The 230,686-nt window shown below is 35.3% G+C and carries 200 protein-coding genes and 1 pseudogene (1 of these 201 cut by a window edge); 112 read left to right on the forward strand and 89 right to left on the reverse strand.

Annotated features, from left to right (window positions below; all coding sequences use genetic code 11):
* Positions 1-217: 217 nt before the first annotated feature.
* The 3 genes from VB796_RS03520 to VB796_RS03530 all read right to left on the reverse strand — a co-directional run bounded on the left by VB796_RS03520 (position 218) and on the right by VB796_RS03530 (position 1,588).
* A complete protein-coding gene (locus tag VB796_RS03520) occupies positions 218-526 on the reverse strand; it encodes a hypothetical protein (RefSeq protein ID WP_323345126.1) in 309 nt (102 codons plus the stop codon).
* A 109-nt stretch (positions 527-635) separates the two neighbouring features.
* Complete coding sequence (locus VB796_RS03525; protein ID WP_323345127.1) at positions 636-887, reverse strand: hypothetical protein; 252 nt, start codon at positions 885-887, stop codon at positions 636-638.
* 197 nt (positions 888-1,084) lie between these two features.
* Positions 1,085-1,588 carry a hypothetical protein gene (locus VB796_RS03530; RefSeq protein WP_323345128.1) on the reverse strand — a complete coding sequence of 168 codons (504 nt, stop codon included), beginning with the start codon at positions 1,586-1,588 and terminating at the stop codon, positions 1,085-1,087.
* 249 nt (positions 1,589-1,837) lie between these two features.
* Here VB796_RS03530 and VB796_RS03535 point away from each other — a divergent pair, with 249 nt between their 5' ends.
* Positions 1,838-2,716, forward strand: coding sequence for a hypothetical protein (locus VB796_RS03535; RefSeq protein ID WP_323345129.1), 879 nt, complete (start codon positions 1,838-1,840; stop codon positions 2,714-2,716).
* 455 nt (positions 2,717-3,171) lie between these two features.
* Here the strand turns inward: VB796_RS03535 and VB796_RS03540 are convergent, their stop codons facing one another.
* The gene (locus VB796_RS03540; RefSeq protein WP_323345130.1) at positions 3,172-4,422 is read right to left on the reverse strand and encodes a GWxTD domain-containing protein; all 1,251 of its coding nucleotides are present in this window, start codon (positions 4,420-4,422) and stop codon (positions 3,172-3,174) included.
* 164 nt (positions 4,423-4,586) lie between these two features.
* Between VB796_RS03540 and VB796_RS03545 the strand changes: the two genes are divergently transcribed.
* Complete coding sequence (locus VB796_RS03545) at positions 4,587-5,357, forward strand: class I SAM-dependent methyltransferase (RefSeq protein WP_323345131.1); 771 nt, start codon at positions 4,587-4,589, stop codon at positions 5,355-5,357.
* A gap of 198 nt (positions 5,358-5,555) precedes the next feature.
* Here the strand turns inward: VB796_RS03545 and VB796_RS03550 are convergent, their stop codons facing one another.
* Complete coding sequence (locus VB796_RS03550) at positions 5,556-6,146, reverse strand: hypothetical protein (protein ID WP_323345132.1); 591 nt, start codon at positions 6,144-6,146, stop codon at positions 5,556-5,558.
* Positions 6,147-6,619: 473 nt separating this feature from the next.
* Positions 6,620-7,900 carry an ectonucleotide pyrophosphatase/phosphodiesterase gene (locus tag VB796_RS03555; RefSeq protein WP_323345133.1) on the reverse strand — a complete coding sequence of 427 codons (1,281 nt, stop codon included), beginning with the start codon at positions 7,898-7,900 and terminating at the stop codon, positions 6,620-6,622.
* 244 nt (positions 7,901-8,144) lie between these two features.
* Between VB796_RS03555 and rlmB the strand changes: the two genes are divergently transcribed.
* Together rlmB and VB796_RS03565 are read left to right on the forward strand one after the other, a co-directional pair.
* Positions 8,145-8,954 carry a 23S rRNA (guanosine(2251)-2'-O)-methyltransferase RlmB gene (gene rlmB, locus VB796_RS03560; RefSeq protein WP_323345134.1) on the forward strand — a complete coding sequence of 270 codons (810 nt, stop codon included), beginning with the start codon at positions 8,145-8,147 and terminating at the stop codon, positions 8,952-8,954.
* 188 nt (positions 8,955-9,142) lie between these two features.
* Positions 9,143-9,820 carry a hypothetical protein gene (locus VB796_RS03565; protein WP_323345135.1) on the forward strand — a complete coding sequence of 226 codons (678 nt, stop codon included), beginning with the start codon at positions 9,143-9,145 and terminating at the stop codon, positions 9,818-9,820.
* A 1,234-nt stretch (positions 9,821-11,054) separates the two neighbouring features.
* Here VB796_RS03565 and pth read toward each other — a convergent pair.
* Positions 11,055-11,615 carry an aminoacyl-tRNA hydrolase gene (gene pth, locus VB796_RS03570; RefSeq protein ID WP_323345136.1) on the reverse strand — a complete coding sequence of 187 codons (561 nt, stop codon included), beginning with the start codon at positions 11,613-11,615 and terminating at the stop codon, positions 11,055-11,057.
* A gap of 281 nt (positions 11,616-11,896) precedes the next feature.
* On the opposite strand from pth, the gene VB796_RS03575 reads away from it, so the two are divergent.
* The 3 genes from VB796_RS03575 (at position 11,897) to VB796_RS03585 (ending at position 17,792) form a co-directional block, all read left to right on the forward strand.
* Positions 11,897-16,123: an OmpA family protein gene (locus VB796_RS03575; protein WP_323345137.1), complete on the forward strand. Its 4,227-nt coding sequence runs from the start codon at positions 11,897-11,899 to the stop codon at positions 16,121-16,123.
* A 37-nt stretch (positions 16,124-16,160) separates the two neighbouring features.
* On the forward strand, positions 16,161-16,919 hold the full coding sequence (locus VB796_RS03580) for an NIPSNAP family protein (protein WP_323345138.1): 759 nt from the start codon (positions 16,161-16,163) through the stop codon (positions 16,917-16,919).
* Between the two features lie 117 nt (positions 16,920-17,036).
* Entirely contained in the window at positions 17,037-17,792 is a 756-nt protein-coding gene (locus VB796_RS03585) for an SDR family NAD(P)-dependent oxidoreductase (RefSeq protein ID WP_323345139.1), read from the forward strand.
* Positions 17,793-18,122: 330 nt separating this feature from the next.
* Here VB796_RS03585 and VB796_RS03590 read toward each other — a convergent pair whose 3' ends face one another.
* The 3 genes from VB796_RS03590 to VB796_RS03600 form a co-directional block, all read right to left on the reverse strand.
* Positions 18,123-20,555, reverse strand: a complete 2,433-nt coding sequence (locus tag VB796_RS03590) for a TonB-dependent receptor (protein ID WP_323345140.1) — start codon at positions 20,553-20,555, stop codon at positions 18,123-18,125.
* A 221-nt stretch (positions 20,556-20,776) separates the two neighbouring features.
* A complete protein-coding gene (metG, locus tag VB796_RS03595; protein ID WP_323345141.1) occupies positions 20,777-22,804 on the reverse strand; it encodes a methionine--tRNA ligase in 2,028 nt (675 codons plus the stop codon).
* Positions 22,805-22,826: 22 nt separating this feature from the next.
* Positions 22,827-23,399, reverse strand: coding sequence for a DUF3109 family protein (locus VB796_RS03600; RefSeq protein ID WP_323345142.1), 573 nt, complete (start codon positions 23,397-23,399; stop codon positions 22,827-22,829).
* A 334-nt stretch (positions 23,400-23,733) separates the two neighbouring features.
* On the opposite strand from VB796_RS03600, the gene VB796_RS03605 reads away from it, so the two are divergent.
* The gene (locus tag VB796_RS03605; RefSeq protein ID WP_323345143.1) at positions 23,734-26,160 is read left to right on the forward strand and encodes a LysM peptidoglycan-binding domain-containing protein; all 2,427 of its coding nucleotides are present in this window, start codon (positions 23,734-23,736) and stop codon (positions 26,158-26,160) included.
* 399 nt (positions 26,161-26,559) lie between these two features.
* Here the strand turns inward: VB796_RS03605 and VB796_RS03610 are convergent, their stop codons facing one another.
* The 4 genes from VB796_RS03610 to VB796_RS03625 all read right to left on the reverse strand — a co-directional run bounded on the left by VB796_RS03610 (position 26,560) and on the right by VB796_RS03625 (position 30,932).
* Positions 26,560-28,296, reverse strand: a complete 1,737-nt coding sequence (locus VB796_RS03610) for a LysM peptidoglycan-binding domain-containing protein (protein WP_323345144.1) — start codon at positions 28,294-28,296, stop codon at positions 26,560-26,562.
* 161 nt (positions 28,297-28,457) lie between these two features.
* Positions 28,458-29,108: an O-methyltransferase gene (locus VB796_RS03615; protein ID WP_323345145.1), complete on the reverse strand. Its 651-nt coding sequence runs from the start codon at positions 29,106-29,108 to the stop codon at positions 28,458-28,460.
* 61 nt (positions 29,109-29,169) lie between these two features.
* On the reverse strand, positions 29,170-30,258 hold the full coding sequence (locus tag VB796_RS03620; protein ID WP_323345146.1) for a glycosyltransferase family 1 protein: 1,089 nt from the start codon (positions 30,256-30,258) through the stop codon (positions 29,170-29,172).
* Positions 30,259-30,287: 29 nt separating this feature from the next.
* Positions 30,288-30,932 (reverse strand): alpha/beta hydrolase, encoded by a 645-nt coding sequence (locus VB796_RS03625; RefSeq protein ID WP_323345147.1) that lies wholly within the window; start codon positions 30,930-30,932, stop codon positions 30,288-30,290.
* A gap of 122 nt (positions 30,933-31,054) precedes the next feature.
* On the opposite strand from VB796_RS03625, the gene VB796_RS03630 reads away from it, so the two are divergent.
* From VB796_RS03630 to VB796_RS03650, 5 genes are all read left to right on the forward strand, one after another.
* Positions 31,055-32,287, forward strand: a complete 1,233-nt coding sequence (locus VB796_RS03630) for a pitrilysin family protein (RefSeq protein ID WP_323345148.1) — start codon at positions 31,055-31,057, stop codon at positions 32,285-32,287.
* A gap of 123 nt (positions 32,288-32,410) precedes the next feature.
* Positions 32,411-33,532: a radical SAM family heme chaperone HemW gene (gene hemW / locus VB796_RS03635; protein WP_323345149.1), complete on the forward strand. Its 1,122-nt coding sequence runs from the start codon at positions 32,411-32,413 to the stop codon at positions 33,530-33,532.
* A gap of 125 nt (positions 33,533-33,657) precedes the next feature.
* A complete protein-coding gene (gene mtgA / locus VB796_RS03640; RefSeq protein WP_323345150.1) occupies positions 33,658-34,455 on the forward strand; it encodes a monofunctional biosynthetic peptidoglycan transglycosylase in 798 nt (265 codons plus the stop codon).
* Positions 34,456-34,516: 61 nt separating this feature from the next.
* Complete coding sequence (locus VB796_RS03645) at positions 34,517-35,479, forward strand: LamG domain-containing protein (protein ID WP_323345151.1); 963 nt, start codon at positions 34,517-34,519, stop codon at positions 35,477-35,479.
* Between the two features lie 59 nt (positions 35,480-35,538).
* Entirely contained in the window at positions 35,539-38,010 is a 2,472-nt protein-coding gene (locus VB796_RS03650; RefSeq protein ID WP_323345152.1) for a YfhO family protein, read from the forward strand.
* 97 nt (positions 38,011-38,107) lie between these two features.
* On the opposite strand, the gene VB796_RS03655 is transcribed toward VB796_RS03650, so the two are convergent.
* The 3 genes from VB796_RS03655 to VB796_RS03665 form a co-directional block, all read right to left on the reverse strand.
* Positions 38,108-39,220: a glucosaminidase domain-containing protein gene (locus VB796_RS03655; protein ID WP_323345153.1), complete on the reverse strand. Its 1,113-nt coding sequence runs from the start codon at positions 39,218-39,220 to the stop codon at positions 38,108-38,110.
* Positions 39,221-39,405: 185 nt separating this feature from the next.
* The gene (locus VB796_RS03660) at positions 39,406-39,726 is read right to left on the reverse strand and encodes an MGMT family protein (protein WP_323345154.1); all 321 of its coding nucleotides are present in this window, start codon (positions 39,724-39,726) and stop codon (positions 39,406-39,408) included.
* Between the two features lie 114 nt (positions 39,727-39,840).
* Positions 39,841-41,454, reverse strand: a complete 1,614-nt coding sequence (locus VB796_RS03665; protein ID WP_323345155.1) for a beta-N-acetylhexosaminidase — start codon at positions 41,452-41,454, stop codon at positions 39,841-39,843.
* Between the two features lie 204 nt (positions 41,455-41,658).
* On the opposite strand from VB796_RS03665, the gene VB796_RS03670 reads away from it, so the two are divergent.
* Positions 41,659-42,027, forward strand: coding sequence for a VanZ family protein (locus VB796_RS03670; protein WP_323345156.1), 369 nt, complete (start codon positions 41,659-41,661; stop codon positions 42,025-42,027).
* On the opposite strand, the gene VB796_RS03675 is transcribed toward VB796_RS03670, so the two are convergent.
* The 8 genes from VB796_RS03675 to VB796_RS03710 all read right to left on the reverse strand — a co-directional run bounded on the left by VB796_RS03675 (position 42,016) and on the right by VB796_RS03710 (position 50,828).
* Positions 42,016-43,143 carry a helix-turn-helix domain-containing protein gene (locus VB796_RS03675; protein ID WP_323345157.1) on the reverse strand — a complete coding sequence of 376 codons (1,128 nt, stop codon included), beginning with the start codon at positions 43,141-43,143 and terminating at the stop codon, positions 42,016-42,018. The genes VB796_RS03670 and VB796_RS03675 overlap by 12 nt on opposite strands.
* 6 nt (positions 43,144-43,149) lie before the next feature.
* Positions 43,150-43,656, reverse strand: a complete 507-nt coding sequence (locus VB796_RS03680; RefSeq protein WP_323345158.1) for a DoxX family protein — start codon at positions 43,654-43,656, stop codon at positions 43,150-43,152.
* A 49-nt stretch (positions 43,657-43,705) separates the two neighbouring features.
* Positions 43,706-44,401: a hypothetical protein gene (locus tag VB796_RS03685; protein ID WP_323345159.1), complete on the reverse strand. Its 696-nt coding sequence runs from the start codon at positions 44,399-44,401 to the stop codon at positions 43,706-43,708.
* A gap of 258 nt (positions 44,402-44,659) precedes the next feature.
* A complete protein-coding gene (locus VB796_RS03690) occupies positions 44,660-45,598 on the reverse strand; it encodes a homoserine kinase (RefSeq protein ID WP_323345160.1) in 939 nt (312 codons plus the stop codon).
* A gap of 40 nt (positions 45,599-45,638) precedes the next feature.
* The gene (locus VB796_RS03695) at positions 45,639-46,325 is read right to left on the reverse strand and encodes a DUF4276 family protein (protein WP_323345161.1); all 687 of its coding nucleotides are present in this window, start codon (positions 46,323-46,325) and stop codon (positions 45,639-45,641) included.
* Positions 46,322-47,398: an AAA family ATPase gene (locus VB796_RS03700; RefSeq protein WP_323345162.1), complete on the reverse strand. Its 1,077-nt coding sequence runs from the start codon at positions 47,396-47,398 to the stop codon at positions 46,322-46,324. Before VB796_RS03700 ends, VB796_RS03695 begins: the two co-directional genes overlap by 4 nt.
* Before the next feature lie 11 nt (positions 47,399-47,409).
* Positions 47,410-49,866 (reverse strand): bifunctional aspartate kinase/homoserine dehydrogenase I, encoded by a 2,457-nt coding sequence (gene thrA / locus VB796_RS03705; RefSeq protein ID WP_323345163.1) that lies wholly within the window; start codon positions 49,864-49,866, stop codon positions 47,410-47,412.
* A 92-nt stretch (positions 49,867-49,958) separates the two neighbouring features.
* Positions 49,959-50,828 carry an Rpn family recombination-promoting nuclease/putative transposase gene (locus VB796_RS03710; protein WP_323345164.1) on the reverse strand — a complete coding sequence of 290 codons (870 nt, stop codon included), beginning with the start codon at positions 50,826-50,828 and terminating at the stop codon, positions 49,959-49,961.
* A 325-nt stretch (positions 50,829-51,153) separates the two neighbouring features.
* Here VB796_RS03710 and VB796_RS03715 point away from each other — a divergent pair, with 325 nt between their 5' ends.
* From VB796_RS03715 to VB796_RS03725, 3 genes are all read left to right on the forward strand, one after another.
* On the forward strand, positions 51,154-52,656 hold the full coding sequence (locus VB796_RS03715; protein WP_323345165.1) for a choice-of-anchor I family protein: 1,503 nt from the start codon (positions 51,154-51,156) through the stop codon (positions 52,654-52,656).
* Positions 52,657-52,830: 174 nt separating this feature from the next.
* Entirely contained in the window at positions 52,831-53,949 is a 1,119-nt protein-coding gene (locus VB796_RS03720) for a vWA domain-containing protein (protein WP_323345166.1), read from the forward strand.
* A gap of 195 nt (positions 53,950-54,144) precedes the next feature.
* Positions 54,145-55,680: a magnesium chelatase gene (locus VB796_RS03725; RefSeq protein WP_323345167.1), complete on the forward strand. Its 1,536-nt coding sequence runs from the start codon at positions 54,145-54,147 to the stop codon at positions 55,678-55,680.
* A gap of 264 nt (positions 55,681-55,944) precedes the next feature.
* On the opposite strand, the gene VB796_RS03730 is transcribed toward VB796_RS03725, so the two are convergent.
* A complete protein-coding gene (locus VB796_RS03730; RefSeq protein ID WP_323345168.1) occupies positions 55,945-56,829 on the reverse strand; it encodes a tyrosine-type recombinase/integrase in 885 nt (294 codons plus the stop codon).
* Between the two features lie 280 nt (positions 56,830-57,109).
* Positions 57,110-57,304 (reverse strand): 30S ribosomal protein S21, encoded by a 195-nt coding sequence (gene rpsU, locus VB796_RS03735; RefSeq protein WP_323345169.1) that lies wholly within the window; start codon positions 57,302-57,304, stop codon positions 57,110-57,112.
* 271 nt (positions 57,305-57,575) lie between these two features.
* On the opposite strand from rpsU, the gene VB796_RS03740 reads away from it, so the two are divergent.
* From VB796_RS03740 to VB796_RS03770, 7 genes are all read left to right on the forward strand, one after another.
* On the forward strand, positions 57,576-58,889 hold the full coding sequence (locus VB796_RS03740) for a gluconate:H+ symporter (protein WP_323345170.1): 1,314 nt from the start codon (positions 57,576-57,578) through the stop codon (positions 58,887-58,889).
* Positions 58,890-59,046: 157 nt separating this feature from the next.
* Positions 59,047-60,135 (forward strand): sensor histidine kinase, encoded by a 1,089-nt coding sequence (locus VB796_RS03745; protein ID WP_323345171.1) that lies wholly within the window; start codon positions 59,047-59,049, stop codon positions 60,133-60,135.
* Positions 60,136-60,227: 92 nt separating this feature from the next.
* The gene (locus VB796_RS03750) at positions 60,228-60,926 is read left to right on the forward strand and encodes a response regulator transcription factor (protein ID WP_323345172.1); all 699 of its coding nucleotides are present in this window, start codon (positions 60,228-60,230) and stop codon (positions 60,924-60,926) included.
* 4 nt (positions 60,927-60,930) lie between these two features.
* The gene (locus VB796_RS03755; protein ID WP_323345173.1) at positions 60,931-62,088 is read left to right on the forward strand and encodes a hypothetical protein; all 1,158 of its coding nucleotides are present in this window, start codon (positions 60,931-60,933) and stop codon (positions 62,086-62,088) included.
* Between the two features lie 7 nt (positions 62,089-62,095).
* Complete coding sequence (locus VB796_RS03760) at positions 62,096-62,563, forward strand: hypothetical protein (protein ID WP_323345174.1); 468 nt, start codon at positions 62,096-62,098, stop codon at positions 62,561-62,563.
* Positions 62,564-62,566: 3 nt separating this feature from the next.
* A complete protein-coding gene (locus VB796_RS03765; protein ID WP_323345175.1) occupies positions 62,567-63,295 on the forward strand; it encodes a hypothetical protein in 729 nt (242 codons plus the stop codon).
* Between the two features lie 91 nt (positions 63,296-63,386).
* Positions 63,387-63,737, forward strand: coding sequence for a LytTR family DNA-binding domain-containing protein (locus tag VB796_RS03770; RefSeq protein WP_323345176.1), 351 nt, complete (start codon positions 63,387-63,389; stop codon positions 63,735-63,737).
* Between the two features lie 19 nt (positions 63,738-63,756).
* On the opposite strand, the gene VB796_RS03775 is transcribed toward VB796_RS03770, so the two are convergent.
* The 8 genes from VB796_RS03775 to VB796_RS03810 form a co-directional block, all read right to left on the reverse strand.
* A complete protein-coding gene (locus tag VB796_RS03775) occupies positions 63,757-64,419 on the reverse strand; it encodes an MgtC/SapB family protein (RefSeq protein WP_323345177.1) in 663 nt (220 codons plus the stop codon).
* Between the two features lie 151 nt (positions 64,420-64,570).
* Positions 64,571-65,068: a DUF421 domain-containing protein gene (locus VB796_RS03780; RefSeq protein WP_323345178.1), complete on the reverse strand. Its 498-nt coding sequence runs from the start codon at positions 65,066-65,068 to the stop codon at positions 64,571-64,573.
* A gap of 2 nt (positions 65,069-65,070) precedes the next feature.
* Positions 65,071-65,469, reverse strand: a complete 399-nt coding sequence (locus VB796_RS03785; protein WP_109744070.1) for an ExbD/TolR family protein — start codon at positions 65,467-65,469, stop codon at positions 65,071-65,073.
* 106 nt (positions 65,470-65,575) lie between these two features.
* On the reverse strand, positions 65,576-66,292 hold the full coding sequence (locus VB796_RS03790) for a MotA/TolQ/ExbB proton channel family protein (RefSeq protein ID WP_109744071.1): 717 nt from the start codon (positions 66,290-66,292) through the stop codon (positions 65,576-65,578).
* 208 nt (positions 66,293-66,500) lie between these two features.
* Positions 66,501-68,003 carry a malate dehydrogenase (quinone) gene (gene mqo / locus VB796_RS03795; protein WP_323345179.1) on the reverse strand — a complete coding sequence of 501 codons (1,503 nt, stop codon included), beginning with the start codon at positions 68,001-68,003 and terminating at the stop codon, positions 66,501-66,503.
* 93 nt (positions 68,004-68,096) lie between these two features.
* Entirely contained in the window at positions 68,097-68,582 is a 486-nt protein-coding gene (locus VB796_RS03800; protein WP_323345180.1) for an N-acetyltransferase, read from the reverse strand.
* Between the two features lie 90 nt (positions 68,583-68,672).
* Complete coding sequence (gene pafA, locus VB796_RS03805; protein ID WP_323345181.1) at positions 68,673-70,331, reverse strand: alkaline phosphatase PafA; 1,659 nt, start codon at positions 70,329-70,331, stop codon at positions 68,673-68,675.
* A gap of 344 nt (positions 70,332-70,675) precedes the next feature.
* On the reverse strand, positions 70,676-71,131 hold the full coding sequence (locus tag VB796_RS03810; protein WP_323345182.1) for a type I restriction enzyme HsdR N-terminal domain-containing protein: 456 nt from the start codon (positions 71,129-71,131) through the stop codon (positions 70,676-70,678).
* A 72-nt stretch (positions 71,132-71,203) separates the two neighbouring features.
* Here VB796_RS03810 and VB796_RS03815 point away from each other — a divergent pair, with 72 nt between their 5' ends.
* Entirely contained in the window at positions 71,204-71,977 is a 774-nt protein-coding gene (locus VB796_RS03815) for an AMP nucleosidase (RefSeq protein WP_323345183.1), read from the forward strand.
* Positions 71,978-72,096: 119 nt separating this feature from the next.
* Here the strand turns inward: VB796_RS03815 and VB796_RS03820 are convergent, their stop codons facing one another.
* The 3 genes from VB796_RS03820 to VB796_RS03830 all read right to left on the reverse strand — a co-directional run bounded on the left by VB796_RS03820 (position 72,097) and on the right by VB796_RS03830 (position 76,348).
* Positions 72,097-73,422 carry a tetratricopeptide repeat protein gene (locus VB796_RS03820; RefSeq protein WP_323345184.1) on the reverse strand — a complete coding sequence of 442 codons (1,326 nt, stop codon included), beginning with the start codon at positions 73,420-73,422 and terminating at the stop codon, positions 72,097-72,099.
* A 464-nt stretch (positions 73,423-73,886) separates the two neighbouring features.
* A complete protein-coding gene (gene ctlX, locus VB796_RS03825) occupies positions 73,887-74,816 on the reverse strand; it encodes a citrulline utilization hydrolase CtlX (RefSeq protein ID WP_323345185.1) in 930 nt (309 codons plus the stop codon).
* A gap of 92 nt (positions 74,817-74,908) precedes the next feature.
* The gene (locus VB796_RS03830; protein ID WP_323345186.1) at positions 74,909-76,348 is read right to left on the reverse strand and encodes an arginine deiminase family protein; all 1,440 of its coding nucleotides are present in this window, start codon (positions 76,346-76,348) and stop codon (positions 74,909-74,911) included.
* A 368-nt stretch (positions 76,349-76,716) separates the two neighbouring features.
* On the opposite strand from VB796_RS03830, the gene sufC reads away from it, so the two are divergent.
* The 11 genes from sufC (at position 76,717) to VB796_RS03885 (ending at position 82,854) form a co-directional block, all read left to right on the forward strand.
* On the forward strand, positions 76,717-77,475 hold the full coding sequence (gene sufC / locus VB796_RS03835) for a Fe-S cluster assembly ATPase SufC (RefSeq protein WP_323345187.1): 759 nt from the start codon (positions 76,717-76,719) through the stop codon (positions 77,473-77,475).
* Between the two features lie 30 nt (positions 77,476-77,505).
* Positions 77,506-78,819 carry a Fe-S cluster assembly protein SufD gene (gene sufD / locus VB796_RS03840; protein WP_323345188.1) on the forward strand — a complete coding sequence of 438 codons (1,314 nt, stop codon included), beginning with the start codon at positions 77,506-77,508 and terminating at the stop codon, positions 78,817-78,819.
* A gap of 12 nt (positions 78,820-78,831) precedes the next feature.
* The gene (locus tag VB796_RS03845) at positions 78,832-79,116 is read left to right on the forward strand and encodes a DUF2442 domain-containing protein (RefSeq protein ID WP_323345189.1); all 285 of its coding nucleotides are present in this window, start codon (positions 78,832-78,834) and stop codon (positions 79,114-79,116) included.
* Positions 79,103-79,363 (forward strand): DUF4160 domain-containing protein, encoded by a 261-nt coding sequence (locus VB796_RS03850; protein ID WP_323345190.1) that lies wholly within the window; start codon positions 79,103-79,105, stop codon positions 79,361-79,363. Before VB796_RS03845 ends, VB796_RS03850 begins: the two co-directional genes overlap by 14 nt.
* 12 nt (positions 79,364-79,375) lie before the next feature.
* Positions 79,376-79,801 (forward strand): GNAT family N-acetyltransferase, encoded by a 426-nt coding sequence (locus tag VB796_RS03855; RefSeq protein WP_323345191.1) that lies wholly within the window; start codon positions 79,376-79,378, stop codon positions 79,799-79,801.
* A gap of 4 nt (positions 79,802-79,805) precedes the next feature.
* Positions 79,806-81,041: a cysteine desulfurase gene (locus VB796_RS03860; protein WP_323345192.1), complete on the forward strand. Its 1,236-nt coding sequence runs from the start codon at positions 79,806-79,808 to the stop codon at positions 81,039-81,041.
* A gap of 11 nt (positions 81,042-81,052) precedes the next feature.
* Positions 81,053-81,250: a hypothetical protein gene (locus tag VB796_RS03865; protein WP_323345193.1), complete on the forward strand. Its 198-nt coding sequence runs from the start codon at positions 81,053-81,055 to the stop codon at positions 81,248-81,250.
* Positions 81,235-81,519, forward strand: coding sequence for a type II toxin-antitoxin system RelE/ParE family toxin (locus VB796_RS03870; RefSeq protein ID WP_323345194.1), 285 nt, complete (start codon positions 81,235-81,237; stop codon positions 81,517-81,519). Before VB796_RS03865 ends, VB796_RS03870 begins: the two co-directional genes overlap by 16 nt.
* 10 nt (positions 81,520-81,529) lie before the next feature.
* Positions 81,530-81,952, forward strand: coding sequence for a SufE family protein (locus tag VB796_RS03875; RefSeq protein WP_323345195.1), 423 nt, complete (start codon positions 81,530-81,532; stop codon positions 81,950-81,952).
* Positions 81,953-81,999: 47 nt separating this feature from the next.
* Complete coding sequence (locus VB796_RS03880) at positions 82,000-82,311, forward strand: iron-sulfur cluster assembly protein (protein ID WP_323345196.1); 312 nt, start codon at positions 82,000-82,002, stop codon at positions 82,309-82,311.
* 129 nt (positions 82,312-82,440) lie between these two features.
* Entirely contained in the window at positions 82,441-82,854 is a 414-nt protein-coding gene (locus VB796_RS03885; RefSeq protein WP_109744089.1) for a BrxA/BrxB family bacilliredoxin, read from the forward strand.
* A gap of 169 nt (positions 82,855-83,023) precedes the next feature.
* On the opposite strand, the gene VB796_RS03890 is transcribed toward VB796_RS03885, so the two are convergent.
* Both VB796_RS03890 and VB796_RS03895 read right to left on the reverse strand, forming a co-directional pair.
* Positions 83,024-84,427 carry a tetratricopeptide repeat protein gene (locus tag VB796_RS03890; protein ID WP_323345197.1) on the reverse strand — a complete coding sequence of 468 codons (1,404 nt, stop codon included), beginning with the start codon at positions 84,425-84,427 and terminating at the stop codon, positions 83,024-83,026.
* A gap of 299 nt (positions 84,428-84,726) precedes the next feature.
* Positions 84,727-85,725, reverse strand: a complete 999-nt coding sequence (locus VB796_RS03895; RefSeq protein ID WP_323345198.1) for an SDR family NAD(P)-dependent oxidoreductase — start codon at positions 85,723-85,725, stop codon at positions 84,727-84,729.
* A gap of 214 nt (positions 85,726-85,939) precedes the next feature.
* Here VB796_RS03895 and VB796_RS03900 point away from each other — a divergent pair, with 214 nt between their 5' ends.
* The 4 genes from VB796_RS03900 (at position 85,940) to VB796_RS03915 (ending at position 91,065) form a co-directional block, all read left to right on the forward strand.
* A complete protein-coding gene (locus tag VB796_RS03900) occupies positions 85,940-86,875 on the forward strand; it encodes a phosphatase (RefSeq protein ID WP_323345199.1) in 936 nt (311 codons plus the stop codon).
* Between the two features lie 92 nt (positions 86,876-86,967).
* Positions 86,968-88,512: a deoxyribodipyrimidine photo-lyase gene (locus VB796_RS03905; protein ID WP_323345200.1), complete on the forward strand. Its 1,545-nt coding sequence runs from the start codon at positions 86,968-86,970 to the stop codon at positions 88,510-88,512.
* A 183-nt stretch (positions 88,513-88,695) separates the two neighbouring features.
* Positions 88,696-90,012 carry a UDP-glucose/GDP-mannose dehydrogenase family protein gene (locus tag VB796_RS03910; RefSeq protein ID WP_323345201.1) on the forward strand — a complete coding sequence of 439 codons (1,317 nt, stop codon included), beginning with the start codon at positions 88,696-88,698 and terminating at the stop codon, positions 90,010-90,012.
* A gap of 72 nt (positions 90,013-90,084) precedes the next feature.
* Positions 90,085-91,065: a UDP-glucuronic acid decarboxylase family protein gene (locus VB796_RS03915; protein WP_323345202.1), complete on the forward strand. Its 981-nt coding sequence runs from the start codon at positions 90,085-90,087 to the stop codon at positions 91,063-91,065.
* Between the two features lie 128 nt (positions 91,066-91,193).
* On the opposite strand, the gene VB796_RS03920 is transcribed toward VB796_RS03915, so the two are convergent.
* Positions 91,194-92,195, reverse strand: a complete 1,002-nt coding sequence (locus VB796_RS03920) for a beta-ketoacyl-ACP synthase III (RefSeq protein ID WP_323345203.1) — start codon at positions 92,193-92,195, stop codon at positions 91,194-91,196.
* A gap of 159 nt (positions 92,196-92,354) precedes the next feature.
* Here VB796_RS03920 and VB796_RS03925 point away from each other — a divergent pair, with 159 nt between their 5' ends.
* Both VB796_RS03925 and VB796_RS03930 read left to right on the forward strand, forming a co-directional pair.
* Complete coding sequence (locus VB796_RS03925) at positions 92,355-92,660, forward strand: type II toxin-antitoxin system HigB family toxin (protein ID WP_323345204.1); 306 nt, start codon at positions 92,355-92,357, stop codon at positions 92,658-92,660.
* Positions 92,661-92,666: 6 nt separating this feature from the next.
* Positions 92,667-93,026 carry a helix-turn-helix domain-containing protein gene (locus tag VB796_RS03930; RefSeq protein WP_323345205.1) on the forward strand — a complete coding sequence of 120 codons (360 nt, stop codon included), beginning with the start codon at positions 92,667-92,669 and terminating at the stop codon, positions 93,024-93,026.
* Positions 93,027-93,103: 77 nt separating this feature from the next.
* Here VB796_RS03930 and VB796_RS03935 read toward each other — a convergent pair whose 3' ends face one another.
* The 7 genes from VB796_RS03935 to VB796_RS03965 all read right to left on the reverse strand — a co-directional run bounded on the left by VB796_RS03935 (position 93,104) and on the right by VB796_RS03965 (position 97,986).
* On the reverse strand, positions 93,104-93,430 hold the full coding sequence (locus VB796_RS03935) for an iron-sulfur cluster assembly accessory protein (protein WP_323345206.1): 327 nt from the start codon (positions 93,428-93,430) through the stop codon (positions 93,104-93,106).
* 160 nt (positions 93,431-93,590) lie between these two features.
* The gene (locus VB796_RS03940; RefSeq protein ID WP_323345207.1) at positions 93,591-94,484 is read right to left on the reverse strand and encodes a 1,4-dihydroxy-2-naphthoate polyprenyltransferase; all 894 of its coding nucleotides are present in this window, start codon (positions 94,482-94,484) and stop codon (positions 93,591-93,593) included.
* 101 nt (positions 94,485-94,585) lie between these two features.
* A complete protein-coding gene (locus VB796_RS03945; RefSeq protein WP_323345208.1) occupies positions 94,586-95,149 on the reverse strand; it encodes a glutathione peroxidase in 564 nt (187 codons plus the stop codon).
* Between the two features lie 124 nt (positions 95,150-95,273).
* The gene (gene argS / locus VB796_RS03950; RefSeq protein ID WP_323345209.1) at positions 95,274-97,049 is read right to left on the reverse strand and encodes an arginine--tRNA ligase; all 1,776 of its coding nucleotides are present in this window, start codon (positions 97,047-97,049) and stop codon (positions 95,274-95,276) included.
* A 21-nt stretch (positions 97,050-97,070) separates the two neighbouring features.
* Positions 97,071-97,334: a type II toxin-antitoxin system RelE/ParE family toxin gene (locus tag VB796_RS03955; protein ID WP_323345210.1), complete on the reverse strand. Its 264-nt coding sequence runs from the start codon at positions 97,332-97,334 to the stop codon at positions 97,071-97,073.
* Positions 97,321-97,518 carry a hypothetical protein gene (locus VB796_RS03960; protein ID WP_323345211.1) on the reverse strand — a complete coding sequence of 66 codons (198 nt, stop codon included), beginning with the start codon at positions 97,516-97,518 and terminating at the stop codon, positions 97,321-97,323. Before VB796_RS03960 ends, VB796_RS03955 begins: the two co-directional genes overlap by 14 nt.
* A gap of 21 nt (positions 97,519-97,539) precedes the next feature.
* A complete protein-coding gene (locus VB796_RS03965; protein ID WP_323345212.1) occupies positions 97,540-97,986 on the reverse strand; it encodes a hypothetical protein in 447 nt (148 codons plus the stop codon).
* 138 nt (positions 97,987-98,124) lie between these two features.
* Between VB796_RS03965 and VB796_RS03970 the strand changes: the two genes are divergently transcribed.
* The 4 genes from VB796_RS03970 (at position 98,125) to VB796_RS03985 (ending at position 102,718) form a co-directional block, all read left to right on the forward strand.
* Positions 98,125-99,621, forward strand: coding sequence for a hypothetical protein (locus VB796_RS03970; RefSeq protein WP_323345213.1), 1,497 nt, complete (start codon positions 98,125-98,127; stop codon positions 99,619-99,621).
* A 45-nt stretch (positions 99,622-99,666) separates the two neighbouring features.
* Positions 99,667-100,221 carry an L-threonylcarbamoyladenylate synthase gene (locus VB796_RS03975; RefSeq protein ID WP_323345214.1) on the forward strand — a complete coding sequence of 185 codons (555 nt, stop codon included), beginning with the start codon at positions 99,667-99,669 and terminating at the stop codon, positions 100,219-100,221.
* An 89-nt stretch (positions 100,222-100,310) separates the two neighbouring features.
* Positions 100,311-101,735 carry a CCA tRNA nucleotidyltransferase gene (locus tag VB796_RS03980; protein WP_323345215.1) on the forward strand — a complete coding sequence of 475 codons (1,425 nt, stop codon included), beginning with the start codon at positions 100,311-100,313 and terminating at the stop codon, positions 101,733-101,735.
* 74 nt (positions 101,736-101,809) lie between these two features.
* A complete protein-coding gene (locus VB796_RS03985; protein WP_323345216.1) occupies positions 101,810-102,718 on the forward strand; it encodes a TIM barrel protein in 909 nt (302 codons plus the stop codon).
* Positions 102,719-102,897: 179 nt separating this feature from the next.
* Here VB796_RS03985 and VB796_RS03990 read toward each other — a convergent pair whose 3' ends face one another.
* Both VB796_RS03990 and VB796_RS03995 read right to left on the reverse strand, forming a co-directional pair.
* On the reverse strand, positions 102,898-103,788 hold the full coding sequence (locus VB796_RS03990; protein WP_323345217.1) for an SDR family oxidoreductase: 891 nt from the start codon (positions 103,786-103,788) through the stop codon (positions 102,898-102,900).
* Positions 103,789-103,947: 159 nt separating this feature from the next.
* Positions 103,948-107,298 carry a TonB-dependent receptor gene (locus VB796_RS03995; protein WP_323345218.1) on the reverse strand — a complete coding sequence of 1,117 codons (3,351 nt, stop codon included), beginning with the start codon at positions 107,296-107,298 and terminating at the stop codon, positions 103,948-103,950.
* Positions 107,299-107,661: 363 nt separating this feature from the next.
* Between VB796_RS03995 and VB796_RS04000 the strand changes: the two genes are divergently transcribed.
* The 10 genes from VB796_RS04000 to VB796_RS04045 all read left to right on the forward strand — a co-directional run bounded on the left by VB796_RS04000 (position 107,662) and on the right by VB796_RS04045 (position 116,543).
* Positions 107,662-108,429: an alpha/beta fold hydrolase gene (locus VB796_RS04000; protein WP_323345219.1), complete on the forward strand. Its 768-nt coding sequence runs from the start codon at positions 107,662-107,664 to the stop codon at positions 108,427-108,429.
* Between the two features lie 217 nt (positions 108,430-108,646).
* The gene (locus VB796_RS04005) at positions 108,647-109,297 is read left to right on the forward strand and encodes an REP-associated tyrosine transposase (protein ID WP_323345220.1); all 651 of its coding nucleotides are present in this window, start codon (positions 108,647-108,649) and stop codon (positions 109,295-109,297) included.
* Positions 109,298-109,347: 50 nt separating this feature from the next.
* The gene (locus tag VB796_RS04010) at positions 109,348-110,037 is read left to right on the forward strand and encodes an SAM-dependent methyltransferase (protein WP_323345221.1); all 690 of its coding nucleotides are present in this window, start codon (positions 109,348-109,350) and stop codon (positions 110,035-110,037) included.
* Between the two features lie 44 nt (positions 110,038-110,081).
* Complete coding sequence (locus VB796_RS04015; RefSeq protein WP_323345222.1) at positions 110,082-110,723, forward strand: MBL fold metallo-hydrolase; 642 nt, start codon at positions 110,082-110,084, stop codon at positions 110,721-110,723.
* A 1-nt stretch (position 110,724) separates the two neighbouring features.
* A complete protein-coding gene (gene pssA, locus VB796_RS04020) occupies positions 110,725-111,447 on the forward strand; it encodes a CDP-diacylglycerol--serine O-phosphatidyltransferase (RefSeq protein ID WP_323345223.1) in 723 nt (240 codons plus the stop codon).
* A 151-nt stretch (positions 111,448-111,598) separates the two neighbouring features.
* Complete coding sequence (gene fsa, locus VB796_RS04025) at positions 111,599-112,255, forward strand: fructose-6-phosphate aldolase (RefSeq protein WP_323345224.1); 657 nt, start codon at positions 111,599-111,601, stop codon at positions 112,253-112,255.
* A gap of 241 nt (positions 112,256-112,496) precedes the next feature.
* Positions 112,497-113,177: a cell division ATP-binding protein FtsE gene (locus tag VB796_RS04030; RefSeq protein WP_323345225.1), complete on the forward strand. Its 681-nt coding sequence runs from the start codon at positions 112,497-112,499 to the stop codon at positions 113,175-113,177.
* A 125-nt stretch (positions 113,178-113,302) separates the two neighbouring features.
* A complete protein-coding gene (locus VB796_RS04035) occupies positions 113,303-114,031 on the forward strand; it encodes a hypothetical protein (RefSeq protein ID WP_323345226.1) in 729 nt (242 codons plus the stop codon).
* A gap of 168 nt (positions 114,032-114,199) precedes the next feature.
* Positions 114,200-115,771, forward strand: coding sequence for a bifunctional response regulator/alkaline phosphatase family protein (locus VB796_RS04040; RefSeq protein WP_323345227.1), 1,572 nt, complete (start codon positions 114,200-114,202; stop codon positions 115,769-115,771).
* Between the two features lie 64 nt (positions 115,772-115,835).
* Positions 115,836-116,543 carry an SIMPL domain-containing protein gene (locus tag VB796_RS04045; RefSeq protein WP_323345229.1) on the forward strand — a complete coding sequence of 236 codons (708 nt, stop codon included), beginning with the start codon at positions 115,836-115,838 and terminating at the stop codon, positions 116,541-116,543.
* On the opposite strand, the gene kdsB is transcribed toward VB796_RS04045, so the two are convergent.
* A complete protein-coding gene (gene kdsB / locus VB796_RS04050) occupies positions 116,524-117,309 on the reverse strand; it encodes a 3-deoxy-manno-octulosonate cytidylyltransferase (protein WP_323345230.1) in 786 nt (261 codons plus the stop codon). The genes VB796_RS04045 and kdsB overlap by 20 nt on opposite strands.
* Positions 117,310-117,725: 416 nt before the next feature.
* Here kdsB and VB796_RS04055 point away from each other — a divergent pair, with 416 nt between their 5' ends.
* A complete protein-coding gene (locus tag VB796_RS04055) occupies positions 117,726-119,231 on the forward strand; it encodes an NAD(P)/FAD-dependent oxidoreductase (protein WP_323345231.1) in 1,506 nt (501 codons plus the stop codon).
* 69 nt (positions 119,232-119,300) lie between these two features.
* On the opposite strand, the gene VB796_RS04060 is transcribed toward VB796_RS04055, so the two are convergent.
* Positions 119,301-121,541, reverse strand: a complete 2,241-nt coding sequence (locus tag VB796_RS04060; protein WP_323345232.1) for a DUF5916 domain-containing protein — start codon at positions 121,539-121,541, stop codon at positions 119,301-119,303.
* A 382-nt stretch (positions 121,542-121,923) separates the two neighbouring features.
* Here VB796_RS04060 and VB796_RS04065 point away from each other — a divergent pair, with 382 nt between their 5' ends.
* Positions 121,924-123,267 (forward strand): C1 family peptidase, encoded by a 1,344-nt coding sequence (locus tag VB796_RS04065; RefSeq protein WP_323345233.1) that lies wholly within the window; start codon positions 121,924-121,926, stop codon positions 123,265-123,267.
* Positions 123,268-123,341: 74 nt separating this feature from the next.
* Here the strand turns inward: VB796_RS04065 and VB796_RS04070 are convergent, their stop codons facing one another.
* Both VB796_RS04070 and VB796_RS04075 read right to left on the reverse strand, forming a co-directional pair.
* On the reverse strand, positions 123,342-124,232 hold the full coding sequence (locus VB796_RS04070) for a phosphatase (protein ID WP_323345234.1): 891 nt from the start codon (positions 124,230-124,232) through the stop codon (positions 123,342-123,344).
* Positions 124,233-124,372: 140 nt separating this feature from the next.
* On the reverse strand, positions 124,373-124,672 hold the full coding sequence (locus tag VB796_RS04075; RefSeq protein WP_323345235.1) for a HesB/IscA family protein: 300 nt from the start codon (positions 124,670-124,672) through the stop codon (positions 124,373-124,375).
* A 117-nt stretch (positions 124,673-124,789) separates the two neighbouring features.
* Here VB796_RS04075 and VB796_RS04080 point away from each other — a divergent pair, with 117 nt between their 5' ends.
* The 4 genes from VB796_RS04080 to VB796_RS04095 all read left to right on the forward strand — a co-directional run bounded on the left by VB796_RS04080 (position 124,790) and on the right by VB796_RS04095 (position 130,469).
* Positions 124,790-125,317 carry a hypothetical protein gene (locus tag VB796_RS04080; protein ID WP_323345236.1) on the forward strand — a complete coding sequence of 176 codons (528 nt, stop codon included), beginning with the start codon at positions 124,790-124,792 and terminating at the stop codon, positions 125,315-125,317.
* Positions 125,318-125,558: 241 nt separating this feature from the next.
* On the forward strand, positions 125,559-126,791 hold the full coding sequence (locus VB796_RS04085) for an MFS transporter (protein ID WP_323345237.1): 1,233 nt from the start codon (positions 125,559-125,561) through the stop codon (positions 126,789-126,791).
* A 105-nt stretch (positions 126,792-126,896) separates the two neighbouring features.
* Complete coding sequence (locus VB796_RS04090) at positions 126,897-127,565, forward strand: hypothetical protein (protein WP_323345238.1); 669 nt, start codon at positions 126,897-126,899, stop codon at positions 127,563-127,565.
* Positions 127,566-127,649: 84 nt separating this feature from the next.
* Entirely contained in the window at positions 127,650-130,469 is a 2,820-nt protein-coding gene (locus tag VB796_RS04095; protein ID WP_323345239.1) for a S8 family serine peptidase, read from the forward strand.
* Between the two features lie 56 nt (positions 130,470-130,525).
* On the opposite strand, the gene VB796_RS04100 is transcribed toward VB796_RS04095, so the two are convergent.
* A complete protein-coding gene (locus VB796_RS04100; RefSeq protein ID WP_323345240.1) occupies positions 130,526-130,993 on the reverse strand; it encodes an Lrp/AsnC family transcriptional regulator in 468 nt (155 codons plus the stop codon).
* A gap of 357 nt (positions 130,994-131,350) precedes the next feature.
* On the opposite strand from VB796_RS04100, the gene metH reads away from it, so the two are divergent.
* From metH to VB796_RS04115, 3 genes are all read left to right on the forward strand, one after another.
* Positions 131,351-135,223: a methionine synthase gene (gene metH / locus VB796_RS04105; RefSeq protein WP_323345241.1), complete on the forward strand. Its 3,873-nt coding sequence runs from the start codon at positions 131,351-131,353 to the stop codon at positions 135,221-135,223.
* Between the two features lie 161 nt (positions 135,224-135,384).
* The gene (locus VB796_RS04110; RefSeq protein WP_323345242.1) at positions 135,385-135,681 is read left to right on the forward strand and encodes a type II toxin-antitoxin system HigB family toxin; all 297 of its coding nucleotides are present in this window, start codon (positions 135,385-135,387) and stop codon (positions 135,679-135,681) included.
* 11 nt (positions 135,682-135,692) lie between these two features.
* The gene (locus VB796_RS04115) at positions 135,693-136,070 is read left to right on the forward strand and encodes a helix-turn-helix domain-containing protein (RefSeq protein WP_323345243.1); all 378 of its coding nucleotides are present in this window, start codon (positions 135,693-135,695) and stop codon (positions 136,068-136,070) included.
* 55 nt (positions 136,071-136,125) lie between these two features.
* On the opposite strand, the gene VB796_RS04120 is transcribed toward VB796_RS04115, so the two are convergent.
* The 5 genes from VB796_RS04120 to VB796_RS04140 all read right to left on the reverse strand — a co-directional run bounded on the left by VB796_RS04120 (position 136,126) and on the right by VB796_RS04140 (position 142,056).
* Complete coding sequence (locus tag VB796_RS04120; protein WP_323345244.1) at positions 136,126-136,857, reverse strand: ThuA domain-containing protein; 732 nt, start codon at positions 136,855-136,857, stop codon at positions 136,126-136,128.
* A gap of 239 nt (positions 136,858-137,096) precedes the next feature.
* Positions 137,097-137,459, reverse strand: a complete 363-nt coding sequence (locus VB796_RS04125) for a transmembrane 220 family protein (protein WP_323345245.1) — start codon at positions 137,457-137,459, stop codon at positions 137,097-137,099.
* A 37-nt stretch (positions 137,460-137,496) separates the two neighbouring features.
* Positions 137,497-138,306, reverse strand: coding sequence for a tetratricopeptide repeat protein (locus tag VB796_RS04130; protein ID WP_323345246.1), 810 nt, complete (start codon positions 138,304-138,306; stop codon positions 137,497-137,499).
* Between the two features lie 270 nt (positions 138,307-138,576).
* Positions 138,577-141,357, reverse strand: coding sequence for an alpha-amylase family glycosyl hydrolase (locus VB796_RS04135; protein WP_323345247.1), 2,781 nt, complete (start codon positions 141,355-141,357; stop codon positions 138,577-138,579).
* A 123-nt stretch (positions 141,358-141,480) separates the two neighbouring features.
* Positions 141,481-142,056, reverse strand: a complete 576-nt coding sequence (locus VB796_RS04140) for a Maf family protein (protein ID WP_323345248.1) — start codon at positions 142,054-142,056, stop codon at positions 141,481-141,483.
* Between the two features lie 204 nt (positions 142,057-142,260).
* Here VB796_RS04140 and VB796_RS04145 point away from each other — a divergent pair, with 204 nt between their 5' ends.
* Positions 142,261-143,307, forward strand: a complete 1,047-nt coding sequence (locus VB796_RS04145) for an SMEK domain-containing protein (RefSeq protein ID WP_323345249.1) — start codon at positions 142,261-142,263, stop codon at positions 143,305-143,307.
* Between the two features lie 235 nt (positions 143,308-143,542).
* On the opposite strand, the gene VB796_RS04150 is transcribed toward VB796_RS04145, so the two are convergent.
* Entirely contained in the window at positions 143,543-144,913 is a 1,371-nt protein-coding gene (locus tag VB796_RS04150; RefSeq protein ID WP_323345250.1) for a glycoside hydrolase family 28 protein, read from the reverse strand.
* A 348-nt stretch (positions 144,914-145,261) separates the two neighbouring features.
* Positions 145,262-145,636, reverse strand: coding sequence for a hypothetical protein (locus VB796_RS04155; protein WP_323345251.1), 375 nt, complete (start codon positions 145,634-145,636; stop codon positions 145,262-145,264).
* 315 nt (positions 145,637-145,951) lie between these two features.
* On the opposite strand from VB796_RS04155, the gene glpK reads away from it, so the two are divergent.
* The 3 genes from glpK to VB796_RS04170 all read left to right on the forward strand — a co-directional run bounded on the left by glpK (position 145,952) and on the right by VB796_RS04170 (position 148,655).
* Positions 145,952-147,442, forward strand: coding sequence for a glycerol kinase GlpK (gene glpK / locus VB796_RS04160; RefSeq protein ID WP_323345252.1), 1,491 nt, complete (start codon positions 145,952-145,954; stop codon positions 147,440-147,442).
* Between the two features lie 160 nt (positions 147,443-147,602).
* The gene (locus tag VB796_RS04165; protein WP_323345253.1) at positions 147,603-148,097 is read left to right on the forward strand and encodes a hypothetical protein; all 495 of its coding nucleotides are present in this window, start codon (positions 147,603-147,605) and stop codon (positions 148,095-148,097) included.
* Positions 148,098-148,169: 72 nt separating this feature from the next.
* On the forward strand, positions 148,170-148,655 hold the full coding sequence (locus tag VB796_RS04170; protein ID WP_323345254.1) for a GAF domain-containing protein: 486 nt from the start codon (positions 148,170-148,172) through the stop codon (positions 148,653-148,655).
* Between the two features lie 321 nt (positions 148,656-148,976).
* Here the strand turns inward: VB796_RS04170 and VB796_RS04175 are convergent, their stop codons facing one another.
* Positions 148,977-149,678, reverse strand: a complete 702-nt coding sequence (locus VB796_RS04175) for an MIP/aquaporin family protein (protein WP_323345255.1) — start codon at positions 149,676-149,678, stop codon at positions 148,977-148,979.
* Positions 149,679-149,900: 222 nt separating this feature from the next.
* Here VB796_RS04175 and ruvB point away from each other — a divergent pair, with 222 nt between their 5' ends.
* The gene (gene ruvB, locus VB796_RS04180) at positions 149,901-150,926 is read left to right on the forward strand and encodes a Holliday junction branch migration DNA helicase RuvB (protein WP_323345256.1); all 1,026 of its coding nucleotides are present in this window, start codon (positions 149,901-149,903) and stop codon (positions 150,924-150,926) included.
* A gap of 156 nt (positions 150,927-151,082) precedes the next feature.
* Here ruvB and VB796_RS04185 read toward each other — a convergent pair whose 3' ends face one another.
* The 3 genes from VB796_RS04185 to VB796_RS04195 form a co-directional block, all read right to left on the reverse strand.
* Positions 151,083-155,042, reverse strand: a complete 3,960-nt coding sequence (locus VB796_RS04185) for a S8 family serine peptidase (RefSeq protein WP_323345257.1) — start codon at positions 155,040-155,042, stop codon at positions 151,083-151,085.
* A 280-nt stretch (positions 155,043-155,322) separates the two neighbouring features.
* Positions 155,323-156,816 (reverse strand): M20/M25/M40 family metallo-hydrolase, encoded by a 1,494-nt coding sequence (locus VB796_RS04190; protein WP_323345258.1) that lies wholly within the window; start codon positions 156,814-156,816, stop codon positions 155,323-155,325.
* A gap of 387 nt (positions 156,817-157,203) precedes the next feature.
* Complete coding sequence (locus tag VB796_RS04195) at positions 157,204-158,652, reverse strand: Gfo/Idh/MocA family oxidoreductase (protein ID WP_323345259.1); 1,449 nt, start codon at positions 158,650-158,652, stop codon at positions 157,204-157,206.
* 228 nt (positions 158,653-158,880) lie between these two features.
* Here VB796_RS04195 and VB796_RS04200 point away from each other — a divergent pair, with 228 nt between their 5' ends.
* Together VB796_RS04200 and VB796_RS04205 are read left to right on the forward strand one after the other, a co-directional pair.
* Entirely contained in the window at positions 158,881-160,002 is a 1,122-nt protein-coding gene (locus VB796_RS04200; protein ID WP_323345260.1) for a trans-sulfuration enzyme family protein, read from the forward strand.
* A gap of 263 nt (positions 160,003-160,265) precedes the next feature.
* A complete protein-coding gene (locus tag VB796_RS04205; protein WP_323345261.1) occupies positions 160,266-160,823 on the forward strand; it encodes a hypothetical protein in 558 nt (185 codons plus the stop codon).
* Positions 160,824-160,876: 53 nt separating this feature from the next.
* On the opposite strand, the gene VB796_RS04210 is transcribed toward VB796_RS04205, so the two are convergent.
* The 8 genes from VB796_RS04210 to VB796_RS04245 form a co-directional block, all read right to left on the reverse strand.
* On the reverse strand, positions 160,877-161,638 hold the full coding sequence (locus VB796_RS04210) for a sulfite exporter TauE/SafE family protein (protein WP_323345262.1): 762 nt from the start codon (positions 161,636-161,638) through the stop codon (positions 160,877-160,879).
* 334 nt (positions 161,639-161,972) lie between these two features.
* Positions 161,973-162,965 carry a hypothetical protein gene (locus tag VB796_RS04215; protein WP_323345263.1) on the reverse strand — a complete coding sequence of 331 codons (993 nt, stop codon included), beginning with the start codon at positions 162,963-162,965 and terminating at the stop codon, positions 161,973-161,975.
* Between the two features lie 396 nt (positions 162,966-163,361).
* Positions 163,362-164,597 (reverse strand): DUF2264 domain-containing protein, encoded by a 1,236-nt coding sequence (locus VB796_RS04220; RefSeq protein WP_323345264.1) that lies wholly within the window; start codon positions 164,595-164,597, stop codon positions 163,362-163,364.
* Between the two features lie 105 nt (positions 164,598-164,702).
* On the reverse strand, positions 164,703-165,869 hold the full coding sequence (locus tag VB796_RS04225; protein ID WP_323345265.1) for a glucuronyl hydrolase: 1,167 nt from the start codon (positions 165,867-165,869) through the stop codon (positions 164,703-164,705).
* 248 nt (positions 165,870-166,117) lie between these two features.
* Positions 166,118-166,948, reverse strand: coding sequence for a 5-dehydro-4-deoxy-D-glucuronate isomerase (kduI, locus tag VB796_RS04230; protein WP_323345266.1), 831 nt, complete (start codon positions 166,946-166,948; stop codon positions 166,118-166,120).
* 205 nt (positions 166,949-167,153) lie between these two features.
* Positions 167,154-167,702, reverse strand: a complete 549-nt coding sequence (locus tag VB796_RS04235) for a hypothetical protein (RefSeq protein WP_323345267.1) — start codon at positions 167,700-167,702, stop codon at positions 167,154-167,156.
* 111 nt (positions 167,703-167,813) lie between these two features.
* Positions 167,814-168,422 carry a porin family protein gene (locus VB796_RS04240; protein WP_323345268.1) on the reverse strand — a complete coding sequence of 203 codons (609 nt, stop codon included), beginning with the start codon at positions 168,420-168,422 and terminating at the stop codon, positions 167,814-167,816.
* A 205-nt stretch (positions 168,423-168,627) separates the two neighbouring features.
* Positions 168,628-169,011 (reverse strand): DUF6249 domain-containing protein, encoded by a 384-nt coding sequence (locus VB796_RS04245; protein WP_323345269.1) that lies wholly within the window; start codon positions 169,009-169,011, stop codon positions 168,628-168,630.
* Between the two features lie 193 nt (positions 169,012-169,204).
* Here VB796_RS04245 and VB796_RS04250 point away from each other — a divergent pair.
* The 10 genes and pseudogenes from VB796_RS04250 to VB796_RS04295 all read left to right on the forward strand — a co-directional run.
* Positions 169,205-169,405: pseudogene (locus VB796_RS04250) on the forward strand (amino acid--tRNA ligase-related protein); the annotation flags it as partial.
* Positions 169,406-169,736: 331 nt separating this feature from the next.
* Positions 169,737-170,171 (forward strand): Imm44 family immunity protein, encoded by a 435-nt coding sequence (locus tag VB796_RS04255; RefSeq protein WP_323345270.1) that lies wholly within the window; start codon positions 169,737-169,739, stop codon positions 170,169-170,171.
* A 243-nt stretch (positions 170,172-170,414) separates the two neighbouring features.
* Complete coding sequence (locus VB796_RS04260; RefSeq protein WP_323345271.1) at positions 170,415-171,221, forward strand: crotonase/enoyl-CoA hydratase family protein; 807 nt, start codon at positions 170,415-170,417, stop codon at positions 171,219-171,221.
* Between the two features lie 161 nt (positions 171,222-171,382).
* Positions 171,383-171,610, forward strand: a complete 228-nt coding sequence (locus VB796_RS04265; RefSeq protein ID WP_323345272.1) for a hypothetical protein — start codon at positions 171,383-171,385, stop codon at positions 171,608-171,610.
* Entirely contained in the window at positions 171,607-171,903 is a 297-nt protein-coding gene (locus VB796_RS04270) for a type II toxin-antitoxin system RelE/ParE family toxin (RefSeq protein ID WP_323345273.1), read from the forward strand. The genes VB796_RS04265 and VB796_RS04270 overlap by 4 nt, the downstream gene beginning before the upstream one ends.
* A gap of 1 nt (position 171,904) precedes the next feature.
* Positions 171,905-173,593, forward strand: coding sequence for a DNA repair protein RecN (gene recN, locus VB796_RS04275; protein WP_323345274.1), 1,689 nt, complete (start codon positions 171,905-171,907; stop codon positions 173,591-173,593).
* 54 nt (positions 173,594-173,647) lie between these two features.
* Positions 173,648-174,085: a lipoprotein gene (locus VB796_RS04280; RefSeq protein WP_323345275.1), complete on the forward strand. Its 438-nt coding sequence runs from the start codon at positions 173,648-173,650 to the stop codon at positions 174,083-174,085.
* Positions 174,086-174,121: 36 nt separating this feature from the next.
* Positions 174,122-174,565, forward strand: coding sequence for a DUF6934 family protein (locus tag VB796_RS04285; RefSeq protein WP_323345276.1), 444 nt, complete (start codon positions 174,122-174,124; stop codon positions 174,563-174,565).
* A gap of 201 nt (positions 174,566-174,766) precedes the next feature.
* Positions 174,767-175,396: an SCO family protein gene (locus tag VB796_RS04290; protein ID WP_323345277.1), complete on the forward strand. Its 630-nt coding sequence runs from the start codon at positions 174,767-174,769 to the stop codon at positions 175,394-175,396.
* Between the two features lie 22 nt (positions 175,397-175,418).
* Positions 175,419-175,838 (forward strand): cytochrome c, encoded by a 420-nt coding sequence (locus VB796_RS04295; protein WP_323345278.1) that lies wholly within the window; start codon positions 175,419-175,421, stop codon positions 175,836-175,838.
* 74 nt (positions 175,839-175,912) lie between these two features.
* On the opposite strand, the gene lptC is transcribed toward VB796_RS04295, so the two are convergent.
* From lptC to VB796_RS04315, 4 genes are all read right to left on the reverse strand, one after another.
* Positions 175,913-176,542: an LPS export ABC transporter periplasmic protein LptC gene (gene lptC, locus VB796_RS04300; protein WP_323345279.1), complete on the reverse strand. Its 630-nt coding sequence runs from the start codon at positions 176,540-176,542 to the stop codon at positions 175,913-175,915.
* A gap of 99 nt (positions 176,543-176,641) precedes the next feature.
* Positions 176,642-178,003, reverse strand: coding sequence for a hypothetical protein (locus VB796_RS04305; protein WP_323345280.1), 1,362 nt, complete (start codon positions 178,001-178,003; stop codon positions 176,642-176,644).
* Positions 177,993-178,724 (reverse strand): type III pantothenate kinase, encoded by a 732-nt coding sequence (locus tag VB796_RS04310; protein ID WP_323345281.1) that lies wholly within the window; start codon positions 178,722-178,724, stop codon positions 177,993-177,995. Before VB796_RS04310 ends, VB796_RS04305 begins: the two co-directional genes overlap by 11 nt.
* Before the next feature lie 97 nt (positions 178,725-178,821).
* A complete protein-coding gene (locus VB796_RS04315; protein WP_323345282.1) occupies positions 178,822-180,072 on the reverse strand; it encodes an MFS transporter in 1,251 nt (416 codons plus the stop codon).
* Between the two features lie 124 nt (positions 180,073-180,196).
* On the opposite strand from VB796_RS04315, the gene VB796_RS04320 reads away from it, so the two are divergent.
* The 7 genes from VB796_RS04320 to VB796_RS04350 all read left to right on the forward strand — a co-directional run bounded on the left by VB796_RS04320 (position 180,197) and on the right by VB796_RS04350 (position 189,291).
* On the forward strand, positions 180,197-181,291 hold the full coding sequence (locus VB796_RS04320) for a mechanosensitive ion channel family protein (protein ID WP_323345283.1): 1,095 nt from the start codon (positions 180,197-180,199) through the stop codon (positions 181,289-181,291).
* 4 nt (positions 181,292-181,295) lie between these two features.
* Positions 181,296-182,309, forward strand: a complete 1,014-nt coding sequence (locus tag VB796_RS04325; RefSeq protein WP_323345284.1) for an SMP-30/gluconolactonase/LRE family protein — start codon at positions 181,296-181,298, stop codon at positions 182,307-182,309.
* Between the two features lie 196 nt (positions 182,310-182,505).
* Positions 182,506-183,525 (forward strand): biotin synthase BioB, encoded by a 1,020-nt coding sequence (gene bioB, locus VB796_RS04330; RefSeq protein ID WP_416233512.1) that lies wholly within the window; start codon positions 182,506-182,508, stop codon positions 183,523-183,525.
* A gap of 116 nt (positions 183,526-183,641) precedes the next feature.
* Positions 183,642-184,112, forward strand: coding sequence for a redoxin domain-containing protein (locus VB796_RS04335; protein WP_323345285.1), 471 nt, complete (start codon positions 183,642-183,644; stop codon positions 184,110-184,112).
* 434 nt (positions 184,113-184,546) lie between these two features.
* A complete protein-coding gene (locus VB796_RS04340; protein WP_323345286.1) occupies positions 184,547-186,379 on the forward strand; it encodes a DUF1080 domain-containing protein in 1,833 nt (610 codons plus the stop codon).
* A gap of 145 nt (positions 186,380-186,524) precedes the next feature.
* Entirely contained in the window at positions 186,525-188,426 is a 1,902-nt protein-coding gene (locus VB796_RS04345; RefSeq protein WP_323345287.1) for a hypothetical protein, read from the forward strand.
* Positions 188,427-188,625: 199 nt separating this feature from the next.
* A complete protein-coding gene (locus VB796_RS04350; RefSeq protein WP_323345288.1) occupies positions 188,626-189,291 on the forward strand; it encodes a hypothetical protein in 666 nt (221 codons plus the stop codon).
* A 48-nt stretch (positions 189,292-189,339) separates the two neighbouring features.
* Here VB796_RS04350 and VB796_RS04355 read toward each other — a convergent pair whose 3' ends face one another.
* The gene (locus VB796_RS04355) at positions 189,340-189,840 is read right to left on the reverse strand and encodes a hypothetical protein (protein WP_323345289.1); all 501 of its coding nucleotides are present in this window, start codon (positions 189,838-189,840) and stop codon (positions 189,340-189,342) included.
* 247 nt (positions 189,841-190,087) lie between these two features.
* Here VB796_RS04355 and rpsF point away from each other — a divergent pair, with 247 nt between their 5' ends.
* The 6 genes from rpsF (at position 190,088) to VB796_RS04385 (ending at position 197,772) form a co-directional block, all read left to right on the forward strand.
* Complete coding sequence (rpsF, locus tag VB796_RS04360; protein ID WP_323345290.1) at positions 190,088-190,453, forward strand: 30S ribosomal protein S6; 366 nt, start codon at positions 190,088-190,090, stop codon at positions 190,451-190,453.
* 27 nt (positions 190,454-190,480) lie between these two features.
* Positions 190,481-190,732: a 30S ribosomal protein S18 gene (rpsR, locus tag VB796_RS04365; protein WP_323345291.1), complete on the forward strand. Its 252-nt coding sequence runs from the start codon at positions 190,481-190,483 to the stop codon at positions 190,730-190,732.
* A 163-nt stretch (positions 190,733-190,895) separates the two neighbouring features.
* On the forward strand, positions 190,896-191,339 hold the full coding sequence (gene rplI / locus VB796_RS04370) for a 50S ribosomal protein L9 (RefSeq protein ID WP_323345292.1): 444 nt from the start codon (positions 190,896-190,898) through the stop codon (positions 191,337-191,339).
* A 303-nt stretch (positions 191,340-191,642) separates the two neighbouring features.
* A complete protein-coding gene (locus tag VB796_RS04375; RefSeq protein WP_323345293.1) occupies positions 191,643-194,384 on the forward strand; it encodes a T9SS type A sorting domain-containing protein in 2,742 nt (913 codons plus the stop codon).
* A 78-nt stretch (positions 194,385-194,462) separates the two neighbouring features.
* Positions 194,463-197,330 (forward strand): T9SS type A sorting domain-containing protein, encoded by a 2,868-nt coding sequence (locus VB796_RS04380; RefSeq protein ID WP_323345294.1) that lies wholly within the window; start codon positions 194,463-194,465, stop codon positions 197,328-197,330.
* 37 nt (positions 197,331-197,367) lie between these two features.
* On the forward strand, positions 197,368-197,772 hold the full coding sequence (locus VB796_RS04385) for a DUF983 domain-containing protein (protein ID WP_323345295.1): 405 nt from the start codon (positions 197,368-197,370) through the stop codon (positions 197,770-197,772).
* On the opposite strand, the gene VB796_RS04390 is transcribed toward VB796_RS04385, so the two are convergent.
* Both VB796_RS04390 and ileS read right to left on the reverse strand, forming a co-directional pair.
* A complete protein-coding gene (locus VB796_RS04390; RefSeq protein ID WP_323345296.1) occupies positions 197,773-197,988 on the reverse strand; it encodes a hypothetical protein in 216 nt (71 codons plus the stop codon).
* A 180-nt stretch (positions 197,989-198,168) separates the two neighbouring features.
* Positions 198,169-201,558, reverse strand: a complete 3,390-nt coding sequence (ileS, locus tag VB796_RS04395; RefSeq protein ID WP_323345297.1) for an isoleucine--tRNA ligase — start codon at positions 201,556-201,558, stop codon at positions 198,169-198,171.
* Between the two features lie 266 nt (positions 201,559-201,824).
* Between ileS and VB796_RS04400 the strand changes: the two genes are divergently transcribed.
* The 5 genes from VB796_RS04400 to VB796_RS04420 all read left to right on the forward strand — a co-directional run bounded on the left by VB796_RS04400 (position 201,825) and on the right by VB796_RS04420 (position 211,436).
* Positions 201,825-207,095: a T9SS type A sorting domain-containing protein gene (locus tag VB796_RS04400; protein ID WP_323345298.1), complete on the forward strand. Its 5,271-nt coding sequence runs from the start codon at positions 201,825-201,827 to the stop codon at positions 207,093-207,095.
* Between the two features lie 546 nt (positions 207,096-207,641).
* Positions 207,642-208,187, forward strand: a complete 546-nt coding sequence (locus VB796_RS04405; protein ID WP_323345299.1) for a hypothetical protein — start codon at positions 207,642-207,644, stop codon at positions 208,185-208,187.
* Positions 208,187-209,254 (forward strand): hypothetical protein, encoded by a 1,068-nt coding sequence (locus VB796_RS04410; RefSeq protein ID WP_323345300.1) that lies wholly within the window; start codon positions 208,187-208,189, stop codon positions 209,252-209,254. Before VB796_RS04405 ends, VB796_RS04410 begins: the two co-directional genes overlap by 1 nt.
* A gap of 69 nt (positions 209,255-209,323) precedes the next feature.
* Positions 209,324-209,755 (forward strand): hypothetical protein, encoded by a 432-nt coding sequence (locus VB796_RS04415; protein WP_323345301.1) that lies wholly within the window; start codon positions 209,324-209,326, stop codon positions 209,753-209,755.
* Positions 209,756-209,858: 103 nt separating this feature from the next.
* Positions 209,859-211,436 (forward strand): glycerol-3-phosphate dehydrogenase/oxidase, encoded by a 1,578-nt coding sequence (locus tag VB796_RS04420; protein WP_323345302.1) that lies wholly within the window; start codon positions 209,859-209,861, stop codon positions 211,434-211,436.
* A gap of 109 nt (positions 211,437-211,545) precedes the next feature.
* Here VB796_RS04420 and VB796_RS04425 read toward each other — a convergent pair whose 3' ends face one another.
* Complete coding sequence (locus VB796_RS04425) at positions 211,546-211,686, reverse strand: DUF2256 domain-containing protein (RefSeq protein WP_323345303.1); 141 nt, start codon at positions 211,684-211,686, stop codon at positions 211,546-211,548.
* Between the two features lie 65 nt (positions 211,687-211,751).
* On the opposite strand from VB796_RS04425, the gene VB796_RS04430 reads away from it, so the two are divergent.
* The 4 genes from VB796_RS04430 to VB796_RS04445 all read left to right on the forward strand — a co-directional run bounded on the left by VB796_RS04430 (position 211,752) and on the right by VB796_RS04445 (position 216,103).
* Positions 211,752-212,174 carry a thioesterase family protein gene (locus VB796_RS04430; protein WP_323345304.1) on the forward strand — a complete coding sequence of 141 codons (423 nt, stop codon included), beginning with the start codon at positions 211,752-211,754 and terminating at the stop codon, positions 212,172-212,174.
* Between the two features lie 43 nt (positions 212,175-212,217).
* Positions 212,218-214,536 (forward strand): gliding motility-associated C-terminal domain-containing protein, encoded by a 2,319-nt coding sequence (locus VB796_RS04435; protein WP_323345305.1) that lies wholly within the window; start codon positions 212,218-212,220, stop codon positions 214,534-214,536.
* A gap of 111 nt (positions 214,537-214,647) precedes the next feature.
* The gene (locus VB796_RS04440) at positions 214,648-215,007 is read left to right on the forward strand and encodes a LytTR family DNA-binding domain-containing protein (RefSeq protein WP_323345306.1); all 360 of its coding nucleotides are present in this window, start codon (positions 214,648-214,650) and stop codon (positions 215,005-215,007) included.
* Positions 215,008-215,143: 136 nt separating this feature from the next.
* Positions 215,144-216,103: a MoxR family ATPase gene (locus VB796_RS04445; RefSeq protein ID WP_323345307.1), complete on the forward strand. Its 960-nt coding sequence runs from the start codon at positions 215,144-215,146 to the stop codon at positions 216,101-216,103.
* Between the two features lie 104 nt (positions 216,104-216,207).
* Here the strand turns inward: VB796_RS04445 and ribH are convergent, their stop codons facing one another.
* From ribH to VB796_RS04470, 5 genes are all read right to left on the reverse strand, one after another.
* Positions 216,208-216,684, reverse strand: coding sequence for a 6,7-dimethyl-8-ribityllumazine synthase (gene ribH, locus VB796_RS04450; RefSeq protein ID WP_323345308.1), 477 nt, complete (start codon positions 216,682-216,684; stop codon positions 216,208-216,210).
* Positions 216,685-216,813: 129 nt separating this feature from the next.
* The gene (locus VB796_RS04455) at positions 216,814-217,497 is read right to left on the reverse strand and encodes a tetratricopeptide repeat protein (RefSeq protein WP_323345309.1); all 684 of its coding nucleotides are present in this window, start codon (positions 217,495-217,497) and stop codon (positions 216,814-216,816) included.
* Positions 217,498-217,821: 324 nt separating this feature from the next.
* On the reverse strand, positions 217,822-219,156 hold the full coding sequence (locus VB796_RS04460) for a murein hydrolase activator EnvC family protein (RefSeq protein ID WP_323345310.1): 1,335 nt from the start codon (positions 219,154-219,156) through the stop codon (positions 217,822-217,824).
* 5 nt (positions 219,157-219,161) lie between these two features.
* On the reverse strand, positions 219,162-220,016 hold the full coding sequence (locus VB796_RS04465) for a DUF4292 domain-containing protein (protein ID WP_323345311.1): 855 nt from the start codon (positions 220,014-220,016) through the stop codon (positions 219,162-219,164).
* A gap of 80 nt (positions 220,017-220,096) precedes the next feature.
* The gene (locus VB796_RS04470; RefSeq protein ID WP_323345312.1) at positions 220,097-221,767 is read right to left on the reverse strand and encodes a tetratricopeptide repeat protein; all 1,671 of its coding nucleotides are present in this window, start codon (positions 221,765-221,767) and stop codon (positions 220,097-220,099) included.
* A 421-nt stretch (positions 221,768-222,188) separates the two neighbouring features.
* On the opposite strand from VB796_RS04470, the gene VB796_RS04475 reads away from it, so the two are divergent.
* The 8 genes from VB796_RS04475 (at position 222,189) to VB796_RS04510 (ending at position 228,680) form a co-directional block, all read left to right on the forward strand.
* On the forward strand, positions 222,189-223,652 hold the full coding sequence (locus VB796_RS04475) for an aldehyde dehydrogenase (NADP(+)) (protein WP_323345313.1): 1,464 nt from the start codon (positions 222,189-222,191) through the stop codon (positions 223,650-223,652).
* Positions 223,653-223,702: 50 nt separating this feature from the next.
* Positions 223,703-224,158 carry a hypothetical protein gene (locus VB796_RS04480; RefSeq protein ID WP_323345314.1) on the forward strand — a complete coding sequence of 152 codons (456 nt, stop codon included), beginning with the start codon at positions 223,703-223,705 and terminating at the stop codon, positions 224,156-224,158.
* Between the two features lie 167 nt (positions 224,159-224,325).
* Positions 224,326-224,874, forward strand: a complete 549-nt coding sequence (locus tag VB796_RS04485; protein WP_323345315.1) for a hypothetical protein — start codon at positions 224,326-224,328, stop codon at positions 224,872-224,874.
* Positions 224,871-225,122 (forward strand): hypothetical protein, encoded by a 252-nt coding sequence (locus tag VB796_RS04490; protein WP_323345316.1) that lies wholly within the window; start codon positions 224,871-224,873, stop codon positions 225,120-225,122. The genes VB796_RS04485 and VB796_RS04490 overlap by 4 nt, the downstream gene beginning before the upstream one ends.
* Positions 225,119-225,448, forward strand: coding sequence for a type II toxin-antitoxin system RelE/ParE family toxin (locus tag VB796_RS04495; protein WP_323345317.1), 330 nt, complete (start codon positions 225,119-225,121; stop codon positions 225,446-225,448). The genes VB796_RS04490 and VB796_RS04495 overlap by 4 nt, the downstream gene beginning before the upstream one ends.
* 11 nt (positions 225,449-225,459) lie before the next feature.
* Positions 225,460-226,611 carry a 1-deoxy-D-xylulose-5-phosphate reductoisomerase gene (locus tag VB796_RS04500; RefSeq protein ID WP_323345318.1) on the forward strand — a complete coding sequence of 384 codons (1,152 nt, stop codon included), beginning with the start codon at positions 225,460-225,462 and terminating at the stop codon, positions 226,609-226,611.
* A gap of 91 nt (positions 226,612-226,702) precedes the next feature.
* Complete coding sequence (gene rseP / locus VB796_RS04505; RefSeq protein ID WP_323345319.1) at positions 226,703-228,049, forward strand: RIP metalloprotease RseP; 1,347 nt, start codon at positions 226,703-226,705, stop codon at positions 228,047-228,049.
* Between the two features lie 31 nt (positions 228,050-228,080).
* Positions 228,081-228,680, forward strand: coding sequence for a DUF6702 family protein (locus VB796_RS04510; protein WP_323345320.1), 600 nt, complete (start codon positions 228,081-228,083; stop codon positions 228,678-228,680).
* Here VB796_RS04510 and VB796_RS04515 read toward each other — a convergent pair.
* The gene (locus VB796_RS04515; RefSeq protein ID WP_323345321.1) at positions 228,677-229,684 is read right to left on the reverse strand and encodes a 5-methylcytosine restriction system specificity protein McrC; all 1,008 of its coding nucleotides are present in this window, start codon (positions 229,682-229,684) and stop codon (positions 228,677-228,679) included. The genes VB796_RS04510 and VB796_RS04515 overlap by 4 nt on opposite strands.
* A gap of 72 nt (positions 229,685-229,756) precedes the next feature.
* Positions 229,757-230,686, reverse strand: the 3' portion of a protein-coding gene (locus VB796_RS04520; protein WP_323345322.1) for an AAA family ATPase. Its footprint extends 402 nt past the window's final position; only the last 930 of its 1,332 coding nucleotides appear in the window; its start codon lies beyond the right edge, outside the window; its stop codon occupies positions 229,757-229,759.

Here is a 230,686-nt window from a genome sequence, read left to right on the forward strand (position 1 = left end):
AATGGTAAAAGAGACATTTCGTAACAGACTAAAAAATATTGCACAAGTTTGGATTATCGTATGTGGTCTTGTAAACCTAAATCTTTGAATAATTATATATTATTTAGGAAAGTTATCTAATAGGCTTGTTTTTAAAATAGAATTCATTTAGGTTTTTATTTTTTGTTTAGTGTATTTTATATAAATCAAACAATTAGTGTAAAAGATGCTATCATTTTTATTCATGTACCAATGTTAATCTTCCTTCAGTCGATGGCATAGCTGAGAAAAGTTCTCTTTTTTGGATTTCAACCCAAATTTCCTGCTCCATTTTTTGTTTCTGAATTAAGCTTTCTTTTAACTCAAGAGCTGGGTTAAAAGCGTTCTCTTGTGTCTCAATAGATGATTTTAACGCTGCAATATCTCTACGTACCTGCTCCAAGCTATTCTGTAACATTTGGTTTTGTTGCTGGCTAATTGCTGACTGTTGGTTTGTGTCTAAAACAGAAAGTGCTGCCTGATTAAGTAATTCATTAAAAGTTGTCATAATTGTGTAATTGGTTTAAATTTTAGAATAATATATAATGTAGTAGGCGTAAAAGTCAATAAAGTTACTCTTGACAAATAGGTAACGGAAATATTTAGCAAAATCTTATTTAATTGCTAACGACATTTTTTGTACTATGCTCAGCTAATACTTGCATTGTCGATGAATCCTTTGATAATGTGCAAGTCGCTTTGTGAAACTCATTGAACATATTTAATCTGTATTCTGACACTTTGTGGTCTGGATTGGTCATCAATATCATTTGAACATCAGCAATCGTTATCATTAACTCTTGCCAATCTTCTAATGGATTAACGTTTTCTATTGTGATTACAATAGTATTATCTTTAAACTGAACCATAATATATTGAGGTTATACTGATTTACTTTTTATTCATTTATACTCACCTGAAACTCACCTTTCTGATTTCTTACCTCACCTATAAGTAACCAAATGTGAGCTTCTCAACTTCATAACTCACCTTTAGCTGACATACACTTGAGTTATTTTTTGCTAATTAAAATTCACAAAACACTGATTTTAAGAACATTATAAAATCAAGTACCTGTTTTCAAAGGCTCAAAAAATAATGTTTTCTTTCGTGATGCTTTACGACGTTGTTCTGCATTTTCTGCTTCTAAAAATCTGACCTGCTGGCTTAACGCTTGATTTTCTTGTTCATATTCACTCACCTTAACCTCAGCTTTTTCTAATTTTTGGTCAAGTAAATTCAACTTGTCTTTTAAATAACTCACTTCATTGAAAGATTGACTGAGTTGTAACTCAACTTGTCTAAGCATTTCAACGGACTCGGCTTCTAATATTTGTGCTTTGTTTTTTTCTACCAAAATTTCACAAAAACTATATAAACTATAACCCGAAACAAGCGATAAGTAAGTGACATTAATGTAAAACTCTATGTGAGGAAATGATTTCAAAATACCTAAAAACAACATAGTCATGATGATTGATGATACTGCATAAACCACATGATTATATTTAGCCGTGAATCTTGAATTTACTGTGACCATCAAAATACCCCATTCAATGCCAATAGCCATTGCCCATGAAGCAATTAATCGACTCTCTCCAGTTAACGCTTCGGGATATACTTTATTAAAGAGTTATTGGGTTTCAAATTCATAAAACCAAATTAAGATTTGTAACTCTAAATTGTTGCCAATATTTTTATGAGTAAATTGAAATATTGACTAAATCATTAGCCTTTTTGATATTTATTGAATTATTTCGTCTGTTCTAACGATATATTGCAGTTATATATTCGTTAGCTGGCATTTTCAACACTGACCGTGAAAAAACAACTTCGTAAACCAGAAAATTGGCAAGACTTTGAAGGACTCTGCAAAAAATTGTGGGGGGAAATTTGGTGTGTTCCAAATAAAATAAAAAAGAATGGAAGACTTGGACAGCTACAAAGTGGAGTTGATGTTTATGCAATACCTAAAGGGAAAGAAACCTATTGGGGAATACAATGCAAAGGCAAAGACGAATACACAAATGCAAAACTTACTTCTGACGAAATTGATAGAGAGGTTGCAAAAGCAAAAACATTTAATCCTAAATTAGGCGTTTTCATAATTGCAACGACTGCAAATAAAAATGTTTCAATTGAAGAGTATGTAAGGATAAAAGATATTGAAAGTAGGAAAAATGGCGGATTTGAAATCCTACTTTATTCTTGGGAAGACATTGTAGATTTAATTGAAGAGAATAGAGAAACATTTAATTTTTACGTTAATCAACAACAATATGCTGACAACTTTTCTTTTAACGTGTTTCTGACAGATTTTAAAACAGAAATTACAATTGAACCAACTTGTATTAGAAAAATCAGACAATATAAATTAAAAAAAGCTAAGACAGATATTTATCCTTTTGACAATGATCAATTCTTAAAGAAACTTTCTGCTTTGAATGATTGGAACAACTTCGGTAATTTTAATAATATCAATTATGCACTTTGTGACTTTGAAATTATTATGGTAAACGAAGGAAATAAAGTGATAGAAGATTGGAGACTAAAAATTGAATTTGAGAAAGAAAATTTTACAAAAATAACCGACACCGTTAGTAGTGGATCTTCAGGAATGGTTAAACGGACATACTGCGAAGACAATGAAATTAAGTACAGACCTTCAGACAACAAACCTTTAGTTCAAATTTTTTAAAGCTTGGATTGAGCCATTAGCAAAAGAATATGAACTAAAAATAGTTTGGACACTTATTGCCAGAGATTATAACAATCAAGGAGAACTAAAAATGATTGTAAAACCAAAATACGAAGATGAGTACATTGATATTGAAGTTGACAACGAAAGTGAATTGAAACCCAATGAGGTAATTGAAATAAAAGCAAAAAAGCATTATCCAAAAGAAAGTGATAATAATTCAAGAAAGTTTAACTATAGGAATAGACTGTAGACAAAGCTGCCACAATAAGACTACTTGCATCATGGCTTGCAGTCATGATGCAAGTAGTCTTGAACTTAACATTGTGCAGTCCGTTTAGCTAATTTCTCTTATGATTTGCCGTTCGACTTGAAGATTTTGGAAGAGAAGGTTTTATAATTTTCAATAAAAACTACAAAAAAACAGGAGGTAATCTTTCGACTACCTCCTGTTTTTATTTAATCACAACATCTCCATTTCGCCATTGTTCAACCGTTGGAAACCAAATGGATTGATATTCTGCATAACGTTGAAGTTCGTAATGGTCATCTACGAATTGATTGGAACGCTTCGTAAAAGTAAAATTCAATTCTGAATATTGTGTTGCCCGATTGTATGTCCAAATTTCCCGGTCTTTAGTTCTGCTGATTCTTACGGGGTCGCCCATGATGATAAAAACCATTCCTTTGTCAGTTTTCCAACCTTCTTTGTATGTTGTAAACAATCGATTGGCTTGCTCTACTCGCTGATAAAAGGCTTTTATGGTACGTTTAGCCGTTGATTGATTTCCTTGCATGATGTTCAACCAATAGTTATCGAGTGTTCGCTTTGGCTCTTTTGAATTATATAAATCTGCCGTTTCAGCGTTGGTACTCATATAAATTAATGGACGAACTAATTTTTCAGGACGGGTTAACTTAGGAAATCGCTTATCAGTAACAACCATGCCTATTCCATAGGCTTCTGTGGTATCTCTCGAAAAATAATAAAGAGCATCATGTGCTAAAACAATGGGCGTATTGGCACTCACAGTAAAGGCAGAATCTACATAAAGACTTTTAGTCGGAATTTTAGGCGTTGTTGACATTGGCGACAAAGCTGCTTCAAATTCATATTTGTAACGATACGCTTTAAAAGTCTGAGGGCGATTATCCAAACTTCTCAAAACAACGGTATCTTCTACTGACAGAAAGTTCTTAGGAAGTGGCTTCTTTCCTGCTTTATCAAAAAACATAAAATAGTCTCCTACTTTTCCCGACTGAAATCTCAACAAACAATCATTCGTTGTTTTGTTATTAGTTTTCAAATCTTTTATCTCGGTCAATAACAATCCTGTAAAATTGCCTTTAGGTTTTGGCACATCAAACCATACTGTAAAAAGCTCGTCATTCTCCGATACATTCTCTGTACTTATTACAACTGTACTCGAACTTAAAGATTGTTGCTTTGCCGTATAATCTGGATATAGATTATAACTTATCACATACTCCTTCAAAAAATCACTTATCGTCAGGTTTCTGTCAGCATTAATACTGATATAAACTCTTGATGATGAGCCATTATCTAAAAACCTACTTTTACTAATTAATCTTTGTAGCGTTACTCGGTTCTCAGCCAGATTATTAGTTTTTTTATTATTGGAATTGGTAGCGGTACAACCTACCAATAAGGCAATAGAGATACAGGTAAATAGTATTTTTTTCATAAATTAAGAATCAATTTTTACTTATAACGAATTCAATTTAGGAAGTATTTTTCTGATGTCAAGCAAAAGCGGTAAATTTGGCATAAAATTGTAAGATAAATTCATAATATATCTTTATGGGCAGAATCCTGTGAAGTAATTGAGCAAAATATACCCCAAGAATCATGTACAAAACCACCGAAATTGCCTCCTCTGAAATCATTTCTGACAATCCTGTTCATCAGCGTTTGTTATTTCCATATATTGAAGCTGCCAAAATGGTTTCGGGAAATTTACTCGAAATTGGCTGTGGAACGGGACGTGGAGTTGCAGTTTTAGCTCCTTCAGTTTCTAATTTTACGGGCGTTGATAAAAATGAGCCGTTAATGACTAAACTGACAGCAGAGTATCCGAATTTCAAATTTATTGATATGTTTTTGCCTCCACTGAAAGGTTTGGCAGATAATACCTTCGACTATATCGTTACTTTTCAAGTAATTGAACATATTGAAGACGACAACGAATTCATCAAAGAAGCTCACCGTGTGCTAAAACCTGGAGGAAAGTTGATTTTGACGACCGTAAACCGTAAATATTCATTATCAAGAAATCCTTGGCACGTGCGTGAATATTTGGCGAGTGAGTTGAAAAACTTAATTTTAAAGCATTTCGGAAGTATTGAAACGAAAGGTGTTCACGGAAACCCCAAAGTGATGGCATATTATGAAGAAAATAAGCGTTCTGTCGAGAAAATTACTCGTTTCGACATTTTCAATCTTCAATACCGCTTGCCAAGATGGATGTTACAAATTCCTTATGACATCGCTAACCGAATGAGCCGAAATATTATCCAAAAATCAGATAATCAATTGGTTACAGGTATTACACATGAAGATTATTTCTTGAATAACGACGCAGAAGAATGCTTTGACTTTTTCTATATCGCTACGAAGTAGAGATTAGAGATTAGAGATTAGAGATTAGAGATTAGAGATTAGAGATTAGAGATTAGAGATTAGAGATTAGAGATTAGAGGAAATGGCTTTCTTAGAATTTAAGTTCACTTTCCAGTATAAATTATTGACATTAAGCAAAAAAGGCTCAAAATTGAAATTCAATTTTGAGCCTTTTTATTTTTACAAACATCAAATGCTTTAACTTCTTGGCATCATTTTATAAGTAATATTTACTTTTTCAGTTCTTTCATCAACAATGCCTGCATAAAAACCCGCAAAAACGGCTGCTGTCTGAATGTCTATATCATTTAGATTACTGATGTCCCATTTTACTTTCTGAGCATCAATACTTAAATGTAAGACCAAACGGTTTTTCCCTTTTTCAAGAATATCCCAAGCTACTTCTTGACCATCTTCAAATTCCATTAACAACTTTGTGTTGTTTTCTTTCAAATCCCAAGTACCAATATGCTTCTTTCCGCTTTCATCTGTATAAACTACTTTTTCATCAGCAGAAATTTTAAAAGACTCTTTTGAGAAGTCGTGTAAATTAGCATCAATACCACGTTCATACAATACGTTTCTACGAGCGTCAGCTTGATAATTCACGACATTTACAATCCAATTTCTTGATAACATTTTCACTAATGTTTCGTCATCTACTTCTTGAACTGTTACTAATTGGCTTTTCTGGGGAGAAAGATTACTTTGTTGTTGCTTGACTTTACAAGCATAAACTACTGAGCCAAATACTAAAATGGCAACAGTTAATTTAACGATTTTTTTCATCTCCTTACTTTTTGTTTATGTAAATCTCTTTTGATTTACGTTAATAGATAATTATCCCGAGACTTCGACTGGAAGCCTTTTTAGAAGTAAATAATTATTTTCGAGTGGTTAGTAATATTAGGATTTTTTCGTGGAAATGTTTTCCTGTGATACGTCAGGAATGAGAAAAGAAACTTGACAAGCTACTGTATTTCAGTAGTTTAAGATTAGCAATATTTGTGCGACTTCAAAGAACGAATTGTACATTTCCACAAACAGTGTACAAAGATAGCACAAAAAAAATCAAAAAAACAAACCGCTTGATAAAAAAGCAAAATTGTACTTTAACTTGATTCATATAATTATGCTAATTAATCGGATTGTCCAATTTATTAAAATGAACACTTGAAATACTAAAAGGATTCATCCTAACGAAAAAAACCGCTTCTTCACAGAAACGGTTTTTTGTATCAAATTACTACAAATGAGTAAAATTATTTTTTCAAAATGGGAGCTAAAACTTTCAATTTTCCGTCAATTTCATGTTCATATTTTAATCCCAAAATTTCAGTTATCATTGGATAAACATTCACATTTTCAAAACCGCTAATTTTTTGTCCTTGATTAAAAGCTGGCCCCCAAGCGAAGAAAGTTGCGTGCATATCCTCTATGGCTGGGTCAAATCCGTGTTTCCCAAGTGTGGTTGATTTACCTGTTATTCCAAAAACTTTTGGCAAATGTGGTACTAAAAGTATATCTCCAATTCTATTAAATTTATCGTCTTTGGTTCTATAATGCCAACGCTTCGGAATACGTTTTGCCAAATAAACATCAAAATCTTTGGCTTCTTTTTTCAATGCCTTATAAGTTGGTTTAATATCATTTTTATCTTTTGCATAAAGGTGCAAAAGTGCATCTCCACGAGGAATTGTAAATTTTGCAGGGTCAATTGACTTTGGTAAAGGCATGGTATGCTCATTATCAACTTTAGTCATTCCATGGTCAGAAACAAAGACAAAATTGACTGGCAAATGCAATGAATCTACCGTTGTCACTAATTTCGCAATGCTATTATCAACAAAATGTACTGCTTCTTCAACTTGTGTTGCATCTGGACCAAAAGTATGGGCTTCGTGGTCAACTTCTGGAAAGTAAAACGTAATAAGGTGTGGACGTTTTTCTTCTGGCAATTGTAACCAATTTTTTACAGTTTTGATACGAGTATCAATATCTATTTTTTCGTTATAATTGTAATAATAGGTTGGCAAAGTCCCCTGAATATTACTTTCGGAAGCCACCCAATAAAAACTGGCACTTAACATTTTTTGCTGTTCAGCCAAAACCCATAATGGCGTACCTCCATACCAAGAACCATCAGCAACGGCTTTTTTATTGCCCATACCATAACCTTCATTTCTTTGTGGGTCATAAAAAGAGTTATCCACCAAACCATGATGAGCAGGATACATTCCTGTTACAATAGAATAATGATTAGGAAAAGTTAAGGAAGGATACGAAGATTGCATAAATGTCGCTGATATACCTTCATCACTCAATTTAAGAAGATTTTGGGCTTGATATTTCTTGGCAAAATCAGCTCGAAAACCGTCCGCAGAAATCAAAATAACATAAGGTTTGTGTGTTTGTTCTGGACTATTTGTTCGGTTAGGAATTACTTGTTGGGTTAAATCTTGAGAAAAAGATGTGAAAGAACTCAAGCAAAGTAAGACAGAAATAAATCGTTTAATCATGATTTCATTTAAAATAGCTGACATTTCAGCTAAAGAATTTTAGTTTGGATGAATATATTAAACCCACAATTTAGCCCATAACAATACAAAAACAAAAGACATTTATAAGTATCGACCTCATTTAATGTCTTCAAAAGGCAAAAACACCCTATTTTTTGGAAGAATTTAAAAACGAAAAACATAAACATAGAAAAGACAGCGAAAACTTTACGAACTTTGTAACAATTATTCACGTGTGAGGCAGACTCATAGATTTACGATTCCTGATATGACAACAGAAAATAAACCAGAAGGATACAAAAAACCAGAAGGGTATAAAAAGCCATTTAATAATTATTTTAGCCAACCCAAACCAGACAATAAGGATATTGTATTTGGTGTTCAGTCGGTTTTGGAAACCCTTCGTGCTGGAAAAGAAATAGATAAAATACTCGTACAGAGAGAATTAGGTAGTCTTGAAGTATTAGAATTTGCTCGAATGAGAGGAATTCCTGTACAGAAAGTTCCTTCTGAGAAATTAGACAGAATTACCCGCAAAAATCACCAAGGCGTAATCGCTTTCGTTTCAGCAATTAATTATGCCAAACTTGAAAACGTTATTGCTGATGTTTATGAGAAAGGTGAAGTCCCTCTCCTACTCGTTCTCGACCGCATTACAGACGTGCGTAATTTTGGGGCAATCGCTCGTACTGCTGAATGTACTGGTGTTCATGCCATTGTTATTCCAAGCAAAGGAGGAGCTCAAATTAATGCAGATGCCATGAAAACATCATCGGGAGCATTAAACTTTTTACCAGTTTGTCGTGAAGACAATTTATTTTTGACGGTAAAATATCTTCAAAACTCAGGTATTCAAGTAGTTGCTTGTTCGGAGAAATTATCTAAAAATATTTATGACATTGATTTCACCGTTCCAACTGCCATCATTATGGGATCAGAGGAAGACGGTATTTCGGAAGAATTATTACGTTCAGTTGATGAATTAGCCACTATTCCAATGGCAGGGCGTGTTGGTTCACTTAACGTTTCGGTAGCGACAGGCGTAATTCTTTACGAAGTAGTAAGAAAAAGACTTTAGTTCTCAGGGTTTAGTACTCCGATTCAAAATTTTAAAACTCCAATCAGCATTTCTCTGATTGGAGTTTTTTTTGCGTTTTATCCGTGTAATCAATATTGACAACCGTTCACTAATTCATCACTTGTCATGGATTTTATTTCCATAAACTTCCTATATATTTGATACATCAAATCATTCTTAAAATAACTATGAAAAAACTACTTACTGTATTCACCATTATTTCTGTATTTGCCAGTACAGTTTATTCTCAGACTTGTGGTTATTTATTGTTAACCAATAATGCTGAAGTAGAAATGTCGATGTTTGACAAAAAGGGAAATCCCTCAGGAAAGGCTGTCTATAAAGTAATTTCAAGTAATGGAACAGAAGCTAAAGTGCTATCAAAGGTCTTTAACGAAAAAGGAAAAGAATTGAGTGGCGGAGAAGGTACTTATAAATGTGACGGCAAGAACTTTTCTGTAGATATGAAAGCACTTCTTCCAGGAGAACAAGCCAAATCCATGAACATGAAGGATATGGAAGTAAAAAGCAATAATGCTTCTATTTATTATCCTACCAATGTAAGTGTGGGTGCAAGCCTGCCCGACAATGAATTTACTGCCGAAACTTATGCAGGTGGCATGAAAATAATGAGCATGACTTTGAGAGTTACTGACCGTAAAGTAGAAGGAAAAGAAAGTATCACCACAACAGCGGGGACTTTTGAATGTTATAAAATCACGAGTAACCAAAATATAAAAGCCATTTTCAACATGAGTATTCAAGTGACAGAATGGTTTTCTCCTAATATTGGAGTAATTAAAACAGAATCATATCGTAAAGGCGATTTATTTTCTTCAACCTTAATTACTAAAATCTCGAAATGATGATAAAAATTGTTACCATAAATTAATATTCCCGAAAGCCTGATACTCATAGACTCAGGCTTTTTTTTGACCTCTAAACATAAAAAAAAAGCATCGCTATAAGCAATGCCTTTTCCTGTCTTACCTCTAAACCTATTTAACTATGAAAAATTTCTAAATCAAAAACTAATCCAATACTCCATCATCCAATACCTCTTACCTTGATTGATTAGCTTGAAAAAAGTGGCGTTTCCAAGGGAAACGCCCTTTCCCGTCTTACCTCTAAACCTATTTAACTATGAAAAATAACTGCACTAATCTTCTTAATAACTAATCAAATACTCCATCTATCAAAACCTCGACCTTGAAATGATTAGTTTGAAAAAAAGTGGCGTTTCCAAGGGAAACGCCCTTTCCCGTCTTACCTCTAAACCTATTTAACTATGAAAATCTTTATGTCTTTTCCCGTATTACCTCTAAAGCTATCGGGCGACGCTTCGCTTAACTATGAAAATCTTTATGTCTTTTCCCGTATTACCTCTAAAACTATCGGGCGACGCTTCGCTTAACTATGAAAATCTTTATGTCTTTTCCCGTATTACCTCTAAAACTATCGGGCGACGCTTCGCTTAACTATGAAAATCTTTATGTCTTTTCCCGTATTACCTCTAAAACTATCGGGCGACGCTTCGCTTAAAATCATTTTTTTTATACTTATTTCAATGCTTTTAAACCTTGAAATGTATCATCTTTATTGTATTATTTTGAATAAAAGTGGTTAGGTATTTAGTCAAAATAATCACAAAATTAAACTTTCAAATCTTAATTTTTCTTGACAAAAATCAAGAAAAAACTTTCAAATTCACTTATTTAATTTATAATGTGATAACACTAATTAAATAAAAAAAAGTTCAATTATTTAAGTGTTAATCTTTTATATACTTGTAACGTAATGTTAATTTAAAAGTCACACAATTTAGAAATTATTTTTAAAACTATTCTTAGTTTTGTCTAAGTGTTCTTACGACTTATTTAACGATGCAAAGTTCTGCAATATTTTTCATTCTTGCAAATTTTTCTTGCAAATGTCTGATTTTACTAAGTTATAAATACCTAAAAACCAAGACAAAACATATAGTTTAGCCCATTTATAGGTATTTATAACCAAATAATATTTTGAAAAAAATGGCAAACAATTACAAAAATTTTGTTTTACTTTTTTTTAAAATATTTTCAAAATATTAAAATAGTACAATTACTGATTAAAAGCGTTCATGGTCTTATCTAAGCCTTGTAAACAGAAGCTTAAAATCATTTCTGAGGCACGGTCGAGATACTCAGGAAGTTGTTCAATTTGTTGCCCTTCAAAGTTCCCTAAGACATATTCCACTTGTCTTCCTTTACCAAAATCATCTCCTACTCCAAAACGCAATCTGGGATATTCTGGAGTGCCTAAAATTTCCTGAATATTTCTCAAACCATTATGTCCTCCATGCGAGCCTTTGGGCTTCATTCTAAGTTTTCCATAAGGCAAAGCAATATCATCGGTAATAATAAGGACGTTATCTTTCTCAATTTTCAGTTCTTTCATCCAATAATTAACAGCCTTTCCACTCAAATTCATAAAGGTGGTAGGTTTTATTAGATGTATTTGTTTGCCTTTATGTTTTATTTCGGTATGATATGCGAGACGCTCCATCGAAAATTTCGTCTCAAAACTGCCACTTAGTCTATCAAGTACCATAAAACCAACATTGTGACGAGTGAGAAGATATTCTGGTCCGATATTTCCCAGACCTACGATTAGATACTTCATGTGGATTCGATTTTAATTTATTGAAAATTTATTAATTCTAAATGTATGAGCAAAGTAAAGTAAGAATAAACCGATAAGGTTTGACAAATAAAAATCTCATTATCAATTTATTACTCGTACTTATATGATTTAATTATTAAAATTATGAAAGCATTTTATCAATTATGAGAGTAACTAAATGATTTTCAGCACAATCCTTTAATTTACTATCAAAACAATTGCTTGATATTTTACGTGAATGAATCACTAAAAATGAGTAATTTTGTTTTTTTAATTAACCCATGAGAAACCGTACCACTAACATAAATATTCTTGCTTCATCAATACTGATTCTGTGCTTGGGAATTCAAAATGTTTTTTCTCAAAATGAGAAAGCAATGCCCGCCCCCATTAATACCGCCAAATTTACAGAATACGCTCCATCGGTTAGTGCTGATGGAAGAACCATTATTTTTGAATCTGACCGTCAAGGAGACTGGAAACTTTTTGAATCAAGACGAAATGGCAAAGTTTGGTCTGTTCCAACTGCAATCCCCAAAATTACAACTACTTTTTTTGAAAAAGCACCTTTGGGAGGTCCCTGCCTTAGTTATGATGGCAATTTATTATTTTTTTCTGCCAATGGGAAAGATTCAGATGGTCACGAAGATATTTATTATTCTGTTAGAGAAAAGAATGGTTGGTCATCACCCATGAATTTGGGAACGCCCGTCAATACTGTCGATTATGAAGGCTATCCATCATTATCTGCCGATGGAAAATATTTATACTTTGCCCGAGCCAAATATATTTTTGGGGAGAAAAAAGATGCCCAACAAAGATGTTATAGAATAATGCGGGCTGAGCGTGGAGCAGATGGCAAATGGCAAACGGCGGTAGAATTACCAAGTCCTGTCAATTTAATATGTGAAAAAGCTCCTCGAATTATGCCTGATGGCAAAACTTTAATGTTTTCGTCTATCAGAAAAGATGGACAAGGCAATTTTGATATTTATAAGTGTGAACTTCAAGAAAATGGCACTTGGACAGAAGCCGTAGCCTTAGAATTTTTAAATACTTCTGGTGCAGACCAATTTATTGCCGTTCCAGCCTGCGGAGATGTTATGTATTATGTGCATGATGGCGATATTTATAATGCAGAAATTCCGATGAAAGCCGTTGCCACTATTCAAGGATATGTGACAGATTCGAGTTCTAATAAAGCTTTGGTGGCTAAAATAATGGTTTCAGAATTTAGCAATCCTAATAAAATAATGGCAGAATTTACCTCAAATGGCTTAGATGGGCGTTATTCGGCAGTTTTAAGTCAAAATGGAAAATATGTCTTCGAAATCAGTGAATCAGGCTTTTACAGAAAGAAAATTGTCGTTGATTTGTCGGAACAAAATGACTGTGAAACCTTCGAGCAAGATGTTAGATTAATCCCTTTGGGTGGCAAGTCTCAAACGAATGATATATATAAATTGAGTTTTTTAGCCATTGACGCTCAAACTAATCTTTCTATTCCTGCCAGTTTTGAAGCCAAAGAAATCAATACTGGGCAGTCGATTGCTCTTCAATATAACCCACAAACTTTACAAAATCAAGGAACGTTTAGACTCAAAGAAGACTATTCAATTGAAGCTTCAATGAAAGGCTATAAAAGCTCAAGTCTTTCGTTGAGAGTAGATGACAGAGCAGAATTACTGCCTGTGAGTATCATCAAATTAGACCCAATTTCTACCAACTTTGTTGTACAAGCTTTTGATGGCAGTACCAATGATTTATTGAAAGACACTAAAGTTACCATTACCGAAATTGCGACCAATCAAACAGCCATAGTAAAAGCAAATCCTGAAACAGGTGAATGTGGCACAAATTTATTGACAGGAAAGCAATATAAAATTGTGGTATCGTCGGAGTTTTGTGAAGAAAATGAGCAAACAATAACCAAAACGGACCAAACAAATCGGATTTCTGTTAAGTTAATTCCAAAGAAAATTTCAACGGTCAATTTTACGGCTTTAAATGGAGAAACTGGAGAGCCAATCAGTGGTGACTTTACGGTAACTTCCGAAAAAACTGGAAAGATATTTAAAGCAAGTAATGTAAAACCTAAAGAAACTTTTAGCGTAAAATTAGCCCAAAATGACAACTTAAAATTGGAGGTTGTTTCAGATGGTTTTGCAACGGCACGTAAACTTATAGAAATCAGCGACTTAGTTTTGGGAGACCGCCGTGACTATGAAGTAAAATTAGTTGTTGACCGTTATCCACTAACCATCAAAGTAATTGATGCTGAAACTCAAAAAGCCATTAAAGAAGCAACTGTAAAAATTGCTGACTTGAAAACTTCTGAAATAAAACAAGCTACCAAAAATAAGACGAATGATTTTTCAGCAAATCTAAAGCGTTCGGGTTTCTATGAAATCATTATTAAAGCTGAAGATTATGTGGAAGTAAAAGAAAAAATTGATAAAATGCCAGATGGCGGAGCAATCAATTTTATGCTTTTGAAAAAAAGACGTTTGCCTGTCAATTTTGTGGTAGTAGATGGCACAACGAACAAACCAGTAAAGGCAACACTTAATGTAAAGTTAGAAAAGGAACAAAAATCTTTCTCTTTCAAAGATGAATCTGAAAGTATTGTGAAAGTGGCTGAACGTGAAATATTTACTGTTGAGACTTCTGCTGAAGGTTATAAACCAAAGCAAAGCACCTTCAACATGGCTGATTTTAGTTTAGATAAAAAATATTCATTTGATATTCGTTTGGAAAAAGCAATGTTTGTTTTAGACATTAAACCAATCAATAAAGCCAATAGTGAAATGGTAAAAGTGGGAAATTTTACCATCACGGATTTAACCACGAAAAACAATAAAGTTGACATCGTAAAATTACCAAGTGGCAATGCAACGGTAAGTTTAATTCCTGAAAACAAATATCGTTTAGAGATTATCGCTGAAGGATTTGAAAAATATGAACAGGAATTATCAAAAATCACTCAAAATGAATTGATTTGTCAATTGAGTCCAAAACCACAAGAATCAGCCTTAGTATTTTCAGCAATTGATTCTACCAGTGGGCGTATTTTAGAAGCAACATTTAAAGCGACTCCTTCAAAAAGTTCTATTTTAGTACAAGGCAAAACAACCGAAAACAACCCAGAATACAAGTTGCCATTAGTAGAAGAGGATGAATTTCGTTTAGAAACTTTTGTGAAAGGTTATTATTTAAAAACAGAAAAAGTTAAATATAATACTTTAGGGAAACCACAAAAACACGTGGTAACAATGTCTCGAAACTTTTCAGTTTTAAGTTTAAAAGCTTACGATGCCAATACAAATCAGCCTATTAGAGAAGTATTTTATAGCTTAATTGATGCTATGAATAATAAACCAGTAGCTGCGATGATTACCTTACCAAACGGTGAGTGTAGTGCAGACCTTAAACCTGGAAGAGAATATTTAATTAAGGCAAAATTGGCAGGTTATGACGATTATGAAAGTCGTTTTACTGCAAGTATTGATGATGTAAATAAGGCAATTAAAATGCGTACTCTAAGAAAATACAACCTCTTTTTGTTTGCTATTGATGCTTTGAAAAAGACCAAAGTTTCTGCCAATTTTACGCTCCATGACCCAAGTGGGGAAGTTATCGCTACTGGAAAAACGGATGCCCTACGTGAACAAATAGCAGTAATTTTAACGGAAAAAACAAATTATACCATCGAAATCATGGCTACTGGTTATAAGCCCTATGAGGGCAAAATCATGCCAGATAGTACCATGAAAGGTGAAAAAGCTCAAATTGCTACTTGGTTAACCAAAGATGAAAGTAAATTTACTTTTCGTGTTTTAGATTCTCAAACACTTAAAGTTATTGAAAAATGTGCTGTTAAATTGACTGATGTTAAATCAAATCAGGAGTTAATTTTAACCAAGAAAGGAGATGAATATTCGGCTGAATTAAGCCCTGTGGCAAGTTATATTTTAGAGATTGAGGCTTCGGGATTCACAAAAGCTATTAACCGAATTGACCCCAATTCTGACCGCAAAAAGGACATCCAGCTTATTCGTACTAAAGAGCCTGTCGTGGCAAAACAACCTTCATTATCTGCCTCAACAGTGAATCCTAAAGAGAAATTACCTACTTCAAACACAAAAAGTTTTGATAAAATTGAAACAGGAAAAGCAATTACACTAAACAATGTGTACTTTGAACAAAGTAGTTTTATCATGAAAAAAGAGTCATATCCTGAATTAGATAAAGTTGTTGCCATTCTTAGAAGTAATCCTAAAACAAGAATTGAAATTGGTGGTCATACCGATAATGTTGGCGACCAGCGGTTAAATTTAGCCTTGTCTGAGAATAGAGCAAAAGTGATTCTGAACTACATCGTCAGTAAAGGAATTGACGAAGAACGCCTGCTTTACAAAGGTTATGGAGGGACAAAACCTGTTGCACCAAACGATACCGAAGATAATAAAAAGAAAAATCGTAGAGTGGAAATTGTTGGAATTCAGTAAATATCGTTGCATAACAAACAATCAAAATATATTTAATATGAAAAAGCAATTATTCCTTTTCCTCTTTTTAGTTATTACCTGTTTTAGTATTCAGGCTCAATCAGATGCGAATAATCGTTTGTATGAACTACGAACGTATTATGCTTCAGAAGGAAAAATGCAAGACCTGATGAATCGTTTTCAACAACATACGTTGAAGTTTTTTTATACTTACAATATGCGTTTAGAAGGCTTTTGGTTGCCTTTGGGAGAAAATAAAGAGAACAAATTAGTATATCTTCTATCCTACCCTTCACGTGAGGCAAGAGATAAATCATGGAAAGAGTTTATGAAAGATAAAGATTGGGTTGCTGTAATGAAAAACTCTGCAATCAACGGTGAAATTGTTGCCAAAGTAGAGAGCATTTTTCTAAAAACAACTGATTTCTCACCCAATGATATGAAATCTGTCGGTGATAGAGTTTTTGAATTAAGAACTTATAAAACAAAACCAAATCTTTTACCCAACCTTTTAGAGCGTTTTAGAAACCATACCCTAAAAATCTTTGAAAAATTTGGTATGACTAATATCATTTATTGGACTCCTACCGATAAAGAGCAAGGTTCAGAGGATTTATTGGTTTATTTCCTAACTCATAAGAGCAAAGAATCTGGTTTGGCATCGTTTAAAGCTTTTGGTGAGAGTCCAGAATGGCAAGCTGTTAAAAAGGCTTCAGAAGAGAAAGCTGGTACTGGATTAACGATTTCGGTAAAGTCTGAATATTTTGCTCCTGCCGATTTCTCTCCGTTGAAATAGGTTTTAGGAAAGTGCTTTTCTAAAACCTAAGTTCATTAAGCTTGTCTTTAAACATTATTTTATATAGAACGTTTACAAGTAACTGTTCATTCAGATTACAAAAATATCAATAAAATTATGTCAAAACTTGCCCTTATTACGGGAGCTTCTTCTGGAATTGGAAAAGCTACTGCTGAAGCTTTTGCTAATTTAGGAATTAACCTTATCCTTTGCGGAAGACGTTTAGACCGTCTTTACGAAATTCAAGAAGCCCTCTCTGAAAAAGTAAAAGTAAATATTTTAACATTCGATGTTCGGAAACGAGAAGAAGTCGAAAAAGCATTACATACATTACCTGAAGAATTGCAAGCTATTGATATTTTGGTAAACAATGCAGGAAATGCTCATGGCCTAAATCCAATTCAAGATGGTAATCCTGATGATTGGGATGCCATGATAGATGGAAATGTGAAAGGACTTCTTTACGTTTCAAAAACCATAATGCCGTGGATGATTGCTCGACAAAAAGGACATATTGTCAATATTAGTTCAATTGCAGGAAAAGTAACTTATCCAAATGGTAATGTTTATTGTGCATCAAAAGCGGCGGTAGAGGCAATTTCAGAAGGAATGCGTTTAGACTTAAACCCTCATGGAATTAAGGTAACCAATGTAGCTCCTGGAGCTGTTGAAACCGAATTCTCATTAGTTCGTTTTAAAGGTGACGACAAAAGAGCAGAAGCCGTTTATAAGGGGTTCATTCCATTAACACCTCAGGATGTAGCTGAAAGTATTACATTTGCCGTAACTCGTCCAGCACACGTTGTTGTTGCAGATATGACGTTATTTCCTGTTGCACAAGCATCAGCGACAGTCCTTCGTAGAGATTCTTAGACTGTTTTTACAAAATTGATGTGGTGTCTGAATTATCAATTTATCTGTATGTACATCAATTTTCATTTTTCATCACTCAAAAAGGCTTATTCGTCAAATAATAGAGTAAAAATCCTTACTCTTAACAGTAAGTTAATGCTGAAAAAGTATATATTTGTATCAATTTTCATAGTTAAATAGGTTTAGAGGTTAAACAGATAAGGGCGGGGGTTTCTCCTGTCCTTATTTTATTTTTAGTTATTTATGCAAAAAAACAAAAAAAGTTGCAGCAATAACGTCTCCATTATTACTGCAATTTTTTAAAATCTGTATTATCTATTTATTAATATTTTACCATTTAAACGCTACTGTCAAAGAAGCCATTCTTGGGGCAATTGGATTCACTGAATTATCATCGTGAACATTATAGCTCATCTCATTTAATAAGTTAGAAACTTTACCACGAACTGAGAATTTAGAGAAATTATATCCTGCACTTAAATCAATCTGTGTATAAGCATTCACTGGTATTAATTTATATACATCGTTTGCAACTGTCAATCGAGTAGAACGTCCTGCCACTCTTTCTCCAAAATACATGGCTGTTAAACCAAGATTCAAGCCTTTCAATTTTGTACCTGAGAAAGTATAATAAACACTTGCATTAGCTGTATGATTTGGATTATATCTCAATAAACTATTGATGATATAGATATTACTTTTTGTATAGCGAGTTTCATTGTAGCTATATCCTGCCATTAATGAAAAACCTAAAAATGGCTTACTTTTCAAATCAACCTCAATTCCTTTACTTGTTACTTCGCCTGCTAATTCTCTAATATTAGTGTTTGTATTTCCATTAGCTAAACTGGTTTGAGCTAAGTTACTATTCACAATTTGGTAAGCAGTAATGTTTGCAGAAAGTAAACCATTCAATAATTCGTTTTTCATACCAACTTCATACTGATTGATAAATGATGGTGGCAAAGCATTTCCAGATACGTCAACGCCTGTATTCAATGTGAATGAGTTTGAATAACTACTGAATACTGACATTTTTTTGGTAGGCTGATAAACTAAGCCAAAACGTGGTGTAAATGCTCCATCAAAATACTTTGTAGATACTGTTTTGTTAGTTGATAATGTCAATACATTACTACCTGTTTCTTGATAACTGTATCTTACACCTGCCAAAAACTTAAATTTATCACTTAAACTAACTAAGTCTTGAACATAAGCTCCGAATCTATAAACTGGAGCAGTAGTAACGGTGCTGGCTGCCAAAGTAGGAATATCCGTACGAGCTACATACAAATTAGGTTGATAAATATTGATAGAGTCATATTTTACTAAGTTGGTATAAGCTGACGTTTTGGTATCATAGCTATCAAAATCTGTTCCTACTAATACGTTATGATTGATATTTCCAGTTTTAAATTGTCCTGTTAAATCAACTTGACCCATCAAATATTTTTCTTCAACTTGTGAACGTTGAATATTTCTTACCCATTTCCCAGAAGTGGCAATCGTTGTTGGACGAACATTGGCTAATAATTCACTGGCGTAATCTCTATAAGCACCCGTTGCAGTTACTTTCCAAGCATTATTTAATTGATGAGAGATAGTTATGTTAGCAGATTTCTGTTTAATGTCATAATATGACCATTTCGTTCCAATAAAACGTTCACGAGGAAGGTCAGTAATGGTATAATTGATAGCTCCAATTCCAAAATCTGCCGTTCTACGGTCTTTCATATAATCACCTTCTAAGGTAATTTCTGTTTTATCGCTCAATTTGAATAATAATGAAGGGTTTACATAAACTCTTTCAGAATTGACATCTTCTCTGAAACTATTTCCTTTTTCGTAAGTTCCATTGATACGATAAGCCACTTTTTTACTTCCTAATACTGAACCATACACATCAACTGATGGTTTATAAAAATCATAAGAACCTACTCTCATAGAAACAGAACCACCTGATTCAAATTTTGGCTTTTTAGTAACCAAGTTTAAAATACCTCCTGCTGCTACGTTTCCGAATAAAATAGCAGAACTTCCTTTCATAATTTCTACTTTCTCTATTGATGACATCTCAGGCATTGTACCATTAAAATATCTTGCACCATTTTTAAAAGTATTAGAACTACTAAACGAGAATCCACGACCAGCGATTTCTTCTTGATAACCACCTGTATTACCCATAATATAAATACCGTTGGCATTCATTAAGGCATCGCTCAAACGTAAAACTTGTTGACGTTCCAAAACAGTACGGTCAATTGTTGCTACGGCTTGAGGCAAATCCATTGGTTTAATAGCCACTTTACCAATATTAACAGTTTTTTCATTGGCTGACTGTACACCAGAAACGGTCACTTCTGAAAGTTCATTGGTAGATTCAAGCAATTGGAAATCCGCAGTGATTACATTATCTCCTACAATTTCAATAGATTTCTCTTGAGTCTTCATTCCTACAAACTTAATAACCAAGATATAATTACCCGATTTTAAGTTCTTTATTTGGTATTCGCCATCTTCATTTGAAGTAGCACCAAATTTTGTATCTTTAAGGCTCACGTTTACAAATTGTAAACCTTCTCCATCTTTTGATGTAATTTTCCCTTTAACTGTTCCACCTTGCTTGTTATCATCATTGATGGCAATAACAGCTTTCGATGGTTCTTCTTGAACAGTTGTTAAATTCTGAGCATTTGATATATTATTAAAACCAACTACCATCATCAACGACAGCAAACAGACATTTTTGTCAAACTTCTTCATTCTATATTTATTTGGATTATTTCTAAATAATACACAAAACTATACCCTATTTAGAATCTATACAAATAAATACGATGATTTATTTAGAATGGATTTAAACAAATATCAAATAATGATACTTTTTATCGAAAAAAGTCAAATTTAAACCTATACATCAAAAAAAATCCCCAACAAACGATGTGTCTATTGGGGATTTCATTCAAAATATTGTATAAATATTTTTAAGCAACAATGGCACCATTCCAAACTTGTTTATCAGGTTGAATAAAGCTTAACGAACCATCTTTGTCTTCTGCCATTAAAACCATTCCTTCCGATACCATTCCCATCATTGGACGTGGAGCAAGGTTTGCTAAAAAGGTAACTTGCTTACCAACAATATTTTCTGCTTGAAAATGCTCGCCAATACCGCTCAAAATGGTTCTTTCTTTCAAGCCATCATTAATCGTCAATTTCAGTAATTTCTTACTTTTCGCTACTTTTTCGGCAGCCACAATTGTTCCAATACGAATATCCATTTTAGAGAAATCGTCATACTGAATTTCTTCTTTAATGGCTGTAACTTCTTTTCCTGCTAAAAGATTTTGGCGTTTGGCATCTTCTAATTTTTGAACTTGTGCAGCTACTACGCTATTGTCAATTTGGGTAAATAAATGTCCCAAATTCTTGATTGGCTGACCTTCGGCTAATAATTTACCATTACCAGCATTTGACCAATTCACGTTTGAAAGCCCAAACATTTCTTTCAATTTCTGAGCAGTAAATGGCATAAATGGCTCACAAAGAATAGCTAAATTTGCCGAAATTTGTAAAGCTATATTCAAAATTGTACCTTTTCTGAGTGGGTCGGCAACTTTCCAAGGTTCAGTTTCTGCCAAATATTTATTCCCCAAACGTGCCACTTCCATCATCAAAGTAAGAGCTTCACGGAATTTATAATGCTCAATTGCCTCCGCAATTTGTTGAGGATATGCGGCTAATTCATTGAGTACATTAGTGTCAATTTCTTCCAAAGCACCCAAAACAGGCACTTTACTTTCAAAACCTTTTTCGGTAAGAACAACCGCACGATTAACGAAATTTCCGAAAATATTTACTAATTCTGAATTGTTACGAGTCTGGAAATCAGCCCAAGTAAAATCCGAATCTTTCGTTTCTGGAGCAGAAGCTGCCAGAACGTAACGCAAAATATCTTGTTTCCCTTCAAACTCACGGAGATATTCATGCAACCAAACCGCCCAATTTCGTGAAGTTGAAATTTTATCGCCTTCCAAATTCATAAATTCATTGGCAGGAACGTTGTCCGCAACGATAAATCTACCATCTGCCATACACATCGCAGGGAAAATCAAACAGTGAAAAACGATGTTATCTTTTCCGATGAAATTAACCAAACGAGATTCTGGATCTTTCCAATACAATTCCCATTGGTCGGTCAATTCTTTGGTCATTGAGATATACCCAATCGGTGCGTCAAACCAAACATACATTACTTTTCCTTCGGTATCGGGCAGTGGCACTTTAATGCCCCAATCCAAATCACGAGTCATAGCACGAGGTTTCAAGCCATCATTTAACCAAGATTTTACTTGTCCTAATACATTTGGCTTCCATTCTGGATGACTTTCAATGTATTTTTCGAGCATTGGTTGCATAGCGTCCAAAGGCAAATACCAGTTTTTGGTAGCCTTCATAATCGGTGGTTCGCCACTCAAAGCAGAACGTGGATTGATTAGTTCAGTTGGTGAAAGGGTTGAACCACAACGTTCACACTGGTCACCGTAAGCACTTTCGTTTCCGCATTTCGGACAAGTACCAATGATATAACGGTCAGCCAAGAAAGTCTTTGCTTTTTCGTCATAATATTGTTCAGTAGTTTCTTCAGAAAATTGACCTTTCTCGTAAATTCTCTTGAAAATATCTTGCGACATTTCGTGGTGAACTTGATTAGAAGTTCTTGAGTAAATATCAAATGAAATCCCAAATTCTTCAAATGAATCTTTGATAATTCCGTAATATTTATCGACTACTTCTTGAGGAGTTACACCTTCTTTTTTAGCTTTAATGGTAATTGGCACACCATGTTCGTCAGTTCCAGAAATGAATTTAACGTCTTGACCAGTGGCACGCAAATAACGCACGTATATGTCGGCAGGAAGATAACAACCCGCAATGTGTCCGATATGAATAGGCCCGTTGGCATAAATTAAAGCTGCCGTTACGGTGGTTCTTTTGAATGATTTTGTCATAATTTAATATTTGTTTGAGGTTTTACTCCTCCTCTCTATCTTTAATTTCTTGTAATAATTCTTGATACCAAGCTTCTCCATATTTTCTAATAAGTGGCTCTTTTAGAAATTTATAAACTTCTACGCCCAAATTTTCTCCATGTGTACAAGCGTCTGAACAGATATGCCAGCGGTCATAATTTAGGGCTTCGTAATGTTCATATTTTGTAATTCTGATAGGATAAAGATGGCACGAAATTGGTTTTTTCCATGATATTTTCCCGTCAAGATAAGCTTGTTCGATACCACATTTCAAGATATTTCTTTCGTCATAAATGGCATAGGCACATTCACGTCCTTCAATCACGGGTGTTGAATAGTCTCCTTCCCAATCTTTTACGTAAACTCCTTCTTTTTCAATGGCTTGTATGCCAATTTCTGAGAGATACGGCTTTACAGTTTCATAAATTTGCTCCATGATGGGCAATTCATCATCATTGAGAGGAGCTCCTAAATCACCTTCAACACAACAAGCACCTTTACATTTGAGGAGGTCACAAACGAAAAATTTTTCAGCTATATCATCACTAATGACGGTATTTTCTATCAGTATCATTTTAAAATGTTTATGTAGTAAGCAATAAATTAAAGTCTTTTTGAGTCTATATATTACTTCACTAATTTCATTATCTCAAGCTTATCACCTGACTATTGCAATAAATAATCTCACAAAATTACGCTAAATCTGGTACTTTTAAACGACTTGGCATTTTTATTGACTAAGTTTTAAAAGTTACGGTTCGGGCAAAGTTTTTACGAATGAATATTTTGCTTTTTTTTATTTATTTTTGTATTAACCTATCTAATAAACCGCCAATGATTTAGATAAAGATGCTATTTTATTTTTATTGAAAATAGAATAACTATCACCCATAAAATATTCCTTATTTATGAAAAAGCGTCTTTCGCTGTTAATATTGGCTTTTCTTCCTTGTGTCTGGACAATGGCACAAGACCTTCCACGCAGCCTTTTTGTGGGTTCTGTCAATGTGAAGATTGAGTCAGATGCAAAAGCTATCATTGAACGAGAAATCGATAATCTAAATACTAATCAAAAATATTTAAGTTCATTAGTCGCAAAAATGAACTTATACTTTCCCATTATTGAAAAAATATTGGCAGAAGAAGGCGTTCCCGACGAATTCAAATATTTATGTGTTCAAGAAAGTGCTTTTAATCCAGAAGCCATTTCTACCTCAAATGCTATTGGTTATTGGCAATTTAAGCGTGAAACCGCTCAAGAAGTGGGTATGCGAGTTGATGGTGTTATAGACGAACGTAAACACATTGCAGCAGCTACCAAAGGTGCGGCGGTGTATCTTTCAAGAAATAATTTAATTCTGAAAAACTGGGTTTCTACGTTACTTTCTTATCGTTTAGGACTTGGAGCTGTACGTAGAATGAGTGCTATTGACTGGGCTTATAAAAATGAAGTCTCCGTCAATGCTTCTACTGATTGGTATGTACTTCGTTTTTTGGCACATCGTCATTTCTTGGAAAAACAGTATAAACAATCTAAAAATCAGGTTTCAAGCAATTATATTTTTGAATATACCAATAGTAGAGGGAAAAATTTGACGGATATTGCTCAAGAATTGGATGTACCCTTGTCGGATGTTATCGTCAATAATACTTGGTTAAAATCAACAACCGTTCCAGACGATAAAGATTATATTGTTTATCTTCCAGTAAATAGTCAGCAATTTTTAGATTTAAAGATAAAAAATGACCAGCAAAAATTCTCTGAAGACCAAGTTGCCGTTAATAAAGATTTAGGCTTTCCTGTATTGGTTAAATTAACGAATTCACCTGTAAAAGATGAACCTATTTTTTACGAAATAAATGGCAAAAAAGGTATTTTAGCTCGTCAGGGAGATACGCCAGAAAGTCTTGCCGAACGTGCAGGAATTAACTTAAAACGTTTCTTGAAATTCAATGACCTTGATGATAATGATAGAATTATTCCGAATGAAGTATATTATTTGAAAAGAAAAGACCGTCGTGCAGTGGTGGCGTATCATACCGTAGAAGGTTATGAAACGCTGTGGAAAATATCTCAAATGTATGGTGTGCAATTGGAGGATTTAATGGCAAAAAACCGTATTACCCAAATTCAAAGACTACAAAAAGGGCGTTTATTATGGTTAATAGAGACTCGTCCAGAAGGGCAAAGTGTTGAGTACGTACAAACACCAGAGGAAAAATCAGTTACCATTATTAATGAAAAACCAGTCGTTAGTGAACCCAAAAAACAACCAACTACACAACCTGTAACTAAAAAGCCTACTGTTTCGCAAAATAATCAGTCAGACGTTACTATTATAGAAACAAAAAATGAACCCAACATTTCTGTTGTGGCTACTCCTTCAAAACCTGTTAACCCAACAACAGTTACCCCCAAACCAATTGATAATACAAATACACAGGTAAACAATACTACTGTGACCACCAAACCGTCGTCTCCAAGTATTTCTACGCCTCCTCCTGTAGTTTATAATCCAACATCAACGGTTGGAAAATCTAATAAAATTATCAAAAGCCATATCGTTGAGCCAAAACAAACCTTCTTTAGTATTTCCAGGCTTTACAATATGTCGGTAGATGAATTGTATAGTTTAAATGATATGTATTCTGGTAGTGCCTTGAGAATTGGGCAAGCTATAAAAGTATTTCAGCCAAGTTCTACTCCCATTACAGGAGCAACCAGAACTGAAACTAAAACAACTACTACTTATACCTATCCTACTGACAATAAACCGATTGCTACAACAGAAAATACAACAACGACTATTGTGCGTGAAGTGGTAACTTCTCCTGCTGAAAACATTGAAGTAGCGTCAAACCATCCAAGTCCAACAGTGGCAACTCCGCCAGTAAATAATATCCCAACAACCGTTAATTCGCCAGTTCCTACTGCGGTTAATAAACCATTTGCTCCTGCAACCAACACAAAACCAAATTATAAAATTATCCATACCATTCAGGCAGGAGAAACGATTTATCGTGTTTCAAAAATTTATGGCGTGAGTGTAGAAAGTATCAAAAATTGGAATACATTATCTGATAATACCGTAGAAATTGGACAAGAATTAAAGATTTTGGGTGGCAATGTAAAACCCAATTATACTGGAGAATTAACTTCCACAACGGCTGATACGAATCAGAATAATAATTATAAATACCATATTTTAAAGGCAGGAGAAACCGTTTTTAGAGTTTCTCAGATATATGGTGTTACGGTTGATGAAGTTGTGAAATGGAACAATATCAAGAATTTTTCAGTAAGTGTAGGTCAGAAAATTGTGATTAAGAAATAAGTGCTGTTCAGCTATAATTTGTACGGCATCTAATTTTCAAATTCTAAGTAATAAGACAAAATAAAACACGATTGTAAACGGAATCTACTATTTGTCGCAAGACAAAATTAGACCACAGATAAAACAGATTAATCCCCATAACTCCGTTATGAGGATTTTAATTTTTCTGTATAAATCTGTTCAATCAGTACAATCAGTACAATTAGTAGTCTAATTTTATTCTTCGTCAAAGGGTAGATAGCCCGAGCATAAACGCCACAAGTAATTGTCAATCAAGCTCATAACTCTTAAATCGTTTCTGTAATTACCTGAATTGAAATTTAAACAGGTTCAATATAAAAAAGCCTCTCGAAAATATCTTCGAGAGGCTTTCTATTTAACTCCGTAATGTAAATCTTACTATTTATTTCCATGAGCCAAAGTTCCAGAGGATGGCTCGTAATAATGTCCAAATTTTATGATTAATTTCTTTCCAATTCCTAACTTAACATCTTTATTCATTTTATTCCAAGCCCAAACATCACTTACTGAAATATTATATTTACGAGCAATACTGTAAAAATTTTCACCACTTGTTACAGTATGTGTATAATTGGTTACTTGGTGAATTTGTACGGGAATATTTGGCTTAAATTCTTCATTTTCAGTTGTTTGAACGACTACTTCTTCTTTCGCTGGAGTAGTTTTTAGGTCATTTACCTCCGTTAAAGTCAAATCAACCACTTTTACTCCTTCGCCTTCTTTTTGTGATGAAACATTTTTGGATGCTACTACTTCTGTGTTTTTGGCAATTTCTCTAATATTTGGTTTACTCGGCAAAGTAATAACTTCCACAGGACTATTTGACGGGCGAGTTTTTGACAACCATAACACTCTGCCATCTACTAATCGCTGCGGAGCATCCAAACGATTGTATTTCAATAACTTAGCCAAACATATTCCATACATTTGCGATACTTTCCAAAGATTTTGTTCAGTAGCATTCGTCACAGTATGAAATGGAACTGGAGCTTTCTTCCCTTTTTTCTCTAAATAATAAATTTCGTTTGGAACAATTTTCGTGTCTAATCCATCTGCCAAATCATTAAACTTGATAAAATCTTCAACATCAAAATCAGCTCTTACACAGATTGATTCTACGTCGTCACCTACTTGTGCTTGAATGCCAGCTTTATTATTGATATTGTAAAAGATAGGCACATTTTTATTTTTTGTTTTAGCTGTAATTCTGGTCAAAACAGGAAAACCTAAATCTTCCGTAAAAATATCCGCTTTTCCATTCATCGTTAAAACCTTTTCTTTCATCGGAGCAATTTCATCTTCTGATAACGCAATCAACATTGTATAAGGTTTATCTTCGGGTACAGTGGTACCACTCATCCAACGGTTATACTTCCAAATATCATCTTCAGAAACCACTAACTCTTTAGCAATGAATGGGATAGCCTTCCCTGCATTAAAAGTATATTCAAAGAAAGTAATGTCTGACGGTTTGTATTTTGCAATTTCTTTTTCAAGCACTAATTTGTGAGCGATGGCACGTAATACATAAAAATCAGCTTTAGCAGTTACCGAAATTTCTTTTGAGCCGTACCATTCTTTCGCAATGAATTTATAGACATTACTCAAACCTGTACGGTAAGAATTGAGAGATGAAATCCAGTTGTTCAAAACCAAATTATTCCGTTTTAGGTACAAACAAGCGGCTCTTGTAGAAGCATGAATATTTTTACGCTCGTCGATTTGGTCGTCAACTCTTAGCCCAAACTCCATAGCCGTTTCTTTTTTGAATTGCCAAAAACCTACTGCATTTGATTTTGAGACAGCATCTGGTAAAAGTCCAGACTCTTGAACTGCCAAATATTTGAAATCTTCTGGAATACCTTCATCTGCCAACATGGTTTCGATGATTGGAAAATATAGAGCAACACGGTCTAATTTAGCATTTAGATACGTTTTATTGCCAAGAAGAGTTTTGATATCGTTTTGAATAATTCCCTGAGCATCTTTAGAAATATTGATACTGACACCAGCAAACTCTACGGTTTCTGGCACGGGATAAGACTGGGCTACTGAGCAAAAAGAAGCAAAGAAAAACAGTAGCACAGTAAGATGAATCATTGGCGGATTTTTCATTTTACTGATATGGATTATGTGATTGCAGAATGACAAGGATGGATTCAGAAATAATTGAGCCTTTACATACCTACAATGATGCCTTCACAAATGCCGTGCCAATTTTCTGAATTGTATATTAACAATAAAGGAATGGCTCTCAACCATTCCTTTCTATAACCCTAAAATAGTCTTCTCGAAATCATTAAACCGTCTCGTATTGGCATTAATAAATTTTCAGTTCTTGGGTCATCGTGACACATTTTATTGAAGTTCAATAAGTTTTGCGTATCCTTATCAATCTTCTTACCTTCTTGAATATCAGCCACTTTACCACTCCAAAGCACATTATCCGAAATGATATAACCACCAATTCTTACTTTATCAAAAACCAAATCATAGTATTTTTGATAATTCATTTTATCGGCATCAATAAAAACCATATCGAATGTTTCCGTAAGGGTCGGAATTATCACACCTGCATCACCAATACGATAATCAATTTTATCCGCTAAAGGTGATTCATTGAAGAATTTTCGGGTAAATTCTTCTAATTCTTCATTGACATCAATGGTGATAATTTTACCATTTTCGGTCAAACCTTCCGCCAAACAATGAGCCGAATATCCCGTATAAGTTCCAATTTCCAAGATATTTTCTGGACGCATCATGTTTGAAAACATAGATAAAACACGCCCTTGAATATGCCCCGATAACATTCTGGCTTGCAATATTTTTACGTGAGTCTCACGGTTTAATTTGGCTAATAATTCACTTTCTGGTGAAGTGTGTTTGTCTGAATATTCTTCAATATTTTTTGGTAAAAAATCCATGATAGTATTTAGTAACACAGACTTCAGTCTGTATATTTATTTTTACAGACTGAAGTCTGTGTTACAATGATTGATATAATTCGTTTAACTGTTGGGCAATGTTTTTTGCGGAAAACTGCTGAACGTGTTTTTGTCCTGCTTCAATAAGTTGTTTCTGCAAATCTTTATTGGCTAATACTTGTAAAATTTTATTGGCTAAATCGGTAGAATTTGCGGGGTCGGCATATAACGCACCGTCGCCACCTGCTTCTTCCAGACACGAACCTGTTGCACCAATAACAGGTACACCCGAATGTAAAGCCTCCACGATAGGAATGCCAAAACCTTCAAAAAACGAAGGATAAACAAAGAGCGAAGAACCTTGATAAAGAACGGGCAAATCTTGAAAAGGGACTTTGTTTAAAATCTTAACATTCTGAATATCATACTTTTCAATGTAATCTTCAATTTGGGTTTGGTATTTCGATTTACTTCCTACCAAAATCAATTGATAATTACTCAAATTCAATTTTTGGAACGCTTCTACCAAACAAAATTGATTTTTTCGTTCAATAATTGACCCTACTGACAAAATATATTTCTTCCTAATTCCGTATTTTTCAGTAACATTTTTAATCGTTTCGGGACTTTGCTTTATTTGAAAAGCCTCGTCGCAATCTTGATAAATGACCTTAATTTTATCGGGATTTGTACCGTAAAATTCAACAATATCTTCTTTGGTTTGCTCGCTAACCGCCACGATAACATCCGCTTTTTTGCAGGCTTGTCGGAACTTGATTTTGTAGATTAACGTATCAAAAAATGGATATAATCTGGGGTATCTTTCAAAAATTAAATCGTGAATAGTCACTACTGTTTTGATACCAGAAGGCATTTTCCCAAAGGGTAATTCGTTACTCAAACCGTGATAAATATTTACTTTATCTCGTACTAAATCATTCTTAATCAACCAAGTACGCCAAAATATCTTATTTTTAGGCACAACGGATTTAATCCCTAATCCTAAATCTCTAACTCCTAATTTGGGCGTATAAGCCAAATATTCATGCTGAGGAGCATATTTTAACAATGCCTCAATGATAAATCGACTATAATTTCCTAAGCCTGTATTATTATGGAATGCCCGCTTGGCATCAAAACCTATTTTCATTCTGTGTTTTACGGACAAGAATATCCGCACTAATTTGATAATAATTCTCTAATTTTCAACGTCAATTCTTCGGCACGATTGGTTGTCATAAAGTGACCTCCACTAAAGATAGTGACATCTGCTGAAACAAATTTATACGGTAAAATTCTGTCTGATGTACCGTGAATATGTTTGATATTTGGAGGAATTGAGACATTTTGCCAATTTACGATTTTATCAATTGCCCATTTTAAGAAATCTGCATTTGTATCATGCAATATACAAGCTAATAAATCTTTATCTTTCTTAGATTTTACTCCAAAAAACCAATCACTGATAAAATTAGGCTGTTTCAAAAGATTAATTGGCAACAATTTATTCAACTTCAAAATCCCTGCTAAGCGATAATAAAATGGGATTTCATGTTTCGTTTTGACTGATGCTATTAAAATTATTTGTTCTGTTTGAATCAATTTACCAACTTCTAAAGCCATTATTCCGCCAAATGAAAGTCCAATAAGAATTGGTTTTTCTACTTTGATTTGAGCAATTAAACGTAGTGCGTAATCTTCAATTGACTCATTTTCAAAAGGTTTTATCCATTCAATAAAAGTCACTTCATATCCAGAAAAATCTAAATCTTGCAACACCCTATAATCTGCACCAAGTCCGCTAAATAGATAGATTTTTTTCATAAAATGTTCATTTATTAATGAAGATTTAAGTGTGAAACCTCATTAATGAATCTTTCAAGTATAAAATTAGTTATTTTTGTACTTATGTCTTCTACGAATTGTGGAGTCGTGCTAAAATTTTAATGGAATCAATCAATCATCATACCCTGCCTAATGGAATTAGAATCGTACACCGTCAGGTTACGCATACTACTATTTCTCATATTGGAATTATGCTCGACATGGGGAGTCGAGACGAAAAAGCTCACCAACAAGGACTTGCTCACTTTTGGGAACACATGGCTTTTAAAGGCACTCAAAAACGTTCTTCTTTACAGATTATCAACCGTTTAGAGATTGTCGGAGGAGAATTAAACGCCTATACAACCAAGGAAAAAGTCTGTTTCCATGCTTCTGTGCTTACGCCGCATTACGAGCGTGCATTAGAACTTTTATCAGATATTACGTTTAATTCAATCTTTCCCGAAAAACAGGTTGAGCGTGAGCGTGGCGTAATTTTGGAAGAAATGGCAATGTATTACGACTCGCCCGAAGATGCCATCCAAGATGATTTTGACGAAATTTTATTTGCCAATCACCAGTTAGGTAAAAACACGCTTGGTAATCAAGAGAGTGTTTCAAACTTTACTCGACAAGATTTATTAGCTTTTATTGCTGAAAATCTTGATACAGAAAGAGTTATTTTTTCTTCCATTGGAAATCTGCCTTTTAAGAAGGTTTTACAATTAGCCGAAAAATTCTTTAAAGATATTCCTGCTAAAAGCTCTGATTTAATTAGAATTGCCCCGATGGGTTATATCCCTCAAAATCAAAATGTTACCCGTAGTATTTCGCAAGCTCATGTAACCATCGGACGACCATCTTATTGTCTTTCTGATAAAAACCGTTTGCCATTTTTTATGTTGGTAAACTTATTAGGAGGTTTTGGCATGAATTCACGCTTGAATTTAGCCGTCCGAGAACGTAACGGCTTGGTTTATGCCATTGATGCAGGTTATACGCCATTCATTGACACGGGTTATTGGAGCGTTTCTTATGCCACAGAACCGAAGCGACTAAACAAAGTTAATTCATTGATTTTAAAAGAATTACAAAAGCTAAGAGACATTCAATTAACCAAAACTCAATTGCACAATACAAAGGAACAATTGATGGGACAAATGGCAATGTCGGAAGAAGGTAACATGAGTTTTATGTTGATGATGGCAAAAAGTTTGTTGGATATGAATAGAATTGATGGCTTAGAAGAACTTTTTGTACAAATCAAAGCCGTAACTGCCCCACAATTACAAGATTTAGCCAATGAAATGTTTCAGGAAAATGACTTGAGTTATTTGACGTTTTTGCCAGAGTAACGTAACACAGACTTTAGTCTGTACAAAAAAGAAAATTACAGACTTTAGACTGTACAAAAAAGAAAATTACAGACTTTAGACTGTACAAAATAAAGATTACAGACTAAAGTCTGTGTTACCCCAATGCACTTATACCTCCATATCCCTTTTTGCCGACAGGCTTGTCATTATTGTGATTTTCATTTTAGCACTTCTTTGAAAGCTAAGAACGATATTGTAAAAGCACTTTGTCAGGAAATTGCTTTGCAAAAGGATTATTTGAAAGACAAAAATTTAGAAACTATTTACTTTGGCGGTGGCACACCTTCGTTATTGGAAGATGAAGATTTTGCGTTGATTTTTGAGACTATTTCAACCTATTTTACACTGCGTCCAGACGTTGAAATTACGCTTGAAGCCAATCCTGATGATTTAACGAAAGAGAAACTTCAATTATTCAAAAAATACAATATCAATCGACTTAGTATTGGTATTCAGTCTTTTCATGAACCACACTTAAAAAGTCTCAATAGAATTCACAGTTCGGAAGAGGCCGAAACTTGCGTAAAATTATCTCAAGACACTGGTATTCACAACATTAGCATTGATTTAATTTATGCCATTCCTGCTGAAAGAGATGACATTTTATATACCGATTTAGAAAAAGCTACTGCTCTAAATACCAATCATATATCTGCCTATTGCCTTACAATTGAACCACAAACGGTTTTTGGCAAATGGTTAAAACAAGGAAAAATACAAACGATTGACGATGATTATGCCGCTACACAATTTGATATTTTAGTAACTTATTTAGCACAAAGCGGTTTTGAGCAGTACGAAATTTCCAATTTTGCTCGAAATAACCAATACTCACGCCATAATACAAGTTATTGGAAACAAGAAGAATATCTGGGAATTGGTCCTTCGGCACATAGTTTTAACCATGTAAGCCGCCAATATAATGTGCCAAATAACACACAATATATCAAAGCCTTACAACAAAATTCTGTTCCTTCAGAAATTGAAATTTTAAGTTTGGAAGATAAAGTAAACGAATATTTATTAACAGGCTTACGTACCAAATGGGGTTGTAATATTCAGAAAATCAATCAGTTGTCAGACTCAAACTTCATAGAATTGAACAAAAAAATCATTCAAAATCAATTATCTGATAATTTCATCTTGATTGAAAACGACACTTTATTGCTTACATCCAAAGGAAAATTATTTGCCGACAGAATAGCTTCTGATTTATTCATGTAAAACACGAACTTTCCTGTTTTTAGATTGCCTACCTACAAAAAGAATCGTATTTTTGTAGTTTGAAATAATACCTTCCAAAATCGGTCAAACTCTATTCGCCGCATCACAAAATCACTAATAAAATTATGGCAAAAAATACGTTCAAAACTCCATTTCCTGAAGAACAACCACAAAACCAACCAACAAAACTCAATGCTTGGCAACGTTTTAGTGCTTTTCGTGAACGTCAGCCTATTGTCAGATTCATCATCAACAAGTTATTTAAGTATATTCTTTACGGAATTGGCGTTTCATTGGTTACGGTGGTACTTTTAAAATTTGTACCCATTTGGATTACTCCAACGATGATTGACCGCAAAATTACGGCTATTGCTGAAGGAAAAGATTCTGAAATTCATTCAGATTGGGAATCTTACGACAATATTTCCAAAGAAGCAGCATTGGCAGTTGTAGCATCAGAAGACCAACTTTTTCCACAACATTACGGCTTTGACTTTGGGGCAATGTGGGGTGCATTTCGTCATAATTTAAAAGGGAAAAAAATTAAAGGAGCAAGTACCATTTCACAACAAGTAGCCAAAAACGTATTCTTGTGGCAAGGAAGAAGTTATATCAGAAAGGTATTAGAAGTATATTTCACCTTTTTAATTGAAGTAATTTGGGGTAAAGAACGCATTTTGGAAGTATATCTCAACGTGGCAGAAATGGGCAAAATGACATTTGGGGTTGAAGCAACTTCTTTACGTTTTTATGGACACGGAGCAAAAAGTTTAACCCGAACCGAAGCCGCCCGAATTGCCGCTGTGTTGCCAAGTCCAAACCGTTTTTCAGTTGCCAATCCATCAGGGTATGTTCAAAGACGGACTAATTTTATCGTTCGCCAAATGAGAGGATTGGGAGGCAAGGCTTATTTGAAGTTTTAAAAAATAATTCTATATTACATTAAAAAATTAGTAACTACATGACTCTCAAAATTAAACTATGATGAAAAAATATCTATACTTTATCCTTTTTTCTATACTAACACCATCCATATATGCTCAAAGTAACCTTTCGGATAAGCTTGTTGCTTATTATACTTTCGATGGTAATTCTAACGACCAAAGTGGCAATAATAATAATAACGCTATCGCCAATAGTGCGATTTTGACTAATAATCGTTTCTGTGAAGCCAACAAAGCATTACGCTTTCGTGGATATTTTAATAGAGATAGAACAGATATTCCCAATAGTTCTTCATTAATATTTAACGATACGCTCTCATTTAGCGGTTTTTTCAAAATCAATAATTGGGAGGGCATGGATAACAATGGGAATTATAGTTCAAACAATGGTTTTCACCCCATATTTGCCAAAAGTCATGATAGAAGTGGGCTGTGGTGTTCTGTCATCAAAAAAGCAGATAGTTTAGCCATTTATGTGGGAAATAATAGATTCGACTCCAGCTTACCTAACTTCCAAGTAGTAGCAACACAATATGGGGATTTTCTTCAACAATGGACACACGTTGGGATTGTCTTATCAAAGACTCGTCTGAAAATATACCTAAATGGCTTACTCATCAAAACAGCAACTATCAGTTTAGATATGGGAATTGCTAATACGAAGCCTTTACATTTTGGAATGTACGGAGACACTTGGTCTGGCTGGTATCCGTTAAATGGTGATTTAGACGAATTCCGTTTTTACAAACGACTTTTAACTGATATTGACATGACGAATTTATACAAAGAAGGGGAGCGAAATAGTATAGTGAAGAGTATCCAGTCAGGAAGATGGGAAGATAGTACAACTTGGGAATGTGGCAGAATTCCTAAAGTTACCAATCAAACACTTATACAAAGTGGACACCTTGTAAATATATCGTCACCCAGCTTTACTAAAAATTTAATCCTAAATGGAGTTTTAGAAATAAAGAATGGTGGGAATTTAAAAACTAATGAATAATATTTTGGCATAAATTTGGCTAAATTTACAGCAATTCTTTCCCATAAATTTTCAATAAAATGGCCAAAAATAAACCCAGTAGTCAGCCAAAAGCTACTCAAAACCCAATAACTACGAATCCAAATTCACCTACCTCTGAGCAAGTTATTAAAAGTACAGTCTTTTCTAAATATCCTTTTGCTCTATTGATTGCAGTATTAATCGTAACAGGTTTCTTTATTTTTAAAGATTACCTCCTCGGGAAAGCTGCTTATCAATTTAAAGATATTGGAAGTGATTCTATCAATTTAACCCAAACCATTTTGGTGTGGTTACATGATTATTGGCGAACCGAAGGAATGCCAAGTTGGTCATTTCAACAAGGAATGGGCTTAAATTTATACCCTTTTTTCTTCGACCAATTTTTCTGGATAATTCCATTTTTTAGCAAAGAAAATATTCCCTTTACCATTGTATGGGTCACTTGGTTTGAAGTAATGGTTGCGGGTGCGGTTTTCTACTTTTACCTAAAAACGCTCAAATTAAGCCCTTTTTCTTCTTTAATTGGCGGTCTTTGTTATGCTTATTGTGCCTACGGAATATTATCATCTACGTGGGTAAACCGTTTTGAAATTGAACTTTTCAATAACGCTCTTCTTTTGTTAGCCTTAGAAAGATTCATTCAAAAAAAATCGTGGTGGTTAGTGCCAATAGCTATTGCATTGATGACCATTGATATGCCTTTCAATTTGTATCCTTTCAGTTTTTTAATCTTGGCTTATTGTGTTTTTAGACATTTAATTATTGAAGAAAAACTTAGCAAAAACTTACTTACTACCCTACTTTGGATGCTGGGTTTAGGAACTTTAGGCGTTGGTATAGGAGCAGTTTTAGGCTTAGGTGAACTTGACCAAATGCTTGATAGTCCACGTGTTAGTGGTGGACAGTCATTTGCAGGAGCATTAATAGACAAAGGTCTTTCGGGGGCAATTGATGGCAAAGAACTATTAACTTGTATCACCAGAACATTCTCAAATGATATGTTGGGAACAGGTCTGGAGTTTAAAGGTTGGAGCAATTATTTAGAAGCTCCCATGTTTTATGTTGGACTATTCCCTTTAGTTTGCTTACCACAACTGTTTCACCAAGTTGACGTAAATCGTTCACGCATTTATGCTTTACTTTTAGTGCTGATTTTTATTCCTGTCATTCTTCCATTTTTTAGATTTGCATTTTGGGCATTTACGGGAGATTATTACCGTACCTACTCCCTTTTTGTAGGAATGACTTTACTTACTTTAGGAATGAAAGCCCTCAGTAAAATAGAAGAAACGAATAAGATAAATTGGATTACTTTACTGCTCACAATAGTTGGATTGACTGTTATACTGTTTTTACCGCTCAGTGCTGAAGACCTAATCAATAAAGGAATACGCTCATTAGTAATCCTCTTATTAATAGTTAATAGCGGTTTACTTGGGGCGGTATCCATTAGAAACTTGAGAAATATCGCTCAAATTACTTTACTAATCGTTATTTGTTTTGACTTGGCAATCAATGCCTCTCGAACTATCAATATTTCAAAAAGGGAAGCATTAACTAAGGAAGAATTATCCGAAAAGACAGGTTTCAACGACTATACAAATGAAGCAGTTGCTTATGTGAAGCAAGTAGAAAAATCTCCTTTTTACAGAATAGAAAAGAGTTTTGGGTCTGGACCAACTCGCTATCAGAGTATTAATGACCCTAAAATTCAGAATTTTTATGGGATAAAATCTTACCACTCCTTCAATCAGCCAAATTATATCAGGTTCATGACTGCTCTGAAAGTAGTCGATAAAAATAATGAGCTTACCTCTCGGTGGTGTACGGGCTATCCTGCCAATATTATTTGGCATAGTTTGGTAGGCGTAAAGTATTTCATTTCAAAAACAAATGAAGTCAATACATTTGGCTATGATTCTTTAAAGACCTTCAATGATGTAAAATTGTCAAAAAATCGTTTTGCATTGCCTTTAGGAATTACTTATTCCAATTACATGACTGAAGAAGATTTTGAAAGCAAAAAATATTCTAACCTTTACGCATCAAAAGCGATGTTAAGAGCCTGTGTAATTGATAAAAAGTTAATTCCCCAACTTTCTGGATTAACAAAAACTGCAGAAATTGATACAGCACAAGTATTTGCAAACGGAGAGTTTGAACAGACTATTAAAGATTTAACCACAGATACCTTACAAATTTCTTCTTTTAGTAATACGAAAATTACAGGAGAAATTGACTTACCAAGAAAGAAGGTTTTATATTTGTCTATTCCTTTTGATAAAGGGTGGCACGCAACAATTAATGGAAAAGATGCTGACTTACAGCGAGTTCAATGGGGATTAACTGGTTTGGTTTTGGATAAGGGCAATCACAAAATTGAGTTAACATTTACGCCTCCATATAAAAAAGAAGGTATTCTCGTTTCTTTATTTTCTTTAGGTTTATTTGGAGTAATGTTATTTTTCAGTAAAAGGAAGAAAGGAAATTCTTCCACGATTGAAGCCTAAAATATAAATTTAACTCATCGTATATCAATACAAAAGGACTGCATCAATCAAAGCGATGCAGTCCTTTTATATTGTACAATTTAACAACATACTTATCTCAATCATTCTCTATCAATCCATATCTATCTACTACTTTCATAATTCTATCGGCATAAAACTTACCTCCTTTGTGGGTATATCCACGTTCGCCAACTGAATAAATAAATGTATATGCGGCTGAATATTTTTCTACTCCTGAGGCAATTTGCCCACGATAATATTTGGCTATATCGCTATAATCTCGCTTCCAAGCTCCTGTTTTGTGCATGAAAACTTCTTCTACTAAAAATTCTATACATTCTCGTCTTGAACCAAAACGACGATACCAATTATCGGGACGACGACTTTCATCGTATATAATTTGTCCATCATCTGATTTTTTCAAAATTGGCACTTTCCCTTCATATTCATCGGGTTGTCCTTTCAACTGATAGGCGTTTGATTCATTCCCCCACCATTGTTTTATTCCGAAAAAATTATTCGCAAAAACCGCATTTCTGCTAAATCCATATCCACTTTCCATAGCTGCCATTGCCATAATTACACTGGCTGGCACTTGATATTTTTGACCTAACTCAATTGCAATAGGCTTAATGTCAGATAAAAATGCCCGTGCTTCATCTTGTGTTGGATGTCCAATGGCTGTTCCATAAACATTTTGGTTTCTACCCAAAAACGGGTCTTCAGAAGGAGTTGGATTAAAGCGTAAATTGGTAATAGGTAACGGATTTGAAGGTTTTGATATATCAGGATTACCCGCAGTAGAAGCAGATGAATTGTAAGGTGGATTTTGAATAACCACTACATTTCCTAATGATTTTCCTGTAATGGCAATTTCACCATAAGCAACACTTACTGTATCATTGGTTGATGAAATGCCGACAAACCGTAATTTTTTAACACTTGGAAAACCAAATGCAAAACTCAGTTCAGCTTTATTTTGGCTGGTTTTTATTGTTCCTAAACTTCCTTTATCCGAGAAAATTTTAATCCGTTGAATGTTATCTCCAGCGTTGAATAAGAATCTAACTTCTTCTCCAACTGTAGCCACAGGAACATACTCGACACTAAGTCCGATTCTTTTAAGTTTTTGATAGGAAAATGCAAGAAGAGCAATGCCCAAAAGGCATAATGCACTAATCATCCCGCCATGAAAAAGTCTTTTGTTCATTTGCATAAAATTTCTGTGAATCCTTAGCTATTAAAACTCTACTATGGCGGTAATTGAGTCTGTGTACTAAAAATTAACAAATATCATGCCGTGTGAGTGTATAAGTATGAGGTAGTAGATATGAGACAATAACTTTTGGATAAAGATACCAAATGAGTCCTCATAATCATGAATTCTTACTTCTCTTAAAGTAGTTCATCTTTGGGTATCCAGTAAATATTTTTGAAGTTTTTAATTTTATCATTTTCAACAATAACACCTTCATTTTCAAGCAATTCCTGCATTTTATTACCTCCAAAAAACACTTTCCCTGTCAATACCCCAGCCCGATTTACTACTCGATGAGCAGGAATACTTTCGTCTCCGTGACAAGCATTCATTGCCCAACCCACAAATCTTGCCCCACCTTTGGAACCTAAATATTCAGCAATTGCACCATAGGAAGTTACTCTACCTTCTGGAATGAGGCGAACAACTTGATAAATGTCTTCAAAAGAATTTTTCATTTTGCAAAATAGAGGACTTTTCTATGCTTTCAAATTATTACAAACAAAAAAGGTAGAATATCCTAAAAGGTTATTCTACCATGTACAAGCATTAATTTATTGATTTTGAAGTGTTTATTTCTTTTCTGCTAAGAAACTTTTAGCATAATTCACTTTTAAATTTCCCAAACGTTCAATGTGTGTTTTTAGACGATTGGTAAAATCTACATAATTTCTGGCTGAGCTTGGCGACCAAGCTACTTCCGCAACGGCACATGCTCTTGGAAAAACCATGTACTCAATTTGGTTTGTTGTTTGCATATATTCTGTCCAAACATTGGCTTGAAGCCCAAGAATAAATTTCTTTTGTTCAGCCGTCAATTCTTTTGGAGCAGGTTCATAACTATATACTTTTTCTAAAGGCAAAAATCCGCCAATTGCCAAAGGTTCTGTTTTGGGGTCAGCCTGATAATGGTCTAAGTACAAGTGAGAACCTGGTGTCATAATTACATCGTGATTTTGTTTTGCTGCCATAATCCCACCTTCTTCACCTCTCCACGACATTACGGTGGCGTTTGGCGACAAACCGCCTTCCAAAATTTCATCCCAACCAATCATTTTTCTGCCTTTTGAGGTAATGAATTTATCAATTCTACGGATAAAATAACTTTGTAATTCATGCTCATCTTTCAAGCCTTCTTTCTTCATTAAATCTTGACAAAAACGGCTGCTTTTCCATTGGTCTTTCGGGCATTCGTCTCCTCCGATGTGGATGTATTGTCCTGGAAATAAATCAATTACCTCTGTCAAAACATTTTCTAAAAAAGTAACCGTTTCTTCACGTGGACAAAAAACATCATTTGAAACGCCCCAAGTTGTATGTACTTGATAAATTTTATCTTGATTACAACCATACTCTGGATATGCCGCCAAAGCCGCTTGTGCATGACCTGGCATTTCTATTTCGGGAACAATTGTTACATATTTTTTCTTGGCATAAGCAATAACTTCTTTTACTTCTTCTTGCGTATAAAATCCGCCATATTCTTTGCCATCGTATTTTCCACTACCGTATTTTCCTATTAAAGTTTCTTTACGAACAGAACCAATTTGCGTTAATTTTGGATATTTTTTAATCTCAATTCTCCAACCTTGGTCTTCTGTTAAATGCCAATGAAAAGTATTAAATTTATGCAATGCAATTAAGTCAATATACTTTTTAACAAATGAAACGGGTGAAAAATGACGACCAACATCCAAGTGTAATCCTCGATAAGAATATCTTGGGGCATCTTCTATTTTACAACATGGAATTGTCCATTTCACGGCTTCCACTTTTCCTTCTTTAAAAATATCGGTTGGCAACAATTGTAATAATGTCTGAACACCATAAAATGCTCCTTTAGCTGTTTTGGCAGAAATAATAACTTGTTTTGGCGAAACATCCAGCTTATATCCTTCATCTGCAATACTTTCATCTTGCACAAATTGAATAGCTCCTTTTACCAATTTGGCAGAACCAATAACCACCTTTTTGTTCCAACTATTTACCGTATTAAGCTGCGTATTTAATAACTCTGCTACGTCTATCCAAGCAGGATTTCCAACAATAACGGTTTTATCATTAACCGTAAAAACACCCGTTTGAGCTTCTAATTTTTGAGGCACAGGGATAATATTGTATTGATTTTGGGCAAAAACACCAAACGAAATTGCCCAAATAGAGAGAATAAAAATCAGTTTTTTCATTAGAAATAGTTTTTGATAAAGATTTGGAACTGGTTTAATAATTCAAAAGTATGTCAAATAATACAATAAACAAGCTTTCTTATAGGGTATTCTATTTATTTTGAAACACAAATCGGCAATAAAATTCCGATTAAGAAATTTATTGCCGATTATTTTTGAAATATTTTTTCTGTGTGACGATTTATTGTTTAGTAATTTTGTTTCATGAAACAACTCCTAAACATTCTTCAAACAAAATATCCCGCTATTGTTTGGACAATTATCATTTTCATTCTCTGTACCATTCCGAGCCAGCATATTCCAACTACACAAAATTTAAGTGATAAAGCAAATCATTTCATTGCCTTTGCAGGTTTCACTTTCTTTTGGCTTTTTCCATATCCAAAACCCTTAAAAATTATTTCCATTGCCATTATTTATGGAATTGGGGTTGAATTTTGGCAAGCTATTTTACCCGAATCTTTTCACCGTGGCTTTGAATGGTATGACGCTTTAGCGGATGGATTGGGCAGTATTATTGGTTACTTTTTGTACGTAATTTTCAAGCGAATAATCAAGCGCTTAAATTTCTAAGAATTCTTTAGGCGATTTCCCTGTAAATTTCTTGAAAGAGCGATTAAAAGTGGCTTTTGAATTAAATCCACAGTCGAATGCGATACCAAGTAGCGTAATATTTTTATTTTCGGGTAAAACAATTCGTTCTTGAAATTCCTTTACCCGATATTCATTCACAAAGTCATTGAAATTCTTTCCAAAAGCATTATTTACCACGCCTGAAAGTACAGAAATATTAGTTTTTAGTCGATTGGCAATATCCGAAAGGTTTAATTCTGGCTGAAGGTAGAGTTTATCATCTTCCATTAATTTTAGGATTTTCAACTTCCAACTATCTAATTCAGATTCATTAAATCTTTCCTTCTGAATATTTTCAACTTTAAATTCTTCTTCTCTAAAAACCAAACCTGTATTTGGCTGTGCTTGTGTATAGCCTGTGATAGATACGTAATAAATTAAAGCTACGCCCACCAAATTGTCCCACCAATCCTGTTTAAAATCAAGTTGATAAACACTAATGATAATCATTTTGATTAGGTAAACCGCAAACATTAGTACCAATACAATCAAGAAGTTACGAAACCAATTAAAGCTAACAGACTCTGTATCAGAAAATTGTATTTTTGTCCACTTGCGATATTCATTATAAAGTTTAAAAGATTTGTAGATAAAATAACAATTTAGTGCTATTTCAGAAAATGTTGTAATTTGAGGAATAAAGAAAGGTTCGTGAAAGTTTTTTTCAACCGTTTTCACAAAATCTTGCCCCATTGAAAAAACGCCAACGTGATAAATCGTATGAATAATAAACGGCAGAAAATACCAAATATCTTGTTTAGAAAACCTAAAATCTTTATCAATCTGGCTTTTGAAATAAAAATAACAAAGCGGAGCGAAAGCCATTCCAAAGTTTCTTGGAAAGAAATTTAGTTGTCTCCATAAAATTTCTATACCCGAAAAACCAAGCATATATTCCCAAATATTCAACGCCATTCCTACCAAAACTAAGCCTAAAAGAATATCTGAAAGCCGTCCGTTTTGTCGACTCCGATTCCAGAGTAAAAAAGCATAAATCCAAGCTTGAATAAAGCCAAACCAAAGTGGTACAGAATAATAGGAGAGGTAAATTTCCATTGATTATTAAATAGTTGCGGTTTTTATCATTGATATATCTTCTAAACTAATATTAGGCAAATCAGTTTTGAATAAATCAATTTTAGTAATTAAATGATCAATTCCAAACCTTCCAGACCCCATTACAACGACATAAATCGAAATCCAAAGAAAGCCCATCGCTGGTAACATTTCCCAAACTTCACCACCCCATTTTTGGAAGAAAATAGCGACTAACATTGTACACATTACCATAAAACCCGCAAAACGAGTGAATAAACCCATCACTAATAATGCTCCACCAAAGGTTTCCGCTAAAACCGCAGCCCAAGCAAAGAAAGTAGGGAAAGCAGCAAATATTCCTCCAAATTTTACCATATCTTGAATAAACCAATCTGGACAAGGGAATTTGCTGCCACCAAAATTAACCGCTAAAAAATAACATCCAATCATGCGAGGAAGTGCCAATAATAAATCAGTGTACCAAGTAGATGTGTAAGTTGGAGTAATGATTTTTGAGAATAAAGTTTTCATGATTTTGATACGGATAACCGCTGTTCATTTTTATATAATCAATTGATAATTAATTCAATACAATAGTTAAATTTGATTTTTTATCGTCCACTGTCAAGATAAGTTTTTCAGTAAATTTGGTATTCTTATCCCAATATTTATCACTGCATTGGTAGATTTTTGAGCCAATCGGAAGCATCAAATCTCGACCATTAAATTTGCTTAGTGAGCCAGAGAAACCCGTTTGTTTATCATTTCCCCAAGGTAATTCATAACGTATATGAGCCATTGAAGGAAACCAAGAAGTGCCTTTTATCGTGATTTTCGCCAATTTTAATCCTTTTTTCTTAGCGATATTTTCAATGGAATTATCGTCTTTCTCTTTCTCAATATTTCGTTGATTCATTTCGGCACGAGCCGCTTCAAGGTATTGTTCACGACTGATTTCGTATTCATCATTAACGTTATAAGTCTTACCATTATCTTTTTCTGTTACAACAAATATTAGCTCGTTTTTACCATTTTTTTCTACGAATACGTACACAGGAGCGGGTAAATTGACAGCGTGCGAAGCCAAAGCATTTAATCCGTAGCCATAGCCCGACGTAAATCTTTCGTTTGTAGAACTATAACTTTTAAAATCAACCGTTCTACTTTTTAGTGATGGATTTTTGATGGTGAAGCTCACACGGGTAGTTTGGGCTTGGCTTATAAAAGCGATAAAGGAAAAACAAGCGATGATGATTTTTGTGATTTGCGTTTTCATGTTTGCAAAATGTTTTCGTTGAATTAATGAGTCAAAGTTTCACCTTTAAAAACCCAAAAACGCTTTAAAACATGATTTGAAACGTCTTGAATGATGATTTGAGACAACAAAAAAACCTGCAAGAAATGAATTCTTGCAGGTTTTTTTAAGTAGGACAGGTTTCCAACCTGTCAATCAAACAATTTTAATTTGACAGGTTAGAAATCTGTCCTACAAACAATTAGTAATTTGACAGGTTAAAAACCTGTCCTACATACATTATCCCAACACCACAGGGCCAGCCTGATTAATTCCAGAAACATAACATTCTGAACCAATGCCAACTTTGGCAAAACCATCTTGCATAGCTTTCCCAACTCGATTTGCCGTAAATAAATCTTTCGATAAAGCAAACATTGAAGGGCCAGAACCTGAGATTGAACAACCCAGAGCTCCATTTTCCAAAGCCGCATTCTTTACATCATCAAACTGAGGAATCAAGATTGAGCGAATGGGTTCGATAATTACATCTACCAAGCTTCTCGAAATCAAATCGTAATCTGGCAACATCAATCCTGCTACCAAACCCGCTACATTTCCCATTTGAGTAATGGTATTTTTCAAAGAAATCTCTCTTTTCAAAATATTACGAGCATCCTTCGTATTTACCTCAATGTGTGGGTGAACAATGGTTGCGTATAATTCTTGCGGCGTTTTCAATTGAATAATATCCAAAGGTTCATAAGAACGAATGACTACAAAACCGCCCATCAAACTTGGCCCCACGTTATCAGCATGAGCAGAACCGCAAGCGATACGCTCGCCTTCCATGGCAAAAGGCAATAAATCTTTTTGAGCCAAAGGTCTGCCCATCAATTCATTAGCCGCAAAAACACCTGCCACCGAAGAAGCCGCCGAAGAACCCAAACCAGAACCCAAAGGCATCAGTTTTTTAAGATTCATTTCAAAACCTTGACCTTCTTCACCAATGGCTTCCAAGAATTTGATAATGGCAATTCCAGCGGTATTTCTTTCAGCATCCAATGGCAAACGACCATCATCACCTTCAATACTAAGAATTTTAACGCCTTTATGATTAGCTTTTTTCAGGATAAGTTCATCTCCAGGATTATCAACGGCAAAACCGAAAATATCAAATCCACAGGCTACATTTGCCACCGTTGCAGGGGCGAAAACTTTTATTGAGTTATTTGTCATTCTATACTTTTCCTAAATCGACTCCTTTTAATAATTATAATCAAGATGTTAATACACTTTTAATAACTTGGTCAACCCATGCCTTAAAACGTGGACACTCCTCTAAAATCTTTTCAATTCCAGTTAAATCAGCTATATTAAATCCATCTACAATTTTAGCATATTTTTCATTATTGGATTTGTAAATAGCTTCTAATCTTTTTGATGGTGCACCTTCTGGAGTGCTATTAATATCTTCTATTCCTAAAAATTCATCTCTTAATAAAGCAACTGCTTTTATAATTTTATCATTTTCTAAACCAAAACCTTCTATAGGATTTGAAAAGAGTAATGTTTCAAACTCATGACGGATTATATTAGGAATAAAGTTAGGATAAGGTTTAATTGTATTTACATACGTTCTTAAAGACTCTTCCATACAACTAATACGCTCCTCAACATTATTTTTCTCTTTACATTTCAAATACCCCTTTAACTTTAGTTCACTATTAATACCATAATGGTCAATCATAGTTGTGATAATGGGTTCATCGTTATAATACACAATAGGCTTTATTGTATTACCGAAATGTTCCATATTATTAAAACCATTTCCACCACCTTTCATTGATACTAAAATTGGTTGGATATTAGTATGCAAGCCTTTAGCAGTGAAATAAGGAATCAAAATACGTTTGACAAACTCTTCCTCAGTTGGTCCTTCTACGATAATGTATAATTGCTTCATGGTGTACCTCCAATTACATTTTTATTCCACAAATCACCAATACTATACTCTTGAAGCCAGTCGCTGAGACTTTCACTATTTTGCCGAACAAATACCGATTGATTATCCTCTCTATCAACAGTAATAATATCTTCTGGGCTAAAATTATCCACCAAATTTATGGACTGAGTCGAAATAATAATTTGACTTTGAGCCGATGCTTTTTTGATTAGTCCAGCCAATTTATTGATGGCGAAAGGATGTAAACCTAATTCTGGTTCATCAATAATGATAGTTGAAGGAATTTCTGGCTGTAAAAGTAAGGTCGCTAAAGCCATAAAACGCAAAGTACCATCTGATAACTGCATCGCATACAAACGCATGTCCGAACCTTTTTGCTTCCATGATAATTGTATCTTATCCTCTCTAATTTTGTCAGGTTCTAACACAAAACAGTCAAAATATGGAGCAACAGACCTAATAAGCATTTCTATTTTTATGAAACTTTTAGGATGTTTTTCTTGAAGAAAATACAAAAAAGCAGCTAAATTCCCAGCATCTTCAAATAAATATTGGTTATCATCAATATTACCTTTTTGCTTAATTTTTGCCGTTTTACTGGTATCGTGAAAATGAAAAATTTTAAATGAAGACATATATTTTTTCACATACTTATATCTTCCACCTTCTTCATTTTTTAACCTGCTTTCTAAATATCCATTTCCAAGTGGTATTTCATCCCAACCCGTTTTTCCAAATCCATGATAAAATCGGGTTATATCATATTCAAAAAATAGATTCCCCTGTTGGTTTGGCTTCAGGGTAAAAGAATAAGCATTGGTTTTATCAAACTCAATTCTCCCTAAAAGACGTTCAGACTCCTTTAATCCATTATATAAAATATTTTCTGCCCCCGCTTCTTCTGCAATATAGTTCTGTAAGTTTTGAGTGTAAATATTATATATTAGTTTAAAAAAATTAATAAAATTACTTTTACCCGCACCATTAGCACCAATCAGGACATTGATAGGCAAGAGCTTCAACTCCATTTCTCTGATGGATTTGAAATTTCTAATTTTTATTAAATTTATCATAAAATATTTGTCTAAGCCAAATAGCTCCCAATTGCCACAATATCCGCAAACACACCTGATGCCGTCACCTCTGCTCCTGCTCCTGGGCCTTTGATGACCAATGGGCGGTCGTGGTAGCGTTTTGTGGTGAATGAAATCACGTTATCGGCTCCGTCCATCATATAGAATGGATGTGTTTTTCCAATACTTCTTACACCAATGTTGATTTTGTTATTTTCCAAAGTCGCAATGAATCTTAGCACTTCGCCTTTGGCTTCTGCTTCGTTTACCATTGCTTCAAAATAAGCGTTTGAAACCTCTAATTCCGTGAAAAAATCTTCAACGGTTGGGGCTTGTTCGCAATTTTCTGGCAATAATTTATCGATTGTAACGTCTTCTGGCTCTAATTTTAAGCCTATTTCACGACCTAAAATCAAAATCTTACGGGCTACGTCCATTCCGCTCAAATCTTCTCTTGGGTCTGGTTCGGTATAACCTTTTACTTTGGCTTCTTTTACGATGTCGGCAAACTTAACGCCTGCTTTGAAATTATTGAAAATGTACGACAATGTTCCTGATAAAACGCCTTCGATTTTCTCAAATCTATCACCCGAAGAAATCAAGCCTTGTAGCGTATTGATTACGGGTAAACCCGCTCCTACGTTGGTTTCGTACAAGAATTTTACGCCTTTTTTCAACGCTGTTCTGTGCAACAAAGCATAATCTTCGTAACGTCCCGAATTGGCTACTTTATTGGGCGTTACTACCGAAATGTTCGCTTCAAATAATCCTAAATAATAGTTGTGAATTTCTTTGTTAGCGGTACAATCTGCAAAGACTGAATTGGGTAAATTTAACCGTTTGGCTTCTTCTACAAATGCCCAAATTTCAGCAGGTTTCCCTTTTGAATCACGTTCTTCTTCCCACGAACCTAAGTCAATTCCTTGTGGATCAATGAGCATTTTTCGAGAATTCATCACGCCCACCAAATTGATTTTCAAGGCTTTGTATTTCGATAAATAATTTTCTTGTCCTTGCAATTGTTCTAATAATGCTTTACCAATTAAACCTGTTCCTACCAAGAAAAGGTTTAAGGTTTTGGCTTGCGAGAAGAAGAACGAATCATGGATAACATTCAAGGCTTTTGAAATATCCTTTTTCTCAATTACCACGGAAATATTCAATTCTGATGAACCTTGTGCCGTAGCAATAATGTTGATTCCATTTTTACCCAGAACCGAGAATAATTTCCCACTTACGCCTGTATGACGACGCATTCCTTCGCCCACAACGGCAATTACCGACAGATTTTCTTGAATATCAATGCCTTCTACATCGCCATCGGCAATTTCAGCTTTGAATTCTTCTTCCAACAATGCTTTTACCGCAACCGATGCAGAAGGCTCAATGGCAAAACATATTGAGTGTTCGGATGAGGCTTGCGAAATCAAAATAACGGAAATTTTGTGCTTCGCTAAAACGGTAAATAACTTGGCTGAAACCCCAGCAACGCCAATCATACCCGAACCTTGTAAGTTGACCAAAGCCAAATTATCAATTGAACTGATACCCGTAATAATGTATTCTGATGGCTCTGCGGCACGATTTACGACCGTTCCAATAAAATCGGTATTGAATGTATTGAGAACTCTAATCGGGATATTTTTGGCAAAAGCGGGTTGCAACGAAGGCGGATAAATCACTTTCGCCCCAAAATGTGTCAATTCCATCGCTTCCGAATACGTGATGGTCGGAATGGTAAACGCATTTTTCACTTTGCGTGGGTCGGCGGTCATCATGCCGTCCACATCTGTCCAAATTTCGATTTCTTCCGCATTTAAAGCCGCCCCGAAAATTGAACCTGTATAATCAGAACCTCCACGACCAAGTGTTGTGGTTTCGCCTTTTTCGGTCGAACCAATAAAACCTGTAATTAATTGTAGTGATTTTGTTTTCGAGAAATACGTTTGAATTTGAGCGTTCGTTACCTCGAAATTCACCGCCGCCATGCCAAAATTACCATCGGTACGAATGACTTTTCGGGCATCTAAAAACTGACAATCAACGCCTTGTGCATGAAGAATTTCATAAATCAAGGTGGTAGAAAGACGTTCTCCGAAACTGACGATAAGGTCAGAGGTTCGGTCAGAAATTTCACGAATCAGCGAGACACCTTTCAGTAAATCCTCTAATTCGTTGATAGTGGTGCGGATATTTGCGAATACTTTCGACTGAGATTTTACGTCAATTAAGGCACGTACAACTGTGAAATGACGATTTTCAATCTCTTTAACTAAGTCAAAATAGGTGGTATCTCCTACCGACGCTAAATCTCCTGCTTTCAATAACTGGTTGGTCACGCCACCCATTGCTGAAAATACTGCTGCGACTTGCTCACCTTTTGCTTGTTTGCTTTTGATGATGCCTAACACCGCTTGGATACTGTCAATAGTACCACAAGAAGTTCCTCCGAATTTTAATACTTTCATTTTTTTAGTGAATAGTTATCCTATTCCTGCTTGGATTATCTGCTTTACAACAGCAGGTTAAATTTATTATGTTTATTGTATTATACGCTAAATTATAAGTTATTCTCTTCTTTAATTTTCAAAACAAAGTCAACTGAGACCTCAAAATCTTCCAAAATTTCGTCTATCGTTAATCTCCCTCTTCTGAGAGCTTTAATTATTCCTTCTATTTTTTGCTCAATTCTTCCTTCTATTTTTCCGTCATTATGAGAAGTATCCATTGCATTTTTTAAATCTCGATATTGTTTTAAACTATTTTCATATTCATCTAATTCAATGGGTGAATACTTGGCAATTTCTGCCGCTTTAAATAGCTTCTCAAATACTTTTTCTTGTAATTTTTGCGGACGTTTTTCTAATTCAGAAAGATGTTTAAGTACATACAACCATTTATCATAAGTTGTTTCTAACTCCTCTTCTGTTTTAATAAAATTGGGCATTTCAAGGTAAATGAAAGTCAATTTATCATAAAATACCTTACAATTTTGGTCTTTTAATTTCACTTCATGTCTAACCGTTTTTTCATTTTCATCTTCAGAAAAGACAAAATCTAAAATACCAACAGTATAAACTTCTGCTAATTTAAAATTCCAATCGCCCCTAATACTTTGCTCTTGAATTGGAAATGAAGCATAATAAACGCTTCTGTCTTTGAAATAATTCTGCTTCGCCTTTTGCATTTCAACGATAAAACGCTCATCATTTTCACCTACACAATACAAATCAAAAATCACTTTTCTGTCAAGTGTAGTACGTCCCATCCTTTCACTATTAGCGTAGGTCAAGTCCTTGATTTTTCGTTCTTTGGGCAATACAACTTCATTCAAAAAATCTATCAGTAAATCTTTGTTAAGTTCTGTTCCAAACAGTTTTTTGAAACCAAAATCTGTAAATGGATTTATGTATTTATCTCTTAAAGCCATAATGTTGTATCATTATTGAATTTCCCAAAAGCAAAGATACCAATTTCACCTCCTCAACCCAAAAGACAACAAACAATCCTCCGCAACTATTACGTTTTTATTATAACATGGGAATATTTCTCGTGATTTTCGAATATAAATTTTTGAGAATATCTGTCGTCAATTGATGTTCAAAACCCTTGCCAATATTGTATTTATTGCGACTTCTACCATTTCAAGAAAGTGAATTACTATCAATAAGGTCACTTTTAAAATTAACCTACCGTTAATATTTCTTTAACATACGTCTGTTTTTTCAAGAATAGTTTTGTAAAAAAATAGACTCATGAAAAAATCTTTAGTAATCCTCTCTCTTTCATTTTTGTTCCTTTTGTCCAATTGTGATAAAAACGAAGCGGAGTTTTTTGTCAATGAAGACGCTGCCACTTTTGCCGAAATAGGCACAATAGACATAGGTGATGTTGGTGCTGCCGAAATTTCTGCTTATGACCCCGCAACCAACAAACTCTTTGTTGTCAATAATGGAACGGTCAATAAAATTGATGTCATTGATTTTACAGACCCAGCCAAAATGAGCGTAATTGCTTCTATTAGCATGACTCCGTATGGTGGGGCAGTCAACAGTGTTGCGGTATCAAATGGTAAATTGGCAGCCGCTATTGAATCGGTTGACAAGCAAGCAACAGGCAAAGTTGTTGTATTTAATACTACTGATTATAAGGAAGTTAAAACAATCACCGTTGGAGCTTTACCTGATATGATAACGTATTCGCCCGATGGTAGATTTATTTTAACTGCCAACGAAGGCGAACCCAATGCTACTTATAAAAATGACCCTTTAGGAACAATTTCTATTATTTCAGTTAATGATAATTATTCTGTTTCGACTTTAGATTTTTCATCTTTCAGTAGTCAACAAGCCAGTTTAACGGCTAAAGGTTTTAGAATTTTTGGATTAAATGCAAGCTTTGCTCAAGATATTGAACCTGAATACATTACTGTTTCTGACGATTCAAAAACAGCTTGGGTTACCCTTCAAGAAAATAATGCTATTGCTAAAATAAACCTTGAAACGAAAGCCATTACGAGCATTTTACCACTTGGTTTTAAGGATTATAACGTTGATGGTAACGCCGTTGACATCAGTGATAGAGACAATTTGGTGGCTGCCAATAAGTGGAATATCAAAGGTATGTATCAGCCTGATGCGATTTCGGTGGTAGAAAATGGTGGTATCCCTTATTTATTTACGGCTAATGAAGGCGATTCACGAGAATACACGGCATTTGCTGAAATCAAAAGAGTTAGTGCCTTAAAATTAGATGCGACGGCTTTCCCAGATGCAACTTTTAAAACTGATGCCAAAGCTGGTCGTTTGAATGTAACAACGACTTTAGGTGATACCGACGGTGATGGTGATTTTGACCAATTATATTCGTTAGGAGCTCGTTCGTTTAGTGTTTGGAATGGCAATGATGGAGCGTTAGTTTTTGATAGCAAAAACGAATTAGACACAAAAGTAATCGCCGCAGGAGTTTATGATGATGCCCGTAGTGATGATAAATCGGTTGAACCTGAGGGAATTGCAACGGGAATGGTAGGTAATAAAAAAGTGGCTTTTGTGGGTATGGAAAGAGTAGATGCGGTTGCAATTTATGACATTTCTAATCCAAAAGCACCTGTATTTTTACAATTAGTAAAATGTGGCGATGCTCCTGAAGGCGTTTTATTTATTCCTGCTAAAAACAGTCCAACTCAAAAAAGTTTATTAGTTGTTAGTAGCGAAAATGATGGCGTTGTGAAGGTTTATCAGCCTAAAACTTTGTAGAATTAATTAGCGTGTTTATCTCATAATTTATTCGGGAATACATTATAATAAAATGCGTAATATTTCCAAAATAAAATCCATGCAAACTAATTGCATGGATTTTTTATTTTATCCCCCTAATTTTAAACCCATTCTATCAACTTTGTGTTTCAGTTTATATAAACCGTAATAATCATGTTAGGCTATCGTTTCTCAGAATTTATACCCTCCGAACAGGAAGATGGCAAAAAAGCCAAGTTCGACCAATTGCTTGATATTTTCAATCAATTAATTACCATGACGGCTGGAAATGTCTCCGAGGCTTTGTCGTGGATTACGCAATTGGATAAGCAATATAATCTCACCGATGAATCTTATGGAATTGCCGATTTTATCCAAGATTTGAAGGACAAAGGCTACATCAAAGAAGAAAAAAACGAAGATGGCGAAGGGCAACAAGTCCTCACGGCAAAGGGCGAACAGTCAATTCGTAAACAATCTTTGGATGAGATTTTCGGAAAATTAAAGAAAACTAATAATTCTGGAAATCACAGAACTCCCTACCAAGGCACGGGCGATGAAAATAATACCGACCGCAGAGAATTTCAATTTGGGGATTCGATGGAGCAAATTGCCATGACTGAATCAATCCGAAATGCACAAATTAATAATGGCGTTGAGAATTTTATGCTTACTGAAAATGACCTCGAAATCATGGACAAAGAGTATAAAGCCCAAACTTCTACGGTGTTAATGATTGACATTTCGCACTCGATGATTCTTTATGGTGAGGATAGAATTACGCCCGCCAAAAAAGTAGCGATGGCGATGGCGGAACTCATTATGACCAAATATCCCAAAGATACGTTGGACGTTATTGTCTTCGGAAATGATGCTTGGCAGATTCAGGTGAGAGATTTACCCTATTTGGAAGTGGGTCCTTATCATACCAATACTGTTGCAGGATTGGAATTGGCGATGGATTTATTGAGAAGAAGAAAGAATAAAAACAAGCAAATTTTTATGATTACCGACGGCAAGCCAACCTGTTTGAAAGAAGGAATCAAATATTATAAAAACTCGTTTGGCTTAGATAAAAAAATTCTGAATAAAACGCTCACATTAGCCGCACAGTGTAGAAGATTGAAAATTCCTGTAACCACATTCATGATTGCAAGAGATGAATATTTAAAAGAATTTGTCCAAGAATTTACCAAAATCAACAACGGACGAGCATATTATTCTTCGTTGAAAGGGCTTGGAGAGTTTATTTTTGAGGATTATGAGAACAATCGTCGTAAAGATGTTAGATGATAGAGAATAGATTTTAGAGAATAATGAATAAAAGTTTAAACATAAATGAACCTAAAAAATAGTACAGAGGGGAATAATCTATAACTCCTTTTCATTGTTTAAGCGTAAATAAAAGAAACGGTTTAAGAGTTTAAGACCACTACATTTTATTTATATAGAATTTAACAAACATAAGAAAGCATAAAACCAATTATAATGCCATACAAAAACCTAACATCAGAAGACCTTTTGAAAATCAATACGCTTAGTGCGTTGAAAGCGTCTGGATATAAACCGAAGTCTATCAAAGACGAATTGCGTGATAATCTTATCCTAAAAATCAAGAACAAAGAGAAGGTTTTTGAAGGAATTTGGGGTTTTGAAGATACCGTAATTCCTGATATTGAACGAGCAATTTTATCTCAACACCACATCAATCTTTTGGGGCTTCGTGGACAAGCAAAAACCCGTATCGCTCGCTTAATGGTTAATCTTTTGGACGAATACGTTCCCGTTGTCAAAGGTTCGGAATTGAATGATGACCCTTTGCAACCACTTTCACGTTTTGCCAAAGATTTAATCGCTGAACACGGAGACTTAACGCCCGTAACGTGGATGCACCGTGACGACCGTTATACCGAAAAATTAGCAACGCCTGATGTTTCAGTAGCTGACCTTATCGGCGATGCTGACCCCATCAAAGCGGCAACGTTGAAATTACCTTATTCAGACGAGCGAGTTGTTCACTTTGGACTCATTCCACGTTCGCACCGTTGTATCTTTGTAATTAATGAATTACCTGATTTACAGGCTCGTATTCAGGTTTCGTTGTTCAATATTTTGCAAGAAGGAGATATTCAAATTCGTGGTTTCAAAATTCGTTTGCCTTTGGATTTGCAGTTTGTTTTTACTGCCAATCCAGAAGATTATACCAATCGTGGCTCAATCGTTACGCCGTTAAAAGACCGTATTGATTCTCAGATAGTTACCCATTATCCAAAGACGTTGGAGATTGGCAAAAAGATTACTTTGCAAGAGGCAAAATTGAAAGACGGACAAGAAGAAATGGTTACGACCAACCATATCATGGACGATTTAATTGAGCAAATTGCTATTGAGGCTCGTGCTTCTGAATTTGTAGATGCTAAATCGGGCGTATCGGCTCGTATGACAATTTCGGCTTATGAAAACTTGGTTTCTGCGGCAGAAAGACGTGCTTTATTGAATGGCGAAGATAAAACTTATGTGCGTGTAGCCGACCTAATTGGCGTAATTCCTGCTGTTTGTGGAAAAGTAGAATTAGTTTATGAAGGCGAAGTAGAAGGCCCTGTTATTGTGGCTCAAAACCTGATTGGCAAAGCCATCAGAACACAATTTTTAAACTATTTCCCTGACCCAGAAAAAATCAAAAAGGCTGCAAAAGATAAGGCGGGTAAGAATCCATATAAACCTATTATCGACTGGTTTATGGATGGAAATATGATGGATATTTTCAATGATAGTACCGATGCTGATTATTCAGCGAGATTAAGAACGATTGATGGATTAGACGATTTAATCGAAAAAGTTTATCCTCAAATGCAAGGTCGTGAGAAGTTATTTATGATGGAATTTGTCTTACACGGTTTATCAGAATTCTCAATTATCTCGAAAAAAACCTTAGAAAAAGGCTTGCAATTCAAAGATTTAACCGATTCTCTATTCGATTTGGATAATTTCAAATTTGATGAAGATGAGGAAGATTTTAGATAATTCTATAAACAAAAGACTTGGCAATTTTGTCAAGTCTTTTGTTTATTATTCGGAACTATCTACAATTTGTCGCAGAATAAAATTAGACCACAGATTGTACTGATTCAACGGATTTACACGGATAAATTTAAAGAAAAATCAGTGTAAATCTGTTTTATCTGTTCTATCCGTGGTCTAATTTTGTCTTGCGACAAATTGTAGATAATTCCGTTATTATTTGAGTAACTATTGTGATGTGTATTGATAAATAATATTTTTCAAACCTCACGCCTTCGGGTGTGCCTGCTCATAAATCTTCTTGATTTTCTCCATTGAATTATGCGTATAAACCTGAGTCGCAGAAAGCGAAGAATGTCCTAAAAGGTCTTTGATTGCCGTTAATTCAGCTCCATTATTGAGTAAATGCGTAGCATAGGAATGTCGTAAAATATGGGGCGATTTCTTTACCAAAGTTGTTACTAATGACAAGTATTTCTTCGTAATTCGCTGAATCATAACGGGATAAGCCTGATTCCCTTTTTCAGAAACTACTAAATATTCATGCGTTAAGCCTTCTGTATTTTTAAAGTTTTGGTAGTCTTGAATCAATTTTACCAATGACTGACTAATCGGAATAATTCTTTGTTTGTTGCGTTTACCCAAAACCGTAACCGTTCGATTATAAAAATCAATATCCGTTTCCTTCAAATCAATCATTTCGGACAAACGCATTCCCGTTCCGTACAATAATTCCAAAATCAATTTATCTCGCACACCCGCAAAATCATCTGGAAATCCTACATCATCTAACAATGAATCCAATTCTTTTTCACGGATAAATTCTGGGATATTTTTTGAAGTTTTCAGTACCGAAATTTTCAGCATTGGGTCTTTTTCTATAACTTTTTTCTGCAAAAGAAATTTGTAGAAAGTCCGTAAAGTAGCAATTTTACGATTGATAGAACGATTTTCCACTTTCATTTCTGCCATCGACACAATCCAAGAGCGAATCATCTGAAAATCCGCTAATTCTGGGTGATGGAAGTCGTAAGATTTCACCAAATATTCATCAAATTGCTTCATATCAATGCCGTAAGCAGTCACGGTATGGTCGCTACTACGTTTTTCGTACTTGATGTATTTGAGAAAAAAAGAGATTATTTCATTCATAAGTTAATTCTGATAAAAATAGACCACGGATTTGTACGGATTTAACAGATTCACACTGATTTTTATATTTTAAGATAGTAAATCATAATATTCTTTATCAGTGAAAATCCTTTAAATCCGTACAATCTGTGGTCTATTTTACTCTGTAAATTTCCAATAAAAAAGCGTTAGAACAAACTTTACAGTTAATTCTAACGCTTTTTGATGCTGACGGTTATCGGCTTAATTCACGATTAAATTGATAACATAAAATAATGTTATTAGAAATAAAATCAATGACCTAAGATTCTTCGTTACCGTACATTCTTTGTTTGTATGAAGCACGGATAATCTCAGTACGACGGCTAATTGATGGTTTTTCAAAAGCCGAACGTCTGCGAAGTGCCTTTACTACGCCCGTTTTTTCAAATTTTTTCTTGAATCTTTTTAACGCTTTGTCGATTGACTCGTTTTCTTTGATATTGATAATCAGCATATTATGTGTTTGTTTAAAATCTTTTTTGTAAATAGAGGTGCAAAGATAACTGTTTGTATTTTAAATGTCAAGAGAAAGTACTCAATAATACCCGATAAAATACGTGTTAGTCTGATTTGGAACGTTTTATTTAGATACTTTAAATAAAAAGTCTCCATACAAGCCTATAACAATTAACATAAAAAGTAATAAATTTAAGACTTAAACTGTATCTAAAAATTAAACTTACTATTTACGGTTAATTATTCACTGTTAATTACTAATTGCATACATGACTCTAATTACCATTTTTCTATGTATTGGGCTTTTAGTCCTTCTTATCACTTGGGGTAAAATCAATCCTTTTTTGGCATTCCTAATCACTTCTATTGTGGCGGGTATTTGCATGGGTGTTCCTTTAGAAAACCTCGGAAAATCACTCCAAAAGGGCATTGGCGATATGCTTGGCTCGTTGGTCATTGTAATTTCTTTGGGAGCAATGTTAGGAAAAATTGTAGCTGAAAGTGGAGCAGCACAAAAAATAGCCTCTGTAATGATGAGTATTTTTGGCGAAAAATATATTCATTGGGGACTTGTTTGTACTGGTTTTATCATTGGTATTCCCTTATTTTACAATGTAGGATTTGTATTGATGATTCCATTGATTTTTTCGGTTGTTAATCAATATAAACTTCCTGCGGTGTATTTAGGGCTTCCGATGTTGGCATCTTTATCAGTTGCACATGGTTTTTTACCTCCGCATCCATCTCCTGCGGCTTTAGTAGCACAGTTTAATGCCAATATGGGTGTTACGTTACTTTATGGTTTGGTAATTGCAATTCCTGCCATTATTTTAGGAGGTCCCGTTTTTGCCTTAACACTCAAAAAAATACATTCAAAACCTTTGGCGGCTTTCCAAAATGAAACGATGCCACAAGAAGAGCTACCAAGTAAGTTTAATAGTTTCGCTACCTCTCTCCTGCCTGTTATTTTATTGGCATTAACAACTATTCTTACTTTTAAAGCAAAGGATAATGAATCTGTTAAATCTTTCAGTGCTTTTGTGGGTGACCCTGCTATCGTCATGCTCATTTCATTAATCGTTGCGACTTTCACGCTTGGGCTAAATAGAGGTATTTCCATGAAAAAAATTATGGGGTTTTATACCGATGCCGTCAAAGATGTATCTATGATTATCTTGATTATTGGTGGAGCGGGAGCATTAAAACAAATTTTAATAGAAAGTGGCGTTAGTGATGAAATTGCGGGCATTTTGAAAGATTTACCTTTTAATCCATTGATTACGGGTTGGTTAGTTGCCGCAATTATACGGGTTTGCGTTGGCTCAGCAACAGTAGCAGGGCTAACAACGGCAGGCATCATTGCCCCAATGGTAATACAGTCGGGCGTTAATCCAGAATTGATGGTTTTAGCGATTGGCTCAGGCAGTTTGATGTTCTCGCACGTGAATGACCCAGGATTTTGGTTATTTAAAGAATATTTTAATTTGAGTATAAAAGACACCCTTCGCTCGTGGTCGATGATGGAAAGCATTGTGTCTTTGGTTGGACTTTTAGGCGTTTTATTGATTAATACGTTTATATAAAATACGAATGAATGTATCAGGAGGGTTCAGATTTTAGGCTGAACCCTCTTTTTGTTACCGCTCAATAAATAATAGTTCATTATTTAAAGTAATCCCAACAAAACCCTTATATTTATGATAAATCGCTCATTATTAAATATTTACCTGACCTAAGACTTTGAAAAAACTACCCTTAATATTACTTTACCTTATATTTTTGTCAAGTTCAGCTTTCACTCAGAACTTACAAATAAAGAGTATTTGGCATTTTAAAAAAGGAGATATTTCGCAAGATTCTATAAATAAAACACTTGAACGCAATAAAATTCTACTCAAATACAATGAGGTAATTACACTTCAATTTATTCCTAAAAATCAAACTTTGACCTACTTTTTCAGAATTTCCAATACTGAAAAATATAACCAATGGATGGAGCTTGGTCATGAACCTATCGTACAAATACCTCCGTTAGCTGGGGGTAACTATTTCTTGGAAATTTGTACAAATCCACTTGATAAAAAAACGATTAGTAAAGTATCCATTACCATTCCTAATGTTTTTTGGGAAGAAGGCTATTTTTTGCCTTCAATCATTATCTATATTCTTTTCTTGATTGGTATTGCCATTTATTTTTTCTCATTATACAATCTCCGACAAAAACTAAAACTACAAGATGTTAGAAACAGAATTGCTGCCGATTTGCACGATGAAGTAGGTTCTAACCTCAATAGTATTGCCATTTTTGTTGAATTACTCCGTAGAAAATCACCACCAGAACTGTTGCCTATTCTTGATAAAATCACGAATAATTCTACTGAATCTGTACAATTAATGCAAGATACCATTTGGGCGATACAGGCTAAAAATGATGCCTTTCAAAAATTTATTGACCGTATGAGAGGCTTTGCCACCGAAGTATTAGCGGCAAAAGGAATTTCACTATATTTTGACAATCAAATAGATAGCAATAAAAACTCACTTACAATGGATGCCCGAAAAAATGCTTACATGATTTATAAAGAAGCGATTAACAATGTTGTAAAACATTCAAAAGCAACCAAAGTTGAGGTAAAAATTGTGATGGAAAACAATCAGATAATCATTGAAGTAAGCGATAATGGTATTGGCTTCGACCAAAATCTAATTACTGAAGGAAATGGTTTACGCAATTTTGAAGAACGAGCAGAAAACAACGAAATGAAGCTAAATATTGACTCGGTTGCAGGAATTGGGACAAAAGTTTTATTAGAAATACCCTTATTTTAAGGATTTTTTCTCCCCAATATTGGGGATTTTTTGGGTAGATTATTCACCATAGTTTTGTAGCAAGAATTTTAAAAGAAGGCAAAACAATGGTGATGATAAAAACGAAAGTCTATACGCTATTATCCAAAATCAATTCTCTAATTAACGATAAAACTATGATTCGGGTTGTGCTATTTGAAGATAATAAAAACCTACGGGAAAGCCTTTCGATGTATCTGGCGAGTTCTGATAGTGTTTGGTTGGCAGGGTCATTTTCAGATGCTCGAAATGCCCTTTGGGCAATGAAAACCCATCACCCCGACGTAGTATTGATGGATATTCAAATGCCCCACATCACAGGCATTGAAGCCATGATTGATATAAAAAAAGTCTATCCAAACATAAAAGTTTTAATTCAGACAGTTTATGAAGACGAAGACCATATTTTCAAGGCAATTTGTGCTGGGGCAAACGGGTACGTAGTCAAAAACCCCAATCCAGAGATATACGTGCAAGCAATAGAGGAAGTACAAGCAGGAGGGTCTCATCTTTCGCCCAATATTGCTGCCAAAGTATTAGCCATGTTTCAGAGTCAATTCGTTCGGATACAACCCACATTTATAGAATTGACTCAGCGGGAAAAAGAAGTGTTAGGCTGTATGGTAAAGGGCATGAGCTACAAAATGATAGCCGATGCCTGCGACATCAAATTCAGCACAGTACATTCACACATTAAAAATATTTACGAAAAACTCCACGTTAATTCTGCACCTGAAGCTGTTGTTAAGGCTTTGGAGATGCGGTTAATATAAAATTATGGATGAACAATTACATCTTATACGTCCTGTTTTAGACTCTACTATCAAAATGGTTGAATCTGAATTATGTTGGGCTTCAAGTATTGATATGGTTGCAAAACAGCAGAAAATCTTAATAAGTCAAATAAAATTAAGAGATTTAATCAATCAATATTTGACTAATGAGGATGCATCGCATAGATACATTCGTAGTACAATGCCTTCTAATAAAAAATACTTTGAAAAATTATTTTCAGAGGAAATATTAGATAAAATAGGCTGTACTCAATATCAATCAAGTTTATTCCCTCCCAAAGAGTTTATTGAGAAATGTATATCTGCGAATTCACCAATCATTTTTAACGGAATTTTTTATCCACTTTTTAGCATTTCAACCCTACATACATTTGTCGTACAAGGTTATAAAAATATAGATAATAAATTTTGGATATTAACCCTTGACCCTCGTAATTCAGAAACGACTTGTAAAGTAGCATGGGTTTATAATGAATTGATTAATAGACATAATAATTTCCAGATTGCGAATGAGAAAAAAGTAAAAATAGATTTTGTGACGAACTTTTTGCCTACTCAAAGCAAAGGTTTCATTTCTGAAGATTTTCTTGAAAAACCTTTACAGAGTTATATTACGACAGGTCTAAAAGATGAATTGATGGTAAAGGAATTTGCAGAATTCGTGACGTTTCAAAAACATTCTTTATTAGAAAATTATTTCAAAGTCAATCCAAATCAGTTACAGCTATATGGTGAAAAGGCGAATTACAGAACAAGGTATTGCTCTTTTGATGAAATCCTTTCAAAGACAAATACCTATGGTTCAACATATTACTTGCCTGCTCAGGTGGATGGACAAGTAAAACTTGAATTTATTTTTTTCGAAGAAAAAGAAAATCAACTTACTTTTCTTGGAATACAAGAGCCACTTGGAATACAGAATATTTTATATATAAAGGTCGATGGCAAATTAATGATGCTGAATCATAAAGAACCTAATTATGAAATAGTCACCGTCAATTCAAACAAGAAAGATTATGTATTCTTACAGGTTACACTAAATGAAATCACATATTTTTCTCCAATTTATAATTACGAGAATTTTTTAGTAACAAGTGCTTATCAAGACTTTGAACTTAAAAACTTTTTTTCAACTAAATAGTAAGAATATGTCTAAATTATTAGAGATGAGTCATTATTTGACTTATATTGAGCCTACATTTACATATCTGTCTCCTGCTTGGCCTTTGATAGTGAAACAAAAACAGCAAGATATTGAAGGTTATGTAGCTCATCAAAGAATAAGAGATGAACACAATAGAGAGAAAGTCTTTTTTTGCTGTATTTCAAGGAGAAGGTGCCTTTCTAAAGTAGAAAATTCAGATGGTTTATTGATAAAATTAAAAAGTAATGGAAAGAATTGTGACTTTAAACCGTTTAATCAAGATATTCCTTTGGAAGTAGGAGAGTTTGCTATTTCTAAAGAAGTCATAATCGCAATTTGTGATACACAATTAATTAATTCTTTGGTAGTTTATCCTTGTGAAAATGATTCAATCGTTATTGAAATATCAAAGGATATATGTAGAGATGATGGAGCTGGTGGAGATGGTACTAAAGTCAAAATCCCAACTTAAAAAATGACAGAAAGAGAATATGGATATTTAGTAATTAATGTTGGAGTATTTCTCTTATTTTCAAGAGGAATACTCCTTTTAATATTTTTAATCAAACAACCATCTATTTATTTACGAAACTCTAACTATAAACCTCTTTTTTGGTATGCACTAATAGCCTTTTCAATTGCCTTTCTCGAAAATATTATCATTTATTTAGCAAACCAACGAACCGAATTTATTTTATTGGTACTCGAAAAATTGGAGATAAGTAACACATTTTTCACCTCCCCTTTTTTCTATATTAATGAATTGATATTTATATCGGTGTATTTCTCTAAGATTCTAAAAATAAATAAAATCTTCTTCTTCGGTGTTTTTTTAGCTTGTATAGAATTACTAAATACCTTTTTTTTTGAAGGTTATAAAGACGCACAAACTTACGGTTCGTTAATTGTTTCGTTTTGGAATATTTTCTTATCAGGCTTATATTTTTCGAAAGAAAGTAAAGAAGTATTCAAACGAAATATTTTTAAAAGCCCTGTTTTCTATTTTTCATCAGGATTATTCATCTCTAATTCACTATCTATTTTTATTTATTTTATCACAAAAGCCCTTTTTAAAGATAATACTATATTATTTTACAAAATAAGTATTTTTAGAATGATAATTGAAGCACTTTGCTTTTTAGCAATGGGTTATGGTATTGGATTGATAAAAAAGGAGAAAGTATATTGTAAACAAATAAAATAATCCCCCCTCCTCCCAATATTGGGGATTTTTTGTTTTAGGGCTTATCGCCAATTTTGGGTAGTTAATTACTATCCCAAATTATCTCTAAAACATGAACCCAACCCAGCATATTCAGCTTGTCATCAATGGTAAAACCGTCGGAAAAGTCATTCCTGATGATGTTATTTTAATGGAAGCGAAGGTCAATTATACCTATTTGTATTTCAAGAATGGTCGCAAGATTTTGTTATGCCAAACCTTGAAGTCTCTATCGGAAAAATTAGAAAAACATGGCTTTGTCCGTATTCACCGCAAAACTTTGGTTAATACACAATACATCAGCCATTTTGATTCAATAAATTCATCATTTGTGATGAAAAATGGAAAGGAAGTGGAAGTATCAAGAAGGAAATTAAGGAGTCTTAGAGAACTGGATTTGAATATTTTAGGGCAGTTTTACTGATAAACTTTAGATTAATGACCTAATATTCCAATTCTCGAATATCTTTATCCGCCATTAACTTTTTCACTAATTTGTCGTGTTTTGAACTACGACCACGAACCGACCAATTACTGGTTAAAGTTTCTTTCGTGACAATTTGTTTTTCACGCTTAGCCGTTAGGTTACATTGCTCAAAAATACTTTCTAATTTCTTATAAGCATCAGGCGAATAATCACAGATGATTTTGTAATTACGAGTACGCCCGTATTTTTCCATAATCACTTCCAATTTCACAAAAAGACCCAAAACAATATACACAACGATTGTCCCTAAAAATGACAATAAAATATGACCATCGCCAATTGCCATGCCTAAAGAGGCTGTCACCCAAATAATGGTAGCGGTGGTGAGTCCTTTTACACGGTCGTCCATTTTGAAGATAACCCCAGCACCTAAAAAACCGATACCTGTAACAACATTGGCAGCAATACGGTCGGGGGAAGTAGTAATTCCCATTTTTTCCGAGAGAATTGTAAAAATGGTGCAACCTACTGAAATCAAAGTGAATGTCCGTAAGCCAGCCGATTTACTCCGATATTCTCTCTCAAGTCCAACTAATGCACCAACAGCGGTTGAAGCTAAAATCTTGATGAAATCATCATTGTAAAATATATGTTCAAAAAGTATTTGTAAGTCACTCATGTTAGGGGTTAGGGGTTAGGGGTTAGGGGTTAGGGGTTAGGGGTTAGGGAAATATGTAAGTCCCTTTTATCTACTTATTTTTATTGTCATTATTTGTCTTTTCTGCTATTTATTACATCACGAACTCCTAAAACCCAATATCTATTCACCTTTATCTTAATATTTTCTTGGTCTTTCTCTTTTTTGTGGTTTTGTGAGTGTAATCATTGGCTATGACACTGATGTTTCCATCAACCTCCAAAATAGCTAAATTAACATTTTCAATACTCGACACCCCATGTTCACGAACGGCGGCTTCTAATTCTTCCACTGAAAACTCTGTGGCTTCCAATGCTTGATGCCTCACTTTTCCTTCATAAATCAACATTAATGGTTCTCCTTGAATAAATTTGCTCACTGCTTGATGATTGTACATAAATTTTTTCAAGATAAAATTGGTCGCAAATAAACCCGTTGCCGCAGCAAAACCGCCCAACAATGTCGTATCTGAACCGACCATTGCATTTTGTACAGAATTGGAAATCAGCAAGATAAATGTTAAATCTATCACCGACAATTGCGACAATTCTTTCTTTCCAAAAACACGAATAGCCGCTACGATGAAGGCGTAAACGGCTATTGATTTTAAAGCTATTATAAGATAATTCATCCTTACATTTTGTCTGTCGCCATGACCATCACTAAGTTTAGACGAGCCACAATATCATATACTTTGGCTAAATCTTGAACAGTACGGTCTTGAGCAATTCTCAAAATAACGGTTTCTGAACCTTTTCTTTTGGCTTCTTCTCCCAGATAAACCTCTAATTCTTCAAAAGGGACAAGATTATCATCTACAAAATATTGATTATTTTCATCAACGGTTACTCTGATATTTTCTTTCGTTGCCGTTTGTTGAGCCGTCGAAGATTCTGGCAAAAGCAATTTGATGGCATCGGGACTTGCTAATGTTGAAATCATCAAGAAAAACATCATTAGGAAGAAAAGAATATCTGCTAATGCTCCCGTTTCAACTTCCGACTGTTCTCTATGTCTTTTTCTAATATTCATATTGTTAGGATAGAGTTTAGAGTATAAAGTTTAGAGTATAAAGTTTAGATTGAACAATTTTATTGCCATTTCTAACCACTAACTCCTAAACACTAACTCCTAAACTCTACTTCGTTGCAGGTTTATGTAAAATATCCAAGAAGTCAATAGCTGTGATTTCCATTTTGTTCACCGCACGGTCAATCATCGTAGTCAGGATGGTATAAAAGAAATACGCAATAATACCTACCATCAAACCTGTTGCTGATGTCACCATTTTCTCATAAATACCACTGGCAATGGTGCTGATGTCGATTTTATTAGCAACTGAAATATTATGGAATGTACGAATCATACCTGAAACTGTACCCAAGAAACCAAACATTGGAGCGATTTTAGCGATGGCAGAAAGAATTCCAAGATTTTTTTCCATGTTATAAATTTCTACTCTTGCCGTATTTTCGATAGCATTTTCAATATCACGAATTGGCGAGCCTAAACGGTTCAAACCTCTTTCCAACATACGTGCAATTGGATACTGAGAATTTTTACAGTAATTCACCGCACCTTGTACATTTCCGCCCACAAGCATTTCACGGATAGAAAACAAAAAAGTATTATCCATTCTTGCCGTTTTACGGATGTATAAGTAACGTTCAACAAACAAGAAAAGAGCAATGGCAAACAAGATAAAAATCGGAATCATTACCCAACCACCTTTTTCTAAGAGGTTTAGGATATTCATTTCTTCATCGGTTTTTGTAAGAGTGGTCGTAGCAGTTGCCACTGTATCGGCATTAATTACGTTGGTTTGTAGGAGAATACTCGTAAGAAGAGTTTGCATAGTTTAGCGTGGGTTACGTAAGATAACGCTCCTGATGATTAGGCAGGCATCTTATCAAAACAAACATTAAGGATTTATATTAAAATCTATTTTTTAACAAGTTTAACGAAAAAATCTGAATTTTATGGTATGAATTACCCTCAAATTCAGATTTTTTTTAGCTAATCAACTGACTTTAAATCGCTTACATTTTATATTCATGTATCACCTAAGCCAATTCTAATATTCCGTGCGACCATTTTCTAACTTTCGTCGCCAGTTCTTTATCGTCCGCTAAATGTTTTCCGAAAGATGGTATCATTTCTTGCAATTTCGAGAGCCATACTTCCGATTGCATTTGTTCTGCAAAACACTTTTTCATTAATTCTATCATGATTGAAACAGAAGTTGACGCTCCTGGAGATGCTCCTAACAAAGCCGCAATTGTTCCATCGGCAGAAGCAACGATTTCTGTTCCGAATTCTAAAACGCCTCCCTCCTCTTCGTCTTTTTTGATGACTTGTACTCGCTGACCTGCAATGGATAATTCCCAATCTTCGGCTTGTGTATTGGGTACAAATTCCCGAAGGGCATCAATTTTATCTTCAAAACTTTGCGTGACTTGCTGAATTAAATATTTGGTCAAACCAAGATTATGCAAGCCTGCACTAATCATCGGAAGAATATTATCTGCCGTAATGGACAGTGGTAAATCAAGATATGAACCTTCTTTCAAAAATTTGGTAGAAAAACCTGCAAATGGTCCAAAAAGTAATTCTTGTTTGCCCTCAATAATTCGAGAATCTAAATGCGGAACTGACATTGGCGGCGAACCCACTTTGGCTTTTCCGTAAACTTTGGCGTGGTGTTGATTGATTAAATCCTCATTTTTACAAACTAACCATTGTCCACTCACAGGGAAACCGCCAAAACCTTCGCCCTCTTTAATGTCCGATTCGTCTAATAAATCTAATGAACCTCCACCCGCTCCGATAAATACAAATTTGGTTTTAACGGATTTTTTCTCATCGTTAATTTCATCTTTAATTTCCAAAGTCCACGTTTTATCGTCTTCATCTTGGCTTAAAGATTTCACTTCATGACTCAAAAATACCTCCACGCCATGACTTTCCTTTAAGTGATTGAAAAGGCTACGAGTTAACTCTCCGAAGTTTACATCCGTTCCAATTTCAATGTGCGTAGCGGCAACTTTCTGCGTTTCTTCACGGCTATCCATCATCAAAGGCATCCATTCTTTCAGTATTTTTGTATCTTCTGAGAATTTCATTCCTTCAAATAAATGACAATTTTGGAGTGCTTCAAAACGCTTTTTGAGGTATGTTACATCTTCTTCACCCTCCACAAAACTACAATGTGGAATGGCATTGATGAATGATTTTGGCGAACAGAAATAACCGTCTTTTACTAAATACGCCCAAAACTGTTTTGAAACCTCAAAAGATTCTATGATTTTGATGGCTTTATGAATATCAATGCTACCATCTTCATTTTCGGGAGTGTAATTCAACTCACAAAGAGCAGAATGTCCTGTTCCTGCATTGTTCCAAGCATCTGAACTTTCACCTGCTACTTTGTCTAAACGTTCAAAAATTTGAATTTTCAAATCGGGTTGTAATTCTTTTAAAAATACGCCCAAAGTGGCACTCATAATTCCTGCCCCAATAAGCACTACATCACAATCGACGTTTGAATTTTGATTATGTTCTAACATATAATTTCAAATTAAGTAGCACAGACTTTAGTCTGTAAGTAAAGACAGACTAAAGTCTGTGTTACGTAAATAAAATACAGACTAAAGTCTGTGTTACCCCAACCACTGATACATCACCAAAGCATCGGTTAAACCAAGCGTTTGATGTTGAAAAACTTTTGGCAAAATCCCAATAATCTCGAAACCACATTTTTGCCAAAGACGAATCGCTCCTGTATTGGTTGCCATCACGATATTAAATTGCATCGCCTTGAAACCAAGCTGGCTGGCTTCTTCCATCGAAAAACGGCACATGGCTTCTGCAATGCCTCTTCCTCGAAAATCGGGATTGACCATATAACCCGCATTCGCAATGTGCGAACCTAAGTCTGGCTGATTAGCTTTCAAAAAAAATGTGCCAACCACTTTTCCTTCAATTTCACAAACGTAGGCGTATTTTGAGGTTTCATACCAAATATCTAACATTTTCTCCCGTGACGAATCTGGGGCATATACCCAAGTATCGCCCGATTTTATAACGGTGTGAATGATATTCCATACATCATCGGCATCTTGTTCGGTTATTCTTCTAAAAAGCATAGCAAAGTAGTGATGAGTTATGAATGATAAGTGATGAGTTTAAGTCGCTAATAACTTATCGTTCATAACTTATCACTCATCGTTAGAAATTTATTTTTTCGCTCCTTGAATCACATTACCAATACTTCCATTGGGTTCTAAAATATTCAAGAAATCGGCAACGGTTGGAGAAATATCTGAAATGTTAGTTCTCTCAGTTGTCTCTGCGTTTCTAACTTTCCAACCGTAAAATAAAAGTGGCACGTGGGTATCATAACGGTAAAGTGTTCCGTGCGTTGTGCCTGTTTTTCCGCCCATAAACCAATTTGGGTTCAACAATATCATAATATCTCCACTACGACGTGGATTGATTCCATTTTTTACAATTTTCAACTGATAATCTGGTAAAGTTGAGTTCGCTAAATTGTGTAAATCAATCACATCAGCAATATCTTCACGCTTCAATAATACCTCACGAACTACGGCATGAACTTGGGCATAAGAAAGTTTCTTTTCTTGCAAAAGGGCATTGTTCAAATAAATCTGATAATTGTCTTCCGCTCGGATAAAGTCTCCTTCGCCAAAAGCAGTTTTTAATGCAGTTTTCACTTCCGACAAAGCACTTCCTCTATCAAAAACACCCGCAGGTAAATGTTGACTTTGTGAAAAACCTGGCACATCTGCAACACCATGGTCGGCACTCAAAAACACTAAATAATTATCTTTTCCGAGTGTGTTATCAAGGTTTGTCAAAATCTCCGCAATGTCTTTATCTAAACGTAAATAAGTATCTTCTGCTTCAATGGAATTAGGTCCAAAAGCGTGTCCAACATAATCAGTTGAAGAAAAACTTACCGTTAAAAAGTCTGTTTTAGGGCTTTTCCCTAAATTTTCATTTTTAATAGCTGCCAAGGCAAAGTCCTTTGTTAAAGTATTTCCAAAAGGGGTTGTTCTGATAACTTCCAATAAGTTTACGCCCGCTTGTGCCGCCAATTCATGTGGAAAAGTAGGCGTTTTTTCACCCGATAATTTTCCTTCATAAACTTGATTATCAGCCGTACTTTCGGTGTATTGTTCAATCGGGTAAAGTGTCTTCCAACCTTCTACCATATATTTTTGTGGCATTTTTTGAGCATTAAAATCTTTTGCCCATTGTGGTAAATCGTTCATATAAAACGTAGAGGTAATCCAAGAGCCATTTTTAGAATCAAACCAATAAGCAGCATTTCCCGTGTGTCCAGCAGGTAAAATTGCACCTCTATCTTTCAAGGCAATACCAATGGTTTTTGACTGATAATTATTAGCGATTTTTAATTGGTCGGTAATGGTTGAAACCAATAAATTTTTGGGCGACATTAATCCTGCTTTACTATCAGAACCGACAGTTTTTACCGTAGAATCTTCTACACAATATACCGTTTTACCTGATTTCTGATTAAACCACTCGTTACCAATAATTCCATCAATGGCAGGAACTGAACCTGTAAAAATAGCAGCATGACCCGCAGCGGTTACCGTTGGAGCGTAGTCGTAATGATGATTACGGCAATTAAAACCTTCGGTCATCATACGTTTGAAACCTCCTGCTGAATATTTATCATAATAACGATAAAGAAAATCATAACGCATTTGGTCAACAACAATACCTACGACCAATTTAGGCTTGGTTGGATAAGTTGTTTGAGGAGCAGTCGCAACGGTCTTTTTTTGTGCCGAAAGCGACGTAATTACGAAAAATACTAATAGAAATAAAGGGAGTTTTTTGGACATGACGAAGGTAATTTTCTGTGTTTATTGGGTTAAAGTTAATGAGATAATGAATAATAATCATAAATTCCGTTCATTATCAGTTCGTGAAATTTTAGCGATTATTTGAATTGGTTCGTTAAATTGTACCCATCGCAGTTTTTTTAGTGATTCAAAATGATTTACTCAAACGGAACTTTTGAATCACTATTTTTCTTATCCTACCTCAATGGTAATGTAAATAGACAATATAGGTAAGATAGAAAACATAAATATTAAAAAACTTGCAGTTTTTTCAAAAGCAAGTCTGTTTGAATTTGGCTTTTGAAAGACTTTTATTGGGTACAAATAACCAACCAATTCAATTATTAACTAAATACAGGCAAATCTTCTAAGAAATCCAATCGTAATTGTTCCCAATCAGTTTTGCAACAATGAAAAAACATTCCGTTGGCAATGGTTAAATATTGGGCTTTCAAAACCTGATTATATTGAGCAGCTTGTGTAAAAACACCTTGCGAAAGTTCGATATAAGGAGCTTTACACTCAATAATCATAAATAGATTCCCAGTTCGGTCAAAAACCTGAATATCAGTACGTTTAAGCAATTGATTATAGTTTAAACTACTTTCTAATTTTATCAAACTTTTGGGGTATTGATGTTGATTGATTAAGAAATGAATAAAATGCTGACGCACCCATTCTTCAGGGGTGAGAACAATATATTTTTTTCTGATAATATCCCAAATACATAATTTGTCATTGATTTTTTTTAATTTGTGTTCAAATGAAGGAAGGTTGAGTAATGTTAAATCGTTGGGCATGGGGATATTTTTTAGAATCTAATCCAAGTTACAAACTCTATTTTAACCTTCGATTAATCGACAAATAATTTTATGAAAACTAAACAAGAAATTGTGGACAATTGGCTTCCACGTTACACAGGAATGCCATTAGAGGATTTTGGACAGTATATTTTATTGACCAATTTTGCCAATTATGTTAAAATGTTCGCTGACCAATTTGACGTAGAAATAAAAGGTTCTGACCGCCCAATGCAAACGGCAACTGCTAATAATATTACCATTATTAACTTCGGAATGGGGTCACCGATGGCGGCAACGGTCATGGATTTATTATCGGCAATTGAACCTAAAGCCGTTTTATTCTTAGGAAAATGCGGTGGATTGAAAAAGAATTTGGGCTTAGGAGATTTAATTTTACCAATCGCAGCGGTACGTGGCGAAGGTACATCTGACGAATATATGCCTAAAGAAGTTCCTGCTTTGCCTTCTTTCCGTTTGCAACGTTCGGTGTCTTCTATGATAAAAAAACATGAAATGGATTACTGGACGGGTTTGGTTTATACCACCAACCGCCGTGTTTGGGAACATGACGAAGAATTCAAACAGTATTTGCAGGATATTCGTGCGATGGGGATTGACATGGAAACCGCTACAATTTTCACAGTAGGTTTTGCCAATAAAATACCACACGGAGCATTATTATTAGTTTCTGATAACCCAATGACTCCCGACGGTGTAAAAACCGAAGAAAGCGACAAAAAAGTAACAACAAACTTCGTGCATAAACACTTACAAATCGGCATTGATGCTTTGGAAGAATTAGCAAGTTCGGGCGAATCAGTGAAGCACTTGAGATTTGAGTAATGACAGAAAACAGTTAGCAGTAATCAGTTAACAGTAAAACCATTATCCATCAAAAAGCCTCACAGAATTATTCTGTGAGGCTTTTTGATAACTGCTAACTGCAAAACTGTTAACTGCTATTAATTACAATAATCTCTAATCACCGAATAAGCTGGTGTATATCCTAATTCTCCTGATTTACTAAGGTCATTACAACCGTCAGTATCACCCAAAGCATGACGAATAATTCCTCTTACGTAATATGCTTCAGCGTATTTTGAGTTCAATTTAATAGCATTTGTACAATCTTGAATTGCTCCACGTTGGTCATTTATTTGTGACTTCAACATTCCTCTTGTAAAATAAGCTTCTGAGTATGTTGGATTCAACGCAATTGCTTTATTGTAGTCTTCAATAGCTGCTTTTGTCTCACCAGTGCGAGCCTTTGAAAGTCCACGATTATAATAAACCTCTGAACGTTCTGGCGACATTTCTGCCATTTTCAAACGCTCTTGAACACCATTTCTTAAATCATCTAATACTTGTTTAGTGATACTTCCAGAGAAAACAACTTTATTATTTTCAATATTACCAATCGAAACGGCTTTATTAAAATCCTCAATGGCAGATTTTGTATTTCCTAATTTACTTTTTGCAAAACCTCTTCCATAATATGCCGTAGCATTTTCTGGGTCTTGTCCTAAAGCACGGTCGAAGTCAATTAAAGCCCCTTGAAAATCTTCCATTTGACTTTTGCAATATCCTCTAAAATACAATGATTCTGCATCTTCAGGTGTGATTTCCAAAGCTTTGCCATAGTCAACAATTGCTCCTTTAAAATCTCCCATTTTCATTTTACTATATGCTCTTCCAGAATACGAAGTAGAACGTTTTGGGCTAATTTCAATCGCCTTTGTAAAATCTTCTAAACTTCCTTTGTAGTCTTCTAATTTTTGTTTTACAACACCTCTGGCTGTATATCCTTGAGCATTGTCGGGTGTAAGGTCAAGCGACTTATTAAAATCTGACAATGCACCTTTAAAATTCTCTAATTTTGACTTACTCAATCCACGAATAAAATAAGTATTTGCATCAATCGGATTAAGAGCAATACAACTGTTGTAATCTTGCAAAGCACCTTTATGGTCGTCTTGACGAGCTTTACTTTGTCCTCGTCCTGCAAAAGCATCTGCATATCTTGGATTCAATTCAAGAGCCTTATCAAAGTCATTAATTGCTCCACGATTATCTTTGAGGTTTGCCTTTGTAACCGCTCTGTTGTAATAAGCATTGGCATCTTCAGGTTTCAAAGCAATTGCTTGCGAGAATGCTGTCTGAGCCGAAGCATGATTACCAATATTACTTTGTTGTACACCATATTCCATCAATTCTTGGAATGACTTTTGTGCAAAAGAAGTGATGCTTATTAGCAATAACGCTAATGATGTGAAAAAACTTTTTTTCATGGGTCTGATGTGAAAAAACAATTTTTAGTGATTAAAACAAAACATTGAAATGCCTTATTGATAGAAATTTAACAAACACAATTTCAAAATTTTGTGGTGAATGCTCTCATTTTCAACCAAGTGGCTTGATAAAATTCTGATATTAAAATACGCTATTTAAGAGTAAAATTTTAGGTTTTTCCGAGTTTAACTCTTCAATATCCTTGCCAAATTACTTAAAAAATGCCTTATTGCCAAAAAATATGCTTCAAACAATAATTATGTATTATTTGTACGTTTTTGAATATCGGAACATTAACGACCTTTAAACAGTAAATATTATTAGGCAATAATCGCAATCAAAAGTAGCACATACAATTTTAATCAAATATCCCCTCAAATATAAATTCAGTCCTCAAATAGCTTTTCATCGTTAACAAAACATTAACAAATAGACACTTCAAAATCTTGAAAAACTTTCGAATTTATTTGATTGGCAAATGAATCTCTGCCATCATACATCGAGCAGAACCACCTCCATTTCCTTCAATCATTGACAAATCAAAGTGATGAATTGTACAGTAATCATCCAAAATATCTATTTGTTTAGTGGTAAGCGAATGATAAGCAGAACTCGACATAACTAAAATTTTATCTCCTTTCACACTTTTTACCTCCAACATATTTCCAGCAAACTGATTCATTTGTTGCAAAGTAATTTCGACAACTCTTTTCCCTGATTGTTCCAAAGAGTTTCTAACCATCAAACGTTCATCCAAATCAGGGATTGCTTCCAGACAAATTACCGCAAACATATCGCCAATACACATCACTACATTGGTATGATAAATTTGTTTACCTGAGCCATCAATGGCATTAAATGAAACAATTTCATAGTTCATTTGAACAGAAAATTCCTTCAAAATATCCTCATGGGTACGTGGCGACAAACAAGCGTAAGCAATTTTGTATTTACGGTCGAGAACCATTGAACCTGTTCCCTCTAAAAATTTATTTTCTGCTTCTGAACCTGACAAATCAATTCTACGATTGATGTAAAATGTTTCGCCTATTTGCTCAATAATGTCTTCTCGACGTTCTAAACGACGATTTTCGGCTTGCATTGGATACATAATAACAGAGCCATTTCCATGAAAAGAAATCCAGTTATTCGGAAAAATAGAATCAGGTGTGTGAGGCTCGGCAGTGTCTTCAATCACGATGACATTTACGCCTGACTTTTGTAATTGCTCAACCATTTCGTCAAATTCCTTCAACGCTATTTGTTGAGCTTTATCTTGATTTTGCTTTCCAAATTCAGCATCTTGAAAAGCATTTGATTCGGCAGTTTCTTGGTTAAATCCAAAATTCACTGGACGAATCATTAGTATGTTGGAAGTAGTTTGTGAACGCATATTTTTATTAGTTGTGATTTAGTGATTTGTGATTTAGTGATTTGTGAGACCTATTTTAAATCACAACTCACTAAATCACAAATCACAACTTATCAAAATTCCGAACGTAATATTGGCATCGACATACAGTGCGAGCCTCCTCTGGCACGGGATAATTCTGCTGATGGCAACATAATGAATGTGTTAGTAATTGTCTCTGAATTTTTCCTGCCTGATTCAAAATCTTGTAATAAATCCTCCATTTTTACGGTTTCAAAACCAGCATTTTTGAAGGCTTCAAGCGTTTTATCATTACGGTCGTAACCAATAACCACGCCTTCTTTCACCGCCAAAAGATTACAAGAATCCGTCCACTGCTCTCTTGCTCCATACGGAAATTCATTATTGCCAGAATAAATAAACGTTACATCATGTGGCTGACAATCAAGGTCATAAATAGAAATTTCAGTTAATAATTCTTCCAAACTTTCAATTTCACGGGGTTCATGCTCTTGTCCACGACGGAACTGCACGATGTGAACTTCTTCTGCTTTCTGTGACTTCAATAAACCTGCTTTCACCAAAGCTGCATCTTCGTCTCTAATTTGTGGTTTTGCCAACGAACCCAACAACACCCACATATTCCGTTTTACTTGCGTAAAAACCGTGTCAATGTGCATATAATCACGTTTATTGGGAATTTTTACCAGCGTTACCTTCTCCACAATTTTCTTCTCAAACAAGATTTTAATGACTTGCTTGGCAGCATAAATCGTCGTTCTTTCCGAAATCCCAATCAATAAATGGTTTTTCGCCACCATCATTACATCGCCACCTTCCAATGTTGATTGAGCATCCTCCACTTGCTCTTCTGGCAACAAGAAAAGTGTCTCATTATCAGGAATTTCAATCAAGTTTTGGCGAATATCTTCAAAAATTGAGTGATTATAAAAAATATATTGAACCAACAATGCCTCACGGGTACGAGCTTGTTTTTTGGGACGATTCAGTAAAATATGGTTATTGATAGTTATACCAATGTCACGAGTAAAAATAAAGTTGGGAATGGGCGGAAAAAGCATTTCTCCCGAAGGCGTTGTTCCCGAAATCAACGTTTTAGCTAACTCAACCGATGGCAAATTAAAAAGTTCATCGTGAGTCGTGTACCATTCTTTTTCGATGGCACAGGCAGCCGCTACCAATTTCATCTTGGTCAAATCATTTTCAAGAATTTCCGCCAAGAGTTTCTGCAATTCAATAACCTTATCAGAATTGAAGTAATTGGGATTATCAGGTTTAAAGAAATTACGTTCTTTATCAGCATCAATTTCTGCCAACCTACCTTTAATCTTCTCTGAATCAAGAAAATAGAGCAATGTTTTTACGTAAAAATCATATTCTTTTCTACGCATGGTGTCCAAATGAATGATGTCTTCAAAGAGCCAATCTTGAGCTTTAGAAGGGACTACTTTACCCAAACCACTATCAGGGCTGTGGATTAAAAGACGTTTGAGCGTCCCAACTTCTGAGGATACTTGAATGGAATTTTCCATAAGTTTTATTGATGAATTTTGAGATTTTCGCAATAAGGGATTTTTATTCCACAAAGTCAAATTTTATTTATCTAAACGATGATTTATAGCATTCAAGAATTATATAAATTTATATCTAAAAAATCTTGAATTCATCAAATCTAAAAAGTCATAGTTCAAATATTTATTGTGTACGAACTATGATTTCAGGATTTTTATGTAATAAATCTTAAAATCATCAAATCTAAAAAATCATAGTTCGTACCAATAAGTGTTTGAAACTTTTTTCTTCTGTTTAGAGTTGTTCTAAATAAATACTTGGATAGCAAAAGATGAGGTCGTAATTTTGTATTCATTAGAAATCACGAAAATACAAATAATAGAATAAAATGTTAAAAATCAGCAATTTACAAGCTAAAATTGGAGATAAAGAAATTCTGAAAGGTTTGAATTTGGAAGTTAAAGCAGGCGAAGTTCATGCAATCATGGGACCAAACGGTGCGGGAAAAAGTACGTTAGCATCTGTTTTGGCTGGTCGTGAGACTTACGAAGTAACAGGTGGAAGCGTGGAATTTGATGGCAAAGACTTACTTGAACTTGCTCCAGAAGAACGTGCTGCCGAAGGTGTGTTTTTAGCATTCCAATACCCAGTAGAAATTCCAGGTGTTTCCACTACCAATTTCTTGAAAACGGCTGTCAACGAAATCCGTAAATATCGTGACGAAGAAGCTATGGATGCCGTACAGTTCTTGAAAATGTTTAAGGAAAAAATGAAGATTGTTAATATCGACCAATCTTTATTAAATCGTGCTTTGAACGAAGGCTTCTCGGGCGGAGAGAAAAAACGTAATGAAATCTTCCAAATGGCAGTTCTTAATCCGAAATTAGCTATCTTAGATGAAACAGATTCAGGACTTGACATTGATGCTTTACGTATTGTAGCTGAGGGAGTTAACAAGTTAAAATCTGCCGATAATGCTACCATTGTAATCACCCATTACCAACGTTTATTAGATTTTATTGTTCCAGATTTTGTTCACGTTTTATACAAAGGTCGTATCGTAAAATCAGGTACAAAAGACTTAGCTCTTGAATTAGAAGAAAGAGGTTACGATTGGATTAAGGAAGAATTAGGCGAAACGGTTTAATAAGCTATTAATAAAGATTAGATTTTGATTATGAACAATACAGATTTAAAAACTCAATTAATAGCAGATTTCAAAACTGCCGAAGGACGTATGAATGGCGAAGCAAAATCTGCCGTTCACCAGATTCGTCAGCAGGCGTTAGAGCGTTTTGACAAATTGGGTTTCCCTACCATCAGACACGAAGAATGGAAATATTCTAATGTAAAAAACTTAGTTAATCAAGCATTTGAATTTAATGCTGTTACTAATTTTTCGGCAGAAGATTTAGCAGAAATGCCCATTCCAAATCTTGAAGGCAATATTTTATATTTTATCAACGGAGTTTATAACGCTGAGATGTCAACTATCGTAAGTCCAGATTCGGAATTACAGATTATGACTTTTGCCGAAGCCGCTAAAAATCACGCTGATTTAGTTGAGCAATATTTCAATAAATATACCGATTATCAAGACAACGCTTTTACGGCACTGAATACTGCTTTTGCACAAAATGGCGTATTTGTTCATGTTCCTGATAACAAAGTAGTTGAACAACCAATTATTATTAGATTTATCAACGATGCTCGTACGCTAAATGTAGCATCACAACCGAGAAATTTAATCGTAGTTGGCAAACGTTCAGAAGTTCAAATTGCAGAAGCTTTCCGTACTATTGGTGACAATGCTTCATTTACCAATGCCGTAACTGAATTTGTGGTTGCAGAAGAAGCAAACGTGCATTATTATAAAGTTCAGAACGAATCAGACAAAGCATATCACATCGGTACAACTTCGGTTTTGCAAGCAGATAAGTCTGTTTTTACGGCTAATACCGTAACAGCAAACGGCGGATTTGTTCGTAATAACTTGAATATCAAGATTGACGGAGAATATGCGGAAGCAAATATGTTTGGGTTATATATTCCAAACGGAAAGCAACATATAGATAATCATACTGCGGTTGACCACGCCAAGCCAAATTCAAATTCAAATGAATTGTACAAAGGAATCTTGAAAGGGAAATCAACGGGCGTATTCAACGGAAAGATTTTTGTAAGACAAGACGCACAGAAAACAAACGCTTTTCAATCTTGTAAAAACGTATTGTTATCAGAAGATGCGTCGATGAATACCAAACCACAATTGGAAATTTGGGCAGACGATGTGAAATGTTCACACGGAACAACCACTGGACAATTGAACGATGATGCACTTTTCTATATGCAAGCACGTGGTATTTCAAAAGACACTGCCAGAGCATTATTGACGTTAGCTTTCGCACAAGATGTAATCGATAAATTTGAGATTACTTCTATCAAAGAATATTTGCAGGAATTGATTACGGAGAAGATTTATCAAGATTAAATTCAGAACAATATGTTTCCACGACTTATTGATGTAAAAGGATTATCCAACTATCGTCTTGCATTAAAATATGACGATGGAACACAAGGAATTGCGGATGTATCTCATCTTGCCCACAAAGGGATTTTCCAACAGTGGGATAAGGAAGGTGTTTTTAATAATGTCTATATTGATAAAGAGTCAAATGCGGTAGCATGGAATGAAGATTTAGATTTGTGTCCAGATTCTTTGTATCTAAAATTAGTAGGTCTTTCCTTTGAAGACTGGAAGAAAAAAGAACATTATGCCACAAATTAGTCGTTTTTTCGGAATTATCATTTTTATGTATTTTGATGACCATAATCCTCCTCATTTTCATGCACATTATGGAGATTTCAAAGCAGTTATTTCTATCGACAATTTTGCACTTTTAGAAGGAAAATTACCAGCAAAAACATTAGGATTGGTAGTCGAATGGGCGGTTTTACATCAAGAAGAATTGATGAATAATTGGAGATTAATGGAAGAAAGTAAACCAATGTTAAAAATTGACCCTTTACAGTAATTCGTGGAGAATATGACTCAAATAAAATTCGCAAATACTCAAGACGAATATTTAAAATGTTGGAATGCGATTAGTGCTTTAAGACCAAATCTTACCAAGGAAAACTATTTGGCTTTAATTGATAAGATGGAGCATCAGACTTATCGGTTGGCATATATTGAAGAAGAAAACGGAAATGTACCCGCAATTATTGGTTTTAGGTACATGACAATGCTTTACTGCGGTAATATTATCTACATTGATGATTTATCGACTATTCCAGAAGCGAGAGGAAAAGGCTATGCAAGTCAATTATTAGACTTTATTATTGATTTGGCTCAAACCCAAAAACTTGATGGAGTTCATTTAGATTCGGGACATCAACGTTATGATGCACACCGTTTGTATTTGAATAAGAAATTTAAAATTATGGCACATCATTTTAGTTTGACATTTTAATTTCATGACAACAATCACCGAAATATTAGACATACAGGCAATCAGAGCCGATTTCCCTATCCTTAATCAAGAAATTAATGGTAAAAAATTGGTGTACTTTGATAATGCCGCCACAACCCAAAAGCCAACTTCTGTAATTGATGCCATTGCACATTATTACAATTTTGACAATGCTAATATTCACCGAGGAATTCACACATTAGCAGAACGTGCTACTCGTGATTTTGAAGCATCTCGTGAAGCAATTCGTGCATTTTTGGGAGCATCGTCTATCGAAGAAATCATTTTCACTTCGGGAACGACGCAAGGTATCAACTTGGTAGCCAGCACTTTCGGGAGAAAATTCATCAAAGAAGGCGACGAAATTATCATTTCTGGTTTAGAACATCACTCCAATATTGTGCCTTGGCAAATGCTTTGTGAAGAGAAAGGTATCAAATTGAAAGTGATTCCTGTAACTGATTTAGGCGAGTTGGATATGGAAGCATACCAAAATATGCTTTCTGAAAAAGTGAAATTGGTTTCGGTTAATCATGTTTCTAACTCATTGGGAACGATTAATCCTGTTAAAGAAATCATTGATTTAGCTCATAGTTTTGGAGCGAAAGTTTTGATTGATGGAGCTCAGGCCTCTTCGCACTTAAATATTGATGTTCAAGCACTTGACGCTGATTTCTATACCCTTTCTGCTCATAAATTGTATGGGCCAACGGGTATTGGTGTTTTGTACGGAAAGAAAGAAATTTTAAATGCTATGCCTCCATACATGGGTGGTGGCGAAATGATTAAAGAAGTAACTTTCGAGAAAACAACTTACAACGAATTGCCTTATAAATTTGAAGCGGGAACGCCCAATATTGCGGACGTAGTAGCTTTAAAAACGGCATTAGAATACATCGCTTTTCACGGAAAAGAAAATATTGCGGCTCACGAAGATATGCTTTTGCATTATGCAACTGAGCAGTTATTGGAGATTGACGGCTTGAAAATCATCGGACAAGCAAAAGAAAAAGTGTCGGTAATAAGTTTTGTTATGGATGGAATTCACCCGCAAGACATTGGCGTACTACTTGATAATCAAGGAATTGCCGTAAGAACTGGACACCACTGTACACAACCTTTAATGCAAAGATTCAATATTGTGGGAACAACCAGAGCATCTTTTGCGGTTTATAATACAACTGAAGAAATTGACCGATTGGTAGCAGGAATACACAGAGTTAAGAAAATGCTTTTGTAAAAGATAATGTTATGAGTACATCAACTTTAGAAAAAGAACAGGTAATGTTTTGCATTCAAGGAATGCCACAACGATTTACTATTGATGATTTAGTAGAACGTTTAGTTATTCTTGCTCGAATTGAAAGTTCAGAAGAACAAGTAAAAAACGGGCAGGTATATTCTAAAGATGAAATAAAAAATGTTGTCAATCAATGGCTAAAAAGGTAATTATTACAGAAGATGCCCGAAAAGATTTAGACAGAATTTTCTTAGATTTCAGTGATTATTCAGAAAAATATGCTCAGTTATGGGCTGATGAGTTCTTCAAATACATTGATTTGTTAGAAGTAAATCCTAAAATGGGCAGAATTGTTCCAGAAATAAATTCAGAAAACTTTAGGGAAGTTTTTGTCGGCAAATACCGAATGATTTATAAAGTAACTCAAGATGTTGAAATTATGATGTTGAGGCACTCTGCGAAACCTCTTAATTTATAACCTTCAAAAAATGACAATTAACGAAACACAAGACGAAATAATAGAAGAATTTGAATTGTTTGACGATTGGGCGGACAAATACGAATATATCATTGATTTAGGTAAGAAGTTAAAGGGACTTCCCGAAGAACAAAAAACCGAAGAAAATATCATCAAAGGTTGTCAAAGTAGAGTTTGGTTAAATGCTCGTCAAGAAAATGAAAACTTAATATTTGAAGCTGATTCTGAGGCAATTATCGTAAAAGGTTTGGTAAATATGCTCATCAGGGTTTTGTCAGGACATACGCCAAAAGAAATTGCAGAATCAGATTTATACTTTATGGATAAAATTGGAATGAGTTCACATTTAGCCCAAACTCGTTCAAATGGATTGGCTTCGATGGTGAAACAAATGAAGAATTATGCCATTGTATTTAACAGTATTAAGGCGTAAGTTTTAATCCAAAAGTTGTTTTTGAAATTACCTAATACATCCTCAAAATGTCAGAAGAAGAATTAAAAGAAGAAGTAATCAGAGCGATTAAAGAAGTTTATGACCCAGAAATTCCTGTGAATGTCTATGAACTTGGTCTGATTTACGATATAAAAATATTTCCTGTTAATAATGTCTATGTTTTAATGACATTGACTTCTCCTTCTTGCCCTTCGGCAGAGGCGATTCCTGTGGAAATTGAACAAAAAATCAAAGAAATTGAAATAGTTTCAGACGTAAGCGTAGAATTAACTTTCGACCCACCATACTCACAAGATATGATGTCGGAAGTGGCAAAATTGGAACTTGGATTTATGTAACATTGTTCATTGAGTGATTGATTAATTTAGTGATTGAGTGAATATACAGATATTTATTCCTCTCAAAACTTATCTATTCACTTAGGTTACGCAACCCGTTCATCATTCACTCATTCAAAAATTAAAAATATGTACCCAGAACATTTAGTAGCTCCAATGCGTGCAGATATTGCAGAAGGAGGATTTACAGAATTAAAAACAGCCGCAGAAGTTGAAACTGTCATGGCTGAAAACGGAACAACTTTGATGTTTATCAACTCGGTATGTGGTTGTTCAGCACGTACTGCTCGTCCAGGTGTGAAAGAAGCTGTTTGGAATTCAGAAAAAAAACCAAATCATTTAGTAACAGTTTTTGCAGGTGTTGACCAAGAAGCAACCGCAAAAGCTCGTGAATATACTTTACCATACCCTCCATCTTCACCAGCAATTGCTTTTTTCAAAGACGGTGAATTGGTTCACATGGTAGAACGTCATCACATCGAAGGTCGTTCAGCAGAATTAATCGCTAATCACTTAGAAGGTGTTTTTGAAGAATTTTGTTAGTCGAGATTGGTAATTAGTTACTGGAAATTGGGTAACTGGTGTATTGGTGATTAGGTTATTGGTAAAGGTGCTTATCCTAATTCTAATAAAAAAAGGAACTTCAGTTGGCTGAAGTTCCTTTTTTTATATTTTCTAATTACCAATAACTAATACACCAGTAACCAATTTCCTATTTCCGATATTGTTCTATTATTCTAAAAATGGCTTTCTGCGTATCTAAACTTTTAAAATATTCAAACATTAACGAATGTCCTTCGTAATTGAGAATTAAACCAGTTTCTAAATAATTGAAAGCCTCCTTATAGCGTCCAGATTTGATAAAATAAACGGCTGCACGATAATATAATTCAGATTCTTCAGGCATTTGGTCTATGGCAGAAAGCATTAATTCTGCAGCCATTTCAAAATCTCCTTGCTCATGATTCAGGATAGACCATTTTATCCATGCTTCTGGATTCATTGGTTCAAGTTCTGCTGATTTTTGATAAGCTTCCATCCCTGAAACAGTATTTCCCATATTGGTTTCGGCATCTGCCATAGCTAACCAATAATAAGCATTTTTATCGTCTAAACTGAGTGCTTTTTTCAAGAAATGAGTAGCTTCAAACCAACGTTCCATTTCACAAAGGCAAACACCTACACCAAAATAACCATCGTCCCACTCTGGGTCAAGTTTTATCGCATCTTTATAATAATGAATTGCCTCTGCAAAACGTTCTTGTCGTTCAATACTCGCTCCAAAACAACAATAAACTTCTGGCGTAACATCTTCAAATTCAAGGCAACGGCGATAAGCATCTTCTGCTTTTGCCCAATTGCCCAAATTCATGTAAGAATTTCCTAAGTTGAAATATCCCGAAGAAAATTTATCATTAATTGCCACCGAAAACTCATACGCATCAGCCGCTTCTTCAAATTTCCCTAACTTAGAATACGCAATTCCGATGTTATACCAAGCATTTTCAGAATATGGATCAGTATCGATAAATTGCTGATAATACGGTAATGATTCTTCTAACTTTCCTATTTCATCTAAACTATTGGCTAACTCGTAAAGGGCATTTTCATTCTTGATATTTTCCTCAATGGCTTGTTTGAAGGCAGCTACGGCATTATGATGCTTTCCCCAACTTTGGTACGCCAATCCGATATGAAAATAAACTTCGTCACGGTCTTCGGCAATTTCTAAAATTTCAGTAAGTAATTCGATAGCCGTTTGATAGTCGCCTTTAAGATTATAAACAGTGCTACGGAGATAAATAATATCGGTATCAGAAGGATTAAAAAGTTCAGCTTTGTCAATGACTTCAAGTGCTTCGTCATGCTTACCAAGATTAGCAAGCAATTCTGCCTTGCAAAGCATCAATTCCAACGAATAAGGATATTGTTCCAGAGCCATTTCGCACGCTTGCATCGCATCATCAATTTTCCCTTCTTCCATATAATGTTCTACGATTTGCTCATAGGTATCAAGGTCGAAAAAAGAAGATTCCATACGTTTGAGCATGGATTCGAAACGCCTTACCGAATGTAGCGTTTCCTCTCGGCGGTCTTCAAAATCTTGTTCCATCATTGATTGTAGGGTCTGGTGTTTCAGTGGACAGTTTTTAGTAAAACGAGAACGAAAAGCAAATAATTAAAAGTATATTATTATTTTTCGTTGGCGAACCATTCGTATATTTTACCATATAACTGTCAAAACTGGGTTTGTATTTTACAAAAACAGTTTACTGTTATTGCTAATTTAATAATAATCTTTTGTTCTACCAAACACCTTGAATATTAATTAGTATAGCAAAAATTATGCTAATAATGAAGTTTAAAAGCCTTAAAATGGTCATTATGCAGACATTCTCCTTTTATTAAAACTACTTATTGATATTTTTTGAGTAATTGTCCACAAATTCTATCTAAGCTTTCATCTAAACTTTTAAAGGAAAAATTCAACGTTTCTTTCAATTTCTCATTTTGATATTCAAATGAATGACTCGATGAAAGTGCAGTTTCTTTCGTAATTAAGGGAGCTTTTCCTGTAAAAAAACTCCTCACGGCTTCTACTCGCCAAATAATACCTGTTAATGACTTATTGAGCAATTTTTGGGGTGCTTTTCTATTGAATTTCTGAGCAACTTTCGACAAAAACTCTTTGTAAGTGATTTCTCCCGCACTTACAACATATCTTTCATTAGAAATATCAGAAGTGGTGAGTTGATAAATAATGGACACTAAATCCTCAACATCCACATAATTAAGATTGCCTTGTGGGTAAAAAGAATGTTCGTCGTAGGCATATTTGAGTAATTGCGTACTACTTTTTGTCCAATCGGCTTCTCCTAAAATAATAGACGGATTCACGATAACAGTCTCCAAACCTTCCGACTGTCCACGCCACACTTCCATTTCGGCTAAATACTTGGTTTTGGCGTAATTAGAGTTCAACGGACTTTCTTCCCAAGTAGCCTTTTCGTTGATTTTGATGATACTTTCCTGCGTATGTTCATTGGGTGTTTTTCTACCTAAAGCCGCCACAGAACTAACAAAACAAAGTTTCTTAACTTTACTATCCAAACAAATATTAACGACGTTTGTTGTTCCTTCAACATTGGTCTTCAACATTCGTTCTTGGTCTTTTGGGGCAAATGAAACGATAGCAGCAGCATGAACCACCAAGTCAATTCCTTGCATTGCGTCTTCGAGCGACAAAATATCCAATACGTCGCCTTCGTGCCAAGTTATCTGATTTTCAATATCTTGTAACAATGACAAATCGCTATTTTGTCTTTTCAGACCTGCAACTTGATAACCCGCTTCCAAGAAACGTCTTGCCGTAAAACTTCCGACTAAACCTGTTATACCTGTTATTAATACCATTTCTATAGTGACAAAGGAGCAAAGGCACGGAGTTACAAAGAGTTTGCCTCCATTCTCAATCAAACCTCTTCAAAACCTTATATCTTTTTTATTATTTTTACCTTTAACACTTCTTCGTTCTTGTGCGTCTTTGTGACTTTGTGGCAATCAATCAATTACAACTATCTTTGTGAATACAAAGGTAAATCCAAAACATTACAATCAATTACAAAACGTGATAAAGAAAGCAATTATTGACTTAGGGACAAATACATTTCAACTATTGATTGTAGCACAAGAAGGCGACACATTTCAGACTATCCATGAAGACAGTTATGCTGCCAAGATTGGGAAAGGTGGCATTTCAGACGGAATTATTACCGAAGAAGGAATCCAAAGAGCGATAAAAGGCTTACAATATTTTCAGCAAAGATTTGAAAAAGAAGGCATTACACCCGAAAACATTTTAGCAACGGCTACCAGTGCCGTCAGAAATGCAAGGAACGGTAATGAATTTTGTGAGAGAATTTTAAATGAGACTGGTATAAAAATCAACGTAATTTCGGGAGATGAAGAAGCTGGCTTGATTTACGAAGGGGTTAAATTAGGCATGAAAATCGGTTCAGAAACTTCCATGATTATTGACATTGGTGGTGGCTCGGTTGAGTTTATTATTTGCAACGAAACCAAAATCTTTTACAAACAAAGTTTTGAAATTGGCGGTCAGCGATTGATGGATAAATTCATGACCACCGACCCCATTTCTCCACGTTCGGTTCAAGCACTAAAAAATTATCTCGAAGACCAACTTTTACCGCTTACCAACGCCGTGCATCAGTACGCACCTGTGTGTGTAATTGGCTCGGCGGGTTCGTTTGAAACGCTAATTGATATGTATTTTATGAAACAATTTGGGCAACTCCCTCCTACCGACCAAGTTTCATTTGAATTACCCCTTGCTGAATTTTACGACTCCTTTTTGAAACTCGTTTCGCAAAATCGTGAGCAAAGAATGAACATTGCGGGTATGATAGAATTGCGTGTGGATATGATTGTGGTGGGCGTTTGTTTGATAGATTTTATTTTGAAAAGATACGAAATCAACCAAATAAAAGTGTCTAATTATGCTTTGAAAGAAGGGGTTTTGAGTAGGCTTTTGGGAGGGAATTAATAGAATAACAGGCACTGTTCGTAGGTTTATCGAAGGATTCCTACGTACAGACACAGCAAAACCAACTCATAATTCACCATTTTTACATCGTTTTGGAAAAACAAGCTATCAATATCCTTTGGTTTAAACGTGACCTCCGCCTGCGAGACCACGCTCCTCTGCACGCCGCCCTTGCTGATAATCGACCGCTATTGATGCTTTATTTTTTTGAACCGTCGGTCATGGCTGATGCCCATTATTCTGAGCGTCATTGGCGTTTCGTTTGGGAGTCTTTACAGGATTTAAACGCTCAATTATCTACGCTAAACATAAAAATTAAGATTGTCCACGCAGAGGTTATTCCCATTTTTCAAGAAATTCATCAGCAAATCGGCATCAATAAAATATTCTCTCACGAAGAAACAGGTCTAAAAGTAACTTACGACCGTGATAAACAGATTAATAACTTTTGCAAAAACAACAAAATTCAATGGACTGAATATCAATGCAATGGCGTTTTTAGAGGTCGAAGAAACCGAGAGAATTGGGTAAAAGACTGGCACGTTTTTATGGGTCAGCCGATATGGAAAATTGATGAAGCAACACTAAAAGAATCTGCAAAAATATCACAAGAGCCAATTCTAACTTTAGAAAAGCAATCTTCCATTTTCAGTAATTCACTGGTAAATAACTTTACTGATATTTTCCCTAATGCCGACGACACAAGAAACCAAAATTTTCAACCTGGAGGAGAATATTACGCTCATCGTTATCTAAAATCTTTTTTGGAGGAAAGAGTTAAAAACTACTCAAAATCCATTTCCAAACCCTTAGAATCTCGTCGAGGATGTAGTCGGCTTTCGCCTTATATTGCTTGGGGTTGTCTCAGTATTCGCCAAGTGTATAAAGCCGAAAAAGAAGCCGAAAAGCTTAGTCCATCCCTAAAATGGCACTTATCAAATTTTGGTTCTCGTTTGCGTTGGCATTGTCATTTCATCCAAAAATTTGAAATGGAAGAGCGAATGGAATTTGAAAATTTGAATCATGGCTACGACTCCATGATGATTTCGGAAAACGAAGAACACCTCAACGCTTGGAAAGAAGGAAAGACGGGATTTCCCCTCGTGGACGCTTGTATGAGGTGTTTAATCGCCACAGGTTACATCAATTTCAGAATGCGAGCCATGGTAGTTTCATTTCTAACGCACCAATTATTTCACCATTGGAAGGCTGGAACCCATCATTTGGCAAGCCTATTTTTAGATTTTGAACCGGGAATTCATTATCCTCAATTTCAAATGCAAGCGGGCGTTACGGGTATCAATACGGTTAGAATTTATAACCCAATCAAACAATCGCAAGAACACGACCCCGAAGGTATTTTTATCCGAGAATGGGTTCCAGAAATGAGAAATTGTCCGCCCACGTTCACGCATGAACCTTGGAAAATGACTGAAATGGAACAAGAAATCTATCATTTTCACCTTGGTAAAGACTATCCATTCCCTATCATTGATTTTGAAAATAATACAAAAATAGCCAAAGACCGCATTTGGGGGCAACGGAAAAGCAACGAAGTGAAGCAAGAAAAAAGTGGCATTTTAGAAAAACATACGATTCCAGCCAAAGAAAAAAGTGTTAAGAAAAAACGGAAATAAATATTTCAGACAGCGGCACTCAATGTAAGAATATTGTGTATTAACAGAAAACAAAGCACCACTTAATAATTTTGGAGAATTCTTTCAAAACATTTGCTATACGCATTTAGATTTTACCAATAAAAACCACTAATTTTGAAAATTAAACTATAACTATTTCAAGAAAACAAAAAATAAGAATACATGAAAATAGCTGTAATCGGAACGGGATATGTGGGGTTGGTAACGGGAACTTGTTTTGCTGAAACTGGTAATCAAGTTATATGCGTTGATATTGACGCAAAAAAAGTAGAAAAGATGAAAAACGGGGTCATTCCAATTTATGAACCTGGTTTAGAAGAATTATTCCTTCGCAACTCAAATGAAGGAAGATTGAAATTTACTACTTCTTTGTCGGAAGGTATCAAAGATGCACAAGTAATCTTTTTGGCTTTACCAACACCTCCAGGGGCAGACGGTTCGGCTGATTTAAAATATATCTTGAAAGTTGCGGACGATTTAGGTCCAATTTTAGAAAATTACGTAGTTGTTATCGACAAAAGTACAGTACCTGTTGGAACGGCTGAAAAAGTTCAAGCAGCTATCGCTAAAAATGCAAAAGTTGAATTTGATGTAGTTTCAAATCCAGAATTCTTGCGTGAGGGCGTTGCAGTGGAAGATTTCATGCGACCTGACCGTGTGGTTATTGGTACAAAATCTGACAAAGCAAAAGCGATGATGACGAAGTTATATGCTCCGTTGGTTCGTCAGGGAAATCCAGTAATTTTCATGGACGAGCGTTCGGCTGAAATGACTAAATATGCGGCTAACGCTTTCTTAGCAACAAAAATTACCTTCATGAACGAAATTGCTAACCTTTGTGAAAAAGTGGGTGCAAACGTTGATGATATTCGTAGAGGTATCGGAACAGATTCTCGTATTGGTAAAAGATTCTTATTCGCAGGTATTGGTTACGGTGGAAGTTGTTTCCCGAAAGATGTTCAAGCTTTAGAAAAAACTTCTAAAGAAAACAACTACGATTTCAAGATTTTACAAGCCGTAATGGACGTAAATGAAGACCAAAAAACTCGCTTAATTCCAATGATTAACGATTATTTTGGGGGAGATTTAAAAGGTAAAACTTTTGCTATGTGGGGCTTGGCTTTCAAACCATACACTGATGATATTCGTGAAGCACCAGCTTTGTATAATATCGAGGCACTTTTAGCGGCAGGAGCAACTATTAAAGCTTACGACCCAGAAGCAATGCCAAATGTACAAGGAGTTGTTGGTGATAAAATCACTTACACGACTGGTCCTTACGAAGCCTTGAAAGATGCTGATGCTTTGTTAATTATGACAGAATGGCCTCAATTCCGTACTCCAGAATTTGAAGTAATGAACGTTTTATTGAAAAATAAAGTCATTTTTGACGGTCGTAATCTATACGAATTAGACGAAATTGGAGAAAAAGGATATACTTATTATTCAATTGGAAGAGAAACAGTGAACAGTAAATAGTAAACAGTTATCAGAAAATAGCATAGAAGTTCAATTGCTTAAAGCCTAAAGCTTATAGCGAAAAGCAAAAAAATGAAAAGAGTTTTAATTACAGGTGGAGCAGGATTTTTAGGCTCACACCTTTGCGATAGATTTATCAAAGAAGGTTTCCACGTTATTGCGATGGATAACTTAATTACAGGTGATTTGAAAAACATCGAACACTTGTTTAAATTACCAAACTTTGAATTTTATCACCATGATGTTTCAAAGTTTATTCACGTACCAGGTGAATTAGACTATATTTTGCATTTTGCTTCGCCAGCATCTCCAATTGACTATTTGAAGATTCCGATTCAGACTTTGAAAGTTGGTTCTTTGGGGATTCACAACTGTCTTGGATTAGCACGTGTAAAAAATGCAAGAGTATTAATTGCCTCAACATCAGAAGTTTACGGAGACCCTAACGTTCATCCACAACCAGAAGAATACTGGGGAAATGTGAATCCAGTTGGACCTCGTGGCGTTTATGACGAAGCAAAACGTTTCCAAGAAGCGATGACAATGGCTTACCATACTTATCACGGATTAGAAACTCGTATCGTTCGTATTTTCAATACTTATGGCCCAAGAATGCGTCTGAATGATGGCCGTGTATTGCCTGCATTCATCGGACAAGCTCTTCGTGGAGAAGATTTAACCATGTTCGGCGACGGCTCACAAACTCGTGCTTTTTGTTACGTAGATGATTTGGTAGAAGGTATTTACCGTTTGTTGATGTCTGATTATGTACAACCTGTAAATATTGGTAATCCAGACGAAATCACGATTAAAGAATTTGGAGAAGAAATCATCAAATTGACAGGTACAAATCAGAAATTGATTTCGTTGCCATTGCCAACTGATGACCCAAAACAACGTAAACCAGATATTACAAAAGCAAAAGCCTTGCTTGGTTGGGAGCCAAAAGTTGCCAGAGCAGAAGGTTTGAAAATCACTTATGAATATTTCAAATCTTTACCAAAAGATGAATTATTCAAAATGGCTAATCACCGTGATTTTGAGAAAAAATAGGTTGTTATTGGTTGATTAGAAATTAGTTATTAGTTGTCAACCAAGTAGTCATAAGTAAAAAAGTCCTCAAAAGCTATTTTGAGGACTTTTTTACTATTAACCAATTTCCAATAAACCAGTAACTAAAATCACCAACGAATCAAAGCTGAACCCCATGTAAAGCCACTACCAAAAGCCGCTAAGCATACTAAGTCGCCCTCTTTAATTCTACCCGTTTCCCACGCTTCGCAAAGAGCGATTGGAATAGAAGCCGCCGTTGTGTTTCCGTATTTTTGGATATTGTTCATCACTTTTTCTTCGGGCATTCCCATTTGCTGACGCACATACTCCGAAATTCTAAGATTGGCTTGATGTGGCACTAACAAATCAATATCCTCTGGCGTTAATCCATTTTTATCCAAAGCCTCACGAATTACTTCTGGAAAACGAACAATGGCGTGTTTGAAAACCATATTTCCGTTCATGAAAACGTCTCCCGTTTTATTATCTTCTACCAAATCATCATAAAAACGTTTCGGGCGACTACTCCCTGGGTCTTTCACGTACAAATCCTCTGCATACGTGCCGTCGGCGTGAAGGTGCGTAGAAAGAACTCGATGTTGCTCATCTTTAGTTGCTTGCATAACCACCGCCCCAGCACCATCACCAAAAATTACTGCTACGCCACGTCCTTCATTGGAGTGATTTAAAAACGTAGATTGCACCTCCGCTCCTACTACCAAAACGTTCTTATACATTCCAGATTTAATAAACTGGTCAGCCGTTGACATCGCATAAATAAAGCCCGAACATTGGTCACGAATATCCAAAACACCAACGCCTTGCATACCCAATTCACGCTGCATCACAAACCCTGGACCTGGGAAATAGTAGTCTGGAGTAATAGTTGCGTAAACGATAAAATCAATATCTTTTGGCGTGATTCCTGCTCGTTCAATTGCAATTTTTGATGCCTCAGCCGCCATTGAAGCATTTGTATCTTTTCCGTAAGTAAAATATCGACGTTCTTTAATACCTGTTCGCTCTGTAATCCAAGCGTCCGAAGTATCCATAATTGTTTCTAAGTATTCATTAGTGATTATATTCTCAGGCACATAATGACCAATTCCTGTAATTTTTGAAAATAGCATAAATTTTAGTGTTGTTTGAACTACAAAATTAGGATATTTCTAAGGATTTTCTATGTATTTATCAGAGAAGAAATTATTCCGACAACTTTTAACTAACATTTTTATAATATTTACATTGCAAATAAGTTCTGTTTTTGCGAACTTTACAAATAAAAACTAATGAGAATTCTATCCCTTAAAACACTTAAAGCTTTTTGGAAATTACACCCACAATCCGAAACTGGTTTGAGATATTGGTATGGCAAAATTGAGTCAAAGGAATATTCAAATCCACAAGAAGTGATTAGAGATTTTAAAGGAGCAGATTTTATAGGCAATGAGAGAATTGTCTTTAATATAGCTCTAAATAAATTTCGTTTGATTGCTTCGTTTAACTATGAATACCAATTATGCTACGTCAAATTTATCGGTACTTATAAAGAATATGATAAGGTAATTGCCAATGAAGTACCTTTTAACGAATAATAAAACATGGAAACAAAAATAAAACTTATCAAGACAGAACAAGAGTATGAACTTGCTCTTGAAAAATTAGAGAGTATTTTTCATGCAAAAATGGGTACTCCAGAAGGAGACGAATTAGAAATATTATCGCTTTTAATTCATGAATATGAACAAAAACATCATGCTATTGAACTTCTCAGTCCATTAGAAGCATTGAAATATGAAATGGGAGAACAAGGTATTTCACAAACTGGTTTAGCTAAACGTTTGGGTATTGCCAAGAGTACAGTTTCAGAAATTATTCATGGAAAAAGAGAAATGAGTCTAAAATTTATTCGTTTCATCCATAAAGAATTAGGAATTCCAGCTTCTGTCTTACTGACATAAAAATTGACAATAGCCACAAAAAAGTTCCTACAAAACAAAGTTTGTAGGGACTTTTCAATTGTATCTTATTTCAAAAATTATACCGCAAAACTCTCTCCGCATCCACAAGTACGTGACGCATTTGGATTTTTGAATTGAAAACCTTTTCCGTTTAATCCGTCAGAAAAATCTAATTCTGTGCCAGCTAAATAAAGGATAGATTTTTTATCCACCATAATTTTTACGCCTTTATCTTCAAAAATCATATCGGTCGGTTTTGGCTCTGAGGCAAAATCTAAATTATACATCAAACCAGAACATCCTCCTCCTTCTACGGCTACACGAACGTTATAATTTTCAGTAAGTCCTTCTTTTTGACGGAGTTCTATAATTTTGTTAGCTGCTATATCGGTTACTGTTACCATTTTTGGTTATTAGTTATTGGTTATCCGTTATTAGTTCTGTTATTTATGAATTAATAACTATGAATAAAAAACGACTTAATTTGCTTGAAAGTTCCAAGTGAATAATACAAAGTGGTTAATTCGCTCTATTTACCCATAACTAATAACCAGTAACGAGAAACTAAAACACCTGTCCAATCCCAAAAGTTATTACAAACAACAAGGTCGTTAAAGCCATTACTTTTAAAAATGGGTCAATTTGTGCAGGCGTTCGTCCTTTTGAAATACCTATTCCAATTTTGATTAACAATGGAAGCGTGATTAAAAATATCCAATTCAATAATTCAGAATGGTTTAATATTGTATAAATCACTGCTGAAACAAAGCCACCAATCAACAAAAACCAATGGTAAATCACGGCTTTGTCTTTTCCTAAACGTACTGGAATAGAGTTTTTACCTGTTTTAATATCCGATTCAATATCTCGTATATTGTTGATATTCAGTACGCCTACGGCAAAAAGCCCACATGAAGTAGCAGGCAACAGATTCAACCAATTAAATTCATGCGTATGTAAATAATACGTACCTAAAACACCAACCCAACCAAAGAAAATCAAAACCGAAATATCACCAAAACCCATGTAGCCATAAGGTCTTTTACCTACTGTATAAGTAATGGCAGCGATGATTGCTAAAATCCCGATTCCGAAAAAAGTAAGGATTGTTTTAAGTGAAGTATCTTTCAAACCTTCATAAATCAACCATGAACCTGTAATAAATGACAAAATTGACATCAAAATAATGGCTTTTGTCATTTGTTCACGGGTGATTACTCCTGTTTGAACGGCACGTGTTGCAACTGTTCTTTCAACGGTATCTACTCCGCTGACGGTATCGCCATAATCATTAGCGAAGTTGGAAAGAATTTGTAAAAAAGTGGTTGTAAGAACGGCTAACCAGAAGATTGTCCAAGAAAAAGCGTGCGAACCTGCCGCTAAAAAACTGCCCATCAAAATACTCGAAAGGGCAAGTGGCAAGGTACGTGGACGAGCCGCAGAAATCCAATGTTTCATATCTGAGTCTAAGAGTTTAATAGGTATATGAGTTTATGAGTTCATAAAAATGGCCAACTACCTTTTCTTATGAACTCATAAACTACATTTACTCATAAACTTTATTTTATCGCTTCCATAAATTCTTTACTATCAGGTTTAACGCCTGAAGCGAAGAAATGTGTTAATTCTCCTTTTTCATTGATAACATATTTACAGAAATTCCAAGATGGTTCTTTATCGTTCCAACCGTTTAAAGACTTGGTAGTCAAGAATTTATATAAATCGCATTTACCTTCTCCTTTTACTACAACTTTCGAGAACATTGGAAAATTTACACCATAATTCTTTTGACAAAATGCTGCAATTTCTCCATCAGTACCAGGTTCTTGTCCGCCAAATTCGTTTGAAGGAAACCCTAAAACAACCACTTTATCTTTATTCGCTTCATAATAAGTTTCCCAATCAGCATATTGCTTGGTAAATCCACATTTTGAAGCTGTATTTAAGATAACAACCTTTTTCCCTTTGTAAATCGACAAATCAACGTCTTTTCCATCTAATGACTTCATTTTGAAATCATAAATCGTTTTTGTAGCAGTAATTGTAATATTTTCAGGACGCTCTACAAAGCTGTTCTGTGTAAATGGAACTGCTAAAGCCCCCAATAATGAACCTATTTTCATGAGTTTTAATAACATAACTGTTGTGAAGATTAAAATGATGTATATAATTATTTTCTTGTTCATGGTATGTACCACGGGAATCCTTCCCGTGATTTATTCTACGCTTCACGGAAGGATTCCCGTACTACATACGACTTGGAACTTTAATACCTAATAAACTCATTGCTTTCTGAATTGTTTCGCCAACTACGCCCGAAAATGCAATTCTGAATTGTTGAGCATTGGTATCGGTTTCATTGAAGATATTTACTTCGTTATAAAAACGATTATATGCCTTCGCCAAATCATACACGTAGAACGAAATTAAAGCTGGAGAAAGTTCACGACCTGCATCCGCTAAAACCTGTGGATATTGACTTAACAAATATATTACTTCTCTTTCAGATTCTTGTAAAACTGAATAATCTGTCGTTTTCCCTGTGATGCCCTGTTCGTGAGCCTTTCTCAAAATCGAACAAATACGAGCGTGCGTATATTGAATAAATGGCCCTGTATGTCCTTGAAAATCAATCGATTCTTCAGGATTAAACAACATTCTTTTCTTAGGGTCAACTTTCAATAAGAAATATTTCAACGCTCCCATTGCTAAAGTATCGTACAATTCGTCTGCTTCGGCTTTGGCGAATCCTTCGGTTTTTCCTAATTCTAAAGTACGTTCACGGGCAGTATCGGTCATTTCTTGCATCAAATCATCCGCATCAACTACCGTTCCTTCACGAGATTTCATTTTACCCGATGGCAAATCCACCATGCCATAACTCAAATGGAAAAGTCCTTCTGCGTATGGACGACCTAATTTTTTGATGGTTTTGAATAATACTTCAAAATGGTAATCTTGCTCATTTCCAACCACATACACCGATTTTGACATCTTGAAATCATTGTATTTCAATTCTGCCGTGCCGAGGTCTTGGGTAATATAAACGGAAGTTCCATCTTTACGAAGTACCAATTTTTGGTCGAGTCCTTCGTCGGTTAAATCTATCCAAACAGAATTATCTTCTTTCTGGAAAAACACGCCCGATTTCAATCCTTCTTCCACGAATTTTTTACCCAATAAATACGTATTTGATTCACGGTAAATTTTATCAAAACTTACGCCCATTTTCTCGTAAGTCAGACCAAATCCTGCAAAAACCCATTCGTTCATTTTTTCCCACAAAGCAATTGTTTCAGGGTCGTTATTTTCCCATTTCAATAGCATTTCTTGGGCTTCAATAAGCAAGGGTGCTTGTTTTTTAGCATCATCTTCCGACAATCCTTTTTCTTGCAAAGCCTTGATTTCAACTTTGTAATGCTTATCAAATTCAACGTAATATTTCCCTACCAAATGGTCACCTTTCATACCAGAACTTTCGGGCGTTTCGCCGTTACCAAATTTTTGGTATGCTAACATCGACTTACAAATATGAATTCCACGGTCGTTTACCAAATTAGCTTTCACTACTTTGTAACCATTAGCAGCCAATATTTGAGCCACCGAAAACCCTAAAAAATTATTCCGTAAATGCCCCAAATGGAGTGGTTTATTGGTATTTGGCGAAGAATATTCCACCATCACCGTTTCGTTTTTATCGGGTAATTGCCCAAAGGTTTTATCCTTAAAAATACCCGTAAATAAATCCACCCAAGCCGAATCAGCGATGGAAATATTCAAGAAACCTTGCACTACGTTAAAGGCACTCACTACGCCAGAATTAGCAATAAGGTAGTTGCCAATAGCATTTCCCAACTCCACGGGCGACTTCCGCAATGCCTTCACATACGGGAACACCACGAAGGTATAAGTTCCTTCAAATTCCTTTTTGGTACTTTGTAAAACGATGTTATTCTCTTCAACATCAAACTCCGCTTTCAACGCTGCGGCAATGTGGCTTTGTATTGTTTTTTCTATGTTCATTATTTGTTGTGACAGTTTACGTTATCTTTTGTAAACGTCTTTTCTATTACCTACTTTCAGAACTTCCACCGTTAGAATATCATCTTCTATCGTATAAATAATCCTATAGTTTCCTTTTCTAATTCTGTAAAACTCATCAAAACCTTCTAATTTTTTCACTCCATAAGGACGTGGATTATCCGCTAAATCCAAAATGGTTTCTTTAATTTTCAAGATTTCTTTTACGGGTAATTTAGAAATCTCCTTTTCGGCAGATTTTGAAATAACTACCTTATAAACCTCCATTAGCCTTTTTCTTATTTAAAATTCGTTCAAAAACTAATGAAGCATCTTCTTTCACTTCATTCTTACGAGATTTAGCTTCTAAAGCATCTAAAAAATCTTCGACTTCATCACCATACGTTTTTAGGTCTATCATAACGGCTGTTTTGATGCCTCTTTCGTTAGTTAAATAATTGACTCCTCGCATATTTTATCTAATTTTTAAAAATTATTTTTTGAAGAATAAAGATATAAATGTTGCAAATCCATACACCGTCATTGTAAGTAAGAAAAAAAAGAGTGCTATTAATGAAAACCCTATCAAGTTGTTTTTGAATGGTGATACAGTCTTAGCGACATCATTATTTTCAACCGAATCTCTTTTTTGTTTTTCCAAAAAATCAAAACGTATATCACTACTTAAATCCAACCATTTAGGGTGATTATCACCTAAATAAATTGATTCATTTTCTTCCATACTATCCAATTCTTGGGAGTATGAGATAAGTCTTTGTGCAAACAACAAAAGCCCATCTTTATTTGTACTTATTATGGTTTCTATTCCAGATTCAGAATGTGGCTCATTTTCTAAGAAAAATCCAATATAAGCGTTATCTTCATTGGATTCAGCTTTTAGTAAATTAATTATTTCTTCTATTTTAGCTTTATTCAACATTTTACAAATGGACATTCCGAATTTACCACAAAGATAAAAACAAAAAAGTGGTCGATTTATGGGCGACCACTTTTTATGGGTAAATATTTTCTCTAAACATTCAATTTTGTAACTTGTTATTTCAAAAACTTTCCGTCCATGAAATATCTATTCAAAATATTTATCTTCTGTGTTTTTTCTTCGCCAATATTTGCTCAATTGAATCAGTTGGGGCAAATTGAAATCCCGAAAGACTCCAAATTTGATGAGACAATTTCAGTCTTGCCCCTCAGCAACGATGGAATGCTTTTGACACTCGAAAAAGAAAGTTTTTTCAGTCGAAATAAAAATAATTGGACTTTTTTCCGCTATGATACCGCCCTCCATGAACGTTGGCAAGCCATTTTAAATATCGAATTAGGCTTTGAAGCTGTCACCTCCTACCAAAATGAGCAATACCTTTTTTGGTTATTTGCTGAACCCGAAACGCCCAAAATTATCATTGTTAGGCTCAATTTAGAACATGGTGAAATTGACGAATTTAAAGGCGAGTTATTAGGTGCAGTTGATATTGATTTCTTTAAAGTTTTAGGGAATACTGCATTTTTAGGAGGTAGTTATACCGAAAAACCCATTGTCATATCTTTTTCATTTTTTCACCAAAAAGGAACAGTTTTACATGGACTTTACGATGAACATTTAGAAATTAATGGATTGGAAATTGATGAAAAACGCAACGAAATCAACGTTATCGTCAAAGAAAGGCGAAAAGGAAAATGCGGTTTGGCTATTCAAAGTTATTCTGCTGAAGGTAAATCGTTACGTACCATTCACGTGCCTGATTTGGACGGTAATAGTCTAAGTTTTATCAGTGGAAAAATGCTACCACTCAATGAAAAAGAAACACTTTTGGTCGGGAATTATTCCAACAATTGTAATGATTTTTCTAAAGGTTTGTATCTCACTCGTTTGGAAGAAGGGCTTGAAAAAGGCACAAGTATCATCAAATTTGCCGATTTAAAAAATTTTTTCAGTTTTATGTCGCCTAAGCGTCAGGAGAAAATGAAGGAGCGAATTGAGCAGAAGAAAAAAGAAGGGAAAGAGCCAAATTTTAGCTATAAATTATTGGTGCATAATTTAATACAAACGACAAAAGGGTCTTTATTAATTGCGGAAATTTATTACTCACAACCCAAATCGGGAGCTTCACTTTCTGCCTCAATTTTAAGTGCAAAATCAAAAGAAAAAGAAAAAACTACCGAAGACTATACCTTTACGCACGCAATTATTTGTGAATTTGACAAAACGGGTAAAGTCCTGTGGGACAATGCCTTAGTAATGGATAACCTACAAAGTGATGAGTTGGTTGAACAAGTGCAAGTCTCAAAACTTGATGACAAATGGCTTCTGGCATTTTTAAAAAAAGGGAAATTGAATTTACAACAAATCCGAGAAAGTGAAAATGTAGGAGACAAAGAAACTTTTGAAATCAAAACAGAATCCTCTACAAAACCTGATGAAGATACAAACGTGGCCGCTTGGTACGACCAAAATTTTGTGGCTTGGGGAACACGAAAAATAGAAGGAAAACGACACGAAGACCCCACCAAAGAGGTATTTTATTTACACAAGTTAGGTTATGGAAAAGGGAAATAGGGTAAATTCTTTGTAAATTTGTAATTCAAAAAATTAAAGAAAAACGTGTACCACGACGCACTCCAACATCTCCGCAAAGGCGATACCATACTTTACCCCTCTGATACAATTTGGGGTTTGGGCTGTGATGCCCGCAACGAAAAAGCCGTTGATAAACTTTTTACACTAAAGCAACGCCCTGATAATAAAGCATTTATCATTTTAATTTCTAAAATAGAACAACTTTCAGAATACGTTTTGGAAGTGCCAGAACTCGCTTGGAATTTAGTAGAATTTGCCGAAAAACCATTAACCGTTATTTATCCAAAAGGGAAAAACCTACCCACAAATTTGATGGGTATTGATGGTTCAATCGCTATTCGTTTGGTAAAAGATGAATTTTGTAAAGGTTTGGTTCATAAACTTGAAAGGGCAATTGTCTCTACTTCAGCTAATTTTTCAGGACAACCTTCTCCTACAAAATTTACAGATATTGCTCCCGAAATCGTCAATGGCGTGGATTACGTCTTGCACAATCCAAAAGGGGAAAATAAAAATACGCAACCTTCGCAAATTGTAAAATTAGGCTTGGGTGGCGAATTTGAATTTATTAGAAAGTAACATATAGGTGTTAGTGGCTGGGATTTAGGAGTTAGACAACGCATATTCAACTCCCTAATACCTAACATCTAACACCTAACCCCTTAAACATGAATTTTACAGAAACATTACATACAAATCCTATTTTCAAACTCGTATCTGACTCAGCTAAACAACTGAATATCAGAGCCTATGTTGTGGGTGGCTTCGTCAGAGACTTAATTCTAAATCGTCCTTCCAAAGATATTGACATTGTGTGCGTAGGTTCGGGCGTTGAGTTGGCCGAATTAGTGGCAAAAAACTCAGGACGTGACGAAGTTTATTTATCTGTCTTTAAAAATTTTGGTACGGCTCAATTAAAAATTGATGACTGGGAAGTGGAATTTGTGGGAGCAAGAAAGGAATCTTACCAACGAGATTCTCGCAAACCCATTGTGGAAGATGGTACGCTTGAAGATGACCAAAATCGTCGTGATTTCACTATAAATGCGATGGCTATCTCTTTGAATGACAGCGACTTTGGCGAGTTATACGACCCCTTTGATGGTCTGGCTGATATTCGTAGAAAAATCATTAAAACGCCGCTTGAACCAAGCATTACTTTTTCGGACGACCCTCTACGAATGATGCGAGCCATTCGTTTTGCCACTCAATTAAACTTTGATATTCACCCCGATACTTTTGATGCTTTAATCAAGGAAAAAGAACGAATTGATATTATCTCAAAAGAAAGAATTACCGACGAATTAAATAAAATCATTCTTTCAAAAAAACCTTCTTACGGTTTCCTTTTGCTTGATTCTTGTGGTTTATTGGAAAAAATATTCCCTGAATTTGTCAAGTTGAAAGGGGTTGAAACCGAAGAAGGCAAAGGACACAAAGATAATTTTTATCATACTTTGCAAGTATTAGACAATGCCTCGCAAAAAACGGATGATTTATGGATTCGTTGGGCAGCAATTTTACACGATATTGCCAAACCTGCCACCAAACGTTTTGATAAGAAAAAGGGGTGGACTTTTCACGGGCATGAAGAAATGGGGTCAAAATGGGTGAAAGGAATTTTTACAAATATGCGTTTACCGTTGAACGAAAAAATGCGTTTTGTGAAAAGCTTAGTACGCCTTCACCTTCGCCCGATTGCTTTGTCTAAAGAAGAAATTTCAGATTCTGCTTTACGAAGATTACTTTTTGAAGCAGGCGAAGATTTGGACGGACTAATGATTTTGTGCCGTGCCGATATAACTTCAAAAAATGGAGATAAAGTAAAACGTTATCTTCGCAATTTTGACATTGTTGAACAGAAATTAAAAGAGGTTGAGGAGAGCGATAAGTTACGTCAATTCCAACCAGTTATTACAGGTGAAATGATTATGGAAACCTTTGGTATTCAACCATCACGAGAAGTTGGAATCATTAAAATTGCCCTCAGAGAAGCCATTTTAGAAGGTACAATTGCCAATAATATAGAATCTGGAATGCCATTTTTATTGGCAGAAGGTAAAAAACTTGGCTTAGTTCCTATACAAAACTAATCATTATCATTAACCATACAAGCAGACACGAGTTTGAATAGTTTTTTCTAAATTGTTGAAAAAACTATTCAACAATGACTGAAAAACACTCACGGCGTTCATTTCTTCAGGCCTCTGCATTGGCTGGAACGGCACTTTTACTCCCCAATTCGCTCAGTGCGAACACTAAATCTAATCCAAAAAATATTGGTTTACAGTTATATTCTGTTCGAGATGACATGAAAAAAGACCCATTGGCAACACTCAAAAAAGTGGCTGAAATAGGGTATAAAAACATTGAACACGCCAATTATATAGAGCATAAATTTTATGGATACCAACCAATAGAATTCCGAAAAATCATTGATGACTTAGGACTTTCAATGCGAAGCGGACACGTCACTTTGGGAGGAAATCATTGGGATGCTTCCAAAAACGATTTTACCGATGCGTGGAAAAAAACCATTGAAGATGCTGCTATTTTGGGACAAAAATATATCATCAGTCCTTGGTTAGACATTAGTTTACGTAAGAATTTTGATGATTGTAAACGCTTTATGGATGTGTTCAATAAATGCGGTGAATTGAGTAAAAAATCAGGTGTAAAATTCGGTTATCATAATCATGATTTTGAATTTAGTCTTCGTCTGACGAGCGTGAAAGTGTATGACATCATTATGCAAAATACTGACCCTAATTTAGTATGTCAGCAATTAGACATTGGTAATATGTACAATGGTGGTGGACGTGCGGTAGAGTTATTGAAGCAATACCCTAACCGTTTTGAGTTAATGCACGTGAAGGACGAAATAAAAGGGGAAAAAGAACCTTATGAAAGCACTATTTTAGGCACAGGAATTATTGGTGTAGCAGATGTTCTGAAATTAGCGGCAAAAAGCGGTGGCACAACAGAGTATATTCTTGAGCAAGAATCATATCAAGGTATTCCTCCAATTGACTGTATGAAAACAGACTTGGAGTGGATGAAGAAAGCGAAGTTTTAAGCAGTAAGCAGTAAGCAGTAAGCAGTAAGCAGTAAGCAGTAAGCAGTAAGCAGTAAGCAGTAAGCAGTAAGCAGTAAGCAGTAAGCAGTGCCGTTTTCTGATTTTAAGTTCCCCGAATTTGACTTATTTTTATGGTTACTGTTAATTGTTCACTGGTAACTGCTCACTGTTTACTGATATTATTTTTTCCCTCTAACGGCTCTGGCGATAACTGCCCATTTTTCGTCAGAAATTTCGTTTAAATCTGAGAATTCTCCCGCTCCCATTAGCCATTCTCCACCGTCAATTGTAATTACTTCACCATTAATATAAGCTGAAAATTCTGACATTAAATAAGCCGCTAAATTGGCTAACTCTTGGTGTTCACCTACTCTTTTTAATGGGATTCTATGCTCAGGTGCTAATTTTGCAGCTAACTCTTCTCCCATCGCTTCAGCAGGGAAAAGACGTTCCCAAGCTCCTTCCGTTGGAAATGGTCCTGGAGCAATCGCATTAAAACGAATCCCATATTTTGCTCCCCATTCTACTGCTAATGAGCGTGTAAGTGCCAAAACCCCAGCTTTTGCCGTTGCCGAAGGCACAACATAACCCGAACCCGTCCACGCATAAGTCGTAACAATTGACATGACAGTACCTTTAATTTTCTCCGCAATCCAATATTTCCCGAAGGCTAAAGAGAAATTATAGGTTCCCTTCAAAACAATGTCAACCACCACATCAAAGGCTTTATGAGAAAGATGTTCGGTTGGACTAATAAAATTTCCTGCGGCATTATTTACCAAACCATGAACTGCCCCAAAATGCTTAACTGCCGTTTTCAATACGTTTTCTACTTCATCATAATTGCGAGCATCGCAAGCAATTGGTAATACTTTCCCTCCAGTTTCAGCCATTAATTCAGTGGCTGTTGCTTCCAAAACTTGCATCTTTCTGGAAGCAATAACTACATTTGCCCCTAATTGCAAAAAGTATTTAGACATCGAACGACCTAAACCAGTTCCTCCACCCGTCACAACTATTGTTTTTCCTGCTAAAGCCCCATCTCTAAGCATTGGTTCATTAAAATTCATATTATTATATTGTTTATTATAATTTCAAGATTAAATATAACGCAATATTACACCTTTCAATTTATTATGCAAGCATACCTTTTAAGAATTATCCAACAAAAAAATCCCGAACCTTTCGATTCGGGATTTTTTTTATTTGCAATTCTAATTCGCTAACAATTATTCAAAAATATAACGGATACCGAATTGAGCTTGCCATACGTTATCAACTGTAATACTTTTTACAAATGAGTCACGAAGTAAAATTGTTTCATTTACACCTGCCGCATTTCTTACAACTTGAGTTCCTATACGATATTGTGGAGTACCTGAAGCATTTACACCAGCAAAACTTAGTGGGTTTAATGAAGTTGAAACATTACCAACTCCCCAAGCATTATTCAATAAGTTTCCAACGTTTAAAATATCAGCACGGAAACGTAAAGTATTTTTTCTTCCTTTAGCAGTTTTGATGTAAAAATCTTGTTCAACTGTTAAGTCAAAACGAGTTAACCAAGGAGAATAACCACCATTACGTTCAGCATATTGTCCACGACGTGTACTTAAATATTCGTTTCCATCTATATAGGCATCAAAAGCAGTAGCTTGGTCTGCTGCTGTATAAATTTTAGCAGAAGCACCACTACCAACTGTTAAAGGTAAAAACACTAAATCTGAAGCTTTGTTTGGAACAAATACCAAGTCATTTGTCTGACCATCACCATTAAAGTCACTACCATAAATATAAGAAGCTTTAAAGCCACTGTTTGCAACAGCTCCTAACGTAATCATTGTTGAACCTCCAAATTTACCACCATAGTTAATACGGTAATTAGCATATCCTACAAATCTGTGACGTAAATCATTATCTGAAAAAGAGGTAGCTAAGTAATTTTGACCTGTTACAGTAGGAATGTTTGCTTGTACCGTACTACCTACCGATTGAATATCCTTAGCTACTGCATAAGTATAACCAACCATTCCACCAAAACCTTCAGTTGTAGGTTTTTCTAATTTTGCAGTTAATGAATATGACTCTCCTTTATCAGTATTTGTCAAGACAAAAACGTTTGTAGTTGCAGTATTATAAAAACGTGCAGGGTTAACAGCAGTTCCAGAAAGACCAAATGCAGGGAAACGGTTACGGGTATCAGCACCAGCAAAAGTAGTTGAAGCCCCTTTTAAATTAGCATCAATATAACGAAGAGCTTTAATATTCTTATTATAAATACCTTCTAATGTAGCAATCAAACCAAATGGAAGTTTTTGGTCAATCGCTAAGTTAGATTTCCAAATCATTGGGTTTTCTAAACCTTCTGTCGAAGCATTTACTGCATAAGCAGGAAGTTTAGTGATATCAGTTGTTGCTGGTTTGTAAACTGAAGGGTCTAACGTAAATGGATAAGCAGTTGTATTTGTTGCTGTGATTACGGCGGTATTAACTCCATTATTACCTAATTGGTTAGAGATTAACACTTGTGGAATACGAGACACGAAATAACCTGTTCCTCCTCTTACTTGAGTAGTTTTATCTCCATTAACGTCAAAATTAAAACCAATACGTGGAGATACTAATACTTTTGCACTTGGGAAAGCTCCTGTATTTACTTTCAAATTACTATTATTTTCGTCCTTATATGTTAATCCTGCTACAACTGGGTTATAAAAAGATGCAGAAGTAGCATCATCATAACTGAATACATCAAAACGAAGACCACCAGTAACTTTCAATCTGTCTGTTACTTGATATTCATCCTGTAAATATGCAGAATAAGTAGTTGCATTAAGTGTTTGTAATGGCTCTTGTCCATTTGGCAATAAAGAATAACGGTAGTTAAAACGAGCCAAAGTAACTGGAGATACAGTCAAATTAGGATTAGCTTTGTAAGCCAATGCTGCTGTTTTGAAATCTGCAATTGAGTTAAAAACATAAACACCGTTTGAAGAAGGGAAAAATACGTTGTTAGACACAAAATATTCGTAAGCTAAACCTAAAGTTACAGTGTGTTTTCCTGCGAAATAACTTAAATTATTCGTAAAGTTTAATGTTGAATAATTTAATTTATTGTTCGGTGTGAATGGGTCAAAACCTAAAGATGTATAAGTACTACCAGAATTTAAGATATCAATAGTCGGGAATAAAGATGTTCTATATTGTCTGTCTTCAATTTGCTTATTATAAGTAGCAATAAAACTGTTAGAAAATTTGCTATTGAAATTTGAACTTAATTCAGCAACAATTGAACGAGTATTATCTGCAATAATATAACCTGTGTTTTGTGGAGACAACGCTAATGCAGAGTTTGTACGATTACCATTACCTGCTGTATTACTACTATTACTATTACTAATAATTGCATCTGACTGTGAATCGTGGTGTGAATAACGAACAGTTAATTTATGCTTATCATTAATGTTGTAATCAAATCTCAATAAACCTTTAGAACTCTGTACTGCATTATTGTAACCATCAACTGCTCCAATATCATAACCGAAATTACTTTTCATGAATGAACCTAAGTCTTCAATATCAGAAGCCAATACACGAGATACGTTACCAGTTGCTCCAGGACGGTTAGCAACCCAATCTAAAGCAGGGTTAGAACTTTTGAAAGTTTCGTAGTTTGCAAAAAAGAATAATTTATCTTTGATAATTGGACCACCTACTCGGAAACCATATGTTTTCTCATCAATGTTAACTGTTGGTAAATCTCTACCATCTGCCTTTTTCCCAACTAAGCTACTTCCTCTAAAAATATGATATACAGAACCTGTAAAATCATTTGTACCTGAGCGAGTAACTGCATTGATACCTGCACCTGCGAAACCAGACTGACGAACATCAAATGGAGCAATATTAATTTGGACTTGTTCAATTGCATCAAGAGACACAGCCGTTGTACCTGTACGACCACCTGCTTGAGCTGAAGAGCCTAAACCAAAACCATTGTTAAATACTGAACCATCAATTGTGAAGTTATTGAAACGAGCATCTTGTCCAGCAAATGAACGACCATTACTATAAGCATTATACTTGGTAATATCATTAATTGTACGTCCAATAGTAGGGAGACTACTTATTGCGTTAACTCCAAATGAAGTGGATGCACCAGTTCTACTTGAACTAAATGCGTCACTCTTACTTGATTTAACAACAACTTCTTGTAATTGACTTCCTTCTTCTACCATTTTAAAACTAACGTTGGTGGAAGCACCTAATGTTGTAACAATGTTTTCTTGGGTTTGCGTTTTAAATCCAACAAATGATGTTGTGATTTTGTATGGGCCACCAACACGAACACTGCTAAAAGTATAACGCCCAGAGATGTTTGTTAAAGCACCATAGCGAGTACCTGAAGGAGTGTGAATAGCAATGACTGTTGCTCCGGGAAGACTTTCTCCTTTTTGATCAACAACGCTTCCTACAATTGAAGCAGAAGTAACCTGAGCAAACACCTGCACACTTGAAAGGGCAGCCATAAGAACCAAAAGAGTTCCTAAAACAACCTTAGTGGTAAAGATTTTTTTCATGATTGAAAATTTGGAATTTAGTTAGAAATTGAATGGGTGAATTTGGATACAAAATAACAACAAATTTTTAGCAAGAACAACAAGCATTTATTAAGAAAATGTAAAAATCTAAGAGCCAATGCGTTGATTTATAGGATTTGTTAAAGAAAAACCCTAAAAAAGTCTATTTTTGAATTTTATTTTTTCTAAATAAATTAGAATGTAAAAGTAAATTATTGAAGTCTATCTGTTTAGTATTTTTTTAAGAATATACCCATTAACTTTGTTGAGAATATTTAGTCATTTATTCAATTGAGTATAAATGATTAATTTTATTTATTAAACACATTTTTAAGAATAAGGGTTTTTAGCAATTATAATTTAATGAAACTTTTTTATAGACAAGCTGGCGAAATAGGAACTCCTATTATAATTCTTCACGGTATTTTTGGTTCATCTGATAACTGGCTCACCATTGGGAAAGTTTTGGCAGAATCTCATCGTGTTTATATGGTTGACCAACGCAATCATGGACAATCTCCACGGAGTGACGAATTCAATTATGATGTCATGGCAGCTGATTTAAAGGAATTTATTGATGAACAACAATTGGAAGATGTCATTTTGATTGGACATTCTATGGGTGGAAAAACAGTGATGCAGTTTGCGATGAATTACCCTGAAAGTTTCTCTAAAATGATTGTCGTTGATATTGCTCCTAAGTTTTATCCTGTTCATCATAACATGATTTTACAAGGTTTAGCTTCAATTGACTTGAAAAACCTAAAAAGCAGAACTGAAGCAAACGAGTTGATGAAACGTTTTGAAGAAAGTGAAGGTGTACGCCAATTTCTGTTAAAAAATCTTTGGAGAAATCCAGAAAAAAACAATGAATTCGACTGGCGAATTAATGTTCCTGTCATTACCAAAAATATTGATATTGTTGGACATGAATTGGCTAATGAGAAAGTAGTTACCAAGCCTGTTTTATTCATTCGTGGTTCAGAATCTCATTATATTCAACCAGAAGATGAACGAAAAATTTGGGAATTATTTCCAAATTATGAAATTATAACTATTGAAGGTGCTGGTCACTGGGTACAAGCTGATAAGCCACAAGAGTTTATCAATGTTGTACAACGATTCTCCTGAATCGTTAAAATGTAAAACGATTCTCCCGAATCGTTAAAATGTAAAACGATTCTCCTGAATCGTTGTAAAGCTTAGAAAACTTTGGACGATTCAGGAGAATCGTGATACACTTAAAGCTTAGAAAACTTTGGACGATTCAGGAGAATCGTGATACACTTAAAACTTAGAAAACTTTGGACGATTCAGGAGAATCGTGATACACTTAAAACAATTCAATATGTTACACCAACATTTAAAACATTTTTATCGAAGGAATCTTCCTGATTACTCCAAAAACCATGTTGAATATTTTATAACAGGTAGGCTTGATGGAACGTTGCCTGCATTGGTAGTACAACAAATACAGGAGGCGGAGGCATTAGAGAAGTTAAAGATAGAAAATGATTTGAATCTCTCAGAAACAGAAAAAAAAGAGCAAAAAGACAAACTTTATCGAAAATATTTTGGAAAATATGACCATTTAATGGATAACGAAACGCATGGTCCAACATGGTTAAAACAACCAGAATTAGCTCAAATAGTAGCCAACGCATTTTTTCATTTTAATTCTACCGATAAAAAATATGAACTCATTTGTTTCTGTATCATGTCAAATCACTTTCATTTGGTTTTTAAAATGATTCAAGGAAACTATCCTATAAATAAAATTATGCAGTCGATAAAGGGATTTTCTGCCAGAATGATAAATAAAAAGTTAGGTAAAAGTGGAGACGTTTGGCAGGATGAAAACTACGACCGAATTGTTCGTAATGGAGAAGAATTAGGTAGAATTATTCGCTACACACTAAATAATCCAGTAAAAATAGGTTTAGTAGAAAAATGGGAAGACTGGGAATTCAATTATCTAAACCCTAAATATGCTTTTTAATTTTATGATTTCAACTTTCACGATTTTGGAAAATCGTAATACATTAAAATATGTTATACTTAATACCAACCATACTCGCTCCTGAAACCAGCGAAACCGTTTTACCAAGCCAAATCAAAGAGGCAATTACTCGTACTGATTATTATTTCGTAGAAAATCTCCGTACTGCTCGGAGATTTATTAGCGACTTAAAAATTGGCAAAGTCATTGATAATCTTCATTTCTTCGAATTGACAAAAGATACTTCTATCAGTGAGGTACGTAAGTATTTTGATGCCGTGCCTCGTGGACAAAATATCGGTATTATGTCAGAAGCAGGTTGCCCTGGTGTGGCTGACCCAGGTGCATTGGCAGTAAAAGTGGCTCATCAATTAGGCGTTAAAGTAATGCCTTTAGTTGGCCCTTCTTCTATCCTATTGGCATTGATGGCTTCTGGTTTTTCGGGACAATCATTTATTTTTCACGGTTATTTGCCGATTGATAAAATTGAACGCTCGAAAAAAATTAAAGCCTTAGAAAATGAATCTAAGAAAGAACAGACTCAGATTTTTATGGAAACGCCCTTTCGGAATAATTCATTTTTAGAAGATTTATTGAATATTTGTCAGCCCACAACCTTATTATGTATTGCTTGTAATGTTACAGGGAGTGATGAAATGATTCAAACAAAAACTATTGCTGATTGGAAAAATAAAAAACCTGATTTACACAAAAAACCAACCATGTTTTTAATTGGTTAAATTTGAGTTCTATCTAAACTCTTATTTTTGATTACTTTTGCAAAATGATACAAGTCCATACATTTACTTTCAATCCTTTCTCGGAAAACACTTACATTCTTACTGACGAAACCAAAGAATGTGTCATTATTGACCCAGGTTGTCATAATTATGAAGAACGTAAATTTCTGAAGGATTTTATTGATAATGAACAACTTAAAGTCGTCCATTTACTCAATACTCATGCACATATCGACCACGTTTTGGGTAATGAGTACGTAAAAAGAACCTTTGGCGTAAAACTACATTTACACAGAAAAGACCTTCCAGTATTACAAAATGCAGCGGCTCGTGCCGAATATTATGAATTCCCAAATTATGAAGGTTCGGAAGTAGATATTTTTATTGAAGAAGGCGATATTATCAAGTTCGGAAATACTGAATTAGAAATCCTTTTCGTTCCTGGACACGCCCCTGGTCATGTGGCTTTCATCAACAAAGAAGAAAATATTTGTATCAGTGGCGATGTGCTTTTTAAAAGAAGTGTAGGCAGAACAGATTTTCCTCTTTGTAGTTTTCCCGACTTAGAAAACAGTATCAGAACCAAACTATATACCCTTGACGACGAAATGGTTGTTTTCCCCGGTCATGGAGGAGTTACAACTATTGGTTACGAAAAGAAAAATAATCCTTACGTTAAGGCATAAAATGAACGAAATAAAAAGACACATTCCCAATGCCCTGACTTGCGGTAATTTAATTTGTGGAATATTCGGAATCATACAAGTATTTGAAGGAAACCTTACCAATGCGTCGATACTCGTTGGAGCAGCCCTTATTTTTGATTGGCTTGATGGTTTTATTGCCCGTTTGCTTCATGTAACTTCTCCAATTGGTAAAGAATTAGATTCATTGGCAGACATGGTTACTTTTGGTGTATTACCCGCTTTGATGATGCTGAAACTGATTGAAAACAGTTGTACATCAGGCACTTGTACTGTCGGAGCATTTGGTTTTTACAAACCTTATATTGCCCTTGCTTTAGCTGTTTTTTCTGCTTTACGGTTAGCCATGTTTAATGTCGATACTCGTCAAAGTCATTCGTTTATTGGTGTTCCAACGCCAGCCAATGGAATGGTTGTAGCATCATTCCCATTAATTTTGATGTACCATCCAGCATATAGTGCTTACATTCTCAATTTCAATGTGTTGGTAATTTATTCAATCATTATGTCATATCTTTTAGTGGCAGAATTACCCCTTTTTGCCTTGAAATTCAAGAATTTTGGTTGGGCAGAAAACCAAATCAAATATATTTTCCTGATTCTTTCGGTATTGCTATTGATTTTGCTGAAATTTGTAGCCGTTCCTTTAATTATATTTTTATATATTCTAATTTCTATTATTCAGAATTTATTAAAAAAAGAATAATCAAAGATTTTTCTGAAATATAACAAGATTGTGTAATTTTAACACAATTTAATATTTTGCATTAGTAAAATCATTATATAGGTCATTTACCCCACGACTTACCAAATTTTTAACCAAATTCCTTCACTGGGGCTGGAGGTACAATTTTATTATGAAATTTTTTATTGACACAGCAAATCTTGCTGAAATTCAAGAAGCTTATGATTTTGGTGTTTTAGACGGAGTAACGACTAACCCTTCATTAATGGCAAAAGAAGGTATTAGCGGAAAAAATAACGTTTTGAAACACTATAAAGCTATCTGTGACATCGTAGATGGTGATGTTTCAGCAGAAGTTATTGCAACTGACTATGAAGGAATGATTCGTGAAGGTGAAGAATTAGCTGAATTAGATGAGAAAATTGTTGTGAAAATCCCGATGATTAGAGACGGTATTAAAGCAATTAAATATTTTTCTGAAAAAGGAATTAAAACGAACTGTACATTAATTTTCTCAGCAGGTCAAGCTCTTTTGGCAGCAAAAGCAGGTGCTACTTATGTGTCGCCTTTCATTGGTCGTTTAGATGATACAGGATATGACGGAATTGATTTAATTGAGCAAATCCGTACTATTTTCGATAATTATGGTTTTGATACTGAAATTTTAGCAGCATCAATCCGTAACCCAATTCACATTATTAAATGTGCTGAAATCGGTTCTGATGTAATGACAGGTCCACTTTCTGCTATTTTAGCGTTGTTGAAGCACCCATTAACAGAAAATGGTTTGAAGCAATTTTTAGCTGACCACGCAAAAGCAAACGCATAATTGAAAGTATCGAGTACTAAGTATTAAGACATTCCCAAACTTGTTTGCTTTAGGCTTAATACATAATACTTTGTACATTCTCTGAAAAAACTCCGTAACAATAAATTACGGAGTTTTTTGTTTGTAGGCTGATTAGTATTTTCAAATCTTGATAGATATACTTAACTTTGATTGTGATGAAAATTGATAAAATTGTCACTATCTTTTAATTTTCTAATTTAAAATTCATAATTAATAGACCATGTTTACTTCCGAACCAATCGTTACTATTCACAATGCTTTTATTTATCAGAAAGACCGCATCGTTTTAAATGACGTTAATTTTTCGATTAATAAAGGTGAATTCGTTTTCTTGATTGGACGAACTGGAAGTGGCAAAAGTTCACTCCTAAAAACACTTTATGCCGACTTATGGCTTCAACAGGGAAAAGCAAAAGTGGTTGGTTATGAAATTGAAACGTTAAAAGCATCAGACCGACCATTTCTTCGTCGTAAAATTGGCGTAGTTTTCCAAGATTTTCAGTTATTCATGGATAGAAATGTTTATGAAAATCTATTTTGGGTTTTGGAAGCAACCGGTTGGACAGACCGTGCCAAAATGAAATCTCGTATTGCGGAAGTATTAATGCAAGTGGGTATGGCTCCCGCACGAGACAAAATGCCGCACCAACTTTCGGGAGGGGAACAACAAAGAGTCGTTATTGCACGAGCGTTATTGAACGAACCTCAAATACTTTTTGCTGACGAACCAACAGGAAACCTTGACCCCGAAGTTTCGGAACAAATCATTAAACTTTTCCACGAAATCAACAAAGCAGGAACGGCTATTTTAATGGCAACTCACGACTTTGACATGATTAGAAAATTCCCCGCCCGCATTATGAAATGTGAGAATGGCGTGGTTTTAGAAGAAAATTCTTAAATTGATTTAGTAGTTATTGGTAACTGGAAATTTGTTTAACCTCTGAAAACATAATACTTTGAGAATAACCAATTTTCAAATCACCAATAGCAAATCACTATACATTAAACTTCCCCAACGTTGACATGAAAAGAATCCTGACACTTATAACCCTCTTAATCAGCAGTTTATCCTTTTCGCAAACAATTACGCAAAAAACCTTCGATGGTAATATTAACGGTAAAATCCCCATTATTCTAACGCTAAATTTCGACGGTGGAACAGTTTTAGGGAATGTTGTCTATAAGAAAAAAGGGATTCCTATTTCGGTAATTGGTTATCAGTCTAAAAATACCCTCTTTCTTCACGAACTCATGCCTGATGGACAAGCTACGGGTATATATTCGGCAGAGATGAAAGGTGACAAAATAAAAGGAACATGGAATGCCATTAAAGTCAATGCTAAAGATTTGTCATTAGCGTTAAGCAAAACCCAAGAGCAAAGTATTCCTCGAAAAGTTTTAAAAAGTGTAACAGGAACATACAGATACTCGTTTGGCGAAGAAGGTGGAGCAGGTGAAATGTTAGTGCAACAAATCGGAAATGATAAAATTGCTATCAGTTTTAATAATGTTACCGCTGCCCCAGCCTATAATTTAGCATCGGTTGAAAAAATAGTTTTGAAATACGCTAATAACCAAGCCGTTTACAGCAATCAAGAATACGGGAAATGTAAATTTAAAATTACATTTTTAGAAAATGGAGCAAGGGTAGATTTCATGGAAGATGCTTATGATTGTGGTTTTGGACACAATGCTTCAACGGAAGGAAATTACATTCGTGTGAATAGTAGCGTACCAAAATTTGAAGAATAATACGAAACGATTTAACATTAATTAACTTTAGGCAGACAATAAAACCAGACCTTTAGCATTAGTTTAAAATAGGAGTCAAGGTTTAGAAATTAGGATTTCGTATTGAATACCTAATTTCTAAATCTTAAAACTCTAATCAAAATATCAGAAAACGAACATCGGAAAATTATGCAATACTCAATACTCTGGGCAGATGATGAAATAGATTTGCTCAAACCTTACATCATGTTTCTTACCCAAAAAGGTTATGACGTTACACCTGTAAATTCTGGAGCGGATGCTTTGGAAGAAGTTGAAAAAAAGAAGTTTGATGTCGTTTTCTTAGATGAAAATATGCCTGGAATGACAGGTTTAGAAGTGCTTCCAAAAATCAAACAATTGAAACCCAATCTGCCCGTAGTGATGATTACGAAGTCGGAGGAGGAAGATATTATGGAAGAAGCAATCGGTTCAAAAATTGCCGACTATTTAATTAAACCCCTGAATCCCAACCAGATACTACTTTCTGTCAAGAAAATTTTAGATAAAAAACGTTTAGAAGAAGAGAAAACAAATCTTTCGTATCAGCAGGAATTTAGACAATTGGCGATGCAATATCAAGACCGCATTGACCACACTGAATGGGCTGAAATCTATAAAAAACTACTCTTCTGGGAATTAGAAATTGACCGCACCGAAAACAAGTCGATGGCGGAAGTAATGAATATGCAGAAAGCCGAAGCCAATGCTAATTTCTCAAGATTTATCACCGAAAACTACGAAGAATGGCTCAACGAACCTAAAGCAAATAAACCTGTTTTATCACATCAATTGATGCGTAAAAAGGTTTTTCCTTTGTTGAAAGAGGACTCTCCCCTATTTTTTGTACTGATTGATAATTTACGTTTTGACCAATGGAAAATTTTGGAAGGACTTATTCAAGATTATTTTTCAGTGGAAGAAGAGTCGGTTTATTATTCAATTTTACCAACCACAACGGCTTACGCTCGTAATGCTATTTTCTCGGGTTTAATGCCTTCTGAAATTGAAAAACAATACCCAAAACATTGGGTACAAGACATTGGCGATAGCGAAGATGAAGAAGGATTTAACCAACACGAAGAGTTTTTCTTCCAAGAACAACTGCGTAAAAGTAGAATGCCTTTTGCCGTAAAATCTTCGTATCACAAGATTATTCACAATAATCAAGGGAAGAATTTAGTGGAAAATTTTACTAAATTATCGCAAAATCATTTAAACGTCATTGTCTATAATTTCGTAGATATGCTTTCGCACGCACGTACTGATATGGCGATGATTAAGGAATTAGCTCCCGACGAATCTGGTTATAGAAGTTTAACGGCAAGCTGGTTTAACCACTCGCCTTTGTTTGATTTATTAAAGAAAATATCGGATAAAAAAGGTCGTTTAATCATCACCACTGACCACGGAATGATACGTGTACAAAACCCTGTAAAAATTGTGGGCGACCGTTCGGTGAATACTAATTTGAGATATAAACAAGGCAGAAACTTAAATTGGGACGATGCTTCTCACCTTTTGGTTTGTCGTAAACCTGAGCGTTTTTTCTTACCAAAAGTCAATGTATCAACGTCTTACGTATTTACGATGGAAGATTATTTCTTTGCGTATCCGAATAATTATAACCATTATGTAAGTCATTACAGAAACACATTTCAGCACGGCGGCGTGTCATTGGAGGAATGTATTATTCCGTTTGTTTATTTGACGGCAAAGTAAATTAATGATGGCTTTAAGCACCTTTCAATATATTTAACACTACAAACTTTAAAATTAAAACTCTATGAAAAAAGTCATCTTGATTTTATGTGCCATCTGTTTATCAACATTTGCTTTAAAGGCTCAAAATTCAATTAATAAAATTGAAGTGGTTGGAGAAGCTGAAATAGAAGTTGTTCCAGATTATTTTGAATACAGCATTAATTTACAGGAATATTTTAAAACAGAAAACGAAAAAGTTAGCATTGAAACTTTAGAGAAAGTACTCGTTAAAGCAGTTGAGGAACTTGGTTTCAAAAAAGATAGATTAACGATTAATTCTGTGAATGGGATGAGGAATTATAATCCTACTGGTAAGCCTAATAGCTTCTTAGAAAGTAGAAATTATGTGCTAAGAATCAACTCCGTTAACGACATTAATAACCTGCTTCCCAAATTAGATAAATTGGGTTTATCGGGAACATCAATGAATAAAAAGTCAACCCAAAAGAAGTCGGAAATTGAAAAAGAGTTGAGAATAAAAGCAATACAAGACGCAAAACAAAAGGCTTCTTCCATTGCAGAAAGTGTAGGAAAAAAGGTCGGAGATATTATTTTAATTCAAGAAAGTAAGTTTTATAATTTATCCGCAACTCTTGAAGAAGAGTTCGTTGCTTTAGACCTTTTACCCTCGTATAAAGCTAAAGTAGGCTACGGAAATTTCAATACTGATATAAAGGTTGAAAAAATAAAACAATCTTACTCGGTAAGAATTACTTTTCAAATGAAGTAAGTTTTTTCAAAGCCTCCACCAAATCATCAGGAACATCAATGCCGAAACTATCGTAAGGAGTTTCGGCAATTTTTATTTTAAAGCCATTCGCTAACCAACGCAGTTGTTCCAACGACTCTACTCGCTCTAAAAGTGCCATTGGAAGTTTGGTAATTTTCTTCAAAACATCCACTCGATACGCATAAATACCAATGTGTTTATAATAATCATGAGCATCAAGCCACTTTTCTTTCTCAATTCCACGCAAATACGGAACGGTTTGTCGAGTAAAATAAATGGCTTCGTGATTATTGTCAAAAACGACTTTTGGCGTATTCGGATTAAATAGCGTTTGTTCGTCTTCAATCTGCTTCACAAGTGTTGCTAACTCCGTTTTTTCGGTCAGACAAGCCGCTAAAATATCAATTTGTTCAGGTTGAATAAAGGGTTCATCTCCCTGAATATTAATCACATAATCGTATTTTCGGTATAATTTCCCCTGTTTTTTCCGCTCATTTCTTGATACAATTTGGAACGTTTCAAAACATCTATCCGTACCACTTGGGTGTTTTGTGGAAGTCATAACTACCTCACCTCCAAACGATTGAACATGGTCAAAAATTCGCTCATCATCCGTTGCTACCACCACTTTTGCCAACGATTTTGACTTCGAGGCTTGTTCATAAACTCTTTGAATCATAGATTTCCCTCCAATATCCACAAGGGGCTTGGCAGGGAAACGAGTGGAAGCATAACGAGCGGGAATTATTCCTAAAATTTTGTTCACGTTTGATTGTTTTGGAAACTAATAATTCGATTTTTATTTGGACATTGTGAAATAACACAATATATTTTAAAAAGACAAAAACCCAACCATTTTGAATAATTAAACATAAATTTACGATTAGAAACGTGCAATTCAATGATTATGTATCTGCAATTCACAAAAGAACGCTGAAATTCAATTATCATCTCAAAAAGAGTCGCAAGACGAAAAAATGGCACACAGATGAGACTCGCCGTCTGTAACAGATATTAAAAATTACACCGATTAACATGGATAAATAAAAAATCTGTTTAAATCTGGAACATCAGTGTCATCTGTGTACTAACGGTTGCGACAAGTTGTAGATAGTTCCAAAAAAGATATTTAACTTCGATATAAAATCAAATTCATACCAAAATTTTCCTGCCAATTATCCTATGAAATCTCCCATTTTAAGACTTTTCAGAAAAGCATTTTTAGAAGCCCAACCAGAAGAGTTCACTATTGACAATTCTCGTAGAAATTTCATAAAAACAGCATCAATTGTCTCAGCAAGTGCTTTTATAACAACAAATTTAACAAGTTGCGTAACTCGAAAAGGCATCAAAATCGCTATTATTGGCGGTGGAATTGCAGGATTAAATGCGGCTCATCATCTAAAAAAAGCAGGTTTTACACCAACTATTTATGAAGCAGCCAAACGAACAGGCGGTAGAATAATGAGTGCTACTGGACTTTTAGCAGATGGAATCACGACTGAATTAGGCGGAGAATTTATTGATTCTTCGCATAAAGATATGTTGGATTTATGCAAAGAATTCAATTTAGGATTATTGGATATGCAAGCCCCAGAGGAAGTAAAAAAAGGCTTAATCCAACATGATTATTATTTTGACAATCACAGAATTAACGATAAATCTTTGATTGAAGCGATTAAACCTTACGTTGCAATCATCAAAAAAGACGCTGATTTAGTAGCTACAAACAACTTTAAAAACCCCGCTTTGGTGGCTTTGGATAAATTATCGTTAGATGAATATTTGCAAAAAATTGGTATTTCGGGCTGGTTATACAATTTATTAAGAATTTCTTACACGTCTGAAATGGGTTTAGAATCTGATATTCAGTCGTGTTTAGCATTTTTAACGCTTCTAAATACCAATAGTTCAACCAGTTTTGATATTTACGGCACAAGCGATGAACGCTATAAAGTCATTGGTGGAAATCAGAAAGTGGTGGATGCTCTTGCCAAAACTTTGGAAGAAAATATTGAAACGGGCTATCAATTGGAGGCTCTCACCGAAAAGGGAATGGAATATGAATTGGTGTTCCAAAATGGCAAGCAAATTTTCGCAGATTTTGTCATTATGACGATTCCTTTTTCAGTATTGAGAGAAGTGAAAATGAACGTGGATATGTCGCCTAAAAAGGAGAAATGTATCAAAGAATTATCTTACGGAACTAACTCAAAAATGTTCTTGGGCATGAAAAATCGTTTATGGCGTGAACAAGGCTTTTCGGGTTACGTTTTGAGTAATTTAATCCACAATGGTTGGGACAGTTCACAAATGCAAAATCAAAATACTGGTGCAGGTGGCTATTCAATTTTTACGGGTGGAAAAATGGGAAAAGAGCTTAACAATAATAGTGTTGATGGTTTTGTAAATCATTTGAATACGATTTACCCTAATTTTAAAGAACAATTTAACGGTAAAAAAGGTGTGTTTAATTGGGGAAATGCACCACTTGCCAAAGGTAGTTACGCTTGTATGACGGTTGGGCAACAAACGGCTTTGGGTGGAGTTGAAGGCGAACCAATTAACAGTATTTTATTTGCAGGAGAACATTGTAGCAAAACCTCACAAGGCTACATGAATGGCGGAGCAGAAACGGGTAGAATGGCAGCGGAGGAGTTGATAAAGAGAGTGGGGAGTAAAGGGTGAAAAGTTTATGAGTTATGAGTGAAGGGTTAATATTTTACCCCTTCACTCATAACTCATTACAACCCTTAACTAAATATTCCACCAATAATTCCATTTCACCACAATTGAACGATTTTTGATGCCTAAATTTTGGGGTAAATAATTATCAGAATATACCAAGAAAATATCCGAAGCAGGTTTGTATCTCCACTGAATACGGCTATTTAAGTTGACATTACTGACTTGTTCATTATACTGAAAATAAGTAGTCCAAAATAATTTATTCGTAAAAGTTATATCAAATTTCGACTGAATTAACCAAAAATCTGTCCCTGCCACAACAGGTTTATCTGTTTGTTTATCAAATAAATTTACGTCTTTTATCTTATTGTACTCACCTGACAATGAAATACTTACAAAAGGCTGAAAGCGATAACCCAATTGAGCATTTAACCGCAGACGTGTACCATTTCCGTAATACGCTCCGTAACGAGTATTGAATCCATAGGTCAATAAACTACGTGGTGTTGAAGTAAAACTGGTTCCCCAAGATGTCCAAGAATGCTCACTCCTATTTTTCACATAATATTCATTTTTATACGGATTTATTGGATTAAATTGTGAAAATAATATGGTATTATCGTTTCCTCCCCAAATCTCAAATAAAGCTCTACTTCTAAAAGTAAAGTTGTAGATAACAGCTTCTGTATTAGCATTATCCGATGATAAAGTTTCGTTTAATGGTACATTTTCTCGATTGTTTTTATACATAAAAGCCATCAATTTTGGTCCATGAGAGACAATCTTGCTATCAGTCTTTTTAGGATAAAAAGTATAACTAATAGACGGGCTAAAATAATGATAACCTCGACGTGGAACAAAACCGACTTCTGCACGATAATTTTCTCCCACACGAGTAAAAACGGACGAAATAGTCCATTCACGAGTGGTGTAAGAAAGGTTGAGATGTTGAGTAAAATCATCCGTATTTTGGTCAGGAGCAAAAGATTTCATCAAGGCAATTTTCCCAGACCATTTATTACTTTTTGAAGCCAAATTATACTGAATAACGGCATTACGGCTATATTGTGTAAATCCCTTACGAGCATTATCAACGCCAAAACCAACGCTTTCTTTATTGACAATCATCATACTAATATTGGAACGAGAGAACACTTTTCGTTGCAAAGCCAAGACCGAATAATTATAGGTTGGAAGTCCGACCGAAGTGTCTTTATTGGCACTTGTTTGGATATTGAGAAGCCCCACTCTCCAGTTATTATCCAATTTCCCACTCAATCTTGCTCCGTATTGAATAGGCGTTCCTAAACCAATTCGGCGAGAGAAAAAGGGGCGAGTTTCTTCACTCCCAAAACTGTTAAAAATATCCGAATTTTCAAGAAAAAATTGACGGCGTTCAGGGAAGAATAATTCAAAGCGATTGAGGTTTGTAACTTGCTGGTCAACATCTACTTGCGAGAAATCTGGATTCACCGTCAGGTCAAGATTTAGCGATGGCGTAATAGCAATTTTCGCATCTCCACCAATATCTTTTCTGATAACGGCATCTTCATTTTTCTCAAAACTCTTGTTTACGCCAGTCAATAAATAGGGAATAATTGAAATATTTGTTTTGGGAGTTGGCGGTGGATTATCCCAAACGAGTGTACCTGTATAAGCAAGCGTAATTGAGAAAAATTGACGGGGAATGGGAGCCCAAGTTGACTTTTCATTCGAGCCTAAATCCAAACGACTCAAGTTCATTCCCCAATTAGTTTCTCCTGCTTTATAACGGAGCGAACTAAACGGAATTGCCATTTCCAAAATCCACTTTTTCCCATCAAAAGAAGTCTGCGAACTCCAACGGTTATCCCAATTGGCATTCAAATTGGTACCATCGCCAATTTGCCCATCAAATTGAGCCCCGGCAGCATTTGTACCAAAAACCCAACCATTCGTAAGGTCATTAAATGGTTCGAGAATAAGCCATAAATTATCATTCAATCCAAAATTAAAATCTCTTTTTAAGGACTCAACCGTATAAGGCCCTTCCTTTGCTTGATAATTAATGGCAGAAAAATAGAGAAAATTATCGTCGTAAGTAAATTTGGCTTCTGTTCTACAATTGGCTTTTGAGGTATCGGCTGGGGTCATCATCCAAAAGTCCTGAGTTGTTTCGCAGCGTTGCCATTCTGCATCATCCAATTTACCATCAACCCGAATGCTACTGGTAGCTCTTTTGATATGATATTGGTATTTTTCATTAATTTTTTGAGCAGATACGCTCAGACTTCCCAAACAAATGGAGAGTAGTATAAATATTTTTTTCACTGATTGTTTTTGAATATTTTGTTGATGAGCTTGAATATGAAACCTTTAGCCCTAAATATTTATGGCAAAGTTACATTTATTCAAAATATTCGTTGTCCGTCTCTGATATGAATTGGGTATGAAAGAATGATAAAATTGAAGCGATAGCAAATATTGTATTTTGACCGCTTAATAATCTTTTTTCCTGTTTTAAAAAATATCCAAATGAATTACAGACATTTGAGAAAAAAAACCATTATTTGCTTAACCTTTTAATTAAAATCGACTTGTAACTAACCACACAACCTCTCCAATTGACATTAAAAGGTAAAATCTCCTGTATCAATTTTCCAAATTTTATTATCACTAACACCAGTCGGTGTATAACCATCAATTTAACACAATGAGTTTAAAATTAGAGCAACAAGGCGGTAGCGACCGTGAAATCAAAGGGTACGAATACCTTGCTCCAAGTGCAGATGCTGAAAAGTATAAGGCTTCTTCAAAATTGAAAAATGTAGAGATGCCACCCAAAGTAGATTTGCGTTCGCACATGACCCAAGTTGAAGACCAACAACGTCTTAGCAGTTGCACCGCCAATGCCGTAGCAGGTGCTTATGAGTATTTAGCCAAAAAATATCTTGCCAAAAAAGCATTTGATGTAAGCCGTTTATTTATCTATTATAATGCTCGTTTAAGAGCTGGTAACACTATCAAAGATGCTGGAAGCCATATTCAATATGCCGTTGATAGTTTAATGAAAATTGGAGCTTGTAAGGAATCTACTTGGCCTTATGATGCTAAAAAAGTAAACGAAAAACCGCATGAAAAATCTTACGAAGTGGCGGCAGATTTCAAAATTGAGACGAAGAAATTTGTACCTGTAAAGTTGGAAGAATGGAAAAAATGTTTAGCAGATGGCTATCCAATTGTATTTGGAGTTGCTTTATTTCCTTCTTTTGATTCATGTACAAAAAATAAAGGGGTTGTTCCTATGCCATCTCCTGACGAAGCATCAAGAAGTGCGCATGGTTTACACGCTATGCTTTGTGTTGGATATTCTGATGTAGATAAAATGTTTATTGTGCGTAACTCTTGGGGTGAAAAATGGGGTGATAAAGGTTATTGCTATATGCCTTACGAGTATTTGATTAGCAATAAATTCAATTTGGGAGATTGCTGGATTTTTGGACGTACAACGCCAATCCCAGAATCTGATGATACATGGATTGATGACAAAAAATCAGTAGTTGATAATGGAAGAGGATATGACCGCAAAGATTATATTTTCTATAAAGAGAACGATTATAAGGCTTTTGATATTTGGGAATTTATTGACATTTACGAATATGACGAAGAAGTTACCGAAGAATATGACGAATTAGAATACGAAGGCACAGGTCAATATGATGATATTTTAGCCGAGTATGAAGAGGAAGAATATGAGGAGGAAGAGGAAGAAGAAGAGGAAGAAGAAGAGGAAGAGGAAGAAGAAGAGGAAGAAGAAGAAGAGGAAGAAGAAGAGGAAGAAGAAGAGGAAGAAGAAGAGGAAGAAGAGGAAGAAGAAGAGGAAGAAGAAGAGGAAGAAGAAGAGGAAGAAGAAGAAGAAGAATATGAAGAGGAAGAGGAAGAGGAAGAAGAAGAAGAATATGAAGAGGAAGAGGAAGAAGAAGAAGAATATGAAGAGGAAGAAAGTAGTGAAGAGGAAGAAAGTAGTGAAGAGGCTACTGAAGAAGAGGAAGAATAAGACCTCAAGAAGATTAAAAAGCACAGACTTAACTTTTAGTCTGTGCTTTTTCTATATCTCGGGAATGACACTTATTATTTATTTTTACGATTCTGAATTTTCTCGTAAACCATTTTAATGATACCGTCTTTTAACCCTAAATCAGGCACTAAAATATTCTTTGCTCCAGCCCATTTCATAGCTGAAAGATAAATTTGAGCAGCGGGAACAATAACATCAGCACGGTCTGCATTCAGACGAAGTTTATTAATACGTTCTTCGTAAGTAAAACCTGAAACATATTCTTTTATGCGTTTCAATTCTTCATAAGACATGGATGTTGCGTCCTCGTGTTGTGTTGAAATATTGAATAATTTATTAATATTTCCACCTGTACCAACTGCCGTAATATTAGCCGTTTTGACATCAATATTTCCTTCTACCCATTTTTTCATTTTCTCCCAATCACCCTCTTTTTCTTTGTTTTCTAAAGTCCGAACAGAGCCAATTTTAAACGAGCGAGAAGCAATTTTCTTACGTCCTGAATAAATATTTAATTCCGTTGAACCTCCACCAACATCAATGTGTAAATAATTGGCATCGTCCAAAGCCTGTACCACTACATCATTGATAAGTTCAGCTTCTTTTGTCCCTTCAATGATATGGATTTTCATATCCAATATTTTATGGATACGAGTGATAACAGCATCTGAATTACCCGCCTCACGCATGGCAGACGTTGCACAAATGAGATAATCTTTCACCTCATGTAAGTCCATCAAGAGCTTATAGGCATTTAATAATTTAAAAATCCTGACTTCTGATTCTGGACTAATTTCTCCTTCATTGAACACATCATGACCTAAACGAAGGGCAAAACGGACATATTCAACTTTCTTAAAACTAATCTTTCCGTCATTTTCCAAGACTTTCGAGATTTGCATACGGGCGGCATTCGAGCCGATGTCAATAGCAGCTATTTTCATTCTTTAAAATTAAAGAGTTATTGGGAAGGCTTAAAAGTGATGGAAAAGGGAAATAAGAAAAGTGTAGGAATAATTTATATTAACGAACAACCTTTCTGGATTAATATACCCTTTACTCATATACTCTTTAACCATAAACCCTACAACTTATTAAACGTATATCCGTTTCCTTCTTCCTCAAAATCCAACTCAACGCCCATCAAATACATCAAATGGGGTTTTTTTACTAATAAACCAATATTTAGATTATTAATTTGGTGAAGTTCGTCATTGTCTTCCATTTTATCAAAACCAATAAAATAAGTAGCACTACAAGCACCTCCTCTCAAACCAATTCTTAGAAAGTAATTTTCGGGAATACCTTTGATTTTCAGGGCATTATTAATTTGCTCTTTTGCTTTATCGGTAATATCTATGGGATTTATTTTCAATTCTGTCATAACTACATTCTTTTCACCACTAAAATTAACTATTTTTGATTTTCTAAGCTAATGACTTTTCGTAATACCGATTTGTACATCGAAAGCTAAAAACTAAAATTAATTAACCCTTACACAATGGAATTAGTTACCGATTTATTAAAAGTTATCCTTCCCGCTGGATTAGTATTGTGGGCTATGTATTTGACAGTCAGCTCCTTTATCAAGAAAGATTTAGTTCAAAAAGAATTAGATATTAAAGCCGAAACGACCAAAACTTTACTTCCAATACGTTTACAAGCGTATGAACGAATGGCTTTATTTTTGGAAAGAATTTCACCAAATAATTTGTTGATTCGTTTGAATGGTAGAGCCGTAAATGTGACCGATTTTCAACAATTAATGCTCACCGAAATTAGAGAAGAATTTTCTCATAACCTATCACAACAGGTTTATATGAGTGATGAAGCATGGACAACTATCAAAAATGCCATGAACGAAACCGTTGCCCTAATCAATTTATCTGCTAAAGATTTAGCTCCTGAAGCTCCATCTTTAGAACTTTCGAAACGAATTTTTGAGGTAGTGATGAACAAAGGAGTAAATTCTTCTGACGAAGCCCTTAGAATGGTAAAACAAGAAATGAGAATATTTTTTTTCATGTAGAGACGTTGCCTGCAACGTCTTCTGAACACAACAAGGCAACGTCTTCTGAATAAATCAGGGATAATTGCAACGTCTTCTGAACACAACAAGGCAACGTATTCTGAACACAACAAGGCAACGTATTCTGAACACAACAAGGCAACGTCCTCTGAACACAACAAGGCAACGTCCTCTGAATAAATCAGGGGTTTCGGGTACAGAAGACGTTGCAGGCAACGTCTCTACTAAACACATAATAATTATGAAAAATAAAACCACTATCCAACATCTTTTCAGTATTCCCGTTATTGTAGCCGCTTTAGGCTATTTTGTAGATATTTATGACCTCCTTTTATTCGGAATTGTTCGAGTGCCGAGTTTGAAAGAATTGGGCTTGAACGAAGAACAAATTTCCTCTGTCGGTAAGGATATTATCAACTGGCAAATGGGCGGTTTATTATTAGGCGGTATTTTATGGGGTATTTTAGGCGATAAAAAAGGACGTTTATCGGTACTTTTTGGGTCAATTATCACTTACTCGCTTGCTAATATTGCCTGTGGATTTGTACAAGACCCTACAACTTATGCACTTTTGCGTTTTGTAGCGGGTGTAGGTTTAGCTGGGGAGTTAGGGGCTGGAATCACCTTGGTTTCAGAAATTTTACCAAAAGAATTACGTGCTTTGGGGTCATCTTTAGTAGCAGGAGTAGGACTATTCGGGGCGGTTGTTGCTTATTTCACCGTGAAAGAATTTGGTGGTTGGAGAAATGCCTATTTTGTAGGCGGAGGACTCGGAATCACCCTTTTATTACTTCGTATTAGTGTTTTTGAATCTGGAATGTTTGAAAGTTTGAAACAACAAAAACACATTCAAAAAGGAAATTTCTTTGCTCTTTTTACCAATAAAGACCGTTTGAGTAGATATTTAAAGTGTATTGCTATTGGTGTTCCAACTTGGTTTGTGATTGGTATTTTAGCCACTTTTGCCAATGAGTTTGGAAAGGCAATGGGCATTCAAGAAAACATCGAACCAGGAAAAGCCATTATGTTTTGTTATATCGGACTTGCCTTTGGGGATTTATCAAGTGGCGTGATTAGCCAAGTCCTAAAATCTCGAAAAAAGGCGGTTGCCATTCTTCTTTTTCTATCTCTAATTTGTAGTATTGTATATCTATATGCTGGCATAAAAACAGCCACAGCTTTATATACAACGTGTGTTTTTGCAGGTTTTTCAGTTGGATATTGGGCAATGTTCGTAACGATTGGTGCAGAACAATTTGGTACAAATTTACGAGCCACTGCCGCAACTACGATTCCTAATATGGTAAGAGGTGCAGTTATCGGAATGACCTCTCTTTTTGCCTATTTAAAACCCTCAATGAGTATTTTTGATGCAGCCGCTATCGTAGGTATCATTGCTTTTGCTATTGCATTTTATTCTATTTTCACCATTCCAGAAACACATGGCAAAGATTTAGACTTTTTAGAAGAATAAATCGGATTTATTAAACGGTCAAAATCAAAACTCATATCTGTTGCTATACATTTATTTTGTAGGTATTATTGAGGGTTTTTACAAATCATTCAAAATACCTACAAAATGAAATTAAAATTTTACGTTATTGCCCTCTCTTTCTCTGGGTTATCTTTTGCCACAATTGCTCAAACGAGCCAACCACTTACGATTAAAAATAAACTTATTATTGATTCTGAAGGAACTGGAAGCGGTTTAAAGTTTTCAGGAATTAACTCAAATACCGCAACGTCTGTTGTTCCAACTAAAGTTTTAACCCTCGATGCAGACGGTAACGCTGTATTGGGTAGTATGCCAACAATTCCTACAATTCCTGCTGGTGCAAGTGTCTGGACGATTGATAATAACAACAACGCTTCAACTGCTGCAAATAGCATTAGTATCGGAACTGGTCTTACCATTCCTGCCAATAATCCTTATAGTTTGTATGTTTCAAAGGGAATTTTAGCTGAAAGAGTTAGAGTTGCAGTAAGTGGCTCAAGTTTTTGGGCAGATTACGTTTTTGACAAATCTTATAAATTGGCATCTCTTCGTAATGTAGAAAAATTTATCCTTGAAAATAAACACCTGCCAAACGTCCCATCAGCTCAGGAAGTAAGCGAAAAAGGAATTGATTTTGCGGAAATGCAAGCTACGATGTTACGTAAAATTGAAGAGTTGACACTTTATGTAATTAAACAAGACAAAGAAATGAAAAGCCTAAGGAAAGAAGTTAAACGTTTGAAAACGAAGTAGTAAGCCTTCGTTCAATCTTTTTCCTATCTTAATCCACTATAAATTTCTTAGACCATGTTTTTTTCTCATAAAAAATGTAGCTGTTTGTGTTTACTTTTCATGATGTTTTATTGGGGAAATACTCAAATTAAAGCTCAGACTATCAGTAAATTATATATTGATGGTGAAGTATATCTAAAGGTAAAAGCTACACAAGCTAAAACAGGCACTATTGGTACTCAAGTCGTCCCTACACTTTCGGTAAATATTGCTGCTGAGTTACCATTTTTAGCTAAAATGTCAAACAAATACCCCGTTTCAAAAGCGTTACACTCTTTCTATTATTCTAAAAATACTACCCTCAATACCGTTTATCGTATTTCTTTACAAAACCCAGCTCTTATAAAGGATTTCTTGGCTGACGTTGTTAAAGATGCAAGCGTAGAATATGCAGAACCAGTGCCTTTGATGACTGCGATTCATACACCCAATGACCCCAGTTTTTCTACAAGCCAATGGCATTTAAACACTGTTAAAGCTGATTTGGCATGGGATATTTTTCAAGGAAACTCATCTCAAAAAATTAAATTAGCCGTAGTGGATGATGCCGTACAGATAAATCACCCCGATTTAGCGGCAAACTGTATTCAAGGTTGGGACGTTGCCGATAACGATAACGACCCAAGCCCACCAAGCACTGATTATAGTCATGGTACGCACGTTGCTGGAATTGCAGGTGCGGTTACAAACAATGGTATCGGCATTGCTTCATTGGCATATAATGGCGTTCAGATTTTACCCGTAAAATCTACAAATTCTGGCGGTGGCTCAATTACGCATGCTTACGAAGGTTTGGCTTGGGCTGCCAACAATGGAGCTAAAATCATCAGTATGTCATGGGGAGGCGGAGGTGCATCCGTAACAGCTCAAAATCTCATCAATGATGCCTACAACCGAGGTATTTTATTAGTAGCTGCGGCTGGTAATAGTGCCTCAAATGGAAGAAATTATCCTGCTGCTTACGACAATGTATTATCAGTTGCCAGTACCACAAGAGGTGATATTGCAAGTTCTTTTACTTCTTTCGGAACATGGGTTGATATTGCAGCACCTGGTTCTGAAATTTATAGTTCAGTACCTTTTGGTGGTTATGCTACTTATAGTGGAACTTCAATGGCAACTCCTTTAGTATCAAGTTTAGCAGCATACATTTGGTCTAAAGTACCAAGCTATACGCCAGCTCAAGTAGAAGCACTCATAAAAGCATCAGCAGATAATATTGATGGATTAAATCCAAATTATTCAGGACAATTAGGGGCAGGACGCATCAATGCACAACGAGCAATTCAAATGGCGTGTCCTGATAATCCAGGAGATATTCCATTAAATGTAAGCGGTAATGTAACCCTTTGTAATGGTTCTTCTTACACTCTTTCAGTAAGAAGAATTGCCAATGTAACCTATACTTGGTACAAAAATGATATTGCTCAAACAGCAACTGACACATTTCTTACCGTAAACAGTAGTGGAATATATTACGTAAAAGCGACACGAAGTACCTGTCAAAGTTCATCAAATACCGTTAATTTTCAATTCTATGACACCCCATCTCCAGCACTGGTAAGTACAAGTGATACAACTACTTGTTTAGGCAAGCGAATTCCTCAGGGTAAAGGAGTTAAAGCAGTTCCAAACAATTGTGGTCTAAGAAATACGCCAACAACATTCACTTATGGAGGAGGCTCAGTAGGATATGATGGAGGTAACAGTAGTGGAGCTAACCCCTCTGTTTATGTTTCAGGAATTAGTGCCAATACTGGTGGATTAAAAGTGAGTATCACTTGGAGAAAGCAAGATGGAGGCGGAGCTTACGATTGTGCTACGCCAGCATCGGGTTGTTCTTATAATAGTGAAACGCAATTTAGTTTGAGAAGTCCATCAGGACGAGAAATTGTACTTGTCAATGGTGGTACATATCAAGGATGTTTAGACCCTGGCGTGGTTACAACTGTTTTTGAGGATAGTGGATTAATAATTCCTGTTGGAGCAACTCAAAGTAGTGGAACATTTAGTCCAAGCACACCCTTATCCACACTTGCCAACGAACTTTCGGAAGGTACATGGACTTTAGTACCAACGGATTTAGCTGGAGCTGACCCATTATGTGTATCAGGATTTTCATTAACATTTACAGATATAAAAGAAACCATATCTTGGTGGTCTGCTCCCACAGGTGGAAGTTTGTTGGGTAGAGGAAATATTCTTACCCCAACAGATACTTTAGTGGGCAACTATACTTATTATGCAGAAGGTTTATGTCCAAACTCCTGCCCAAGCCCAAGATTAGCTGCCAATTTTTCAATTACCACAGGAACCATTCCACTCAACTACGCATTCGATATTAATTTAGGAAATAGTATTAGTACACTAAATGAACAATTTAATACGCAATCAATAACGATTGGTGGTGCTCATCCAATTACCCCACCCATCTCAGTTTGTAATAATACAAATTTGGTATTAGCAGCCACAAACTGCGGAACGAAACTAACCAAATGGACTACTGGAGAAACTGGTGTAGTGATTTATAAAACATTTAACAACACTACAACAAATACCATTCAATCATATTGTTTAGAAACTGCAACAGGTTGCCAAACAGCACTTTCAAGTCCAATTACGGTATTTGTTGAACCAACAAATCTCACGGTAAATAATGAAATATTAGAAAACAGAAAAGCAACTTACCGTGCTACCCAAACCGTTGAAGGAACAAGTCTATTAAAAAATACTGCTGAAATAGATTTTAAAGCAGGTGGAAAAGTAGATTTAACCCCTGGATTTAATACAGAACGAGGAGCAAATTTTAATGCAGCAACAGGCAATTGCCCCAATAATAATACGTCAATTATTACAAATAAATAGAGATTATTATTGATTAAAATATAAAAAACGTCGGTGAGAATTATCACCGACGTTTTTTATATCCCCACCAAAGCAGTCTCATGCTTAATTTCTGACATTACAAAAATTGAATGTGTACTACCAATATTTTCTAAAGAAGCCAATTTATTCATCAAAAAAGCCTGATATTCTCTCATATCATGAACAATAATTTTGAGCATAAAATCATAATCTCCCGAAATATTATAGCACTCTTGCACTTCATCCAATCGTACAATTTCTTGCACAAACCTCGCTCCTGCTTCTTGAGCGTGTTCTTTTAGACGAATACTACAAAAAACCATTAAATCTTTCAGCACTTTTTCTCTATCAACCAAAGCCACATATTTTTTGATAACCCCATCTTTCTCTAACCTACGGACACGCTCATACACAGGCGTGGGTGATAAATTTAGGCGTGAAGCCAATTCTTTTGTCGTCAGCAAAGCATCTTGTTGTAAATGTCTAAGAATTTCTTTGTCGGTTGGGTCAATTTTAATTGCCATATTTTAGAAGATAATTTATCGTTTCGTTGAAAAAAATCGCAAATATTTAGTTAATAATATCTGATATTTTCATTTAGTAAGGTAAATATATCTATTTTTTCAAAACAAAGTAAATTATTTATCTTAAATGGATAATTTTGTAAAGTTAAATCAATTGTAAATTGATTGTGGACGAGATAGACAACTAATTTTTGATTATTTTTGTACTTTACTAAGACAGTATAATTATCCTACGAATATTTTGATAGAGAAAACCCTTTATTAAACTCTCAAAGAGATAGTAATTTATAAAATACATTACCATTATTTCAAGCCTTTGTGCCTCCGTGCCTTTGTCGGCTTGAGCCTTTAAAGAAGATGAATAGACCAAATATAAAAGAAGTTTTAAAAAATCGAATTCTTGTACTTGACGGAGCAATGGGTTCGTTAATTCAAGAATATAAATTATCTGATGCCGATTATCGTGGCGAGAAATTCAAGGATTTCCCGCACGAGGTAAAAGGTAATAACGATATGCTTTCGATAACTCGCCCTGATGTTATCAAGGAAATTCATGCTAAATACTTTGAAGCAGGTGCAGATATTGCTGAAACTAACACATTTTCAGGCACTTCCATAGCTATGGCAGATTACCACATGGAAGAATATGTGTATGAATTGAACTACGAATCTGCAAAAATTGCCCGTGAAGTAGCCGATGAATTTACCGCTAAAAATACTGCGGGCGGCGTTCCGCAAAAACCACGTTATGTTGCAGGTTCAATAGGACCAACCAATAGAACTTTATCATTATCTCCAGACGTAAACGACCCAGGTTTCAGAGCCGTTACCTTTGATGAATTAGTTGATGCTTATTACGAACAAATTCAAGGTTTGATGGATGGTGGTGCTGATTTATTATTGGTTGAAACCATTTTTGATACCTTAAATGCCAAAGCGGCACTTTTTGCTATTGATTTATACCAAAAAGATAGAGCAGAAGGAACAATTAGACCGCTTCAAAGTACGTCTATTCCAAAGCAAACTAAATTCCCAAGCGGAACGCCGCCCGTCCCCAATTCCCCAGTAACCAATATCCCAATTATGGTTTCTGGAACGATTACGGATGCTTCGGGACGTACCCTTTCTGGACAAACGACAGAGGCATTTTTGACATCTGTTTCTCATTTAGATTTATTATCTGTTGGCTTAAACTGTGCTTTAGGAGCAGATTTAATGCGTCCTTATGTACAAATTTTAGCCAAAGAATCCCCCTTTTTAGTATCGGCTCACCCCAATGCAGGTTTGCCAAACGAAATGGGAGAATACGACCAAACGCCTTCTGAAATGGGCGTTATCGTAGAAGATTTCTTACAACATGGCTTCATGAATATTATCGGAGGTTGTTGTGGAACTACGCCTGCTCACATTGCAGAAATTGCCAAAGTTGCCGCAAAATATCCACCGAGAGTTATTCCAACATTAGAGCCAATTCAGAAATTATCAGGACTTGAGCCTCTAAATATTACCAAAGAAACCAATTACGTAAACATCGGAGAACGTTGTAATGTAACAGGTTCAAAGAAATTTGCTCGTTTGATTCGTGAAAATAAATACGAAGAAGCCATTGCCGTAGCTCGTGAACAAGTAGATGGCGGTGCAATGGTCATTGACGTAAACTTGGACGAAGGAATGATTGATGGTGTAGAAGCCATGAAGACATTTTTGAATTTGTTGATGGCTGAACCAGACATTGCCAAATTGCCAATCATGGTCGATTCTTCAAAATGGGAAGTGATTGAAGCTGGCTTGAAATGTGTACAAGGAAAGTCAATTGTAAACTCAATTTCATTAAAAGAAGGTGAACAAAAATTCATTGAATCGGCAGAAAAAGTAAAACGTTACGGAGCAAGTACCGTAGTCATGGCGTTCGACGAAGACGGTCAGGCGGATTCTTATGAAAGACGTATCGAAATCTGTAAAAGAGCGTATGATATTTTGGTAGACAAAGTGTATTTTCCTCCGCAAGACATCATTTTTGACCCAAATATCCTAACTGTTGCCACAGGTATTGAAGAACATAACAACTATGCCGTTGATTTTATCAATGCTACCCGTTGGATAAAAGAAAATCTACCTTATGCCAAAGTGTCGGGTGGGGTTTCCAATATTTCTTTCTCTTTCCGTGGAAATGAACCAGTTCGAGAGGCAATGCACACCGTATTTTTGTACCACGCCATCAAAGCAGGTATGGATATGGGTATTGTGAATGCAGCTCAATTAGGCGTTTATGACGACATTCCAAAGGATATGTTAGAACTTTGCGAAGACGTTTTATTGAACCGCAGAGAAGATTCAACAGAGCGTTTGGTAACATTTGCCGAAACCGTAAAATCGAAAGGAAAAGAAATAGTTGTTGATAATGCTTGGAGAAATCAGCCAGTCGGAAAACGCTTAGAACACGCCTTAATTAAAGGATTGACTGAATTTATTGATGCCGACGTAGAAGAAGCTCGCCAGCAATATGATAAACCTCTACACGTAATTGAAGGGCCTTTAATGGACGGAATGAACGTAGTTGGTGATTTATTTGGAGCAGGTAAAATGTTCTTGCCACAAGTAGTAAAATCGGCAAGGGTAATGAAAAAAGCCGTAGCTTATTTATTGCCATTTATTGAGGAAGAAAAAACTCGTTCTTTAGATGCAGGCGAAGCTCAAAGTGCAACAGGAGGTGGTAAAATCCTTTTGGCAACGGTAAAAGGCGACGTTCATGATATTGGTAAAAACATCGTTGGTGTTGTTTTGGGCTGTAATAATTATGAAATTATTGATTTGGGCGTAATGGTTCAAACCGAAAAAATTCTTGCCGCCGCCCGTGAACATAAAGTTGATATCATAGGACTTTCGGGTTTGATTACGCCTTCGTTAGATGAAATGGTTGGTGTGGCAAAAGAAATGGAACGTCAAGGTTTTACTGTACCATTACTAATCGGTGGAGCAACCACTTCACGTATTCACACGGCAGTAAAAATTGACCCACATTATTCTGGCCCCGTTATTCACGTATTGGATGCGTCGAAAAGTGTACCAGTGGCTGGTCGTTTGATGCAAAGTGAACAAACAAAAGAGGAAATTTTTGATGAAATTAAATCTTCTTACGCTCAATTACGCATAGACCACGCAAGTCGCCAGAAAGATAAAAATTATGCTCCAATTGAAAAGGCTCGTGAAAACGCTCCAAAAATTGATTGGGCTAATTTCCAATCAACCAAGCCACAATTCTTAGGGAATAAATACTTTATGGATTATGATTTGGCGGAGATTGCCAAATATATCGACTGGACTCCATTCTTCTCAACTTGGCAATTATCGGGTAAATATCCAAAGATTTTTGACAATGAAGTAGTTGGAGCAGAAGCTAAGAAGTTGTTTGATGATGCCAATGTATTATTAAAGGAAATCATTGATAATAAACTACTTACGGCTCGTGCGGTGGTTGGATTTTATCCTGCAAATGCCATTGGTGATGATATTACTCTTCACAATTTCGAGGAAATCATCAAAGAAGTTCCTTGCGAAAAACATGGTGTTCATAAGCATATAAGCTATAATGTGTTGAAAGATAAAAACGTAAATAAGCTTACTCTGCATCATTTACGCCAACAAGGACAAAAAGCAGCCAATGTAGCCAATTATTGTTTGTCTGATTTTATCGCTCCCGAAACAACAGGTAAAGAAGATTATATTGGAGCATTTGCCGTTACCGCAGGAATTGGCATTGAAGCACTCATTGAAAAATACGACCGTGACCATGATGATTACAATTCAATTATGGTCAAAGCCCTTGCCGACCGTTTGGCAGAAGCCTTTGCTGAATTGATGCACGAGCGTACTCGTAAAGAATTCTGGGGATATGCAACAGATGAAAATGCAACTCCCGAAGATTTAATTTCTGAAAAATACCAAGGAATTCGTCCAGCACCAGGTTATCCAGCGTGTCCAGACCATACCGAAAAGAAAGCACTTTTTGAATTATTACAAGCAGAAGAAAAATTAGGAATTCAATTGACAGAAAGCTTTGCAATGTACCCAGCGAGTTCAGTGAGTGGCTGGTATTTTTCAAATCCAGAAAGTAAGTATTTCCCAATCGGAAAGATTGCTAAAGACCAAGTAGTTGACTATGCAGCCCGAAAAGGTATGAGCATGGAATTGACGGAGAAATGGTTAGCTCCTGTTTTGAATTATGATTAGGAGGTTAGGTTTATAAACGACAAAGGGCAACGAAATTCGTTGCCCTTTGTCGTTATATCTAATAATATCATAATTAAAACTTGTATTAAATAAATATAATTACCAATATTGTATACTACTTACCAAATTGGTAATTATAAAATAGATTTCACTATTAATTAATGAGAGTAATTACAAAAGGAACTTTGAGAGATTTTTGGGAAACTTATCCAGACTCAGAACAGGAATTAAAATATTGGTATGATAAAATGAAAAATGCCGATTATGAAACGCCTAATGAAGTAATTGAAGACAACCCGAAAACAGATACAGTTGGGAATAATAGAATCGTTTTCAACATTTGTCACAATAAATATAGGCTCATTGCTCTGTTCAGATATAAACTACAAATCGTTTTTATCAGATTTATTGGCACACACAAAGAGTATGATAAAATAGAAAATATTAAAGATATTTAATTCATCAAAATATGAAAACATTATTAGAAATTAAATCTTCTCTAAAACCTATAAAAGGTAAAGAAGAATATAAAGAATATTTGACAATTATTGATAGTTTAATTGATTGTCAGGAAGATAGCCCTGAAGAAGAAGTATTAGAATTGGTATCTATTTTGGTAGAAAGTTACGAAACTAAGCATTTCCTAATTGAAGCACCAGACCCAATAGAAGCCATTAAAATAAGAATGGAAGAAGAGGGATTAAAGAAAAAAGATTTAGCACAATATTTTGGAAGTGCCAGTAGAGTTTCAGAAGTTTTAAATCGAAAAAGACCTCTTACACTTGATATGATGAGAAAAATCCATCGAGGCTTAGGTATTTCTGCGAATACTTTATTGGCAATATAAATGACAAAAGGCAACGAAATTCGTTGCCTTTTGTCATTTAATGATTGTTCTAATCCTACAAACCCTTCCCAGTAGCTGCCCAATAAATACCTCCGTAAATATGGTCTAAGAAAGTTTGGTCTGAATAGGTCAATGGAATATGTCCAAGTGCTGTATAAAAGGCACGTCCACCATCGTAATTATGATACCATGAAATTGGATGATTACCCATTCCTTTTCCTTCATTATCTCCCCATTTAGTAGCAGGATTGTATGTTTTTTCATCTACTGACACTAAAACCTTTAAGTCATTGGCATTAGCAGGCGTTTTAAATTCATACCATTCGTCTGTCCAAAGGAATTTCTTTGGAAAACGCTCCATTCCTGGGAAATTACTGTCTTCTACTTTTAGATATGCCGTTTGTTGACTTGGGTGAATTTTAAAATACATCCCTACCAATTTTCCGTACCATGCCCAATCATATTCTGTATCAGATGCCGAGTGAATTCCTACATATCCTTTCCCAGATTTAATAAACTTCTCAAAAGCAGCTTGTTGTTCTTCATTTAAAATATTACCTGTTGTGTTCAAAAAGATAACGGCTTGATATTTTTCTAAGCCTTTATCACTGAAAACAGTAGCATTTTCTTGCCAATCTACACTAAAACTATGACGATTTGCTAATTGCTTTATTGCCGTTACACCTTCATGAATAGACTCATGATGAAAGCCATCTGTTTTGGTAAATAGTAAAACTTTGAATTGTTGAGCATACGTCATGCTTGACATTAGTGACAGGGTAAGCATTAACATTATGCTTTTTACAAAAGGTATTTTCATTATAAAAATTGGATTGAGATTGAATAATTGATTTGGTTGAATAAATATTTTATAAACCTATTTAAAATCTAAATTACAAATTCACCATCATTAGTTATCATGGTATGTAAGGAAATTTCAGAATAAGGACACAATTTTAGGCATAAAAAAGCCTTTCTATAAACCTATAACTATTTATAAAAAGGCTACAATTATTATACTCAGTATTAATTTTTACTTTTCGCAAATTTATCTATCTCCCAACAAATCATAAAAGCAATTGTTCCAATCCATAGTCCACAGGCTTCACGAGCAAGTTCTTGATTTATGGTTTTCATAGACAACCCTCCACCTTCTGAGAAAAAACCTTCCCATGAAGTCATCATGTTCCATGAATTCATACCTCCTGCAAAAGAAAGCACAATTAAAACTAACAACATCTCTGGATTAGCCTTTCCTTGATACGTTCTAAAAGTAGCATAGGCGGCAATTAAATAAATTGGAATCCAAAGAATTGGGTCAGGGTCGTTGTACTGCCAACCTGCAAAAAGTAAAAAAATAAGGGTAAAAAATAGGGCGATATATTTCATTTGATTTTTTTTAAAACGATGCGTAAATATAATAAAATCACTTACAAAAACTATCCATTGCTGCTTTTGCATCAGGATAACCTAAACGATTTGCAGTTTTTAAACTCATACAAGCTTCATCACTTTTGTTCATCTTTTGCTGAACAATTCCTAATGCGTAATATGCTTTGGCAAATTGTGGGTCAATTTTTACGGCACTCACAAAGTCATTAGTGGCATTCTCAAAATTGCCCATTTGGAAATAAATATTACCTCTGTTATATAAAGCATTTGTTTCTTTTGGGTTCAATTTGATGGCTTTTTCAAAATCATTTAATGCTTCTGGAACTTTGATTAAAGCCGCATAAACAATTCCTCTCTTGATATAAATCTCGGCAGTATCTGGCTGAATTTCAGCGGCTTTACCACAATCCATCAATGCCCCTTCCCAATCAGATTTTTCCATTTTCACCGATGCACGGTTAAAGTATGGCTTATAGTCTTTTGGCTCAAGTTTGATGGCTTGTTCATAGTCTAACAAAGCACTGTTATAATCTTTCAACTCAAAATTTGCAGCACCACGCATATTAAATGCCTTCGCATTTTCGGGGTCTTTGTCGATAGCTTGATTCAAATATTCTACGGCTTCTTTGGCTTTTCCTTTTTGCAATTGTTCTTTTGCTTTCTCTAAAAATGCGTCAGATGAACCCGTACAAGCAGTAAAAAGTAAACAGTAAATAGTAGGCAGTAAAATAGATTTTAAGCCATTTTTTGTGTTTTTCATACTGTCAATGATTTTTATGGGATGTCCCAAACCAATAACACTATCCACAACTTTTAAGGTATTTCTATAAAAAAGAACAAACATTTTGATTGTATTTGATTAAAAATTAAAAAATATTTAAAATAAATTATTGTCTATAAACTACTGATAATAAAAAGCTTAATGATAATTTCAGCATCATGATGCGTATTTTTTTTCAAGTGGGTTTTGTAACCTCAATAAAATCCACCATCTTTGTGACGGCAAATTACCAGCTCCCTCCGAATCCCCCAGGTCTTGATCGAAGCAAGGGTAGGCAGGTTGTAGCGGTGAATTTGCCTTTTTTTTTTGCCCAAACGATTCTGGAGAATCGTTTTACAACTTCACAAATTTCTTCACAAATCGTTTTTCTCCTTGTTCAGCATTGATAAAATATGTTCCTTTTGGTAATTTTTGAACATCCAAAGAATATGTTTTTTGTCCTCCCTTAACTTCGTTTTCAAGCAAAGCTTTTCCTGCTAAATCATTTATTTTTAAAGCAAAAGTCCCTTTCGATAATTCGGGGATTTCGATGTAAATGAAATCATTACTCGGATTTGGATATAATTTCATCCCTTCTGCCATTTCATTCTCAGTCGCTAAAATTGTTGCATCTAATGCTTTCCAAGGCACTAAATTAGCTTCTGGTTTTGGCAAGGGTGTTGAAGTATAAATATGAAATTCGCCTGCTTTCAAGTTGAAACGAGTGTTTACATCGGTTATTTCAGTAATTGTTCCTGTAAAGAAATCATACCATTTACCTGTTTTCGGAAAAATATTAGCAACTAAATTATCCTTAACATCTAAATTGGCGATGGAAATGAAGTTATTATTTGAACCATTTAAACTCACTTTTTTTACCATACCTGCTACGTCCAACTGAAAATCTGTTGTTTTGGCAACTTCCAAATTAGTCTTGATTTTTATTAATTCAGCAAACACTTTGTATAATTTCAAACGGTCTGCATCTTGGAAGTATTCCCAACGAATAGGCTTTCGTCCTGTTCTACCATTTTGGTCAATCGACACATCATAGCCTAATTCTCCAAATTGCCAAATCATTTTAGGGCCTGGAATCGTTAAGAAGGTCGCAGCGGAAGCTTTTACACGCTCCAATACAGTTGGCAATGAAAATGCTTCTCTCCCATTTTTTAGTCCGTCATAGACCATTCTTTCTTCATCGTGACTTTCCATATAACCAACCGCCGCTGGACTTTTGAAACCTCTTGCCTTATAAGAATAACGGCTAAAATCAGAAGCATATCCTTTTACGGCATTTTTGGCATCGTCATTTTGATTTGCCCAAACCATCATGCCCATGTCTGTGAGGGTCTGTTCTTCTTGGTCTTCCGAAAATAATTCCAAAATTACGTAAGCATCTTTATCATAGCTTCTTATTTTGTCATAATATTCCTTCCAAATATTAACCCGACCTTGGTCATAAAGTCTGAAAAAATTATCGTTAGTGCTTTGTCTCTGTGTAAAACCTTTGGCTAAGTCAAAACGGTAACCGTCAATTTTATATTCTTTTAGCCAAAATTCATTAGCACGATTTACATAGTCTTTGGTAGCTTGACTTTCATGGTTGAAGTCAAAAAAAACACTAAATGGATGCGTTGCTTGTTGATTAAAGAAAGGTGAGTCAGTTGAAGGTTTTGCACCGTCCCAATACATTTTCACATAAGGAAATTCATAGTCAGCTTGATTATAAACTACGTCTAAAACTACCGCAATACCATTTTCGTGACAAACGTCTATAAATTTCTTCAAATCATCTTTTGTTCCGTAAGCCTTATCGGGAGCTAAGAAATAGGTTGGATTGTATCCCCAAGAGTCATTATTTGAAAATTCCGAAATGGGCATCAATTCAATACAATTCACCCCTAAATTTTTGAAATAAGAAATACGGTCAATGGCATTTTTATACGAACCATCTTTATCAAAATCACGAATATGTAATTCATAAACGACTAAATTACGCTGAGCAGGACGTTTGAAATTGGTAATCTTCCAAGAATAAAGCGTTTGCCCCGTCTGAAAAACCGAGGCAATAGATTTTACCGTTGCAGGCAAAACCTTGAGATTTGGATAAGTAGTTGACGAAATTTTACTGTCATTATCGGGGTCAAGAATTTTCTCACAATAAGGGTCACCAACGGCTAATGTTCCATTGATTAAGTATTGAAACGCATATTCTTGAGCTTTCATAAGTCCATCAATATCAACCCAATAACGATTTCCGTCGGGAGTCCGTTTCATTAAAAACTTAGCGTCGGGAAGCCAATCACTAAAATCTCCGATGGCATAAACAAAGTCTTTTTTCGGAGCAAAAAGTACCAAAGTAACTTTTGTATCCGAAATATAATTGATACCGTCCTGAACGCCCGTCGGCAAGGCTGCAATGGTTGGGGTAGGCTTCACGTTTACTGTAAAATCATTAGTGGCTGTTTCAGTGGTCGTTGTAGCAGTAATTTTAACATTTTGGGTCGCTCCTGCTACTGAACTAACCGTAAAATTATATCGTAAAGAATCCTTATTGGTTATCTTACTAACAGAAATATTATTGACTGTCAGTTCTATATCTGCCTTTTGAGAAGCAACTGCCAATACTGAAATTGAGCTTCCTGCTTCTACATAAAAGGTTTTTTCATTGGGTGTAATAACCGCAATACTCAGTTTATTGTCGTATAAAGTCACAAATAAATCTTCCGTTTGAGATTTTCCATCTCCACTTTTCAATAAAACGCCAAGTCTTTTAATGGGTACATTGGCAGGAACGCCGTAATAATCTCGTGGTTTTAATTTTATACTCCATTTATCATTCCCGAGTGCTGTCATTTTCCCTTTTTCGTAAGGAATAGCAAAGTTACTTTGTCCAGTAGGCTGAAATTGAAAAGCATCGCCCGTAGTGGTTGAGCCTGCTCCCGACCATAAATAGACATCATCTTTTTTGCCAAGAAGACCTTTTGCACGGGCATCTTTGGCAAGTGTAAGGTCAAAAATCAACGTAATTTCTTGGTCAGCAGTCGGGAAAACAGGGTCAGTCGTAACGACTTGCCCAAAAATGGGTAGCCAACTCGTCCACAAAGTGGCGAATAAAAATATAATTTTCTTCATCTTGTTTATAAAAATTTGGTTAATGGAAAACGAAGATAAGGAAAATTACACGCATTATTTGTGGCAAAAATATGATAAAGAGCCACGAAAAACTTAGCATCTTTATGCCTTTATGACAAAAAACTAAACAAAATATTTACTCAAAGCCTGATATACTTTATGAACAGGCAAGCCCATCACGGTAAAATACGAACCTTCCATGCGTGGAATACCCACCATTCCGATAAAATCTTGAACGCCGTAAGAACCCGCTTTATCGAAAGGACGGCAATTTTCGATATAATAATCAATTTCCCAATCGCTTAATTCACGGAAAAAAACCTCCGCAACGTCAATGAAACTTTCGGTACTTTCCTCAGTCATTACGCAAACGCCTGTGATGACTTGATGCTGTCTTCCCGATAATTTTCTCAACATCTCCCTTGCTTCTGACGCATCTTTTGGCTTATTTAGGATGTCTTTATCAATAACAACAATGGTATCAGCCGTTAAAATTATCTGATTTCCAAGCTCTTCCCGAAAAGCTTCTGCTTTTTTACGAGCCAAGAAAGCGGGTACTTCATCGACTGGCATAGTTTTAGGGAAATCTTCATTAGTGTCTTTAACTTTTACGGTAAATTCAAAGCCTGCATCACGCAATAATTGTTGTCGGCGAGGCGAATTAGAAGCTAAAAGAAGTGATTTATTCAGTTTAAGCATTATTTGGGGGAGTTCTATCGTTTAATGATTATAAGTAAGAATAACAAATTAATTAATAATATTAAATATTGTCATCATGACGTAGGGGCGTATCGCATACGCCCAAAAAGTCGAGATGTGGGCGTATGCGATACGCCCCTACACAATATCAATTTATTTATTCCAAATACTTAGTATTAATTTAAATGAGAATATTCAAACCATATGACAAGAGGTATACTAATAGGCGAAATAATTGACAATTTAAGCAACCTTAATAATCAAATAACATTCAGATGTTCATTAGGTTTTACAGACCTGAATAAAGTCAGTGAAGATTTCTTTGCTAAACTCCTGAATCAAATTTATTCATACAATCTCGTAAACTTGAATGTAACCCGTAGTAACGAACCAGGACTTGACATTGGAGATGAGATAAATGCTGTAGCTTATCAAGTAACATCTCAGGCTGACAGTTCCAAAATAAATGACACCTTAGGGAAAATAACAGAAAAGCAAGGAGAAAAATTTAGGCAAATCAAAATATTAATTATTGGAGAAAAGCAAAAGTCGTATACTGCAATAAAATCAGATTTAATAACCAAATTTCAATATACTAAATCAGAAAAATCTGAACCTGAGAATTTTATTGATTTCAATATTGTTGACACTAAAGACCTTCTCCGTGATATGATAACTTTAGATTTTAAACAAATTCACAAAATCTATGAGTTTATCAAGAATGAAATTCAAAATGTCATAATCGAATTAGAAATACCAAGAACTGACGGAACTTATCCAACTTCTCTTTTAACTTATCGAGAAATAAGACCCGAAACAAAAGCGATAAATGCAAGAAAGATTTTAGACAATTCTGATTTTTCAAGTCTTACGTTGAATAAAATAAATACTTATTTTGATGAGCTTGCTTCTGTAACCAGAATAACAAGGGAAATCTATTATTTCATAATTGACGAGGGAGAGTTTCAAGATGACACTTTCAGCATTTATTATGATGAAGCCATTAGAAAAATAAACATTCCCAATAAAAGATTAGAACAAGAAATAAATATCTTATCAAGAAGAAAACTAATTTTCGACATTGACGAAGAAGAACCCATACTTACTTTAAAAGTAAATGAAGAAATTGGATTGATGCTATCGGAAATGAAAACAAACATGGACTTAAATAAAATAATCGTAAACTTAGACTTTACAAAACTTGACAATTACCTCGCTGACCCTGATTTGCAATCAGGGTCGTCTGGTTAAGCGTCTTTGACGCACTTATTTTGCGTATCTGAGTCTCAATGGCAGTCGTCGTTTTGAACGACGACTGCAGTAAAAAAAGCATCAAATCTTTCAAGTTATTATAAGTGATAACCCAATAAAGTATCAGTAAAATATTTCTTCCAAAATGACATTTAAGATTTCGGACAAGACCAATTAAAAATCTGGGTGAGCTGGAACTTTCACTGCTGAAGTGTGTGAAGATAATGTTCAGAAACTACTTTATCTCCTTAAAATTTACTACGTTTTCATGAATATGCTTTTTCTCAAATACCGAATCTGCAACAACATTTTTAAGTGAAATATTATTAACCACTAATTCTTTTTGTCCCAATATTCTTGAAATAAATTTGACTTTTGTAGCTTTCAAATTCTTTAAATATATTCCTTGAATGGGTGTTAATCGACGTTCATAGGTTGGTACTAAATTTCTCCATTGATATAAAACATCTGTTTCAATTCCCAGTATTCCAAGGTCAATTTTCCCTGATGTTATATTATTGATATGAATATTTTTCACGAAACCACCCATACGTTCATTGGTTTTGATAAATACTAAATGGTTCAATTTAGCTCCATCTACCACATGACAATTATTCATATACACATTTTCAATTCCACCCGACAATTCGCTCCCTAAAGCCACCAATTGATGTCCATTTTTAACGGTACAGTTACGAATCACAATATTTTTTGATGGTACTTTTATTCTCCAACCTTCCTGATTCCTTCCAGATTTTATAGCAATGGCATCATCTCCTTGGTCGAAAATACAATTTTCAATCAGGAGGTTTTGAGTCATTTCAGGGTCAACTCCGTCATTGTTATGTCCATGTGCATATACTTTAATGTTTCTAATCACAACGTTTTTACATAAATACGGATGAATCGTCCAAAAAGGGCTATTCGTTATAGAAACACCTTCTAACAAAATATTTTCTGAACGATTGAACTGAATAAAATGTGGACGTAGATTTGCGGTATCATTAACCATTTGACGTTCAATCACAGGAACATTTTTTGCAGACAAATTATAGAGCCTTTTCAAACTTTCCATGTGTGGTTTTGGGCGTGTAAACCACTTTTTCCAAGTTTCCATTTCAGCCTTAATTTCTCCTTGTCCCGTTATCGCAATATTCTTGCATTGATAAGCATATATTAAAGGTGAATAATTGTAACATTCCATTCCCTCCCAAGTAGTATGTACAGCAGGCAAATAGTCGGAAGGCGTTTCTGAAAAACTCAAGATTGCCCCTTTTTCTAAATGTAAATTTACATTGCTTTTAAAATGAATTTTACTGACTTTCCACTCTCCTGCGGGTATCACAACTGTGCCACCACCTATTTGATTTGCTTTGGTGATAGCTTGGTCAATAGCTTGGGCATTTTTTTGTTTATTATCTGCCAATGCTCCAAATTCAGTAATTACAAATTTTGGGCATTTACTAAAATTAGGAATTTTAATTTTAGACATCTTGAAGGGAGCTTGTACAGAAACATACTCAAACGACAAGTTTTCATTTTTATCTTTAAAGGAAAGACAAAAAATCATTACGAGAGATAAGAAATAAATCGTATTTTTTTTCATAAAATATGCAGGAAATTTTGAATTTTAAAAGAGTCTCCTGACCATTAAAGAAAAAGGATGACGTTTTCACAATCTACTTATTTTCTGAAATCTTGAAAAATAGGTTCTTAAGCAAACAGCAATCCTAAAACACTCAAAGTGCTTATTATCAGTCAGATAAAATAAAGAATAATCAGCAAGAATCAGTATAATACGTTCAATCAGTGGGTTATCGTTTGTCTTGTGACAAACCCTTTATCGTTCCGTAAATTATTGGTACTTAACTGATAATTTTTGAGAATATATTTAACATAAAAGTCCCTTGTTTTGGCATAAACCACTACAAGGGACTTTTATATTAACTTAAACTTAAGATAACATACTCGAAAATTTATCTTTATCGAAATAAATCGCTAAAACTGATAACACAATCCAAACAATAGCATCAGTCGCTTTTCCGTCGATAAAAGTATGAAAAGCAAAAATATTAACGACAATAGGTACAATAATGCACAAACCAATTGCACGTGTACGAGGAATAAATAAAAGTACCGCACCAACTACTTCCAATACTTTTACAAATTTCATATAACCAGAATTCATCATCAAAGCCATATATTTTGCAGAATCGCTATCGGGGTTTTCTGGAGATGGTATCGGGAAAAAATGTAAGAAAAAGTTTAGTCCAAAAACTAAAAAGGCTACCGCCAAAAGATAAGCAGGAATTTGTTTAACAATGTTCATGAAAAGGGATGTTTAATAGTTAAAATGTTTATTAGGAATGATATTATGAAAAACTGAAGACGTAAAAAATCATAAAAAAGTTCATGATTTCCACCTATTTACATACACAATATCATTCCAATCAACAACTCTCTCAACTGGTGCAAGTGTTAAGCGTAGCGTCACTTGTACCTAAAATGTATTCAGTTTAAAACTGAACAAAAATCGTATAATTCCTAAGTTTAGCCTCATTTTGCAACAACTTATCTTCATAAATTATCTTGCCTTAATGATATTTTATATCTTTACGAATCTATCAATCAAAAACTAAGATTCATGTACATCGGCTCAATTGACCAAGGCACAACCAGCACTCGTTTTATTATTTTTGACAAACAAGGAAATCAAATTTCAGTCGGACAAAAGGAACACGCTCAAATTTATCCACAGGCAGGTTGGGTAGAACACGATACCGACGAAATTTGGCAAAATACCCAAGAAGTTATCGGTTTGGCAATGGGAAAAGCCAATCTTTCGGTCAGTGATATTGCCGCTGTGGGCATTACCAATCAAAGAGAAACTACCGTAGTTTGGAATCGTCATACAGGAAAACCATATTACAATGCACTCGTTTGGCAAGATACTCGTGTCGGAAATATGGTAGCAGAATTAGCCAAAAATGGCGGAGCAGACCGTTTTAGGGCTTCAACGGGTTTACCTTTAGCAACTTATTTTAGCGGTCTAAAAATCGTTTGGCTTTTAGAAAATGTAGAAGGTTTACGTGCCGATGCAGAAAAAGGTGATGCCATTTTCGGAAATATGGACACATTTATCATTTGGCATTTGACGGGGGGAATTGAAGGTGGAATCCACATTACGGACGTAACCAACGCCAGCCGTACCCAATTAATGGATTTAAAAACGCTTGCTTGGGACGATGAAATTCTCTCAACGCTCAACATTCCAAAAACGATGTTGCCCGAAATAAAATCAAGTAGCGAAATTTACGGAATGGCTCGTGGTGTACTCGCAGGCGTACCCGTTGCGGGCGACTTGGGCGACCAACAAGCGGCTTTGGTTGGTCAAACCTGTTTTGCCCCTGGCGAAGCCAAAAATACTTACGGAACGGGTTGTTTTATGTTGATGAATACAGGAACAAAGATTACGCCTTCCAATTTTGGCTTGCTCACAACCGTTGCTTATCAATTTGGTAATGAGCCTGTTAACTATGCATTGGAAGGTTCGGTTGCCATTACGGGAGCTTTGGTTCAATGGCTTCGGGACAATTTGGGACTCATCGAAAAGAGTTCGGATATTGAGACTTTAGCCAATTCCGTAGAAGATAACGGCGGATGTTATTTTGTCCCTGCTTTTTCGGGTTTATACGCTCCGTATTGGAAAGCCGATGCTCGTGGTGTTATTGTAGGTTTAACTCGCTACGTCAACAAAGCACACATTGCCAGAGCCGCTTTAGAAGCAACTGCTTTCCAAACTTTAGAGGTTTTGGAAGCGATGGAAAAGGATTCAGAAATTGAAATTTCATCCTTGCGAGTTGATGGTGGAATGGTGGTTAATGAGACATTAATGCAGTTTCAATCAGACATGGTGGAAGTACCAGTCGTTTGTCCTGCCATGATTGAAACCACCGCTTTAGGTGCTGCCTACGCCGCAGGTTTGGCAGTTGGATATTGGAAAGATTTAGAAGATTTAAAACAAAATTGGGGCATCGCTCACACATGGAAGCCCAATATGGAAGCCGAAAAACGCAATAAATTATATCATTACTGGAAAAAAGCCGTAGCCCGTAGCTTTGACTGGGAGGAGTAGGTAATTGTGAATTAGTGATTGAGTGAATTAGTGATTATTAACGTCCGATAATCACTAATTCACAATTCACTAAATCACTAAATGAACGAAATCACTAAATAAAAATCGAACTATCAGCGTCTTTTTGGCGTTAAATCTAAACCAATTAAAATCAAGAAATATGTTAATTCCTTTCGATAAAATGCCCGATTATGCTCGTGTTTGGGTATATCAAGCTAATAAAAATTTGACCGAAGTTGAGGTAAATTATATTCAACAAAACCTTGAAAACCAAGTCAATCAATGGGCGGCTCATGGAGCGGCTTTAGTAGGTTCGGTACAGGTTTTACATAACCGTTTTGTTATTGTAGCGGTTGATGAAATGCACAATCAGGCTTCTGGATGTTCAATTGATGCCTCCACTCGTTGGCTCAAAGATTTAGGGGTAGAAATGAACATTGACTTCTTCGACCGTTCAATTGCTTTTGTTAATAATGACCAAATTCAGACAGTTGAAATGTTGAAAATCAAGTCTTTAGTAGCAGAAGAAATATTAACTCCCGATACGCTGATTTTCAATAATTTGGTTCCCAATATTGGCGAGTTCAAAAATGCTTGGCAAATTTCAGCCGCCAATTCTTGGATGAAGCGATATTTTCAAACAGCAACGGTTTAGAGATTTGAAAGTCGATGTTTGATGTTCAGACAAAACCACTAAATCACAATTCACCAACTCACTAAATAAATAATGGCAGAAAGTTTATTTATTCCATCAACAACCAGCAGACAAGAAATTTATGATAGTTTAGTTCCTCAAATCAAAGCTTTGACCGACGGTGAAAGCGATTTGACGGCTAATCTTGCCAATATATCCGCCGCACTGAAAGAGGCTTTTGGGTTCTTTTGGGTCGGGTTTTATTTAAAAAAGGAAAATCAATTAGTTTTAGGCCCTTTTCAAGGACCAATTGCCTGTACCAGAATTAACTTCAATAAAGGTGTTTGCGGACATTGTTACATGACCAAAGAAGTAGTAATTGTGCCAGACGTCGAGGCTTTTCCAGGGCATATTGCTTGTTCGTCAGCTTCAAAATCTGAAATAGTATTACCTGCTTTTGACAAAAATGGAGAAGTTTTTTTAATTCTTGATGTAGATTCTGACCAATTAAACGATTTCTCAAAAGTTGATGCCGAAGGGCTTATGAAAGTAATTCGGATTGTAGAGGGTTTGGTTTAAAAGAAATATTATTTTTTGAATTGTAGAATTGTAGAGACAAGGCACTGCCTTGTCTTTTGCACTGCCTTGTCTTTTGTGCACAATTGTAACCAAAATAAAAAGATAAGGTAGTGCCTTGTCTCTACCTCTATATCATATTCAAAATCAAGACACCACCTTGTCTTTTTCTTTTATACACAATTATAACCAAAATAAAAAGACAAGGCAATGCCTTGTCTCTACCTCTATATCATATTCAAAATCAAGACACCACCTTGTCTTTTTATTTTATACACAATTGTAACCAAAATAAAAAGACAAGGCAGTGCCTTGTCTCTACCTCTATATCATATTCAAAATCAACGCTCCAACTGCCGCACCTGCAACAGGCCCAGCCACAGGAATCCATGAATAAGACCAATCTGATGAACCTTTTCCTGCAATTGGCAAGATGGCGTGCATAATTCGAGGGCCTAAATCACGGACTGGATTGATAGCATAACCCGTTGTGCCACCCAATGATAAACCTGCTGCCCATACCAAAATACCAACGACAAATGGCCCAAGACCTGTTTCGATTGAGCCAAACGAACCAAGAGCAATAATTAATAATGCCGTTGCCAAAAACTCAGATATAAAATTGGGGACTGCACTTCGCACGGCAGGAGCAGTACAATAACAAGCCAATTTCAAACCTTTATCTTCTGTAATTGCCCAATGTGGCAAATAATGTAGCCAAACCAAAGTTGAACCCAACATTGCACCCAATAATTGAGCCAAAATAAAACTTCCTGCATTACTCCAATCGCCTGATTTAATGGCTTCAGCTACCGTCACGGCAGGATTTAAGTGTGCCGCAGGACTGCCAAATTTTGTAGAAACAAAAATACCCATTGTTACAGCAAATGCCCAACCCGCCGTAATAACTATCCAGCCTCCGCCCTCTCCTTTTGACCCTTTGAGTAATACGTTTGCAACAACGCCGTTACCGAGATAAATTAAAACTGCTGTTCCGACGAATTCGCCTAAAAATGTTGATGTCATGTTTTAAATAATATGAATAGTTTTGTGGGAAGATTTAATTGTACAAATTAAAGGAAAATTTTGATAATTTCAGTAAAGAGATTTTTGCATTCATACCAGAACTTAAACTTAGCTTTCAGCATTGCCTAAATATCCGTATTTTTGGGTATTATAATGCTATTGGCTTTAGACACTAAGCACTAAGCAAAAACTTTAAAACATATAGCGAAAAGCTCATTCACCATGCGAGAAGACTATTTGAAAGGCGATAACGAAACCCTTTCTTCCGTTGAAAAAGAAATTGAAAAAGCATTACGTCCATTATCATTTAATGATTTTGCAGGACAAGATAAAATATTAGAAAACCTAAAAGTCTTTGTAACGGCAGCACGCCAACGTGAAGAGGCTCTCGACCACGTACTGTTGCACGGCCCTCCAGGTTTAGGAAAAACCACTTTGTCTAATATCGTTGCCAATGAATTAAAGGCAAATATCAAAATTACGTCAGGGCCAGTGTTGGATAAACCTTCTGATTTGGCAGGATTACTTACCAATCTTCAACCTCATGATGTGCTTTTTATTGACGAAATCCACCGATTGAACCCAATTGTTGAGGAATATTTGTATTCGGCAATGGAGGATTATAAGATTGATATTCTATTGGATTCAGGGCCAAATGCACGCAGTGTACAAATTTCTTTAAACCCTTTTACGCTTATCGGAGCAACTACTCGTGCGGGAATGCTTACCTCTCCGTTACGGGCGAGATTTGGGATTAATTGTCGTTTGGAATATTACGATGCTAAATTATTGACATCAATCGTAAAGCGTTCTTGTGAAATCTTGAACACGCCAATCGACGATGCAGGAGCTTATGAAATAGCCCGAAGAAGTAGAGGTACACCCCGTATTGCCAACAATTTATTAAGAAGAACTCGTGATTTTGCCCAAGTGAAAGGAGATGGACGAATTACTGTAGAAATTGCAGAAATGGCTCTTTTGGCATTGGATGTTGATAAAAATGGTTTGGATGAAATGGATATTCGTATCTTAACGACCATCGTTGAGAAGTTCAAAGGTGGCCCAGTTGGACTTTCAACTATTGCCACTGCTTGTGGCGAAGAAGCTGAAACGATTGAAGAAGTTTACGAACCGTTTTTGATTCAAGAAGGATTTTTGAAGCGTACTTCTCGTGGACGTGAAGCCACCGAAAGAGCTTATGTTCATTTGGGAGTTGTTCCAAAATATCGAGCAGGAGAGTTGTTTTAACTATTTTGATGTTAGTTTTTCGAGCATAGGATGCCGAAAAACTAACATCAAAATAATGAAAAGTCTGATAAATATATCTGGTAATTCCACAAAATGTAAAGATTGGGAGTAAGCACTTTTCCAGTTTTCTAATTACCAATAACTAATCACCTTTACTTAATTACCACCTACCAAAAATGGCATAACTTTCACCGAATTTTCGGTAACAACTCTAATGAAATATCTTCCTTGAATTTGTTTAGTTACATCAAAATCAGTGGTATAGATTCCATTTTCTCTGACTAAATTTTTACTTGCCAAAGTCATTCCAAATATATTAACGATTTCTGCTTGTACATTTTGCGGACGCTCAGCGGTACGATATTCAACTCTTATTTTTTCCGTTGCGGGATTCGGGAATATTTTAGCGGTTTCTTCTGAAACGATTTCTTCTTCAACCGCAGTAATAGTTAAAGTATAACCATTTGAAAATGCCTCACAACCATTTGAATCACTTGCTTTTACAGTATAAAGTCCTGATTTTGTGGGCACTATACTATTTTGTGTTGCTCCTGCTACTACAATTCCATCAACGTACCATGTAGGATTGGTACCAGATGGAATATTTAAAGTACTTCCATTCCATGTAATCAAGGGAGTAACAGGCGTAATAATACTGGCAACGACTGGTGTAGAAGTGGTGTTGCAAAGCCCATTTTCTGTAACCTTTACTGTATAGGCTCCTGCTGAGCTAACTTTAATAATTGCTGAAGTTTCGCCAGTAACTGCCACGCCATCTTTTATCCACTGATAGGTATAATTTGTTCCAGAGCTGGCAGTCAAATCTTTGGTTAAATCCTTGCAAATCACCAATTTATCGGCTGGGCTTACACTTACTTTGGGAGAAGTTTGAGTTGTAATAGGTACTTCTGCACGTACACTTGGGCAACCCAATGATTTTACTTTCATATCATACGTATAATAATATCCCGTTTTGATTAAACTCGTTACGCCATTACTACTAAATAATGCCCCTGTGATAGTCATTACATTAGGAATTGTAAAGGGATAACCTTTTATATCAACTCCCCCAATCGTTGTTCCTGCGTTGAGGTTGCTTCTATAAATACTTGCTCCGTCGGTACATTCTTGGGTCAATTTATACGTTCCTGCTGCTGGAATTGATAAGTTTAGGGGTAATACAATTCCTTGGTCGGTGGCATCATCAATTAATTGGCTATTAGTTCGGGTTTGATTTGCCGTAGTTCTGGTCGCATCAACTTTTAAAGTAACAGAAGAAATTGGCGTTAAATCAGAAACTCTACTAATGGTGAAAGTTATTGTTCCAGCAGTTCCAATATATACTCTTGCACTTTCAATCACTAATGGAGCTTGTGTTATAATAACTGGTTCTGGTCCAAAATTCTCATAATAACTACCTCCGCCCAAAGCGTATTTATCTTTATAACCAATTGAGCCTGAGAAATCATTTAATCCTGCAAAAACTTTCGTAGTATTGGTTGGTAAGATAAATGAACCTGTATTTCCTGTAAAAATAAGATTTCCACCTGTCAACGCATCATACCACAAAACAGAACTTGTTTCGCTTGATTTTACGTTCAAAGCAGTGGCTCCTTCACATACAACGGCTAAAGCTGAAGTAGGTGCAGCAGTAGCCACAACTTGACGAACTATGGTTTTTATGTTGTTCGTTTGGTCTTGGTCGTTAGCAAAGTTAATCGAAATATCAAAAGTATAAGTAGTGCTTGGAAGTGCATTAAAAGTACCTTCTAATGGCAAAACATCTTCTGCAAAAGGCGTTAGCGAACCCTTATAAATACCTGTTAATGTAGCAATTACGCCTGTTTTATCAGAAACCTTAACAGATACGGGGATGTTTTGTTGAACAGCATTTCCCATATTTTTCAACGCTACGGTAACTGTTCTGGCTGAGGTTGAACAAAAAGATGCTACATCGGGGCTTACTAAACCCGACACGCTCAAATCTACTTCTGGACGAACAAACTGAATCGGAAAATCTTTGGTTATTCCTCTGCTATAAGTGCCACAACTTTTAACCACATCACCTACATTTTCAACAGATACAACCCGCATCAAGGTGTTATTGCCTGCTAATAAACCAGTGGGAGCTTTGAAGGTGGTTGTGTAATTTAACCCTAAAAAATCTAACGAAGTCGCCACTTTTTCAGTAGTTTCATCAAATGTACCATCTAAATTCCAGTCAATATATACATTAGTAGTTTTGGCAACATTGGACTTCATCGTAATATCTAAAGCCAATGCTTGACCCGACGAAACTTTAAACGCACTACTTGCACCTGCCAATTTTACACTTTCAATATTATCTTGAGTAGTAGTTGCGGTAGAAGCACAATAGTCTTTTCCACCAATGCCACTGATAATCAAACCATAGTCTTGTGTCGTATTTTTCAACGTTCCTTTATGGCTAATTGTTAAAGTATAAGTTTTTCCTGGAACTGCGTCAGGAATTAAAATTTGTTCAACATTATCCCGAATATTATCTCCACGAGTGGCTAAATCATCAGGTTTGTCAGGGTTGAGAATAAAAGGTAAAAATGTATTTGTGCCGTCTGATATTTTTATGTCTAAATCATTTATCAATTTAGGAGTACGATTATTCAAATTTGCTGTTGTAGAAGCGAATACAGTTGCTTCTGGGTCAGTCCAGCAAATGGTTGCGGTCAAAGCCCCCTTTCCAGATGCAGTAATATTCTGAATAAAGTTACCTCCACTCTGTAAAGTTCTTTCTGTTAAAGAATTAGTTTTATCGGTATTTAAAATCACAGAAGCCGCTTTTTCCATATTTAAAAGTCCCCAACCATAAATATAATCTGGTCCTACATTTCCTGCATCTTGTGCGGTATGAAGCACCAAACCTTTCAAAGTAGAAGAACGCATCAATTGTCCGTCATTTTGCTTTGAATATGCCTCTTGTAATAAAAGGATACTACCTGACGCTTGTGGAGACGACATTGAAGTTCCACTAAAAATTGTATAGGCCGAATTGGAAGTATTGGAAGTAGAGAAAAGATTGACACCCACCGCCACAATGTCGGGTTTGATACGCCCATCATCCGTTGGGCCCCAACTACTAAAACTTGAAATTTTAATATCTGATGCTTGTGCAGGAACAACACCACCCGTTCCAGAAACAGCCCCTACCGTCAGAATATTTTTGGCAGTGGAAGTGGTCGATAAAATATCGTAGCTATCATTTTTACTTCTTACTACATTACTTGAATCTCTGGTAGAAGTGCCCAAGAAATAATAAGCACCATCGCCAGGACCAGTTTCATCACGGTTATTTCCTGCTGATTTTACGATAAGATAAAACGGTGCGGCATTAGCAATTTTATCCCAAGATTGTGTATTTTCATCATAAAAACCAAATTTGTAGTCTTCTGTTTGGCTTACACTTGGGTTTCCGTACCATGCCCACCGATTAATGGTTGTATTATAAACCCAACCTGCCTGAAAACCATAAGAGTGGTTTGATACTGCCAAGTCTTTCGCTGCCGTTGTCATTTCGGTTACATCGTTATTGAAATCCCAAGCTTTCAAATTAGCCCCAAATGACATTCCTTTTGCTTGTGCTGATACACCTGCCGCAATCATTGTACCTGCTACGTGTGTGGCGTGTATGTTTGATGCAGAAGCATTATCTTGTTGAGCGACTCTTGTGCCAAACTCTTGGTGAGTACCCAAAACACCACCACCGTCCCAAACACCCAATCTATTTTTCACGGCATCACTATTGCCATTCAAAGATAAACCCAAAGAACCACCTGAGTACAGTTGATTTGTACGGGTAGTTCCTGCGGCATTGGCGTTGCTTTCGGTGGTTAAATATAATGGGTGACCTGCATCGTCTATTCCTTGCAAACGAAAAACCCTTCCATTTCCTAAATCCCCTTGTAATTGCCATCCTTTTTGGATAGCCATTTTGAGGGCTTTATTATAATTTTCGGTATGTTGCTTGGCAATTTCCTCTGACAAAATGTCTATTTTTTTCTTTTGAGAAACATTATAAAGGTCTTTTTGAGCAAAAGAACTAATGGAAATTGAGAGAAAAAAGATTGATAATAATAGTCTCATAATTTTTTAAGTTTGCTGAAAATTAGGGATATAAATTAATGGAAATTTAGGAGGGAAACACCTACGTGTTTAAAGGATTTGTGTATCAATTAGGTAATCATATATTTAATCAAGTTGTTATGCAACAAAAAAACTGCTGCCTAAACCCCAATCCTTACTTTTAACCTTATCAATATCATACATAGAAGACATGAAATTGAGGTGAAATGTTGCCTAATGAAATAAAAAAAGTCATAACATTATTGCTATGACTTTTATATTGATTTCTGAGTCACTGTATTTATTCTGAATCTCCCCATTTCCATTCATGCCCAAGTTCTAATTCTTTTCTTAGATTTTGCTTAATGAAAAAGTCTCTGGTTGAATAAAAGTCTAATTTCTTGGCAGGAATTTGGTCTGCATTTGCTAAAGCGTAAAGCATCATTGCTGTATAGCGAACGGTATTAACCATTTCATCTTTTTTCACCAAATCAAAGCGGTCACAATTGGCGTGATAACAGCCCAATGCTTCTGGAGCAATGCCTCCAATGGGTGATGCCGTCGGGATTCCTTCCAGCATAAACGTCTGATGGTCAGAATGTAAGCCTGCTTGATTGATGATATTATTTTTATAAGTTGGTTCAACTTTCTTGATTAACTCACCCATTTTGGTAAACAGCGGCACCATTTCTTCACGACCTGCGGTGTTGAATCCGTTGGCATTATTTGCCATGTCAAGATTCATCATGAAGACTACTTTTTCCAATGAATTATTCCTTTTGCTTCGTTCTATCATTGCTTTTGACCCTAAAAGTCCTTCTTCTTCGCCCATAAACATTACAAATTCAACGGTACGTTTTGGTTTCAGATTTAGGGCTTTGAAAGTACGAGCAATGTCCAAAATTGAAAAAGAACCAATGCCATTATCGATTGCTCCGTGAGCTAAATCCCAAGAATCAAGATGTCCACCAATTACAATTTTCTCATCACGATATTTTTTACTATCACCTTTAATGGTTGCTACGACATTTCGAGATTTTATCATTCTGCTAAAATTCTTCATGTCAATCATTGCCAACAGGTTTGGCTCTTGACTTTGCCATGCCCGAATTTGCATTCCACTTTCAAGCGAGATACACACGGCAGGAATGGCAATTAATCCGCCCGTAACCGAAGCCGTACCTGTTAGTAAAACATTACCTTTTACGGTATTCACGAAAATAACACCAATTGCTCCGTATTCTATTGCTAAGGCTGTTTTTTCGGAACGATGTAAGTTTCGAGTTCCCTTAATGGGTGGTAAAAGTCCGATATTGACTAAGGCAATTTTACCCGTTAATTTATTTTTAACTGCTTGAAAATCTGGTTCAAGACCATTGCCAACATCTACAATTTCAGCCGAAGTCTTAGCTTCTACGGGTGTCATTGCCAAAGCAACTACTTCTACGTCTTGAAAATTATCACTTTTACGAGGAGCAATTGCTAAAGTAACCGTATCACGTGACCAAGCTTCTACTTGAAAAGGTTGATATTTAACGTCTTTAAAACCATACGATTTCAATAAGTTAAAAGAGTATTCTTCTGCTTTTTTGCCATTGGCACTTCCCGTTAAACGATGCCCAATTGTTTTACAGGCATCTCCGAGTGTTTCGTAGGCACGGCTATTAGCCAATACCTCATCATTGATGCGATGAAACATTTCGATTAGTTCATCATCTTCACTTTGAGAAGGTAAATAAGCAGCAGTGGAGGTAAGGAGAATTAGGACAAAAAATCCGTAAATTTTCACTTTCATTTTCTATGGTTCTGGGAGTAAGAAATATTCTCGAAATTTACGAAAAAACTTCATATTTAGATGTAGGGTATTGAAATAAAAGAATAAGCGGTAATATGTTAGTGATTGGGTATAGGGTTTAATAATTAGTATGGGAACTTGCTATTAATCAAGCTATTGTAACATAACTAAATTATTGAGGAGAATTTGGGAGGAGAGTTTCAAGTTGTATCTCCGAAGTATTAAGTCTAAAAAAACAAAAGCCTTTCTGCGAAAACAGAAAAGCTTTTGAAACGCTTAATACTTCATACGCTACATATCAACCTAATTTCCAACCATCACGATATTGGCGACTTGCAAATTGGTTGGCAAAGTCAAAATTAGTAATTTTCATTAACTCACCATTATTTATAAATTCCAGCCTTCACGATATTCTCTCTTCACAAACTGGTTAGCTTCGTCGAAGTTAGTGATTTTCATATTTTTACCGTCCCAAAGGAGTTTCTTACGTCCTGGATAATCCCATTTATCAATCCAAACGGGGTTTTTCTTTTCAGTGCGTAATAAATAACTTTTAATTGCCAAATTACCCATAATAACCGTTTCTGACATCGGGCCAGCGTAATCAAACGAAGAACTCAATGGTTTGTGATTTCCGTATCCATCTTTACAAGCCTGTAACCATTGCTGATAGTGACCTTCTCTATCAGCACCTTCTACTCTTGGAATGGTTATTGGCAATTTCTCACCCTTTTCTTTTAGTTTCTCTTCTGGAAAAAGCTGTGGATTACTTCCATAAACTCCGCAAGTCATTACGCCCTTTGTTCCAACCATCAATACACCTCCGCTACTGTCTCCCATCTGAATTTGCGATGGAATTTCATCTGGGCGTTCTGGCATCAATCCGCCATCATACCATGTTAATTTCAAGTCTTTTTTCCCTTCACGTGGAAAAGTTAAATGAACCAATGAAGAGGCTGGAAAACTCTCTGGATAATATCCTTCTTTGAATTTTCCTGCCCAAATATTAGAAATACTACATTCTACTTCAGAAGGATAACCTAACCCTAAAGCTTTATAAGGAGGGTCAAACATGTGGCAACCCATATCGCCCAAAGCACCCGTTCCAAAATCTACCCAACCACGCCAATCAAACGGATGATAAGCCGAATTATAATCACGGTATTTGGCTGGGCCAAGCCATAAATCCCAATCTAATTCTTGTGGGATATCCATTTTTCCAGATGGCGAAGGTAACCCCTGAGGCCAAACAGGACGGTTTGTCCAAGCATGAACCCGATTTACTTCACCAATTAATCCAGCCTTGTACCATTCTGTAAAACGACGTACACCATCCCCCGAACCTCCTTGGTTTCCCATTTGAGTCACACATTTGTATTGAGCTGCCGCCTCAGTCATTTTACGAATTTCATAAATATTATGAGCCAATGGTTTTTGTACATAAACGTGTTTACCCATTTGCATAGCCGCCATCGACACTACATAATGTGTATGGTCAGGGGTGGTAACGGTAATGGCATCAATACTTTTTTCTTGTTCCAGCATCTTCCGAAAGTCTCTGTAATACTTCGCATTCGGGAATTTCTTAACCGCTTGAGCCGCCTGTCTATCATCAACATCGCAAAGGGCTACAATATTTTCTGTGCCATTATTCCATGCACCATTTACGTCCGACCAACCTTTATTACCAACCCCAACTGAGGCAATATTTAGTTTATCAGATGGGGCAATATAGCCCTTTCCACCCAACACATGGCGAGGAACAATGTAAAAGCCTCCAATAGCGATGGCAGTCTTTTTTATAAAATCTCTTCTTGAATTATTTTGTTGATTCATTATTAAAATGGTTTTGAAATGTTAAAGTAAATATATCGATTTGAGTACAATTGTATATGTTGGCTTACATTGATTTAGCAATAATTTCGCTAAAAAAATTACAATTCGGCACTATAATATAAGTTTTACATGATTTTAGATTTCACCCTGAAATTTATAGAGATATGCTAAAAACATAAATCGTGAATAAACCATAAAAAACCAAAATCAAGTTTTTATTTTTACAATATGAAAATCGAAACACTTGCCATACAAACAACACTCACGCACGATGCTAACGCTGGTGCGGTAGTTTCTCCCATTTATCTTTCCACCACTTTTGAACGTGAAGCTGACGGCTCGTATAATCACGAACACGTCTATTCTCGGGCGAGTAATCCCAACCGACAAGCCTTAGAGAAAAGTCTCGCAGCCATCGAAAACGGTGCAATTGCTTTGGCTTTTTCTTCGGGAATGGCAGCCACTACGGCGTTATTTCAGTCGCTAAAATCGGGCGACCACATTATCATGCCCGACGACCTTTATTATGCGTCAAGCGTATTGGTAGAAGAAGTTTTTGCTCAATGGGGTTTGACTTTGACCAAAGTTGATATGACTGATTTAACAGAAATTAAAAAAGCTATTCAACCGAACACCAAATTATTTTGGGTAGAAACCCCTTCAAATCCGCAGTTGAAAATCACTGATATTCAAGCCGTTGCCAATTTAGCTCATTCTATTGGGGCATTGGTGGCAGTGGATAATACATGGGCGACACCTATTATGCAACGCTGTTTTGACTTGGGCGTTGACGTAGTGATGCACTCAACAACCAAATATTTTGGCGGACATAGCGATATTTTGAGCGGAGCATTGATTTTTAAAGAAGCAGGAGAACTATCCACAAAAATAGCCACTATTCAAAAATTGACAGGAGCAGTTCCAGCACCTTTTGATTGTTGGTTGCTTTCGAGAGGAATAAAAACCTTGCCTTTGCGAGTAAAAGCACAAACGGCAAATGCCATGAAATTGGCGGAATATTTAAGTAATCATCCACAAATTGAAGCGGTTCATTATCCAGGATTGGCTTCTCATCCGCAACATGAAATTGCTAAAAAACAAATGACAGGTGGTTTTGGTGCGATGTTATCGGTACAAGTGAAAGGGGATGCCAAAAATGCGATGGCTTTGACGGGCAAACTGCAACTTTTCACAACGGCAACCAGTTTGGGTGGTGTAGAAAGTTTGATTGAACACCGTAAATCAGTAGAAAGTGCGGACAGTCCAACACCTGAAAATTTACTTCGAGTTTCGGTAGGAATAGAGGATATTGAGGATTTAATTGAGGATTGGAAAGTGGCTTTGGCATAGTTGTAACACAGACTTTAGTCTGTATGTAAAGTAAAACCCACTTACAAACTTTAGTCTGTATGTAAAGTAAAACCCACTTACAAACTTTAGTCTGTATGTAAAATTGATTTACATACTAAAGTCTGTGTTACATCTATCCAGCTTGGCAAGTAACTGCCTTTATAATTTTGAATTAAATATGTTGTTTAATTGTAATTGTCTAAAAACCATCGAGTTGCAAATTCATTTCTTCCTTATTATATTAGTCTCTAACTTTAAAAAAAATGAAAAAATATTACTACACTATTTTTATTTGTTGCTCCTTTTTTACCAATATATTTTCTCAAGAAATACGTATAAAAAGGCAATTTTTCATACCTTCTCCGCAGTATTATAGTGGAGAACAATACATTGGAAATTCAACTCAAGAGCTTTCCTATTTTATTGAGACTCATCGTAAAGATTCTGTGATTATCAAGTTATTAAATGAAAGTGATAGAGGATTAGGTGCTTTTTCCAAAATTACATTTTACAGTGGAATAACAACAGGCATAGGAGGACTTGGATTGAGTTATGTATTTATAAAAGGATTCAGCCTTATTTTGAAACCAAATAGTTCTGACCCTGCTCTCAGTACTATTGCTTATACATCGTTGGGATTGATAGGTTTAGGGGCGATAGGACTTACTGCTGGAGGAGGATATTTTATTTCATCACAAATTAAACTCAGAAAAGCTATAAAAGGCTACAATAAGGCTTTTCAAACGGAGAAAATAACGCTTAATTTTCAACCCTATTTTCAGCCAAATGTTGCTGGATTGACGGTTAAATTTAATTTTTAAGTAACACAGACTTTAGTCTGTAAGTAAAATCAATTTACAGACTAAAGTCTGCACTACTTAAAAATATCCCAAGCAAATCTTAAAATCAAGGCAAAAATTACGAATAAGAAAAACGTTCTAACAAATTCATTTCCCTTCAAAATAGCCATTTTACTGCCCAAATACGAGCCTGCCATGTTGCAAATCATCATTGGAATAGCGATTTCGTACTGCACATAACCTTCAACGATAAAATAACCCAAAGAACATACGTCGGCAATTACGTTTATGATTTTTGAAATGGCAGAAGCCTTCAAAAAACCGTAACCAATCACGCTCACAAAGCCAAAAACTAATAAACTACCCGTTCCTGGCCCAACGAAACCATTATAAAAACCAGCCGATGAGCCAATTATCAAACCGTAAAGTGGTACTTTGGCAAGTTCAAATTTCAGTCTTTCGTCTTGTCCTAAATCTTTTTTGGTAAAAGTATAAATGGCTATGGCAGTCATTAAAATTAGAATGACAGGTTTCAATATTTTTTCATCAATAATATCCGAAATTTTTGCTCCTAAAAATGCCATTACACCCGCTCCAATACCTGCATAAATAACCGTTCGCCAAGGAATTTCAACCTTTTTTGAATATTGATAACCCGCTACGGCTGTACCCATAAAAGACGAAAAACGGTTTGTACCAATGATACGGGGAATTTCAAAATGAGGAAATAAAATAAACAATGCAGGCACTTGCACCAAGCCTCCACCGCCCACAATAGAATCGACAAAACCCGCCAAAAGAGCCGCACAGCACATAAGAAGTAATTGATAATCCATATTATTTAGTGATTGTTGAGTTGTGAATGTGTAGCTACAAAACTAAAAAGAATTCCCCAAATGTGACGATTCGGGGAATTCTTCTCTAAATAATGAAAGTATTTCAGAATTATATGCTTAAAGTTAATTAACCGTTGACGAGGTAAAAACCGTCGTCAGGGTTTAGGCTCACAAACGTCACTGGTTGAAGTCTGTGACTTGAACAGTCTCGTATTTTTTCTATTTTCTTTTCAAACTTGTTACGATTATTAGACAAATTTCCTGACCAATGAGGGACTGTCCAAGTCACAGACTTGAACCAGTGTTTGAATGCTTGGACTAAATAGGGAAATGATTAAAATTGTCCTATTAACCAACTTAGTTTCTCAAGGATTGGTGGTGTAAAAGCGTTACCAGCAACTCCGATTAAAATCCCATTTACAACTTTAAGTGCTTCGTTAATGATTGGATACTTTGGCTCTTCTCTACTAAGTTGAGTTTCAATTCTTGATATTTCGTTTATAATATCTGTCCTATCATCTGCAACAAGCGAGAGTTTATCCAAGTGTAGTTTTAGTTCTTCAATGAATTTTGAAAGTTCTTTTTGAGCTTCAACATTTATTGCCTGCTCAATATTCTTCCCTTTAGCAATATTGATTTTTGCGTTGTTGCCTGTGTTTACTGATTGAACATTGTCTGTGCCAATTGAAATATTTATTATCTCGCCGCTTAGGTTACCAATTGTCTTGTCAAATAAATTGTTAATTTTGTTTTTATGTTCCATGATGTTTATGCTTTCTTTCTCTCCGATTTCATCTGCAAGTTCCAACATAAATGTTAGAAGTTTAGATTTAATTGAACTGAGTATTCCTTCAACGCCATTCGAACTAATTTTTTGCCATGCTGAGTCAACCACCCAACCATGAGAAAGTAGTTTGGTGATTTCATTATGAATGAAGTGAGGAATATTGATTTGATATTCGCCTCCCTTTTCAATCATGTGTTCTAATTCTGAAACGGAAGAAGAAATCATTATTACCTTCATTATTGCTTCTCGCACGTCGTCTTCTAAATATTCAATTGGAAGTGCGTGATTATTTCTCACCACCATGCTTCCAAACCCTCTGTTTTGACTAAGGTTACCAAATATTGCTAACGAACTTTTTCTGTAAGACGGAATTTCTTTACCGACAAATCCATTGAGTTCATTCTCTACCCACTCTTTGAGTTTTTCATTCTTAATCTTAAAAGCAAGAACTTGAACTTTTAACAAAGTGTCCTTAAGCTTTATTTTTGGCTCAACAAGTTCATTGATTATTGTATTTATCCAGTCAATCGTTTGGTTCATTTGTGGAAATTTTATCTGTTCGTTTAATATTCAAATGTTTAGGTTAGTACTGCCTTCTGACATTACTACACGCCATTATACAACTGCAATATACCCAATTAATCTAAAACAAACCAAACAAAAACGCCCCTCCCAAATTCACATTCAGAAGGGGCGTTTATTGAGTTTTCAAAAATTATTTTCCTTTCTCAGCCGTAATATCCATCACCGCAAAAAGAGGTTTTCCTTTTGCTTCTGGATTCGTGAAAACTAAGAATAAATTATGGAAACCTGTTTTAGCCGTAATGGGTGTTTTTATTTTCTGCCTTTGTTGATATTTTCACCAATAAGGGCGGAATTCTTTGTTTCAAAATATAATTGCCAACTTTCGAAAAGTTGGCAATTGTAAAATAATATCTACAAACTAAGTGCATGGTCGGCACTGACTTCTGCTCCTTGCCAAATTTTTTGCGATGTCCACGCTTGGGCTGGACTTGCCCAAAAAGCATCTGTTTCGGAAAGACCCAAAGGCAATAAAACCGATGAACACAAATAAGAACTACCCGTCACGACGTAATTTTCAAGAATACTTGGTTGAAAACCGTATAACCCCGGGCGTAACCAACCATTTTTATCAAAGGTATCTTTGTGTTCGGTGGTTTTACGAATCACTGCGGTTAAGGCTTCTCGCACTTGGGCAGGACTCAGTTCGGCGGGTAACATTTGTGTCAAAGACATATTTGCCAAATGATGAAAACACCCCGCACGATAACCCAATGAACGCCCATAAGCTGCAAAAGAACCATCAGTATTTATCATACGCTCCTGTACAAGAGCATAACGACCGTGAATTTTATCTGCTTTTTGTTTGAAATTATTGTACTCAGAATGTTTTGGAACGGCAATTCTCAGAATTTCATACAAAAAAGGTTGAATGACAAACGAGTTGTAATAATCCCAATGAAAATCTGGACCATCGCCAAAAATACCATCACCTTTATACCATTGTTCATGCTGACGAATGGCATAATCTAATCGCATTTTATCGTATTCTTCGCCAATATTTAAGAAAAATGCTTCAATCATTCCCGAAAAAAGTAACCAATTACTGAAGTATGGTTTTATTTTTCGAGATAATCGAAACGCTTCAATCACATTTTTACGAGTCTGACTATCAGCCATTTCCCAAATTTTTGGACAACGAATAATACCCAATGCTAAAAAAGAAGCATCCACTAAAGGTTGCGAAGGTACGTCCCAAGGCATATAATCTTTTGCTTTCGGGTTGGTGGCATTTGCCAAACCTTGAACGGTTAATTTCAAATATCTTTCTCGCAAAGCTTTTTCTTTGTCACTTCCTCCTTCTGATTGTAACCAAGGAGAAATACCAACGATTAATCTGCCGAAACCTTCCAACGTATTGCAAAACGCATGACTTTCAACGCCAATTTTAGTGCCTTCAATGGGCATATTGGTTTTGAGTTGGTCTTTGGCTAAATTGCTCAAAAGTGGTTCGGCAAGTTTTTGGAGATGTTCTAACCAAAATTCTCTTGGCGTTTGTGCAACATTCAATGAAATGTCACTTTCTGCCTTTCCTGAAAACGGCAAAATTGACGTTAGTCCGATACCTTTTAAAAAATTTCTTCTGAACATGATTTGGAATTAGGTTTCAAGTAAGACAGGTTTCCAACCTGTCAATGAACGAACTAACAGGTTTCCAACCTTTCAATGAACGAACTAACAGGTTGGAAACCTGTTCTACTTTTTATGCAAGGCTTGGTATCTCAAAAGTGCTTCTAAATAATAATAATCTGCATAAACTAAAGGTACATCAACTTCTGAATTGGCAGGTTTATGACCTGTACTGTGCATCAAAATAAAGTGATTATTTTCGCCAATTTTGGCTTTATAAGCAGGCGAAGAAAGACTTTGCAACATGATTTCAGCATTTTTGAAATACTCTTTTGATTTTGCTGTTTTCATCGTTGAAAGTTCTAAAAGTGCAGAAGCCGTTATGGCTGCCGCCGAAGCATCACGCTCTTCATTTGGAATATTGGGTGCGTTATAATCCCAATACGGAATTTTGTCTTTCGGTAAATTCGGATTATTTAAAATATAATCTGCAATGCGTTGTGCCTGAGTTAAATATTTTTTCTGTTTTGTTTCACGGTACATCACAATATATCCGTACAAACCCCACGCTTGTCCTCTTGCCCATGCAGAATAATCGGCATAACCCTGAGCCGTTTTTTTACGTAAAACCTTTCCGTCTTTATCGTAACAAATGACGTGATAAGAACTTCCATTGGGTCTGAAATGGTGTTTTAGCGTACTGTCTGCGTGCGAAAGACAGATATTATAAAATTCTTTATTGCCAGATTCACGAGCTGCCCAGAATAAAAATTCCAAGTTCATCATGTTGTCAATAATCACTGGATAATCAAAAGATTGAAATTTATTCCAAGATTTAATGACACCAACTTTTGGGTCAAAACGAGTAGCCAAAGATTTCGCTCCCGTAAGCATAATGTTTTTGTATGCTGGGTTTTTAGTTAAACGTAAACCATTTCCGAAAGGACAATACAACATAAAACCTAAGTCGTGCGTACCTGTATTGTATTGCTCTTTTTGTATTGCCATTGTCCATTTTTCAGCAGCGGCTTTCCATTGAGGGTCTTTACTTTGTTCAAAAATATACCACAAAGAACCCCCCAAAAATCCACTGCACCACCAATCAGTTGGCATATCTCTTGGCGAGCCATCTTTATTGGTTGATTGTGGCGTTTTGGTAATATCCTGATGTGATTTCAACATTCCTTGATACTGCTGGGCAGCTAAAGCAAATTCTTTTTTTACATCAATTTTCGACTGACTAAAAGCGTTAAATGTCAAGGAGACAAGCAATAAAAGGAATGTTTTTTTCATGGTTGCTTTTGGTTTTTATGGTGAAATCAACGAAGGCTTCACATAATGCGAAGCCTTCAATTTAGAAAAATAGTTTCTAACGCAGGCAGGGTTTGAACCTTGCCTGCGTTCACATTTACATCAATTATTGTTAACGCTTAGTAAAATTTTATAGAATTGGTGGTCTGACTATCGTCTGACCGAGTTTGCCACACTCAACTTATTAAAAGCAAGTTCCAACACTAACAACTAAACTCTAATTAACTTTTCTATTTCAAATCAGCAATATTAGCAAAATCCATATCGGTAAAGTCAAGGTTTTCGCCTGCCATTGCCCAAATAAACGAGTAATTGGTTGTTCCAGCTCCTGAGTGGATTGACCAAGGTGGCGACAAAATCGCTTGATGATTAGCTACTACCAAGTGACGAGTTTCCTGTGGTTGTCCCATTAAATGAAAAACACGGTGTGCTGCATCAAGGTCAAAATACAAATATGCTTCCATACGACGGTCATGTACGTGTGCAGGCATAGTATTCCAAATACTTCCCGATTTCAGAACGGTCAAACCCATCACTACCTGACAGCTCTGGATTCCGTCACGGTGAATATATTTATAAATAGTACGTTCGTTAGCTGTTTCTGCACTGCCCAATGATACTGGCGATGCTTCTTCTTTGCTCATTTTACGAGTTGGATACGTTTGGTGAGCAGGAGCAGACAATAAGAAATATTGAGCAGGAGCATCAGCAGAATTACTTTTAAAAGTAACTGATTTTGAGCCTTTTCCGATATAAAGAGCATCTAATTTTGACAAAGAATATGTTTCACCATCAACAGTAATTTCACCGTCTCCGCCTACGTTAATAATACCAATTTCACGACGTTCTAAGAAATAGTCCGCTTTTAGATTGTCATCAGTCTGCAAATCTAAAGCAGAATAAACAGGCATAGCACCGCCCAAGATTACACGGTCATAATGCGTGTAGTACATGGCAATTTCGTTGTTACGAAATATAGATTCAATCAAAAAGTTTTCACGAAGTTCTTGGGTATTGAAACCTTGAGCTTCTCTTTGGCTTATGGCTTGATAAATTTGCATAATATTATGTTAGAATTTTATAAAAAGAATTGAGAAATTTCCCTCAAAATAATATTTTAGTTGTGCTATTAAAAGCAAAAGTATATCTTTTTATACTGAATCTATCATGCTGATATTTATCAATATTTATAGTATTGACATGAAAAAAGCCTAATAAACAAGCTTTTGAACTTGATTATTAGGCTTTCAATATTATTTATATTGGCTACCAACGTCTATTATCATGACGATGCCCTCTGCCTCCTTTTCTGTTATTATAGCCATAACCATTCCCCCGATTCTGATAAATATTTCGCACATCATAAGGATTGCGTGGGTCTAATGGATAATAACGATTCGCCCATGCCTGACGGTTGGGGCAATAATCATAAGCATTGGCATTATAACGATAATCATTGTCATTCCAACGTCCATTACGATTGCGGTCATAAACAGGGCGTGGGTCAAAGGGATTTCGGGGGTCATAGTTTTGACTGCGTGTATCAAAAGGATTACGATTATCGAAAGGGTAATTTTCGTATTGATTTCCTTGGCGACGACCATATAAATCATCATCATTTCCATAATAACCACCATTATTAGGGTTATTATTATATCCCCCATTTTGTTGTGGATAATCATTCCCTCTTTGTTGAGGATATTCTTCCCGACGATTATTGCCTTGAAAATTATCATTCCCATTGAGCGTTTGAGCATTCAAAGCAGTAGTTAATCCTAATAAAGCAATTAACGCACTCATTATTTTAGTTTTCATGGTTGTACGATTTTAAATTGATTGGAAATGATTTTTGTTATCAATAGGTTAAAGTGTCTTGCCGTTAGTGCTTGTACTAATGCCCAACCCCTAAATCCTAACACCTACTTTCTATTTCTTCCCAAAACTGAAAGAAACATAGGCTTGTAAACCCGTGTTTTTCATTTGGAAATAATCTGAGAAATTAGAATTACTCCCTAAAGAAAAATCCTTATTAACATTGGTCATTCCTAAATAATAACGTCCACCAAGTGATACATTATCAGAAACTTTATATTCAACTCCTGCTACTGCACCTGCATCAATATCATTAAACAACCCTTTGTAAGAAACTGAAAATAAATCACTTACCACACCTACACGAGAATTAACCATATAGCTAATTTGTGGACCAACTTGTAATTCCAATCCTTCTGCAACTGGGAAGGTCACTAATAAAGGAACTGATAAATAATGAATGCCGACATTACCTACTCCTGCCACTTTAAAGCCCTGCATTGAATACAAAACCTCTGGTTGAAAACCAATTTTATCATTAAATTTCAAGTCTTTGATAGCAATACCTGCGTGAAAAGTTTCTTTTGGCGTAAAAATATTAGCTGGTTCTGGCGAAACCATTACATCTGAATGCGTATATCCTGCTTTGAAAGCAACACTTTGAGCGTTGGTTTTAGCGAAAGTAAAAACTGAAAGGGCGATGGCTGCAATTAACTTTTTCATGACTTCTATGCGTTTACGTTTGGTTTAAATCTGTAAATTTGAATTTATAACGCAGGAAGTCGTCGGAGGTAAGTTAATGAAACGTTAATGCTTGTTAAGGAAATGTTAATAGGTCAAAATATAGCAATTTGGAGCGTTTTGAATATAAAAAAGGTTTCCTTGAATAACAAGAAAACCCTTTCATAATGCTCTGATTTACTGACAATTAATCTTCTTTATTCCCTTGATTTTTCTTATCTACATTCATTTGATAAAAATATGAACCTAAGAGTCCTAAACCTCCAAAAATAAAAATCATAGAAAAATGAGCAACTTCACTATTAATCTGTGTTAATTCCTCTAATAAAGACCCCATTAGCAAACCTATGCCCAAACCAATCAATATAAAGCCTAAACCTAAGAATTTACTTGGTTCAATTTCTCTTGAAACTCTTTGTGGTCGAGTCATTGGATTGATTCCTTTGGCAATCATTGCCATTCTTTCGTCATTTTCGTATTTACGTGAGAAGACAATCATCGTAAAAAAGCCCAAAATACCTGTAATTGGGATTAACATTCCCACAATCGGTACTAAATTTCCATCTATCATAGTCGTAATATTTTATAATTGTTAATAAATTGATTTCTGGTGATATGATGTAAGTTGTTTTAGAAAGGTTACAGAGAAAGAGAAAAAATATAATTTATCTGAACTATGATTTGTTGGATTAAGAGATTAAAGGATGGTGTTTTCCACCAATAACTTGTGCGTCAGCAACGCTTAAAGTAAAAATATACCATCTGCTCGTAAATACGGAGCTCCACCACACGGAGGTTTGGCATTCGGTTTCGACCGTCTTTGTTCATTATTCGGTGGTTCAGATTCAATCCGTGACTTCATCGCCTTCCCGAAAAACAACTCAGGACGTGACGTAATGATTGATTCACCATCAACCATTGATGACAAGCAATTAAATGAATTGAAAATCAGAACGGTAGTGTAACACAGACTTCAGTCTGTAAGTGTGATAAATAGCACGCAGATAACGCAGATACTTCGTAACGCCGATTTTTACAGATTTTTATCTGCGAAAATCAGTGTTTGAAAATCAGCGTTATCAGCGTGCTATTCTTTTTTGCATTATTTACAAAGATTGGATAACTTGTTTGAAAAGGGCGACTAAGCAAGCATGAAACGAATGAGTGAGACGCTCAATATGATTTTAGGTCGTAGGAACGCTTCGCTAAACCTATGACCAGAAGAGATAAAAAAATGCGAATTATCTTTATTTCAAAAAAGGCTACCTGCGGGGTAATAAAATTATTAATTAAAATATGAAAATTTATTTTGGATTAAAACATGATTGGAATGTTACAGCGATAATTCCAATATTTAAAAAATTAGATGAGGATATTTTTACAACATTATTTTTTGAAAACAGACAATATGGAAATGCAATTAATGAAGTTGCTTTTGGGATAAATGTGTTAGAATATGATTCTTATGATAACATAATTCCAAATACAGAAAAAATGATTTATAGAGCTAAAAGTAAGTCTATTAATTTCCAAATTTTTCTTAATTATGAAAAGTTTGTTAAAGGTGATAATCAGTCGAATATTGAACAATTAATAGAGGGGTTTCAAGGATGCTTTTCAATTCTTTTAAAACGAAGTATTAAAGATTTTGATGCTAAGTTATTCCAAAAATATTTTTTTCTTTTTTTAGTATCAAGGGAGTTTATTGATTCGGAAGCAATATCATGGTAAAACTAATCCGCCATTATTGGTTTTTCCACCAACAACTTATGCGACAGCAACGCTTAAAGTAAAAATATACCATCTGTTACTGGTCGTAGCGTCCGCTACGAACTAAAATGTACAGAGCGTCTCGCTCACAATCTACTCATCGGTAAAGCCCCTCTTTGCTTTATTCAGAAACTTTCAATAACTTCATTTCCCACGAAGTATTCACTCAATCGTTCAATCTCTCATTCACTCAATGTATAAAACATGGAAACGCTAAAATTAGATATTCAGAATCATATTGCCCACGTAACGCTCAATCGTCCTGATAAAATGAATGCCCTCAATCAAACTGCTTGGGATGAAATCACGGAGGTTTTTGGATATCTTGATGAAAATGCAGAAGTCAGAGTAATTGTTTTGGAAGGCGGAGAAAGTAAAAACTTCTGTGCAGGAATTGATTTGAGTTTATTGATGTCTGTTTCGCAAAATCATACCAAATGCGAAGGACGAAAAAGAGAAAAACTTCGTAAAGATGTCTTGAAATTACAAGCCCCCATTAACGCCATTGAAAACTGCTCAAAACCCGTTTTAGCTGCCATTCACGGTGGTTGTATTGGAGGAGGAATTGATTTGGTTTGCGGTTGCGATATGCGTTATTGTACCGACGATGCCTATTTTACCATCAAAGAAATTGACATGGGCATGGTGGCAGATTTAGGTACTTTACAAAGACTCCCCAAACTAATTGGCGACGGTTCCGTGCGTGAAATGGCGTACACAGGGCGTAACGTAGGCGGACAAGAAGCCGAGAAAATTGGCATCGTCAATCGTTCGTATTCAGATAAAGTTACGATGATGGCGGAAGTCATGAAAATTGCCGAAATGATTGCTCAAAAATCACCATTATCCATCCGAGGAACGAAGCATATTTTGCTCCATACCCGTGACCATTCCGTTGCTGACGGACTCAATTACATGGCAACTTGGAACGCCGCCATGTTACTTTCAGCTGATTTACAAGAAGCTTTTGAGGCCAAAATGGGGAGGAGAGAAGGGAAGTTTGAGGGGTGATGTTAAAATGTTACTGATTAGTTATGAATATCAATCACAGCAAACGCTTATATTTGTAATCATTAAAAAGGGAATTGTTTGGTAAGAATTGTAGTAATAATTCTTACAATAATTTTTTAATTGAGGTAAAAAATAAAAGGTTCAATTAAATCAAAAATAGTATGACAACTATCGAATTAAAATCAGACCTTCATTTACTGATTGACCGAATTTCAGATAATAGTGTTTTAGAAGCTTATCACACACTCCTAAAACGAGAAGTAAAAGAGGTTGGCGATTTTTGGGATGAATTATCAAATGCTCAAAAGGAAGATATTAAAGCAGGAATTGACGATTTGAAAGCAGGACGAAAAAAGCCGTTGGCAGAAGTAATGAATAAATATTTATGAAAGTATATCAAGTATTTATCTCTGAACGTGCTGAACGAAACTTAGAACACATTCTTCAATATCTTGAAGAAGAATGGTCAATAAAAGTAAAAAAGGAGTTTTTAGAAGAATTGAATACTAATTTTGATAGAATCAGTGTGATGCCTTTTTTATTTCCGAAATCTGATAAATTTGAAAATTTACATAAAGGTCTTATTACTAAACACGCTCATATTTTTTATCAGGTCTTTGAAGATTACATAGATATTGTAACGATTCAAGATACTCGCCAAAACCCTGACTTTTTGAAATAAAATGTTACAAAATCTAATCATAAAAAATTACGCTCTTATTGAGCATCTCGACTTTGCCCCCGACCGTTCTCTGAATATCATTACGGGTGAAACAGGTGCAGGAAAGTCAATTATGTTAGGAGCAATCGGGTTGTTATTGGGTAATCGTGCTGATACCAAAACGCTTTATAATCCATCCGAAAAGTGTGTGATAGAGGGAGAGTTTAATATTTCTGGATACATTATCAAGAATATTTTTGAGGAGGAAGAACTGGATTACGAAGAACATTGTATCATTCGTCGAGAGATTTCTCCACAAGGAAAAACTCGTGCTTTTATCAATGATACGCCCGTAAATTTGGAGACACTCCGTAAAATTACATCTCAATTGATGGATGTCCATTCTCAGCATGACAATCTGCTGTTGGGTGCAAATGATTATCAACTTCAAATTGTAGATACTTTTGCTCAGAATAATGAACTTTTAGATAAATATAAGGCTGATTATCAGGCGTATAATAAAGCTAATCGAGCGTATGAGCAATTATTGAATGAAGCTAAAGACAGTAAAAAAGAGTTTGATTATAATGCCTTTTTGTTGGAAGAACTCCAAAAAGCAAAACTCAAAGGCGATGAATTGGAGGTTTTAGAACAAGAACTGAATAAACTCGAAAATGCCGAAGAAGTAAAATCTAAACTCTTAATGGCAACCGAATATTTGAACGCTCCCGAGCAATCAATAATTTCATTATTGACCAGTTCTGTTGCCAATATGAACGGTATTAGTGGTTATGGCGAACAATATGCACAATTGAGAAGTCGCTTACAAAGCTGTTTGATTGAGTTGAAAGACGTTGCGGTAGAATTGGAAACGGAGGCGGAAGAAGTAGAATTGGATAATGAAAAAATCTCATCAATTCAGCAACGTCTTGATTTGTTGTATAATTTACTACAAAAACATCAAGTTAAAACCGACCTTGAATTAATTGCGATTCAAAATGATTTAGAGAAAAAAGTTAGTAAGGTTTTAAATATTGATGAAGCTTTAGAAAAAGCCAAAACAAACGTTGAGAAAACTGAAAAAACTATGCTCAAGTCGGGCGAAGGATTATCTAAATCCAGAGTTTCAGTTTTGCCAATTATCGAAAAGCAAATTTCAGATTTATTGAAGGACTTGGGAATGCCAAATGCCAGTTTGAAAATTGAAAATGAACTTATAAAACCGACACCAAACGGGTTAAATATCATCAATTTACTATTTTCGGCTAACAAAGGTATCAAGCCACAACCGATTAAAAATGTTGCTTCTGGCGGTGAATTTAGTCGTTTGATGTTGGCAATAAAGTATATTTTAGCCAATAAACGAGCTTTGCCAACCATTATTTTTGATGAAATTGACACGGGTATTTCGGGTGAAGTTTCGATAAAAGTAGGGAATATGATGCGTGAAATGTCTCGTAGTCACCAAATAATTGCCATTACGCACTTGCACCAAATTGCGGCTCAAGGTTCAGCACATTATTTTGTTTATAAAGATAATTCTTCGGCAAGGACTGTTTCTCGGATTAGAAAACTGACCAATGAAGAGCGAGTAATGGAAATTGCCCAAATGATTGGTGGGCAAAATCCATCTAAAGCCATTGTTGATAATGCCCGTGAGATTTTGAGTAAACATTTGGTAGAATTGACAAATTATAAACTGGATTTGTAGTTTGTCACGCAGATAACACAGATGCAAGCAACACAGATTTAAAAGGATTTTTATATGTTTGATGAAGCAAATTCATCTCAGCAAACAGGTACAATTATGAGAAAAATATTTTTAGCAATTTCAATAATTACAACATTGGCGGCTTGTCAAAAAAATGGAGAGGATAAACAAAAGGTAATGATTGATGAAGTGATGGCGATTCATGATGAAGTAATGCCCAAAATGGATGACATTATGACTTTGAAAAGTAGTTTAGATTCTGCCATTAAAGTTTCTCCTGATTCTGCAAAAGCCAAACAATTATATTCAGCTTTGGATTCGGCTGATAATCAAATGATGGACTGGATGCAAGCGTATAATCCCGACCAAGTAAAAGGAAAATCTGAAGAAGAAGTCACTAAATATTACGCTGATGAAAAAGCTAAAATTTCAAGTGTAAAAGAATTGACCAATAAAAGCATTGAGGAGGCAAAGGGATTTTTAGGGAAATAAACCGATAATTGAATGCAATTTTTGTAATTTTACACGATGGATGAACCAATCTACTCTTATAAAAAATCGTATGATATTCTTACCTTTGATTTTGAAAGTATAGGCCCAAATGGGATTTCAAAGAAACAAATCGTTTATTCCAGTTTAGAGGAAACGGAAGATATTTTTAGCTTATCTCTATTTGAAGTTTTTGAAGATGGACATGATGTGTATTTTGAAAGTAAAAATAAAGATTTGACAAAGATAATGGCAACCGTATTGCGGACAATGCTTGAGTTTTTTGATAAATATCCGAGCTGTAAAATAGGTTTCACAGGAAGTGAACCTAAAAGAACGAGACTTTATAGAACGGTTATTTCGAAAATTAAATCCCAAGTGGATTTCCTTAGAATAGAAGCTATTTCACTTAATGGCGAAATCGTTGATTATGAACCGAACGAAAATTATTTAGCTTACGTTATTTCACTAAAGAATACTTGAATATAATGGAAACGTCAATAAATACAAGAAAAAGCATAAAGAAGACAGGAAGGTTTAAAACACTCGAAGAAGCTGTCAAATTTAAAAATGATGAGTTAATGAAAGCATTTAAAGGCGTTGATTTAACGAAGTTTTCCCAAAGATAATATTAACAAAACCCTCATAGTCAAAAATCTATGAGGGTTTTATATTTTTCATTTTATGAATAAAATTTCAATTTTAGCATTCTGTTTATTTCTAATCTCTTGCAATTCACAGCCCCAAAAACTTCCAATACTTGGTAATCGTGAGGCGGTTACAAAAACAGTTAATGGCAAAGAAGTAACCGATACGCTTTATCATCAAATTCCTGATTTTGAGTTTATTAATCAAGATTCTGTAAAAGTTACTCAAAAAGATTTTGAGGGTAAAGTCTATATTTCAGACTTCTTTTTTACGACTTGTCCAACGATTTGTCCGAAGATGAAAACCCAAATGCTACGGATTTATGAGAAGTATAAAGACAATCCGAAGGTTGGGATTCTTTCGCATTCAATCGACCCACGCCACGACACGCCCGCAGTTTTACGTGAGTTTATGGACAATTTGGGAATCAAGTCTAAAATGTGGCAAATGGTAACGGGTGATAAAGCTAAAATTTATGAAATTGGGCAGAAAAGTTACATGGTTTCTGCTACCGACGACCCAACTCAACCAGGAGGAATTGTTCATAGTGGAGCATTTATTTTAGTAGATAAAAATCGTCATATCAGAGGAATTTACGATGGAACTGAACCCACCAAAGTAGATAGATTGATGATTGATATGGAAATACTTTTGAATGAGAAGTGAAAATTATAATAAAGTTAATAAAATGAAAATATTAAACTACTGCTTACTGCTTACTGTTTATTGCCTACTGCTTACCGCTTGCAGTGAAAAAGATATTAAACTAAAACAATATTATATCGACGGACAGGCACTTTATAAATTACATTGTGCCAATTGTCATCAAGATAACGGACAAGGTTTGGCAGGGCTTTATCCGCCAATTGCTGGTTCGGATTTCCTTGAAAAAAATAAAGAATTGATACTTTGTTCGATGAGAAATGGCTTGAAAGATACCATCGTGGTGAACGGCAAATCGTTTCATCAAGCTATGCCTGCTAATACGCAATTACAGGCTTTGGACGTTGCCGAAATCGCTACTTATATCTACAATGAATGGGGGAATGAGAAGACAATTACAGAGGTGAAATACGTACAGAAGGTGTTGGAAAACTGTAAAAAATAGCATTTAGATGCGACCGTCGCTCGGTTCGATGTTCGGAAAATGAATATCGAACCGAGCGACGGTCGCATCTAAAACTATTGTGGTAAACTCTTTACGCTAACTACGCCTGTTACTTTGCGAATGGTGTATTCAGTAAAATCTTGGTTTGAATCCATGCCCATTCCATGAATAACTTGGTCGGGTGTTTTGATGTCAACGGGTTTGTTAGAATATATTTTCTTCGTGTCGGGACTCCAAAATAATTCGTCCGTTGCCAATGTTTCGTTCTTTACCTGATTATTAATTTCTACCCTTCCCATTACTCGGTAAAGATTATTTGCCTTCAAATAAATCGCAGAATCTCCTCTTAATTTCGTGGTATTATTCCCTAATTTATCAAAAAAGAAAACCCTAACTTCTTTTGGATATTTTTTGTCCTCATTGACCATCGTTAATTGAGCTTCGGTGGACATTCTTACGACTAATCTTGCTGAGTCTGTATAACTCATATTTATGCCGTAAACTTCAGAAATTGGACCTTTGTACTCTACTCGCTTAAATTCTTTTTTATCGTCTTCACAAGCAATAAGCACGATTATAGAGAATAGTGAACAGAGAATAGATTTACTTGAATTGGAAAAAGATAACATTTGCTTATAAAGAAAACGTACCACAGATATTAACACCTGTGGTACTGCTTTAATCAATATTTTTATTTGATACATAATGAAAATAGTTCAATAAATCATTTGTATAAACTTTGTATTTAAGTGTTAAATCTTACATTCTTAATGCCTAAATCCCAACCCCTAACACCTAAAAAATTAATCAACTTTCGGTTTACGGAACCAATAGAAGTCTCCTAATGAGAATCCAACTACAATTTTATTATAAACTTCTTCAATGCCATTGGTGGCTAAAACACCTCTTTTACCACGTACATACGCAATGTTTACATAAGAAATTGTTCTTAAAGGAAGTGATACGCCTGCTGAGAAACTCATATCGTTAGCAACATCTTTTCCGTTGAAAGCATAAGGAGAAGTGGTATAATTTGCTCCTACACGATACATTACATGGTTGAAATATCCATTGAGAGCATCGAATTTTGGAATATATTCAGCTCCGAAAGCAATCGTATGTGCATCTCGTAGGTTTTCAGAAGAACCAGTAAGGTTTTGAAAACCAGACCATTTAGTCATTGAGTAGTCAAGCGAAACTAACAATTTTGCAGGTTTTTCGATACTAACGCCAAAACGATAAGTAGCTGGAAGTGAAACTTTTCCGTCTGTTTGTTTTAAAGTATCGGCATTAATTAAAGATAAACCTGATGCGTTGCTAATCGTAAATCTCTTTAAAGACTTAGCACCAATATTTTGCCCAAATTCTGCTGTTGCTCCAACATTTAAGAAATACTCCTTGCTTAATTTTGGTCTCCAAGCCCAACCTAATTTAAAATGTGTACCAGAGTAATTGGTACGGTCAGCTAAATTTATCTGATAATTTTGAGAGTCACTTAGATTTTGAGTAATTACATCACGATTTATCACACCAAATAAATAAGCAAATTCTAAGCCTACGTACATATCTTTGGTAACTCTTACGCCATTGGCTATCACTGCTTTATTAAGTCCACCGCTTCCGTTGTAAGTATAAGTTACACTGTCAGTACCCAAAATATCAAGTTTTTGCGACGAGAAGGTTTTATATTCGACCGTACTATAAGGAGCTAACCCTAAGGCTAAAGTCCATCTTGGAGAAGCAGGTAATGCTATCATAATTGGACCAACAGTTCCGTTATAAGTATTAGAACGTTGTTTGGCGTTTTGCATAGATTTTGCTTCTGTATTGACACCCATTTCAAAAACCGTGTAGCGGTTACGTGCCAAAAGTGCAGGATTCAGCGTATTAATATAGATACCATTTGAATTGGCAACTCCTAAACCTCCCATCATCGAGTTTATCGCTGTTCCGCCATTGTAAACTTCACCAACACCCCAGTATGAAAAAGGTGAGTTTGTTTCCTGAGCGTGCGTTTTTGCAATAGGTAGTAGGGAGTAAGTAGCAAGCAATATGCAAAATACTACTTTTGACAAAAATGAATGAGAGACGTTTTGTTGAGATTTTAAAAATAAACCTCTAAAATTTATCGTCTGTAAACTATGACCTTTTTTGTTATTTGACATTATATTCTAAAATTCGATTAAGTCCAATCAGCACTAATTCTGGGATTACAAAGTTCGGGTATTTTATGCGGTTTGCAAAGTTTGAAGCATCCCCACCACAGAAAATGACGTTAATATTTGTTAAAACCTTGTTATACTCTTCAATAAGCCCGTTTATTTCTGCTAATAATCCGTTCATTACGCCACTTTGCATGGCGTGTTTGGTGCTTTTACCGATGAGTGTTGGTATTCCATCGGGGATTCCATCGGGTTCTAATAACGGTAAACGTTGGGTAAAAGTATTCATGGCTTTGAATCTCATTCTTACCCCTGGAGAGATAATTCCTCCGTGAAAATTGTCTTCAATATCCACCAAGTCGTAGGTAATGCACGTTCCCATGTCTATCACAACGCAATTATTTTGAGGATATAAAACCCTTGCACCAATTGCCGCCGCCACACGGTCAGCACCGAGGGTTTCAGGTGTGTCGTAAAGTTTTGTGAGTGGAACGGGCGTTGTATTTTTAAGTAAATAAATCTCAGAAGTTATGTCTGAAAATTCTTCTTTTAATTGTTCTTCCGAATAACTTACCGATGAAACCATAATTCGTTGAGGACGAATTGTTTGTACGTAATTAACCAATTCATCATAAGATAATTTCCAATTGGTTTCAATTAGTTTGTCTGCTTCAAAAAGCCCCGTTTTGGCGTAAGTATTTCCTAAATCTATGGTTAGGTTCATGATTTATTTTATAGTGGCGAATAGCATTCGTCAGTGTTGTAAAGGTAGTTTCGGTAGCGGCGAATAGTATTCGCCGATTGTCAGTAATTGGCGAATACTATTCGCCACTACTAATTTGTAAATCCTTACTTGGGTCAATTTTCAACCACATTAAAGCACTAATTACCAAACAACCAGAAATCAAAATTAATGGATAGTTAAAATTATGAGTTTGTTCTACCATAATTCCGAAAATAATAGTGATAAAAAATCCCCCTAATTGTCCCGCAAAATTCATTGTTCCTGCCACAGTTCCCGAATATTTTTTGCCAATATCAACGCAAGTAGCAAAGGCAACAGGAAGGGCTAAATCCTTTGTCAGCACGCAAAGAGCCAATAAATAGCCGACTAAATCATTATTTTCGGTAAGTCCTGCCGATAGAAATAAAATACTTGAAAGTCCTAAACCGCCCATCGCAACGGCTCTTCTTCCGAAGGATAAACCATACTTTTTTACCAAGAAATCACTCAAAAACCCACCAATAATACAGCCGATTGCTCCTAAAACGTAAGATAATGAAATGAAGTTTTTAGATTGGTCTTCGGTCATGCCACGCCCTTCAATAAAATACGTATTTGACCAATTGGTAAAGAAATAAGAAGCGTAAAAGAATAAATGGCACATCAACATCAACGCCCAAATATTCGGATTTTTGATGATAGTTTGCCAACTAAAATGGTGTTCGGATGCTTTAATTTTTCGTTTCGATTCAATTTCTTCTACTTCTTCCTGACTAATATTTTTCATTTCGGAAGGTGTGTCTCTGTACCAACTGTACCAACCAATTGCCCAACAAACGCCCACCAAACCCAAAGCCACAAAAGCCATTTGCCAACCCAAACGATGCACCAAAGGAATGACTAAAAAGGGCGTTAAAGCACCGCCAAGTCGTCCTGCTGCCCAAATAACGGCTTGAGCCCGAGCCACTTCTACCGCAGGAAACCAACGAGCAATTACGATGGAAGCGTTTGGATATGCTCCTGCTTCGCCTGCACCAAAGAAAAAACGAATGATAACCAGATAAATGTAATTATAGCCAACTGCCGTTAATGCCGTAAAACCAGACCACCATAAAACCACACGAGTTAATACTTTTCTTGAACCAATACGGTCGCCCATTGCCCCCGTAGGAATCTCGAAAAGGGCATAAGCCAATGAAAATGCCCCCAAAATATACCCAAATTGTTGATTATTGATGGATAAATCTTCTTTGATATATTTACTGACCACATTCATACAAACACGGTCGAGATAGGTTATTATGGACAATAAAAATAGAGCGGATAAAACCTTATGCCGAGTTTTCATAGTGTGTTGGTTAGGAATGAGAAATAAGTCGTCTATTGTAAAATTACCGTTTCTTTCATTAAATTAAGCAACAATCAGCATAACTTTACCGCTGTAAATTACTCATTCATCAAATTTTTATCTAATGCAATATTTATCTGCCGAAATCCTCGAAAATAAAGTAACTGATATTCTTATATTGGTTGGAATTTTGGGTTTTGGACTTTTGTTTAGACGCTTTTTAGCTGATAATTTCAGTAAAATTCTATATCGTTTCATTAAGCACGATAAAATCCCGATTCAGACTTGTGTGGCGATGCTTCGGCAACCTGTTCGCCTATTCATTTCCTTAATTTTGCTTTACATTGCTTTTTCGTTTGTACATTTTCCAACGTCATGGCGGATTCCGTCGCAAGAGGAATTTGGTATCAGAATGATTTTACTGAAAAGCTTTCAAGCAGGTTTTATCTTTTCAATTTATTGGATTTTAGTACGAATAGCTAAATTCATTGCCCTTATTTTTCAAGAACGTGCCACCTTGACGGAATCAAAATTGGACGACCAATTTATTCCCTTTTTTAGAGATTTAGTCGTAGTTGGCGTGTCCATTTTGACGTTTTTTGTCATGTTGGGAGTTGTTTTCAAAGTAGATGTTGTGGCTTTGGTAACAGGTTTGGGAATCGGAGGGCTTGCTATTGCGTTGGCGGCTCGTGAAACTTTAGAAAACTTGTTTGCCTCTTTTACGCTTTTTCTTGATTTGCCTTTTGTGGTGGGAGATAATATTCAGTCGGATAAAGTATCAGGCGATGTTGAAAAAATCGGTTTTCGTAGCACTCGTTTACGTACAGGAGACGGCAGTTTAATTGCTATCCCTAATCGACTTTTAACGGCTCAAGCTCTTGAAAATCAAACACAAAGACCATTTAGGCGTGCAAGGTATTTATTGAAATTAGAAATAAGTACCCCAATTGAAAAAATGAAAAAGGTGGTTTCCGAGATAAATGATTACGTTTTAAACCATGAAATGATTTATCGCACTGACCCAAGTATTACTCGTTTTGAAGGTTTTGGGGATAACTCATTGGAAATTTTAGTTTCGTATCACATCGCCACATTTGATGCCTCTGTTATGCGACGAATTAAAGAAGAAATTAACTACCAAATCATGGTAATAATTCAACAAAATGAGGTGAAATTTGCTTATCCAACCTTGAAAATTTCTCAAGATTTAGAACCATAAACTAATGAAAACAATCCTGTCAATCATTTTAATAACATCTTGTATGTCAGCTATTTCAGCCCAAACCAATTATCCGACTTTAGGAAAAGTTGTTAAACTTGACCCCGCTCTTGACGCACTCATTGCTCCTGATGCTAAAATTGAAGTTTTATCGTCAGGATATAAATGGTCGGAAGGTCCAGTTTGGGTAAAAAATGGCAAATATTTACTCTTTTCGGATGTTCCTGCCAATACCATTTATCGCTGGCAAGAAGGAAATAGAGCCGCAACGTCTTTTTTGAAACCTTCGGGCTATACGGGTTTGGGAGAATACAGCGATGAACCAGGAAGTAACGGTTTAATTATCAATCAAAAAGGTGAATTAGTAGCTTGTGAACACGGCGACCGCAGGATTTCGGCATTGCCTTTAACAGTAGGAGGGAAGCGAACTTTGGCGGATAATTTTCAGGGAAAAAGATTTAATAGTCCAAATGACGTAGTTCAACATTCAAGCGGAGCCTATTATTTTACCGATCCGCCGTATGGTTTAATGAAAAAGGAAAATGACCCAACTCGTGAAACGGATTTATTTGGTGTTTATCGCATCGGAACAGACGGAAAAGTGAGTTTAGTGGTGAGTGATTTACAACGTCCAAATGGTTTGGCTTTTTCACCTGATGAAAAGATTTTGTACGTCGCACAATCTGACCCAAGTCGTGCGGTAATTATGGCATATCCAGTTAATGCCGACGGAAGCGTTGGGCTTGGAAAGGTATTTTATGACGCAACGCCAGCCGTAAAAGAAGGAAAATTAAAAGGTTTGCCTGATGGTTTGAAAATAGATAAAAAAGGAAATATCTTCTCGACAGGGCCAGGAGGCGTGTTAGTAATCACATCCGCAGGTAAATTATTAGGCAGAATTGACACCAACGAACCAACCGCCAATTGTGCTTGGGGTGATGATGGCTCAACCTTATACCTTACCTCAAATATGCACATTTGCAGAATCAAAACTCTAACAACAGGCGTAGGCTTTTAAACTATTCCAATGCTTCCTTATCGGATAAAAAAATTGTGTGTATCATATAAAGTTACGTTGCAATATTAAAGATTTACATTTTTCGAAGGCTGAACACTCCAAATGTTCAGCCTTTTTCAAGCCCAAATTTGCCAAACCCAAAAAGCATGGTTAATTTTAAAGGTTAAAATGATTTTTCTGAAAAACGAATATAGCAATGATAAGAAATAACTGGACAAGAGAAGAAGTAGAAGCAATTTATAATTTGCCATTTATGGAATTGGTCTATCAGGCCGCAACGGTTCACCGTCAGTATAATGACCCGCAAGAAGTACAAATCAGTACCTTATTGTCAATCAAAACTGGTGGTTGTCCAGAAGATTGCTCGTACTGCTCACAAGCAGCCCGTTATCACACCGACGTGAAAGTGCAGAAATTGATGGAAACTCCTGAAGTTTTAGCTGCCGCTCAACGTGCTAAAGATGCAGGTTCATCACGTTTTTGTATGGGTGCCGCTTGGCGTGAAGTTCGTGATAACAAAGATTTTGACAAAGTTTTAGACATGGTGAAAGGCGTAAATGAAATGGGTCTTGAAGTTTGTTGTACGCTCGGAATGTTGTCAGAATCTCAAGCTGAAAAATTGAAAAATGCAGGTTTATACGCCTACAATCACAACATTGATACCAGCGAAGAAAACTACGAAGATGTAATTTCAACTCGTACTTTTTCTGACCGTTTGAATACCATTGATAACGTTCGTAAGGCAAAATTGTCAGTTTGTTCGGGAGGAATTATCGGTTTGGGAGAAGGTGATGCAGACCGTATGGGAATGTTGAAAACGCTTGCTAATATGCCACAACATCCTGATTCTGTGCCAATTAATAATCTTGTTCCTATTAAAGGTACTCCACTTGGAGAACAAGAACCTGCTTCTATCTGGGATATGGTAAGAACAATTGCAACGGCAAGAATCTTGATGCCAAAATCAATGGTGAGACTTTCGGCAGGACGTTTGGATATGTCTTACGAAGGACAAACGCTTTGTTTTATGGCAGGTGCAAATTCTATTTTCTCAGGAGATGTTCTTTTGACAACGCCAAACCCAGCGGTTTCAAACGACAAAGAATTATTCCAAATCCTTAGCATCAAACCACGTGAGGCGTTCAAAGAGAAAAAACAAGTTGCGGAGGTTAATTTTATTCCAAGTGTAGCGGAAGCAATGGCTGAGATTTTGTAATTATAGTACGGGAATCTTTCCCGTGAAAAATATACTTAACATACACGGGAAAGATTCTCGTGGTACTAAAACTTACACACAGGAAGGATTCCTGTGGTACTAAAAACTTCAATAAAATGGCATTACAAGTAGGCGAAAAAGCCCCAGATTTCAAATTGTATAATTCTGAAAAACAAGAAGTTAGCCTTTCAGATTTTAAAGGTAAAAACGTTGTTGTTTTATTTTTCCCATTAGCATTTACAGGTGTTTGTACGGCTGAATTATGCGAAATGCGTGATAATATCGCTACGTACTCACAACTGAACGCAGAGATTTTGGGTATTTCTGTCGATTCTCTTTTCACCTTAGAGAAATTCAAGGCTGAACAAAAATTACCATTCAATTTATTGTCAGATTTCAACAAAGACGTTTCTTCGTCTTATGGTTCTTTGTACGAAAACTTCGTGTTGGGTATGAAAGGTGTTTCAAAACGTTCTGCTTTTGTAGTTGATGCAGAAGGAACAATTCAATATGCTGAAGTATTGGAAGATGCTGGAAAAACACCAAGTTTTGAGGCTGTTCAATCAGCATTAGCGAGTCTTTCGTAATTTTTTTTAACGTAGTCAGCGTTCAAAACGCTGACTACGTTGTTTTTAATTTCTTCTTTTGGCAGTACCTACTTCTATTTAATCCTCTTCTTTTCGTAATATTTTTATCGAAAAATATCTTCTCAATTAAGTATAAACCCTAATAACAACTTGTCTTTTTTGTCTTAATTTCAAAGTCTGATGTTTGGATAAAACATGAAAATCAATAAATATTATATATTTAATAAAAAGTATAATTTTTATTGGTTGACGTATTTTAATTAAATAACTTTGGTAGTAAGTAACTATTGAAAAGCAGCAAACCTCTGCTTGTTTTTTTATAGTAAGTGTTCTATGGTGTTATATATAGAATTTAATAGGGTAAAATGACAAATTAATGAGGTGATTTACCGTTAATGTGTAAGCAAAAATTAAACTTGAATCCTAAAAAACGAATGTTAAAGAAACTATTATTCCTATTTTTCCCCCTTGCAGGAATGGCACAAAATCAGATTCCTCTAAATGATTTGAGTGCGTTCAATAACCCAAGTGCCAACTGGACTATCGAAGGTGGCGTTACGGTTGGAGCAAGTCCTGCTGCCTTTACAACCACCGCAGGTAAGGGCGTTTTAGTATGCACTTTACGAGGACCAAAATATCAATTAACGGACGATTTATTCTCAAAATTGGAACACGGAGATTTAAAAATATCTTTCGATTTTATGATTCCGAAGGGCTCAAATTCTGGGTTTTATTTACAAAGTCGTTACGAAGTTCAAATTTTAGATTCATGGTTGAAAAAAAATCCAAATGACGGCGATTGCGGAGCAATTTATCATCGTTGGGACGAGTCTCGTGGTAAAGGAAACGAAGGCTATGAAGGACATCCACCACGCCAAAATGCCAGTAAAGCTCCTGGACTCTGGAATCATATCGAAATTGATTTTAAAGCACCCACGTTTGATGCTTCGGGAAAGAAATTAACCAATGCCCGTATTAATTCGGTGTATTTGAATGGACTGTTAGTGCATGAAAATGTTGAATTGTTGGGCGTAACTCGTGGAGCCGTTTCTCAACAAGAAGTAGCAAAAGCACCATTCAGAATTCAAGGCGACCACGGAGCAGTAGCGTTCAAGAATTTTAATTATCAGATTTTTGAAAAAAGTGATATTGCTTTTACTCCCGTGAAATATGAGCTTTACGAGGGTGCTGTCAATGGATTTAAACCTGTGAATGCTACACCAACAGCAACAGGAACATTGCCGCAACCAACGCAAAAAGTGATTGATAAAAAGAAAGACTTTTTGTTAAAATTTGACGGAAAATTTACAACGAAAGTGGCGGATAATTACACGTTTATTGGTCAATGGGAAGCAATGGGAGCAATTATTGTGGATAATGATACCGTAGTAAGAGGATGGCATTTGCCTTCAGAATACGCTAAAGGAAGCAAGAAATTAACCGCTGGCGAACATACTTACACCATTCTTTATACCAAAGATTATAATTGGCGACCAAATTCATTGGGCGTTTTTATCCAAAAAGATTCTTGGGAGAAACAAGCAATTACTGAGCGTACTTCTTTGCTTGATATGGTGCCTGTGCCTTTAATTGACGTACAACCAAGCGATGCTCCTGCAATGCAACGTTCATTTATTATGTACGGAGATAAGAAAATTACGCACGGAATCAATGTGGGAATGCCAAGTGGTTTAAATTTCTCTTATGATTTAAACCAAGGTGGATTTTTGCAATTATGGAGAGGAAAATTCTTAAACGCAACCGATATGTGGCTCGACCGTGGCGAACCACAAACCTCAGCTCCAATGGGTTTAACAGTTAATTCAAACGATAAATTTCCATTAGCGTATTTGTCAACTGCTGACGCTGAATTTCCTGAAAATTTAACGAAAGAAGATTTAAAGTATAAAGGTTATAAACTCGAAAAACTGGCAATTGGAAACGGTTATCCAACTTTTATGTATGACTATAAAGGTTTGAAAGTGAAAGATGCCACTACGCCTTTGGATAAAGCAGAAGGTTTGAGTCGTCACCTAACTTTTGAAGGCGAAGTTGCAGCAGGAAAACAACTGTACGCACTCATTGCAGAAGGAACGAGTGTTGCTGAAGTAGCTCCAAACCGCTACGCCATCGATAACCAAAACTATTACGTTGAAGTTGTACCAACTGCTAACAACAAAGCTATTGTACGTGAAAGTAAAGGGAAAAAACAAATCCTTATGCCTTTAACGGGTTCGAAAGAAGTTTCATATAACATTATCTTTTAAATAGTTGTTAGGGATTAGTTTTTAGGTGTTAGTATTTCTAACGGATACTTAATTATTTAGCTTTCAGCTATGATAAAAATAAATAACTGAAAATTTAACAAATGCGATATTCGCTTTTCGCAAATCGCTTTTTCGCTCACTATACATGAAAAACTATAAATATTTACTCATCACAATACTTGGTTTTTTGACGCAACAAACCTTTGCTCAATTAAAATCAAAGCCACTTACTGAAGAGGATTTTTACGAAATAAAAACGGTAACGATTCCCGAAGGAATTAAATTAGAAGTCGGTGGGGTTGCTCCCATGCCAGACGGCCGTGTGGCAGTGTGTACTCGTCGTGGAGAAGTTTGGATTATCGAAAATCCATACATGCCCGATGGAACACAACCAAGCTATACATTATTTGCGAGTGGTTTGCACGAATCTTTGGGTTTGGCGTATCGTGACGGCTCATTTTATTGTACGCAACGTGGTGAACTTACTAAATTGACTGACACCGACGGAGACGATAAAGCTGATATTTATGAATCAGTTGCCAATTGGGATTTATCAGGAAATTACCATGAATATTCTTACGGTCCAGAGTTTGATAAAAATGGAGATATGTATTTGACCTTCAACGTGGCGTGGGTAGGTTATGGCGAAGGAAAATTGGCAAAATGGAGAGGTTGGTTAGTGAAAATCAAAAAAGACGGTACACTCGAGCCAGTTGCAACGGGCTTACGTTCACCCGCAGGATTTACAGTTAATTCAAACGGCGATGTTTTATACGGAGAAAACCAAGGTGACTGGGTAGGTTCTGGAAGAATTACACACCTTGAAAAAGGCGATTTTGCAGGAAATGCAGGCGGACTTTGGTGGACAAAAGAACCAGAATCTCCATTAAAACCAACGACTGTAAAAGACGTACCCGATACAGGCGAACCGATGTACGAAGCCGCAAAAAAAATGAAATCTTTAAAATTGCCAGCCGTTTGGTTTCCGCACGCTTTGATGGGAATTTCTACGGCAGATATGATTGAAGACCAAACTGCGGGTAAATTTGGACCTTTTCAAGGACAGTATTTTGTGTATGACCAAGGGCAGTCAAAAGCCATGCGTATGACCTTGGAAAAAGTAAAAGGACAATATCAAGGAGCTTGTTATCCATTCCGTGAAGGTTTCCAATCAGGAACAATCCGTGCAAGATGGGGAAATGACGGTTCAATGTTCGTGGGAATGACTTCAAGAGGTTGGGGGTCAACGGGCAAAGACCTTTACGGTTTGCAACGCTTAGTTTGGAATGGTCGTATGCCATTTGAAATGAAAACCGTTTCTGCTCGTCCCGACGGTTTTGAAATCGAATTTACACAACCAATCAACAAAGCAACGGCAGAAAATTTGAGTAATTATGAGTTGAAAAGTTTTACTTATAAATACCAACATCAATACGGAAGCCCAATTATCAATCAAGAAGCAACGCCTTTGCGTGGTGTAATTGTATCGGAAGACCGCACAAAAGTACGTTTGGTAGTTGACAATTTACGTTTAGGTTACATTCACCAAATTACGTTAAATGGCGTTTTGAACGACCAAGCACAACCACTTTTACATGATTTTGCTTTTTATACGCTCAATGCCATTCCAGAAGGAGAATTAGCAAAAGTTGCTCCACGCACAACCACTACTACTCCCGTTGTAGCTTCGGCAAAAGAAACGAAAACGACGGTTAAAAAAGAAATGCCAAAAGCAGCCAAAGAAATGGTTGATAGTAAACAAGTAGCATTATTGTTGAAAAAACACGCTTGTAACGCCTGTCATAATGAAGCGACAAAATTAGTTGGTCCTGCTTTCACTGAAATTGCGAAAAGAAATTATACCAATGAGCAAATTTTAGAATTGGTTTACAAACCAAAACCAGAAAACTGGCCTGATTTCGCAACAGAAATGGCACCAATGTCACACGTACCGAAAGCAGATGTGCTAAAAATTGCCGCTTGGATAAATACTTTGGGTACAAAAAAAGGTAAAGTAGATTTGAATAAAATTGAAAATCACGATTAAACAGTAATTCGTAATAGGTTTTTAGAAACGTCGGTGAGTAGTTCTTATTTAGAGCTATTCGCCGACGTTTTTGTTTAAATTTTCCATTTACTAAATTATCACTCCCATTTATAAAATTACAGAGTTCGCTGAAGTAATATTAAGTAAATTTACAAAGCCCTTGAAAATCAGGGGGATAAAACTTTAAATCTCAAATCCCATGAAATCTTTCCTGACATTTATCTTTCTGTTATTTATTCTTAATACGTCTTTAGGTCAGCTTGCCAACAATAATACTTTTAGTGTTCAAGTGGATGGAAAAGACTTCGTCACTCAACCTCGCAGAATCAAAATTGGTCCTCATTGGTGGATAACTGCCAACTCCATTAAACCAGATAAAATGTTAAGAGTATGGTTGTTTAATTGGAATAAAGATAAAAGTGATGTGGTAGAACCTGGAACTTATTTGGTAGTTGATGCAGATAAACCCGATACCAAAGAAAACAAAAAGAAAGTGGAGGATTTGGGTAAATATAAAGGCGTTGTGGTAATGAAGTACGTAGAAGAAATTCGTGAGCCACGTATGGAATACCACGTTGGAAAATCACAGAATAACGACGAAACAATGGAAGTGAAAATTGCCGCCGACGGTTCAATTGAAGCTACATTTAACGGCTCATTGGCGGGTTCGTATTGGAAAGAAAAAACTACCGCAACAGTTTTTGGAGGTTTAGGAAGACTCGTTAATAAAATGGAAGATAAAGCGACAACTTCTGCCACAGGTTACGATTCAGACATCGACCCAGAAGGAAATGGTTACAAAAAACAAGACAAGACCGATAAAATTATTCTTACAAATGGAAAGTTGAAATTGAAAATGAAGTAAATAACGTAAGAGTTCTCAAGGTCAAATTTAACCTTGAGAACTCTTACATTATTTACTTCCCACACCCACCTTTGTAAATATATACCCAGGAGCATCAAGGGCAATTCCATTATCAATTATCATTTGATTTTCACAAATTCTTATATTTCCTCTCAAAAAGTTATAATCCCCATTTTGAAACCGTGTAGAATCTGAAACTATCTGTACAACCTGATAATTATTGCTGTTCATTTGCTTCAACGAGTAAAGTGCTGTATTTGTCAATTTCCCATTTTCATAAATATCAGCTATCTGCTTGTCAATTGGACTGCTTGAAACATCCTTAAAAATAACTTTTAAATCTGGCACTTTCGGATTTGGGATGTTTGCAATATATGTTGTCAACTGCCATTCTCCATAAATTTTACTTTTTACATCAGCCAAAAATACAGGGTCTGATGCTGTTTGGCCTACACAGTTAGATACAGGATTTTTTTGTTCTATATCTTTTTTACAAGCGACAAAGCCGAAACAGCTTAATAGGGTCAAATAAATTAATTGCTTTTTCATATATATAAAACTATTAAACGTTACATTTTTATTTAGAGACTCTTGAACAGATGAAATAGTTGTAATTTGTCTAATAATATCTTTAAGAAGAAATACAGTCAGGGATTAATCCCTCATGTAAGATAAATTAAACGTTAACCTTTCTCTTAGCCCAACCATCTGACTTTCAAATCTTTCTCTTCTTTTTTTGATAATTCAAATGAAAGCTGTACATTTGCAGTCCAATTTTAAAAAATCAATATACATAATGGAATTACGTAATTATGAAACGGTATTCATCTTAACTCCCGTTTTGTCAGAACAGCAGACAAAGGATACCGTTGAAAAGTTTAAAAAAATCCTAACGGATAATAATGCGGAAATCGTTAATGAAGACGCATGGGGCATACGTAAGCTGGCGTACCCTATTCAAAACAAACAAACAGGTTATTATTACATCATCGAATTCAAAGCTGAAGGTACTCTAATTGCTAAATTGGAACTTGAATACAAGCGTGACGAAAAAGTAATCCGTTTCTTGACAACTGTCTTGGATAAGCATTCAATTGCTTATAACGAGCGTAAGCAAAAAGGTTTAATAGGTAAAAAACCAGCCGAAGCGAAAGCAGAGTAAGAACATTCAAACTTAATTTTTGAAATCATGACATTAGTAAACGAACCAATTGACAAAAGCGTAGTACGCAAAAAATATTGCCGTTTCAAAAAATCTGGCATTAAATATATTGACTATAAAAACCCAGATTTCTTATTGAAATTAGTAAACGAACAAGGAAAAATTCTTCCACGTCGTCTTACAGGTACTTCGTTAAAATTCCAACGTAAAGTGGCTACTGCTATCAAGCGTGCAAGACACTTGGCTTTAATGCCTTACGTGGCTGACGGTTTAAAATAGGTATTAGGTATTATTAGGTATTAGGGGTTAAGGTGTTAGGAATTAGGTGTTAGGGCTTAGATGTTTGTAAATTGGCTACCAAGGTGTCGATATTTTTAAAATCTAAAAACCAAAACCTAAAACCCAAAACCTGAAAATCTAAAACCTCCAAATAAACAAAACAATGGAAATCATCTTAAAGACCGATATCGCTGGTCTTGGTTATAAAAATGACGTAGTTGCTGTAAAACCTGGATATGGTCGCAACTATTTGATTCCACAAGGATTCGCTGTAATGGCGACGGGGTCAAACAAAAAAATTCTTGCTGAAAACATTAAGCAAGTAGCTCACAAAGCTGAAAAAGTGAAAATGGATGCTTCTGCATTAGCTGAATCAATCGGTGATATTACACTTGATATTCCAGCAAAAGTAGGTGAAAGCGGAAAAATCTTCGGTCGTGTTACAACTACTCAAATTTCTGAAGTATTGAAAGAAAAAGGATTTGATGTTGACAGAAAGAAAATTGCATTAGATTCAGAAGTTAAATTCGTAGGTGAATACACTGCAACACTTGATTTACACAAAGAAGTGAAGCACAAAGTGAAATTCAACGTTGTAGCTGACTAATTTAATTGATAAAAGGTAATTACGAATCACTAATGTAAGTCCTTGTTTGACAAGTATTTATACAAAAAGTGTTTAACTAATTTCATTTTACAAGAAAGAATACTCTTTAAAATCATTACCACTTAATAGATTTTAGAGAAAAATATAGAAAGCATCTCAGATTCTGAGGTGCTTTTTGTATTTTTGTAGGACTTTTCTAAGTTTAGGCTTGGTTTTTGTAAACGATAACGCAACGTTTCATTGCTTAAATCCGTCTATTGTTATAGTATTTTGATACTTAACCCACTCCAAATAATTGTTGATATGTTCAAGAAATTATTATTAATATTTTTATTTTTAAGCACTACTAATTTTTTATATAGTCAAATCACTATTTCCTCTCCAGTGGTTCGTCAGATTTTTCAGCGTGACCTCAATAATCAAGCAACAGTTACCATAACAGGCAGTTATTCACAACCAATTGATACGATTCAAGTGCGTTTTACTCCTGTAAAGGCAAATCAAGGAACAGCTATTGACTGGAAAGTTATAAAATCAGCACCATTAGGAGGACTTTTTAAAGGGAGTATAACCGTAAAAGGTGGTTGGTACACTATGGAAGTTAGAGGGCTTTTAAATGGGAAAGTTGTTGGTAATGTCTCAACCCTTGAACGTGTGGGTGTGGGTGAAGTATTTGTTATTGCAGGTCAGTCTAATGCAGGTGGAAGTGGATTATTGGAAACGAAAGAGACTGCTGCTGAAGACGATAGAGTAAATTGTGCCAATTTTATTAGTCCAAGAGCGTACAACCCGAAAGGTTGGGAACCTTTTAAGTTTTTCCAGGCAGATTTATCTCAGTTTTCAATCATTGAATTTTCTCAACTAAAAAAGACTTCAGCAATTGGTCCAATGGGACTTGGACCTTACTATTGGGGGAAAGTTGGTGATGCCTTAAGTGCAAAATTAAATGTACCAATTATGTTTTTTAACACTGCTTGGGCTGGAGCTTCTTTAAAAACATGGAGATATAGTGCAGAAAATCCGACCTTGCAAGCTCCGAGTGATTACTTCCCAGATGCGAGACAGTTTGATTATCCAAAAGGAGGTTATCCTTATGTGAATTTAAGTACAGTACTAAAATATTATGGTATTAATTTAGGAGTTCGTGCCGTTTTATGGATGGAGGGAGAAACGCATAATCTATTCAATCTTGAAGCGATTGGAAGAGGAGAAGCACCACCAACAACTGTTAATAGTTATTTGGATGATTTAAGAAGATTAGTAAAAAGAACTCGACAAGATTTAGGGAATAATAAATTAGCATGGGTAGTAGCACGTACTTCTTATTCAAGTGAAAGAAATTGTGCTTCATCAATTACACCTCCTGCTCCTTCACCTATTATTGTAAATGCTCAAAATCAGGCTATTACTGACCCTACTCTTGCTCCAATTTATCCAGGGCCATTTACTGACAATATTCAAGTTTCTAAAATTGGAGAAAGAGAACAATGTGTTCACTTTACAGGAACAGGTTTAGATGATGTCGCTACTGCATGGATTAAAACATTAACAGAAGACAATAAGAACTTTTTTGAAACGGTAGAGCCAATTTTAGCAGATACAATTCCAAGTGTTTCTTTAGATTGTATTTCATCGGGCGTTTTGAAACTAAGCCTCCCAAGTGGCTATACAGGTTATGAATGGGTAAATACAGGAAATAATACAATCGTTGGAAATACACAAAGTATTAGTGTGAATTCAGGTTCTTATGTGGCACGGGTAACTCGTAGTAATGGGAATATTGTTCAAGTTCCAGAGTTTACCGTAAAAGCAAATACACCTCCATTAGCCCCAAGTGTGAAAGCTTTGAGTGATGTTAATTTTTGTTTAGGAACAAGTGTCGTTTTACAAGGTACTTCTGGAGCGGATAACCCTATTTATGAATGGGTGAGTTCTCCAGTTATTACTAATTTGCCACGTACAAAAGATATTGCCGCAACTCGTGAAGGAACTTATAAATTACGTGTAGTTGATAAAAATGCCTGTGCGTCACCATATTCTACCGAAGTGAAATTGGTTGCCAAGCCTCGTCCAGAGAAACCTTTTGTTGCCACTTCTGGTAATACTGCACTTTGTCAAGGACAAACACTTACTTTGACATCAACCAATGTTGGTGCTTCAAGTTATTTGTGGAGTAATGGAGAAAAAACGCAAGCAATAACTATTAGAAATGCAGGCACATACAATGTTCAAACTGTTGGGACAAATGGTTGTTTATCTCCTTCTTCAACGGACAATATTGCAGTTATCGTTAATTCATTGCCCGCAACGCCACAAATTAGAGCGTTGAGTGATACTGTTTTTTGTGATGGAGTATCGGTGTCTTTGGTATTAACGCCAAATGATAACAGTGCAAAGTTTGGATGGAATAGAAACAATAGCGTTAACAATGCCGATAATGCTACGACTATCAGAATATCATCAACAGAATTAGTAAAAGGATTTGTAGTAGATACAAAAGGTTGTCAGTCTTTATTATCAAATGCCATTCAGGTGGTTAAAAAGGATAATCCTCAAGCATTGTCAATTGTTCCTAAAAGCACTTATTCATTTGTAGCACGTGCAAGTAATAAAGTTGATGAATACGTTTGGAAATTGGATGGTAAAATATTATCAGCAAAGGATTCATTAATTAGAACTGTTGATAAAGGAATATATACTGTTTTAGGGAAAAACATTTATAAAGTAAAATCATCTACAATTCCATTGACTTGTTCATCTGCCGAAAGTGAAAAATTTGATTTTAGTCCTTATGATGATAAAGGGCTTTCGGTATATCCTAATCCATCAAGTGGAATATTTACTTTAGAGAGTCGTTATGATTTAGAAAAAGTAATTATTAGTGTTTGGACTACGGATGGAAGGTCGCTTTATAAGAGTGAAGTAATTGATACATTGAATACTCAGAGAAAAATTGATGTTAGTTCTTTATCAGAAGGAATATACATTCTGAAAATTGAAAGTTCAACATTTAAACTAACTAAACTTATCAGTATTGTTCGATAAATATTACCATTCAAACTCATTTAGTATCTAACCACGCTCCATACATAAATTAACTCATAAAGTTCAAAATTAACTTGCATGATAGCGGTCAAAAAATTATTAATTATCTCTATTTTTATTTGTTTAAATCATTTAGTCTATAGCCAAATAAAATTAACGTCTCCCTTAAACCGTGCTGTTTATCAAAGAAATAGTATCGGTTTTTCGGCGGTTACCGTAGCAGGGTCATATCAGCAACAAGTTGATAAGATTGAAGCTCGTTTTATTCCCGTTGCCGAAGGTCAGGGACAAGCTACAGATTGGGAGACAATAAAAGTAATGCCTCTAAACGGTAATTTCAGTGTAGTGAGAAGTGTAAGACAAGGTTGGTATAGACTTGAAGTAAGGGGTAGCCTAAACGGACAAATTATTGGTGGTACAACTACGGTAGATAGAGTTGGAGTTGGTGAGGTTTTTATTGTTGCAGGACAGTCGAATGCAGAAGGAGTTGATGTTATTCAAGGAATAGGTGCTATAGATGACAGAGTTAACTGTTTTGGAACATTAAATGATAGAGCAGTTGGTGGCACCAGTTATGTTTCACTATCGCCATTTTCTAAACTTGATAGTGATACTAAAATTGCTCCAAGAGGGGTAAATGCTTGGTGCTGGGGCAGACTCGGTGATTTATTAGCACGAAGGTTGAATGTCCCAATTATGTTTTTTAATGTTGCGTTTGGCGGTACTACGAGTAATGCTTGGGCAACAACTGCTAATGGAGGGCTTGCAATAAATCCATACGTAGGAGGTTTTTATCCGAATAACTTACCTTATAAAAATATGTCGGATGTGCTGAAGCATTTTGTTCCGCAGTTGGGCGTTAGAGCGGTTTTGTGGTGTCAGGGAGAAGCCGATAATAGGAATGCAAATTCAAATGCAAACATTACCTCGCCTACTACATACAAAGCTAATTTACAGTCGATTATTAATAGAAGTCGTGCAGAAACAGATAAGAATATTTGGTGGGTAGTTTCTTTAACATCGTTGTTTTCAAATTGTGAAGGTTGTGTAACATCAACTGATAATAATGTTATTGAAGGGCAACTTGCCACCATCAGAGAAACCCCCAATGTTATTGAAGGACCTTATACAGATATCATTCAACCAGTTGGACGACAAGCAGGGGTACATTTCACCTCAGGACTTTCACAGCTTGCTGATGCGTGGAATAATTCACTAACTGATAATTTTTTTAATACCTCAACATCCTCATTACCAACAGTCATTCCAGATTTAGCTTTTAATTGTGGCGATAACCGAGTAGAAGTTGCTCTTCCTGAAAGAGATTCTAAAGGCAATGCCTTCAATAACTACGAATGGTCAAATAATGGGTTACTATTTGATAATGGGAAATTTTCAAGTGAGCGGAAGGTTATTTTAAACGTAGAAGGTGGAAGACAATATTATGCTCGTTATCGTGATATTTACGGAAACGTTACACAAGTGCCAGCTATTTCATTTGCAGGTAGTAATGTGCCAAATTCTACTATTATAGCTGAAGGAGCAACAGATTTTTGTGAAGGAAATAAAGCGATTTTAAAGGCAAATAATGCTTCTAATAATGCCATAATTTATGAATGGAGTAATGGTGCGAAAACTCAAGAACTTACTGTAACGACTTCTGGTTCATATTCTGTCAAAACAATTAGCCAGTTTGGTTGTCAATCAGACTTTTCATCTCCTTTGGTTATTACTGCCAAACCAGGTCCTCCTCAACCCATTATTTCCGCAAATACTTCAACTGTTTTTTGTGCCGATACCAATGTCGTACTTACTTCGTCAAACCAAGATGCCGTTAGTTATCTTTGGAGTAATGGAACAACCAATAGAAGCTTAAAAGTGAATACCACGGGAAGTTTTAAAGTAAAATCAATTAATAGTCAGGGCTGTATTTCCCTTGAATCTAATGAGTTGAAAGTGACTGTAAATCCATTACCTGCCACACCGAGTATTGTACCGAATGGCTCAACAACTTTCTGTGCAGATACAAGTGTTGTATTGACTTCTTCTAATCAAGATGCTATTTCATATCGTTGGAGTACAGGTTCAATTACCAGAAATATCACCGTTAAAAATGCAGGAGATTATAGTGTAAAGACAATTGACAAAAATGGTTGTGTTTCCAACTCATCAATCCTAACCAAAATTAAAGTAAACGCATTGCCACCTGTACCAACAATTTCAAGTACTAAAGACACGGTACTTTGTCAAGGTGATAATACAATTCTTCAGATGAATTTAGTCAGTGGAGGATTTCCTTCGTGGTTTGCTCATCAAGATGGCACTACAACAAGATACAATTCTCAAAGCCTAAATGTAAACAAATCAGGAGCTTTTCAAGCATTCCAAACTGATGCAAATGGATGTAAATCAGCCGTTTCATCACAAATGTATGTTTCTTTGAAGCCTTTGCCAGCTAAAATTACAACCGTAACAAGAATTAGCCCTTATACAATTGGTTTTACAAATACTCAAGCTACCACTTATATATGGCAATTTAATGGTACAACCAGAACAGATGTAAACGGAAACGTAATTAGAGCTACCGAAGCAGGAAAGTATAATGTAACGGCTAAGAATGTTTATAAAACATTATTTTACGGTGACAAAGTTTGTTTAGCTCCAGTTTCTGACGACTTTTTGTTTGAACTATATAATGACAACGGAATGTCTATTTATCCAAATCCGACGAAGGGAGAAATAAACATTGATTCAAAGATAGATTGGAGAAATTCAACCATCGAAATTTATAATTTATCAGGAGCATTTATCAAAAAAGGCTTTGTTTCCATTTTTGATGATGTGAAGAAATTAGACCTGTCCGATTTACCAGAAGGTGAATATATGCTTAGAATCAAAAGTGATAATTTTTATACGATTACGAAGAGAATTATCATTAATCGTTAGCACGATGATTTAAGCAGAAAACTAATAATAGTACGTAATGAAAGATACCACGAATTTAAAATTGGACGTAAAACGCTCGAAGTTCCAAGCGATGGGTGAGGCAAGATGTCCGCAGTGCAGAGAAGGAAAAATGTTTAAATATCCTTTTTGGCGTGTCGAGAAGTTTTCAGAAATGAATACACATTGTCCAGATTGTGGATTGAAATTTGAGGTAGAACCAGGTTTTTGGTACGGAGCAATGTTTGTGAGCTATGCCAATACTGTAGCTTTATTGGTTGTGTTGGGGGTAGCGGTTTTTTATATTTTCAATGACCCTCCAGTAATGTATTATATTCTACCAATAACGGTTTTGTCTGTGGTGATTGTTCCTTTTAATTTTAGGATTTCACGGGCAGTATTTTTACATTTATTTGGCTTCGTAAAATATAAACCTAAGGCATAATTACGCAATTATTTCTATTGCTAAAATGGCTATTACTGTTTCTGAAACGGCATGAATGTCTTTGATTGTTTCAATTTCATTTCCGTTTAAGGTGACATAATAATAGCCATTTTTTAGATGAAACACCTTCACTTTTCCTTTCTCATTCTTGAAAATTACTTTATCACCTTCTTTTAAAGTTTGTAAGCTATTCTTGATATTTTGTTGGTTAAGCATATTTTAGTTGTAAGCGAAAAGCGATTTGCGAAGAGCGAATAACCCGACACTTTTTTCTGTAATTGATATAATTTTATCCCTTTAAAAATAATCCCACAATAAACAAATTATTGTGGGATTGATACTTTTTTGTAATTGGCGATTAATAAGCATTAACTAATAACCAATCATCAGTAACTCTTATACAACTGCAATTTTAGCTACTAAAGTCAATTCTTCAAATTCAATCTCTTGACCGTCTGCCAGTTCTGAAACGATTTCTAAAGATAATGCTTGAACTTCTTGACTGATGAAATCTTTGTATTCTCTTACACCTTCCGAAACCTCCGCATCAGTATCTAATAATTGAATACTGATTTTATCGGTTACCTCAAAACCTGACTCTTTGCGTAAATTTTGGATACGATTCACAAAATCACGAGCAATACCTTCTTGCTTTAATTCAGGCGTAATCGTGATGTCCAAAGCTACCGTAATGTCATTATCTTTTGCTGATAAATATCCTGGTAAATCTTCGGTCAAAATCTCAACTTCATTCTTCGTGATGAGGTATGAGTTAGGAGTTATGAGTAATTCATTCGCTTGTTCTAATTTGGCAATATCATCTGAAGTCATTGCTAAAATGCCATCAGCAACGGCTTTCATTTCTTTGCCAAATTTTGGTCCTAAAGCCTTGAAATTAGGTTTTACTTTCTTCGATAACACACCCGAAGCATCGTCTAAATAGTCAATAGCTTTGATGTTAACTTCTGTTTTAATCAAGTCTTCTACTGAACGAATTTGCTCACGAGTTTTTTCGCTCAAAATTGGAATTAGAATCTTGCTCAATGGCTGACGAACTTTGATTCTATTGGTTTTACGGATTGAGTGAACCAATGAGCAAATGCGTTGAGCCAAGTCCATTGATGTTTCCAAATCAAGATTAATCCAAGCTTCCTGAGCTTTCGGGAAGTCCGTTAAATGAACAGATTGTTTGTTGTCTTCCGTCAAATTTTTGAATAACCAATCGCCATAAAACGGAGCAACTGGCGACATCAATTGAGCAACTGTTTTCAAACAATAAGCCAATGTTTCGTAAGCTGATTGTTTATCGGCAGTTACTTCGCCTTGCCAGAAACGTCTTCTGCCCAAACGCACGTACCAGTTAGAAAGATGGTCGCAAACAAAATCTTGGATAGCACGACCCGCTTTGGTTGGTTCGTAGGTTTCGTAAGACTCGTCCACTTCTTTTATCAAAGTCTGTAATTTTGATAAAATCCATTTATCCAATTCCGTTGCGATGCTCAAATCAATATTTCCTGTTGGCGTGTAACCGTCAAGATTGGCGTATAGAGCAAAGAAATTGTAAGTATTAGTCAATGTTCCGAAGAACTTATTTCTAACCTCTGTGATGCCCGCCAAATCAAATTTGAGGTTATCCCAAGGCTGAGCATTCGTAATCATGTACCAACGAGTTGGGTCGGCACCGTATTTTTTAAGTGTCTCGAATGGGTCAACGGCATTGCCCAAACGTTTAGACATTTTGTTGCCGTTTTTATCCAAAACCAATCCTGTAGAAACGACATTTTTGAAGGCAACAGAATCCGCCAACATTACCGAAATAGCGTGTAAAGTAAAGAACCAACCACGAGTTTGGTCAACGCCTTCCGAGATAAAATCGGCTGGATATGATTGATGGAAAACCTCTTGATTTTCAAATGGATAATGCCATTGTGCAAAAGGCATCGCACCCGAATCAAACCAAACGTCAATCAGGTCTAATTCACGAGTCATTATTTGTCCAGAAGCTGAAATCATGTAAACTTCATCTACATAAGGACGGTGTAAGTCGTGATTTCCTTCGTTTACTTTGGCAATAAATGCTTCGTTTTTAGCACGTTGGTCGGCGGTCAAAACATCATCTTTCAAAGCGTGTTTTACCGCATTTATCAATTCTTCAACCGAACCAATACAAACTTCTTCGTCTCCGTTTTCTGTTCTCCAAATTGGCAAAGGTGTTCCCCAATATCTTGAACGAGACAAATTCCAATCTACCAAGTTTTCTAACCAATTGCCAAAACGTCCCGTTCCCGTTGATTCAGGTTTCCAGTTGATGGTATTATTTAGGGCAATTAATTTATCTTTTACGGCTGTTGTGCGGATAAACCAAGAGTCTAACGGATAGTACAAAACGGGTTTGTCAGTTCTCCAACAATGTGGATAAGGGTGGTCAAATTTCTGCACATTGAAAGCACGGTTTTCCGTTTTCAATTTGATAGAAATTCTTTCATCAACCGATAAATATTTGTCTCTATTTTGTTTTTCACGCTCAACCTCTTTCTCTTCGTCGGTCAAGTATGCCTCTTTCACATATTCAAGAGCAAAATCAGTAACTTCAGCCACAAAACGTCCTCTACGGTCAACCAAAGGCATATCTTTGCCATTTTCGTCTTTTACTAAAATAGCAGGAATACCATTTTGAGCAGCAACACGGAAGTCGTCTGCCCCAAAAGTTGGTGCAGTATGAACAACACCAGTACCGTCTTCTGTCGTAACGAAATCACCGATAATTACTCTAAAGGCAGCACTTTCTGGCTGAACATAAGGCATTAATTGCTCATATTCAATACCTTCTAAATGTGAACCTTTGCAAGTTGATAGAATTTTCCAAGGAATAATTTTATCACCATCTTTATAAGTAGCAAAATCGCCGTCTTGTCCTTTTTCGTTGAAATATTTACCAATTAAATCTTTGGCAAGAATAACATTTACAGGTAAAAAAGTATATGGATTATACGTTTTTACGAGTGCATATTCAATGTTTTTGCCAACTGTCAAAGCCGTATTTGACGGTAAAGTCCAAGGGGTTGTTGTCCAAGCTAAAATGAATAATTCAGCGGCATAGCTTTGAAGGTCATCGAATAGAAAGGCAGATTTTCCTGTCGATTTCACTTTAAATTGAGCCGTCATTGAAGTATCTTTCACTTCACGATAACAACCAGGTTGGTTCAATTCGTGAGAAGACAAACCTGTTCCTGCTGCTGGCGAATATGGCTGGATGGTATAACCCTTATACAACAGGCCTTTTTTGTATAATTGTTGTAAAATGTGCCAAACTGACTCAATATAGTTGTTTTCGTAAGTGATATAAGGATTGTCTAAGTCCACCCAATATCCCATTTTTTCCGTCAAATCATTCCACTGGTCAGTGAATTTCATGACAGTTTCACGGCATTTTTGGTTGTATTCTTCAACGGTAATTTTCTTACCGATGTCTTCTTTTGTAATCCCTAATTCTTTTTCAACCTGTAATTCAACAGGTAATCCGTGCGTATCCCAACCGCCTTTGCGTTTAACTTGCTTGCCTTTGAGCGTTTGGTAACGACAAAAAATATCCTTGATAGCACGAGCCATCACGTGGTGAATACCGGGTGTTCCGTTTGCTGAGGGCGGACCTTCGTAGAAAGTAAAAGTTGGATTTCCTTCACGGGTTTCAATAGATTTTTGGAAGACATTTTCATCTTGCCAAAACTTCAAAATTTCGTCTGCAACCTGACCGTAGTCAAGGTTTTTATATTCTTTAAAATTCACGATTTATCAGTTATCAGTAAATAATTTCAATTTGTCAATTTTTAATAAAAAAGCTCTTATTAAAGAGGACTGCAAAATTACGATAAAGGAAGGGATTTGGAAAGAAATGAACCAAGAAAAGGAAAATGACTTGGCTTTGATTGATTTGGTGAAGTATTAAAATTTAGGTTTTTAATACCGTTTAATAAATGCGACGAAGTGGAATGTAGGTTATTTCTTTTTCTTTGTAAATTAAATATTTATTGTTCAGCAAAATTAATAACTCCATGCTTAAACGTCTATTATTATTCCTACCAGTATTAATACTTTTTGGTCATGCTATTGTATCACAAAGTATTTCATCCAACTCTCCTTTGTGTACTGCTAATTCTCCAACGCTCGAATTGAAAGCGACTGGTGGAAGTAGCTATGTTTGGACGGGACCAAATGGATTTACTTCAAATATGCAAAACCCTACGGTTAGTAAGGCAACTGACTCTAATGCAGGCACTTATACGTGTGTAATTGATGGCAAAACGAGTTTGACCACCATTGTAAAAATTGGAAAATATCCCTATACGTGGTATGCCAATGGATATGTTTATGGTTCTGTCCTAAATGTTTATACTTATTCTGATGGCTCTTATAATTCCAATTTATTTTCATTTAATTGGACTGGACCAAACGGTTTTACAAGTAAGAATTCGTACAATAATCTTGCAGATGCTAACAAAAAAATGCAGGGGATTTATACTATTAATGTGAAGGACGAATTTGGTTGTAGTAGTGCTGCCAGTTACAATGTTCAGTTTGGTAATCCTGAATGTCCTTATGTTCCCTATATAGCTGCTTTTTCAAATACATCATCGAATAGCTGGAGTACAACCTCCACTGGAACCACTGCGATTGATGCTTGCGAAGGTTCAATTATGACCTTGAAAACTGATACTTTGGGGTGGGGGAAAGTCTCGCTACAATGGTATAAGGATGATAAAGCGATTGCCAATGCCAATGCTTTAAACCTAAATGCTAATTCAGAAGGGGTGTATTATGTCAATATTGTAAAAGGTAGTTGTTCGTATAATAGTTATAAAATCCAGATTAAATATACTTCTCCGTCGTTGTATATATCATCTAATTCAGTAAATACAAGTGAAAATAGTATTTGTAAAAATGATGGATATACTACTCTTTATGCAAGTTCAAACCGTAGTTTTCATGCTGATAATAGAACATATCAGTGGTATAAAGATGGTGTAGCTTTAGGAAATGGAAGACAGAATAATTTATTGACATCTGAAGAGGGGGTATATGTTGTAAAGACTAAAATGGCACAATGTGAGGCGATATCAGCACCATTTACGGTAAAAAAAGTGGATAAAATAACTAATAAATTTACTTTTAATGGACTTTCTTCCGCTTCTAAAAACTTAAAACTTTGTAGTGAAAATACTCAAAATATTTATATAAATGCAGGTGGTGATGGTTTGCATAAATTATATAAAAATGGACAGTTGTATTCTTCATTTTCTAATACTTCTAATTCATATTCTGTTTCTCAACAACCGGGAACGTATGTTTTAGAGACAACGCAAGGAGCTTGTTCTGTTTCGGATACCTTAATATTGGAGTATGGAAAAACAACAACACTCTTTACGCAGAATAACAGTTATTTCTCATCTTGTAACAGACCTATCCAACCTTATTATTATGTAAACTCTATTAGTGGCACACAGAATAGTAATTTAAGATGGGAAAAAGATGGTGCTACTTATTCTGTGGGAGCAAATTATATTTATCCACCTGCCAATGGGATATACCAAGTAAAATATAATAACCCAGCAACGGGCTGTTTGGGTGAGTCTGAAAAAATAACCGTAACCATAGCTCCAGCTACTGAAAGAAAAGGATTACAACTTTATAATGTTGCCAAAAAAATACAATTGTGTAAGAATGTCAAAGGCAGTACTACTATTCAAGTCTATAATTCTTATACGAATGCAGTATGGAGAAAAGATGGAAAAATTTTTAGCAATGGAAATTATCTGATAAATGTATCTGAAGCAGGTAAGTATTGGTATGAATATAATAACGGACAGTGTACCGTTTATTCTGATACTGTGGAGGTTACAACGATTGAAGTTCCTAAACTTACTTTAACACAAACTTGTAATAAAGACAATACCGTAAAACTTGTAGTCAATAATGTAAGTGGTGCAAAATATAATTGGTACAGTAATGGAGTTGCTTTGAGTGGTGTCAATGATACTGTATTTACCATAAAACAAGGTGGGAAATTTACCGTAGAAGCTTTTAGTAATAGTTGTTATGCTGTTTCAAATGATGTAATGGTGGGTATTGCTTTGCCAGAAGTAGTTTCGCTTTGTAACGGAGATTCATTGAAGTTGAAACCTTTGGGAGATGTTCAAAAGTCTTATGCTTGGTCTGGACCAAATGGATTTACGAGTAATTTACAAAGCCCAATTATTACTAAAACAATTAAGAAAAATCAAGGAGTTTATACTTTAGAGGCAATAGATAAGGAAGGATGTAATTTTAAATCACAAACAAAAGTAGTGATTGATGATATGCCTGCCTTTATTTATCCATCGACAGTAGCTTTATGTGCAGGTTCAGATTTTATATTTAATTCATATTTAACCTCTCTACCATTAACAGATACCTCTGAAACAATAGGTTATTATAATATCGTAACTCCCAATAAATATACTTATGGGGGGAATTTTGGTTTGTATAATGTATCAACCAAAGAAGCGGGAGTATATAATTTAACCGTTACCAGCAGCCAAGGGGTTTGTTCTGTGAAAAAGCCTTTTGAGATAACAATCAATACATCTCCAGAATGTAAGAGTATTTCTTTAAGCTCAACAAATAGCGTAAAAATTTGTCAAGGACAAATAATCGAAATACCATTTAGAACCATTGGCGTTTTTGCCACAGGGACTAATTTTAGAGCGTATTATATTGAAAATTACAATACTACGGATGGTATAAAAAGTAGAAAGGTAATTTTAGGAACAGGCAAGCAAAGCCCTATAAAAATATCTATACCTAATGGAGTTGATAAAGGATATAATATTTTGGTCGAGTCGGAAGATGGTATATCTTCTCCAACGAGTGTATATGTGTACACGCAATATGTCAATAGCAATATTATTGTGGATGGAAGTGGTTATAACCGTAATTCTGAATGTACCTCATTGCCCTTATCTGTAAATTATGGTTATCCATATACAGATATGCAATGGTCGTTGAATGGAGAAAAAATTGATAAACAAAATAGTCGTACAATCACAGCAACCAAAACAGGTACTTATACATTTAATGCACAAGATGTTTACTCGGGTTGTAATGTGTCGTTTAGTAAAGATGTAACGATTGGTAAGTTAGATAAACCTGAAATACAGTTTTATCAAAAAGAGCTAAGTTGTTTTAACGAAAGAGCTTATTTATATATTAGTAGTCTGCCCAATGCTACTTATGTTTGGCGAAGAGATGGTATATTACAGTCAGGTGGTTCATATTCAATTAATACCACATTGGCAGGTAAATACATCGTAGAAGTAACTCAAGGTACTTGTAAGGCAAATTCAGATACATTGGTGGTTACGCAAAATACAGATACCAAAATAGATATTAAAGTTGGCAATTATACCAGTTCCCGCAGTAATGGAGTACAAACTTATATCTATCCTTATTTGGAAAAATCTGGGAATTCAATGTCTCTTTATGAGTTGTATAAAGATAATCAGTTATATGCTGAAGGAAGTGGAAGTGGAACTGAGGTAATGATTAAGGATGTAGGAAAATATTTCTTCAAAGTATCTAAAGGTAACTGTGAAGGTATTTCCAATGTCTTTGATTTTACTGGACAAAAAACAGACAGTATTGTGTTGAGCGAAAGAGGTTTATACTATGCTAATGGAAATTACGATTATGCAAGCCGAAAAATACAAATATGTGATACCGCTATGGTTAGGTATTTTTATGGTTATGCAACGAGCGGAGAGTATAGTTCTTCAGTAGTACGTAGAAAATTAACTGGATACAAGGATGGGAAAGTATTACCTCTGTATAATGGAAATACTCCAGTTTATCCTTCTTTACGCTATTCTCCAAATGAATACCAGTTTACCCTATATTTTAAAGGTCAAGGAAGTTATTATGTGGTTGAAGAAGTAACTTTTGCCGATAGTTCAAAATATAAATATACCTATGGAAAAATGGATGTGAGTGTGGGTAATATCATTAGTATGGGTTCTCAAAATAGTTTTTCTACCTGTGCAGATTCTACTTCTATTTATGGGTCTTATTATTCACAAGGGCAACGACCAATTATGTTTACTTGGAAGAAAGATGGAGCTGTTTATAAAAAAACAACAGATTACAACAGTACAAGTTTAATCATAAAGCAGTCTGGTAGTTATGTTTTAGAAACAACCTTTAAAGGTGGATGTATGGCAGTATCACCTGTAAATAAAGTTGTACTAAATAAGATGCTGGTAAACGTTGATACAACATCAAAGACGTTATGTGATGGAGCATCTGTCTCATTGTCAAACGCTTATGCAAGTGGTTCCTTAAGTGATACCGCCCAAATTAGCTATCAATGGATGAAAGATGGGAGAGACATTGCACAAGCCAATGGAAAAACTCTACCTCATAATTATATTCCAATAACTTTTATGAAAGAAGCAGGTGTTTATGCGTTAAAAGTGCAGCAAGGCAAATGTGAAGGACTTTCTGCAAACGTTAATGTTAAGATAGAAACAATCCCCAATTCAATTAACTATGCCGATTCTATTCGTTTCTGTCAGACTCAAACAGTTGATTTGAAAACAAATGATAACGCAAGTTTGTCATATTTATGGGAGCGTAACGGTGGATTCTTGAAAGATGCTACAAAATCGACATTAAATATCAGTCAAGGAGGTTCTTATCGAGTATTGAATAGAAAAGGAGTTTGTTGGAACTATACCCCAAAAGTAAATGCTAAAGTTTTAGAGAATATCTTACCAGTCGCCGTTATTTCGGGTAGTAAAGACCTAAATTATGCTGATACGGCTAAAGTGTCTATCGCTTTTATATCGCACGCTCCTTGGACTTTCAAACTGTCGGATGGAAAAGAATATATAGCCACAAAGTCGCCTTTTGAAGTGTCATTGCGACCACAATTTTCGACTAAATATACTCTTTCAGAGGTTAAAAATATCTGTGGAGTAGGTACCGTTTCGGGTGAAGCCAATATTAAAATTTTAATACTTGCCTCAGAACCAGAAGAAGGAGTGAGCTTGAATGTATTTCCTGTACCAACTCAAGAAGATGTGACTATTCAATTATTGACGGACAAACCAGAAAAAATGGAATGGACACTCTCAAACATCTCTGGTGGAATTGTTCAGAGTGAAATAAGTGCTAATAAAAGTTCAAAACATGAAGCTAATATTTCACTTAAAAACCTTCCAGAAGGCACCTATTTGTTACGTATTCAAGCAGGAGAGAAGAGTTTGTATCGTAAGATTATGAAAACTCATTAAAATGGATTTAGGCGTTATTAACGGCAGGTTCTGTTAATTTAATAACGCCTAATTACTATTTATCAAAAAGAAATTATTAAACACTTTCCAACGTTTTGAGAATAAAATTGGATTGATTATTGAAGAAACAATATTTATAAATATAAAATAGGTTAATTGAATATAATTATAGCTGTTTTGTTTTTTATAATAACTTTATTTTTTATATTCATAATAAAATTGTTACTTTTGCAATCCGAAATCGGAATTTTTATCAAAAATGAAACTATAATAATGGAAAATAAAACATTTTCAAGAAAATACTTTTCTTATTCAGAAGTGTTAAGGAATCCTGTGAGACCATTTTTGAATAATGAAAAAGATACGACAGGTAAGTTCATAACTAAACCCGAGTTGTTAGACAAAGTAATGACAGATGTTCTTCTCTTATTTAAGAGTGTAGAAACTAAAAAATAGATATATCGTCTCACGTACATAACAATAACTATATTGGAGCAATCATTAATTTTAATGATTGCTTTTTTTCTGAAAATAATTTCTCACATTATGCCTGATAATACTAAACAAGAAGAAAGATTACAGTTCCTAAAAGACTGCTTAAATATTTTTCAATTACGAATGCAAAAGGATGAAGGCATTGATATTTTATTTGATGAGGATTTAGGAGGAGTTTGTACAGAAATTAATTCTTATTATTGGCATTTTATTTCAATGATTAAAGATGAAAAGAATCTAATGAATAAAAATGGTGAGGATAGTCCTACAAATGCAAACATATATAAAATTATCTCTGCCACAGAGTATTCTATAATCAGACTTCAGCCGATTCAGGGTAGCCAAAGCCGTGAATTTAATGCAAGACTTGCTTTTTTTGTTTCTTTTTATTTTTACCGTCATTGGTTTGCGGATGAGATTTCCGAAAAAACAGACTTTTTAGAAAATCCAAATCTTAGAGAAATTTGGGAGAAATTTACGCAAGATAGATTAACTTGGTTAATGAATTTTGACGAAACAAATAGTTTCCCGTTTTTTCTTAATAGTCAAGTATGGATGCTATTTGATATTATAACTCGTGGAAACATAGCAATATAATGAGTGAAGTTACTACTATCAAACAAGATTTTTTGAGTAAATTTGGGCTACCTGTTAGTTATGGAAGTAATGAAGATTTCCATTCATTTTTGTTTGATAAATTGTCTGAATTTACAGAATTTGTGACTAATAATACTTGTTCTATTGACTCCAATCATTGTGATTTACAACCAATTACAGGATGTTCAAATAACATTAGCCTAATCGTTGAAAATATTAAAGAAGCCTTCAATGAATACTACAATGGTCGCCCTGATGTGGCTTATGCTACTTTTGAAAGGGTACTTGTCGAGTTATTGCAGTTTGATGCCCTTCCAGAATGCTCCTTTCATAAAGAGTCATTTTATAGAATTAGGACTGATAAAACTATCTCTTCCCGAAAAGACATTTTTCACATTCCCTTTTCAAAAAGGACTTTAGTCGCCCCTCAGCGTTATAGTATTGCAGGCTTTCCTTGTTTATACCTTGCTAATTCAATATATGTAGCTTGGGAGGAATTTAATAGACCACCAATCGATACATTTAATTTTGCAAAATTCCAGTTTTCAACTCCTGCAAACTTTATAAATTTTTCTCCTATTGACTTTCAAGAAAGTATAGAAAATGTCTCAGAATTATTGGCGTTTTTTCAAAAAATTATTCTATATCCAATCCTTCTAATATGCTCTGTAAAAGTTTCAAAATCTGATAACCCTTTTAAGCCTGAGTATATTTTTTCACAATTTACGCTAAGGTGGTGTAAAGAGAAAGACCAATATGATGGTGTAATGTACGGTTCAACGAGAATTCATGATAATTCGAAAGGTAAATTCTACAATTTTGCTATTCCTGTTTCTGATTATCAGTTAAATACGGAAATATGTCCCGAATTAACTCAAAAAATGAAGCTAACCAAACCTTATAATATTTCAAAAATTATTTACCAAAATGATACAGAGGATAAGAATAATGTCATTTTGGAGATTTTTTCAAAAGAATTACACAAAAGAGTACCCTTTCGTGAAAGTATTTTTGCTCATATGGAAAATTTTCTACAAACAAAAGAATTAGGAAGTGTCACAAGATAGAAAGAAATTATTAAACTCTTTCCAACGTTTTGAGAATAGGACGTGTCTTTATAGAAAATATTTATAATTATGAAAGCAATCGCAATTTTCTTCTCAATCCTTTTGGTAGCTTGTACTTCAAAAGAAGATTCACTTACGATATTTGATGTGGTTAATATTAATATCGTTGGTAAATGGGCTCCAACTTATTTTACCCAAACCAAAAATGCAGATGGCACTTTTGGCGAATGGCATCGCATCAATACTTTCGTTGCTTTGCCTGTCTATGAATTTACGAGTGATGGGCAATTTTTGACCGATGGTAAACCTGGAGCAAACTGTTGTTTTGCAGGAAATAAGTATAGTGTTGCAGTCAATAAAATATCTTTTACTGAAACAAAGAATTGTCCAGAAGCTCTTTGTGTGGCTTGTCCTACCAGTTGGACTATCAATGAAATCAAAGGAGATACTTTGGTTTTGGAAGTATGTACTACAAGAAATAAATATATTAAAATAAAATAATTCACCAATTAATATAATTATTTAAAGTATAAATTGTAATAATAAAATTTATTAATATTTGATTAGATTATTTTCAATAATTTGCTATTGAAAACAATAATCTATGAATCGTCAAGAACAACTCAAAAAGTTACAAAACACTACTGAATTTGATATTTGCATAATTGGAGGAGGAGCAACAGGGGCTGGAATTGCCTTAGATGCCGTGATGAGAGGATTAAAAGTAATGCTTATTGATAAAAATGATTTCGCTGCTCAGACTTCTTCAAAATCGACAAAGTTGATTCATGGAGGGGTTCGATATTTAGAGCAAGCCGTCAAAAAATTGGATTGGGAGCAATACAAAATGGTGCGGAAAGCCCTGCGTGAACGTGAAATTTTACTCCAAAATGCTCCTCATTTATCTCGTCCATTGGCATTACTTACGCCATGTTTCAATTTTATCGAAGGAATTTATTATACCATCGGCATGAAAATGTATGAGTGGATTGCGGGTTCTCAGAATATTGCTAAAAGCGAATGGTTATCCAAGAAAACGGCTTTGAAATTGATTCCTGAATTGAAATCAAAACGTATGAGTTCAGCGGTTTTGTATTATGATGGTCAGTTGGACGACGCTCGCTATTGCTTAGCACTTCTCCAAACTGCGGAGGCAAAAGGGGCAACTATTTTGAATTATACGCAAGCCGTAAAATTCAATAAAAATGAAGATAGTGGTCGTCTCAAGTCATTGATAGTGAGTAATTTAATTAATGGAACAGAGTTGACAATTAATGCAAAAGTATTCATTAATGCCACAGGCCCTTTTGCAGATAGTATCCGAACGATGGCGAGTTCAAAACTAAAACCACGTATCAAAGTAAGTCGTGGGGCTCATATTGTGTTGCCTCGTAGCGTAATGCAAGGTGATACCGCTATTCTTGTTCCTAAAACTGACGATGGAAGGGTAATTTTTATGATTCCGTGGCAAGACCAAGTGTTGGTAGGAACAACCGACGAAGCTGACGAACTGTCTGAAAATCCAAAATTAGAAGATTATGAAAAAACGTATTTATTGGAATATGTGAATCGTTATCTTGATAAAAATGTTACGCCCGACCAAGTAAAAAGTGGTTTTGCGGGACTCAGACCGCTTTTGCAGGCTCAATTGCAATCGGCAATGAATTCAGATACAAAATCTTTAGTCCGTGACCATGAAGTTGAAATTGACCGTCGTTCAAAATTAGTCAGCATCATGGGTGGGAAATGGACGACTTACCGAATCATGGCAAAAGATACTTTAGACGAAGTTTATAAAGAAGTATTAAAAAAGGAAACGGTAAAATGTACGACGGAACATCAAGTGCTTTTTGGCGGAGAAAATTATCGTTTTGAAGATTGGGAAAATTTAGTAAATCAATATCAGGTTTCGGAAATTGTAGCTAAACATTTATTGAAAAAATACGGTGTAAATGCTCAGAAAGTTTTGCAACTAACTGAAAATGAACCTGTTTTGAAAGAACTTTTAAATCCAGAGCATCCATTTATCAAAGCAGAAATCAAATACGTGATTCAGTCAGAAATGGCTCAGACAATTGATGATGTGTTGGAAAGAAGATTAGGTTTACGTTTACGTGATGAAGCAGCCTCAAAAGCCGTTGAACCGTATGTGAAGGAAGTTTTATTAGAGAATTTCAATTAACTGTTTCATAAGTTATTTCAACTTCCCGAAATAACTCCGTTAGGGGTTTAAAACTTTCGGGAAGTTCTTAATCAAAGGTTTTGGGATAAAAATGATTCAAACCAATGATTTACTTTTTCTCATTTCTACATCTATCCGAGCAATATTTTACTTCTTCCCAAACTTTTTCCCACTTTTTTCGCCATGCAAATGGTCGTCCGCAAGTGATGCAGATTTTACTGGGCAAATCGGATTTTTTACGCATTTTCATAATTTTCAAATTATCTTCGATAAAATATTTAACCGATTTTTTGAAAGATTGTTTCTTAAAACCCAATGACAGATTTACTAAAAGATTACCCTTGTATTATTACTCAACAAGTTCAATGGGGCGATATGGATGCCGCCAATCACGTTAATAATACCGTTTATTTACGCTATTTTGAATCGGCACGTATTGAGTATTTCAACCAAATTGGCTTTATGGATTTTACGGGAGAAGAAAGCGTTGGGCCAATTTTGGCAGAGACAAATTGTAAATATAAAGCTCCACTAACCTTTCCCGATAATATCAAAATCACGGCACGAATATTGCCCGATTCTATTACGGAATACGGCTTTATTATGCAACACGTAGTTTATAGCGAAAAACTCCAACGAATTGCCGCTGAAGGTACTTCTCGGATTGTTTGTTATGATTATAAAAATAAACGTAAAGCCTTGATTCCTAATGATTTGATAGATAAACTGAGGATTTAGCTTTTGTAAAATCAATCGGCTGAATTTTCGCAAAATATAGACAATGAACCGCCATTCATTCGTGAAATTATTTTGTAGAAAGCCATTTCTACTACTTTTTCTGTATGCACTCCTGCAGGTGTGTGTATCTGCCCACGCTCAAACGACTCCGCCTTCCATTCTTTGGAAAAAAAACTTAGGCGGAACGCTCAACGAAACCCTCAATTCAACTTATGAAACAACCGATGGTGGTTATATTTTGGGAGGACAAACGTCTTCTTCCAATGGTGATGTGCAAGGCACTCGTAAGGGACTTTTGGATGCTTGGGTTGTGAAAATTAATGCCACAGGAGCTATTGAGTGGCAAAAAGATTTTGGCGGTTCTCGTGACGATATTATTACGTCTGTTAAAGAAACTGCTGACGAAGGATTTATTGTAGAAGGTTATACCGCATCAAACGACGGAGACTTTACGACTAATCATGGAGGAACAGATATTTTCATCATAAAATTATCAAAAACAGGTTCTATTGAATGGAAAAAGTGTTTTGGAGGAACATTAGATGAAAAAAGTGGAGAAATTGTGGTGAGTTCAGAAGGTGGATATTTATTGACGGGTAGTGCAAAATCTTTTAATGGCGACCTCATGGGGCAGTCTCCATTTGATGCTGATGCGTGGGTCGTAAAAATAAATGGTACTGGTGTAATACAGTGGAATCGTCTTTTCAATGGTATTTATACTGACGTTTGTAAAGCGGCTAAACAATTGCCCGATAAAAACTATGTGTTGGTGAATAACACGGGAACGGCAGCAGGAGCAAATCAGCGGGAAGATATATTTGTTTCAATTATTAGACCTAACGGAAATGTACTGTCTCAGGCAAGTTATGGTGGTAGCCGACAGGAGTTTGCTGCAAGTTTAGAACTTACTCCCGATGGCGGTTTTATCATTTTAGGAAAAACCAATTCTAATAACGGTTCAGTAACTAAAAATCAAGGAGATTTTGATGTTTGGATATTAAAAATGACTTCATCTGGGAGTCTGACATGGCAAAAAACTTTCGGTGGAAGTGGGGTTGATGGAGGAGTTTCAACTGAAGCATGGGGGAATATTCATGCAACCGATGACGATGGCTATATTTTTACAAGTAGTACCAATTCAATCAATGGCGACATTGCCATGCCAACAACGGCTTGGAGTGGTTCGCAAGCTCGTGTTTGGGTCGTGAAATTGAATTGTAAACAGAATATTCAATGGCAAAAAGTATTGGGAGGCAATGCAGGAGATTATGGAATATTTGCCAAACAAAATTCAGACCGTAGCTATTTTATTACTGCCAATGCAACCTCAAATGATGGCGATGTTGATGGGAATAAAGGGAGTAGAGATTTTTGGTTGATAAGACTTTCACCAGAACCTAAATTAAAGCCAAATTTAGCTGTTTCAGGGCCATTAACATTTTGTGAAGGTAATTCGATTAAACTAAATGGAGATTTAGGTATTTTGTATAATTATCAATGGCAAAAAGATGATGTTGATATAGTTGGAGAAACAAATACAAGACTAACTGTTAGTCAATCAGGGACTTATAAAATTGTAGCCAAGTCAAAAGATTGTCCAAAGCCACAGGCAGATACTTCTGTAAATGTGATAGTTACCTCAAAGCCTGTTCTTGTTTTACCAAAAGACACAACATTTTGTGTATCGCCCATGAAATTGACCGTAAGCACGGTAAACCCTGTTATTGGAGCTACTTATGCTTGGTCGTCGGGCGAAACAACTTCTGAAATTACTCCAACCACAAACGGGAAATATGAAGTAACTGTATCTGTTGGTGGATGTGTAGTAAAAGCAGAATCGATTGTAAAAAAAGGGAAAATACCTGTTGTTTCGTTACCAATACAAATTGAAGAATGTTTTGATGTAAGTACACCCTATATTTTAAGTGTAGGAACTGATGCAACGTGGCAATGTCGGTGGTTGCCAAATAATGAAACTTCCAATAATATCAATATTTCTCAAGCAGGAACGTACAATGTGAAAGTAACAAATGCCGATAACTGTTCGGTAGAAAAGAGCATTCAAATGATTTTGAAGTGCGTTTCTAAAATTTATGCTCCTAATATTTTTACTCCTAATGCAGACGGTAATAATGATACATTCTTAATTGTTGCTAAAGATGTAAGCGATTTTGAATTAAAAATTTATGACCGTTGGGGAGAATTGGTTTTCATGACAGAGTCGCAAACAGATGGTTGGGATGGCATATATCGTAGTCAAAATGCACCTGAAGGCACTTATACTTGGCAAATGAAATATAGAAATAGTAATCAACCTTTTGAGATACTTACAAAAACGGGAACGGTGATGCTGGCAAGATAAATGAGAAGTCAAAACTTAACACTTTCTTAAAGGAAATAAAAACTGCATTCGATAGTTTTATCTGAAATTTGTACAAACAAATCTGTAAGGATACAACTCATCAACGAAAATATGCAAGTTTTTAAAAGTAAAAACGAAAACCTACTGATTATTGACCAAAAGAAGAAAAAAACGCTTGACATTAGCCAAATAATTATGCTCAGAGGCTTTGCCAATTATACCTGTTTTTATCTTCAAAATGGAAAACAAAGCCTTTCTGCTCGAACCCTAAAATATTATGAGGGATTGTTGAATGATAAAGGTTTTATCCGAATTCATCGTGGATTTTTGGTCAATCAAAAATGTATATTGAAGCATAATATTGATACTTCTCAGTTAATTTTAGTCGAAGGTCATGAAGCTGAAATTTCTCGCAGACGTAAAAATGAATACCTAAATGGTATTAAAAATCGGTCTTCCATTGCTTCATAATCTTGTTATTTCGGAAAATGGAGGTTGTTCTTCCCGTTTTTTTTGCGTAAAATTGTTATCTTAAATAGGGATAAATTAGAAGGAGAAAGCCTACGTTTACTACTCTTTCTGAAAATAACAATCCGAAATCCATAAGATGACTTCACGAGAGAAAATAAAATTAGTTTTTGATGAAATGGGGAAGGTAGTTGTTGGTCACGAAAAACTAACAAACCGACTTTTAATTGGACTTTTTACGGGTGGACACGTGCTACTTGAAGGAGTACCAGGGTTGGCTAAGACTTTAGCAATCAATACTTTGTCGAAAATCCTTGACCTACATTTTCATCGTATTCAATTCACGCCCGATTTACTTCCTGCCGACCTTATCGGAACGATGATTTACAGTCGTAAATCCGATGATTTTGAGGTAAAGAAAGGACCAATTTTTGCCAATATAATTCTTGCCGATGAAATAAACCGAGCTCCTGCCAAAGTGCAATCAGCATTATTGGAAGCTATGCAGGAAAAGCAGGTAACGATTGGCGATGAAACTTATCCGCTTGACAAGCCATTTTTGGTGTTAGCTACCCAAAACCCTGTTGAACAAGAAGGTACTTTTCCATTGCCCGAAGCTCAAGTTGATAGATTTATGCTCAAAGTTTTTGTTGATTATTTGAATAAAGAGCAAGAATTGGAAGTGATGCGGAAGATGTCAAATATGGAATTTAGTTACCAACCAAAAGCCATTTTGAGTAAAGAAGATATTTTTGAGATTCGTAAAGAAATTAATAACATTACGATTTCAGAAACCTTAGAAAAATATATTATTGAATTAATTTTTGCGACTCGTAAGCCTGCCGATTATGGAATGCGTGAAGAAGGACGTTATGTGCAGTTTGGAGCATCACCACGTGCAAGTATCAATATGAACTTAGCTTCTAAAGTATTGGCGTATTTGGATGGTCGAGATTATGTTTTGCCAGAAGACATCAAAGAAATTGCTCCAGATGTTCTCAATCATAGAATTATGCTCAATTACGAAGCCGAAGCCGATGGAATTACCACTATGCAAGTGATTGATACCATTTTGAGACGAGTAGCTATTGGAAGGTAGATTGGTTACTGGTTATTGGTAGATTGGTTATTAGATATTGGGGAATTTTATACAATACTTCACCAATTAACTAATTCTCCAATAACCAATAACCAATATCTAATTTAGAACGCTAACATTTTCACTGCTGTAATTGCCGCTTCATCTCCTTTATTACCATGAATTCCTCCCGCACGGTCAAGTGCTTGTTGTTCAGTATTGGGTGTTAATACTCCAAAAATCACAGGTTTATCGTATTTTAAACTCACATTGGTTAAACCTTGAGCCACAGCGTGATTGATATAATCGTTGTGTTTTGTCTCACCTTGAATGACACAGCCGATACAAATAACGGCATCAATATCATTTTTCTGAGCCATTTTCTGAGCTGCAAAAGTTAATTCATAACTTCCAGGAACATTAGCTCTGATGATATTTTCTGGTTTTGCCCCATATTCCAAAAGCGTTTTTGCTGCTCCTTGAGCAAGAGCTTCCGTTACTTCTTCGTTCCATTCTGCTACTACCAAAGCAAAACGTTTATCGCTAATATCAGGAAGATTATTGGTTGAAAAAATACTTAAATTTTTATGTGCTGAAGACATGATTATTACAGATTTAAAAGTTGAATTTAGATTAATAAATTTGGAGAAATTGACTAATCTGGAATTAAAAGAAAAAAGGAACAGAACGTGAGTTCCATTCCTTTTTCAATGTTGATAATTTATCAATAATTACTCAGCTCCTTCTAAAACAGCTTTGAATTTCTTTGCATTGATAGCTTCTGAAGATTCAGCGTATTTTTCTACTATTTCGCTGTAAATAGCTAATGCTTCTTTAGGCTCTTTGTTAGCTTCGTAAGCAGCAGCTAATTTCATCATGTATGTAGGCGTGAAAAACTTATTAGCCTTATAGTCAGATGCTTTTTTGTAAAAATCAATAGCATCGCTATAAGATTTCTTTTCAGAATAAGCATCGCCAATTAATGAATACGCACGAGCTTGAACTAATAAATCTGAACTACTGAAAGATTTCAATTGCTCAATAGCAGTATCATATTTACCTTCTTTTAAATTGGCAACACCTGCATAAAAATTAGCCAAATTGCCAGTGTTCCCACCAAAATCTGATGCTACTTTAGCCATTTCTGTGGCAGCTACTTTATTTGAATCAGCTTCAAATTTATAAACAGCACCAAATAATTTAGCTTGTCCTTCTTCATCTTGTGAAGCAGTGTAATATTTGTAACCGAAATAGCCAAATAAGCCTACTACTAAAGCACCGACTACGCCATAGATTACACTTTTATTTTTCTCAACAGTCGTTTGAACTTTGTTTATTTCATGTTGAAATTCATGTTGCAAACCCTCAGGGGTTTCCAAAAATTCAAGCGGTGATTTTTCTTCTTTCTTTGCCATTTGTTGGTTTATTGTTATTGTTAATGGTTAATCGCCTTTGTAAGGAATTGAAAATGAGTTTAAAAGGCAATTAACTTATTGAAAGTTCCTGATTAAAAATCGGACTGCAAAATTATGAAAAGTCTTGGAATATTCCACGTTTGGTATGAATCTTTTAAAGGCTAAGTCAAAAAGAATGCCAATGTTAGTTTATAGAGCTTAGATTATAGCGGTTAGATAAAAGATTATAGCGGTCAGATGATAGAGTGATGTTGTTTATCTAAACTCTAATATCTGTAATCTGTTCTCTAAACTCTGTTATCTTTAATCTATACTCTAAAAAAATCATCTTCCTCTCAACCAATTCTCTGGATTTATTTTATCAAAATTTTTCCATACTTGAAAATTGATTTCTGATGTTCCGTCATTATCCGTAGCCACTACACCAATTTTTTGTCCTGAATGAATTTTTTGTCCTGTCGAAACATTCACATTTGATAATTTACTGTAAACCGTAAAATAGTCGCCGTGCTGAACTGCCACAATCATATTTGCCCCTGGAATTGATACCACCGATTGCACAATACCATCGTAAACTACTTTTACATCGTTGCCCGCACTGGTTTGAATATCTACGCCATTATTGTTGGTTTTAATTCCTTTCAACACTGGATGACGATGCACACCGAAATGGTCAGAAATAAATCCAGAACCTACTGGCCAAGGCATTCGTCCACGCAGGGCAGAAAATGACGTTGCCAGTTTACTTTCTTCGGCAGTCATGGCGATAGATTTATTGGACGACTCCGACTTATTAGACTTGCCAGCATTGCTACTACGAGAGTTGCGTTCACGTTCTTGTGAGCGTTTAATTTCTCGTTCTACAATTCGGGCAATCATATTTTCTAATCGTTCAACTGCCTGTTTATTGCTTGCTAATTGATTTTTGAGAGCTTTTTCTTTCTGACTCAGTTGGGAAACTACATCTGACTGTTTTCCTTTCAAAACTTGTAAACTTTGGGTTTCCGTGATTTTTTCTCGTAAAACTGAGGCTTGTTCTTGTTTTTTCTGTAAAACTTTTACTTGTTCTGCTAAGAGTTCTGTCCGTACTTTTTGAATTAAAACTGCTTGCTTTTCACGGGCTTCCGAGTATTGTTGGAGGTATTTGTAACGTCTGACTAATTGATTGAAATTGGCTGATGAAAACAAGAAGCTCAATTTGTTAAATTTATTACTTGTTTTGGCAGAAGCGAAAATCATTTTGGCATATTCCGCTTTCAGTTTTTCTAAATTTCCTGATAATTCAGTTGTTACACGAGAGAGTTCTTGTGCTTCATTTTCAAGGAGTTGTTGATTTTCAGAAATGATGTCAATTTGCCGAGATTGTTTGTTTATTCTTTCTCCAATGGCATTTAGTTTGCCAACACTCACTTCTTTTTTCTGCTCGGTTTTTTCAATAATTTTATTGATTTCCTGAATTTTTTGGAGATTATCACGTTTAGCCGCTTCCAATCTCGCACGGCGATTAGACTTTCGTCTATTCTGTCCGAATCCTTCAGAAATTGACAAACATAACAAAACAAGAAGCAGTCCAGAAATTAATTTCGGGGCTGCTTTTGTGAATGAGATATGTTGTAAGGAGTTAATGAGTTTAACGTTATTAAGTTTAATTTTTGTCAATAATGTTATTGAAACTTAAAAGGAAATTCTAACGCAGTATCAGACAATTCAACTTTTGTGTGTTTTAGTTGAATTAAAGTCTGGTAAAATTTCTGGTCATCAGGTGATTGTACATCAAGCGTCAATACACTTGTGTAAGGGAAAAGATACTGATTTAAAGTGGTAAAATCTTCAAAATCAAGTGTCATTTTTCGCTTAGTTGGCAATTGGTCTTCAAGCATGACTTTTTTCAGCTTTCTGTCAAATTCTCCAACATAATTATCAACTGTTACTTTCCCTTCGTTTTGTCTTAAAAGGAAAAACCCCTTTTCTTTTGAAACTTTATATTTCTTTTTGATAGGCTGACTTCCTACAATTGCTGATTGAATGATATTATAATTTAGCTCAAAATTGTATTCTCGGCTTAATTCAACGAAACTATATTTGTGATATTCTTTTTTGAATGTTTTGGTATTTAAGGCAAAAACAAAGGCAGAGTCTTGCGTTATTAATGCACGAGCTACTTCTCCAACAATTCCGTAAGTAACAGACAACCAAATAATACTATCTTTTTTTATTCTAATATTGGCAGCAACGTTTTCCGTTTTTCCATCTTTTACAATTGCTACTTTCGATTTTGCCTTCAAATACTTAAAGTCAATTTCATCAATTTTTACTTTTTCTTCCTCCATTTCTCCAACTTTTACTGGATTGTTAGGCGTTGTCACAACTTGTAAGGAATCTTTGATTATTGGAGGTGTACTGACTACTTGAAGGGAATCTTTAACTTCTGGTAGAGCAGTGGTCTGATTAATCTGTTGACGTTTACAAGAAGTAAATAATAGTATTGATGCAAGAAAGAATAAAATGGATTTGTTCATTTTTAGGGTTATTTATGAAGTAGCACAGGTTTCCGACCTGCTCAGAATACAGATAAAGAGGTTGAAAACCTTTGCTACTTTTATTCAATGAGCTTCATTTCAGCTATTTTCTGGTTTATTAATGTACTGGTTGTTCCAACTGTTTTTGCTTTTCTCCATTGTTCAATAGCTTTATCTTTTTCACCCAATTGAAAAAGTACATCGCCATAATGTTCTACAATTGTTCCACTATTACTTTTGTTTTGTTCAACGGCTCTTTCCAAAAATACTTTTGCTTTTTTGTAGTCTTTCATCACGTACAATACCCATGCGTAAGTATCTAAGTAAGTACCATTGTCTGGATGTTTTTCTACTAATCTCTCAGCCATTTGAGCGGCACGTTCTAATTTCTCTTTTCTTAAAGATAAAAAATAACTGTAATTATTAAGAACATGGTCGTTATTTGGGTCTTCTTTCAAAGCTGCTTCATAGGCATCATCCGACTTTTCGTGTTTGTTCAAACTATTATATGTATCACCCAATAAAGCATAAATATGTTGGGTTAAATCTGAACCTTCGGGAGCAAGTCTGCGGGCTTCTTCCAACGACTCAACCGCTTTGGCATGATTCCGTTTTTGATAATATGCCGAGCCGTTCAAATACCAAAATGCGGATTGATTTGGAAAAACCTCAATAGCTTCTTCACTGTGAACAATGGCACTATCTACTTGTCGCAATCTAAAGTCCATATTGATGATATTTCCCCAAACATCGTGAACCGATTTATCCAAACGGGCAGCTCTTACGTATTCGTCTCTTGCACCTTTTTCGTCTCCTTTTTGAAGTAACAAATCACCATAAATAGCATGAGATTTGGGGTCATTGGGGTTTTGTTTTACCAATGATTTTACCAAATTAAAAGCAGTTTCTCTTGATTTTTCATCTTTCACCATGCTCATATAACCCATCAAAATTCTGGCTTTGGTGGTGGCATCCAAATTGTTATCAGCGAAAGCTAATTCCAATTCACGATTACACTTTTCCATATCACCTTTTTCTTGATACAATTGTGCCAACATTACGTGGGCTTGGGCATTATCAGGATTAAGTTTTAAGATTTTTTCAAGGTATGGAATAGCTTTTTCGCTTTGCTTATTCGACATTAACAACTCCGCTTGGTCGATGCTAAATTCAATTTCTTCTGGGTCAGATGAAACTAATTTTTCGCCTTCTTTCACGGCATCATCAACTTTGCCAATTTTCATCAAAACCATTTGCTTCTGACGAGTTACTTCTTCATTTACGCCCATAATACGTTCTGCACGGTCGTAAGATTTCAACGCTTCATCGTACTGATTATCAAAAATATACACTGCTGCTTGTTCAACATGATATTCTGCTTTGGAAGGATTTTGGGCAATCAAATTCTGATAAACTTTTGCCGCTTCATCGTATTTGTGTTTGCGGACGTACAAATCTGCTAAAAGTTCACCATAATTAGCATTTTCAGGATCTTGTTGAACCGCTTTTTCAGCAAAAAGAATGGCCTTGTCTTCTTCTTTTAATTTTTGATAATTATTCGATAATGCGTAAAAAACACCGCTATTGTCGGGCGTGATTTCGAGGGCTTTTTGATAAGATGGAATGGCTCTTTCATAATCTTCCATCATATAAAATTTCATACCTTCGGTAAAATACGCCTCTGCTTCTTGAAGTTGCGAAGATGTATATTCTCCTTTTTTCTTGGAATCTTTCTTTTGAGAAAAGGACAATTGGCTGAATACCAGAGAGATAATCAGGAGAGTGGATATATTTTTATAATTAAATATCATCGAAAAATTACCAGCAAATATGGAAACACATTAAATATCAAAAGTCTTCAAAATTTACTCCCTTCAGTATTAAATATTTTTGTGTTTATAAAGCTATTTAGTAGATACGCTTAGAAAAAAGGTTTTCAAAAAATTACGAATCTATTAATAAATCATAATTTCTTGCAATTTAATAAAAATACGGTTAATAGATTGTATTACAGTATTTCCAGACAAAATATTTGCAATATTTATACCATACATAACGAAAAACATTGATTCTTGGTATTTTATTCTTTTTTTGAAAATGGGTTTCTGAAATTCTGTAAAAGCCTGACCAAAACAAGTGTATTTTTGTACTAAAATTTACTCAAAACCAATCATGCAACAAGTCAATGACATAATGCAACAAGCTGCCGAAGCGTTCAAAAAATATCGTAAAATTTCGGGAAAAGGAAAAGCAAACTTTTTAAGAGCCATTGCTGAAGAAATAGAAGGTTTAGGTATGGAATTAATCCAAACTGCCATGCAAGAAACAAATCTGCCCGAAGGACGCTTGCTTGGGGAGCGTGGACGTACCATTTTTCAACTCAAAACTTTTGCTGATTTATTGGAAGAAGGCTCTTGGGTTGAAGCTCGGATTGATTCGGCAAACCATCAACGTCAGCCAATTCCGAAAGTAGATTTACGTAAAATGTTAGTCCCAATTGGCACAGTGGCTGTTTTTGGGGCGAGTAATTTTCCATTTGCTTATTCAACGGCGGGAGGAGATACCGCTTCTGCTTTGGCGGCTGGTTGCCCAGTTGTGGTAAAAGGACACCCTGCCCACGCACGTACATCAGCAATGGTGGCAGGTGCAATTTTGAAAGCAGCAGAGCGTACCAATATGCCAAAAGGGGTGTTTGCTCATTTGGATAGTGGCGATGGTTTTGAAATTGGAAAAGCCTTAGTAATGCACCCAGAAACCAAAGCCGTTGGTTTTACGGGTTCGTTTGCAGGAGGAAAAGCCTTGTTTGATATGGCAAATCAACGGAAAGAGCCAATTCCTGTTTTTTCAGAAATGGGAAGTGTAAATCCCGTTGTTTTGATGCCCGAAAAAATGGCTCAAGATGCTGAAAATATAGCAATGTCTTATGCCAGTTCAATCACCTTGGGCGTTGGGCAGTTTTGTACAAATCCAGGATTGATTATTGGTATTGAAAACGAAAATCTTGAGAAATTTATGGATATTTTATCCGATGAAATTGAAAAAATAGCTCCTGCCACCATGCTAAATGAAGGTATTTACCAGAACTTTGAAGGAAAGAAAACTCTTGCTTTGGCACAAGATAAGGTAATAACTGAATCAGTTTCTAAAGTTGAAAAAACGGCTCAAATTCAAGGTATGCCAACAATTGCCTCTGTAAGTGCCGATGTGTTTCTGAAAAATCCGACCTTACACCAAGAGGTTTTTGGACCTTTTTCGTTGGTGGTAAAATGTGAAGATTTAGCTCAATTAAGGGAGGTTTTAGGACATTTAGAAGGACAACTTACGGCAACTTTAATGGCGACAGAATCGGAATTGCAAGCCAATGAAGCAATTGTTGATATTCTAAGAAATGTATCAGGAAGATTGAATTTTAATAATGTGCCAACGGGTGTAGAAGTTTGTTTTGCCATGCAACACGGAGGGCCATTTCCTGCTTCTACCGATGGGCGTTTTACCTCCGTTGGTCCTGATGCTATCAAACGTTTTGTGCGTCCAGCCAGTTATCAAAGTTTTCCAGATAGTCTTTTACCCGATGAATTAAAAGAAGCTAATCCCTTGAATATCTGGCGAATGGTGGATAATGAGTGTAAGAAATAGCAATAGTTTTCCAACTAAATTGTTGGGATTGGTGTCTTTCCGTAAAAAATATGAAATACTCATCTCTACTTTTAATTACGATAGCTCTATTTTCTTGTAAGAAAGAAACTACTATTTCTCCACCATCTTTGATAGGTTCAACTTGGCATTTGGTGGAATCAAGGGAGAATCTGAACCTGACCATGCCCATTTCATCTTTTACATGGAAAAGTTTTAAAAGACAATCAAGTGGTGACATCACCTATCAGTTTTCGACTGATTCGGTTATCGAAAAAGACTACCCTTGTGACCTTTGTTACAGAGGTTTAATAACACGTAAAGCAAAATATAGCAAGGTGGACGAGGATTTTAAAATACAGGTTGAGCCTGATAAAGAATCATTAATCATTTATGGAAATTCCAGTAATAGTATTGTTAAATTAACGAATGATACATTGATTATTGGTAAAAATAAGATAGGTCGTGAAGGAGATTACAGTGAGTTTAAGTTGGTAAGACTGAAATAAATTTATTGAAATTACTATCATAGAACGCTATAAAAGTCTGAAATATAGAACTTTTATAGCGTTTTTGTTTTTAACCTTTATTAAACAATTGAGTTAATACTTTTAAACCTTATTTTTGTGTAAATCTTGATAAAGTTTAAGATTAACAATCAGTAGAAAACTAAGAAATGAGTGTAGAAATAAAATATTTGAGTAAATTAAGAGATGACACAACCTTCGTTTATATTTATACAGACAGTTATAGTGAAGCCGATTATGGCTTTATTATTGACTTCAACGAAGAGTTTTTAGTCCTTAAAAAATTTAATGAAGAAAGTTTATTCGATGGAATTTCTATTCTGAGAAGAGATAATATTACCCGAATCAATTGGGGAGGAAATGATATTGAAAATACTTTCAAATTAATTTTTAAGAAAGAATACGAATCGGAAGTAAAAAATATCAATTTAGAATCGATTGAAACCATTATAAAGTCTGCTTTTGATAATTTTAATCACCTAACTGTCAGAATTCAAGATATTGATAGTAGCGTTTATATTATTGGGCAATTAGAAGATATTGACGAAGAAACTTTAGTGATTAATGCTTTCGGAACTAAATCAACCTTAGATAGAAGTCATTTAATGGTTTCTCTCGAAAACATTACCCGAGTAGATGCAGGCGGAATTTATGAACGAAATTTGCAGATATTATTTGATAAAAAAGCACAATCATGAGACAATTAACAATTTCAATACCTGATAATCACGCCTCTTTTTTTCTAAAAGTGGTAAAAGCCTTTGATTTCGTAAAGGTTGAAAAGAATATTAAGGTAGAAGAACCTTCTTTATCGGCTGAACAAAAGCGGATTCTTGATGGAATTTCAGAAGCTGTAAATGAAGTAAACCTACATAAACAAGGAAAAATAAAATTACAATCAGGCGATGAATTTTTGAACGAATTAAAGAGGGAGGGATATTTATGACAGAATTAATTGTTACAAATTATTTTAGTCGTGAAGCTAAACCTTTGGCTAAAAAGTATCGCTCACTTGCTTCTGAAATAGTCTTACTTTTTGAATCACTCAAAATAGACCCAATTCAAGGAGATGCTTTACCGTTAGGTTGCTACAAAATCCGTCTCGCTATTGAATCAAAAGGAAAGGGGAAAAGAGGTGGTGCAAGAGTGATTACACATTTTCATATAAAAGATGATGAGATTTACCTCATCTCAATTTATGATAAATCAGAACAAGAAGACATTTCAGATAAAGAATTATTGAGACGTTTAAAAGCCTTAGATTTGGCGTGAACGTAAATTATATGCAAAAAAGAAGAATAGCCATTCTTGGCTCAACGGGTTCGATAGGTACTCAGGCATTAGAAGTAATCGAAGCGAATCCAGATAGTTTTGAAGTAGAAATTTTAACGGCTCAAAACAACGCTGATTTATTGATTGAACAAAGTATTAAGTTCAATCCCAATTGCGTAGTTATTACCAACGAAACCCTTTACGACAAAGTTTTTACGGCTCTTTCACATACCGACGTGAAGGTTTACGCAGGTATGAAAGCCGTTGAGGATGTCGTACAAATGGATACCGTTGATATAGTTTTGACCTCAATGGTTGGTTATGCGGGACTTTTACCGACTATCAAAGCCATTGAAGCAGGTAAACATATTGCCCTTGCCAACAAAGAAACTTTAGTAGTCGCAGGTGAAATTATTACCAAACTTGCCGAAGAAAAAGGCGTAAATATCTATCCTGTCGATTCTGAACATTCAGCTATTTTTCAGTGTTTAGTCGGAGAGTTTCATAATCCAATTGAAAAAATAATTTTGACGGCTTCGGGTGGACCTTTTCGTGGAAAACAGCGTACAGAGTTAGAAACCGTCACAAAAGCTCAGGCATTGAAACATCCAAACTGGGTAATGGGAGCAAAAATTACTATTGATTCTGCCAGTTTGATGAATAAAGGTTTGGAAGTAATTGAAGCGAAATGGCTTTTTGGTTTGCAAGCTTCTCAAATTGAGGTAGTTGTGCATCCGCAGTCAATTATTCATTCCTTAGTTCAGTTTGAAGACGGTTCGATGAAAGCTCAAATGGGTTTACCCGATATGAAATTACCGATTCAGTTTGCCTTAGGTTTCCCGAATAGACTAAAATCGGATTTCCCACGTTTTGACTTCACAAAATATCCGTCTCTCACATTTGAACAGCCCGATAAAAAAACATTTCGTAACTTGCAATTAGCTTTTGACGCAATGGAAAAAGGCGGAAATTTACCTTGTATTATGAATGCCGCCAACGAAGTAGCCGTAGAAGCATTTTTACAAGATAAAATTGGTTTCTTAGCCATGTCAGATTTCATTGAAACTTGTATGAGCAAAGTATCGTTTATTCAAAAACCAAGCATTGATGATTATGTGCAGACGGATGAGGAGACAAGACGGTTTGCGAAGGAATTATTGTGAAAATTACTTATAATTAATATCAAAAAATAATAATACACGTTACCCGATTCAACAATGAGAACTGTTTACTGGTAACTGATAACTGAAAATAATGGAAGGTTTAGTAATGGCGGGACAGTTGATTTTAGCACTGTCAATTTTAGTTAGTTTGCACGAATTTGGGCATTATATCACGGCAAAGTGGTTCAAAATGCGAGTAGATAAATTTTATCTTTTCTTCGACTTTTTATTCCCTGTTCCAACGGTTTTAAATTTCGCTTTGTTCAAAAAGAAAGTCGGTGACACAGAGTACGGCATCGGTTGGTTTCCTTTGGGTGGTTATGTTTCTATTGCAGGAATGATTGACGAAACGCAAGATGCGTCCAAATTATCAACCGTTCCAGAACCTTGGGAATTTAGAGGAAAACCAGCTTGGCAGCGTTTAATCGTAATGTTAGGTGGAATTATCGTCAACCTTATTTTGGGCGTTCTCATTTTTTGGGGTATCAGATACAACTCTGGCGATAACTACGTAACGCTTTCGGAAGTAAATAAGCAAGGTATTTATGCAGGTAAAATTGCAGAAGAAGTTGGCTTCAAAACGGGAGATAAAATCTTAGCTGTGAACGGGAAAGTGCCTGTTCGCTTTGATGAAGTTCCTAAGTTAATCATGGAGGATGATGCCAAATACACAATTGAACGTAACGGTGAAACCAAAGATATTACGCTTCCAAAAGGTTTTTTAGACCAATTAGCTAATGGTAAAAAAGGTGAATTTATTCAAGAAGGTTTACCTTTTGACATTAAAGAAGTTGCAGAAAACGAAGGCGGTGGCGGTGCTTTCAAAGCAGGTCTAAAAGTGGGAGATAAATTTGTGGGTGTTGCAGGGAAACCTGTGAAATTCTACCAAGAATTAGCTCCAATTTTGATGGAAAATAAAGGAAAAATTGTAACTGCAATTATTGATAGAAAGGGAGCTTTAGATACCTTGAAAATTAGTGTTTCGAGCGAAGGTAAAATTGGTATCAGACCAAACTCTTTATTGAAATCTACCCACGAAGATTATACTATTGGGCAAGCATTCAACGCTGGTTTTGTAGAAGCATTTGCCGTTGTAGGAACGAATTTGAAAGGATTCAAAAAGATTTTTAAAGGTGAAGTTTCTGCTTCAAATGCCGTGAGTGGTCCCGTTGGAATTGCCAAAATTTTCGGTGGAAAATGGGATTGGGCTAATTTCTGGTTTTTGACTGGGCTATTATCTATGTCATTAGCATTTATGAATGCTTTGCCAATTCCTGCTTTAGATGGTGGACACGCTATTTTCTTGATTTGGGAAATGATTACGGGAAAAACTCCTTCAATCAGAGTGCAAGAAATTGCTCAACAAGTCGGAACTGTGATTCTTTTAGGATTGATGGTTTTTGCTTTCGGAAACGATATTTTTAAGATTTTCAAGTAATTGTAACTCGATGTTTCCACATCGGAATTGAATGATTTTTTTGCAAAGAAATAATAAGAGAAGTTTCAACTTCCCGAAAGTTTTAAACTTTCGGGAAGTCACTAAGTCATCAAAACCTGCAAGTCTCAAAAACACTTGCAGGTTTTTGGTTTTAGGAATGGTATTTATTCTCAATACGTCTTTTCTCCCTTCTACGCACGACTTCCATACCAGTCTTACTGAAATGCGTTATAATGTTAAGTCAAAATCCTTTGAAATTAGCCTTAGACTATTCACTGACGACTTGCAAAAAGCACTTTCTGCTAATAACCAAAATAGAAAATTCGTAGTAGAAAATACCGATAAAAATGATGCTTATGTAGAGGCTTATGTGCGAAAATATTTTGCGGTAATCAATCCCAAAAATCAAAAGATTACCTTTCAATATGTGGGTAAAGAAAACGAAGGAGAAGCTACTTGGATTTATTTGGAAATGCCTGTAAATGAGTCTGTTAATGGTTGTAAGATTCAAAATATTACATTGTTTGATATGTTTGATGACCAAACTAATATCGTAAATCTGTTCTTCCAAAACCAGAAGAAATCGTATTTATTTAATTCAAAGAACAAGGTTTTTACTATTGACATTTAAGCCTCAATGATTGCTAATAAATCTGATTTAATTCCTTGCCAATCTTGATTTAGATTTAGCGTTTCAACCCTAATCGTGTGTCCTTCGTGCATATACGACAAACTTAAAGACTTTTCAATGGTTGGATAAATCAAAATACCTTCAGCTTGTGTATCTTCTTGATTTTTCAGGTAGGCAAAAAGTTGGTACAAATGCGGTGAGTGAATTTTTTCTGAATTATAGTATTTCTGAAAGGTTTCAGTATAATATTTGGTATCAATAATTAGTTTTTTACCATCAATTTTTATCGAAATATCGGTCTGCATTTTGGGTAAAAAATGAGTATTTTCTCCTGTCATTTTCCAGCGTAAATCTTCTCGATAAACCTTTGCTTTTGGGGCTTCAATTTTATAAAAATTACGAATAAAATCCTCAAAAACTTTCGCCATTTGTCTTTCATCTTGTACAAAATCTCTGAAAATAAATCGCCCTTCTATTTGATTAGGTATTAAATTTAGATAGATTAATTCGCTGATATTCAATAGAAAAGAATACAGAATATTGTTTTTGGGAGTATCAATTTGTCTGAAAACCCCTGCCGAAATATTGATTTCATTTATATCATTCATTCGCCACAAAACAGCTTTAATTTCGTGTCTCAACTTGGTGTTTAACGCTTCCGTTCTGTGAAGATTAATCAGGGTTGTTTTAACAATTTGATTTGCTAAAATATTACTCGAAAGTTCATCGTATTCACAAACGGCAAGTCCTTTTACAAACAAGTTTTTTTTGAAAGACTGACTAATATCCAACTTACCTTTGATACCTTGATAAGTTTCTGTTTGGGATAAATATTGTTGTTCTAAACCTCTTTTCAATAAAGTCTTCGAACCATTTAATAATACTCGTGCTAAAAGATTAACCAAATCAGGTGACTCGTCGGTTGAAACTTCAATCAAATCTCTTTCCTCCAGCCTATTCCAAGCGTAGCAGAGTAAATAATATATGTTTTGAATTGGAATCAATTATTGGGTATATTAGTAATACAGACTTCAGTTTGTACCAGCCAAAGTCAATTCATGCAGACTAAATTACGGTCAGAACTGTTCAATTAATTTACTGATTTCAACTTTGGCTTTTTCTTCATTATCAAACCAATATTCTTCCAAAAGTGGAGCAATTTCTAAATTCACGACTCTTCTGTACCACCTTTGTGGATGATCATTTTCGTGGTAATTTGAGAAATAACTATGCCCAATTTGAAAACCTTTCCCAAGATTTCTGTCATTCAAAATCTTAGTATTCAAAGCCATTATCCGTGATGTAATCTCTTCAGAAAATTTCTTTGGAACCCCTTGTTTCATCAAGAAATCAATAAATTTTTGATTAAATAGAGGTTCAAGAGCAATGAAGGCGAATCTTCGACGTAAAGCGTAGTCTATCATCGCTAAAGAACGGTCTGCCGTGTTCATGGTACCAATGATATGCAGATTATCAGGTACATAAAATGGTTCAGAGTCTTTATCTCCATAAGTTAAAGGCATTTCATTGGCTCGTCCACGTTTGTCAGATTCAATGAGTAGGAGTAGTTCGCCAAAAATTTTACTTAAATTTCCTCGATTGATTTCATCAATGATGAAAAAATGGTCAATTCCTGAATTACGTTGTGCTTGCCGACAAAAATCATAAAAAACGCCATTTTTGAGCTTAAAACCACCATGGTCGTCAGGTCGCAAACCTTGAATAAAATCTTCATAAGAATACGATTGATGAAATTGTACCATTTTGATTCTACCGTCGTCTTGGGTGCCGATTAATGTGTAAGCTAAGCGTTTGGCTATAAAGGTTTTTCCGACACCGGGAGGTCCCTGCAAAATAATATTTTTTTTATATCTGAGGGTATCAATGATGTCATCAAACTTATCGTCATCAATGAAAAGGTCATTTAATGCCTCTTTTTTTTCATAAGGAATCAAAATATCTTCATGTTGTAAGGATTCTTTTTGGGCATCAATCATTGCTTGAAT

This window comes from Arcicella sp. LKC2W, assembly GCF_034931005.1.
Lineage (GTDB): Bacteria > Bacteroidota > Bacteroidia > Cytophagales > Spirosomataceae > Arcicella.

What these genes read in the sequence shown, in the direction of transcription:
- VB796_RS03520 (WP_323345126.1), bottom strand. Translation starts at nt 526, where the DNA reads ATGACAACTTTTAATGAATTACTTAATCAGGCAGCACTTTCTGTTTTA.
- VB796_RS03525 (WP_323345127.1), bottom strand. Translation starts at nt 887, where the DNA reads ATGGTTCAGTTTAAAGATAATACTATTGTAATCACAATAGAAAACGTT.
- VB796_RS03530 (WP_323345128.1), bottom strand. Translation starts at nt 1,588, where the DNA reads ATGGCTATTGGCATTGAATGGGGTATTTTGATGGTCACAGTAAATTCA.
- VB796_RS03540 (WP_323345130.1), bottom strand. Translation starts at nt 4,422, where the DNA reads ATGAAAAAAATACTATTTACCTGTATCTCTATTGCCTTATTGGTAGGT.
- VB796_RS03545 (WP_323345131.1), top strand. Translation starts at nt 4,587, where the DNA reads ATGTACAAAACCACCGAAATTGCCTCCTCTGAAATCATTTCTGACAAT.
- VB796_RS03550 (WP_323345132.1), bottom strand. Translation starts at nt 6,146, where the DNA reads ATGAAAAAAATCGTTAAATTAACTGTTGCCATTTTAGTATTTGGCTCA.
- VB796_RS03555 (WP_323345133.1), bottom strand. Translation starts at nt 7,900, where the DNA reads ATGTCAGCTATTTTAAATGAAATCATGATTAAACGATTTATTTCTGTC.
- rlmB (WP_323345134.1), top strand. Translation starts at nt 8,145, where the DNA reads ATGACAACAGAAAATAAACCAGAAGGATACAAAAAACCAGAAGGGTAT.
- VB796_RS03565 (WP_323345135.1), top strand. Translation starts at nt 9,143, where the DNA reads ATGAAAAAACTACTTACTGTATTCACCATTATTTCTGTATTTGCCAGT.
- pth (WP_323345136.1), bottom strand. Translation starts at nt 11,615, where the DNA reads ATGAAGTATCTAATCGTAGGTCTGGGAAATATCGGACCAGAATATCTT.
- VB796_RS03575 (WP_323345137.1), top strand. Translation starts at nt 11,897, where the DNA reads ATGAGAAACCGTACCACTAACATAAATATTCTTGCTTCATCAATACTG.
- VB796_RS03580 (WP_323345138.1), top strand. Translation starts at nt 16,161, where the DNA reads ATGAAAAAGCAATTATTCCTTTTCCTCTTTTTAGTTATTACCTGTTTT.
- VB796_RS03585 (WP_323345139.1), top strand. Translation starts at nt 17,037, where the DNA reads ATGTCAAAACTTGCCCTTATTACGGGAGCTTCTTCTGGAATTGGAAAA.
- VB796_RS03590 (WP_323345140.1), bottom strand. Translation starts at nt 20,555, where the DNA reads ATGAAGAAGTTTGACAAAAATGTCTGTTTGCTGTCGTTGATGATGGTA.
- metG (WP_323345141.1), bottom strand. Translation starts at nt 22,804, where the DNA reads ATGACAAAATCATTCAAAAGAACCACCGTAACGGCAGCTTTAATTTAT.
- VB796_RS03600 (WP_323345142.1), bottom strand. Translation starts at nt 23,399, where the DNA reads ATGATACTGATAGAAAATACCGTCATTAGTGATGATATAGCTGAAAAA.
- VB796_RS03605 (WP_323345143.1), top strand. Translation starts at nt 23,734, where the DNA reads ATGAAAAAGCGTCTTTCGCTGTTAATATTGGCTTTTCTTCCTTGTGTC.
- VB796_RS03610 (WP_323345144.1), bottom strand. Translation starts at nt 28,296, where the DNA reads ATGAAAAATCCGCCAATGATTCATCTTACTGTGCTACTGTTTTTCTTT.
- VB796_RS03615 (WP_323345145.1), bottom strand. Translation starts at nt 29,108, where the DNA reads ATGGATTTTTTACCAAAAAATATTGAAGAATATTCAGACAAACACACT.
- VB796_RS03620 (WP_323345146.1), bottom strand. Translation starts at nt 30,258, where the DNA reads ATGAAAATAGGTTTTGATGCCAAGCGGGCATTCCATAATAATACAGGC.
- VB796_RS03625 (WP_323345147.1), bottom strand. Translation starts at nt 30,932, where the DNA reads ATGAAAAAAATCTATCTATTTAGCGGACTTGGTGCAGATTATAGGGTG.
- VB796_RS03630 (WP_323345148.1), top strand. Translation starts at nt 31,055, where the DNA reads ATGGAATCAATCAATCATCATACCCTGCCTAATGGAATTAGAATCGTA.
- hemW (WP_323345149.1), top strand. Translation starts at nt 32,411, where the DNA reads ATGCACTTATACCTCCATATCCCTTTTTGCCGACAGGCTTGTCATTAT.
- mtgA (WP_323345150.1), top strand. Translation starts at nt 33,658, where the DNA reads ATGGCAAAAAATACGTTCAAAACTCCATTTCCTGAAGAACAACCACAA.
- VB796_RS03645 (WP_323345151.1), top strand. Translation starts at nt 34,517, where the DNA reads ATGAAAAAATATCTATACTTTATCCTTTTTTCTATACTAACACCATCC.
- VB796_RS03650 (WP_323345152.1), top strand. Translation starts at nt 35,539, where the DNA reads ATGGCCAAAAATAAACCCAGTAGTCAGCCAAAAGCTACTCAAAACCCA.
- VB796_RS03655 (WP_323345153.1), bottom strand. Translation starts at nt 39,220, where the DNA reads ATGAACAAAAGACTTTTTCATGGCGGGATGATTAGTGCATTATGCCTT.
- VB796_RS03660 (WP_323345154.1), bottom strand. Translation starts at nt 39,726, where the DNA reads ATGAAAAATTCTTTTGAAGACATTTATCAAGTTGTTCGCCTCATTCCA.
- VB796_RS03665 (WP_323345155.1), bottom strand. Translation starts at nt 41,454, where the DNA reads ATGAAAAAACTGATTTTTATTCTCTCTATTTGGGCAATTTCGTTTGGT.
- VB796_RS03670 (WP_323345156.1), top strand. Translation starts at nt 41,659, where the DNA reads ATGAAACAACTCCTAAACATTCTTCAAACAAAATATCCCGCTATTGTT.
- VB796_RS03675 (WP_323345157.1), bottom strand. Translation starts at nt 43,143, where the DNA reads ATGGAAATTTACCTCTCCTATTATTCTGTACCACTTTGGTTTGGCTTT.
- VB796_RS03680 (WP_323345158.1), bottom strand. Translation starts at nt 43,656, where the DNA reads ATGAAAACTTTATTCTCAAAAATCATTACTCCAACTTACACATCTACT.
- VB796_RS03685 (WP_323345159.1), bottom strand. Translation starts at nt 44,401, where the DNA reads ATGAAAACGCAAATCACAAAAATCATCATCGCTTGTTTTTCCTTTATC.
- VB796_RS03690 (WP_323345160.1), bottom strand. Translation starts at nt 45,598, where the DNA reads ATGACAAATAACTCAATAAAAGTTTTCGCCCCTGCAACGGTGGCAAAT.
- VB796_RS03695 (WP_323345161.1), bottom strand. Translation starts at nt 46,325, where the DNA reads ATGAAGCAATTATACATTATCGTAGAAGGACCAACTGAGGAAGAGTTT.
- VB796_RS03700 (WP_323345162.1), bottom strand. Translation starts at nt 47,398, where the DNA reads ATGATAAATTTAATAAAAATTAGAAATTTCAAATCCATCAGAGAAATG.
- thrA (WP_323345163.1), bottom strand. Translation starts at nt 49,866, where the DNA reads ATGAAAGTATTAAAATTCGGAGGAACTTCTTGTGGTACTATTGACAGT.
- VB796_RS03710 (WP_323345164.1), bottom strand. Translation starts at nt 50,828, where the DNA reads ATGGCTTTAAGAGATAAATACATAAATCCATTTACAGATTTTGGTTTC.
- VB796_RS03715 (WP_323345165.1), top strand. Translation starts at nt 51,154, where the DNA reads ATGAAAAAATCTTTAGTAATCCTCTCTCTTTCATTTTTGTTCCTTTTG.
- VB796_RS03720 (WP_323345166.1), top strand. Translation starts at nt 52,831, where the DNA reads ATGTTAGGCTATCGTTTCTCAGAATTTATACCCTCCGAACAGGAAGAT.
- VB796_RS03725 (WP_323345167.1), top strand. Translation starts at nt 54,145, where the DNA reads ATGCCATACAAAAACCTAACATCAGAAGACCTTTTGAAAATCAATACG.
- VB796_RS03730 (WP_323345168.1), bottom strand. Translation starts at nt 56,829, where the DNA reads ATGAATGAAATAATCTCTTTTTTTCTCAAATACATCAAGTACGAAAAA.
- rpsU (WP_323345169.1), bottom strand. Translation starts at nt 57,304, where the DNA reads ATGCTGATTATCAATATCAAAGAAAACGAGTCAATCGACAAAGCGTTA.
- VB796_RS03740 (WP_323345170.1), top strand. Translation starts at nt 57,576, where the DNA reads ATGACTCTAATTACCATTTTTCTATGTATTGGGCTTTTAGTCCTTCTT.
- VB796_RS03750 (WP_323345172.1), top strand. Translation starts at nt 60,228, where the DNA reads ATGATAAAAACGAAAGTCTATACGCTATTATCCAAAATCAATTCTCTA.
- VB796_RS03755 (WP_323345173.1), top strand. Translation starts at nt 60,931, where the DNA reads ATGGATGAACAATTACATCTTATACGTCCTGTTTTAGACTCTACTATC.
- VB796_RS03760 (WP_323345174.1), top strand. Translation starts at nt 62,096, where the DNA reads ATGTCTAAATTATTAGAGATGAGTCATTATTTGACTTATATTGAGCCT.
- VB796_RS03765 (WP_323345175.1), top strand. Translation starts at nt 62,567, where the DNA reads ATGACAGAAAGAGAATATGGATATTTAGTAATTAATGTTGGAGTATTT.
- VB796_RS03770 (WP_323345176.1), top strand. Translation starts at nt 63,387, where the DNA reads ATGAACCCAACCCAGCATATTCAGCTTGTCATCAATGGTAAAACCGTC.
- VB796_RS03775 (WP_323345177.1), bottom strand. Translation starts at nt 64,419, where the DNA reads ATGAGTGACTTACAAATACTTTTTGAACATATATTTTACAATGATGAT.
- VB796_RS03780 (WP_323345178.1), bottom strand. Translation starts at nt 65,068, where the DNA reads ATGAATTATCTTATAATAGCTTTAAAATCAATAGCCGTTTACGCCTTC.
- VB796_RS03785 (WP_109744070.1), bottom strand. Translation starts at nt 65,469, where the DNA reads ATGAATATTAGAAAAAGACATAGAGAACAGTCGGAAGTTGAAACGGGA.
- VB796_RS03790 (WP_109744071.1), bottom strand. Translation starts at nt 66,292, where the DNA reads ATGCAAACTCTTCTTACGAGTATTCTCCTACAAACCAACGTAATTAAT.
- mqo (WP_323345179.1), bottom strand. Translation starts at nt 68,003, where the DNA reads ATGTTAGAACATAATCAAAATTCAAACGTCGATTGTGATGTAGTGCTT.
- VB796_RS03800 (WP_323345180.1), bottom strand. Translation starts at nt 68,582, where the DNA reads ATGCTTTTTAGAAGAATAACCGAACAAGATGCCGATGATGTATGGAAT.
- pafA (WP_323345181.1), bottom strand. Translation starts at nt 70,331, where the DNA reads ATGTCCAAAAAACTCCCTTTATTTCTATTAGTATTTTTCGTAATTACG.
- VB796_RS03810 (WP_323345182.1), bottom strand. Translation starts at nt 71,131, where the DNA reads ATGCCCAACGATTTAACATTACTCAACCTTCCTTCATTTGAACACAAA.
- VB796_RS03815 (WP_323345183.1), top strand. Translation starts at nt 71,204, where the DNA reads ATGAAAACTAAACAAGAAATTGTGGACAATTGGCTTCCACGTTACACA.
- VB796_RS03820 (WP_323345184.1), bottom strand. Translation starts at nt 73,422, where the DNA reads ATGAAAAAAAGTTTTTTCACATCATTAGCGTTATTGCTAATAAGCATC.
- ctlX (WP_323345185.1), bottom strand. Translation starts at nt 74,816, where the DNA reads ATGCGTTCACAAACTACTTCCAACATACTAATGATTCGTCCAGTGAAT.
- VB796_RS03830 (WP_323345186.1), bottom strand. Translation starts at nt 76,348, where the DNA reads ATGGAAAATTCCATTCAAGTATCCTCAGAAGTTGGGACGCTCAAACGT.
- sufC (WP_323345187.1), top strand. Translation starts at nt 76,717, where the DNA reads ATGTTAAAAATCAGCAATTTACAAGCTAAAATTGGAGATAAAGAAATT.
- sufD (WP_323345188.1), top strand. Translation starts at nt 77,506, where the DNA reads ATGAACAATACAGATTTAAAAACTCAATTAATAGCAGATTTCAAAACT.
- VB796_RS03845 (WP_323345189.1), top strand. Translation starts at nt 78,832, where the DNA reads ATGTTTCCACGACTTATTGATGTAAAAGGATTATCCAACTATCGTCTT.
- VB796_RS03850 (WP_323345190.1), top strand. Translation starts at nt 79,103, where the DNA reads ATGCCACAAATTAGTCGTTTTTTCGGAATTATCATTTTTATGTATTTT.
- VB796_RS03855 (WP_323345191.1), top strand. Translation starts at nt 79,376, where the DNA reads ATGACTCAAATAAAATTCGCAAATACTCAAGACGAATATTTAAAATGT.
- VB796_RS03860 (WP_323345192.1), top strand. Translation starts at nt 79,806, where the DNA reads ATGACAACAATCACCGAAATATTAGACATACAGGCAATCAGAGCCGAT.
- VB796_RS03865 (WP_323345193.1), top strand. Translation starts at nt 81,053, where the DNA reads ATGAGTACATCAACTTTAGAAAAAGAACAGGTAATGTTTTGCATTCAA.
- VB796_RS03870 (WP_323345194.1), top strand. Translation starts at nt 81,235, where the DNA reads ATGGCTAAAAAGGTAATTATTACAGAAGATGCCCGAAAAGATTTAGAC.
- VB796_RS03875 (WP_323345195.1), top strand. Translation starts at nt 81,530, where the DNA reads ATGACAATTAACGAAACACAAGACGAAATAATAGAAGAATTTGAATTG.
- VB796_RS03880 (WP_323345196.1), top strand. Translation starts at nt 82,000, where the DNA reads ATGTCAGAAGAAGAATTAAAAGAAGAAGTAATCAGAGCGATTAAAGAA.
- VB796_RS03885 (WP_109744089.1), top strand. Translation starts at nt 82,441, where the DNA reads ATGTACCCAGAACATTTAGTAGCTCCAATGCGTGCAGATATTGCAGAA.
- VB796_RS03890 (WP_323345197.1), bottom strand. Translation starts at nt 84,427, where the DNA reads ATGATGGAACAAGATTTTGAAGACCGCCGAGAGGAAACGCTACATTCG.
- VB796_RS03895 (WP_323345198.1), bottom strand. Translation starts at nt 85,725, where the DNA reads ATGGTATTAATAACAGGTATAACAGGTTTAGTCGGAAGTTTTACGGCA.
- VB796_RS03910 (WP_323345201.1), top strand. Translation starts at nt 88,696, where the DNA reads ATGAAAATAGCTGTAATCGGAACGGGATATGTGGGGTTGGTAACGGGA.
- VB796_RS03915 (WP_323345202.1), top strand. Translation starts at nt 90,085, where the DNA reads ATGAAAAGAGTTTTAATTACAGGTGGAGCAGGATTTTTAGGCTCACAC.
- VB796_RS03920 (WP_323345203.1), bottom strand. Translation starts at nt 92,195, where the DNA reads ATGCTATTTTCAAAAATTACAGGAATTGGTCATTATGTGCCTGAGAAT.
- VB796_RS03925 (WP_323345204.1), top strand. Translation starts at nt 92,355, where the DNA reads ATGAGAATTCTATCCCTTAAAACACTTAAAGCTTTTTGGAAATTACAC.
- VB796_RS03930 (WP_323345205.1), top strand. Translation starts at nt 92,667, where the DNA reads ATGGAAACAAAAATAAAACTTATCAAGACAGAACAAGAGTATGAACTT.
- VB796_RS03935 (WP_323345206.1), bottom strand. Translation starts at nt 93,430, where the DNA reads ATGGTAACAGTAACCGATATAGCAGCTAACAAAATTATAGAACTCCGT.
- VB796_RS03940 (WP_323345207.1), bottom strand. Translation starts at nt 94,484, where the DNA reads ATGAAACATTGGATTTCTGCGGCTCGTCCACGTACCTTGCCACTTGCC.
- VB796_RS03945 (WP_323345208.1), bottom strand. Translation starts at nt 95,149, where the DNA reads ATGAAAATAGGTTCATTATTGGGGGCTTTAGCAGTTCCATTTACACAG.
- argS (WP_323345209.1), bottom strand. Translation starts at nt 97,049, where the DNA reads ATGAACATAGAAAAAACAATACAAAGCCACATTGCCGCAGCGTTGAAA.
- VB796_RS03955 (WP_323345210.1), bottom strand. Translation starts at nt 97,334, where the DNA reads ATGGAGGTTTATAAGGTAGTTATTTCAAAATCTGCCGAAAAGGAGATT.
- VB796_RS03960 (WP_323345211.1), bottom strand. Translation starts at nt 97,518, where the DNA reads ATGCGAGGAGTCAATTATTTAACTAACGAAAGAGGCATCAAAACAGCC.
- VB796_RS03965 (WP_323345212.1), bottom strand. Translation starts at nt 97,986, where the DNA reads ATGTTGAATAAAGCTAAAATAGAAGAAATAATTAATTTACTAAAAGCT.
- VB796_RS03970 (WP_323345213.1), top strand. Translation starts at nt 98,125, where the DNA reads ATGAAATATCTATTCAAAATATTTATCTTCTGTGTTTTTTCTTCGCCA.
- VB796_RS03980 (WP_323345215.1), top strand. Translation starts at nt 100,311, where the DNA reads ATGAATTTTACAGAAACATTACATACAAATCCTATTTTCAAACTCGTA.
- VB796_RS03985 (WP_323345216.1), top strand. Translation starts at nt 101,810, where the DNA reads ATGACTGAAAAACACTCACGGCGTTCATTTCTTCAGGCCTCTGCATTG.
- VB796_RS03990 (WP_323345217.1), bottom strand. Translation starts at nt 103,788, where the DNA reads ATGAATTTTAATGAACCAATGCTTAGAGATGGGGCTTTAGCAGGAAAA.
- VB796_RS03995 (WP_323345218.1), bottom strand. Translation starts at nt 107,298, where the DNA reads ATGAAAAAAATCTTTACCACTAAGGTTGTTTTAGGAACTCTTTTGGTT.
- VB796_RS04000 (WP_323345219.1), top strand. Translation starts at nt 107,662, where the DNA reads ATGAAACTTTTTTATAGACAAGCTGGCGAAATAGGAACTCCTATTATA.
- VB796_RS04005 (WP_323345220.1), top strand. Translation starts at nt 108,647, where the DNA reads ATGTTACACCAACATTTAAAACATTTTTATCGAAGGAATCTTCCTGAT.
- VB796_RS04010 (WP_323345221.1), top strand. Translation starts at nt 109,348, where the DNA reads ATGTTATACTTAATACCAACCATACTCGCTCCTGAAACCAGCGAAACC.
- VB796_RS04015 (WP_323345222.1), top strand. Translation starts at nt 110,082, where the DNA reads ATGATACAAGTCCATACATTTACTTTCAATCCTTTCTCGGAAAACACT.
- pssA (WP_323345223.1), top strand. Translation starts at nt 110,725, where the DNA reads ATGAACGAAATAAAAAGACACATTCCCAATGCCCTGACTTGCGGTAAT.
- fsa (WP_323345224.1), top strand. Translation starts at nt 111,599, where the DNA reads ATGAAATTTTTTATTGACACAGCAAATCTTGCTGAAATTCAAGAAGCT.
- VB796_RS04030 (WP_323345225.1), top strand. Translation starts at nt 112,497, where the DNA reads ATGTTTACTTCCGAACCAATCGTTACTATTCACAATGCTTTTATTTAT.
- VB796_RS04035 (WP_323345226.1), top strand. Translation starts at nt 113,303, where the DNA reads ATGAAAAGAATCCTGACACTTATAACCCTCTTAATCAGCAGTTTATCC.
- VB796_RS04040 (WP_323345227.1), top strand. Translation starts at nt 114,200, where the DNA reads ATGCAATACTCAATACTCTGGGCAGATGATGAAATAGATTTGCTCAAA.
- VB796_RS04045 (WP_323345229.1), top strand. Translation starts at nt 115,836, where the DNA reads ATGAAAAAAGTCATCTTGATTTTATGTGCCATCTGTTTATCAACATTT.
- VB796_RS04055 (WP_323345231.1), top strand. Translation starts at nt 117,726, where the DNA reads ATGAAATCTCCCATTTTAAGACTTTTCAGAAAAGCATTTTTAGAAGCC.
- VB796_RS04065 (WP_323345233.1), top strand. Translation starts at nt 121,924, where the DNA reads ATGAGTTTAAAATTAGAGCAACAAGGCGGTAGCGACCGTGAAATCAAA.
- VB796_RS04070 (WP_323345234.1), bottom strand. Translation starts at nt 124,232, where the DNA reads ATGAAAATAGCTGCTATTGACATCGGCTCGAATGCCGCCCGTATGCAA.
- VB796_RS04075 (WP_323345235.1), bottom strand. Translation starts at nt 124,672, where the DNA reads ATGACAGAATTGAAAATAAATCCCATAGATATTACCGATAAAGCAAAA.
- VB796_RS04080 (WP_323345236.1), top strand. Translation starts at nt 124,790, where the DNA reads ATGGAATTAGTTACCGATTTATTAAAAGTTATCCTTCCCGCTGGATTA.
- VB796_RS04085 (WP_323345237.1), top strand. Translation starts at nt 125,559, where the DNA reads ATGAAAAATAAAACCACTATCCAACATCTTTTCAGTATTCCCGTTATT.
- VB796_RS04090 (WP_323345238.1), top strand. Translation starts at nt 126,897, where the DNA reads ATGAAATTAAAATTTTACGTTATTGCCCTCTCTTTCTCTGGGTTATCT.
- VB796_RS04100 (WP_323345240.1), bottom strand. Translation starts at nt 130,993, where the DNA reads ATGGCAATTAAAATTGACCCAACCGACAAAGAAATTCTTAGACATTTA.
- metH (WP_323345241.1), top strand. Translation starts at nt 131,351, where the DNA reads ATGAATAGACCAAATATAAAAGAAGTTTTAAAAAATCGAATTCTTGTA.
- VB796_RS04110 (WP_323345242.1), top strand. Translation starts at nt 135,385, where the DNA reads ATGAGAGTAATTACAAAAGGAACTTTGAGAGATTTTTGGGAAACTTAT.
- VB796_RS04115 (WP_323345243.1), top strand. Translation starts at nt 135,693, where the DNA reads ATGAAAACATTATTAGAAATTAAATCTTCTCTAAAACCTATAAAAGGT.
- VB796_RS04120 (WP_323345244.1), bottom strand. Translation starts at nt 136,857, where the DNA reads ATGCTTACCCTGTCACTAATGTCAAGCATGACGTATGCTCAACAATTC.
- VB796_RS04125 (WP_323345245.1), bottom strand. Translation starts at nt 137,459, where the DNA reads ATGAAATATATCGCCCTATTTTTTACCCTTATTTTTTTACTTTTTGCA.
- VB796_RS04130 (WP_323345246.1), bottom strand. Translation starts at nt 138,306, where the DNA reads ATGTTTGTTCTTTTTTATAGAAATACCTTAAAAGTTGTGGATAGTGTT.
- VB796_RS04135 (WP_323345247.1), bottom strand. Translation starts at nt 141,357, where the DNA reads ATGAAGAAAATTATATTTTTATTCGCCACTTTGTGGACGAGTTGGCTA.
- VB796_RS04140 (WP_323345248.1), bottom strand. Translation starts at nt 142,056, where the DNA reads ATGCTTAAACTGAATAAATCACTTCTTTTAGCTTCTAATTCGCCTCGC.
- VB796_RS04145 (WP_323345249.1), top strand. Translation starts at nt 142,261, where the DNA reads ATGACAAGAGGTATACTAATAGGCGAAATAATTGACAATTTAAGCAAC.
- VB796_RS04150 (WP_323345250.1), bottom strand. Translation starts at nt 144,913, where the DNA reads ATGAAAAAAAATACGATTTATTTCTTATCTCTCGTAATGATTTTTTGT.
- VB796_RS04155 (WP_323345251.1), bottom strand. Translation starts at nt 145,636, where the DNA reads ATGAACATTGTTAAACAAATTCCTGCTTATCTTTTGGCGGTAGCCTTT.
- glpK (WP_323345252.1), top strand. Translation starts at nt 145,952, where the DNA reads ATGTACATCGGCTCAATTGACCAAGGCACAACCAGCACTCGTTTTATT.
- VB796_RS04165 (WP_323345253.1), top strand. Translation starts at nt 147,603, where the DNA reads ATGTTAATTCCTTTCGATAAAATGCCCGATTATGCTCGTGTTTGGGTA.
- VB796_RS04170 (WP_323345254.1), top strand. Translation starts at nt 148,170, where the DNA reads ATGGCAGAAAGTTTATTTATTCCATCAACAACCAGCAGACAAGAAATT.
- VB796_RS04175 (WP_323345255.1), bottom strand. Translation starts at nt 149,678, where the DNA reads ATGACATCAACATTTTTAGGCGAATTCGTCGGAACAGCAGTTTTAATT.
- ruvB (WP_323345256.1), top strand. Translation starts at nt 149,901, where the DNA reads ATGCGAGAAGACTATTTGAAAGGCGATAACGAAACCCTTTCTTCCGTT.
- VB796_RS04185 (WP_323345257.1), bottom strand. Translation starts at nt 155,042, where the DNA reads ATGAGACTATTATTATCAATCTTTTTTCTCTCAATTTCCATTAGTTCT.
- VB796_RS04190 (WP_323345258.1), bottom strand. Translation starts at nt 156,816, where the DNA reads ATGAAAGTGAAAATTTACGGATTTTTTGTCCTAATTCTCCTTACCTCC.
- VB796_RS04195 (WP_323345259.1), bottom strand. Translation starts at nt 158,652, where the DNA reads ATGAATCAACAAAATAATTCAAGAAGAGATTTTATAAAAAAGACTGCC.
- VB796_RS04200 (WP_323345260.1), top strand. Translation starts at nt 158,881, where the DNA reads ATGAAAATCGAAACACTTGCCATACAAACAACACTCACGCACGATGCT.
- VB796_RS04205 (WP_323345261.1), top strand. Translation starts at nt 160,266, where the DNA reads ATGAAAAAATATTACTACACTATTTTTATTTGTTGCTCCTTTTTTACC.
- VB796_RS04210 (WP_323345262.1), bottom strand. Translation starts at nt 161,638, where the DNA reads ATGGATTATCAATTACTTCTTATGTGCTGTGCGGCTCTTTTGGCGGGT.
- VB796_RS04215 (WP_323345263.1), bottom strand. Translation starts at nt 162,965, where the DNA reads ATGAACCAAACGATTGACTGGATAAATACAATAATCAATGAACTTGTT.
- VB796_RS04220 (WP_323345264.1), bottom strand. Translation starts at nt 164,597, where the DNA reads ATGTTCAGAAGAAATTTTTTAAAAGGTATCGGACTAACGTCAATTTTG.
- VB796_RS04225 (WP_323345265.1), bottom strand. Translation starts at nt 165,869, where the DNA reads ATGAAAAAAACATTCCTTTTATTGCTTGTCTCCTTGACATTTAACGCT.
- kduI (WP_323345266.1), bottom strand. Translation starts at nt 166,948, where the DNA reads ATGCAAATTTATCAAGCCATAAGCCAAAGAGAAGCTCAAGGTTTCAAT.
- VB796_RS04235 (WP_323345267.1), bottom strand. Translation starts at nt 167,702, where the DNA reads ATGAAAACTAAAATAATGAGTGCGTTAATTGCTTTATTAGGATTAACT.
- VB796_RS04240 (WP_323345268.1), bottom strand. Translation starts at nt 168,422, where the DNA reads ATGAAAAAGTTAATTGCAGCCATCGCCCTTTCAGTTTTTACTTTCGCT.
- VB796_RS04245 (WP_323345269.1), bottom strand. Translation starts at nt 169,011, where the DNA reads ATGATAGATGGAAATTTAGTACCGATTGTGGGAATGTTAATCCCAATT.
- VB796_RS04255 (WP_323345270.1), top strand. Translation starts at nt 169,737, where the DNA reads ATGAAAATTTATTTTGGATTAAAACATGATTGGAATGTTACAGCGATA.
- VB796_RS04260 (WP_323345271.1), top strand. Translation starts at nt 170,415, where the DNA reads ATGGAAACGCTAAAATTAGATATTCAGAATCATATTGCCCACGTAACG.
- VB796_RS04265 (WP_323345272.1), top strand. Translation starts at nt 171,383, where the DNA reads ATGACAACTATCGAATTAAAATCAGACCTTCATTTACTGATTGACCGA.
- VB796_RS04270 (WP_323345273.1), top strand. Translation starts at nt 171,607, where the DNA reads ATGAAAGTATATCAAGTATTTATCTCTGAACGTGCTGAACGAAACTTA.
- recN (WP_323345274.1), top strand. Translation starts at nt 171,905, where the DNA reads ATGTTACAAAATCTAATCATAAAAAATTACGCTCTTATTGAGCATCTC.
- VB796_RS04280 (WP_323345275.1), top strand. Translation starts at nt 173,648, where the DNA reads ATGTTTGATGAAGCAAATTCATCTCAGCAAACAGGTACAATTATGAGA.
- VB796_RS04285 (WP_323345276.1), top strand. Translation starts at nt 174,122, where the DNA reads ATGGATGAACCAATCTACTCTTATAAAAAATCGTATGATATTCTTACC.
- VB796_RS04290 (WP_323345277.1), top strand. Translation starts at nt 174,767, where the DNA reads ATGAATAAAATTTCAATTTTAGCATTCTGTTTATTTCTAATCTCTTGC.
- VB796_RS04295 (WP_323345278.1), top strand. Translation starts at nt 175,419, where the DNA reads ATGAAAATATTAAACTACTGCTTACTGCTTACTGTTTATTGCCTACTG.
- lptC (WP_323345279.1), bottom strand. Translation starts at nt 176,542, where the DNA reads ATGTATCAAATAAAAATATTGATTAAAGCAGTACCACAGGTGTTAATA.
- VB796_RS04305 (WP_323345280.1), bottom strand. Translation starts at nt 178,003, where the DNA reads ATGTCAAATAACAAAAAAGGTCATAGTTTACAGACGATAAATTTTAGA.
- VB796_RS04310 (WP_323345281.1), bottom strand. Translation starts at nt 178,724, where the DNA reads ATGAACCTAACCATAGATTTAGGAAATACTTACGCCAAAACGGGGCTT.
- VB796_RS04315 (WP_323345282.1), bottom strand. Translation starts at nt 180,072, where the DNA reads ATGAAAACTCGGCATAAGGTTTTATCCGCTCTATTTTTATTGTCCATA.
- VB796_RS04320 (WP_323345283.1), top strand. Translation starts at nt 180,197, where the DNA reads ATGCAATATTTATCTGCCGAAATCCTCGAAAATAAAGTAACTGATATT.
- VB796_RS04325 (WP_323345284.1), top strand. Translation starts at nt 181,296, where the DNA reads ATGAAAACAATCCTGTCAATCATTTTAATAACATCTTGTATGTCAGCT.
- bioB (WP_416233512.1), top strand. Translation starts at nt 182,506, where the DNA reads ATGATAAGAAATAACTGGACAAGAGAAGAAGTAGAAGCAATTTATAAT.
- VB796_RS04335 (WP_323345285.1), top strand. Translation starts at nt 183,642, where the DNA reads ATGGCATTACAAGTAGGCGAAAAAGCCCCAGATTTCAAATTGTATAAT.
- VB796_RS04340 (WP_323345286.1), top strand. Translation starts at nt 184,547, where the DNA reads ATGTTAAAGAAACTATTATTCCTATTTTTCCCCCTTGCAGGAATGGCA.
- VB796_RS04345 (WP_323345287.1), top strand. Translation starts at nt 186,525, where the DNA reads ATGAAAAACTATAAATATTTACTCATCACAATACTTGGTTTTTTGACG.
- VB796_RS04350 (WP_323345288.1), top strand. Translation starts at nt 188,626, where the DNA reads ATGAAATCTTTCCTGACATTTATCTTTCTGTTATTTATTCTTAATACG.
- VB796_RS04355 (WP_323345289.1), bottom strand. Translation starts at nt 189,840, where the DNA reads ATGAAAAAGCAATTAATTTATTTGACCCTATTAAGCTGTTTCGGCTTT.
- rpsF (WP_323345290.1), top strand. Translation starts at nt 190,088, where the DNA reads ATGGAATTACGTAATTATGAAACGGTATTCATCTTAACTCCCGTTTTG.
- rpsR (WP_323345291.1), top strand. Translation starts at nt 190,481, where the DNA reads ATGACATTAGTAAACGAACCAATTGACAAAAGCGTAGTACGCAAAAAA.
- rplI (WP_323345292.1), top strand. Translation starts at nt 190,896, where the DNA reads ATGGAAATCATCTTAAAGACCGATATCGCTGGTCTTGGTTATAAAAAT.
- VB796_RS04375 (WP_323345293.1), top strand. Translation starts at nt 191,643, where the DNA reads ATGTTCAAGAAATTATTATTAATATTTTTATTTTTAAGCACTACTAAT.
- VB796_RS04380 (WP_323345294.1), top strand. Translation starts at nt 194,463, where the DNA reads ATGATAGCGGTCAAAAAATTATTAATTATCTCTATTTTTATTTGTTTA.
- VB796_RS04385 (WP_323345295.1), top strand. Translation starts at nt 197,368, where the DNA reads ATGAAAGATACCACGAATTTAAAATTGGACGTAAAACGCTCGAAGTTC.
- VB796_RS04390 (WP_323345296.1), bottom strand. Translation starts at nt 197,988, where the DNA reads ATGCTTAACCAACAAAATATCAAGAATAGCTTACAAACTTTAAAAGAA.
- VB796_RS04400 (WP_323345298.1), top strand. Translation starts at nt 201,825, where the DNA reads ATGCTTAAACGTCTATTATTATTCCTACCAGTATTAATACTTTTTGGT.
- VB796_RS04405 (WP_323345299.1), top strand. Translation starts at nt 207,642, where the DNA reads ATGCCTGATAATACTAAACAAGAAGAAAGATTACAGTTCCTAAAAGAC.
- VB796_RS04410 (WP_323345300.1), top strand. Translation starts at nt 208,187, where the DNA reads ATGAGTGAAGTTACTACTATCAAACAAGATTTTTTGAGTAAATTTGGG.
- VB796_RS04415 (WP_323345301.1), top strand. Translation starts at nt 209,324, where the DNA reads ATGAAAGCAATCGCAATTTTCTTCTCAATCCTTTTGGTAGCTTGTACT.
- VB796_RS04420 (WP_323345302.1), top strand. Translation starts at nt 209,859, where the DNA reads ATGAATCGTCAAGAACAACTCAAAAAGTTACAAAACACTACTGAATTT.
- VB796_RS04425 (WP_323345303.1), bottom strand. Translation starts at nt 211,686, where the DNA reads ATGAAAATGCGTAAAAAATCCGATTTGCCCAGTAAAATCTGCATCACT.
- VB796_RS04430 (WP_323345304.1), top strand. Translation starts at nt 211,752, where the DNA reads ATGACAGATTTACTAAAAGATTACCCTTGTATTATTACTCAACAAGTT.
- VB796_RS04435 (WP_323345305.1), top strand. Translation starts at nt 212,218, where the DNA reads ATGAACCGCCATTCATTCGTGAAATTATTTTGTAGAAAGCCATTTCTA.
- VB796_RS04440 (WP_323345306.1), top strand. Translation starts at nt 214,648, where the DNA reads ATGCAAGTTTTTAAAAGTAAAAACGAAAACCTACTGATTATTGACCAA.
- VB796_RS04445 (WP_323345307.1), top strand. Translation starts at nt 215,144, where the DNA reads ATGACTTCACGAGAGAAAATAAAATTAGTTTTTGATGAAATGGGGAAG.
- ribH (WP_323345308.1), bottom strand. Translation starts at nt 216,684, where the DNA reads ATGTCTTCAGCACATAAAAATTTAAGTATTTTTTCAACCAATAATCTT.
- VB796_RS04455 (WP_323345309.1), bottom strand. Translation starts at nt 217,497, where the DNA reads ATGGCAAAGAAAGAAGAAAAATCACCGCTTGAATTTTTGGAAACCCCT.
- VB796_RS04465 (WP_323345311.1), bottom strand. Translation starts at nt 220,016, where the DNA reads ATGAACAAATCCATTTTATTCTTTCTTGCATCAATACTATTATTTACT.
- VB796_RS04475 (WP_323345313.1), top strand. Translation starts at nt 222,189, where the DNA reads ATGCAACAAGTCAATGACATAATGCAACAAGCTGCCGAAGCGTTCAAA.
- VB796_RS04480 (WP_323345314.1), top strand. Translation starts at nt 223,703, where the DNA reads ATGAAATACTCATCTCTACTTTTAATTACGATAGCTCTATTTTCTTGT.
- VB796_RS04485 (WP_323345315.1), top strand. Translation starts at nt 224,326, where the DNA reads ATGAGTGTAGAAATAAAATATTTGAGTAAATTAAGAGATGACACAACC.
- VB796_RS04490 (WP_323345316.1), top strand. Translation starts at nt 224,871, where the DNA reads ATGAGACAATTAACAATTTCAATACCTGATAATCACGCCTCTTTTTTT.
- VB796_RS04495 (WP_323345317.1), top strand. Translation starts at nt 225,119, where the DNA reads ATGACAGAATTAATTGTTACAAATTATTTTAGTCGTGAAGCTAAACCT.
- VB796_RS04500 (WP_323345318.1), top strand. Translation starts at nt 225,460, where the DNA reads ATGCAAAAAAGAAGAATAGCCATTCTTGGCTCAACGGGTTCGATAGGT.
- rseP (WP_323345319.1), top strand. Translation starts at nt 226,703, where the DNA reads ATGGAAGGTTTAGTAATGGCGGGACAGTTGATTTTAGCACTGTCAATT.
- VB796_RS04510 (WP_323345320.1), top strand. Translation starts at nt 228,081, where the DNA reads ATGATTTTTTTGCAAAGAAATAATAAGAGAAGTTTCAACTTCCCGAAA.